At 48.3% G+C, this 230,686-nt stretch carries 225 protein-coding genes, 9 tRNA genes and 20 pseudogenes (2 of these 254 only partly in view); 117 read left to right on the plus strand and 137 right to left on the minus strand.

Annotated features, from left to right (window positions below; genetic code table 11):
* The 5 genes and pseudogenes from RQN30_RS07135 to RQN30_RS07155 form a co-directional block, all read left to right on the plus strand.
* Positions 1-1,221, plus strand: the 3' portion of a protein-coding gene (locus RQN30_RS07135; RefSeq protein WP_353059883.1) for an HAD-IC family P-type ATPase. It extends 393 nt beyond the left edge of the window; the window shows 1,221 of its 1,614 coding nt (coding positions 394-1,614); its start codon lies off the left edge, out of view; its stop codon occupies positions 1,219-1,221.
* A 2-nt stretch (positions 1,222-1,223) separates the two neighbouring features.
* Positions 1,224-1,979, plus strand: a complete 756-nt coding sequence (locus tag RQN30_RS07140) for an HAD-IC family P-type ATPase (RefSeq protein ID WP_353059884.1) — start codon at positions 1,224-1,226, stop codon at positions 1,977-1,979.
* Positions 1,980-2,159: 180 nt separating this feature from the next.
* Positions 2,160-3,260 (plus strand): lysylphosphatidylglycerol synthase transmembrane domain-containing protein, encoded by a 1,101-nt coding sequence (locus RQN30_RS07145; RefSeq protein ID WP_353059885.1) that lies wholly within the window; start codon positions 2,160-2,162, stop codon positions 3,258-3,260.
* Positions 3,261-3,367: 107 nt separating this feature from the next.
* Positions 3,368-5,046 (plus strand): annotated as a pseudogene (gene pgm / locus RQN30_RS07150) (phosphoglucomutase (alpha-D-glucose-1,6-bisphosphate-dependent)).
* 627 nt (positions 5,047-5,673) lie between these two features.
* A pseudogene (locus tag RQN30_RS07155) lies at positions 5,674-6,296 on the plus strand (phosphatase domain-containing protein).
* Between the two features lie 139 nt (positions 6,297-6,435).
* Here the strand turns inward: RQN30_RS07155 and RQN30_RS07160 are convergent.
* From RQN30_RS07160 to RQN30_RS07180, 5 genes are all read right to left on the minus strand, one after another.
* The gene (locus RQN30_RS07160; RefSeq protein WP_353059886.1) at positions 6,436-6,801 is read right to left on the minus strand and encodes a hypothetical protein; all 366 of its coding nucleotides are present in this window, start codon (positions 6,799-6,801) and stop codon (positions 6,436-6,438) included.
* A gap of 606 nt (positions 6,802-7,407) precedes the next feature.
* Positions 7,408-7,593, minus strand: coding sequence for a hypothetical protein (locus tag RQN30_RS07165; RefSeq protein WP_353059887.1), 186 nt, complete (start codon positions 7,591-7,593; stop codon positions 7,408-7,410).
* Positions 7,594-8,151: 558 nt separating this feature from the next.
* Positions 8,152-8,481, minus strand: coding sequence for a hypothetical protein (locus RQN30_RS07170; protein ID WP_353059888.1), 330 nt, complete (start codon positions 8,479-8,481; stop codon positions 8,152-8,154).
* A gap of 376 nt (positions 8,482-8,857) precedes the next feature.
* Entirely contained in the window at positions 8,858-9,706 is an 849-nt protein-coding gene (locus RQN30_RS07175; RefSeq protein ID WP_353059889.1) for an endonuclease/exonuclease/phosphatase family protein, read from the minus strand.
* Positions 9,619-10,026, minus strand: a complete 408-nt coding sequence (locus RQN30_RS07180; RefSeq protein WP_353059890.1) for a hypothetical protein — start codon at positions 10,024-10,026, stop codon at positions 9,619-9,621. Before RQN30_RS07180 ends, RQN30_RS07175 begins: the two co-directional genes overlap by 88 nt.
* A gap of 271 nt (positions 10,027-10,297) precedes the next feature.
* On the opposite strand from RQN30_RS07180, the gene RQN30_RS07185 reads away from it, so the two are divergent.
* The 3 genes from RQN30_RS07185 (at position 10,298) to RQN30_RS07195 (ending at position 12,644) form a co-directional block, all read left to right on the plus strand.
* Entirely contained in the window at positions 10,298-11,068 is a 771-nt protein-coding gene (locus RQN30_RS07185) for a hypothetical protein (protein ID WP_353059891.1), read from the plus strand.
* Positions 11,069-11,202: 134 nt separating this feature from the next.
* A complete protein-coding gene (locus RQN30_RS07190) occupies positions 11,203-12,168 on the plus strand; it encodes a hypothetical protein (protein ID WP_353059892.1) in 966 nt (321 codons plus the stop codon).
* Positions 12,156-12,644, plus strand: a complete 489-nt coding sequence (locus RQN30_RS07195; RefSeq protein WP_353061802.1) for a VaFE repeat-containing surface-anchored protein — start codon at positions 12,156-12,158, stop codon at positions 12,642-12,644. Before RQN30_RS07190 ends, RQN30_RS07195 begins: the two co-directional genes overlap by 13 nt.
* A gap of 96 nt (positions 12,645-12,740) precedes the next feature.
* On the opposite strand, the gene nrdG is transcribed toward RQN30_RS07195, so the two are convergent.
* From nrdG to RQN30_RS07210, 3 genes are all read right to left on the minus strand, one after another.
* On the minus strand, positions 12,741-13,178 hold the full coding sequence (gene nrdG / locus RQN30_RS07200) for an anaerobic ribonucleoside-triphosphate reductase activating protein (protein WP_491608660.1): 438 nt from the start codon (positions 13,176-13,178) through the stop codon (positions 12,741-12,743).
* A gap of 186 nt (positions 13,179-13,364) precedes the next feature.
* Entirely contained in the window at positions 13,365-15,521 is a 2,157-nt protein-coding gene (nrdD, locus tag RQN30_RS07205) for an anaerobic ribonucleoside-triphosphate reductase (RefSeq protein ID WP_353059893.1), read from the minus strand.
* A 38-nt stretch (positions 15,522-15,559) separates the two neighbouring features.
* Positions 15,560-15,895, minus strand: a complete 336-nt coding sequence (locus RQN30_RS07210; protein WP_353059894.1) for a hypothetical protein — start codon at positions 15,893-15,895, stop codon at positions 15,560-15,562.
* Between the two features lie 254 nt (positions 15,896-16,149).
* Here RQN30_RS07210 and hrpA point away from each other — a divergent pair.
* The 7 genes and pseudogenes from hrpA to RQN30_RS07245 all read left to right on the plus strand — a co-directional run bounded on the left by hrpA (position 16,150) and on the right by RQN30_RS07245 (position 24,574).
* Positions 16,150-20,495: pseudogene (gene hrpA / locus RQN30_RS07215) on the plus strand (ATP-dependent RNA helicase HrpA).
* A gap of 181 nt (positions 20,496-20,676) precedes the next feature.
* Positions 20,677-21,156, plus strand: coding sequence for a SprT-like domain-containing protein (locus RQN30_RS07220; protein WP_353059895.1), 480 nt, complete (start codon positions 20,677-20,679; stop codon positions 21,154-21,156).
* The gene (locus tag RQN30_RS07225; RefSeq protein WP_353059896.1) at positions 21,157-22,107 is read left to right on the plus strand and encodes a carbohydrate ABC transporter permease; all 951 of its coding nucleotides are present in this window, start codon (positions 21,157-21,159) and stop codon (positions 22,105-22,107) included. It abuts the gene before it with no gap.
* Positions 22,108-22,119: 12 nt separating this feature from the next.
* Entirely contained in the window at positions 22,120-23,025 is a 906-nt protein-coding gene (locus RQN30_RS07230; protein WP_353059897.1) for a carbohydrate ABC transporter permease, read from the plus strand.
* A 198-nt stretch (positions 23,026-23,223) separates the two neighbouring features.
* Entirely contained in the window at positions 23,224-23,811 is a 588-nt protein-coding gene (locus tag RQN30_RS07235) for an ABC transporter substrate-binding protein (RefSeq protein ID WP_353059898.1), read from the plus strand.
* An 86-nt stretch (positions 23,812-23,897) separates the two neighbouring features.
* The gene (locus tag RQN30_RS07240) at positions 23,898-24,392 is read left to right on the plus strand and encodes an extracellular solute-binding protein (RefSeq protein WP_353059899.1); all 495 of its coding nucleotides are present in this window, start codon (positions 23,898-23,900) and stop codon (positions 24,390-24,392) included.
* Positions 24,374-24,574 (plus strand): hypothetical protein, encoded by a 201-nt coding sequence (locus RQN30_RS07245; RefSeq protein WP_353059900.1) that lies wholly within the window; start codon positions 24,374-24,376, stop codon positions 24,572-24,574. Before RQN30_RS07240 ends, RQN30_RS07245 begins: the two co-directional genes overlap by 19 nt.
* A 13-nt stretch (positions 24,575-24,587) precedes the next feature.
* On the opposite strand, the gene RQN30_RS07250 is transcribed toward RQN30_RS07245, so the two are convergent.
* From RQN30_RS07250 to RQN30_RS07295, 11 genes and pseudogenes are all read right to left on the minus strand, one after another.
* Positions 24,588-25,166, minus strand: coding sequence for a low molecular weight protein-tyrosine-phosphatase (locus RQN30_RS07250; protein ID WP_353059901.1), 579 nt, complete (start codon positions 25,164-25,166; stop codon positions 24,588-24,590).
* Positions 25,167-25,260: 94 nt separating this feature from the next.
* Positions 25,261-25,542, minus strand: a complete 282-nt coding sequence (locus RQN30_RS12575) for a ribonucleotide-diphosphate reductase subunit beta (protein ID WP_491608661.1) — start codon at positions 25,540-25,542, stop codon at positions 25,261-25,263.
* A gap of 23 nt (positions 25,543-25,565) precedes the next feature.
* Positions 25,566-25,808, minus strand: coding sequence for a ribonucleotide-diphosphate reductase subunit beta (locus tag RQN30_RS12580; RefSeq protein ID WP_491608662.1), 243 nt, complete (start codon positions 25,806-25,808; stop codon positions 25,566-25,568).
* Positions 25,809-25,849: 41 nt separating this feature from the next.
* Positions 25,850-26,128: pseudogene (locus RQN30_RS12585) on the minus strand (ribonucleotide-diphosphate reductase subunit beta); the annotation flags it as partial.
* On the minus strand, positions 26,053-26,235 hold the full coding sequence (locus RQN30_RS07265; RefSeq protein WP_353059902.1) for a hypothetical protein: 183 nt from the start codon (positions 26,233-26,235) through the stop codon (positions 26,053-26,055). The gene RQN30_RS07265 and the pseudogene RQN30_RS12585, both read right to left, overlap by 76 nt.
* A gap of 102 nt (positions 26,236-26,337) precedes the next feature.
* Positions 26,338-28,484 (minus strand): annotated as a pseudogene (gene nrdE, locus RQN30_RS07270) (class 1b ribonucleoside-diphosphate reductase subunit alpha).
* Positions 28,469-28,870, minus strand: a complete 402-nt coding sequence (gene nrdI, locus RQN30_RS07275; protein ID WP_353059903.1) for a class Ib ribonucleoside-diphosphate reductase assembly flavoprotein NrdI — start codon at positions 28,868-28,870, stop codon at positions 28,469-28,471. The pseudogene nrdE and the gene nrdI overlap by 16 nt, the downstream one beginning before the upstream one ends.
* 220 nt (positions 28,871-29,090) lie before the next feature.
* On the minus strand, positions 29,091-29,339 hold the full coding sequence (gene nrdH / locus RQN30_RS07280) for a glutaredoxin-like protein NrdH (RefSeq protein WP_353059904.1): 249 nt from the start codon (positions 29,337-29,339) through the stop codon (positions 29,091-29,093).
* Positions 29,340-30,704: 1,365 nt separating this feature from the next.
* Entirely contained in the window at positions 30,705-30,941 is a 237-nt protein-coding gene (locus RQN30_RS07285) for a hypothetical protein (protein ID WP_353059905.1), read from the minus strand.
* Positions 30,923-31,225, minus strand: a complete 303-nt coding sequence (locus RQN30_RS07290; protein WP_353059906.1) for a hypothetical protein — start codon at positions 31,223-31,225, stop codon at positions 30,923-30,925. The genes RQN30_RS07285 and RQN30_RS07290 overlap by 19 nt, the downstream gene beginning before the upstream one ends.
* A gap of 7 nt (positions 31,226-31,232) precedes the next feature.
* Entirely contained in the window at positions 31,233-31,679 is a 447-nt protein-coding gene (locus tag RQN30_RS07295) for a hypothetical protein (RefSeq protein WP_353059907.1), read from the minus strand.
* A 192-nt stretch (positions 31,680-31,871) separates the two neighbouring features.
* Here RQN30_RS07295 and RQN30_RS07300 point away from each other — a divergent pair, with 192 nt between their 5' ends.
* Positions 31,872-32,612, plus strand: coding sequence for a Fur family transcriptional regulator (locus tag RQN30_RS07300; protein WP_353059908.1), 741 nt, complete (start codon positions 31,872-31,874; stop codon positions 32,610-32,612).
* On the plus strand, positions 32,587-33,192 hold the full coding sequence (gene mtnN / locus RQN30_RS07305; RefSeq protein ID WP_353061805.1) for a 5'-methylthioadenosine/S-adenosylhomocysteine nucleosidase: 606 nt from the start codon (positions 32,587-32,589) through the stop codon (positions 33,190-33,192). The genes RQN30_RS07300 and mtnN overlap by 26 nt, the downstream gene beginning before the upstream one ends.
* Before the next feature lie 155 nt (positions 33,193-33,347).
* On the opposite strand, the pseudogene RQN30_RS07310 reads toward mtnN, so the two are convergent.
* A pseudogene (locus tag RQN30_RS07310) lies at positions 33,348-35,710 on the minus strand (S9 family peptidase).
* Positions 35,711-35,977: 267 nt separating this feature from the next.
* A complete protein-coding gene (locus tag RQN30_RS07315) occupies positions 35,978-36,379 on the minus strand; it encodes a hypothetical protein (RefSeq protein ID WP_353059909.1) in 402 nt (133 codons plus the stop codon).
* 237 nt (positions 36,380-36,616) lie between these two features.
* Here RQN30_RS07315 and RQN30_RS07320 point away from each other — a divergent pair, with 237 nt between their 5' ends.
* Positions 36,617-37,252: a DsbA family oxidoreductase gene (locus tag RQN30_RS07320; protein ID WP_353059910.1), complete on the plus strand. Its 636-nt coding sequence runs from the start codon at positions 36,617-36,619 to the stop codon at positions 37,250-37,252.
* Between the two features lie 166 nt (positions 37,253-37,418).
* Here the strand turns inward: RQN30_RS07320 and RQN30_RS07325 are convergent, their stop codons facing one another.
* The 5 genes from RQN30_RS07325 to RQN30_RS07345 form a co-directional block, all read right to left on the minus strand.
* Complete coding sequence (locus RQN30_RS07325; RefSeq protein ID WP_309956264.1) at positions 37,419-37,892, minus strand: ribonuclease H family protein; 474 nt, start codon at positions 37,890-37,892, stop codon at positions 37,419-37,421.
* A 197-nt stretch (positions 37,893-38,089) separates the two neighbouring features.
* Entirely contained in the window at positions 38,090-38,485 is a 396-nt protein-coding gene (locus tag RQN30_RS07330; RefSeq protein WP_353059911.1) for a SagB/ThcOx family dehydrogenase, read from the minus strand.
* On the minus strand, positions 38,464-39,180 hold the full coding sequence (locus RQN30_RS07335) for a hypothetical protein (RefSeq protein WP_353059912.1): 717 nt from the start codon (positions 39,178-39,180) through the stop codon (positions 38,464-38,466). Before RQN30_RS07335 ends, RQN30_RS07330 begins: the two co-directional genes overlap by 22 nt.
* The gene (locus RQN30_RS07340; RefSeq protein ID WP_309956268.1) at positions 39,161-40,219 is read right to left on the minus strand and encodes an MvdC/MvdD family ATP grasp protein; all 1,059 of its coding nucleotides are present in this window, start codon (positions 40,217-40,219) and stop codon (positions 39,161-39,163) included. The genes RQN30_RS07335 and RQN30_RS07340 overlap by 20 nt, the downstream gene beginning before the upstream one ends.
* Positions 40,220-40,353: 134 nt before the next feature.
* Complete coding sequence (locus tag RQN30_RS07345) at positions 40,354-40,497, minus strand: hypothetical protein (protein WP_353059913.1); 144 nt, start codon at positions 40,495-40,497, stop codon at positions 40,354-40,356.
* Between the two features lie 140 nt (positions 40,498-40,637).
* Between RQN30_RS07345 and RQN30_RS07350 the strand changes: the two genes are divergently transcribed.
* The 9 genes from RQN30_RS07350 to RQN30_RS07390 all read left to right on the plus strand — a co-directional run bounded on the left by RQN30_RS07350 (position 40,638) and on the right by RQN30_RS07390 (position 48,070).
* Positions 40,638-41,987, plus strand: coding sequence for an MFS transporter (locus RQN30_RS07350; RefSeq protein ID WP_353059914.1), 1,350 nt, complete (start codon positions 40,638-40,640; stop codon positions 41,985-41,987).
* Between the two features lie 332 nt (positions 41,988-42,319).
* Positions 42,320-42,997 carry a macro domain-containing protein gene (locus RQN30_RS07355; RefSeq protein ID WP_353059915.1) on the plus strand — a complete coding sequence of 226 codons (678 nt, stop codon included), beginning with the start codon at positions 42,320-42,322 and terminating at the stop codon, positions 42,995-42,997.
* Positions 42,967-43,221 carry a macro domain-containing protein gene (locus tag RQN30_RS07360; protein ID WP_353059916.1) on the plus strand — a complete coding sequence of 85 codons (255 nt, stop codon included), beginning with the start codon at positions 42,967-42,969 and terminating at the stop codon, positions 43,219-43,221. Before RQN30_RS07355 ends, RQN30_RS07360 begins: the two co-directional genes overlap by 31 nt.
* A gap of 264 nt (positions 43,222-43,485) precedes the next feature.
* Positions 43,486-43,764, plus strand: coding sequence for a trimeric intracellular cation channel family protein (locus RQN30_RS07365; protein WP_353059917.1), 279 nt, complete (start codon positions 43,486-43,488; stop codon positions 43,762-43,764).
* Positions 43,765-43,775: 11 nt separating this feature from the next.
* Complete coding sequence (locus RQN30_RS07370) at positions 43,776-44,264, plus strand: trimeric intracellular cation channel family protein (RefSeq protein ID WP_353059918.1); 489 nt, start codon at positions 43,776-43,778, stop codon at positions 44,262-44,264.
* A gap of 157 nt (positions 44,265-44,421) precedes the next feature.
* Positions 44,422-44,715, plus strand: a complete 294-nt coding sequence (locus RQN30_RS07375) for a hypothetical protein (RefSeq protein WP_353059919.1) — start codon at positions 44,422-44,424, stop codon at positions 44,713-44,715.
* 211 nt (positions 44,716-44,926) lie between these two features.
* On the plus strand, positions 44,927-46,588 hold the full coding sequence (locus RQN30_RS07380; protein WP_353059920.1) for a sodium-dependent transporter: 1,662 nt from the start codon (positions 44,927-44,929) through the stop codon (positions 46,586-46,588).
* The gene (locus RQN30_RS07385; protein ID WP_353059921.1) at positions 46,585-46,695 is read left to right on the plus strand and encodes a methionine/alanine import family NSS transporter small subunit; all 111 of its coding nucleotides are present in this window, start codon (positions 46,585-46,587) and stop codon (positions 46,693-46,695) included. Before RQN30_RS07380 ends, RQN30_RS07385 begins: the two co-directional genes overlap by 4 nt.
* A 376-nt stretch (positions 46,696-47,071) precedes the next feature.
* On the plus strand, positions 47,072-48,070 hold the full coding sequence (locus RQN30_RS07390; protein ID WP_353059922.1) for a DUF808 domain-containing protein: 999 nt from the start codon (positions 47,072-47,074) through the stop codon (positions 48,068-48,070).
* A 427-nt stretch (positions 48,071-48,497) separates the two neighbouring features.
* On the opposite strand, the gene nadE is transcribed toward RQN30_RS07390, so the two are convergent.
* From nadE to RQN30_RS07415, 5 genes are all read right to left on the minus strand, one after another.
* Positions 48,498-49,313 (minus strand): NAD(+) synthase, encoded by an 816-nt coding sequence (gene nadE, locus RQN30_RS07395; RefSeq protein WP_353059923.1) that lies wholly within the window; start codon positions 49,311-49,313, stop codon positions 48,498-48,500.
* A gap of 152 nt (positions 49,314-49,465) precedes the next feature.
* Positions 49,466-50,425 carry a class II aldolase/adducin family protein gene (locus RQN30_RS07400; protein ID WP_353059924.1) on the minus strand — a complete coding sequence of 320 codons (960 nt, stop codon included), beginning with the start codon at positions 50,423-50,425 and terminating at the stop codon, positions 49,466-49,468.
* A gap of 411 nt (positions 50,426-50,836) precedes the next feature.
* Positions 50,837-50,980, minus strand: coding sequence for a hypothetical protein (locus RQN30_RS07405; protein ID WP_353059925.1), 144 nt, complete (start codon positions 50,978-50,980; stop codon positions 50,837-50,839).
* Positions 50,947-52,152, minus strand: coding sequence for an aspartate aminotransferase family protein (locus RQN30_RS07410; protein ID WP_353059926.1), 1,206 nt, complete (start codon positions 52,150-52,152; stop codon positions 50,947-50,949). The genes RQN30_RS07405 and RQN30_RS07410 overlap by 34 nt, the downstream gene beginning before the upstream one ends.
* A complete protein-coding gene (locus RQN30_RS07415; protein ID WP_353059927.1) occupies positions 52,149-52,295 on the minus strand; it encodes a hypothetical protein in 147 nt (48 codons plus the stop codon). Before RQN30_RS07415 ends, RQN30_RS07410 begins: the two co-directional genes overlap by 4 nt.
* Before the next feature lie 356 nt (positions 52,296-52,651).
* Between RQN30_RS07415 and RQN30_RS07420 the strand changes: the two genes are divergently transcribed.
* Both RQN30_RS07420 and RQN30_RS07425 read left to right on the plus strand, forming a co-directional pair.
* Entirely contained in the window at positions 52,652-53,938 is a 1,287-nt protein-coding gene (locus tag RQN30_RS07420) for a xylulokinase (RefSeq protein WP_353059928.1), read from the plus strand.
* Positions 53,935-54,255 (plus strand): FGGY-family carbohydrate kinase, encoded by a 321-nt coding sequence (locus RQN30_RS07425; protein WP_353059929.1) that lies wholly within the window; start codon positions 53,935-53,937, stop codon positions 54,253-54,255. Before RQN30_RS07420 ends, RQN30_RS07425 begins: the two co-directional genes overlap by 4 nt.
* A 106-nt stretch (positions 54,256-54,361) precedes the next feature.
* Here RQN30_RS07425 and RQN30_RS07430 read toward each other — a convergent pair.
* Positions 54,362-54,442, minus strand: a tRNA-Leu gene (locus RQN30_RS07430).
* A 372-nt stretch (positions 54,443-54,814) separates the two neighbouring features.
* Between RQN30_RS07430 and RQN30_RS07435 the strand changes: the two genes are divergently transcribed.
* The 10 genes from RQN30_RS07435 (at position 54,815) to pknB (ending at position 62,595) form a co-directional block, all read left to right on the plus strand.
* The gene (locus RQN30_RS07435; RefSeq protein ID WP_353059930.1) at positions 54,815-55,513 is read left to right on the plus strand and encodes an FHA domain-containing protein; all 699 of its coding nucleotides are present in this window, start codon (positions 54,815-54,817) and stop codon (positions 55,511-55,513) included.
* On the plus strand, positions 55,510-55,710 hold the full coding sequence (locus tag RQN30_RS07440) for a hypothetical protein (RefSeq protein WP_353059931.1): 201 nt from the start codon (positions 55,510-55,512) through the stop codon (positions 55,708-55,710). The genes RQN30_RS07435 and RQN30_RS07440 overlap by 4 nt, the downstream gene beginning before the upstream one ends.
* 74 nt (positions 55,711-55,784) lie before the next feature.
* Positions 55,785-56,069 carry an FHA domain-containing protein gene (locus RQN30_RS07445; protein WP_353061806.1) on the plus strand — a complete coding sequence of 95 codons (285 nt, stop codon included), beginning with the start codon at positions 55,785-55,787 and terminating at the stop codon, positions 56,067-56,069.
* Positions 56,017-57,411 carry a PP2C family protein-serine/threonine phosphatase gene (locus RQN30_RS07450; protein WP_353059932.1) on the plus strand — a complete coding sequence of 465 codons (1,395 nt, stop codon included), beginning with the start codon at positions 56,017-56,019 and terminating at the stop codon, positions 57,409-57,411. The genes RQN30_RS07445 and RQN30_RS07450 overlap by 53 nt, the downstream gene beginning before the upstream one ends.
* A complete protein-coding gene (locus tag RQN30_RS07455; RefSeq protein ID WP_353059933.1) occupies positions 57,408-58,184 on the plus strand; it encodes an FtsW/RodA/SpoVE family cell cycle protein in 777 nt (258 codons plus the stop codon). The genes RQN30_RS07450 and RQN30_RS07455 overlap by 4 nt, the downstream gene beginning before the upstream one ends.
* Complete coding sequence (locus RQN30_RS07460) at positions 58,145-58,279, plus strand: hypothetical protein (RefSeq protein ID WP_353059934.1); 135 nt, start codon at positions 58,145-58,147, stop codon at positions 58,277-58,279. Before RQN30_RS07455 ends, RQN30_RS07460 begins: the two co-directional genes overlap by 40 nt.
* Positions 58,280-58,281: 2 nt before the next feature.
* Positions 58,282-59,001 (plus strand): FtsW/RodA/SpoVE family cell cycle protein, encoded by a 720-nt coding sequence (locus tag RQN30_RS07465; protein WP_353059935.1) that lies wholly within the window; start codon positions 58,282-58,284, stop codon positions 58,999-59,001.
* Entirely contained in the window at positions 58,998-59,408 is a 411-nt protein-coding gene (locus tag RQN30_RS07470) for a hypothetical protein (protein ID WP_353059936.1), read from the plus strand. Before RQN30_RS07465 ends, RQN30_RS07470 begins: the two co-directional genes overlap by 4 nt.
* Before the next feature lie 88 nt (positions 59,409-59,496).
* A complete protein-coding gene (locus tag RQN30_RS07475) occupies positions 59,497-60,438 on the plus strand; it encodes a penicillin-binding transpeptidase domain-containing protein (RefSeq protein WP_353061807.1) in 942 nt (313 codons plus the stop codon).
* A 150-nt stretch (positions 60,439-60,588) separates the two neighbouring features.
* On the plus strand, positions 60,589-62,595 hold the full coding sequence (gene pknB / locus RQN30_RS07480; RefSeq protein WP_353059937.1) for a Stk1 family PASTA domain-containing Ser/Thr kinase: 2,007 nt from the start codon (positions 60,589-60,591) through the stop codon (positions 62,593-62,595).
* A gap of 269 nt (positions 62,596-62,864) precedes the next feature.
* Here pknB and RQN30_RS07485 read toward each other — a convergent pair whose 3' ends face one another.
* The 3 genes from RQN30_RS07485 to RQN30_RS07495 are packed head-to-tail and all read right to left on the minus strand — an operon-like array spanning position 62,865 to position 64,074.
* Entirely contained in the window at positions 62,865-63,020 is a 156-nt protein-coding gene (locus RQN30_RS07485; protein WP_353059938.1) for a hypothetical protein, read from the minus strand.
* Positions 63,020-63,907 carry a class E sortase gene (locus tag RQN30_RS07490; protein WP_353059939.1) on the minus strand — a complete coding sequence of 296 codons (888 nt, stop codon included), beginning with the start codon at positions 63,905-63,907 and terminating at the stop codon, positions 63,020-63,022. Before RQN30_RS07490 ends, RQN30_RS07485 begins: the two co-directional genes overlap by 1 nt.
* Positions 63,908-63,933: 26 nt before the next feature.
* Positions 63,934-64,074 (minus strand): hypothetical protein, encoded by a 141-nt coding sequence (locus RQN30_RS07495; protein WP_353059940.1) that lies wholly within the window; start codon positions 64,072-64,074, stop codon positions 63,934-63,936.
* A gap of 323 nt (positions 64,075-64,397) precedes the next feature.
* Here RQN30_RS07495 and RQN30_RS07500 point away from each other — a divergent pair, with 323 nt between their 5' ends.
* Positions 64,398-64,676, plus strand: coding sequence for a cell division protein CrgA (locus tag RQN30_RS07500; protein ID WP_353059941.1), 279 nt, complete (start codon positions 64,398-64,400; stop codon positions 64,674-64,676).
* Between the two features lie 429 nt (positions 64,677-65,105).
* On the opposite strand, the gene RQN30_RS07505 is transcribed toward RQN30_RS07500, so the two are convergent.
* Positions 65,106-65,621: a rhomboid family intramembrane serine protease gene (locus RQN30_RS07505; RefSeq protein ID WP_353059942.1), complete on the minus strand. Its 516-nt coding sequence runs from the start codon at positions 65,619-65,621 to the stop codon at positions 65,106-65,108.
* Positions 65,622-66,059: 438 nt separating this feature from the next.
* Positions 66,060-66,569, minus strand: coding sequence for a peptidylprolyl isomerase (locus RQN30_RS07510; protein WP_353059943.1), 510 nt, complete (start codon positions 66,567-66,569; stop codon positions 66,060-66,062).
* A 292-nt stretch (positions 66,570-66,861) separates the two neighbouring features.
* On the opposite strand from RQN30_RS07510, the gene RQN30_RS07515 reads away from it, so the two are divergent.
* Together RQN30_RS07515 and RQN30_RS07520 are read left to right on the plus strand one after the other, a co-directional pair.
* Positions 66,862-67,179 carry a hypothetical protein gene (locus tag RQN30_RS07515; protein ID WP_353059944.1) on the plus strand — a complete coding sequence of 106 codons (318 nt, stop codon included), beginning with the start codon at positions 66,862-66,864 and terminating at the stop codon, positions 67,177-67,179.
* Positions 67,128-67,781, plus strand: a complete 654-nt coding sequence (locus tag RQN30_RS07520) for a hypothetical protein (RefSeq protein WP_353059945.1) — start codon at positions 67,128-67,130, stop codon at positions 67,779-67,781. Before RQN30_RS07515 ends, RQN30_RS07520 begins: the two co-directional genes overlap by 52 nt.
* A gap of 385 nt (positions 67,782-68,166) precedes the next feature.
* On the opposite strand, the gene RQN30_RS07525 is transcribed toward RQN30_RS07520, so the two are convergent.
* Positions 68,167-71,301 carry a Cys-Gln thioester bond-forming surface protein gene (locus RQN30_RS07525; RefSeq protein WP_353059946.1) on the minus strand — a complete coding sequence of 1,045 codons (3,135 nt, stop codon included), beginning with the start codon at positions 71,299-71,301 and terminating at the stop codon, positions 68,167-68,169.
* Between RQN30_RS07525 and RQN30_RS07530 the strand changes: the two genes are divergently transcribed.
* The gene (locus RQN30_RS07530) at positions 71,300-71,626 is read left to right on the plus strand and encodes a hypothetical protein (RefSeq protein ID WP_353059947.1); all 327 of its coding nucleotides are present in this window, start codon (positions 71,300-71,302) and stop codon (positions 71,624-71,626) included. The genes RQN30_RS07525 and RQN30_RS07530 overlap by 2 nt on opposite strands.
* 180 nt (positions 71,627-71,806) lie before the next feature.
* Here RQN30_RS07530 and RQN30_RS07535 read toward each other — a convergent pair whose 3' ends face one another.
* The 6 genes and pseudogenes from RQN30_RS07535 to RQN30_RS07560 form a co-directional block, all read right to left on the minus strand.
* Entirely contained in the window at positions 71,807-72,307 is a 501-nt protein-coding gene (locus RQN30_RS07535) for a hypothetical protein (RefSeq protein WP_353059948.1), read from the minus strand.
* A complete protein-coding gene (lepB, locus tag RQN30_RS07540; protein WP_353059949.1) occupies positions 72,307-72,942 on the minus strand; it encodes a signal peptidase I in 636 nt (211 codons plus the stop codon). The genes RQN30_RS07535 and lepB overlap by 1 nt, the downstream gene beginning before the upstream one ends.
* A gap of 91 nt (positions 72,943-73,033) precedes the next feature.
* Positions 73,034-73,699, minus strand: coding sequence for a Spy0128 family protein (locus RQN30_RS07545; RefSeq protein ID WP_353059950.1), 666 nt, complete (start codon positions 73,697-73,699; stop codon positions 73,034-73,036).
* A gap of 274 nt (positions 73,700-73,973) precedes the next feature.
* Entirely contained in the window at positions 73,974-75,050 is a 1,077-nt protein-coding gene (locus tag RQN30_RS07550) for a QVPTGV class sortase B protein-sorting domain-containing protein (protein ID WP_353059951.1), read from the minus strand.
* Positions 75,051-75,900: 850 nt separating this feature from the next.
* Positions 75,901-76,640: pseudogene (locus RQN30_RS07555) on the minus strand (IS3 family transposase); the annotation flags it as partial.
* 14 nt (positions 76,641-76,654) lie between these two features.
* Positions 76,655-76,756, minus strand: a pseudogene (locus RQN30_RS07560) (terminase); the annotation flags it as partial.
* A 720-nt stretch (positions 76,757-77,476) separates the two neighbouring features.
* Here RQN30_RS07560 and RQN30_RS07565 point away from each other — a divergent pair.
* Complete coding sequence (locus RQN30_RS07565; protein ID WP_353059952.1) at positions 77,477-77,764, plus strand: hypothetical protein; 288 nt, start codon at positions 77,477-77,479, stop codon at positions 77,762-77,764.
* 1,416 nt (positions 77,765-79,180) lie between these two features.
* On the opposite strand, the gene RQN30_RS07570 is transcribed toward RQN30_RS07565, so the two are convergent.
* The 8 genes and pseudogenes from RQN30_RS07570 to RQN30_RS07605 all read right to left on the minus strand — a co-directional run bounded on the left by RQN30_RS07570 (position 79,181) and on the right by RQN30_RS07605 (position 84,117).
* Positions 79,181-79,495: a hypothetical protein gene (locus RQN30_RS07570; protein ID WP_353059953.1), complete on the minus strand. Its 315-nt coding sequence runs from the start codon at positions 79,493-79,495 to the stop codon at positions 79,181-79,183.
* A gap of 26 nt (positions 79,496-79,521) precedes the next feature.
* Positions 79,522-80,097: a hypothetical protein gene (locus RQN30_RS07575; protein ID WP_353059954.1), complete on the minus strand. Its 576-nt coding sequence runs from the start codon at positions 80,095-80,097 to the stop codon at positions 79,522-79,524.
* A 110-nt stretch (positions 80,098-80,207) separates the two neighbouring features.
* Positions 80,208-80,705, minus strand: a pseudogene (locus RQN30_RS07580) (terminase TerL endonuclease subunit); the annotation flags it as partial.
* 435 nt (positions 80,706-81,140) lie between these two features.
* Complete coding sequence (locus RQN30_RS07585; RefSeq protein ID WP_353059955.1) at positions 81,141-81,920, minus strand: hypothetical protein; 780 nt, start codon at positions 81,918-81,920, stop codon at positions 81,141-81,143.
* Between the two features lie 2 nt (positions 81,921-81,922).
* Complete coding sequence (locus RQN30_RS07590) at positions 81,923-82,750, minus strand: ABC transporter ATP-binding protein (protein ID WP_353059956.1); 828 nt, start codon at positions 82,748-82,750, stop codon at positions 81,923-81,925.
* 6 nt (positions 82,751-82,756) lie between these two features.
* Positions 82,757-83,095: a PLD nuclease N-terminal domain-containing protein gene (locus RQN30_RS07595; RefSeq protein ID WP_353059957.1), complete on the minus strand. Its 339-nt coding sequence runs from the start codon at positions 83,093-83,095 to the stop codon at positions 82,757-82,759.
* Positions 83,096-83,791: a DUF5808 domain-containing protein gene (locus tag RQN30_RS07600; protein ID WP_353059958.1), complete on the minus strand. Its 696-nt coding sequence runs from the start codon at positions 83,789-83,791 to the stop codon at positions 83,096-83,098.
* Entirely contained in the window at positions 83,791-84,117 is a 327-nt protein-coding gene (locus tag RQN30_RS07605) for a PadR family transcriptional regulator (protein ID WP_353059959.1), read from the minus strand. Before RQN30_RS07605 ends, RQN30_RS07600 begins: the two co-directional genes overlap by 1 nt.
* A gap of 640 nt (positions 84,118-84,757) precedes the next feature.
* Here RQN30_RS07605 and RQN30_RS07610 point away from each other — a divergent pair.
* The gene (locus RQN30_RS07610; RefSeq protein WP_353059960.1) at positions 84,758-85,078 is read left to right on the plus strand and encodes a transposase-like zinc-binding domain-containing protein; all 321 of its coding nucleotides are present in this window, start codon (positions 84,758-84,760) and stop codon (positions 85,076-85,078) included.
* Positions 85,079-85,102: 24 nt separating this feature from the next.
* On the plus strand, positions 85,103-85,534 hold the full coding sequence (locus RQN30_RS07615; protein WP_491608720.1) for a transposase: 432 nt from the start codon (positions 85,103-85,105) through the stop codon (positions 85,532-85,534).
* A 622-nt stretch (positions 85,535-86,156) separates the two neighbouring features.
* On the opposite strand, the gene RQN30_RS07620 is transcribed toward RQN30_RS07615, so the two are convergent.
* The 13 genes and pseudogenes from RQN30_RS07620 to RQN30_RS07680 all read right to left on the minus strand — a co-directional run bounded on the left by RQN30_RS07620 (position 86,157) and on the right by RQN30_RS07680 (position 97,451).
* Positions 86,157-86,232: transfer RNA gene (locus RQN30_RS07620), tRNA-Ala, on the minus strand.
* A 13-nt stretch (positions 86,233-86,245) separates the two neighbouring features.
* On the minus strand, positions 86,246-86,383 hold the full coding sequence (locus tag RQN30_RS07625) for a hypothetical protein (RefSeq protein ID WP_353059962.1): 138 nt from the start codon (positions 86,381-86,383) through the stop codon (positions 86,246-86,248).
* A 25-nt stretch (positions 86,384-86,408) separates the two neighbouring features.
* A tRNA-Ile gene (locus RQN30_RS07630) sits at positions 86,409-86,482 on the minus strand.
* 215 nt (positions 86,483-86,697) lie between these two features.
* Positions 86,698-86,988 (minus strand): DUF3566 domain-containing protein, encoded by a 291-nt coding sequence (locus RQN30_RS07635; protein WP_353059963.1) that lies wholly within the window; start codon positions 86,986-86,988, stop codon positions 86,698-86,700.
* Positions 86,967-87,152, minus strand: coding sequence for a hypothetical protein (locus RQN30_RS07640; protein WP_353059964.1), 186 nt, complete (start codon positions 87,150-87,152; stop codon positions 86,967-86,969). The genes RQN30_RS07635 and RQN30_RS07640 overlap by 22 nt, the downstream gene beginning before the upstream one ends.
* Positions 87,153-87,216: 64 nt before the next feature.
* Positions 87,217-89,805 carry a DNA gyrase subunit A gene (gyrA, locus tag RQN30_RS07645; protein WP_491608721.1) on the minus strand — a complete coding sequence of 863 codons (2,589 nt, stop codon included), beginning with the start codon at positions 89,803-89,805 and terminating at the stop codon, positions 87,217-87,219.
* Between the two features lie 168 nt (positions 89,806-89,973).
* A pseudogene (gene gyrB, locus RQN30_RS07650) lies at positions 89,974-91,986 on the minus strand (DNA topoisomerase (ATP-hydrolyzing) subunit B).
* Positions 91,987-92,345: 359 nt separating this feature from the next.
* Positions 92,346-92,951 (minus strand): DciA family protein, encoded by a 606-nt coding sequence (locus tag RQN30_RS07655; protein ID WP_353059966.1) that lies wholly within the window; start codon positions 92,949-92,951, stop codon positions 92,346-92,348.
* An 85-nt stretch (positions 92,952-93,036) separates the two neighbouring features.
* Positions 93,037-94,176, minus strand: a complete 1,140-nt coding sequence (gene recF / locus RQN30_RS07660; protein ID WP_353059967.1) for a DNA replication/repair protein RecF — start codon at positions 94,174-94,176, stop codon at positions 93,037-93,039.
* Between the two features lie 45 nt (positions 94,177-94,221).
* The gene (dnaN, locus tag RQN30_RS07665; protein ID WP_353059968.1) at positions 94,222-95,355 is read right to left on the minus strand and encodes a DNA polymerase III subunit beta; all 1,134 of its coding nucleotides are present in this window, start codon (positions 95,353-95,355) and stop codon (positions 94,222-94,224) included.
* A gap of 352 nt (positions 95,356-95,707) precedes the next feature.
* Positions 95,708-96,055, minus strand: a complete 348-nt coding sequence (locus RQN30_RS07670) for a helix-turn-helix domain-containing protein (RefSeq protein ID WP_353059969.1) — start codon at positions 96,053-96,055, stop codon at positions 95,708-95,710.
* On the minus strand, positions 96,049-97,257 hold the full coding sequence (gene dnaA / locus RQN30_RS07675) for a chromosomal replication initiator protein DnaA (RefSeq protein ID WP_353059970.1): 1,209 nt from the start codon (positions 97,255-97,257) through the stop codon (positions 96,049-96,051). Before dnaA ends, RQN30_RS07670 begins: the two co-directional genes overlap by 7 nt.
* Before the next feature lie 8 nt (positions 97,258-97,265).
* Positions 97,266-97,451, minus strand: coding sequence for a hypothetical protein (locus RQN30_RS07680; protein WP_353059971.1), 186 nt, complete (start codon positions 97,449-97,451; stop codon positions 97,266-97,268).
* Positions 97,452-97,890: 439 nt separating this feature from the next.
* Here RQN30_RS07680 and rpmH point away from each other — a divergent pair, with 439 nt between their 5' ends.
* The 8 genes and pseudogenes from rpmH to RQN30_RS07720 all read left to right on the plus strand — a co-directional run.
* The gene (gene rpmH, locus RQN30_RS07685; protein ID WP_309956354.1) at positions 97,891-98,031 is read left to right on the plus strand and encodes a 50S ribosomal protein L34; all 141 of its coding nucleotides are present in this window, start codon (positions 97,891-97,893) and stop codon (positions 98,029-98,031) included.
* Between the two features lie 14 nt (positions 98,032-98,045).
* Positions 98,046-98,420 (plus strand): ribonuclease P protein component, encoded by a 375-nt coding sequence (rnpA, locus tag RQN30_RS07690; RefSeq protein ID WP_353059972.1) that lies wholly within the window; start codon positions 98,046-98,048, stop codon positions 98,418-98,420.
* Positions 98,417-98,710 (plus strand): membrane protein insertion efficiency factor YidD, encoded by a 294-nt coding sequence (gene yidD, locus RQN30_RS07695; RefSeq protein WP_353059973.1) that lies wholly within the window; start codon positions 98,417-98,419, stop codon positions 98,708-98,710. The genes rnpA and yidD overlap by 4 nt, the downstream gene beginning before the upstream one ends.
* Before the next feature lie 295 nt (positions 98,711-99,005).
* Positions 99,006-100,220: a membrane protein insertase YidC gene (yidC, locus tag RQN30_RS07700; protein WP_353059974.1), complete on the plus strand. Its 1,215-nt coding sequence runs from the start codon at positions 99,006-99,008 to the stop codon at positions 100,218-100,220.
* A gap of 168 nt (positions 100,221-100,388) precedes the next feature.
* Positions 100,389-100,997 (plus strand): Jag family protein, encoded by a 609-nt coding sequence (locus RQN30_RS07705; protein WP_353059975.1) that lies wholly within the window; start codon positions 100,389-100,391, stop codon positions 100,995-100,997.
* An 82-nt stretch (positions 100,998-101,079) separates the two neighbouring features.
* Positions 101,080-101,835 carry a 16S rRNA (guanine(527)-N(7))-methyltransferase RsmG gene (rsmG, locus tag RQN30_RS07710; RefSeq protein ID WP_353059976.1) on the plus strand — a complete coding sequence of 252 codons (756 nt, stop codon included), beginning with the start codon at positions 101,080-101,082 and terminating at the stop codon, positions 101,833-101,835.
* Between the two features lie 2,192 nt (positions 101,836-104,027).
* On the plus strand, positions 104,028-104,978 hold the full coding sequence (locus RQN30_RS07715; RefSeq protein ID WP_353059977.1) for a ParA family protein: 951 nt from the start codon (positions 104,028-104,030) through the stop codon (positions 104,976-104,978).
* A 467-nt stretch (positions 104,979-105,445) separates the two neighbouring features.
* A pseudogene (locus RQN30_RS07720) lies at positions 105,446-106,284 on the plus strand (ParB/RepB/Spo0J family partition protein); the annotation flags it as partial.
* 349 nt (positions 106,285-106,633) lie between these two features.
* Here the strand turns inward: RQN30_RS07720 and trxB are convergent.
* The 8 genes from trxB to RQN30_RS07760 form a co-directional block, all read right to left on the minus strand.
* Positions 106,634-107,572 carry a thioredoxin-disulfide reductase gene (trxB, locus tag RQN30_RS07725; RefSeq protein WP_353059978.1) on the minus strand — a complete coding sequence of 313 codons (939 nt, stop codon included), beginning with the start codon at positions 107,570-107,572 and terminating at the stop codon, positions 106,634-106,636.
* A 122-nt stretch (positions 107,573-107,694) separates the two neighbouring features.
* Positions 107,695-108,339, minus strand: coding sequence for a hypothetical protein (locus RQN30_RS07730; RefSeq protein WP_353059979.1), 645 nt, complete (start codon positions 108,337-108,339; stop codon positions 107,695-107,697).
* Positions 108,340-108,430: 91 nt separating this feature from the next.
* Complete coding sequence (locus RQN30_RS07735) at positions 108,431-110,245, minus strand: hypothetical protein (RefSeq protein WP_353059980.1); 1,815 nt, start codon at positions 110,243-110,245, stop codon at positions 108,431-108,433.
* 268 nt (positions 110,246-110,513) lie between these two features.
* A complete protein-coding gene (locus tag RQN30_RS07740; RefSeq protein ID WP_353061808.1) occupies positions 110,514-111,104 on the minus strand; it encodes a DUF6049 family protein in 591 nt (196 codons plus the stop codon).
* The gene (locus tag RQN30_RS07745) at positions 110,999-111,580 is read right to left on the minus strand and encodes a DUF6049 family protein (protein ID WP_353061809.1); all 582 of its coding nucleotides are present in this window, start codon (positions 111,578-111,580) and stop codon (positions 110,999-111,001) included. The genes RQN30_RS07740 and RQN30_RS07745 overlap by 106 nt, the downstream gene beginning before the upstream one ends.
* Positions 111,535-112,002, minus strand: coding sequence for a hypothetical protein (locus tag RQN30_RS07750; RefSeq protein WP_353059981.1), 468 nt, complete (start codon positions 112,000-112,002; stop codon positions 111,535-111,537). Before RQN30_RS07750 ends, RQN30_RS07745 begins: the two co-directional genes overlap by 46 nt.
* 1 nt (position 112,003) lies before the next feature.
* Positions 112,004-112,804, minus strand: a complete 801-nt coding sequence (locus RQN30_RS07755) for a DUF6049 family protein (RefSeq protein WP_353059982.1) — start codon at positions 112,802-112,804, stop codon at positions 112,004-112,006.
* A 147-nt stretch (positions 112,805-112,951) separates the two neighbouring features.
* Positions 112,952-113,569, minus strand: coding sequence for an NUDIX hydrolase (locus RQN30_RS07760; protein WP_353059983.1), 618 nt, complete (start codon positions 113,567-113,569; stop codon positions 112,952-112,954).
* A 139-nt stretch (positions 113,570-113,708) separates the two neighbouring features.
* Between RQN30_RS07760 and RQN30_RS07765 the strand changes: the two genes are divergently transcribed.
* The 9 genes from RQN30_RS07765 to rplI all read left to right on the plus strand — a co-directional run bounded on the left by RQN30_RS07765 (position 113,709) and on the right by rplI (position 120,958).
* A complete protein-coding gene (locus RQN30_RS07765) occupies positions 113,709-115,127 on the plus strand; it encodes a CCA tRNA nucleotidyltransferase (protein ID WP_353061810.1) in 1,419 nt (472 codons plus the stop codon).
* A 73-nt stretch (positions 115,128-115,200) separates the two neighbouring features.
* A complete protein-coding gene (locus RQN30_RS07770) occupies positions 115,201-115,395 on the plus strand; it encodes a hypothetical protein (protein ID WP_353059984.1) in 195 nt (64 codons plus the stop codon).
* 47 nt (positions 115,396-115,442) lie between these two features.
* The gene (locus RQN30_RS07775) at positions 115,443-116,678 is read left to right on the plus strand and encodes an AI-2E family transporter (protein WP_353061811.1); all 1,236 of its coding nucleotides are present in this window, start codon (positions 115,443-115,445) and stop codon (positions 116,676-116,678) included.
* A 37-nt stretch (positions 116,679-116,715) separates the two neighbouring features.
* Positions 116,716-116,895, plus strand: coding sequence for a hypothetical protein (locus tag RQN30_RS07780; protein WP_353059985.1), 180 nt, complete (start codon positions 116,716-116,718; stop codon positions 116,893-116,895).
* 38 nt (positions 116,896-116,933) lie between these two features.
* Positions 116,934-118,826, plus strand: a complete 1,893-nt coding sequence (locus tag RQN30_RS07785; RefSeq protein WP_353061812.1) for a transglycosylase domain-containing protein — start codon at positions 116,934-116,936, stop codon at positions 118,824-118,826.
* A 331-nt stretch (positions 118,827-119,157) separates the two neighbouring features.
* Positions 119,158-119,460: a 30S ribosomal protein S6 gene (gene rpsF / locus RQN30_RS07790; RefSeq protein WP_353059986.1), complete on the plus strand. Its 303-nt coding sequence runs from the start codon at positions 119,158-119,160 to the stop codon at positions 119,458-119,460.
* 27 nt (positions 119,461-119,487) lie between these two features.
* A complete protein-coding gene (locus RQN30_RS07795; RefSeq protein WP_353059987.1) occupies positions 119,488-120,027 on the plus strand; it encodes a single-stranded DNA-binding protein in 540 nt (179 codons plus the stop codon).
* A 228-nt stretch (positions 120,028-120,255) separates the two neighbouring features.
* Positions 120,256-120,492 (plus strand): 30S ribosomal protein S18, encoded by a 237-nt coding sequence (gene rpsR / locus RQN30_RS07800; protein WP_353059988.1) that lies wholly within the window; start codon positions 120,256-120,258, stop codon positions 120,490-120,492.
* 16 nt (positions 120,493-120,508) lie between these two features.
* Positions 120,509-120,958 carry a 50S ribosomal protein L9 gene (rplI, locus tag RQN30_RS07805; RefSeq protein WP_353059989.1) on the plus strand — a complete coding sequence of 150 codons (450 nt, stop codon included), beginning with the start codon at positions 120,509-120,511 and terminating at the stop codon, positions 120,956-120,958.
* Positions 120,959-121,288: 330 nt separating this feature from the next.
* Here the strand turns inward: rplI and RQN30_RS07810 are convergent, their stop codons facing one another.
* The 7 genes from RQN30_RS07810 to RQN30_RS07840 form a co-directional block, all read right to left on the minus strand.
* On the minus strand, positions 121,289-121,867 hold the full coding sequence (locus tag RQN30_RS07810; protein ID WP_353059990.1) for an MFS transporter: 579 nt from the start codon (positions 121,865-121,867) through the stop codon (positions 121,289-121,291).
* A gap of 26 nt (positions 121,868-121,893) precedes the next feature.
* Entirely contained in the window at positions 121,894-122,982 is a 1,089-nt protein-coding gene (locus RQN30_RS07815; RefSeq protein WP_353059991.1) for an MFS transporter, read from the minus strand.
* Positions 122,983-123,052: 70 nt separating this feature from the next.
* A complete protein-coding gene (locus RQN30_RS07820) occupies positions 123,053-124,231 on the minus strand; it encodes an amidohydrolase (protein WP_353061813.1) in 1,179 nt (392 codons plus the stop codon).
* A gap of 166 nt (positions 124,232-124,397) precedes the next feature.
* Positions 124,398-124,628: a hypothetical protein gene (locus RQN30_RS07825; protein ID WP_353059992.1), complete on the minus strand. Its 231-nt coding sequence runs from the start codon at positions 124,626-124,628 to the stop codon at positions 124,398-124,400.
* Positions 124,622-125,821 (minus strand): MATE family efflux transporter, encoded by a 1,200-nt coding sequence (locus RQN30_RS07830; protein ID WP_353059993.1) that lies wholly within the window; start codon positions 125,819-125,821, stop codon positions 124,622-124,624. Before RQN30_RS07830 ends, RQN30_RS07825 begins: the two co-directional genes overlap by 7 nt.
* Positions 125,822-126,033: 212 nt before the next feature.
* Positions 126,034-126,369 carry a hypothetical protein gene (locus RQN30_RS07835; RefSeq protein WP_353059994.1) on the minus strand — a complete coding sequence of 112 codons (336 nt, stop codon included), beginning with the start codon at positions 126,367-126,369 and terminating at the stop codon, positions 126,034-126,036.
* Positions 126,370-126,452: 83 nt separating this feature from the next.
* Positions 126,453-126,752 carry a hypothetical protein gene (locus RQN30_RS07840; RefSeq protein WP_353059995.1) on the minus strand — a complete coding sequence of 100 codons (300 nt, stop codon included), beginning with the start codon at positions 126,750-126,752 and terminating at the stop codon, positions 126,453-126,455.
* Positions 126,753-127,366: 614 nt separating this feature from the next.
* On the opposite strand from RQN30_RS07840, the gene dnaB reads away from it, so the two are divergent.
* On the plus strand, positions 127,367-128,773 hold the full coding sequence (gene dnaB, locus RQN30_RS07845; protein ID WP_353059996.1) for a replicative DNA helicase: 1,407 nt from the start codon (positions 127,367-127,369) through the stop codon (positions 128,771-128,773).
* Positions 128,774-129,217: 444 nt separating this feature from the next.
* Here dnaB and RQN30_RS07850 read toward each other — a convergent pair whose 3' ends face one another.
* Positions 129,218-129,691 carry a hypothetical protein gene (locus tag RQN30_RS07850; RefSeq protein WP_353059997.1) on the minus strand — a complete coding sequence of 158 codons (474 nt, stop codon included), beginning with the start codon at positions 129,689-129,691 and terminating at the stop codon, positions 129,218-129,220.
* The gene (locus RQN30_RS07855) at positions 129,613-129,786 is read right to left on the minus strand and encodes a hypothetical protein (RefSeq protein ID WP_353061814.1); all 174 of its coding nucleotides are present in this window, start codon (positions 129,784-129,786) and stop codon (positions 129,613-129,615) included. The genes RQN30_RS07850 and RQN30_RS07855 overlap by 79 nt, the downstream gene beginning before the upstream one ends.
* 427 nt (positions 129,787-130,213) lie before the next feature.
* Here RQN30_RS07855 and RQN30_RS07860 point away from each other — a divergent pair, with 427 nt between their 5' ends.
* Positions 130,214-130,489 carry a hypothetical protein gene (locus tag RQN30_RS07860; RefSeq protein ID WP_353059998.1) on the plus strand — a complete coding sequence of 92 codons (276 nt, stop codon included), beginning with the start codon at positions 130,214-130,216 and terminating at the stop codon, positions 130,487-130,489.
* 149 nt (positions 130,490-130,638) lie between these two features.
* On the plus strand, positions 130,639-130,857 hold the full coding sequence (locus RQN30_RS07865; RefSeq protein WP_353059999.1) for a hypothetical protein: 219 nt from the start codon (positions 130,639-130,641) through the stop codon (positions 130,855-130,857).
* Between the two features lie 143 nt (positions 130,858-131,000).
* On the opposite strand, the gene thiD is transcribed toward RQN30_RS07865, so the two are convergent.
* From thiD to RQN30_RS07900, 7 genes and pseudogenes are all read right to left on the minus strand, one after another.
* Complete coding sequence (thiD, locus tag RQN30_RS07870; RefSeq protein WP_353060000.1) at positions 131,001-131,810, minus strand: bifunctional hydroxymethylpyrimidine kinase/phosphomethylpyrimidine kinase; 810 nt, start codon at positions 131,808-131,810, stop codon at positions 131,001-131,003.
* A 61-nt stretch (positions 131,811-131,871) separates the two neighbouring features.
* Positions 131,872-132,714 carry an aldo/keto reductase gene (locus RQN30_RS07875; protein ID WP_353060001.1) on the minus strand — a complete coding sequence of 281 codons (843 nt, stop codon included), beginning with the start codon at positions 132,712-132,714 and terminating at the stop codon, positions 131,872-131,874.
* A gap of 71 nt (positions 132,715-132,785) precedes the next feature.
* Entirely contained in the window at positions 132,786-134,396 is a 1,611-nt protein-coding gene (locus RQN30_RS07880) for an alpha/beta fold hydrolase (protein ID WP_353060002.1), read from the minus strand.
* Between the two features lie 505 nt (positions 134,397-134,901).
* On the minus strand, positions 134,902-135,219 hold the full coding sequence (locus tag RQN30_RS07885) for a 1-acyl-sn-glycerol-3-phosphate acyltransferase (RefSeq protein WP_353060003.1): 318 nt from the start codon (positions 135,217-135,219) through the stop codon (positions 134,902-134,904).
* Between the two features lie 384 nt (positions 135,220-135,603).
* Positions 135,604-136,410: a DsbA family protein gene (locus tag RQN30_RS07890; protein WP_353060004.1), complete on the minus strand. Its 807-nt coding sequence runs from the start codon at positions 136,408-136,410 to the stop codon at positions 135,604-135,606.
* Between the two features lie 751 nt (positions 136,411-137,161).
* Positions 137,162-137,611 carry a hypothetical protein gene (locus RQN30_RS07895; protein ID WP_353060005.1) on the minus strand — a complete coding sequence of 150 codons (450 nt, stop codon included), beginning with the start codon at positions 137,609-137,611 and terminating at the stop codon, positions 137,162-137,164.
* Positions 137,551-138,488 (minus strand): annotated as a pseudogene (locus RQN30_RS07900) (pyridoxal-phosphate dependent enzyme). Before RQN30_RS07900 ends, RQN30_RS07895 begins: the two are co-directional and overlap by 61 nt.
* 256 nt (positions 138,489-138,744) lie before the next feature.
* Between RQN30_RS07900 and RQN30_RS07905 the strand changes: the two are divergent.
* The 3 genes from RQN30_RS07905 to RQN30_RS07915 all read left to right on the plus strand — a co-directional run bounded on the left by RQN30_RS07905 (position 138,745) and on the right by RQN30_RS07915 (position 140,919).
* Positions 138,745-139,857 (plus strand): hypothetical protein, encoded by a 1,113-nt coding sequence (locus tag RQN30_RS07905; RefSeq protein ID WP_353060006.1) that lies wholly within the window; start codon positions 138,745-138,747, stop codon positions 139,855-139,857.
* A 176-nt stretch (positions 139,858-140,033) separates the two neighbouring features.
* A complete protein-coding gene (locus tag RQN30_RS07910) occupies positions 140,034-140,216 on the plus strand; it encodes a hypothetical protein (protein WP_353060007.1) in 183 nt (60 codons plus the stop codon).
* Positions 140,217-140,244: 28 nt separating this feature from the next.
* A complete protein-coding gene (locus RQN30_RS07915; protein WP_353060008.1) occupies positions 140,245-140,919 on the plus strand; it encodes an adenylate cyclase in 675 nt (224 codons plus the stop codon).
* 548 nt (positions 140,920-141,467) lie between these two features.
* On the opposite strand, the pseudogene tgt reads toward RQN30_RS07915, so the two are convergent.
* The 4 genes and pseudogenes from tgt to RQN30_RS07935 form a co-directional block, all read right to left on the minus strand.
* A pseudogene (tgt, locus tag RQN30_RS07920) lies at positions 141,468-142,693 on the minus strand (tRNA guanosine(34) transglycosylase Tgt).
* Positions 142,694-142,890: 197 nt separating this feature from the next.
* Positions 142,891-143,187 carry a GNAT family N-acetyltransferase gene (locus tag RQN30_RS07925; protein WP_353060009.1) on the minus strand — a complete coding sequence of 99 codons (297 nt, stop codon included), beginning with the start codon at positions 143,185-143,187 and terminating at the stop codon, positions 142,891-142,893.
* A 217-nt stretch (positions 143,188-143,404) separates the two neighbouring features.
* On the minus strand, positions 143,405-144,097 hold the full coding sequence (locus tag RQN30_RS07930; RefSeq protein WP_353060010.1) for a DUF4261 domain-containing protein: 693 nt from the start codon (positions 144,095-144,097) through the stop codon (positions 143,405-143,407).
* Positions 144,037-144,276 carry a hypothetical protein gene (locus RQN30_RS07935; RefSeq protein WP_353060011.1) on the minus strand — a complete coding sequence of 80 codons (240 nt, stop codon included), beginning with the start codon at positions 144,274-144,276 and terminating at the stop codon, positions 144,037-144,039. The genes RQN30_RS07930 and RQN30_RS07935 overlap by 61 nt, the downstream gene beginning before the upstream one ends.
* A 267-nt stretch (positions 144,277-144,543) precedes the next feature.
* On the opposite strand from RQN30_RS07935, the gene RQN30_RS07940 reads away from it, so the two are divergent.
* Together RQN30_RS07940 and RQN30_RS07945 are read left to right on the plus strand one after the other, a co-directional pair.
* Positions 144,544-144,975 carry a cation:dicarboxylate symporter family transporter gene (locus RQN30_RS07940; RefSeq protein WP_353060012.1) on the plus strand — a complete coding sequence of 144 codons (432 nt, stop codon included), beginning with the start codon at positions 144,544-144,546 and terminating at the stop codon, positions 144,973-144,975.
* Complete coding sequence (locus RQN30_RS07945) at positions 144,903-145,823, plus strand: cation:dicarboxylate symporter family transporter (RefSeq protein WP_353060013.1); 921 nt, start codon at positions 144,903-144,905, stop codon at positions 145,821-145,823. The genes RQN30_RS07940 and RQN30_RS07945 overlap by 73 nt, the downstream gene beginning before the upstream one ends.
* A 134-nt stretch (positions 145,824-145,957) precedes the next feature.
* On the opposite strand, the gene RQN30_RS07950 is transcribed toward RQN30_RS07945, so the two are convergent.
* Positions 145,958-147,136 (minus strand): hypothetical protein, encoded by a 1,179-nt coding sequence (locus tag RQN30_RS07950; RefSeq protein WP_353060014.1) that lies wholly within the window; start codon positions 147,134-147,136, stop codon positions 145,958-145,960.
* Complete coding sequence (locus tag RQN30_RS07955; RefSeq protein ID WP_353060015.1) at positions 147,109-147,333, minus strand: hypothetical protein; 225 nt, start codon at positions 147,331-147,333, stop codon at positions 147,109-147,111. Before RQN30_RS07955 ends, RQN30_RS07950 begins: the two co-directional genes overlap by 28 nt.
* A 296-nt stretch (positions 147,334-147,629) precedes the next feature.
* Here RQN30_RS07955 and RQN30_RS07960 point away from each other — a divergent pair, with 296 nt between their 5' ends.
* The 8 genes from RQN30_RS07960 to RQN30_RS07995 all read left to right on the plus strand — a co-directional run bounded on the left by RQN30_RS07960 (position 147,630) and on the right by RQN30_RS07995 (position 151,543).
* Positions 147,630-148,067, plus strand: a complete 438-nt coding sequence (locus RQN30_RS07960; RefSeq protein ID WP_353060016.1) for a TetR/AcrR family transcriptional regulator — start codon at positions 147,630-147,632, stop codon at positions 148,065-148,067.
* Positions 148,064-148,345 (plus strand): hypothetical protein, encoded by a 282-nt coding sequence (locus tag RQN30_RS07965; protein WP_353060017.1) that lies wholly within the window; start codon positions 148,064-148,066, stop codon positions 148,343-148,345. Before RQN30_RS07960 ends, RQN30_RS07965 begins: the two co-directional genes overlap by 4 nt.
* On the plus strand, positions 148,342-149,304 hold the full coding sequence (locus tag RQN30_RS07970) for a class I SAM-dependent methyltransferase (RefSeq protein WP_353060018.1): 963 nt from the start codon (positions 148,342-148,344) through the stop codon (positions 149,302-149,304). The genes RQN30_RS07965 and RQN30_RS07970 overlap by 4 nt, the downstream gene beginning before the upstream one ends.
* Positions 149,289-149,489, plus strand: coding sequence for a hypothetical protein (locus RQN30_RS07975; RefSeq protein ID WP_353060019.1), 201 nt, complete (start codon positions 149,289-149,291; stop codon positions 149,487-149,489). Before RQN30_RS07970 ends, RQN30_RS07975 begins: the two co-directional genes overlap by 16 nt.
* Positions 149,483-149,653: a hypothetical protein gene (locus RQN30_RS07980; RefSeq protein ID WP_353060020.1), complete on the plus strand. Its 171-nt coding sequence runs from the start codon at positions 149,483-149,485 to the stop codon at positions 149,651-149,653. Before RQN30_RS07975 ends, RQN30_RS07980 begins: the two co-directional genes overlap by 7 nt.
* Positions 149,654-149,748: 95 nt before the next feature.
* Entirely contained in the window at positions 149,749-150,633 is an 885-nt protein-coding gene (locus tag RQN30_RS07985) for a Fic family protein (protein ID WP_353060021.1), read from the plus strand.
* Positions 150,623-150,907 (plus strand): hypothetical protein, encoded by a 285-nt coding sequence (locus RQN30_RS07990; RefSeq protein ID WP_353060022.1) that lies wholly within the window; start codon positions 150,623-150,625, stop codon positions 150,905-150,907. Before RQN30_RS07985 ends, RQN30_RS07990 begins: the two co-directional genes overlap by 11 nt.
* Positions 150,908-150,991: 84 nt before the next feature.
* Positions 150,992-151,543 carry a GNAT family N-acetyltransferase gene (locus tag RQN30_RS07995; protein ID WP_353060023.1) on the plus strand — a complete coding sequence of 184 codons (552 nt, stop codon included), beginning with the start codon at positions 150,992-150,994 and terminating at the stop codon, positions 151,541-151,543.
* A 37-nt stretch (positions 151,544-151,580) separates the two neighbouring features.
* On the opposite strand, the gene RQN30_RS08000 is transcribed toward RQN30_RS07995, so the two are convergent.
* The 3 genes from RQN30_RS08000 to RQN30_RS08010 all read right to left on the minus strand — a co-directional run bounded on the left by RQN30_RS08000 (position 151,581) and on the right by RQN30_RS08010 (position 153,789).
* Positions 151,581-152,942 carry a PFL family protein gene (locus RQN30_RS08000; protein ID WP_353060024.1) on the minus strand — a complete coding sequence of 454 codons (1,362 nt, stop codon included), beginning with the start codon at positions 152,940-152,942 and terminating at the stop codon, positions 151,581-151,583.
* Between the two features lie 146 nt (positions 152,943-153,088).
* Positions 153,089-153,361, minus strand: a complete 273-nt coding sequence (locus RQN30_RS08005; RefSeq protein ID WP_353060025.1) for an ACT domain-containing protein — start codon at positions 153,359-153,361, stop codon at positions 153,089-153,091.
* 35 nt (positions 153,362-153,396) lie between these two features.
* Complete coding sequence (locus tag RQN30_RS08010; RefSeq protein ID WP_353060026.1) at positions 153,397-153,789, minus strand: rhodanese-like domain-containing protein; 393 nt, start codon at positions 153,787-153,789, stop codon at positions 153,397-153,399.
* A gap of 293 nt (positions 153,790-154,082) precedes the next feature.
* On the opposite strand from RQN30_RS08010, the gene RQN30_RS08015 reads away from it, so the two are divergent.
* Complete coding sequence (locus tag RQN30_RS08015) at positions 154,083-155,672, plus strand: ATP-binding cassette domain-containing protein (RefSeq protein ID WP_353060027.1); 1,590 nt, start codon at positions 154,083-154,085, stop codon at positions 155,670-155,672.
* Between the two features lie 441 nt (positions 155,673-156,113).
* Here the strand turns inward: RQN30_RS08015 and RQN30_RS08020 are convergent.
* From RQN30_RS08020 to RQN30_RS08040, 5 genes are all read right to left on the minus strand, one after another.
* Positions 156,114-156,186, minus strand: a tRNA-Arg gene (locus RQN30_RS08020).
* Between the two features lie 744 nt (positions 156,187-156,930).
* Positions 156,931-157,680, minus strand: coding sequence for a DUF3800 domain-containing protein (locus RQN30_RS08025; RefSeq protein WP_353060028.1), 750 nt, complete (start codon positions 157,678-157,680; stop codon positions 156,931-156,933).
* Positions 157,680-158,051, minus strand: coding sequence for a helix-turn-helix domain-containing protein (locus tag RQN30_RS08030; protein WP_353060029.1), 372 nt, complete (start codon positions 158,049-158,051; stop codon positions 157,680-157,682). Before RQN30_RS08030 ends, RQN30_RS08025 begins: the two co-directional genes overlap by 1 nt.
* A gap of 387 nt (positions 158,052-158,438) precedes the next feature.
* A tRNA-Ser gene (locus RQN30_RS08035) sits at positions 158,439-158,525 on the minus strand.
* Between the two features lie 513 nt (positions 158,526-159,038).
* Positions 159,039-159,126 (minus strand) — tRNA-Ser (locus RQN30_RS08040).
* Positions 159,127-159,366: 240 nt separating this feature from the next.
* Between RQN30_RS08040 and RQN30_RS08045 the strand changes: the two genes are divergently transcribed.
* From RQN30_RS08045 to RQN30_RS08055, 3 genes are all read left to right on the plus strand, one after another.
* Positions 159,367-160,245, plus strand: a complete 879-nt coding sequence (locus RQN30_RS08045; RefSeq protein WP_353060030.1) for a hypothetical protein — start codon at positions 159,367-159,369, stop codon at positions 160,243-160,245.
* Complete coding sequence (locus RQN30_RS08050; RefSeq protein WP_353060031.1) at positions 160,245-160,664, plus strand: hypothetical protein; 420 nt, start codon at positions 160,245-160,247, stop codon at positions 160,662-160,664. Before RQN30_RS08045 ends, RQN30_RS08050 begins: the two co-directional genes overlap by 1 nt.
* Before the next feature lie 420 nt (positions 160,665-161,084).
* Positions 161,085-161,816: a hypothetical protein gene (locus tag RQN30_RS08055; RefSeq protein ID WP_353060032.1), complete on the plus strand. Its 732-nt coding sequence runs from the start codon at positions 161,085-161,087 to the stop codon at positions 161,814-161,816.
* Between the two features lie 15 nt (positions 161,817-161,831).
* Here RQN30_RS08055 and RQN30_RS08060 read toward each other — a convergent pair whose 3' ends face one another.
* Both RQN30_RS08060 and serS read right to left on the minus strand, forming a co-directional pair.
* Positions 161,832-162,761: an HAD family hydrolase gene (locus RQN30_RS08060; RefSeq protein ID WP_353060033.1), complete on the minus strand. Its 930-nt coding sequence runs from the start codon at positions 162,759-162,761 to the stop codon at positions 161,832-161,834.
* 316 nt (positions 162,762-163,077) lie between these two features.
* Positions 163,078-164,358, minus strand: coding sequence for a serine--tRNA ligase (serS, locus tag RQN30_RS08065; protein ID WP_353060034.1), 1,281 nt, complete (start codon positions 164,356-164,358; stop codon positions 163,078-163,080).
* Between the two features lie 562 nt (positions 164,359-164,920).
* On the opposite strand from serS, the gene RQN30_RS08070 reads away from it, so the two are divergent.
* Entirely contained in the window at positions 164,921-165,991 is a 1,071-nt protein-coding gene (locus tag RQN30_RS08070; protein ID WP_353060035.1) for a diacylglycerol/lipid kinase family protein, read from the plus strand.
* Positions 165,992-166,120: 129 nt separating this feature from the next.
* On the opposite strand, the gene pheA is transcribed toward RQN30_RS08070, so the two are convergent.
* Positions 166,121-167,176 carry a prephenate dehydratase gene (gene pheA / locus RQN30_RS08075; protein WP_353060036.1) on the minus strand — a complete coding sequence of 352 codons (1,056 nt, stop codon included), beginning with the start codon at positions 167,174-167,176 and terminating at the stop codon, positions 166,121-166,123.
* Between the two features lie 274 nt (positions 167,177-167,450).
* Between pheA and RQN30_RS08080 the strand changes: the two genes are divergently transcribed.
* The 3 genes from RQN30_RS08080 to RQN30_RS08090 are packed head-to-tail and all read left to right on the plus strand — an operon-like array spanning position 167,451 to position 170,018.
* Positions 167,451-168,098: a hypothetical protein gene (locus tag RQN30_RS08080; RefSeq protein ID WP_353060037.1), complete on the plus strand. Its 648-nt coding sequence runs from the start codon at positions 167,451-167,453 to the stop codon at positions 168,096-168,098.
* On the plus strand, positions 168,091-168,843 hold the full coding sequence (locus RQN30_RS08085) for a hypothetical protein (RefSeq protein ID WP_353060038.1): 753 nt from the start codon (positions 168,091-168,093) through the stop codon (positions 168,841-168,843). The genes RQN30_RS08080 and RQN30_RS08085 overlap by 8 nt, the downstream gene beginning before the upstream one ends.
* Positions 168,753-170,018 carry a hypothetical protein gene (locus tag RQN30_RS08090; RefSeq protein ID WP_353060039.1) on the plus strand — a complete coding sequence of 422 codons (1,266 nt, stop codon included), beginning with the start codon at positions 168,753-168,755 and terminating at the stop codon, positions 170,016-170,018. Before RQN30_RS08085 ends, RQN30_RS08090 begins: the two co-directional genes overlap by 91 nt.
* A gap of 92 nt (positions 170,019-170,110) precedes the next feature.
* On the opposite strand, the gene RQN30_RS08095 is transcribed toward RQN30_RS08090, so the two are convergent.
* From RQN30_RS08095 to upp, 3 genes are all read right to left on the minus strand, one after another.
* The gene (locus RQN30_RS08095) at positions 170,111-170,911 is read right to left on the minus strand and encodes a glycosyltransferase family 2 protein (protein WP_491608722.1); all 801 of its coding nucleotides are present in this window, start codon (positions 170,909-170,911) and stop codon (positions 170,111-170,113) included.
* 7 nt (positions 170,912-170,918) lie between these two features.
* Positions 170,919-171,776, minus strand: coding sequence for a DUF5926 family protein (locus tag RQN30_RS08100; RefSeq protein WP_353060041.1), 858 nt, complete (start codon positions 171,774-171,776; stop codon positions 170,919-170,921).
* A gap of 161 nt (positions 171,777-171,937) precedes the next feature.
* Complete coding sequence (gene upp / locus RQN30_RS08105; protein WP_353060042.1) at positions 171,938-172,576, minus strand: uracil phosphoribosyltransferase; 639 nt, start codon at positions 172,574-172,576, stop codon at positions 171,938-171,940.
* 406 nt (positions 172,577-172,982) lie between these two features.
* Here upp and RQN30_RS08110 point away from each other — a divergent pair, with 406 nt between their 5' ends.
* Both RQN30_RS08110 and RQN30_RS08115 read left to right on the plus strand, forming a co-directional pair.
* Positions 172,983-173,159: a hypothetical protein gene (locus RQN30_RS08110; protein WP_353060043.1), complete on the plus strand. Its 177-nt coding sequence runs from the start codon at positions 172,983-172,985 to the stop codon at positions 173,157-173,159.
* 11 nt (positions 173,160-173,170) lie between these two features.
* Positions 173,171-173,245, plus strand: a tRNA-Val gene (locus RQN30_RS08115).
* A gap of 359 nt (positions 173,246-173,604) precedes the next feature.
* On the opposite strand, the pseudogene RQN30_RS08120 reads toward RQN30_RS08115, so the two are convergent.
* Positions 173,605-174,021, minus strand: a pseudogene (locus RQN30_RS08120) (GntR family transcriptional regulator); the annotation flags it as partial.
* A gap of 224 nt (positions 174,022-174,245) precedes the next feature.
* Between RQN30_RS08120 and RQN30_RS08125 the strand changes: the two are divergent.
* The gene (locus tag RQN30_RS08125; RefSeq protein ID WP_353060044.1) at positions 174,246-175,562 is read left to right on the plus strand and encodes an MFS transporter; all 1,317 of its coding nucleotides are present in this window, start codon (positions 174,246-174,248) and stop codon (positions 175,560-175,562) included.
* Positions 175,563-175,702: 140 nt separating this feature from the next.
* On the opposite strand, the gene RQN30_RS08130 is transcribed toward RQN30_RS08125, so the two are convergent.
* Complete coding sequence (locus tag RQN30_RS08130) at positions 175,703-176,998, minus strand: MFS transporter (protein WP_353061815.1); 1,296 nt, start codon at positions 176,996-176,998, stop codon at positions 175,703-175,705.
* A gap of 518 nt (positions 176,999-177,516) precedes the next feature.
* Here RQN30_RS08130 and RQN30_RS08135 point away from each other — a divergent pair.
* A complete protein-coding gene (locus RQN30_RS08135; protein WP_353060045.1) occupies positions 177,517-177,654 on the plus strand; it encodes a hypothetical protein in 138 nt (45 codons plus the stop codon).
* A gap of 237 nt (positions 177,655-177,891) precedes the next feature.
* Here the strand turns inward: RQN30_RS08135 and RQN30_RS08140 are convergent, their stop codons facing one another.
* From RQN30_RS08140 to RQN30_RS08155, 4 genes are all read right to left on the minus strand, one after another.
* The gene (locus tag RQN30_RS08140; RefSeq protein WP_353060046.1) at positions 177,892-178,221 is read right to left on the minus strand and encodes a hypothetical protein; all 330 of its coding nucleotides are present in this window, start codon (positions 178,219-178,221) and stop codon (positions 177,892-177,894) included.
* Positions 178,222-178,515: 294 nt separating this feature from the next.
* A tRNA-Ser gene (locus RQN30_RS08145) sits at positions 178,516-178,604 on the minus strand.
* Positions 178,605-179,156: 552 nt separating this feature from the next.
* Positions 179,157-179,627: a nucleoside deaminase gene (locus tag RQN30_RS08150; RefSeq protein WP_353060047.1), complete on the minus strand. Its 471-nt coding sequence runs from the start codon at positions 179,625-179,627 to the stop codon at positions 179,157-179,159.
* 208 nt (positions 179,628-179,835) lie between these two features.
* Positions 179,836-180,312, minus strand: a complete 477-nt coding sequence (locus RQN30_RS08155) for a DoxX family protein (protein ID WP_353060048.1) — start codon at positions 180,310-180,312, stop codon at positions 179,836-179,838.
* A gap of 222 nt (positions 180,313-180,534) precedes the next feature.
* Between RQN30_RS08155 and RQN30_RS08160 the strand changes: the two genes are divergently transcribed.
* Genes RQN30_RS08160 through RQN30_RS08170 form a run of 3 tightly spaced genes read left to right on the plus strand, consistent with a single transcriptional unit; the run spans position 180,535 to position 183,274 of the window.
* A complete protein-coding gene (locus RQN30_RS08160; RefSeq protein ID WP_353060049.1) occupies positions 180,535-181,041 on the plus strand; it encodes a hypothetical protein in 507 nt (168 codons plus the stop codon).
* A 5-nt stretch (positions 181,042-181,046) separates the two neighbouring features.
* Positions 181,047-181,325 (plus strand): P-type ATPase actuator domain-containing protein, encoded by a 279-nt coding sequence (locus RQN30_RS12590; protein ID WP_491608663.1) that lies wholly within the window; start codon positions 181,047-181,049, stop codon positions 181,323-181,325.
* Positions 181,322-183,274 (plus strand): HAD-IC family P-type ATPase, encoded by a 1,953-nt coding sequence (locus RQN30_RS08170; protein WP_491608664.1) that lies wholly within the window; start codon positions 181,322-181,324, stop codon positions 183,272-183,274. Before RQN30_RS12590 ends, RQN30_RS08170 begins: the two co-directional genes overlap by 4 nt.
* Before the next feature lie 785 nt (positions 183,275-184,059).
* Here the strand turns inward: RQN30_RS08170 and RQN30_RS08175 are convergent.
* The 8 genes from RQN30_RS08175 to RQN30_RS08210 all read right to left on the minus strand — a co-directional run bounded on the left by RQN30_RS08175 (position 184,060) and on the right by RQN30_RS08210 (position 191,847).
* Complete coding sequence (locus RQN30_RS08175; RefSeq protein WP_353060050.1) at positions 184,060-184,323, minus strand: GlsB/YeaQ/YmgE family stress response membrane protein; 264 nt, start codon at positions 184,321-184,323, stop codon at positions 184,060-184,062.
* Between the two features lie 274 nt (positions 184,324-184,597).
* On the minus strand, positions 184,598-185,488 hold the full coding sequence (locus tag RQN30_RS08180; protein ID WP_353060051.1) for an electron transfer flavoprotein subunit alpha/FixB family protein: 891 nt from the start codon (positions 185,486-185,488) through the stop codon (positions 184,598-184,600).
* Entirely contained in the window at positions 185,485-186,096 is a 612-nt protein-coding gene (locus RQN30_RS08185) for an electron transfer flavoprotein subunit beta/FixA family protein (protein ID WP_353060052.1), read from the minus strand. The genes RQN30_RS08180 and RQN30_RS08185 overlap by 4 nt, the downstream gene beginning before the upstream one ends.
* A gap of 5 nt (positions 186,097-186,101) precedes the next feature.
* Positions 186,102-186,287, minus strand: a complete 186-nt coding sequence (locus RQN30_RS08190) for a hypothetical protein (protein WP_353060053.1) — start codon at positions 186,285-186,287, stop codon at positions 186,102-186,104.
* A gap of 871 nt (positions 186,288-187,158) precedes the next feature.
* Positions 187,159-187,232, minus strand: a tRNA-Pro gene (locus RQN30_RS08195).
* A gap of 304 nt (positions 187,233-187,536) precedes the next feature.
* On the minus strand, positions 187,537-188,655 hold the full coding sequence (locus RQN30_RS08200) for a hypothetical protein (protein WP_353060054.1): 1,119 nt from the start codon (positions 188,653-188,655) through the stop codon (positions 187,537-187,539).
* On the minus strand, positions 188,589-189,014 hold the full coding sequence (locus RQN30_RS08205; protein ID WP_353060055.1) for a hypothetical protein: 426 nt from the start codon (positions 189,012-189,014) through the stop codon (positions 188,589-188,591). The genes RQN30_RS08200 and RQN30_RS08205 overlap by 67 nt, the downstream gene beginning before the upstream one ends.
* 397 nt (positions 189,015-189,411) lie before the next feature.
* The gene (locus RQN30_RS08210; RefSeq protein WP_353060056.1) at positions 189,412-191,847 is read right to left on the minus strand and encodes a transglycosylase domain-containing protein; all 2,436 of its coding nucleotides are present in this window, start codon (positions 191,845-191,847) and stop codon (positions 189,412-189,414) included.
* Positions 191,848-193,083: 1,236 nt separating this feature from the next.
* On the opposite strand from RQN30_RS08210, the gene RQN30_RS08215 reads away from it, so the two are divergent.
* From RQN30_RS08215 to RQN30_RS08225, 3 genes and pseudogenes are all read left to right on the plus strand, one after another.
* Positions 193,084-193,410, plus strand: coding sequence for a WhiB family transcriptional regulator (locus tag RQN30_RS08215; protein WP_353060057.1), 327 nt, complete (start codon positions 193,084-193,086; stop codon positions 193,408-193,410).
* A gap of 231 nt (positions 193,411-193,641) precedes the next feature.
* Complete coding sequence (sp36, locus tag RQN30_RS08220; RefSeq protein WP_353060058.1) at positions 193,642-193,797, plus strand: Sp36 family protein; 156 nt, start codon at positions 193,642-193,644, stop codon at positions 193,795-193,797.
* A 764-nt stretch (positions 193,798-194,561) separates the two neighbouring features.
* A pseudogene (locus RQN30_RS08225) lies at positions 194,562-195,025 on the plus strand (RidA family protein).
* A 214-nt stretch (positions 195,026-195,239) separates the two neighbouring features.
* Here the strand turns inward: RQN30_RS08225 and RQN30_RS08230 are convergent.
* Positions 195,240-195,377 carry a hypothetical protein gene (locus RQN30_RS08230; protein ID WP_353060059.1) on the minus strand — a complete coding sequence of 46 codons (138 nt, stop codon included), beginning with the start codon at positions 195,375-195,377 and terminating at the stop codon, positions 195,240-195,242.
* A 349-nt stretch (positions 195,378-195,726) separates the two neighbouring features.
* Between RQN30_RS08230 and RQN30_RS08235 the strand changes: the two genes are divergently transcribed.
* Positions 195,727-196,089 carry a LytR C-terminal domain-containing protein gene (locus tag RQN30_RS08235; RefSeq protein ID WP_353060060.1) on the plus strand — a complete coding sequence of 121 codons (363 nt, stop codon included), beginning with the start codon at positions 195,727-195,729 and terminating at the stop codon, positions 196,087-196,089.
* 319 nt (positions 196,090-196,408) lie between these two features.
* On the opposite strand, the gene RQN30_RS08240 is transcribed toward RQN30_RS08235, so the two are convergent.
* The 9 genes and pseudogenes from RQN30_RS08240 to cysS all read right to left on the minus strand — a co-directional run bounded on the left by RQN30_RS08240 (position 196,409) and on the right by cysS (position 207,465).
* Positions 196,409-196,990, minus strand: coding sequence for an ATP-binding protein (locus RQN30_RS08240; protein ID WP_353061817.1), 582 nt, complete (start codon positions 196,988-196,990; stop codon positions 196,409-196,411).
* Positions 196,991-197,039: 49 nt separating this feature from the next.
* On the minus strand, positions 197,040-197,831 hold the full coding sequence (locus tag RQN30_RS08245) for an RNA-binding domain-containing protein (RefSeq protein ID WP_353060061.1): 792 nt from the start codon (positions 197,829-197,831) through the stop codon (positions 197,040-197,042).
* An 865-nt stretch (positions 197,832-198,696) separates the two neighbouring features.
* Positions 198,697-200,066, minus strand: a pseudogene (locus tag RQN30_RS08250) (uracil-xanthine permease family protein).
* Positions 200,067-201,080: 1,014 nt separating this feature from the next.
* The gene (locus RQN30_RS08255; RefSeq protein WP_353060062.1) at positions 201,081-201,626 is read right to left on the minus strand and encodes an ASCH domain-containing protein; all 546 of its coding nucleotides are present in this window, start codon (positions 201,624-201,626) and stop codon (positions 201,081-201,083) included.
* Positions 201,627-202,094: 468 nt separating this feature from the next.
* Positions 202,095-203,663 carry a hypothetical protein gene (locus RQN30_RS08260; RefSeq protein ID WP_353060063.1) on the minus strand — a complete coding sequence of 523 codons (1,569 nt, stop codon included), beginning with the start codon at positions 203,661-203,663 and terminating at the stop codon, positions 202,095-202,097.
* Positions 203,664-203,966: 303 nt separating this feature from the next.
* Positions 203,967-204,197: a hypothetical protein gene (locus tag RQN30_RS08265; protein WP_353060064.1), complete on the minus strand. Its 231-nt coding sequence runs from the start codon at positions 204,195-204,197 to the stop codon at positions 203,967-203,969.
* A 342-nt stretch (positions 204,198-204,539) separates the two neighbouring features.
* Positions 204,540-204,701 carry a hypothetical protein gene (locus RQN30_RS08270; RefSeq protein WP_353060065.1) on the minus strand — a complete coding sequence of 54 codons (162 nt, stop codon included), beginning with the start codon at positions 204,699-204,701 and terminating at the stop codon, positions 204,540-204,542.
* Between the two features lie 29 nt (positions 204,702-204,730).
* Positions 204,731-205,697 (minus strand): annotated as a pseudogene (gene rlmB, locus RQN30_RS08275) (23S rRNA (guanosine(2251)-2'-O)-methyltransferase RlmB).
* Positions 205,698-206,042: 345 nt separating this feature from the next.
* A pseudogene (cysS, locus tag RQN30_RS08280) lies at positions 206,043-207,465 on the minus strand (cysteine--tRNA ligase).
* A gap of 159 nt (positions 207,466-207,624) precedes the next feature.
* Between cysS and RQN30_RS08285 the strand changes: the two are divergent.
* A complete protein-coding gene (locus tag RQN30_RS08285) occupies positions 207,625-207,858 on the plus strand; it encodes a hypothetical protein (RefSeq protein WP_353060066.1) in 234 nt (77 codons plus the stop codon).
* Between the two features lie 13 nt (positions 207,859-207,871).
* Here the strand turns inward: RQN30_RS08285 and RQN30_RS08290 are convergent, their stop codons facing one another.
* Together RQN30_RS08290 and RQN30_RS08295 are read right to left on the minus strand one after the other, a co-directional pair.
* Entirely contained in the window at positions 207,872-209,080 is a 1,209-nt protein-coding gene (locus RQN30_RS08290; protein WP_353060067.1) for a hypothetical protein, read from the minus strand.
* Complete coding sequence (locus RQN30_RS08295; RefSeq protein ID WP_353060068.1) at positions 209,067-209,675, minus strand: ATP-binding cassette domain-containing protein; 609 nt, start codon at positions 209,673-209,675, stop codon at positions 209,067-209,069. The genes RQN30_RS08290 and RQN30_RS08295 overlap by 14 nt, the downstream gene beginning before the upstream one ends.
* 12 nt (positions 209,676-209,687) lie before the next feature.
* Between RQN30_RS08295 and RQN30_RS08300 the strand changes: the two genes are divergently transcribed.
* The 15 genes and pseudogenes from RQN30_RS08300 to RQN30_RS08370 all read left to right on the plus strand — a co-directional run bounded on the left by RQN30_RS08300 (position 209,688) and on the right by RQN30_RS08370 (position 226,985).
* Positions 209,688-209,915: a hypothetical protein gene (locus RQN30_RS08300; RefSeq protein WP_353060069.1), complete on the plus strand. Its 228-nt coding sequence runs from the start codon at positions 209,688-209,690 to the stop codon at positions 209,913-209,915.
* 1,169 nt (positions 209,916-211,084) lie between these two features.
* Complete coding sequence (locus RQN30_RS08305; RefSeq protein ID WP_353060070.1) at positions 211,085-211,645, plus strand: Fic family protein; 561 nt, start codon at positions 211,085-211,087, stop codon at positions 211,643-211,645.
* Between the two features lie 217 nt (positions 211,646-211,862).
* Positions 211,863-211,994, plus strand: coding sequence for a hypothetical protein (locus RQN30_RS08310; protein WP_353060071.1), 132 nt, complete (start codon positions 211,863-211,865; stop codon positions 211,992-211,994).
* 75 nt (positions 211,995-212,069) lie between these two features.
* On the plus strand, positions 212,070-212,420 hold the full coding sequence (locus RQN30_RS08315; RefSeq protein WP_353060072.1) for a hypothetical protein: 351 nt from the start codon (positions 212,070-212,072) through the stop codon (positions 212,418-212,420).
* Entirely contained in the window at positions 212,417-212,671 is a 255-nt protein-coding gene (locus RQN30_RS08320) for a hypothetical protein (RefSeq protein ID WP_353060073.1), read from the plus strand. The genes RQN30_RS08315 and RQN30_RS08320 overlap by 4 nt, the downstream gene beginning before the upstream one ends.
* Positions 212,672-212,681: 10 nt before the next feature.
* The gene (locus RQN30_RS08325; protein ID WP_353060074.1) at positions 212,682-212,921 is read left to right on the plus strand and encodes a hypothetical protein; all 240 of its coding nucleotides are present in this window, start codon (positions 212,682-212,684) and stop codon (positions 212,919-212,921) included.
* Positions 212,918-213,250: a hypothetical protein gene (locus tag RQN30_RS08330; RefSeq protein ID WP_353060075.1), complete on the plus strand. Its 333-nt coding sequence runs from the start codon at positions 212,918-212,920 to the stop codon at positions 213,248-213,250. The genes RQN30_RS08325 and RQN30_RS08330 overlap by 4 nt, the downstream gene beginning before the upstream one ends.
* A 178-nt stretch (positions 213,251-213,428) precedes the next feature.
* Positions 213,429-213,620, plus strand: coding sequence for a hypothetical protein (locus tag RQN30_RS08335; protein WP_353060076.1), 192 nt, complete (start codon positions 213,429-213,431; stop codon positions 213,618-213,620).
* Between the two features lie 789 nt (positions 213,621-214,409).
* A pseudogene (brnQ, locus tag RQN30_RS08340) lies at positions 214,410-215,635 on the plus strand (branched-chain amino acid transport system II carrier protein).
* A gap of 402 nt (positions 215,636-216,037) precedes the next feature.
* Positions 216,038-217,666, plus strand: a complete 1,629-nt coding sequence (locus tag RQN30_RS08345) for a SpaH/EbpB family LPXTG-anchored major pilin (protein WP_353060077.1) — start codon at positions 216,038-216,040, stop codon at positions 217,664-217,666.
* A 790-nt stretch (positions 217,667-218,456) separates the two neighbouring features.
* A pseudogene (locus tag RQN30_RS08350) lies at positions 218,457-219,022 on the plus strand (sortase).
* Positions 219,009-219,965, plus strand: a complete 957-nt coding sequence (locus RQN30_RS08355; protein WP_353060078.1) for a hypothetical protein — start codon at positions 219,009-219,011, stop codon at positions 219,963-219,965. Before RQN30_RS08350 ends, RQN30_RS08355 begins: the two are co-directional and overlap by 14 nt.
* A 204-nt stretch (positions 219,966-220,169) precedes the next feature.
* Positions 220,170-221,432, plus strand: a complete 1,263-nt coding sequence (locus tag RQN30_RS08360) for a hypothetical protein (protein ID WP_353060079.1) — start codon at positions 220,170-220,172, stop codon at positions 221,430-221,432.
* A 37-nt stretch (positions 221,433-221,469) separates the two neighbouring features.
* Positions 221,470-224,277, plus strand: coding sequence for an MSCRAMM family protein (locus tag RQN30_RS08365; RefSeq protein ID WP_353060080.1), 2,808 nt, complete (start codon positions 221,470-221,472; stop codon positions 224,275-224,277).
* 176 nt (positions 224,278-224,453) lie between these two features.
* On the plus strand, positions 224,454-226,985 hold the full coding sequence (locus tag RQN30_RS08370) for a Cna B-type domain-containing protein (RefSeq protein ID WP_353060081.1): 2,532 nt from the start codon (positions 224,454-224,456) through the stop codon (positions 226,983-226,985).
* 423 nt (positions 226,986-227,408) lie between these two features.
* On the opposite strand, the gene RQN30_RS08375 is transcribed toward RQN30_RS08370, so the two are convergent.
* Together RQN30_RS08375 and RQN30_RS08380 are read right to left on the minus strand one after the other, a co-directional pair.
* A complete protein-coding gene (locus RQN30_RS08375; protein ID WP_353060082.1) occupies positions 227,409-227,909 on the minus strand; it encodes a hypothetical protein in 501 nt (166 codons plus the stop codon).
* A gap of 25 nt (positions 227,910-227,934) precedes the next feature.
* On the minus strand, positions 227,935-228,201 hold the full coding sequence (locus RQN30_RS08380) for a hypothetical protein (RefSeq protein WP_353060083.1): 267 nt from the start codon (positions 228,199-228,201) through the stop codon (positions 227,935-227,937).
* Between the two features lie 611 nt (positions 228,202-228,812).
* On the opposite strand from RQN30_RS08380, the gene RQN30_RS08385 reads away from it, so the two are divergent.
* The 3 genes from RQN30_RS08385 to RQN30_RS08395 all read left to right on the plus strand — a co-directional run.
* Positions 228,813-229,367, plus strand: coding sequence for a CarD family transcriptional regulator (locus tag RQN30_RS08385; protein WP_353061818.1), 555 nt, complete (start codon positions 228,813-228,815; stop codon positions 229,365-229,367).
* 549 nt (positions 229,368-229,916) lie between these two features.
* Complete coding sequence (locus RQN30_RS08390) at positions 229,917-230,594, plus strand: type IV toxin-antitoxin system AbiEi family antitoxin domain-containing protein (protein ID WP_353060084.1); 678 nt, start codon at positions 229,917-229,919, stop codon at positions 230,592-230,594.
* Positions 230,572-230,686, plus strand: partial view of a nucleotidyl transferase AbiEii/AbiGii toxin family protein gene (locus RQN30_RS08395; protein ID WP_353060085.1) — the start only. Its footprint extends 446 nt past the window's final position; only the first 115 of its 561 coding nucleotides appear in the window; it begins with the start codon at positions 230,572-230,574; its stop codon lies beyond the right edge, outside the window. Before RQN30_RS08390 ends, RQN30_RS08395 begins: the two co-directional genes overlap by 23 nt.

The raw sequence follows: 230,686 nt of genomic DNA on the forward strand, positions 1-230,686 counted from the left end.
CTTGGTTTTTGGTGCGGTCTGCCGTTTCATCGTGCGGCTTTCCGTGCCGGAAAGCATGGCGCTGCCACCATGGATACGCTTGTCTCACTCGGGATAATCGCTTCCCTTGGCTGGTCTTATTGGGCATTATTTTTCGGCGGAGCCGGCAAACTCGGATATACGATGCAGATGAGCGGGGTTCATCGCCTTGGAGCACACGGCACTGCGGGCGCTGCACCCGGAATCATGGCGCCGCACATTTATTTTGAATCAGCAGCAATGATCGTAACGTTTTTACTTCTTGGGCGTTGGCTTGAAGCGCGCAGCCGTCGAAATGCGGGGAGTGCGCTGCGTGCGCTGCTGGAGCTTGCCCCAAGCAGTGCGTATCTTGTTGCGAATGCCGACGGCTCCCGCGCAGAGCGGAAAATTCCTGCGAAAGAACTAACAGTCGGCGCGGTTTTTCGGGTGAATCCGGGTGAGAAGATTGCCGCTGACGGCGTCGTAATCTCCGGCAGTTCTGCAATTGATACTTCACTGCTTACCGGCGAATCTGTACCGGTTGAGGTGAAAGCGGGCGATCCGGTAACGGGTGCCGCAATCAACACTTCCGGAACCTTGCTGGTGCGTGCCGAAAGTGTTGGTGAAGATACGCAGCTGGCGCAAATGGGACGTTTACTGGTAAAAGCACAGACTGGGAAAGCTGCAGCACAGCGTCTCGCTGATAAAATTTCTGCAGTTTTCGTGCCGGCAGTAATCATAATTTCACTGCTGACGTTTGCGGTTTGGTGGATTTTCAGCGGCAGTTTCGAGTCGGCGCTTGTTTGTGCGATTACAGTGCTTGTGGTGGCCTGCCCATGTGCGCTGGGGCTTGCCACACCGACGGCACTCTTGGTGGGATCAAGTACAGCTGCCCGCAGCGGTATTTTGATTTCGGGTCCGGAAGTGCTGGAGCGGGCTCACGCTATCGATACGATGGTGTTGGATAAAACCGGCACGCTCACCACTGGCGAGATGCAAGTGAGTGAGATTCGGCTGCTTTCCGGTGCAGAATCGGGTAAACAATCGGCTGCAGAATCAGCTGCGGGCAGCGCAGCTTTCGCTGCTCTGAAAGATTTTACAAATATTGCAGATAATGTGACTTTGGTGCGGGAAATTTCCGCAATGCTTGAAGCAAATAGTTCTCACCCGATTGCGCAGGCAATTGTGCGGAACGCCCCTGATCTTCCCCAAAAACGCTGTTAAAATTGGATGACATTGAGTCAGGATCCGGGCTTGGCGTACGGGCAAAGATTGTACTGCATCCGCATAATCCGCTCACGATTCCAGCGGCAATCGGAAATATTAGTTGGCTGGAAACTTTCCACGCCGCAGATTTTCGTGCAGCGCAGGCTGCGGTACGGGCTGCGAATATCGAGCAGGGAGCTACTGCCGTCGTGCTGGTGATTGGAACTGAACCAGCAGCAGTAATTAGTGTCAAAGACCAGCTTCGCCCCGAATCCCCGCAGCTTTTGGCAGCCTTGCAGGCAGCAAAAATTACTCCGCTGATGATTAGCGGAGACGCGCCGGAAGTGGCATCTGCCGTCGGCGCAGAGCTTGGGATTCAAGCGCATGGCGGTGTACTCCCGGAAGGGAAAGTCGCATTCGTACAAGAATTGCAGGCACAGGGGAAGAACGTCGGGATGGCAGGTGATGGTGTAAACGACGGGCCGGCACTTGCCGCAGCGAATCTTTCAATCGCAATCGGTTCGGGTACCGATGTGGCAAAAGCTGCCGCAGACATTACAATACTTTCCGGACTTCCGGCAATCACACAGGCAGTTTCGATTTCACGGCGGACCCTGCGGGTGATTCGCGAAAATCTTGCCTGGGCTTTCGGATATAACCTGCTCGCAATCCCTTTAGCCGCATTTGGGGTAATTATTCCGGGAATTGCAGCAGCGGCAATGGCTGGAAGTTCGGTGATTGTGGTGGCGAATTCACTGCGGCTGTACCGAAACTGAAAATTATGCGGCCAAATCCTGCAGCAGCCGTACTGCCCGCACCTGCAGTGCAGAACTTAATTCAGTATTTGCAAATTCGAAAGCAAAAACTCGTAGACTTATCCTGAAGCAGGTTTAAACGCAAAAGCAGAAAACGAAAACAAATACTATTGGGAAGCTACAGCAGAAAGCTCACAGATTTTGGCGTGGAAAAGAAGTAACAACCAGGATCCGGAAATTCCTGCGGATTCCTGCAAGTTTTCACAGCAAAACGAGCACGATTCCACAGCAGAAGAGTTTCCAGATTTTCAAACATTGCGTAAATCAATTCTTGCCGATTTTCCAAAAACTCCTGCTGCTTCGCTCCACCCTTTACAGCTTCCGCATTTTTCAGTTAAGACACTAATTATCACGGCTGTTGCTGTGATTGCAATGATTTTTGCTTTCGTCTCAATAGATTTTGCAAACTTATCTGCAGCATTTACAAACGCGAATCCATTCTGGATGGCAGCTTCGTTTACCGCTGCCCTTTTCACTTATCTTGGCGGAGCGATCACACTAAATGCTTACGTGCAAGAACCAATAAAGCTTGGCGATTCGGTGCTGATCCAAGCAGCTGCTTCGCTAATTACGATCATTACTCCCGCCGGGATCGGCCCGGCTGCCTTAAATTTTCGGTTTCTGCAAAAGCGCGGAATGCCCTCCGCTCCGGCTTTAGCGACGGTCACGCTGGTGCAGCTTGCTCAGTTAACCACGACGTTATTCCTGTTATTAGCATTATCTTTTACTTCCGGAGATTTTTCCGTCCAAAAACTGCCGAGCGGAAATACGCTAACCATGCTGGTGTTCATCGCCGTAATTATTGTTTTGATTAGCGCAATTCCACACTTCCGCCGGTTTATTTGGAAGAAAATTGAACCCGCTTATCTGCAGGTTTCCCCGCGCCTGCTTTGGCTTTTTACCCATCCGAAACGGTTGCTTCTCGGATTTTTCGGAACTATAATCAGCGCAGCTAGTTTTACTGCTTGTTTTACTTTCGCCCTGTTTTCTTTCGGCGATACGCTTCCGCTTGAGACGCTTGCATTCACTTATCTGGCAGCAAATATGCTCGGCTCTACGATTCCTACGCCTGGCGGTATCGGCCCAGTGGAAGCCGCACTCACCGGAGGTTTGGTAATCGCCGGAGTACCGTACTCAATCGCTTTTTCGACGGCAATACTCTATCGGCTTTTCACGTTCTGGGGGCGCGCGCCGCTTGGCTGGATTGCACTGCAAATCGCCGGCAAAAAGAATCTCGTATGACTGCCCGCAATCGGAATACTGCCGCTAAATTGAAAGAAGCGTTTTCGAAAAATAATCCGCACGCTTTTAAGCTACCCCGCGGGCATATTTTTTGGCATGATTGAAGTATGAACGAACGCGCAGGCTTAACCGCCACCTCAGCAGATTTAATTGATGCCGATGCTCTGATTTCGGCATACTACGATTTAGAACCAGACCCGGAAAACCCGAACCAAAAGGTTGTTTTCGGCACTTCCGGACATCGCGGATCAGCATTTGATGCCGCATTCAACGAAGCACATATCGTAGCCACCACGCAAGCGATTGTGGAATACCGTGCAGCGCAAGGAATCACCGGTCCGCTCTATATTGGGCGTGATACACATGCGCTTTCCGAACCGGCACAGCGCACTGCGCTTGAAGTACTCGCAGCTAACAATATCGAAGTGCGCATTGACGCACGAGATTCATATACTCCCACCCCTGCTGTTTCACTCGCAATTTTGACGGCAAACGGTGCAGGCACAGCAAGCGGCGTCCGCACCCAGGGTCCCGATCTTGCCGACGGTATCGTGATCACCCCGTCGCACAATCCTCCGCGCGACGGCGGATTCAAATACAATCCTCCGCACGGCGGTCCAGCCGATTCAGACGCCACGAAAGTAATCGCATCCCGGGCAAACGAGATTTTGCGCGACGGCTGGCGCAAGGTCAAGCGCGTTTCATATGCGGAAGCCGTCGGCGCGGAAACTACCCGCGGGCATGATTATCTCTCAGCCTATATTGATGACCTCAGCTCAATCATCGATTTTGACGCTATCCGCGCTTCCGGCGTCCGCATTGGTGCAGACCCAATGGGAGGCGCTTCCGCGAACTATTGGGGTGCAATCGCTGAACGGTACGGAATCGATTTAACGGTAGTGAATCCGGAAGTCGACCCAACATGGCATTTCATGACCCTCGATTGGGACGGAAAGATTCGCATGGATTGTTCTTCCCCGTACGCGATGGCTTCACTGCTTGCGCGGATGAAACCGGGAGCAGACGGCAAGGCACCATTCGATATTGCCACCGGTAATGACGCCGATTCGGACCGCCACGGTATCGTCACCCCGGATGCGGGCTTGATGAATCCGAATCATTACCTTGCCGTCGCAATTCAATATCTTTATACACATCGCCCGAATTGGAACACCGACGCTGTAGGAAAACACTCGTTTCTTCCTCGTTAATCGACCGCGTGGTTGCCGGTATGGGCAAGAAACTGATGGAAGTGCCAGTTGGTTTCAAATGGTTCGTACCGGGGCTGCTTTCCGGCACTGCCGGTTTCGGCGGAGAAGAATCTGCGGGAGCTTCATTCCTGCGGAAAGACGGCACTGTGTGGACCACCGATAAAGACGGATTGATTATGGATTTGCTGGCTGCGGAGATTATTGCCGTTACCGGAAAGTCGCCGTCGCAATTACATCGTGAACTCACTGCCCAGTACGGAACTTCAGCATATGCACGAATTGACGCACCCGCCACAAAGGAAGAAAAAGCAAAACTTTCCGCGCTTTCCCCAGAAGCTGTAACCGCAACCGAACTTGCCGGCGAACCAATCACCGCCCGTTTGGTAAACGCTCCCGGCAACGGTGCAGCAATCGGCGGTTTGAAAGTGACTACCGAAAATGCGTGGTTTGCTGCCCGCCCGTCCGGTACTGAAGACGTGTACAAGATTTACGCAGAATCGTTCAAGGGCGAGGACCATTTACGGCAAGTGCAGGAAGCTGCAAAAGAAGTTGTTTCAGCAGCTCTTGCCGGTTAAATTCTGAACTGCAGCAACATCTCCGGCTGGTTAGCAGCTCAGTTAAATCAGTTTCAGAAAAATCAATATTGACATGTGCGGCTCGGCAACATTGCGGCGTGCCGGGCCGCACGCACGCAGCCGCAACTCAACCAAGAGTAGGAAAGAATGTCGCTCGCAAGCATTGCCAGATCACTCGAATCCGGTCTCAACCGCCGCGGAATCGTCCGTCGCCGTGAACAAGGCTGGCTCCCGCAGATTGTGCCATATTCCGGTTATGGTTCCACAACACAGGTACGGATTATCGCCCGAGCAGTGATGGCAAAACCGGAACACCTTGGCGCGCGGATAAATCTTGACTTTCTCCGCAACGGAAGAATTCCGGGCGGAAGCACTACGCGCACGGTACGCGATTTTGCTGAGCTGGCAATTATTGCGGGCGCGGAAGCACAGCGCGGCTGGCGGCAGTTTTTCACCACCCAGGTCGGATTTTTACCGGTGAGCGTTGAAATTAATGGGAAAACAATTCACACCCGCACTGACCGCAACGGCTATATTGAACTGATTGTACAAAATCATGGGCTGAAGCCGGGGTGGCAGGAAGTTAAGATTACTCCGATAAAAGGCGAACCGGTAGTAGCGCCGATTATGATTGTTTCACCGCAGGCGCGCACTGGGCTGGTCTCCGATATCGACGATACAATTCTTGTTACTTGGCTTCCGCGCGCCACTCTTGCCGCATGGAATTCGTTTGTAAAACATACAAACACCCGCCAAGTGGTGCCGGGGATGCCGAATCTGTACCGTGAACTGCTTAGTGACGATCCGGACGCGCCGGTGTTTTATCTTTCCACAGGTGCATGGAATACTTACTCCACCCTGCTTGATTTTATTCGGCGATATCGTTTCCCGATTGGTCCGCTGCTGATGACAGACTGGGGGCCGACCCCAACCGGGCTTTTCCGCTCCGGGCAGGAACATAAAAGAGTCAGCTGCGGAATCTGCTGATTATGTTCCCGCATATCGAATGGTATCTTGTCGGTGACGACGGGCAGCATGATCCGCTAATTTACGACGAGTTAGCACGCGAACATCCAAGCCACGTGAAAATGATTATGCTCCGCGAATTGAATCCGGTAGAGCAGCTGCTCGCACACGGTACGCCGGAAGCATCTGAGGGTGTCCGTGAAGATTCAGATATTGAACGGCACGGCGTACCGGTGATTCGCGGGCGCGACGGATTTGAACTTGCCGCGCAAGCACTACGCTGATTAGCTGATTAGCACGGTATCACACCGCAAACTAAAACTATTTGAAATAGTTTTCGGGTGTGAAAACTGCACATTTATTCAGCTTTCACACCCGATTTAGTGGAAAATATATCTTTGATCTGCGCAACTAACTCCAGATTTATTGATTATCTTGCAATTCTTTCCATCTTTGCAATGCGGGAATGACTCTAAAACCAGTCAACTTACGTTCAACAAGAGCTTCTTTCACATCAGCAGTAACAACAATACTCGACGCATAAGGATTTGCGGGTGGGAAATACCAAACCTTCCCATCGCTCCCAGTAAATCTGACCAGAGAATAGCCCTCCACATCAGCACTCCGCTTACGCCGAATAGTCAGCGGAAGAACCTCCATCCCCGCAACACCGCACGCAACAAAAACATCAACCATTCTTTGCGAAAAGATTCTCTCACTTAATCCAGCCCACAACCAATCAACAAGACGACCCGAACTCCACGGCGCCAACCACAAATTCTTAGGCAAGGTCGAGAACCCATCTTCAACAACGATTTCAGTCCAGTCACGTCCATCCGGAAGTAAAGCTGGGCAATCAGGATCCTTCCTCCCACATCAGATTCACCCAAAGCGTACCCGAACTACCATTTGGAGAAATCACAAACTTATTTTCCAACTCCACAATCAAACTCCTAACACCTAGGCGGATACTGCCGCAAAACTGCTGTCCGCTTATTCAAAACAGCCCTTTTCGACGGTGCCGGATTATATTTAAACCAAACACGCCAAGACTGATTTACTTTACTGGCTTTTGCTCGATGGTCGTGCAATTCCCACCATACTAAATACTTAGGATGATGGATCGTATCACGTCCAGTGAAACCAGCATGCTGGAAATCACTTTCAAAAGCCACGGGTAGTGTATGGTGCGCATCGCAAACTAAAACTATTTGAAATAGTTTTCGGGTGTGAAAACTGCACATTTATTCAGCTTTCACACCCGATTTAGTGGAAAATATATCTTTGATCTGCGCAACTAACTCCAGATTTATTGATTATCTTGCATTTCTTTCCATGCTTGTAGTTCTGGAATGACTCTAAAACCAGTCAACTTACGTTCAACAAGAGCTTCTTTCACATCAGCAGTAACAACAATACTGACGCATAAGGATTTTCAGGCGGAAAATACCAAACCTTCCCATCAATATCAGTAAATCTGACCAGAGAATAGCCCTCCACATCAGCACTCCGCTTACGCCGAATAGTCAGCGGAAGAACCTCCATCCCCGCAACACCGCACGCAACAAAAACATCAACCATTCTTTGCGAAAAATGCGAGCACCAAGTCCTGACCATAACCAATCAACAAGACGACCCGAACTCCACGGCGCCAGCCACAAATTCTTAGGCAAGGTCGAGAACCCATCTTCAACAACGATTTCAGTCCAGTCACGTCCATCCGGAAGTAAAGACGGATAATCAGGATCCTTCCTCCCACATCAGATTCACCCAAAGCGTACCCGAACTACCATTTGGAGAAATCACAAACTTATTTTCCAACTCCGCAATCAAACTCCTAACACCTAGGCAGATCTGCCATCTTCACAAGAGCAATCCCGAAATACATCAGACCCGCAAATACTAACGCCAATAACGCCAACAGCACCTATATTTTCACGATTCACTTTCGAATAACTCCGAAATACGCGAACTAAATCCGGTAGAGCACTGCTTTCACACGGTACACCGGATGCAAGTGAAGGGATCCGTAAAGATTCCGATATTGAACGGCACGGCACGCAAATAGTGCGCGGACGTGACGGCTTTGAACTCGCCGCGCAAGCACTGAACTGACCTAGCAGTAAATAATAAATACCGTCAGCGGCGCTCTCTAAAATCCTCGATCGGCTCGACGATGATTTCTTCAGCAGTTGGGGGATTAAAATCCGCTGTACCGTTCATTTTCATTCCAGCCGCATCTTTCACTTTCGCTGCAGCAGCTGCAGCTGCTCCTTTCGCATTAGCAACTGCAGCATCTGCTGCCCGCTGGAATGTCTGTGAAGCAGTTTCTTTTGCTTTTTCCCGCCCCTTTCGTACCGGAGCAGAATCCCAAAGTTTATTCGCACCCGTCTTAATCTGTTCATAACGTTCACGGCCGGCGCGAGTGCCCAGCACATATCCGACACCAAGAATCGTTACAGTCCGCAAAAACTCATCGCTTCCTCCTTATTTACCCAATTTCTGCTTTGCTGCACACAACTATTATTTTGCAAAGATTGGGATGTAAAATATTCAATCGCCGAAATCGAGAATCTCCATTCACTGCTGCAAATCGGAAAACATTTCCCCGTTTCCCGTTTTCCGCATCCGGAAATACATTGCATTATGTGCAGCAGAATTTGAAACACGTGCGAAATCTTTGAATTATCTTTGAACTATTTAGAATTCTAAAACCTGAGTTTCGATAACTCAGCAGAATTTCATTTTTTCCGCGGATAGCGTGAGAACATTTCACATAAAATTTATCCGATTCTCCGGTAACTGTGCTGAATATAAGTGCCGAAACCCGGAAATCTATCCGCAGTTACTCAGATTCAAGCCGCCCTGCCCGGCCCGATTCTCCTGGTTTCTTTCCAGATGCCGTCGCTAAATCATGCGCCCGAAGCTGTACCGCAATCCCCGCATGGTCAGATTTACCGATTTTCACAATCTTCGCCAACGCTCCGCGGTATCCGTTTCCGCCGCTCAGCACACGGTCAATCGGAGCAGCAAGCCAAACCGGAAATTTCGCCGGCCAGGTACCCAAACCTGCGGTTCCGGCTGCTTTTACTGAATCGTAACAATCAATCCCGAGCGCTTCTTGATGATCGGCAGTAGAGTTGAAATCTCCCGCAAGAATAAAACTTCTTTCCTGCTTACAGATTCCGTAAGTTTTTGTAATTTCCGCTTTCCAACGCGGCATGAGCTTCGGCAGCGGAGCTATTGGGTGTACCCCATAAAACGCGGGAAGTTTTGAATTGCTGCCGCTTGGTTCAGCACCGACGATTGAGAATCGTGAGAATTGCATGAATTGCGCAGCTTGTTCCGGAAGAATATCACCGGAATCGGTTTTCTGTGCCGCAGCTGGAATTTCGCCTGTCAATTCACTGAGATTCATTTCTTTATACGTGCCGAGTTTCGTTGAAATAAGCAGCACGGTTGAAGAAAAAGCCGGCTCCCACTTACTGGTTTTCGTATCAAATTGTTGAAATTCTTCACCCGCAGCTTTCAGCACTTCACGAATTTCGGCACCTTGCTGGGTGGAAGTTTCGGGAAGTACGGCAGCGTTTATGTGATTTTCGAGCATTACTTCCGCAATATCAGCAGCGGAGGTTGCCCCGCCTTTCGTGTTATAGGTAAGCACATTGATTCGCGGAGTTTCTGTTTTTTCCACAGAAGTGCTTTGCGTAAGCTCGTCGGCAAAATAAATTCCCCGCGAAAAACGGTGGTTAAATGTGCCGCACCGGAAACCAGCAGTACGATTGCGCTTAAGCCGGCAACGAATCTGCGAAAAACGGTGTGCGCACGAAACGCGGGAATCAGATACAGCAAGCCGAAAAACAGGAAGAACAGTGCGAGTATCCAGCGGAATGAAATCAGCTGCGCAAGCGGAAAAGCGAGCAGTAATTCGGTTTGCCCAGTCAATTCCGGCAGCACAGTGAAAAGTGAGAATACGCAGAAGATCAAGGCGACGGCAGTGCGGATTAGAGTCATAAAACATATCTTAACGGGCACTGTATTCCGATTGGGAGCTGTATTCAGCAAAATGAGAGCTTTGCAATTCTCTGTTTCCGGCGCTCTCCGCAGGGCATAAACACACTTTTCCGTGAACACAAATTTCCGTGAACACAAATGTCTGTGAATGCAAATGTCCACAGCACAGAAAAGTGTGCGTTATTTCCACAGCCAACAGCTAAGAAAACTTTCAATTTTGCAAATTCGTGAAGACTTTAGTTCGGAAACAAATCATCCGAAGGAGAACAACGTGATTTCAAAAACCAAAAAGTTAATCATTGTCTGGCTTGCACTCGCCCTGACAAGTCTCGGCGTGAATGCGCCGGCGTTCGGGGCAGAACCCGCCTATAAAATATCAAACGAACATGACGGGAAACAGCTCGGATATCTAATTGAACGCACACCAAGCGGCAAGTATTCAACCTTTCTTGGCCGCCGTCCGGAAATGCTTAGTTCCCAAGGTCTCCCCACCTGGTGTGTGAATATCACTCAGCCCGATCCGAAAAGCGATGAGGTAACCACAGTCGCCGCACTTACGAAACCCACAATAAATGCACCCGAAACACTGCAGGTTACTACCGCACAAATGGCATATTTACTTGGAAAATATCAAGAGTCAAACGATCCGAAAATATTAGCCGGAATTTCATATCTAATCCACTTGAACTTCGAAAACGAACCTGCGGCAGGAAGTGCCCGCACTTTCTATCCAAACACATCCGCACAGGCAAATATCACGCACTTACGGGAAGCAGTACTGAAATATGCACCATTTATTGAAGAAATTGCACTGCAATATGTGCAAGAAGCAGCTGCTTCCGCTGCCGTCGGATATCAAAAAGGAGCAGTTACCGGAGCAGGTGAGCGGGAAGGGATTGTACATTCCTTAGGAGTAACCAACCAGGAAGGAAACTACCTGGCGGATAAAAATATTACCGTCACTTTAGAAGGGCCTGCCGTCTTTCAAAAACAGGCACAAATACTTGGAGCGGGAAAACTGCAGCCGAACCTCTCTCTTTAATTTGGGAAGCCACCGGAAACGGTCAGGTAAAAGTAACTTCACGAATCTCTGCAGCACGTACCACACTCACGCTTTTACAAACCGACGGCACTTCGCAAAACACGGTTACAATCGGAAACCGCCCAACAGTAGATTTGACTGAGGTCGTCACTTCCGGGATAACTTGGGAAGTAATTTCCGATTTCCAACCGATTGGAGTTTCGCGAGTTGCAAAAATTACGGAATCTGGAAAATTTACCGACACTTTCAAAGCTGCCGCAGACCCAAACTACGGCAATGGAAAATGGATTTCGCTTTCCACACGGATGGCAGCCAAATATAATACAGCTCCCGGCCCGATTCCAGTTGTTTACCGCGCAACAGCATACTATGCGGGAGACGAACCAGCGAAACAAAATCAAGATCTACCGGAAAATGCCGAAATACTTGGCAGCGTGCAGGTTACTGCGAACGGACAGAGCGAGATTAGTGCAAGTTTCACTGCGATGAAACCCGGATTCGTTACGGTAGTTTGGGAAGTTAAGAAATCAGAGCAAGGAGCGCTTGCCGAACTAATTCACGCCGACTGGCACGACGATTACGGAATTCCTGCAGAAACTATTTCCTATCGGCATCAGCTTGAAATCGATACTGCACTGAGTATCCGCACTACAAAATCCGGCACATATCTCGTAGATGACGTGTTCGTTAAAGGACTGCCCGAAAATCACAGCGATTTTTCCGGCGACGGGCGTTTTGCCGCGGATTTACCGGAAATTGAGCAAAAATTGCTTTTCTTCCCGCAAGGTTTACCAGTAACCGATAACAATATTTCAAAAGCCGAAACTATCGGCAGCGGGACGAAAATTCCAGCCCGCAACGGATTCTATCCGAGCGTCGGCACTACCGATTTTCAGCTAAAACAAAACGCCGACGGAACGCTCATCCCCGGCACTTACGTGTTCGTAACCTCTTTTATCGGAGATAATCGGGCAGCACCCTTTACCACATCCGTAACAGACCCGAATGAACAGTACGTTGCCGCAAACACTCCAAGCTTGCACACAACACTCACTTTTCACGGGAAAAACTTGTTCCAGCTGCTGGAATCCAAAAGCTAACCGATCATGTTTGTTACACCAATCTCGAAATCGGCAGCCAATACGAACTGCACGGAAGCTTAATGACTTTGCCTGCCGGAAAACCGCTGTTTGATATTAACGAAAAACCAATTGTCAGCAAAAAGACTTTCATCCCGCGGGAAGCGAATGGCTGCGAAGATATGGAATTTGAAGTTGACACTGCGCTTTATGCCGGTACCCGCACAGTCGCATTTGAAAAACTGCTGCAAAACGGAACAGAAATTACGGCGCATGAAGATTTAACAGACAAAAACCAGACCGTCGAATTTGCTCCAAAACCAAAAACCCCTCCCGCTCCAAAACCTAATCCGCCAAGCACACCGCCACCGCCTAACCCGCCAAGCGAACTGCCAAAAACCGGAGCAGAGAGTTTGGAATTCCTGATAATATTTGCAATCGCCGCAATTGGCGGCGGCGGTGCGTTAATCTGGATTCGCCGGAATCGAAAAGAGTGACCCGGCACTCTTCAAATCTTAATTTTGCCCGCATTTATCAGGAAACAACACAATACGCATTTCACACCGACGGGCTGAAACTCTGCGCAGCTAAACTCAGCTGTAGATTTTCAGCTCGCCGGTGTGCAAATCAATAATTCGCTGATTAGTTGATCCGCGGAAAGGCAGATCCCGCACAAAAAGCTTTTGCACAAACGGACCATCTACCAGCACATCGCAGAGCTGTAACAATTCCGCTTTATCAGGATCCGCCCGCAGCTGTGAAAGCGTATATCCCGACCACGCCCAAACGTTTTTCCTTTCCCCAAAACGTTCCCGAACCTTCTTCACAAGCGGAATAAGAATATTCGTATTTAGGAAAGGTTCCCCGCCAAGCAAAGAAATCCCGGCCACATACGGCTGCGCCAAATCTGTGAGAATCTGCGCCTCAAGCTCTTTAGTGTACGGCTTTCCGTAACGGAAACTTTGCGCTGCTTTGTTATAACAGCCCGGGCATTTGAACGGGCAGCCAGATACATATAAAGAACAGCGCACACCCTCACCGTCGACAAAATTAAACGGCTTGTAGTCGGCGATATATCCAGCAGAAAGCGCACTCGCCTGCCATTCCCCTGAGCAGGCTGACGCACTCCGTTCACATCTAATTCAGCCATCTCTGCGGCACCGTCTTAATCCAAATTCCGAATCACAATTGGCATAGTCCTTTTCCAAGGCCGCAATTTACTCAAGCGGATCCAGATGTTTTACCCGACTGGAAATTTCTGCATGCCGCCCATGAACCATTGGACGCTTCTGCGGATTTCCAAGATACCCGCAAGTCCGCTTCACTACATCGCAAGTAGCCGGATCTTCATTGCCGCAATCCGGGCAAATAAATCCCTCAGCCGTCGGAGCAAACTCACCGTCGAATCCGCACTTATAACAGTGGTCAATCGGCGTATTTGTTCCAAGATAAGCAACCTTATCGTAAGCATAATCCCACACAGCTTCGAGAGCTGCACGATTATGCGTAAGCTTCGGATACTCGCAATAATGAATAAAACCGCCTTTTGTATACTGCGCATAAGGTGCTTCAAAATCGATTTTTTCGAAAGGCGTAATCTTCTTCCGGATATCGTAGTGGAACGAATTGGTGTAATAATCTTTATCCGTCACGTCCGCAATCATCCCAAATTTTGCCTGGTCAAGCCGGCAAAAACGATCAGTTAAAGATTCGCTCGGCGTGGAGTAAATCGAAAACCAGTACGGATACTCTTCTTTCCACGTATTTGCATACGCATTCAGTTTCCGCACAATATCAAAGGTAAACTCTTTCGCTTCCGGATTCGTCTCCCAATCCGGACCGTAAAAACACACAGCTGCTTCATACAATCCAAGATATCCGATTGAAACTGTAGAACGATGCCGCCGGAAAAACTGTGTCACTTCAGTATCGCCGTCTTCTGCACGCATCCCGAATGCGCCGTATTTATAAAGGATCGGCGCGTTTTCCGGTGTCGCATCTTCACAACGCTTAATTCGGAAAAGCAGCGCTTCTTTCACAATCTGCATTCGTTCCGCAAAAATCTTCCAGAACTTTTCCTTTTCCCCGTGCGCTTCAATCGCAATCCGCGGAATGTTTAAAGTAACCACACCAAGATTATTCCGCCCGGCATTTACGGCTTCCCCGGTTTGCGGATCAACCCACTTCGGCAAGAAAGAACGGCAGCCCATCGGAGCCTTATAATCCCCCTCGAGTTCTACAAGACGCTTATATGAGAGCACATCCGGATACATCCGCTTTGTAGAACATTCAAGAGCAAGCTGTTTAAGATCATAATTCGGATCTTCCGGACGCAAATTCACGCCTTCACGCAGCCCGAAAACAAGCTTTGGGAAAATTGCTGTGTGCCGGTCCTTCCCGATCCCGCGAATCCGTACCCGTAAAATTGCCGCTTGAATTTCACGTTCAAACTCTGAAGTACCAAGACCGAAACCGAGCGTCACGAACGGAGTCTGCCCATTAGAGGAATAAAGCGTGTTAATTTCATATTCAAGCGACTGCATCGCGTCGTAAATATCTTTCCGCGTTTTTTCCCAACAGTAATCTTCCCGCAATTCAGGTGCGACCCACTGCTGCGCGTCCCGCAGATGTTTTGCATAATTCAGCTCGGCATACGGAGCAAGCACTTCATCTGTTCGATCCACCGAGCAGCCGCCGTATTGCGACGAAGCTACATTTGCAATAATCTGCGCAATTTGCGCCGTCGCTGTATTAATTGACTTTGGTGATTCAACGCGGGCATTCCCAATCTGGAACCCGTCTTTCAGCATTCCGGCAACATCGATCAGGCAGCAATTCGTCATTGCCTGGAACGGGCTATAGTCAAGATCATGGAAATGAATCTCACCTTTGATATGCGCATTTGCCACAGACCGCGGAAGCATTGAACGTAAAGCATACGCTTTCGCGACGGAACCCGCTGTGAGGTCCCGCTGGGTATTAAAGACCTTTGAATCCTTGTTCGCATTTTCATTCACAACAGTTTTGTCACGCTGCAGCAATCGCCCGACCGAATAGGTCACATCCATCGCCTGCTCGCGCAGCAAATCACGTTCATGGCGGTATTCAATATATGAGCGGGCAACGTTCGGATACCGGGAAGCCATCAGATAGTTTTCGATTTCGGTTTCAATTTCCGGAATCGAAAGATTGCGCTCTGGGAGCCGGTCAATTACCGCATGCACCGCCGCCATTACAAAGCGATGGTCTTCAATCCCGTTTGAATTTAGCGCAAGGTAGATTGCGCGATAGATTTTCGACGGATCAAAATGGACTTTTCGGCCATCCCGCTTCTCAACAAAAATCTCCGCTGCAGCCACATTATCCAACAACATCTTGTGCCCCCTTTTATTTTCCCAACTAGATATAGAGTTTAGAAGAAAACGACGGCTAATTTCCAGCCGCTGTCCGCGTGTCTTAAAAATACTGATTTAATTCCAGTTTTCCGCACATCGCCTTTCAAGACTTTCCCCGAGATTCGAAAGATAACCAGACATCCCGGAAAGAAAGTTAACCCGAACACAGCGCCGAAACTTTCATCACAATCTAATCCGCGAATTCTTTTGCAAGCCCCGCCGGATTCGAAAAATACTGAAGAATGCCGCAGAAGCATTAAAATATCAAGCAGAGCCGGCTGATACGGAAATATTGCAAATTCGATATTGCAGCGCCGCAGCACTGCAGCCATTACAGCCGCTGCAAAAATCACAGCTTTGCAAAATAATTTGATTTGGAGATTAATTTAGTGCCGAAAAGCAACGGGAACGAGCAGCATACACACGATACGGTTCAGCAGCAGAAACAGCAGAAGCAGCAAAAACTCGGCAAAAGAACATCTTCCGCGCCGAAAAGAATCAGCAGCAAAATCACCGGAAAAATCAGCAGAAATTGCGGAAAAATCCGCGGAATCGCAGCAGTTTTCAACCCTTTAACACAGCCGAATTAGCTGCCCGCAAAGCGAGTGTGCCGCAGCTGAATTACCCGTCGGAACTGCCGGTGAGTGCGCAGCGCGAAAATATTGCGAAAGCAATTTCGGAAAATCAGGTAGTAATCGTCGCCGGGGAAACCGGATCGGGAAAACCACCCAACTGCCGAAAATCTGTCTTGAAATTGGGCGCGGGATTAACGGGATGATTGGGCACACACAGCCGCGGCGAATTGCTGCCCGCTCAGTTGCCGAGCGGATTTCCGCGGAACTCAATATTGATCTTGGGTCTGTAATCGGCTACCAGGTCCGCTTCACTGAAATCGTCTCCCGCAGCACGCTCGTAAAACTTATGACCGACGGAATCCTCCTCGCCGAAATTCAAGCCGACCCAACCTTAAGTAAATACGACACAATCATAATTGACGAAGCCCACGAGCGTTCACTGAACATTGACTTCCTCCTCGGGTATCTTGCACAGCTTCTCCCAAACCGCCCGGATTTGAAGCTGATTATCACCTCTGCAACGATTGATTCACAGCGTTTTGCACAGCACTTCGGGCGTTATACCGCAGTTGCGGAAACTTCCCCGCAGCACAGCGGCGCAAATAACGCACCTGCAAAACTTCCGAATCCGCCGGCGGAAAAATCGAAAAATCCGCAAATTATGCACCAGCCCGCACCGATAATCGAAGTGAGCGGGCGTACTTTCCCGTTGAGATTCGTTACCGTCCATTAGACGGCAGCTATCAGCAAGCTTCTGCCTACAGCAGCGACAGCAATAACGACGGCGATAACGAAAATTATCTCGATTCAGATCCGCAAGACCAAATTTCCGGGATTCTCAATGCTGCCAGCGAGCTAATGAACGAAGGCGCAGGCGATATCCTCGTCTTCCTCTCCGGAGAAGGCGAAATCCGCGAAACACAAAAAGCATTCCAAGACGAACTCGGTGCGCGCTATATTGAACCCGGCGGTTCAGCAAAATTCCCAATGCCGTCGAAGTGCTTCCGCTCTTTTCGCGGCTTTCCGCCGGTGAACAGCACCGCATTTTTGAGCGCCGCAGCCATCGGCGGATTATCCTTGCCACCAATATTGCCGAAACTTCACTTACCGTACCGGGAATTCGTTACGTAATCGACCCTGGAACTGCCCGCATTTCACGCTATTCGAACAAAACAAAAGTACAGCGCCTGCCAATTGAGCCAATTTCGCAAGCCTCAGCAAATCAGCGTTCCGGCAGATGCGGCCGCGTTGCTGAGGGGATTGCAATTCGGCTCTATTCCGAAGACGACTTCACTTCCCGCCCGGAATTTACCGAACCGGAAATTCAGCGGACCTCACTGGCGGCAGTTATTCTGCAAATGGCAGCGTTAAATCTTGGTGAAATAGCAGATTTTCCATTCATCGATCCGCCGGAAATGCGTGCCGTGCGCGCAGGCACCCAGCTCCTTGAAGAAATCGGCGCACTCGAAATCGGGATCCGCAAACCCCGTCTCACAAGCATCGGCAAAAACTTGCCCGCCTTCCAATCGATCCTCGCCTTGGGAGAATGCTGATTGCAGCGAACGAGACCGGCTGCGCGGCAGAAGTACTTGTGCTGGTTGCCGCAATGAGCGTGCAGGATGTGCGCGAGCGCCCAATCGAATTTAAGGCACAGGCAGATCAGCTTCATGCCCGATTCACTGACCCGACTTCCGATTTTCTTAGCTACCTGCATCTTTGGCGTTATTTACGCACCCAGCAGCGTGAACTTTCCGGATCGGCTTTCCGGAAAATGTGCCGTGCCGAATACCTCCACTGGCTGCGTTTTCGGGAATGGGAAGATGTGGTTGCGCAGCTGCGCCAGCTGGCACGGCCGCTTGGGATTACTTTGAAACCAATCGCAATCCCCGAACAGGAGCAGCTGCGTGAAGCTGCGCACGCACTCACAGCTGAAGCAAAAGACACCTCACAGAACCGCGACGTGATTGCAGCAGTAAAAACACTCGGAAATTCAGCTGACGTCCCCGCAGCTGACGCAATCCACCAATCACTCCTCGTCGGAATGCTTTCCAATCTTGGAAATTGGGATGAACGCAAACGCGATTATGCCGGGGCGCGCGGTACACATTTTGTAATTTGGCCTGGATCCGGGCTGTATAGACGCACTCCGGCCTGGGTGATGGCAGCTGAACTTGTGGAAACTTCCCGGCTTTTCGCCCGTACTGCTGCGCGGATCGATTCAGATTGGATTGAGCAGGCGGCAGCGCACTTGCTGAAACACCAATTTTCTGAACCGTATTGGTCTGCCCGCAATGGCGCAGCGATGGCGCATGAGAAAGTCACGCTATACGGCATGACGGTAATTGCAGACCGCCCAGTGCTGCTTTCGAAAGTCGGCACGCCTGATGCACAGCAGCTTGCGCGCGAACTGTTTATCCGCCACGGATTAGTGGAAAATCAGTGGCGGGCGCACCACAAGTTTATTCAGCATAATAAACGTGAACTCGCTGCAGCGAGAGAAGTGGAAACCCGGCTGCGGCAATACGGCCTAGTTGCAGACGAAAATGCACAATTCACTTTTTTGCCGAGCGTTTACCGGAAAATATCGTCTCCGGCCGGCATTTTGATTCGTGGTGGAAAAAGAGCAGCACAGCCGTCCTGAACTGCTGAATTTCACACAAGATTTCCTACTCGGTACCGCGAATTATCACGAAGCTGATTTCCCGCAAACTTGGGTGCAAGGCGAAATTGAACTTCCGATCGTTTACGGATTCCAGCCAGGCGCCCACGCCGACGGAATCACGATTGAAGTACCGATCACGCTTTTACCGCAACTGCGCGATGAAGGTTTCGACTGGCTCGTGCCGGGAATGCTGCCCGAACTGGTGCAGGCAGTAATCCGGGCATTACCGAAACCGATTCGGCGGCATCTGGTACCGGCACCAGATGCGGCACGCGAGATTTTAGCGTTATTGCCTTCATGGCAAGAGGCTACACAAAATCCTGGCGGAACTTCCGGCACGGATTCAGATTCGCAGTTAAACTCCGGCAGCGATTGCGTAAATGGAATCCTAAGCTTCGAAAAAGCTTTCACTTCCGCCGTCCGAAAGTTAAAAAATATTGATATTCCGCAAGAAGTGTGGGAAAAGTGATCCTCCCGCCGCATTTGGAAATCACGTTTATCGTTCGTTCCGAACGCGGAGCAGTACTCGACGAGGGAACATCATTATCGAAACTGCAGCGTGATCTTGCACCGCAAACACGCAAGGCCGTCGAAAAAGTGATGCAAGGAGCTATCGCAGAAGCACTCGAAGCTGCGCGGGTGAAGATTCTCGCCGATAATGCCGCCGCTGCAGCAAAACTGCATGCCGCCAAAACGCAAGCAGCCTTTGAAACAGAAAAATCCGCACTGCTCACGGCGAATCTTTCAGCTAATATTTCCGCAGATTTCACGGCAGATCTCGGTCATCTTACAACCTGGCCGAAACTCGCCGCCGGTACGCTTCCAGAACTGATTGAAACTCCTGGCCCAAACGGAGCTATTGTGCGCGGATATCCGGCACTCGTCGAGATAACAGGCGAAACGCGAAATTCGCCGCAAACGGCGCTGCCGGTAGCTTTGCAGGTGCTCGCCGACCCGGCTTTGCAAGTGCGCGATCATCAGCAGGGCGTGATTCGGCTTCTTACTACTGAACTCGCACTCCCGGAAGGAAGAATCGTTTCGCGTTGGAATCATACAGAATCTTTACTGCTGGCAGGTTCGCCATATCCAGATACGAGTGCGCTTACAGCAGATTTACAGCTCACTGCGGTCCGAAATATCAGCAGAAAGTGGGCAAAAGCAAACAAGTGTCCGCTTGGGCAGCTGCGCACGGAAACTGAATATCTCGAACTGCGCAAATATTTGAAAGACCGCATTGAAGATGAAATCTATCGGATTGCCCAAATCTGCGCCCGAATTTTCAGCGTTTGGAGTGAAGTCAGCGCAGCTGAACGAATGCCGGCAGCAAAATCTGCGGCAATGATTAACACAATCGAAGATGTCCGCAGCCAAGTGCAGACATTAATTTACGACGGTTTCATTTCGCAAACGCCGGATTCTTCACTCGCGGATTTGATCCGCTATCTTCACGGTATGAAATACCGCATTGAAAAAGCTCCGGAGAATCTTGCAGCGGATGCGGAGAATGCTGAAACAATTGCTGAGATGGAAGATTTGCTTGCAGCAGAGCACGCCGCTTTCGCACAGGAAAAGTATGATCCGGTCCGTGCAGCTGCGCTTGAGCAAGTAAAATGGATGATTCAAGAATTGCGCGTCTCGCTCTTTGCGCAGCCGCTCGGCACGAAAATGAAAGTCTCCCGCAGCGCATTACAAAACTCCTCATTTCATAGCAGGTAATTTCCCAGATGTTTCGCCGTATTTGCTGCGTTTTGTATATCAGGGATTCGTGTTCGCTGCCGCTGCCTCTTGAAAACAGCGTCTTTACCCGAAAAAATAAACCAATAAAGATAAACAGATAAAGTAAAAGATTCATCACCCAGAACTAAATTCACAATCAACAACCCAGAACTACTTACTCATGGATTTAACAGCTGCAGCCGAGTTGGCTTGGGAATTACTCGCCAAGCATGAATTAAACGATTGGAGTTTCGATTTTGACCGTGCCCGCCGCCGTGCAGGAGCCGCAAATTTTTCGAAACAGCAGATCACAATCTCCCGCGAACTCACGAAATTTTACTCCGCAGACCAGGTGCGCGACATTATTTTGCACGAAATCGCGCATGCGCTCGTTGGAGCAAACCACGCACACGATAATGTGTGGCGCGCAAAATGTCTCGAAATAGGGGCAAAACCAGCAGCCCGTCTCCGTGAAGACCCGCGTACCGCCGCAGCTTCACGCCCAAATCCGCTTTGGATCGGATCCTGCCCGAGCGGCCATACGATTAATCGTTACCGCCGCCCCCGCACCCCGCAATCCTGCGGACAATGCGCCCGCACTTTTTCAGCTGAATATTTAATTTCGTGGAGAAATACCCGCACCGGAGAGATAATATCTTAAATGATGACGGCACCAACTTCAATCAAACCGCACACCGGGCAGGCGAGCAGCATGCGAACCAACAGTAAACTTCTTTCTGCTGAAGCCCGCAGCGCATATTTAATGCTCACTCCCTCATTCATCGGTATCGGCATTTTTCTGCTTGTTCCGCTGTTTGCCGCCGTCGTTCTTTCCTTTACAGACTGGAATCTAATCGCTCCCGCAAAATGGGTGGGAACCGCAAACTATCAGCAGCTTGCCGGCGATTTCAGTTTTTGGAATTCACTGCTGGTCACTTTTATCTTTACTGCCCTTGCGCTGCCGGGATCAATAATCATTGGACTCTTAATTGCACTCGCCCTGAATCAGCGTCTCCCAGGATCGCGTTTTATGCAAATTTGCTTTCTCCTTCCGTGGCTAGCTGCCCCGCTTACACTCGGCATTATCTGGTCTTGGCTCCTCGCCCCGCGAACCGGACTAATAAATATTTTGCTCGGCACAAACATTGCATGGATCAGTTCAGAAGCGTTTGCCCTTCCAAGCATTGCTTTTGTCTATATCTGGCAAAATTCCGGCTATATTTCACTCTTTTTCCTTGCCGGACTGCGGGCAATTCCAAAAGAAATTTTTGAAGCAGCCCAGATCGACGGAGCCGGCGCTTTCCGGCGCCTAATTTCAATCACCTTGCCGCTGCTGCGCCCAACCACTTTCTTTGTCTGTGTGACTTCGTTTATCTCAGCATTCCAAGTGTACGACCTGATTTACGGCTTAACCGGCGGAAATCCAGGCTATCCCGGCGGTACCACCGATGTGATTACGGCAAGAATTTACGAAACAGCTTTCACTTATCCGCGGATTGGAATGGCGGCAGCAATGGCCGTAGTGCTGACTTTGGCGATTCTTACAGCCGTTTTTCTCCAGCGGCACTATTTTAAACCGCGGATTACATCCGAAATCAGCGGTATGCAATGAGCGGAGCGGGGAATGATTAGCGAATCAGGAAAAATTCCCTGCAGCACGGCAGCAGCTGCTGTGTCTGCGGGAAAAAGTACGAACCAGTACACATTCAGCCGGCGGGCAAGCATTTGCGCCACCTATGCTTTCCTCATCGGCGGAATGCTGCTTTCAGTACTGCCGTTCGGAATTTCACTAATAACTTCCCTCCGCACCGAACAAGATTTGGCAGCTGCCGGCCCGCTCGCACTTCCAGCTGCGCTCACCGCGGAAAACTACATCGTTTTATTCACTGAACACGCATTTTATGTTCCGCTTGCCGTCACATTGCAAATGGTTGGCGTAATCGTATTTGGGCAGCTATTTACCTCAGTGCTCGCAGCCTACGCTTTCGCCCGCCTGCGTTTCCCTGGCCGTGAAGTAATTTTCTGGCTCTATCTTGCCACTTTGATGATTCCTGCTGCCATATTAATGATTCCGCTATTTTCCGGAGCTGCTGCTTTTGGTTTGCGGAACACTTTCGCCGGACTGGTGGTTCCATTCATGTTCGGTTCACCCTACGCAATCTTTTTATTGCGTGAGAATTTCCGTGCAATTCCGCAGGAAATTCTGGATGCGGCAAAACTTGACGGCGCCGGAAATTGGCGGCAGCTTTTCGCGATAGTACTTCCAATGAGCCGCCCGATTATTGTTACGCTGCTGCTGATTTCCATAGTTACTCAATGGAATTCATTTATGTGGCCGAAAATTATTGCACCCGATTCCGCCTGGCATGTGCTTTCTGTAGCTGCCTCAGCACTGCAAACACAATACACAGCGAACTGGACTCTGGTGATGTCTGCCGCTGCGGTGACTATACTTCCGCTCCTCCTAGTGTTTATCATTTTTAACCGGCAAATCATGCGTTCACTCGGCGCAATTACATCGGCACAATAAATTTGCATTTTCTTTGCAGCCGCGCTGCTGCCGTCATAATTCTGACCCGCTAGTGCGCCGGATTTTCGTTAGCGTGCGAAAAGATTTATTCCTGCGTTATCCTTGAGTGTAGCTTGCTGTCAAGATTGGAACCGTATTCGCGCCGTCGAGGCGGTTTATTTCACCCCATTAGTTCCGGAATGTAAAGGTTGCCGCCATATGGATATCCGTCGTAAAATCTTCGCCGCCGCTGCCGCTGCCGGATTCGCTTTGAGCGGATGCTCTCCTGCCGCAAATCAAACGCAGCCAGATTCACCTGAAGATGCCGGCAGTGCAAAAACCGCAATTACTTTCCGGCTTTGGGACGAGACAGCGAAAGCCTCGTATGAGCGTTCATTCAAAGAATTTACGAAACAGAATCCAGATATTGATGTGAAGCTTGAACTCGTACCGTGGGATAACTATTGGAAGCAGATTCCGCTTGATATTTCCGCAGGGCAGATGGCTGATGTGTATCTCGTAAATTCCGCTAATTTTGCGCAATACGCTGATGCCGGAAATCTTTTGGATATTTCCAAAACGGTTGGCAGCAAACATGAACAATGGCAAAAATCTGTGGTTGATCTTTATACACGCAACGGCGTGCTTTGGGGTGTGCCGCAGCTTTGGGATTCGATTGCGCTGTTCTATAACAAAGATTTGTTGGAGAAAGCTGATGTGGATCCAACGAAACTTACCTGGGCGCCTTTCACTGCCGACGGCTCTCCCGCCAGTGAAGACACATTCTTACCCGCGGCGAAAAACTGACCGTCGATACTGGCGGGAAGACAGCTGCGGAAACAGGTTTCGACGCGGCAAATATCAAAACTTTCGCTTTCAACGCACAAGCTGATATGCAGGCAATTTATCTTGATTTCTGGGCGCAGAACGGCGCTGTTTATCAGCAGAATGACGGCACTTTTGATTTCGGAAGCGATAAAGGCGCCGAAGCTGCCAAGTATCTTATTGATTTAATTCATAAACATCATATTGCTCCGCCAGCTGCTGAGACGAATATTAATCCAGACATCTCGCGGGATTTATTTATTCGCGGCGAGATGGCAATGTTCCAGTCAGGTCCATACAATCTGAAGCATATCGCCGCTAATGCGAAGTTTGATTGGGGAATTGCTCCGATGGTTTCCGGGCCTGAAGGCCGCGTGAGCGTGGTGCACGGAGTTGCTGCCGTGGGTAATGCGCAAACGAAACACAAGGAAGCAGCAGCAAAACTGCTCACTTGGCTTGGATCGAAAGCGGGGCAGCTGCCATTGGCTGCCGACGGTGTTTCTTTCCCCGGTGTGGTGGAAGCGCAGGAAGCTTTTGTGAATTATTGGGCGAAGCAGGGGTAGATGTTTCAATATTTGTGAAAGCTGCTTCGCAGCAGACTACTCCGGCACCGTTCGGCGCAGAAGTAGCAGCCGGGATAAATGCCTATACTCCGCTTCTGCTGGATCTTTTCCTTGGAGCAAAGCCGGTGCCTGCAGGTTTGAAAGAAGCACAAGACGCCGGCAATAAGGCGATGGGGAAGTAAATTATTTGTTAAATTATTTATTAATTTCCGCTGTAATGATTCCGTCTGCTCCGCGTTCAATCACGGTAAGCGTTTCATAGAATCCTTCTTGCCCGCCATACCACGGATCGGGAACATCATATTCGCCGTCGGAAGTATAAAAATCTGAATACCGTGACCGTTTCCGGCAGCGTTCCAAGTTTTCCAATACACCGCCAGTACCAAAAACTCCGTTCGGGCAATACGGCGCAGTACCGTCGTACTCCCGCCAAAGATGCAGTTTCGCTAAATCTGCACCCGCTTCGTTCATCATTCGGCGCAATGCGTGAGCGTGCCCAACCGTCATTGCCAGAATGAGATCTGCTTCCTGGAGTTCTTTTTCTGTTGCGCGATGTGCAGAGCGCCGGGGAACTGTGTAACCTGCTTCGCGCAGTACCAGCTGTGCACGCGAATCGATTGGATTTCCTTGTTCTTCAGCGGAAACAGCCGCAGATTTTACTTCCGAATTCGCAATCCCTGCTTGTGCCAGTTTTTCCCGCAGCACAACCTCGCCCATCGGAGAGCGGCAAATATTTCCGGTGCAAACCACGAGAATGCGGTATGGTGAGTTCATTTTCTTCCTGCAGCTTTCAGCTGTGTAAATTACGTGCCGTCACAAATACTCGCGAACCTGGCGCGAGTATTTGTGAAATGTCAATGTCCGCGAATCAGAAATCCCAATCCGCATCTTCAGTAGCTTCTGCCGTACCAATCACATAGGAGGATCCGGAACCGGAGAAGAAATCGTGGTTTTCGTCGGCGTTTGGTGAAAGCGCCGCAAGAATTGCCGGGTTCACTGCCGTTTGATCCGCAGGGAATAGCGCCTCATATCCAAGGTTCATCAGGGCCTTGTTTGCGTTGTAGCGCAAAAACATTTTTACGTCTTCGGTCAAACCCATCTCGTCGTAAAGCGATTCAGTGTATCCCTCTTCATTGTCATATAGATCCATCAACAGCTCGAAAGTGTAATCTTTCAATTCTTGCTGCCGTTCCGGGAAGCTTTCTTCACTGCCTGCTGGTATTTATACCCAATGTAGTATCCGTGTACGGCTTCATCGCGAATAATCAGGCGAATCAAATCTGCGGTATTGGTAAGTTTTGCGTGCGCAGACCAGTACATCGGAGCATAAAATCCGGAATAGAAGAGGAATGACTCCAGCATTGTAGAGGCGACTTTCCGCTTCTCCGGATCGTCTCCGCGATAATAGCTGAGCACAATTTCAGCTTTCTGCTGCAGATACTCGTTTTCCTCAGACCAGCGGAAAGTTTCTTCAATTTCCTCCGTCGAAATGAGTGTGGAAAAATCGAGGAATAAGATTTTGCATGTACCGATTCCATAAAAGCAATATTGGTGTATACCGCTTCTTCATGCGGCGTGATTGCGTCTGGAATCAGTGATACTGCACCGACGGTGCCTTGAATCGTGTCAAGCAAAGTCAAACCGGTAAACACCCGTGTGGTCATCTGCTGCTCATGCGGCTTAAGTGTGTTCCAGGACTGAATATCATTCGAAAGCGGAATTTTTCTGGAAGCCAGAAATTGCCGGTTAAACGTTCCCAGACTTCTTGGTCTTTTTCGTCCAGAATCTTATTCCAGTTAATCGCCTGTACCGCAGACACCAGCTTCAACTTTTCACTGCTCATCTCAACCTCTAATTCCTTATCGATTTCACATTCGGTTCTAGTTATTTCAAAGTTATCAATTTTCCCGTTTCCGGATTCTGCTTCACACAGCCAGGCGGCTCATCAGAGCATGCAGGAGACACATCCTTCAACTTCTGTACCTTCCAAAGCTGCCTGACGAATCCGCATATAGTACAGTGTCTTGATTCCTTTTCGCCATGCGTAAATGTAGTTTTTATTTACATCGCGCGTAGTGACTGTATCCGGATAGAACAGCGTGAGTGAAAGCCCTTGATCAACGTGCTGTGTAGCGACGGCATACGTATCAATAATTGCTTTCGGACCGATTTCGTATGCGTCTTTATAGTATTCACGATTTTCGTTCGTCATATATGGAGCCGGATAATATACTCGGCCAATCTTGCCTTCTTTCCGAATTTCAATCTGCGAAACAATCGGGTGAATTGAAGACGTCGAATTATTGATATATGAAATAGAACCGGTTGGCGGTACTGCCTGCAGATTTTGGTTATACATGCCGTAAGCTTGGACATCTGCTTTTAGCTGACGCCAGTTCTCCTGCGTTGGAATTTGCACCCGCGCAAAAGCTCTTTCACCCGTTCAGTACGCGGAACCCATTCCTGCTCAGTGTATTTATCAAAGAAAGTTCCTTTCGCATAGTCTGAGTTTTCGAAGTTTTCGAATTTCTCACCGCGTTCTTTTGCAAGCTCCATTGAAGCGCGAATCGCATGATAGGCAACCGTGTAGAAGTAAATATTCGTAAAATCGAGTGCTTCTTCGCTGCCGTAATGAATCCGCTCCCGGCCTAAATAGCCGTGCAGGTTCATCTGCCCCAGTCCGATAGAATGCGACATTCTATTTCCGCGTTCAATCGACGGTACTGAAGAGTTATCTGCACGGTCAGAAACTGCTGTGAGGGCACGAATTGCGGTTTCGACCGTTTTTCCAAAATCTGGAGAATCCATCGTCTTCGCAATATTTAGCGAACCCAGGTTGCATGAAATATCTTTCCCCACCTTGGCATAACTTAAATCTGCATTGAACTGCGAAGGTTCAGAAACTTGCAGAATTTCCGAGCAGAGATTCGACATCGTAACTCTGCCTGCAATTGGGTTAAGTTTGTTTACCGTATCTTCAAATACAATGTACGGATAGCCAGATTCAAACTGAATTTCAGCTAACGTCTGGAAGAAATGCCGCGCGTTTATCTTTGACTTGCGAATCCGCTTATCATTAACCATTTCTTCGTATTTTTCCGTCACTGAAATCTCCGTAAACGGCTTCCCGTATACGCGCTCAATATCGTAAGGGGAGAAAAGGTACATATCCGCATTGCGTTTGGCTAACTCGAAAGTAATATCCGGAATAATCACACCGAGCGAAAGCGTTTTAATCCGAATCTTTTCGTCTGCATTCTCACGCTTCGTATCAAGAAACCGCATAATATCAGGATGATGCGCGTGCAGATAAACTGCTCCGGCGCCTTGGCGTGCGCCAAGCTGATTCGCATAAGAAAAAGCGTCTTCAAGCAGTTTCATTACCGGATTTACCCCGGAAGATTGATTCTGAATCTTCTTAATCGGAGCGCCTTGTTCCCGCAGATTCGAGAGATTTAATGCCACACCGCCGCCGCGTTTTGAAAGCTGCAGCGAAGAGTTAATTGCACGCGCAATTGATTCCATATTGTCTTCAACACGCAGCAGGAAACATGAAACTAATTCACCGCGGGCAGCCTTACCGGCATTCAAGAATGTCGGTGTGGCCGGCTGGAAGCGGCCGTTGATAATTTCTTCCATTAGTTCCATTGCATACTCTTCATTGCCGTTTGCGAGAGTTAAAGCAACCATGCAGACACGATCTTCATAGCGTTCAAGGTAGCGGGTACCGTCGAACGTTTTCAGAGTATAGGAAGTGTAGTACTTAAACGCACCAAGGAATGTTGGAAAACGGAACTTGTGCGCATAGCATGCTTTGAAGAGTTTTTTGATAAATGTGAAATCGTACGCTGCAATCACGTCTTGTTCGTAATATCCCTCTGTAAGCAGGTAATCAATCTTCTCTTCGAGGTCATGGAAATATACGGTGTTTTGGTTTACATGCTGCAGGAAGTATTGCCGGGCTGCCATCCGATCGGCAGCAAACTGAATCTTGCCGTCGGCATCATACAGATTCAGCTGTGCATTCAGTGCGTGGTAATCCAATCCCGGAACAGTGATTTCTTCACCAATGTCAGTTAGAGTTGTGTCCAAAATTCTTCCAATCCCTCTTGTACTTTCTTCACATCTTCAGGTGTACCAAGCAGTTCGAAACGATACATATGCGGTACTTTTGCCTTTGCACTGATAATATCTCCGGCGAGACAGTATGCTTCACCAAAATTTGTATTCCCGCTGGAAATGACTCCGCGAAGCAAGCTGCGATTATGTGAATCGTTGAGAAACTTAATCACTTGCTTCGGGACTGCGCCTTTCTGATTTCCGCCTCCGTACGTTGGAACTATCAGCACGTACGGTTCAGTAATCTGAACTGGTTCATCATGCGGCCGAAGCGGGATTCGCTGTGCCGGAAATCCAAGCTTTTCAACGAAACGTTTCGTGTTGTTCGTCGCGGACGAAAAATAGACAATCTGTACCATCTATATCCGTTCCTCCTGAGAATTATTTGACAAAACCTGCGCATCTCCCGCTTCTGCAGCACTTCTGTTTGTGCAGCGAAAGCTGCATCTCCGCCTGCGTTTGGCTGTTCGCCGCGAAAGTTTGGCTGTTCGCCGCTAAATTTTAAACGCTTATCTTTCTTTTTCAACACGCATTAAACACGCGGATAATGCCGCAGCACCCAAATTTAGCTGCGCACGTTTAAGCAGTAACAACCGCAGCTGTGCTCTTTACCAAAGCTTTAATCTTGTCTGGGCGGAATCCAGCCCAATGATCCCCGTCTGCAAAAATAACCGGCGCTTGCTGATATCCAAGCGCTTTGACGGTAGCGAGAGCTGCTTCATCCTGAGTTAGGTCAACTTCCGCAAATTCCAAATTGTTCTTCTTCAGCGCCCGCTTTGTTGCATTGCACTGCACGCAATTCGGCTTGGTATAGACCGTAATACTCATCTTTCCACTCTCCTTCTGCCAGTGATTCACTAGCCGTATTTCTCTGCAAATTGGCATAAAACCAAATCGGTACTCGTTTTGAGCGCCACAGACAAAAACACTACACCTAGTGGCACCATTTTCGCTGCACCACTAGATGGTGTGCCTTGTGCGAAATCTCGCTTTGTGTATTTTTCGTTTCTGTTTGCCTGTGGAAAGCTCTGACATTCAGGTGGAGCAACTATCGAAATCAGAAACAAAGGAAAGAAGAAAACCACACAGTTACTCCACCGAATGAAAATCAAAATTGAGCCAACGTTTCCCGAAACTTTGCCTCAAATTAAGATATTTCAACTATCGCACGCCTAACCCGGGAAATTTCCGTGCCTTTTTGAAATAGAACTTCGCTTTCTTTGCAAACAAGCCAAAAAATACGTTTCAAACTACTTTTCACAAAAATTTCTCCACTTAAACACAGGCTGTGGATAATTCTTTATCGACTTAGCCACAGAAATCAGATATTTTATCCACAGGAGTGGATAAATGAGGAGACTGTGTCATTTCCCGCAAATGAAAATCGTGCCCCGCTCTCGGCGTGGCGAAAATTTCGGGCGTGTCTAACTTGAGTTAAAAAGCTCGGCACATTTTGTTTGCATTATTGGTATCGGCTGACGTAACTGATGGCAGGATCTCCGCGAGTACCCGTAACTGGTGGCACAATTTGTATTTTTTAAACGTAACTGGCGGCAAAATGCCCTGTACGGTTACGTAACTAGTGGCAAAATGGATAGTTTTAATTAACGACGGGAGCGCCGTCGTTCCGGTAAGCCTGTAACCAGCGATAATACAAGCACTTCCGACGGCAATAATCCCAACCCGAGTTCTTGCCACCACTTACGTGAAGAAAATAAGTTCCCGCCACTAGTTACGTAATAAGAACGAGTTCTTACTGTCGGTTGCGCGGTGCTGCGAAACCCTCACCCGTAAACCTATCGGCTGGAAAGAAAATACCAACAAACGCCGACACCGTCTCTACGATACTCCAGCACCCCTGCCAACGGCTAATACGAACATAAGCCTTATCGCCACACCAGTATGCCGACCTTGAACACGCCTATCAACACCTCAACCCGGCCCAGCCCGCACGGGAAATCCTGCACTTTCAAAACACTCTCACCGGCCTAGCGAAAACCAAAACCGAAGACCTCAATGCAGCTGTTCCCACACCTCGAACCCTGCTTCATTAGCAGAGTCAAGGCCGGTGAATGCAGGTAAGGTGAAGCCTCAAGGTGTTTCCCAGTTCTTAGGATTCCGTGGGGCAGCAGCCTGTTTTGCTGCATTTAGTGCCGGGAAATTCTTCTAGTTCTGCTCAGAAGATTATGCACCTTATGCTTTACCGTAGAGAATGTCCCATGCCTGCTGTGCGGGCTCAATAGTGAAACCAGTAAGTTTACTTTCAGCCAGGACGTGTGCAATATCAGCAGTAACAACAAGCCCCCACGCGTAAGGATTACTGGGCGGGAAATACCCTACACGATCGTCAGCACCAGAAAACCTCACAAGTGAATAGCCCGCAACATCAGGACTGCGTTTACGACGAATCGTTACCGGCCGCACCTCCATCCCCGCAACACCGCAAGCTGTGAAAACCTCAACCAACCTTTGAGAAAAACCCGTTCGCTTAATCCCGGCCACAACCAATCAACAAGCCGCCCCCAGCTCCAGGGCGCCAGCCACAAATCTTCAGGAAGAGCGCTCAAACCCTCATGAATAATTACTTTCTCATAATCTCTTCCATCAGGAAGAGTAGCCGGATAATCCTGATTCTTTCCCTCCCACATGAGTCTGACCCACAGGGTGCCCGAACTGCCTTTTGGTTCTATTACATACCGATTCGCTAATTCCATGATGTTCCTAACACCTTGGCGGGTACTGACGCAAAACCGCAGTACGCTTATTTAACACTGACTTCTTCGACGGATACGGGAATATTTTAAACCATTCATCCCATGATTTATTCGCCTTATAAGCTTTCGAGCGATGATCATACTTTTCCCGCCACACAAGATACTTCGGATGATGAATCGAATCACCGCCCTTAAACTTTGCTCTTTCATACTTGACTTCAAACTTAACCGGGAGCGCATGATGCGCCCCGCAACGATTCCCAGGATTTTTTGCAAAATAGATAGCCAGATTATGCCGAATATTACTCTTAATATACGAACGATATTTCGCTACCGCAGCTTTAATCTCTTTCTTTGCAAGCTGCTGAACCGCCATCCGCCCAGCCTGCACCAAAGCAGGCGCAGCAACACGCTGAAATAATATCCGACCACCCGCCGCGAGAAGCGGTACCAAGAAAGCAGGATCAGCAACTATCGGATACGCATAGGTACCGGATAGTCGGAAAACAGATTGGATTAAACAGCGAAAAATTACCGCAAACTGCTAAAAACTCCCCAATAACCACTTTCGCATTGCTAAACCAGTGAATAATCAGCAAGATAGGCATGTGGAATCTTTTTTACGAAATATATCAGACATAAAGGCTTGCGCGTCACCAGACCGCGAATTGCCGTACTCGAAGAACTCGCTGAGCACCCGCACTCCTCAGCTGAAGAAGTTCGAATTGGGGTAACAAAACGTCTCGGGTCAATCTCCACCCAAGCAGTCTATGACGTACTCCATATCCTGACTGAGAAAAATCTGCTTCGCTGTATCGAACCAAAAGGGTTGGTGCCGCGTTATGAGCTATCGCGAAATCACAACCACCATCACCTGGTTTGCCGCGAATGTTCGCAAATCATCGACGTGAAATGCAAAAACCCAAATCCTCCCTGCCTTGATATTAGCAATCCGCACGGTTTTATTATCGACGAAGCCGAAATAACTTTCTGGGGATTTGCCCGAACTGCAGAGCGGAAAAGAATCCGGAAAGCGAAGAAAATGTTAAATAAAAACACGGTCGGTCAGCTGAAAATAGCAGGCAATACGGCTGAATATACTGAAAAAATACCGCTCGAAGCAGTATTTGCAGCAGCCATGCCGGAAGAAGCTGCAGAACTATTAGATACGCTCTGCAAATATCTGAAAACCGTTTATCCGAGTGCAGAAATCGTATTAAGCGACCTTACAGGCGCACCTGGAAGAATCCAGCTGATTTCCGTCGCAGAGGATTTGAAAAACACCGGGAACGAAACCGGAGAAAAAGCGAAGTATCCCGCAGCCGAAACAGTCTCACTCAGAAAACACCGCGATTCATTCTCTGCACCAGCGGAATCGGCATGGTGAACGCAGCTGCCGCACTCAGCGCAATCCTTACCAATTTTGCCCCAAAATCGTTCTCTGCGCCGGTTCGGCCGGAGGACTCCACCCAAAAACCCGAGTCCGCGATGTAGTTATCGGCACTGAATATATAAATTCACGCGCCGACGCAACAGCTTTCGGTTATGCGCCGGGGCAAGTCCCAGGCAGTCCGGCAAGCTTGCATGTTAGCAAAGAAATCTCCGCCGCAATTGCCCAAACCCTGAAAAATATCAGCAAAACACTCCCGGAAATTACTGCTTATTCCGGCCAAATGCTCAGCTCGGACGCATTTGTTACCGACGCAAACGCAGAAAACACCCGCACGCTTTTCCCCGACGGAATCAGCGCCGATATGGAATCGCAGGCTTTTGCACAAACCGCAAGCAGATTCGAAAATACCCCATTCGCCGCAATCCGCGGAATTTCCGATCTTTGCGCCGCTCCGGAGGACCAGTCAATTTCTTTCCATGCCGAACTTTCTGATGTCGCTTCACGCGCCGCAAAAGCGGCATTGGAAATATATAAATCCTATACTGCATCGCTTTCCGCACAGCCTGAGAACTAAACAGTTTTCGCTTTATTCAGCTGTGAAAAGTTTCATCCCTGCCGCTTTTCTGCAAACAGGCAGGGATGAAAGTTCGGCTGTGCGGTCCGTCGCCCCTCCCAAAAAATATGCGGCGCCCCGAATGCGCGGTGCCCCAAAACTTCAGCGTTCAGAAATCAGCCCAAACCAAGCTGATCCAGCACAAAAGCGTACTCGCCTGCACGATTTTCCCAACGTTGGTAACGCCCGGATCCGCCAGCATGCCCGGCGGCAAGCTCCGTCTTTAACAAAATCGGACGCTGCACACCCAACATCGGCATCTCGGCTGTATCCAACACCTCTGCCGTATCCGGCACTTCGGCTGCAGCCGAATCCGCTGTCGGCGTATCTACCGCAGGATTCGGCGTTGTTTCATGACGGTAATTTAAGGTTTTTGCCCGCAGCTGCGCCACCCATTTCGTCGGTTCAATAAAACTCACCCGCACATCGTTTAAGGAAGTCGCTGCCAAAATCGCCGGATAATCTACCTCAGCAATGTTCTCATACGGTGAATAACTCTGCATATAGGCATACACTTCCGGCGAGACAAGCGGATTCCCCATTCCTCCCACTCACCAACCGTCAACGGCAGCTCCGGCTTCAAAATAGTGGTCAGCGCATCTACAAACGGGACGCCAGCAAGTACCACCCGATAAAGTTCCGGAGCAAGATTTGCGATTGCTCCCATCAATAATCCGCCGGCAGAACGCCCTTCTGCCGCAATCCGCTGCGGATCAAATAGCCCAATATCTACCAGATGGCGTGTAGAATCTACAAAATCGGTGAAAGTATTGCGTTTTTCCAGCAGCTTCCCATGCTCATACCAGGCACGCCCAAACTCTCCGCCGCCGCGCGGATGTGTAAACGCAACCACCACACCGCGGTCAAGCAGCGAAATCAGCAGATTATTAAACCACACATCATTCGAAATTTCGTATGATCCGTATCCGTACACATAACCCGGATTCTTTCCGTCGCGCCGGATATCTGCTTTGTGTGCGACGGTAATCGGAATTCGTGTCCCGTCTTCCGCGGCAGCCCACTCAACATATTCCACATAAGCGTTTTGGTCGAAATTCGGCACTTCAACAAGCTTCAAATCGTGAAGCTCCCGCGAATCAATCTGATATTCACTGACCGTTAACGGAGTAATCAGCGCTTCCCGCGTAATTTGCAATACCCGCGAATTCCACTCATGATTCGCCCCAAATTCCAGTGTCTCGCCCGGATTCGTCGGCAAAGATTCACCCATCTCCCACTGCAAATTTTGCCCATCACGGCGAATCATCCGAATCTGCGGGGCGCCTTCCGAACGCATCGCGACGGCTGCAAATTCAGCAAATCCTGCGAGTTCAGCCACTCGTTCCCCTGGCTGCGGAGAAAATATTACCGGCAGTTCACTAAGATCAAACGGCGCAATTTCGTTTACAGCAGCAATTTCAAAGTCCGAATTATTCAAATTGTGCATAATTAACATGCCGTTGGAAGCAGGCTCGGCATAATACTCAATCCCGTCACGGCGCCCGCCGAGAGAGAACGGCGCCGGTTCATGCAGATTCTGCAGTTCAAGATTTGCAGCAGAAACATCCTGCCGCTCCGCGGAGGTCTCTGCGAAAAGCTCCGGCACCCGCAAATCAAGCAAATAAACTTCACTGGTTGTCCGTGAAGAAGTATTCAAAATCAGCCAATTTCCATCACGTGATTGGTCAATCCAAACCTCAAAACGTTCGTCGTTCTCACGCCAAAGCAGCACATCACGGCTTGAAGCGGAACCAACTTGATGTACCCACAGTTCGCAAGTACGCCAGGCCGCGTCAGCACGTGTGTAATAGATTCGTGAACCGTCGGCATTAAAAATCAAACCATAAGTTGCGCCGGCTACCGCATCGTCAACAACCGCACCGCTCGAAATTTCATGAATCCGAATCCGGAACGTTTCTCCGCCGGAATTATCAATCGCTAACGCACATAACTTACCGTCGCACGAAAGAGTCTGCGAACCAATATTGAAAAATTCCTCCCCTTCAGCCAGTGCGTTTGCATCGTAAATCAGTTCCGCCCGCGCAGCTACTTCCGGATTCTCGATGTATGGACGTTCTGGAAAATCTGCAAGCGGAAGCCGCCAAAACCGCGGATATGCCGCGCCTTTAACTGTTTCCGTCCAATACCAGTATTCTCCCCGCCGTGCCGGCACACTCACATCATCTTCTTTGGTGTGCGCCGCATATTCACCCACCAACTTTTTCCGCAAATCTGCTAAATGCGCCGTCTGCGCGGTATAGTACGCATTTTCTGCACGTACATGTGCGAGCACTTCCGGTTCCGGAGCGGAACGAATCCATTCATAGTCATCAGTAAAATCGTCGCCATGAAAAGAACGCGTGATTGGGCGCGGCTCAAGCAGCGGATATGCGGATGATTTTTCAGCAAACTGCTCCTGCATATTGACTGCAGGTTGGATTTGCGTGTTGAGGTTTACTTCTTCAGCCATAGCTCCCATTGTAAAAGAGAACAGCCGGAAAAGTCATGCACCAGCCTTCCAGGTTAACGGCTGAAAACAGCTGCATAAATTTTGTTTTCGTGCGGCAATATGGGAAAGCTGCAATCTCAATCTTCCCGCAGCTGATAAGCCCGAAATTTGCCGCCAATAAACACTAATGAACGCCAATAAACGCCAATAAAAAGGAATAGGAAAAAGGGAATGACGGCGGGGCAGCTGCACAGCTGCATTACTCCGCCGCCGCGCAATATGTTTATCGATCACTGCTTACATCAGCTGGCTTTCAGCAAACTCGACGGTTTCCGCAGCCGAAACACTGTTCGGCAGCGGCGTGTCTTGAATCTGAGCTTGCATCTGCGCCGTATTTGGGTTCGTTCGCGGATCACCAGCTGCAGCAGCCGGCTCGCGCACATTCCCCGCAGCCGGTACCGTTTCGGTTTCCGCTCTTGCCGTCATTTTCTTTGCATTCTTTCCTATTTTTTGGAAAATCAGGAGCATCTTCTTCCGGAAAATGATTGCCAGCACGATGAGCACAACTAAAAGTCCGCCCAGCACAATCATCACGATTAACATCGTCAGCGAACCTGTTACCACGCCTGCACTGAAATTAATCGCTCCGGAAGCGGCGGAAAAAGTGAAATCAGGAAAGAAAGCGCGGAAATAAAGCACAGCGGGGTTAACTTGGCTTGCGCTGCGGATAAGAACCGTACTCTAATCTCCGGCGGTTTGGACAAATTGCACTGGCTTGTTTCATATCACACTGGTTTTTGCATTGCCGCTGTATGTTTTATATTGCCGCGGTATGCTGCAAAATAGGCATCAGTGGGAATTTAGCGCATTCTTAGTTAAGGTGGAATGCATGGAACACGAAATTGTGGTGCACGCATGGGCTGACGTCGCCTGCCCGTGGTGTTGGCTTGGGAAACGCCGTCTAGAAAAGGAATTGCACTTTCGGGCGCAAAAGTGGCTGTTGAATATCACTCTTATCAGTTGCGCGCCGATGCTCCTGCGAGCACGAACGAGACTTTGGCAAAGCATTTGGCGAATTCTCATGCAATTCCATTGACGGAAGTATCTGCAAGCTTTGCAAAAATCACTGAGTTGGGTGCGGAGTATGGAATTTCCTATGACTGGAATGCAGTACAGCCGGTGAACACTTTCCTCGCACATCAGCTGATTTATGCGGCGAAAGCTACTGGGCAAAATTCGGAAGAAGCGGCTGTAAAAGGCGGGGAAATGTTTGAACGCCTTTGGAAAGCCTACTTTTCTGAGGGCGCAAATATCGCAGACTCAGATACGCTAATCGATATTGCGGAAGAATTGGGGATGGATCGCGAGCGCACCGAAGCTGAACTTGAATCTGGCGAGCACGCCGATTCGGTCCGTGCCGATATCCGTGATGCTGCGCGGATTAACATCACTGGTGTACCGTTTTACGTGATTGGCGGAAAACTCGGTGTTTCCGGCTGCCAACCAGCTGAAATTTTCGCCGACGGAATCAAACAGGCACTTACGCAAATGCGTGCAGAACCGCAGCTCTAAGTTTCAAAAGTGATAGATTAACGGCAGCAAACACCCCGACTTCCGCCATTTAGCAAAATTTTACCGCTTTCAAGCCCGCCTGAATATACTGCTTGAAATGCCGGAAAACAGCGGAAGTCAGGGAAAACTGTCTAGTAGCGAACGTCCGCCGCTGATATATAGCCCGCTACTGCTGATGTGCGGCAGTTTGCGCTACAGCCAACCGATCTACAAACTCGTTCGCCACATCACCGTTATGGCCGCGCACCCACTCAACTTCCGTCCGCCCAATCCGGCTTTCATAAAGATTTAACAGCCGTTCGATAAGCTCGCGGTTCAGCACTGGTTTACCGTCAGATTTACGCCAGCCGCGCTTGCGCCAACCGGGCGCCCACTTCGTCATTGAGTTAATGACATATGAAGAGTCTGCACGAATTAGCAGCGATCCTTGTGCGCCCACATATTCGAGTGCTTTAATCATTGCGGTAAGCTCCATAATATTATTCGTGGTCTGATGCGCACCGCCGCTTTCATGATAACCAGTCTTTTGCTCCACGAACGCCCACCCGCCAGGCCCAGGATTACCCGAACACGAACCGTCTGTAGCCACAATAAAATCAAACCCTGGCTTAATTACGCCAACTGGCCCGCTCGTTTCCATCTGATACTCCCTCATGATTCCTGTATTTCTGAACTTATCTCTGCCTGTTTACCGCTTTCTATTCTGGCATATAACCACGCCAAGGCAACTATCAGTATGATTGACTTTTATTCGCAGCTCGGGCGGAAGCCAAGCGGCAGCAGCGATACTCAAACAAATTATCTATACAGAATGGCTACATACTGCTTTTGGAATCATTAATCATTAAATTCTGGAAAACCACAAGGGATTATTCCCATCGCCACTTCCAGTGCAGGATCAACACCCATCATTTCCTCCCACATTTCATCACGCTGCATAAGGGAAAAACAACTTCCCAAATTTAAAGCCGCTGCACACATTTGTATAACCTGCGCCATGTGACCAGCATCAAGGAATAAGCAACGATAAGAACGGGCAGTTTGATATTTCCATTTAAGGGCAGCAACATTTCCAGTAAGAAAAATAATAAATGCAGCGTTTAACATCCATTTTTGACCAGAGACAGCTTCAAGTAGAAAATCATCTGAAACGCTCGAAGAACACCACTCCAGAGCATTACTTTCAGGCAAATAACGATAACTACCTGGCATCAAACCATCCACATTACGCACATAAACATAAAGTTCTGTTGAAGCACGCCCACCACCGGATGCCGCTGCTCTAAAATAATTTCCCGAAAAATATCATCCTCTGTCCGTATTCGTGACTCTGAAACGCCAGCACAGTATTTAAGAAATTCACTGAATATCTTAAGAGAAACCGCATTTACTGAAAAACTTCTTATACTACGACGCGACTCTAATATTTCAATAAAAGAAACTTCATTAATTGTCTCTACTCGCGGTAGAGAAACTACTTTAGCGACACTATCTTCTATTGATTCTAGCGACCAAAACCTTTCCGGCGGAGGAAGTATTTCAATTTTCTCTGCTAAGCGCTTTCTATCTTCTTCTACCGTAAGAACACGTGTTTCACGATTCGTCCGTGTGGAAAAATTAAACAATCTTGCAAGACTACCCCAACCTGACCAAGTAGTTAAGTAATCCAATTCGCGACTGTATCTTTCACTAGTAATATCAAGTAAAATCTGCAATTGTAAAAACTGCTGAACTCTGTACATACCAATATCATGTCTAGCTAATTCAATTAACAGTTCATCATTCACTTCACGTACACGTTTAAAAATTCCAAGCAAAGGAAGATCGGAATTATTGATTGGAATCTGTTTATGATTAAGCACATCATCCCATATAAGCAATCCGTCCCTTACCATCAACACCCCGAACTTAGATGCAGCTATCTTCACTTCTAAACCTTTCTAAAATATATTTAGTTACCGCACATGTAACTCGATGATCATTAGCTGATTTTTCAAAATATTTCCAATCTCCTAATAAATTTACTTCTAGAAATATATGGTCACCTTCCTCTGTGACAAGAAAATCAAAGGCACCAAATTCAATTGATGCCTTCCTCTGGAAGTCATATATTAGTTTTCGGAGTTCAATTCCCACATCTATCGGCGCTATTTTCAGATTTTCACCACAATCCCATAAAGAATCGGCATTACTCTTACCAGTCACTGAATATCCAATAATGTCAGTCCCAATTAAATAAACTCGTATTTCATAAGCATGTTCTATAAACGGCTGAACCATAACAGGTACTGGCTCTTCTTCCGCGTTAATGATCTCATCACGCAAAACTATTTTCGGAAAAATTCCCTTGAGCGAACAAGGTGGCCAATGAATCCAATGAGATCCAATCGGTTTGACAATATATTTCTTAATCCCATCACCAAAAATATTTATAGCTTCTAAAAGGTTAGTCACAACTACAGATTGCACTGTACACATACCGACGCAAGAAGCAATTTCAACCTGCCGCATTCTACTTCTACAAACAGATTTCGCATTAATACTAATAGAAGAAACTTCTGATATATACTCCATTAACGCATCACTCTGTGAGCCAATATAAACATCCCTATCTTTCACCATTCCAGACGAAGATAAATAATCGACGCATGTAAAATGTCGCCTCCAAAATAATAATGGTCTAAGCTTTTCACCCTGCTTTGTATAAATAATTCCGTTCAGAATTGTCGATATTTTATTGTCGGTAATATCAGAATCAAAACGAAGCATCCTTATTCCGTATTTTGCTAAATACAACGATAAATGACTTATTTCACTATCATCACTACTCGTCGCGACAATAATGCAATTCACCACATTTTTAACGTCAGGCGCGACACCAAGATTAAACATTTTTGATTGAAAATCTACATCTTTTGTTTTTCTTGAATAAACATAGGGAGAAGTTCTAAAAAGAATCGGTTCCACTTAACACCTCAAAAGTTAGAGATAAAAAAGGCTGTACCAAAAAATTCGAACAGAACATTCCCGGATAATCTAAAACGATATATTAGATTTGGAAAATTCTAATCGAAACTTTTGATACAGCCCATAAAAATAAATTAGTTATCTTTCTTGATAATCCAAGCGGAATCCATAAAACAGTAGTCGTCGACAAAATTACTAATACGTTCATCTGCAGTAACTGTTGTTTGAGATTCCACTAGCTCGCTAATTTGATTGGCTAGTTCTACCATCGAAGACATATTTCACCTCCTTTAAAATTTCGTTTATAATCAACTCTGCACCGTAAGTCAAACATATCAAAAGCAGCCTTGAATAAAACATGTGTTCAAATTTCGAGATACACAAATAAAAATAAATTTTTAGAAGTAGATATATAGATATGAAAATCTCAAATAAGCGTGACTACGGGCTTTGGCTTGGCGCCACCACCGCAGATATGTTTGGGCGCTCAGCTCAAGATTTAGCGCTCCCATTCATCATTATTTCCTTTACTGGTTCTGCCGCGATCTCCGGAAATATCCAAACAGCAGGGAAAATAGCCACACTCGCAGTAATTCTTTTTGGCGGTGTACTAATTGACCGGATCGACCGGCGGATCGGCATGTACCTGCGCAGTTTCAGCGGCGCAATCTTATGGGCATTACTTGGGACGCTAATCCTGATCGGAATTATTCCCGTCTGGGCGATTCTCGCAATCGTGCTGCTCACCAGTATCACCGACGGCTTATTTGGCGAAGCCGATAACGCCGCACTACGTTCAATTATTCAAAGCAACGAAGAGTTCATCGCTGTCCGCAGTATCAATCAAGGACGCGCTGCCGCAATTCAGCTTACCGGAGGACCAATTGGAGCCTTCCTCTATCATCTTGGGCACGCGATTCCATTTTTCTTCTCTTCCCTCTGCCTTGCAATTCTTGGAATTTGCGCAAAACTAATCCGTGCAGATTTACGCCCTAAATCCGATCTGCAAGAATCGGCGCAGCAAATCGCCGGATCACAGAAAAATAAAGATCATACTGCGGAAAAAGAAAGTATTATCCGAAACTTCTTTGCCGACCTGAAAACCGGGTTTAAATTTATTTTCACTCATTCCCGGATTCGCCCGCTGCTGATTGCAAACATTTTTATCGGCAGCGGAATGATGATGATTATTTTCACCGCAGATTATGCGCTGATTACCCGCGGGCATACGCCACTGGAAATATCACTTTTAAGTACCTTATTTGCATTGATTATGATGGGCGGAGCAGCGCTCTCTGCAAAATTTTCCGCGCGGATTCCTGCCGGAAAAGGCTTAATCATTTTGCTTCTTGGAATGGCATTAATCGCTGCAGCCACAATTTTCTGGAACCAATACTTTCAGCTCCTGCTCATTTTAAGTCTCTACGGTGCGATTGTCCCATTCATCGGCGCCCTGCTCGGCGGATATTGTTTTTCTGCTACCCCCAGCGATTTCCAAGCCCGAGTCGGTTCAGCAAGCAATATCATGGAATTCGGATTAACAGCTTTCGTTCCGTTCATTGCCGGAAATCTCGTAAATCACGGGCTTGCCGCTTATGGATTTGCTCTCGGTGCGATAATCAATCTCATCGCACTGTTAATTCTCGCAAGCAGCAAAGCAATCCGCAGCCTTGGTAATTCAAGCACCTGGACCCCAGTCAATAGCACCGAAACTGCTGCGGATAGCCCAAATAACCCAAATAACCCAAATAACCCAAGCAGCAAATGAGAAACACCAGCAGCTGAAGGAGTGCACAGAAAAACTTTCTGCGCCGCCAAACATCCGCTAGAACCTTTCTTTTGGAATATTTACCGCACACCCCTGATATAAAACACCGGGACGTAAAATATATTTGAAAATCTAATATTTGTATCAGAAAGTGGAACTCCTCAAAGCTGCGGTTCTCACCTTTCGCCGGCTCCGGTTTGCGCGATAGGCTATAGGGAGACAACAACAACAACTGCGAAACGTCGTGCAAATAACTGATTCCAGCTCACCGCATCGCGGATCGCAGCCATTCTCCTGGAAGCCCGCAAATCCCGCTTAATGAAAGGCTGAAAATGCTCAAGCTCGCTGATTATCGCGATGCGATTCGGTTAGACGAAGAATTTCCCGCACCGATGAATGATCGCCGCTCGAATTATGATCTTTTAATGACGGCACTCTCCGGATTGAAAGATAAGCATTATACCGGCGCATCATCAATGGCTCATCTTTCTACCGATGACGGCTTGCTGCGCTGGCTTCACGCCGAGCTTGCCGCACGGAAAGCCGGACCAATTGACCCAATTACTTCGCGCGCAATTAACACCCTGCTCTACCGGCAAATCGGCAAACGCGGACGGGTGGAAGTGTTAAATTTACGCCGCGTTTCGGACCAACTTCCCGATTGCGATTTTGTAAATGTCGATGATGTCGTGCTTTACCGCGGCGACATTTTGGAAGTAGTTGCCGACGCCGTCGTAAATACTGCGCTCGACGATCTTTCCGGATGCCCAATCCCGCTGCACGGCTGTCTCGATTCTGCAATCCACTCGCAAGCTGGTCCATGGCTGAAGAATGATGCCGCGAAAATCATTGAATTACAAGGCGCACCGGAAGCGCCGGGGGCTGCCAAGATTACTCGCGGCTATCGGCTGCCGGCAAAATACATCATCCACACCCATATGCCGCGCTTCCAGGGGAGTTTACCGAAGAGCATAAGGAAATGCTTGCCTCCTGCTACCGGAACTCTTTAAATCTCGCACTCGAAAAGGGCGATATTAAGTCGATTGCTTTCCCAGCTATCGGAACTGGGATGAATGGCTTCCCGAAAGAGGTCGCCTGCAAGATTGCGCTTGACACAGTTGAAGAATGGTGGCGAATCCATCCCGATGTACTTGAGCTGATTGTGTTTTCAGTACAATCCGATGTGGATGCCGAAGTGTATTTGCATGCCTTATCCACGTGGGTTTCCGATTAATTCGCCTTAATTCACTGGTTAAGAGGAAATTTAGAAATTCAAGATTAACTCAGCGCTTCAGGATTAGTTCCGATATTTCGGGTAAATCAGATAAAATTCTGGCAGCGGATTGATTATTGGTTTTCAATCTTTTCACTCCGCTGCGTTGATTTGCAAGCAAACTAATCACGAAAGATATTTTTGTGTTAATTTTCAGCAAAATAAACGCATGAATGTCTGCACAATTTCTGCATATTTATTTATAAAAAGTATCGGTTTACACCTGTGGATCCAGAAACACTATTTCGTATTGTTGATGTTACCGGCGTGATTGCGAACGGTTTCCTCGGCGCGATTCTTGCCCGAAAGTACGGATTTGACATAATCGGTTTTCTGATTCTCGCTGCGATGGCAGCGCTTGGCGGCGGTATTTTGCGTGACGTGATGCTTGGAATCGGTTTCCCCGTCGCCCTTACCGACCCCTGGTATCTCGGCGGAGTCGGCGCATCAGCAATTATCGCGTTTTTGTCCCATTCAATTCAACGCACTGGCAGCGGGTATTAATCGCCGGTGATTTGCTCTGTCTCGGCTGCTGGTCAGCGACCGGCGCGTCGAAAGGACTTTCTGCCGGTCTGGGAGTGATTCCCGCAATTTTCTTAGGCGTAGTTACAGCAATCGGCGGCGGGATGATTCGCGATATCACCCTCAATAAGGTTCCGACGATATTTGGCGGCGCTCCGCTGTACGCAACCTTTTCCGTCTTTGCTTCGGCGCAGATGGTGTTTTTCCAAAAGAATGGTCAATATACGCTCGGGATGGCGCTTTCAATCGTCTCCGTCGCCATATTCGGGATGCTGGCGCGGAAATATAAATGGATGCTGCCGACGGCATACGATATCACCAAAGTTCGTTTACGCCGGAGAAATAATTCTGCAGGAAGTTCCGGTACTGCCGGCGGGATTAAGGGCAGTTCTCCGCATTCGGGCGTGCCGGAGAATGCGAAAGCCGGAAGACGGAATTTACGCAAGATTAAACGCCAGCTTGATGAGCAAAATTCTGACTAGCATACTTTTCTGAAATCGCTTTTCCGTTCCAAAATCGCTTTTCCGGAATTTTGCATTTCTCCCCTCTAACCGCAATACACTAGTTTGTAAATTACGCCGGAATGATTTAGTTTTGCCATTATCACTGGTTTAATCCCAACTATCGGGGAGGGATATTGTGCTGACTGAAAAGAAGATTCAACACGGAATACTGACGGCGGGAATGTCTTTCACGGGCACTGCCTTAGGTTTCCTTATCGTGTTTCTTGTGAAAGCTTCACAAGGAGAATCCGTTATAGATTGGTATATCTTCACAGTTGCTTTCACCGATATTGCTGCCGTACTTTTAACTGTATGGTATTCCGGAAAGAAAAATCCCGAGAAGATAAAGCAAACCCTTATCGCAACTAGTATCGCCGGAGTTATCTCTGCCGCCGCTTTTATTACTTGGGGTCTTTTATTCCTGAATTGAGTGAATGCTGTTTCGGTCATCGCATCGATTCGCAGCTGCGCAGCTCTTTTCCTCCCACTCTATGAACTTATTATCCAAAATATGGACAGATTGAACTTTGGGTGCAAATAACACCTAAATTTACCCTATCGAAATAGATTAGAACTCAACACACCAAAATTAAGTCTCACTAAGAGTGAGTTTTCTGAACGAATTTCAAAGGTAGGGCACTATGGCTACGAAATCATCACAGCCAAAAGCGCAGCATAAACCAGCCTCAGCCGGACGCGAGCAGTGGTCCGGCCAATTCGGCTTCATTATGGCTGCCGTCGGATCCGCAATCGGACTCGGCAATATTTGGCGTTTCCCCGGCGTCGCATACACAAACGGCGGCGGCGCTTTCCTAATCCCATATCTCGTCGCACTGCTAACCGCAGGTATTCCGATTCTGCTCCTCGACTACTCGCTCGGGCACCGCTTCCGCGGTTCACCGCCCGCGGTTTTCCGGCGAATCAGCCACAAGTTTGAAGCACTCGGCTGGTTCCACGTACTCATCTGCCTGGTAATCATGTCTTACTATGCCGTAATTCTCGCATGGGCAGTGCGCTACACTTTCTTCTCCGCGAATCTTTCCTGGGGTAAAGATACGATGGCATTTTTCACCGGAGATTTCCTGCACGTATCTGATCCCGGATTCAACGCCGCAATAGTGCCAGGCGTTTTCTGGCCGCTCGTCGCCGTTTGGACCGGTATTGCCATCGTAATTGCACTCGGCGTGACCCGCGGTCTGGAATCGTTAAACAAAATCTTCGTCCCGCTGCTCGTCGTAATTTTCTTGGCACTCGTGATTCGCGCATTGTTCCTCGACGGCGCCGCTGCCGGACTTTCCGCACTTTTCACGCCGAACTGGGCTGCACTGGCCAATCCCGCAGTTTGGATTGCCGCATACTCACAGATTTTCTTTTCCCTCTCAGTAGCATTCGGGATTATGATTACCTACTCCAGCTATCTGAAGAAAAAGTCCGACATTACTTCCACCGCGCTCGTAACCGGTTTTGCAAATTCATCTTTCGAGATTCTTGCCGGTATCGGCGTATTTGCGACTCTGGGCTATATGGCAGCGCAGCGCGGAGTGGGAGTCAACGAAATTGAAGGCATCACCGGTCCGATTCTCTCTTTCGTCACTTTCCCGCAAACTATTTCACTCATGCCGGGCGGTCCGATTTTCGGGGTAATCTTCTTTGCCTCACTCACAATCGCCGGATTCACCTCATTGCTTTCCCTTGTCCAAGTCACAGCAGCAGCTTTCCAAGACAAGTTCGGGTTAACCCGCCGGGTTTCATCGTTTGTGTCAGTTGGTCTCGCCGGCGCCGGTTCAATCCTCTTTTTCTCAACGACGAACGGTTTGAACGCACTCGACGTAGTAGACAAGTACATTAACGAGATCGGGATTGTTTCTTCAGCACTGTTGATGATTGCAATCGTCGCATATCAGGCAAAGAAACTTCCGGCACTGCGAAATCACCTAAATCATTATTCATCATTACATCTCGGCAAATGGTGGTATCTGCTGGTGGCAGTAATTTCCCCAATCGTGCTTGGCATAAGTTTTGTGCTTACCATCTACTCGTTATTAAAAGACGGATACGGCGGTTATCCCGTCGAATTCATTTACCAGTTTGGCTGGTTAATGATTGCACTCGTAGCATATATGTCTTTTGCTTTTGCCGTAGCACGCTGGAAAACTCCGGTAGATAAATATGAGGCGGTTGACTTCCACGATTCCAAAGCTACAATCCCAGAAGAACGCGAAGCCGCGTTGAGGGCACGCAAATCACTCGAAGCACACAAGGCAGCCCGCGCCCGCGCGCTTGCCGGAGAGGAACTCGCATGAACAGCTCAGCAATTATTATGCTCACAGTTTCTTTAGTAACCGTGTGGGGCGGATTAGTTGCTTCCGTCGTACATCTGATGAAACATACGAAAGAGTACAAAGACTAGCTAGGGCGAACTAAAATTCGGAAAAGTTCAAACCCCGAATTTGGAAAAGTTCAACTCCCGAACCAGCCTGAAAATTAAGCACCGTGCGGCTTTGCCTGATTCACTCCGGCGAAGCCGCACTTTTATCTCCGCTATCTCCAATGCCGCCAACGCTGCAGCATTGCGGCACCGCAAGACCGCAACACCACAGCAGCACAACACAGCAATGCCACACCGCAACACAGCACCGAAACACCGAAACACCGCCAAACAAATCTGCAAAACAATTTTACAGTCCGCCCAATGTAGAATAATCACAGAGCGTACAGCGCATAGTGCACAGCGTCTCCTGGACGCAATCAGCAATTACACTCACGCGAATTAAGGAGCTTCCGCAATGGCATTAGGTTTAGCCGCACTTCTCGACGACATCGCAGCAATCGCAAAAACGGCAGCAGCCAGCTTAGACGATATTGCCGGCGCCGCTTCGAAAGCTTCCGCCAAAGCCATAGGTGTGGTAGTAGACGATACTGCCGTCACCCCGCAATACGTACGCGGCCTTAACCCATCTCGTGAACTTCCGATAATTTGGCGAATTGCAAAAGGATCACTGCTGAATAAACTGGTGATTATCGCCGCAATTTTGGTAATCAACCACTGGGCTGCCTGGCTGCTCACCCCGCTGTTAATGCTCGGCGGGACATATCTTTGCTTCGAAGGTGCAGAAAAAGTAATCGAATGGCTCTGCGGATACCATCAGGCAGACGCCGAACCTGCCGTCGATCAAGATTCAAACCAGGTTGAAAAATTAAACAAACCCGGAGCACGAAATAAATCAGCTGCAGCAGCTGCGGAAGACCGGCTTGCAGCAGGCGCAATCCGCACCGATTTCATCCTTTCTGCCGAAATTATGGTTATTTCCTTGAATGAGATTAAAGACCAGACATTTGCTTTGCTGCTTGGCGCACTAATTGCGACTGCACTGCTAATCACAGCTCTCGTCTACGGGACAGTGGCGCTGCTGGTGAAGATGGACGACCTCGGTATTCACATGATGAAAAATTCCGCCGGCGAGAAAAATTTCAAACACAACTTTGGGTTAGGTCTTGTGAAGTCGATGCCGATAGTGATGACGGTAATCTCCGTGGTCGGTACGCTTGCAATGATGTGGGTTGGCGGGCATCTGGTCGTGCAAGGCTTTGCCGATCTCGGTTTTTCACCGATTCTCGATTTAATTCATCATCTCGCACAGATACCTGCCGCTGTTCCCGGCATTGGCGGTTTCCTCAGCTGGCTGGCAGACACAATCGGTTCAATGTTTTGCGGATTTATTTGGGGTTCGCTTTTCGCTATCCCAATGATTACGTACCACAATCTTCAGAAAAAGACGCACTGAGCGGAATCTGATGTTTGCGGGCACTTTCCGTGAATGCCATCCGTGAACGCGATCCGCGGCATTTTGCCGCCAGTTACGTAAGCTCGTGTCTATCTTAGCGCCGACGGATACAGGCCTGCAGTCCGAAAATGCGGAAAGCCTTTTTACTTGGGTCTAATTAGCCGGTTCCAATTTAGTTAGAGTCGAATTTAGTTGGGGCCGATTTGGCCGGTTCCAAGCGGTGTTTTTGCACAGCGGTCAAGCTTGATCTATGCAAAAACACCGCTTTCCACCCAAATAACCACCGGCTTCATTGCACCAACACAAACAAAAAGCGAAACGCCGTCAAAGCCGATCCTTCGCCACCCCTTCCGCCAGTTACGTAACCGCACGAACACACATCACCAGTTCAAATATTTATTAAGCCAAAACCGCTTCCCGCGATCCCTCACTTCCACCAGGTATCAGCAGGAGTTACCGGAATAGTACGCTTATGCCGCGAGCGCAGAAAATACTGCTCGATTTTTGCTGCCGCTTCAGCTGATATGCTTTTCCCTTCAAGATAGTCGTCAATATCGTCGTAACGTAAACCCAACTCATCTTCGTCAGCACGCCCCGGATTTGCGTCAAGTAAATCCGCCGTCGGCACTTTCCCGGAAATCTCGGGAGCACCGCCGAGAAACGCCACAAAACCGCGAACTTGGCGTTTATTCAATCCTGCAAGCGGAGTTACATCTGCACCGCCGTCGCCAAATTTTGTGTAAAAACCGGTAACTGCTTCCGCGGCATGGTCTGTACCGATCACAAGCATTCCAAGATCCCCGGCGATTGCATATTGCGCAGTCATCCGCAAACGCGCCTTAATATTCCCCTTATTAAAATCAGAGATTCTTTCGCCGACGGCAGCGGCATATTCCAGATCAAGCACATCTGCCGCCTTGCCGATATTAAAAGTGATCAGCCGATCGGGCTGAATAAAATCGAGTGCTGCCTGCGCATCCGCTTCATCTTGCTGCACATGATACGGCAACCGGACCGCCACAAACTCAGCACTGCCGCCGGTATCACGGACACGCTCAGCAGCCAGCTGCGCTAAACGCCCGCCAAGCGTGGAATCGACCCCGCCGGAAATACCAAGCACAAACCCTTTCGTATGCGTGCTTTTCAAATACTCTGCTAAAAAACCGACCCGTTTTTCCAGCTCTGCCTCATAATTAACTGCAGGCTTCACACCAAGTTCAGCGATAATTTCAGATTGCAACATGGTTTACATTCTAACATTGCGATGCCGCAGGAAGGTGAAAGGGCAGCAGGAAAACGGAGAGGGAAATACCGGAGCAAATTCCCTTTCGAAATCAGTTAAAGCAACTCAAAATCATTTCCGTTTTGCATAGGAAAGCCGATAGACCGCGTTCATCAGCATTCGGTCAAACACGCCGAGCGCCGGCGCAGCAAAACTCGCGCCATTGTTGCGGCGAGCGCATTCTTCTGCACCACCATTCGGGCAGCTTCGGCATCTGCGAAATCCTTACCGAAATAGTAAACTGCACCGCGATTTTCACTGTTTTTCTCCTGCCGGCCGAACATTGCATTCGCATACGGGGTATCCGTCATTCGGATTCCAATCAATTGCGCAAAATCGTCAAGATAAGGTACGAGCTTCGGCGAATGTGAAAGTACTGCCGCATGATGATCGGAAAAAATAACGTTGATGTTTTCCCGTTTCTGAAAAATTGCAGCTACTTCTGCCGGAAAGTTCCCGTCACCGCGATTCCAAACCGACGGTCTTTCCGTCTCGTCCGGAACGAACGAAGCACGGCGGGCGTATTCTTCACGGCAGAATGCTTCAACTGCGAGCGCCATTTCAATTGTTTCCGCAGCACTCTTTCCGAAAATCAGCAAACCGTGTGAACGCATTAAAATTGCCCGTGATCGGCTTTCACGCAGCTCCATCATAATTGCCCGATGTAACTTTTTCTGACCAGGTAACCCATAGTTCGCAATTGGCAGCACTTCCGATCCGATCATTTCCCGAAGATTATCCGGAACCGGATACGGCACATTTCCCAGCGACATTGCTGAAGCATACGGCTGATGTGTGTGAATAATGAATTGTGCGTCCGGCCGTTCACGATAAATCATCGCATGAAGTGAGCGTTCGGTAGTAGGTTTCACATCTCCGGCGAAAGTACCGTCGATACCGCACCGCACAATTTCTGCAAGCTGTAAATCCGCATAGTTCCGCCCTGAAGGAGTGCAGTAAAAGTGCGCAGAATCAATGCGCGCAGAAAGATTCCCCCAAGTTCGCGCCACTAATCCGGCCCGCAAAAGTTCTTGTCCGGCCGCGATAATCTTTTCCTGCATCTCTCCGCTCATCATTCTTCCCTTTCCTTTTATTTTTCTGAGTCGTCTCCCTGAGTCATATTTTCGATCCGGTTTTCTCCCATTTTTCCAATTTTCTTCCGGAACTAGCTCAACCCGATTTATTTCTCACAAAACTTGTTATAAACCAATTTTATAACCGTAAAATTTCAAACCTCAGCACCGCCATCTGGAATTGCGTAAATTCCGGTTCGTAATCAGCTCAAAAGCCAATCCGAAATGCGGAATGCGCATACGAAATCCGGAATACGGAATGCAGAATGCGAATACAGCATAAGGAAGCAATCCTGAAATATGAAAAGCGATTACTGAAAACTTCCCGCTATTAACTGCCGCTATTAACTGCCGCATACCGCCGATTAACTATTACCTTCGTCTGCCATCACTCACCTCAGCCCGATACAGTTAACTAACTTTTTGGACATGGCTAAATACGCGGTCAAAACGCTTTAATGCTTCATCAATATCAGCTTCCGTGTAAGCAGCCGAAGTATAAAGCCGTGATCCGGCAAGAGTTACGAGACCTTCTGCCATATAAGCCGCCCCCATGTGTTCCATTTCTTTTTCCGCACACTGGTTTCCCGAAGAATCTCTGGAATTTTCCATGGTTTCTTCCAGTCGATTGCAAAGTGCATTGTTCCAACTGTTTCAAGATGGCAGACAGATTCTTGATTGAAAGCGACGAAAGGAAGATGATATTTCCGAATCAATTCGCGTAAACCGACGGTAATCCGATCACCCATCTCGCCGGCTTTTCGGCAGGCGTCTGTTTGCGCAATCTCTTTAATCGTATAATATCCGGCAAGTGCCGAAATCGGGGTTGCTGCAAGCGTCCCGCCCACAAAAGCTTTCTTTACTTTCTGCGACCCGTCGAGACCTGCACCGAGGTACTTCATATATTCGTCTTTACCTCCAATACCTCCAGCCCCCGGATAGCCGCCGGCAATAACTTTGCCAAAAACAGTGAGATCTGGAGATATTCCGAAATATCCTTGTGCACCGTGCTCTGAAATCCGGAAAGCCGTTACCACTTCGTCGAAAATCAGCAATGCGCCATAACGGCGCGCAAGCTGCGCCGTACCTGCTAAAAATTCCTTATCAACTGGGCGGGTACCGGATTCCGGACCGATTGGCTCAATCATAATCGCCGCCGTACCGCCGTGAAGCTGCTTTAATTTCAGCTTCCGTTCAAGACTTTCCAGCGATCCGGGGAAAAATTCGTCGGTGTAACGGAAATAGGCTCGCGGCACTCCGTGCGCTTGCGTGAATTTTGAACCAGGAATCCGGATTCCATAACCGAGTGAATCCGACCAGCCGTGGTATGCTCCGCCCATTTTTAATACGTGTTTGTGTCCTGTTGCAAGCCGTGCAATCCGCACTGCCGCCATGCACGCTTCGGTACCGGAACCGAGCATTCGAAACTTGTCTACTGTTGGAATAAGTTCTGAAATCAAACGTGCAAGTTTTGCTTCATATTCGTGAAAAAGCCCAGTTGAAGGGCCGCAATCGCTGATTAACGCAATCACTTTTTCCCGCACGGATTCAGGATTTGAACCAAGCACCGTCGGCCCGCCGGCTTGGAGAAAGTCAAAATATTCATTGCCGTCGATATCGCGCAGTTTTATTCCGTTCGCTGCGGAAAAGGCAAGCGGGAACGGATAGTTAAAAGCGAGGTTATGCTGTACCCCGCCCGGAATTACTTCCTTGGCGCGCTCAATCATTTCTTTCGATTTTCGGCATCTTTTTCAAAATATTCTGTTTCGTACTGTTTTAATGCCGACGGCTGTATGGAATAAATCGGCTTCTCGATTAGTGCGTCAAGAGCCGAAATAATACTCTGGACGTCAGGCTGATTCAGCGACATTTCCCGCTCCTCTGCGAGTCAAAATATATTCCGGAAGTACTGCTAATTCTAGCATGTTCCTTTGGAAACACTTCAGATAATCCGCATAAAAACTCACTGCAAAAACGAATAAATAAACAAATACGATTTACTGCCTTTCGAAAGGAATTACACAGCTATCCGGACTACACTAAATCTCATTAAAATAAGTCTGATTAATGTTTCCCGTCCCGCAGAACTTCCGTCCCGCAGAACTTCCATCCCGTCCTTACTTGACTCCCCGCAGTTTCACTTCTTCCCATAATTTCAGCAATTATTTCCAATCGGCAGCCAATCGCGTTCCCGCCTTTTGCCGCCATTTCCGCAAAGGAGCGAAAATGTATCTCCTCTCCTACGATATCGGCACATCCGGTGTGAAGACGTGCCTCTATTCCTTATCCGCCGGCAGGCTCACCCCGATTGCAAGCACCCTCCGTGAATATGGTTTAACTATCTTCCCCGACGGCGGCGTTGAGCAAGATCCGGAAGAATGGTGGACTGCCCTTTGCGGTTCCACTCGTGCCCTGCGGGAAACCCACGCAGCAGAACTTGCGCAAATAGCAGGCATTAGCTTCTGTTCGCAAATGCAATCCGTCGTGCTGGTAGATCGGGAAGGAAACGCACTGCGCCCGGCAATGAGTTATTTGGATCAGCGGGCGCAAGAACAGCGCCGTAACGGGCTTGAACACGGAATCAAAGTATCCGGAATGAATCTGCGGAAAGTGCTTGTCAGTCTGCGGCAGACGGGAGCCGTCGCTGCTTCCGTAAAAGATCCAATCTGGAAATATCATTGGGTCCGCGATAATGAGCCGGAAATATTTGCGAAAGTCTACCGCTGGCTTGATGTGAAAGAATATTTGATCGGCAGAATGACCGGCGAGTTTATTCTGTCTGAAGACTCAGCATTCGCCACGCTTTTGCTTAATATTCGCGCAAAACCAATGCGCTGGTCGCAGCGTGTGTGCAAGCTTTTCGGCGTAAATATTGCGCATTTACCGCCAATTGTGCCGTGTACTGCGGTGGTTGGCGTGCTGCGTGCGAAGCAGGCGGCCGAACTCGGACTGAATCCGGGTGTAAAAGTAGTTGCCGGAGGCGGGGATGCTTCACTGATTCCTGTCGGTGCCGGCGCCGTGAACCTTGCAGATACGCACATTTATTGGGGCACTTCCGGCTGGGTTGGAACTGTTACGAACAAACAAAAAGTAGACCTGAATGCGATGATTGCCAGTGTTGTTGGTGCGCGGCAGGGGTACTATAACTATTTTGCCGAGCTGGAAACGGCGGGCAAATGCTTCCAATGGGTTCGTGACCATCTTGCCTTGGATGAAATTAATATTTATCTCGACGAAATTGGAGCATCGCGCAGCAGCGAAGATCCGGAACCTTTATACCGCGACCTGTATGGATATATGAGCCGCATAGTCGATACCGTCGCGCCCGGCAGCGGAAATGTGCTTTTCACCCCGTGGCTGCATGGGAACCGCTGCCCGTTCGAAGACCCGAAAGCCCGCGGAATGTTTTTCAATATCGGGATCGATACCGGCAAATCGGAGCTGATTCGCGCAGTTATTGAGGGAGTGTGTTTTCACCTGCGCTGGTTCCTGGAAACGGAGGAGAAAAAGTGAAAACTTCACAAACTGTGCGTTTCGTGGGCGGAGGTGCGCTCGCTCCGAGCACCTGCCAGATTTTGGCTGACGTGCTGGGAAGACGGGTTGAGACTGTTCTTGACCCGCAAAATATTGGGTCTGTCGGCGCAGCAATCATAACTGCGTGCGGACTTGGTGAATTCAAAAGTGTTTCGGACGGCGCACGGCTGGTGCAGGCAGCTCATACTTATGAACCGAATCCGGGAAACAAGCAAATTTACGACCGAAGTTTTCGCGCTTTCAAACAGCTTTATCAGAATAATCAGCGGACATTTGCGCTCCTGAACGGAAATTAAAATGCCGACGGCAGTGCCGGTGCGGAAACGCAGGGCAGCAATTAACTGCAGCGATAACCGGCGCACATTGGTTTGAATGGTGAATATTTTGAAATATTTCGAACGGTGCTCGAGGGGGAGTTGAACCCCACGCCCTTGCGGGCACACGGACCTGAACCGTGCGCGTCTGCCATTCCGCCACTCGAGCAAAACTATCAGTAACAGCAAAACAGTTACCGATAAGCCAACTGCAAAAGATAAAATTCAATTCAGATAGCTAAAGAAAGGATACATGCAAAGTCCGCTATTCGCAAAACGGAAAATAAGACCGCAGGAAAATTCTTAATTTTAGCCCTTGGGCAAACCGCGCATACCCCAAGAAAACCCTAATTTAAAAAAGTTAAACTATCTTTAAGAGATGCCAATAAAGTAATATCCTAGAATATCAGAACATTAAGCAAAAGTCGGTGCAAAGCAGTTTGGGAAACATTGATTTTTGAAATCTGCAATATTCGGTCATGTTTCGCTGTTATGCCGAAAGCAAACCGAAAACTGCGGAAAGAAGTAAGGAGCGAAGTGTATGAGCGCATTTGATAAGTTTGAACGAGGCGTGGAAAACGCAGTAAACAACATATTTTCACGCGCTTTTTCCGCTAATCTTCAGCCTGTGGAACTTGCAACCGGAATTAAAAAGTCAATGGATGACCGTGCAGCTTCAATCACCCGCGACCGAACCGTAGTGCCAAACGACTTCACAATTGCGCTTTCACCGGCGGATTTAGAAAAAGTTTCCGAGTGGGGAGAAAACGAATTAATCATTGAACTCACCGCAGTCGCAAAAGATTACGCACGTGAGCAACGCTATACTTTTCTCGGTCCAATAAATATTCGCTTTGAACAGCGCGATTCACTGCCAAAAGGAAAGCTTTCCGTGGCGGCAATTTCGAAACGCGGTTCCGTCGCTCCAGCTACTTACTCCAATCCTTCTGTGCAAAACCCAATTATCGAAATCGGCACAGACCGTTATCTTCTCACCGGTTCCGTAACCACAATCGGCCGCGGTTCGAGTTGTGATATTACCTTGGATGATCCGGGTATTTCACGCAAACATCTGGAAATCCGTGTTACTCCGAACGGGGTTATTGCACGTGATCTCGATACCACCAACGGCAGCTTCGTCGAGGGGCATCGAATTACCGCTGCAACACTCGTAGACGGAAACACAATCACAATCGGCAGAACAAAAATTATGTTTTGGACCTCTCCGGAGGATGAATGAGCGCACTAGTAGTTACCATCGCCCGGTTCGGATTGCTGATTCTGCTCTGGTTATTTATTCTGTTCGTCCTTGTTACTGTACGCAATGACGTCTATGGCGGACGTTTAGTTTCACGAAAAAATTATCAGCAGGGAAAAAGACAAAAACCGCGCCGAATACTCCAATTCGCCGAAATTATTCGGCGCAGGCGGAAGTAAACCCGCAATCACCAGCACGCACCGAACCAATACTATATGTAATTCAAGGCGCTCTCGCCGGCACTACTCTCCGGATTGGAAATGCTCCAGTTAGCGTCGGCCGTTCTCCTGATTCATCATTAGTTCTTGACGACGGATATGCTTCTGCGCGGCACGCCCGCTTTTCGCTGCAAAACGGACAGGTAGTTCTTGAAGATTTGAACTCAACAAACGGTACATGGGTAAATAACCAGCAAGTTCACGAACCGGTGATACTTTCCCCGGCATGCGCATTACCATCGGCAAAACAGTATTGGAGCTGCAGTAATGGAGATTCAGCTAAAATTTTCCGCCGCGTCGGATGTCGGACTCGTTCGTAAAAGCAACCAAGATTCCGGGTACGCTTCGCAAACTCTTTTCGCTGTGGCTGACGGGATGGGAGGAGCTGCAGCCGGCGATCTCGCTTCAGCTGTTACGGTTGCGCATATTGCAGCTGCGGATGGAAACTTCAAACCCGACGAACTTCTTCCGCGCCTGCGTAATGCCCTAAATGCTGCACATGCTGAACTGGTAGTGCGCAGCACAGAAAATCCGCAGCTCGCAGGGATGGGCACAACCTGCGTCGCTTTACTGCGCAGCGGCAACAAACTCGCAATGACGCACATCGGGGATTCGCGGGCATATCTTCTGCGCGGCGGGAGACTCACCCAGATTACGCACGATCATACCCTGGTGCAATATCTGGTCGATAGCGGGCAGATTACGGCAGAAGAAGCGAAAACACATCCAAAACGCAATGTGATTATGCGGGCTCTCGGCGACGATCCGGCAGAAACGGAAATCGCGATTGACGAGTCGATTCGCGAGGCGGTACCGGGAGATCGCTGGCTGCTTTGTTCTGACGGTCTTTACGGGCCGGTTTCGATGCAGTTAATTCATGCAACTCTTTCAAATATTTCAAATCTTGACGACTGCGCCCAGGCGCTTATCGGTCACGCCTTAGCCGGCGGAGCTCCAGACAATGTGACAGTAGTGCTTGCTGATGTTATTTCGGTTCCCGACGGCGCAACACCGCCGGCTGAGTTTACCCAACCGCGAACGGTTGGCGCTGCAGCGGTGCGAAAAATCAAAATTCGCGAACATCTTGCACCGTCGAATCCGGATTTTCCCGAATCCGGCGCTCCCGGCGACGGAAACTCCGGTCAGCTCGGCGGAAGTGCGCTTGTAAATGAACCTGACGATCCCGCTTTGCGTGTCGGAATTGATTTTGCTCAGGAAGCAGCCGGAACACCGCTCGATTCTGCTTCGAAAAATCTTTTCACCGGGCAAAATTCTCACGAATTAATCCCAATTTATACCGACATTAACGAAAATAATGCAGCGCTGCCTGTACCGAAGAAGCGGCGCCGTTTCGGGAAAATCCTGGCATCGTTCAGTGTAATCCTGCTGCTTGCTGCCGGAATTTTCAGCGCATATGTTTGGTCGCAAACAAAGTACTATGTTGCTCCAAGCGACGGATATATCGGCATATATCAGGGCGTGCCGACGGAGATTGGTCCGATTAAACTCAGCCATCTCAAAGAGCGCAGCGCGACTCGAATCGCGGATCTTTCTGATTTTGTGCAAACGCGGCTGAAAACACCAATCACTCGCGATTCACTCAGTGAAGCACGTGAAGTTGTGGAGAATCTTAATCTTCACAAGAAAGCAGCTGCCGAATGAGTATTAGCACAGTTAGCACAGTTCGCACAGTCGGCAGCAGCACTTCCCGCCCGGCACGCACTGGCCGGGTGCAAGAGTTTGGTCTGCTGATAGCGGTCTTTGCGATTCTTGAACTTGCCTGGTTTCTCACTGATTATGCTTTTGCTCCGGATCCGGCGGCATACACTGCACCGCAAGGCTTTTTAAAAATTAGTTTCATTTGCGCCGTCGTTATTTTCGGCGGACATTTCGCGATTCGGTTCCTTGCAAAGTGGGCTGATCCAATAATTTATCCGAGCACAATTTTGCTCACCGGAATCGGCTTTGTGATGATTCATCGGATAGATTTTTCGTTGCTTGCTGCCGGCGGGAACCGCAGTGAGATTCGCGGCCAGATGCTGCTTGCACTGCTCGGATTTACTGCAATGCTTATTACGCTCGTGCTGATTCGAGATCACCGCAAACTGCGGAAATTCACCTATATTTCACTGATTGCCGGAATCATTTTGCTGCTGCTGCCGCTGATTCCGGGGATCGGAAGAGAGTTCCAGGGAGCACGGATTTGGATTAATGCCGCTGGATTTTCTTTCCAGCCAGCTGAAATCGGGAAAATTTGTCTCGTTGTTTTCTTTGCCGGTTATCTTGTGGTGCAGCGTGATAATCTCGCCCTTGCCGGCAAAAAGTGCTCGGAATCCAGCTTCCGCAGCTGCGCCATTTTGCTCCAATTATGCTTGCGTGGATTTTCAGTCTCGGTGTGCTCGCATTCGAGAATGATTTCGGCACCGCGCTGCTAATTTTCGGCTTGTTCGTGGTAATGCTTTATCTTGCGACGGAACGAATCTCGTGGATTATTATCGGCGGGATTCTCTCTGCCGGGGTATTTGGGTGATTATGCTGCTCAGGCCGCATATTCAAGCGCGGTTTAATGTTTGGCTTCACGCTTTTGACCAGGAAGTGTATGATGCGAAAGGCGGGTCTTATCAGATTGTACAAGGCTGGTTCGGGATGGCTTCCGGCGGGCTTACCGGTACTGGAATCGGCAAGGGATATCCCACCAGAGCTTACGCTGCAAATTCGGATATGATAATCGCTTCTTTCGCTGAAGAACTCGGGTTAATGGGTGTTTTCGCGATTCTTGCAATCTATCTGATAATTATCTTCCGAGCGTTGAAAACTGGAATTCATCTTCGCGACGGATTTGGAAAACTGCTTGCCGGCGGTTTCGGGGCGGTGCTTGCGCTGCAGATTTTTCTGATTGTCGGCGGGATTACGCGCGTAATTCCGTTAACCGGACTGGCAATGCCGTTTCTGGCGTTAGGCGGATCTGCCCTGCTTTCAAACTGGATTATTATTGGAATCCTGCTGCGGATGTCCGATGCCGCACGCCGGCCGGATAATAGTGAAAATAAGCCGCTGCCGGCGATTTCTACTGCCGATTTGGCGCCGTTGCTGGAAAATGATTCCCGCGGGTTAAATAGATCCAATAATAATTTTGCCGGTGATGCGCAGCAGCAGGCATCTAGCCCGACGAATCAGGAAAACCGAAACTGGTCTGCGGAAGAAAACGCGGAAGAGAGCAATGAACAGCTTACGGAGGTGGTCCGGTTATGAATCGTCCGCTTCGCCGTGTCGGACTCATTATCATGCTCATGTTTTTGACACTGATGGCTGCATTAACAAATATTCAATTCATTTCCGCACCTGCGCTTAATGCGGATCATCGCAATGTGCGCACGCTTTACAAAGAATTTGGAATTCAGCGGGGTGCTATCGTGGCTGGCGGTAAGGAGATTGTTAATTCCGAGCCGGCTTCCGGCCCCTATAAATTTCAGCGAAAATATCTTGACGGCCCGCTTTATTCTGCGGTCACTGGATATTTTTCGGTCGCATATGCTTCAATGACCGGTCTTGAACGTGCAGCGAATTCAATTCTTGGCGGATCCGACGATGCTCTCGCAGCACAGCGGTTCCAGGAACTTTTACCGGTGAAGCCGCAAAGGGCGGGTCGCTTGCATTAACAATAAATCCGGCCGCGCAAAGGCAGCATTTGCGGGACTTCACGGAAAACGCGGGGCTGTTGTCGCAATCGAACCATTCACCGGCAAGATTCTTGCGCTTGTTTCGACACCGGCTTTTGATCCGAATGGAATTGCGGCGCTTGATGGAGCTGCGGCTCGGAAAAGTTGGGAAACGATAAGTAACGACGAAAATAAGCCGCTATTGAATCGGGCATTGGGCGGAGAACTTTACGCCCCCGGATCAGTGTTTAAGATTATTACCGCGACGGCAATGCTTGAAAACGGCGCGACCCCGGATACTGTAATCGAAGCCCCGACTCGTTGGAGTCCGCCTGGTACCACTGCAGAAATCACCAACACGTCCGGGGCCTGCGGCGACGGTTCTGGAAAAACAGATTTACGGACGGCAATGAAGCTTTCCTGCAATACGCCGTTTGCAATTGCCGGCATGAATTTCGGCGCCGAGAAAATGATTGCTGCTGCAGAAAAGTTTGGTTTCCATCAAAGTCTCGAAATTCCGCTTGGAGTACGTCCGTCGGTTTTTCCAAAGACTGATGACAAAGCAGCACTCGCAATGGATTCTTTTGGACAGCGTGATGTTCGGGTTAGCCCATTGCAGATGGCAATGGTTGCCGCTGCCGTCGCTAATAAAGGAATATTAATGCAGCCTTATCTCGTTGATCAGGTGCTCACTGCCGACCTTGAAGTAGTGCAGCAAACCGCACCGAAAGAATTTTCCCGGCCGATGTCGGAACAGACTGCAGCAGCGCTGCATTCGATGATGCTTGATGTTACGAGATACGACAAAATTAATAAAGCTGTGCCGGGAATAGAGGTTGCCGGCAAAACCGGAACTGCCGAAATCGCTGACGGCGTCACACCGCATGCCTGGTTTATCGGATTTGATTCAAGCGAAAATCCGAAAGTAGCTGTTGCAGCATTCGTCGAAAACGGCGGATACGGCTATCGTGCAGCTGCCCCGATTGTAAACTCGGTAATTAACGCAGTAGTGAATGGCGGTGATTCATAATTGCAGCTATTTATCGCTGATTACATAACCCAAATAATACTTTCAGCGCATTGTAATTAAATCGCAACCTGAAAAAACTGTAAATATCACGCCTAATTTGGCAGGATTGAAAAGGATAGTGGCTGCAGATGCCATAAGGAGTGTTTATTAATGACGGATATCCCAAAGTTATTAGGATCGCGCTATGAGGTCGGTGATTTAATCGGCCGCGGCGGCATGGCGCAAGTACATCTTGGTTACGATACTCGCCTTTCGCGAACTGTCGCGATAAAAGTGCTGCGCTCTGATTTGGCTTCAGATCCGACTTTTCTTGCCCGTTTCCGGCGGGAAGCGCAGTCAGCTGCCGCTTTGAACCACCCTTCAATTGTTGCCGTATATGATACCGGCGAAGAGGTTGTAAAAAATCATCTGGGAAAGAACGTTTCATTACCGTATATTGTGATGGAATATGTGCGCGGGAGAACGGTTTCAAAGTTTTTAAATAACGGTGAAGCGCTTCCAATTCAGGAAGCTGTGCAGATTATCGTCGGTGTGCTCTCAGCACTCGAATATTCCCATCAAGAGGGGATTGTGCACCGTGATATTAAGCCGGGCAATATTATGCTTACAAAAGACGGGAAAGTGAAAGTAATGGACTTCGGTATTGCCCGTGCCGTCGCCGATTCTGCTGCCACAATGACATCCACTAATTCGGTGGTCGGTACAGCGCAATATCTTTCACCAGAGCAGGCTCGCGGGGAAGTAGTTGATGCCCGTTCTGATCTTTATTCCACTGGATGTCTGCTTTATGAACTTCTTACCGGCCGTCCGCCGTTCCAGGGCGATTCTGCAGTGTCTGTAGCATACCAGCATGTCTCTGAAGCACCGAAACCGGCTTCAGCTATTGCTCCGGATATTCCGAATGCGCTTGATCGGGTTGTAATGAAATCTTTGGCGAAGCGCCGGGAAGATCGTTATCAGAGTGCCGCTGAGATGAGGTCTGATTTACTTTCCGTCTCCCGCGGTGAAGATATTGATGCTCCGAGTATTAACGCATGGCAAACTCGGGTTGTTCCGCGCCCGAATCCCCCGCGCCCGTCTGATATGGTTACCCAAATTTCTCCGGCAACAGCTATTGCCGCGCCGCCAGCCACATCAATTATCGCCGGCGGGAAGATTAGCGATACCGGAACTATTGGCGGTACTACTGATTCTTCACTCGAACCGGTGCAAGAGAAGAAATCACGTGCCGGGCTGTGGACGCTGCTTGTTTTGCTTGTTCTTGCTGCAGTTACCACTACTTTATGGTTCACTTTCGGGAATAGGGGAGAATCTGAACAGGCTACTGTAGCTGTACCGAACCTTTCTGACAGCGATCAAGTCCGCGCACGGCAATTACTTGAAGATGCAGGTTTGGTGTTTGTTCAGGGGGATCCGGTAGAAGATCCAAAGATTCCGATTGGTTTGTTTGTTTCCTCTGATCCGAAAGTTGGTTCGGAAGTGAATCGAGGTTCGGAAGTAACGGTTCATTTCTCAGCCGGCGCCGGTGAAGTTGCAATCCCGGATTTAACTACCGGCGGGATTACTGAAGAAGCTGCGGTACGGCAATTAAAAGCGCTCAAGCTTGATGTGAGCACAGTTGAACGCCAGGATAATCCGGGATCTGCAGAAGGTATTGTCGTCGGGATGGAACCTGCGGCAGGATCGCAGGTAACCCGCGGATCAACTGTGAAGCTAATCGTTGCCACCGGTCAAGTCACGCTGCCGAATCTGGTTGGGAACACTTTGGATAACGCCCAGAATGAGCTGAATAAGCTGAAGCTTAACTTTGATTCAACGCGCGAAGCCAACGATTCACCGAAAGGGACAGTACTTCGGCAAGAACCGCTTGCCGGTAAGGTTGCATACAATACCCGAATCAAACTGGTTATTTCCGACGGTCCGGCTGAAAAACCTGCACCTCCGGAAACGAATCAAGGTTCGAATCCGAATCAGCCTGGGGGCGAAAATTCAGGTACTGAAAATTCCGGTTCTGGAAATAACGACGGAACCGCTAACCCGCGCAATGGAACACGTAACGGGAACGGGGAAGTAATCCGTAATCATATTCCTTTTCCGGTTAAATTAATTTATCGTAATGTAATCTCACGAAACGCAGCGGGAACATTTACCGGATGAAAGCTGCGATTGATTGTAAATGAATCACGACGAGTAGTTGCTGAAAAGTCTCGCAACTACCCGTCGTTATTTTTGCTTTTGGTTTCTGCTCCGGATTTTCTGCCGCTATCGCGGTATCTCTTTACTTGTTTAACCAAAATTGTTTGGACTGGGTTTTCAATAGACTGCTTTTGCAGATTGCGGCGTGCCGAATTCAGATCAGTTAATCAGCGAATCCAGTTTCGCACAGATATTGTGCGAATTTAAAGATTCAATCTGCACTGGTTGGTTTAGCCTACTGTGTTCTCGTTGAGTCCGAGGTAGTCATTAATCCACGGGAATCCATAGGTGAAAAGAAACGCAACGATTGCAAAAATAATTACTGCAGCTTCAATTGCTTTTAACCATTTCGGACCAGGAAGATACCGCCAAATAAAACCGTACATTAGTTCTCCTTTACTGCGTCCAGACGGGTGATTGAAATGTTTTGCGCTTGCGCAATGTTGATTGCCGGCAGCGGGAAAGACTGCTTATCTGTTTGGTTTTCGGCCCAAATCTGCTGTTTTTCAAACGTTTTATTTTCAGAATTCAAATTCAGATTTTCGCTCATCTGCAAAGTGTGCGGATCAATTAACTCTTTCGGCATTCCTTCACTTCGTTTCACCCAATAGTCAAACTCGGCATGGACAATGTAACGATGTGTTGACATGTAAAGCGGATGGCATGTAGTTATCGTTAAAAGTCTGCGGTTCGGAACCGGGTTTTGTAAAGTATGGCTGCGTTCCCACTGTTCTTTAATTGCAAATGGGTCCGGCTGAATTACATAAATATCCGTCGGATCCACAATTTCTGTGGAGACTATTTTGTAAACCAGGTAGGTATCTTTTGTTTCGACAACAATCGGACTGCCTTCTTTTAGGATTTCGACTTCTTTCATTCGCGCGCCGCGAACTTCACGATGTACTGCCGTGGAGAAATTACCGACTGCTCCCGGCATTGCCGTACCTTTATAATGCGAGAAAACACCCTGATCAAGAACCCAATTATCGGTTCCCTCTTTGATTGCTGTTTGATGATCATATCCAAAATCAGGAATATGGATGATTCCAATAGTTTCACCGATTTTCTTCGGTTCTGCGATTTCCGGGGGCGGACCAGGCTGCGGTTTCGCATATATCGACGGAGCTTCACCATACTCTTCATGAATCTCCACCACTTCTTCTTTAATAGCTTTTTCACCAACGACGTTTGTCCACCAAACAGTCCAGACCACGAATAGCCCAATCAGAATTCCTGCAGTGATTAAGAGTTCCCCGACAATTTGGAAAAACATTGCGAAAAATCCGCGGCGCCGCGGATTTACTTTTTCTTATGCCTTGCTTCACCATTCAGCCTTGTATTTGCCGGGATACGGTATTCCGCAGTATCTGCGGAAACTTTTTCCGTATCTAGCTGCATCCGGAAAGGAATTTTACCGGATTGATTTTCTGTGTTCACCATGCATTATCCTTTCGCGGATATGAACATTTCCGAGATTTTTACCCAATGCTAGCAATCTTTAGCTGAATAGTCACTGGTAATTTTAATCTGAAATAAATTTCCCGCCCAGTCAAGAAAAGTATTGCGGCTATTATTCAGTTATCCGCAAAAATTTTGCTGCGAACGTCATATTTTCATAACTATTTTTCACAACTATTTAAATTGCAGCCGTTTCGGATACCGTACTGATTTTGCCAAGATTCGGTTTTTATTTCGCTAATTTGCGTAATACCGATATTCTAAGGATAGGTAATTATTTAATACGAACTATCAAGGATTTGATTATGCCTGAATCGAAAAAACGTAAGAAGGTAGTAGAAGCTGAGCGTGCAAAGGCCCGGCAAAGGAATGAAGATCATTACGAGCAGACACCGGCACAGTCTCCGCGCTGGTATGCACCGCTGATGGTGACTCTGGCAATTATCGGTCTGTTGATTGTCGTAACTGCTTACATTACCAATGGCGCATGGCCAATCCCTGGTCTCGCGAATGGAAATATTAATCTTTTCGTCGGTATCGGGATTATGCTTGTCGGATTTTTAATGACGATGGGCTGGAAGTAAGTTTTCACGAAAACACAGATTAAGTACAAATTATTTACAGATTAAGCACACCGCAGCTTTTTGCAGAATCTTTCTTTGCAGCGCAGCAGCGGTGTGCTTTTTATGTTATCCGTGAGTTGCTGCTGAAATACTTTTACCGAATCCGTTTAATCTGCACTGGTTAGTTAATCAATCCGCAGATTCAGAAACTGATTCAGAACTTAAATTACACCCATGTAATTATCCACAAGATAATACACACCTGTGGAGAATTACAATAGTGTAATTTCCGAGAATCAAATTATCCTATTTCCGCAAACTTACTGCCATTCATCGGCAGATACTCATCAGCAGATACTCACCGTGATTATTCTGATTAATTACTTTCCTTACTTCTTCATTACTTTTATTACTTCCAGCCGCGAGAACGCCGGCGCATCTGCAATATCTTCATAAATATAAAAGTGTAAAGCGCACCCCAATAAATCCGCCGATATGTGCCTGCCATGAAATCTGCGGATTTGTAACCCCAATCAGCAAATTAATCCCGAGCACAATCAAAATCCCCGTCGTATTTCCATTAATGTGCCGTGTTAATACCAGCAGCGCCCCAAAAAGTCCAAAAATCGCACCCGAAGCACCAACAAGGATCAGATTCATTCCGCCAGTCAGCACGGCATATCCGTAAGCAAACAAATTTCCCGTAATTGCACTAAACACGTAGAGTCCCAGAAAATTCCATTTTCCGAAAGCCGGCTCTACGGATCCGCCTAACAGCCAAAGCGAATACATATTGAAGAAAAGATGAATCATGCCCGAATGTAAAAGCGCCGCTGTCACAAATCTCCACGGTTCAGCAAAAGCAAGCGGAGCATAGAAAAGCATCGCCAAATTTAATGACCACGAAAATAAAGTAATTATATAGAATCCGACAGTGATCCCGATTAATGCCGCCGTCATCGGCATCGGATTCCCAAACAGTGCATGAAATCCACGATTTATTTTTCGCAGCCAATTCGGGCGGTTTCCCCATACCTGCGATTCTCATAATAATTCATGTTTAATGCTCCATTTTTCGTTTTCTTTTGCTGCAAATCCTGATTTACACCGCTAATTTGCTTTGTACTCAGGCGCTGCATTTCGTCTAACAATTAAGTTTAAATAGTAAAATCCAGCCGTTAATAACTTTCGGTTAAACCAAAAGTAAATACTAATAAATACTAAGAAAGCGAGCCTACAAATTAGACCCGCTTTCTGTTAGTTTTAGTTTCACGCCGAGAATTTTTTACTGGAATTATCTTCCCGCGCTAATCCCGGAATGCTGTTTTAATAAATATTGCCGATATGCGCAATGCTTAAGTGAATTAGCGCAGTAAGGAAACTTTCTGCTCCAAGATTTCACGATTATTCTGCAATAATAATCGTTTCAATTACGACATCTTCAATCGGGCGATCCATCGCACCCGTTGCAGTAGCTGCAATCTTATCCACAACCGCTTGTGAAGCTTCGTCAGTGACTTTTCCGAAAATAGTGTGGTTATTCTGCAGCCAAGTAGTCGGAGCCACAGTAATAAAGAACTGTGATCCGTTCGTTCCCGGCCCGGCATTTGCCATTGCCAGCATATAAGGTTCATTAAAGTTTACTTCCGGAGAGAACTCATCCCCGAAACGGTACCCTGGACCGCCAGTTCCCGTACCAAGCGGATCTCCGCCCTGAATCATAAATCCGTCAATCACCCGATGGAAAATAGTGCCGTCGTAAAGCGGGCGGGTGGTTTTCTCACGAGTCTTCGGATCAGTCCATTCACGCTTACCAGCAGCAAGTTCGGTAAAGTTTGCGACCGTCTCCGGAGCAAACTGCGGATAAAGTTCAATCTCGATATTGCCAAAGTTAGTCTTTAATGTTGCTTTCATGCATTATATTTTTCCACATTTTCCATTCCAAACACGAAATTTAACCTGAATATTTTCCTGCCGCTTTCTAAGAGCAGAATTTCTGCTTGCCATTAGCTGAATTTTGCCTAATATCTGCCTTTTGCTTCCAAAATCGAATATTCTTGAGTACAAGTTATCGTTTTCGACGGCGTGCCCGCAGTAATTTTGAATCAGTAGTTCTGAATCAGTTTCGATTTGGAAACACGAACTTTTCTGTGTGCAGCTGTTGCGGAAGTATCGGCAAATATTGTTCGAGGATTTGGAGGCCAAAATGGCATGTCCATATGTAAAAGTGCGCGATATGCTCACTTCCCGAAAGGGAAAAGCAGCGGCAAATGAGCTAAAGGGAACAGCTCATGAAATGCTCACTGGAGCATTCGAAACTGCACGCGAAAATGCAGAAAGCAGCGTTGCAAAGCTTCGCGATTGGGCGGGGCCGAAAATTGAAGAAGTTGGAAAAGCAGTTACTCCGGTAGCGCAGGATTTGAAAGAAAAAGTCACTCCGGTAGCTCACGATTTGAAGAGAAGATTTCCCCGATGGCACAGAATTTTACTGACAAGGTTGTTGAAAGCAAAGATAAACTGGTAGCGGGAGCTGCAGCTGCTACCCAGGCAGCAGTTGCTGCTGTTTCCGATACAGCTGCTCCTGTGGTTGAAGAGACCAAGAAGCTCAGCCGCCGTGCGCGGAGAAAGGCTGAAAAGCAAGCAAAAAAGGCGGCAAAGCGTTATCGGAAAGACGCAAAGAAAGTTGCGAAATCTACAAAGAAGCTCTCTGCGAAAGCGTCAGGAGAGATTCAGAAAGCTCTCGCCGGCACTGAACTTGCACAGTATCTGCCAAAGAAAGATAAGAAAGGGCATAAGGGAATAATTTTCTTGGCGCTTGCAGGTGCGGCAGCAGCAATTGGTTATTGTGCTTGGAAAAAGAGCGAACCAAAAGAAGATCCTTGGGCGGAAGCATATTGGGAAGATGTGCAGCTTCCGGAAGAAGCTGCGGAGCTTAAAGACGCCGCAGCAGAAAAAGCTGAAGATTTAAAAGATGCCGCTTCGGAGAAAGCTTCGCAGGCAAAACACGCAGCTGAAAAAATTGCCGACGGCGCTGCTGAAAAAGCAGCAGAAGTGAAAGATGCTGCTGCCGAAAAGATTGCGGACGCAAAAGACGCAGTAGAATCGAAAACCAAGGAAGCAAAGTAAACTCTACCGTTACGCGTGAGTCCTTTAACTGCACGGTTAGGGGTTGCTGTATCCTTTAGTAATTTGCTAGTTCAGTAACTCAAGTATTCTGAACAGCGAAAGCGGCACTGACTCTCTGAAACTGATTCTGTGTGTTTCGGATAAGAAGTCGGTGCCGCTTTTATTTGTTCTCCTATTCTCCGCAAAATAAGCTCAACGGGATCAGGATGCAGTCTCCGGAGCAAAACAGCTGCGCAAGCAAAACAAATTGTTATCACGAACTGAATAGCGCGCTGCCGGTGTTTGTTCTCTATGCCGTACAGCTGCGTTCGCCTGCCTTTAACTGTCGTGTCTCGCAATCAAAAGGCAGGCGAACGCATAAACTTTGCCCGAGCTGAAATGCTGGTTATGCCGCTCTGCGAGTGCTATTCCGCCGACGCACCAGCGCTAGCAGCCAGATACTGCCAGCAGCTCCCGTCAGGCCGAGAGCCAGCAGATAAGGCAGCAAGCTCGTGTTTACACCCGTCGGCGTAATATCCCGCGTATTTGTAAACACAATCTTCGTCTGTTGGTTTTCTGTTACATCGTAGTTCGTATCATTGAGCGGATCGTTGTGAACTGCACTATTTTCCGTGACGGTGAGGATATAGCCCGGTTCTTGTTTCTCGCTTACCGAGATTACGGCAGTCCCAACTGGTATGTTTTCAACTACCGCATATTCGCCGTGTTTGAGTTTCACAGGCGTGGTTTCGGTTCCAGCGGCAGCAGCTTTTACCGCTATCTCTGTACCTTGCTGTTCTCCCTGTGCGTTGTATTTCTTCGCGGTAAAGGTTTGCCCTGCAGTTATTCCCGTTGCCGGATTTGGATTCACGCGCAAGAAGAAATCGAATTCCTGCTCTCGATCTCCAAATTCGCCAGCCACGAGCTTCGAGATTTTCACACTTCCAGTAACCACTGCCGGCTTTTCTTTATCAATCATTTCGACGACGGGGATAAGTTCCGGCTTATTCGCCAAAGTACCCACAAAGCTCTGGAACTTGTTATTGCTTGGCACATACAACGGCACATCCACTGGATCAGTCATTGGTTTATTACTGTTAGCGAATTCAATCAGTTTTTCGTAGACTTCTTTGATTTGCTTATTTTGCGGTTCAAGAATTCCGCCAAAACCGTGCTGATCTTGCCCTGTAGCCTTTTCTAACGCTTTCAAATCAAATGAATCCGTAAAGTTATAAATCGCAAGCTGCGTCACCGTGCGGAAAGCGGTATCGCTGATTCCATTTTGCAGATTTTTCTTATTATTCGGGTATCCGGCATACAGAACGCGCTGAATTGCGTCGGCGAATTTTTCCGGATCCTTAATCTTTGGATTACTTGCGTAGGAAAGCAACATATCCTTTCCATACTTGGCGGTATATGTAGGCGCAGGATTAAAACCGTCAGGATCGACTGTATCGCCGTAGTCGTAAGAATCCGTTGGCTGCTTCAAAGAAATATTGAAGCAGTAAATCACTTCATCTCCAGCAGTTGACGAAGAATCGCTCTTCCGGTCGATATAGTAATTCTTGCCGTATGGAGTTGTTCCCCACGAATAGGTGTCGTCCATGAAATCGCTGTATGCCTTTAACGGTTTTGCCTCAGCGACGGCGTATTTACTCCACTCAATCCACTTACCATTCTCAGCTTTCAGGTATGCCTTACCATCTGCAATCTTGAAGACAATATTCTTCGCAATGCCGTATCCCTGAGGTGCTTTTGTTTCCACAAATGTGTAGACACCAGCGGCGAGTGTTACATCTTTAGCCTGACCGCTCTCCCAAGTTTCTTTTCGTTTCGCAGAATCCGGCACTTGGTTAACATGTTCACCCTCATAGATTGCAAGCGTTGCGCCAGGAAGTTCTTTCCCGAGCTGCCCATCAGCAAACTTACTGAAGCGCACCTTTACATCTTTTCCGGCTGGGATTTTCTCGTTCTTAATTACGAGAGTTTTGTTCTCATCAGCAAGACTGTAGATTGATAAAAATGGTGACTTTAACTGAATCTCACCTTGCGGCGTGACCGTAAACGTTACAGGCGCATCTGCCGTCTTATACCCGACAGGGGAGGCAGTCTCTTTCAATATATATGTTCCTGGTTTCAGTGATTTCTCAATATCCACAGTTTTAGAGCTGTTAATTGTCTGTACATCAGCCGAATCAGTGGTATTTGTAATAGTAAAGGAAGCAGAATCTAACCTGTTTCCGCTCTCATCTACTTTCCGGAACTTCACTAACTGTGGTATTGCAGGGATTGAATCATCACCAATACTGAACGTGATTTTATGTGTTGTAAATCCGCCCGTGCTAATCTCTTCGCTATTAATCTTAATATCTTCACGTTGCACTTCTTTGAAATTACCATTTTCCGCAGAAACAAGAGCTGCCTGCCCTGAAGGTTTAATCCAAATATAAGCTGGCTGCATTGCTTGATAACCAGACGGTGCAGTTGTTTCTTCAAGCTTATACAAACCAGACACTATTGCAGGCCATCCCTCTACGGGGTCAGTGGTCCATGTTTGTCCTGCTTTTACGTCCTTTTCACTATGACCATTCGCGCCTGTTTTCACCTTATAGGTGAAATAATTCGAAGTTCCTTTATTTGCAAAGTTCATCACCTGAAATCGGTCTGTAATTCCATTGGAGTTAGCTTTTAAATACGCTTTCAATACTGGGTCAGTTTTTTCGCTGACACGAGTGAAAGTAAAGCCCGCATTGTCCAGTTTTGTATCAGTATTTACCTGGTCATGTTTTTCCACATCAACAACTCGTTCACGTAAAATGAGCGCCACAATAGCCTGATACTCATCAGCTTTTTCACCCTTAGGATTGCCGACAACAATATCGACATCATTAGGAACAGGATAAAGTAAAAAATTACGCTCATCGGTTAGCCACTGAAAGTATTTCATCATCTCATTGAAATGTTGATGTACTTTTGATTCACCTTGTAGATAATCAGCAATATTTTTAGTATCATCCCAATCTTCAGTCTTATCCCAGTCAGTCCACCAGTGGATTGCACGCTGTGTGGCAAATGACGCTTCATCCTCAGTTAAACCAAATTCTTCCCTTTTCTTCGAAGCATCCATTGGATACCCGTGATATAACGCAAAGACCACAGCATGCGCAGCTAACTCCCGGTTATCCTTACGCGGAGTAGTAAAATAATTCCCAAGTGACTTTCTATCTGCGAGACGACCAACAGAATAAGGATATTCTTCATAGAATCCTGGAACTGTTTTCGTTTTATTTAGACAATAACCATCCGTAACCCAGCTATCCTCTTCCGGATGAGTTAACCTCAAATACGCGTGCGTCAATTTACTGTCACTATACGGATATGCCCCCACCCGCCAATTTTGAGCTTTTTCTTCATCATTTGCTGATGCCGACGGTAAACCACTCAACATCCCCGCAAGCAGGGAAGATGCGAGAATAAACGCCAAGATTAAGCGGATCCACGCCTGTTTCGCTATACTTGTTCCGAATTGAGTATTACTCATGTCCATTACTGCTCTTTCTTGCCGTCGCATTACGCTAACCTTTCATTACCACACGCCAACTATTGACAAATACTTACGCTTATACATTTCTTTCACTGCTTCTCTGCCCGTCGTTCCGGTAAAAACCCGTGACGAAACACAGACAATCTATCCGCCGCATATTGCCAGCACCGTCGCTGACGCCGCACTCATAACAGTCTGTATTCGCTCATACCGCTCCACCTCCAGGCAGAGTTGTGCTTTCCCTTTGTTTTCACTAACGGGAGAAGCAGCTGCAACAAGCTTTCCATACACCAGAATCCGCCCGTTCGTTGAAGCGTCATAGCACGTTGATAACACCACAATCCGCTCATTATCAGAAAGCGCAATATCCCGATATTGCCGGGCTTTTCCTGCACTCGTGCAAGCAGCATCTCACGCTCAGATGCAGTGTTTATATTGGGATTAAATAAGACGTGGTCATAAGCATCTGTTTCCGCACAAGCAAACACTTCTATCTGCTCAGTCACACCTGGACGCAGCAACTTCCCTGCACGGTGCTGCGCAAAATATTCCGGTTCACAGAACTTGGGCAAAGAACCAAACATCGCGTCCGCTTCCATATGATGCCCGTAAATAATACTGTAGGGGTCGCTGAAGTCGGGGCGATTCCGATAATCCAAAAGATACTTCCTGCCAGTGAAAAATCACCTGACACGTCGCGGTTTATGTACTCCATATTCGATTCACCCTGAAGCACCGGAAAATCAATCGGTGTATCAGGAATTTCGATCCACGCCGCCACATCCGGATTTACGGCACGCAGCTCGGAAAAAGATAGCCCGTTGCCGCCGTCGGGCTTATATCCCATGACTTCAGCACTAACACCAGCCTTGTGATAAATGTTCAACACATCCCATAAGCCAAGACCGCCATAAAGTCCGGTCAGCGCCAGGATCAGAATAATTCCAAGATTCACTAAACGGTCAATGCCGCGCAAGGCACGGATCCCAATCTGTTTACCCATCAGATTCCCCTCCGACGGAACAGATTAATCACGTTTCCACGTACAGATTCTTCACATACTGCTCCGATTAAACGCGAATCAGTCGTAAAAGGCCGGTTATCGCCAAGAATAAAATAACAGCCCTCCGGCACCTGATAAGGCGTTTCCACCCCGCCAGGCACCGGATTAGTCGGAAGATAGATTGCTTCCTGCTGCGCTGCACCGTTGACAATTAATTCGCCGCGGTCACTAAAATCAACACTATCGCCGCCCATTGCAGCTACGCGGCCGATCAGGCGGGAATTCCGGACATCGTACACAACCACATCTCCAACTACCGGATTCCCAGATAAGCGATAAAACAGTGCAATATCACCGTCACGCACACCCGGGAACATTGCTTCTCCTTGCACAAATACAACGCCAAACACCCATGTAAAGAGTGCTGCGATTATTCCAACCGCAACGGCAACTTTTATTCCAAGACGCAACAGCAACTGCCGTACAGCAGAACGCGGAAGAGAATCGGCAGCCGAACCTGGAAAATCATCAGTCATATCAGGGGAGACTGTGCTGGGAGCATCAGCAGTTACGTTATCGTGTGTTTTCCGCTCCGCACTCCCGCTCTGATTATCCGAATCTTGTTCCGCAATCATCACAAGCCCCTTTGCCGCTGCGTTCCTGAATCTTTTTCTCAGCCCGCTTTACTGGCTGCTGAAACGTTTCGCAATTCCCGTATCTGCTCTGTTAATCGAGCCGGAAGCTGTTATTTTTACCTCGAAAATAACGGCGTGCAATAACTGCGAACAGCACGCCCGAACCAAGTAAAAGCACGCCTGCGCCAATGGCAGTGTTCAGCGCAGCACCCGTTTTCGGCAATCCCGACGAATCTTTCGGTAAATCCGGCATTTTTGGTGCAGCTGTGAAATGGATTCGCGTAGCTTTCTCGTCACTGCCGGCACGATGGGCGGTAACTGATACTGTGCCCTGTAAATCTTCGACTTTCACCGTTAACGCATAGGACAGCGGATCAATTGACCACCGCGAAACCGCGTCGGGATTTACGACTTGCAGCGTATAGTGATATTCACCGACCTCAGTGAACGTGATTGGAGCAAAGAGAGCTGATTTCAGATGGGTATCCTGTGCCGCACTCACTCGAACTTGCGGATTTTCCGGCAGGGGAGTGCCAGGTGCAGCATGAAGCTCGAATGTGAAGACACCGGCAGGCACACCATCCAGATTTGCATTTTCCGGCACACTGACCTCAACTGCCGGAAGAATGACTGAATTCCCGCCCGGTTCGGATGTCTGCCCATATGTCTGCCCATATGCAGCTGATCCGAGACTCGGTATCAGTACTCCTACCAGCGCTAATATACCAATTAACGACTTTCGTACATGCAGTTTCACTAACAAACAACCCCTCATTAAGAGCCAACTACTTTTTAAAAGCCAACTACGCAAAAACCATCTCCCCATTACTCACTCGGACCCGCTGAAAACGCCGCGTGCCCGCCGCAGCTCTGAGAGAAGCAACCACCCTGATACTTCGGTGTTCTTTTCGATGTTGACCTGTACCGGGGTGGGGTACTGGAATCAGCAATTACCTTTGCACCCCACCCGCAGCAGGAATCTGTTATCACACATCTCGCTGCGCCTGCGCTGCAGCAGCTGTGTTCCCGGATTAAGCCTGGCGCTGCTTCATCCGACGGGAAACAAACCATGCACCGCCAATAGCAACAACAGCTAAAGCGACGAGATACGGAGCGACGTTCAGCAGCACACCAGTCGGTGTAATTGGATTACGGGTGTTAGTAAATTTCACTGCGCTATCTTTATCAGCCATCGCCTGATTCTGCACTTCGCTGCTTGCCTGCTCAGCTTCGGTGTTCACCTGAACTTTCGCCGTATAGTTAGCGTTCGGAGTTTCGCTGACGCTATAGGTCATCCCTTGAGGCAGCCCTGAAAGAACAAAATTCTCGCCATTCTTCAACTTGAAAGTAGTCTCTTTACCTACCGTCACTTCTGCAGGATTGCTCGAATTGGCAACTGGCTGATTATCTTTAATAGTCTTGGCAGTCAGCTTAGTGACGCCTGAGTTCGCAAGCGTATTTACAGTCACGTTAAACTCGAATTCTGCATTCTCATCAACAAAGGCAGTAGTATCTTCAACAATCTTGCTGATAGTCAAAGAATGAGACTTATACTTGTTATTGAAAACAATCGGAGCCTTATTGCCAACAGTCTTACCATCTGTAGTGTCGTAACCAACAAGATACTTCACATTCCCATCATTACCAACATACACATCAAGCAAGAACTGCTTATCATCTACAGTAACGCCAGGAACTTGTGTAGCCATTTCTTTAACTACATAGCGCTGAATTGTATTCTTTTGATCCGCATAATCAACATTCTGTTTTTCATTGAAATTATAGGATGCTGAAGTAGTAGCAGTAGCTACTTCATTCTTAAGTTTTTCCTCACCAGTAAACTGCGCATTATTAACATTATTAGATAGCTGCTTACCTGCTTTTACAGGCAATCCACTTATGGTTGTTCCATCAGCAACTTCTGCAGCAGTAATCGTGAAACCAAAGGTCGCGGCAGGTACACTCGTGCCTTTTTCTACCGTCATCGTCTTTTTAATCGACAGATTGCCGCTATTAGTGACTTCACCATCAGCAAACGCCGCACCAGCACCCATGCTCAAAGTCAGCGAAGCAACTATCGCATATGCCATCAGTTTTATTCTCTTCATAAAACTACCTTCCCCAGAAAAACAAACACATCACACACCAAACGCCCCAATGCGGATGGCTTACATTGCCGCAGCACCAACACATAAACTGGCACTAGTGTGCTTAAACACATTTCCGATAAAATGCACTAAAACGGTAACAAAACCCCCCCGCAACTCCATAGATAATTGGCGGGTTCTAGGAAATAGTGCACTGCCTTGATATGAATTCCTGACGTGGGAAGATATATTTTCAGATACTGTAAACATAAATAAACATGTTTCATCTCACACAATTTGGTATTTGCACGGCAGAGCGTACAACCATGTACAGCTGTTAAATCCGGGAATAAAATTTTACAAAACTGCTCATATTGCCATAGCGCACAAAGCACACAGGCAAAGCATGACACAACGCCAGAACATCTAAAAGCAGGAGAATGAAACCACTGAAACCTACTTCATCAAGCCTCAGACGAGAAATCAACAGCAACACAAATAACTAACAATACTTCCGCAACCATTACAAACATCCGCGGAAAATAATTCGCTGCATTTGCGGAAAAATAAATAATTTTACACAACTAGCGAGTCAAGAAGCTGCTCTTATTCCAAAACCTGCGGCAGAAACTTGTATCCATTACACAAGCGGTGCGTGATTGGGAGGCGATCCAGCTATAGCTGCTGCCGGGTCGATATTGCGGGCAACGGTGTCGATAGCGGTTAGGCAGACGCAAATCAGTGTGATTTCTTGGTGTGGTGTTTCGTTTGCTCCGATGAGGGGGTTGACCTGTTTCGCACGAATTTGATGAGTTCTATATTGGTGGGCTATTTGTCAAAAGGTTGAAGCGTACTGGGTTTTGTTTGCTTCTTATGTTGTCGCTACTGGCTTGGTTTTGCTGGTAGCGTTTTTAGCATAGTAGATGTTTTCTATTTCTACTGGCGTGCGGTAGTCGAGAGCCTCGTGTAAGCGGCGGGTGTTGTACCAGTAAACCCAGTTGAACGTAGCGAATTCTACGTCCATCAAACTCGCCCAAGGCTGGCTATAGATCAACTCGGTCTTATATAACCCGTTCACTGTCTCGGCTAAAGCGTTATCGTAAGAATCTCCCACAGTGCCAGTAGAAGGTTTAATCCCGTAATCAGCGAGCTTCTCGTTATATGTGATAGACACGTATTGAGAGCCGTGATCACTATGATGAACCAAGCCTGTGGTTGAGCGGGCGTTCCAGATCGCTTGCTTCAAAGCCTGCAGTGGCAGCGCTTCAGTTGTCATGGAATCCGACAATGCCCAGCCCACAATCTTGCGCGAGAACACGTCGGTAACAAACGCCGCATAGACGAAACCGTTAGAGGTTCGCACGTAGGTAATGTCAGCAACCCACAACCGGTTCGGAGCTGCAGCCCTAAACTCGCGCTGGACGAGATCCGGGCGAGTATCAACATCCTCACCTTGCGTGTGATGATCGGGTTCTTGCCCTTGCGTTTACCTGCCACACAAGCCAAGGCCATGATCTGGCGGGTTTGCTCACTCCCAATGGCAATCCCTTGCTGTTTGAGCGCATGTCACATCTTGCCTACCCCATACACGCCGTAATTCTCGGCGTGAATCTCTTAGTCTCATTAAGCGGATCCTCTAGACGGGTGGCAGGACGGCCAGCGGCGAGCTTCTCGTTCAACGGGTCGGGCTTCGCACCCGCGCGGACGCGGCGTCCGCCACGATTCATATCATATTTTGACACTGTTTCACTTCACTCTCACTAATAAGGCATTCTGAGTTTCTCTTGTCTGTTATTTGTTGCTATCCAGAAGCCGTATAGCGTAGTGATAAATGGAACAGATATTCGGACCGCCCAGAAGAGCAAAGGAATCAACATGAAGGCACTAAACTCTAGATATAAAACCATAATTGTCACACTTCTAGCAGCTTCACTCACTTTCGGGGTATCAGGTATCGCTAGTGCAGGGAGGTCACATTACCTACGTCCCCTTCGAGCATCGATGCCGCGGAAGATGCAACAATAACCTACCCCGAACCATCTAAAGAAGATGTTCTACTCTACGGCACCGATAACCCTGAAACCGTTTATTTACTAAATCAAATGAGTAACGAGTTTGCCCATTATGGAAATATTGGTACCTACGACGATTTAGTGGTAGACCCTGACACTCAATTGCTTCCGGGGGCTATTACAACGCAGAGCTGGAGTTCATTCGCTTCATGTGCAGGAAACGGACTAGCTAAAAGCTTCGGACTGGACGTCCTCAAACGAGCTTTCAATAGTGAAGTACGGAGCGCGCTTAAATCGCGTCAGTGGAAAGTTGCATCCTCTATTATGCATCGCAATCTAACAAAAACCTTGGTAAAAAGGGCGCCTCTTTTGTTATTAAGAAGATAGCTTCTAAAGCACTCCCAGGCGGATTACCGGGACAAATCGCATGGCAAGTTGGAAAATGCGCTTTTAAAGAGATTTGGTAGAAACATGACTAATAAGAAAAAGTACACGGATCTCCCCAAGCCCCTAGCTTTCGTATTTACTGTCATTGCAGTCCTTGTAATACCACTACCTTTTGCAGCATACCTTGGCGGTATCGACTGGATCACTCAGGGATCTCAGGCAGGGTTGAGGGAATTCATAGTCGCTTATCTTCTAGGTCTTGGGCTGCTGATCGTCGGTCTCGGAGTTGCTATCTTTCGTGGTCGCAAGGAGAAAGACGACAAAATAACTCGGTAGGCTCACCGCCGTTCCACAATGAAAATAGAAGCATTAAGCACATCCAAGCATCACACCTGTCTATCCAGCTCAGGGGTTAACACCCGTTTGATTCCAGAATTTTCCACACGAAAGGTCCGGCCCGCTGACCTCCACTAGACGCGTAGAGATCCGATACCACCATCAACATCGACCAGCCATGGGACGACGGCCTCCACATCCGAAAAGGCTGGGCAGGACGCTACAAATCGGCTGATGGACTACGACGAAACCGAACCTGCAGACTCTCCATACAAGATGTTCAACCAGAGCATCATGGAATAGATCGAAACCATCACCGAGGAAGAAGCGATGGCCCGGATTTCCAAGATGAATGGCGACTAACGAGTCACAACACTAGTATCCGCGCTCGTCGTACATCGACGCCCCACTTTTGGCTAGCCTCTTCCAGCCTACGCACAATCTGATCCGGTGTGTGCTTACTAGACTTCTCCACCATTCACCCATTCTCCCTGGCTACCTGCCAGGGCATATATGGACGACACTCAAGTGACCCAGAGCTAAAGACCTGGGTCACTCCACTTGCTAGATCTGCAAGCGCAATAATCTGCAGAATCTAAGTTTTTTCAGAAACGTGATAAAGCTTGCGGCATCCAGCCTGTCATCACTGATGCATATCCCAGCAAGGGCGAAATGGTTAAATTCGGGGGAGTCTATAAGACGTTGTGCTTCCATAGGAAGTAGCGATATTGCTCTACACTTCTCTACCGACCCAGCCTCACATATTGTGAAATATTGATATCCTTTCGGGCGACCTTGAGAGTCAATCTAATCATAAACAATGAGTTCTAACAAGTCTAGTTCAGCACAGTTATCAACGCGTATCGACATTGCTCTTTCGCGCTCATAATGTATCATATTCCAAACTTTGGGAGCTGGAGCATTTTCCTCATCGAGAGCCTCCGGTTTATTAAGAAGCACACTAAAGATTGGATCCTCGAACACGCTCACCTCACGCGTTCCTTGAGAAAGGCGTAGCAGGATAGCTGACTGGCTATCTCCAGAAGTGCGATGATATCTTGCGAGCAACCCGAAAGACCCAGGGTAGCGCTAAAAATCGCCAGGCTAACTAACTAGCGACAATTTGAATCGTTTCAGCATGAAGCAAACAATCACTTTCCCACTGTGACCAGATCCCAGAAAATGGCAGCGCCAACTCAGGTAAGTAGCATTGCGACCTCGGCAAAGCTACTGACCCGGATTGCCCGTCCAGATGCCGCTGACCATAGCACGCAAAACTAATCCTTGAACATTGAATCTTAGGGAGAGGATTCTCATCGGTCATTAAACTGAAGAAATCCTGAAGACGCGCCTCGCTCTTTCGGTTTTTACCCGACATGCCAACTGAATAGGGCTCGCACACCACAGCTAGTTCCGTTACTTCACATTGAGCAATTCGCCTAATCGTTTCCCTAAGCACAAGAGAATTGGGCCGAATGGAACTGGATAATCACTATCGCACAAAAAATCTAGATGCAAACCTCTAGCTAGAAAATCTCCTGCAAGAAGCGAATGGTCGTTATACACGAACTGGGTACTCCACAGACCGGCATAGGTATCCCTCTCACCTTCAAACCCCAGGGCACGAGACAAGAGATAAAATTCATCAGCAATGTCGCGCGAAAAATCGCAACCCCCACTTGAACTAACCACATTGTCTTTGATTTGCACTTGCAGTGAGTGAAATCGCATGGCCTATCCTCATCGCTCAATTCAATTTAAGCCCCGCAAGAAAGAGTAACTACATTACCGTTGTGATACCCCAAAGGTTTTTGAGTTCCAGGTGCAAACCCTTCCCCGTAGGTATACCACTTTGTACTCTTGGTTCCATTGCATCGATACCGAGCAACCGCAGCCTTTCCCCTGCCACCGCCTGGCCACACCAATACCCTGCCAGACGAAGCCTTGGTGGAATATCCGAACCACCCTGTTTTCGCTTTTAGCGTTGACTTCACCTCCATTTTACAGCTCGCGCCACTAATAAGAGTCCACGACACATGTCCAGAGACCTCTGATCCTGATTTGTGAGCGTTATGTGCATCGATACGCCCAATGAACCTTGCAGCGCGTGTTGCAGTCATAGGCTGGATTGTGTTGTCTGCAGCATCGTTGCCACCAACATAGCGATAAGAACCCTCAGTCTGAGATGGAAACTCGTAGCTGTCACTTAAACCTAAATAGGCTACCGATTGTTCACTTTGGGGAGTTAGCTCAGAGGCGGAAGCCATAGTTGAAGTTGGCAACATCAAAGCTATTCCAATGGCAGTAACCTGAAACAACTTGGAAATCTTCATTTTTTATCTCCGTCACCGTCGACATTGACTGTTGAGTGTTATGTGCTCGGATGATGCACTAACCCAACTCTAGATGAGGCTAACCTAACTATCTACGATTTTGTATGCATTCACAGCACTAAAAGTCCACGCGAGTCGTAAACCGAGGTGCCCGCGTGGGCGTTGCCGCCTCGGATGATTCGGTCGAGGGCCATGATGAGGGCGACGATGCCGTCGATTTTCTCGGTGAATTTTTGTTTGTCAGGTTTGATGTTGCCTGCCGGGTCTTGGCAGACAGTGATGCTGTCAGCCATCCACACCAACACCGAGTGCCCGCCATGGGCGAGCCGTCCTTCGAGGGCGAGTTTCATGAGTTCTTTGGACGCTGGGCCATGTCTTTAAAGCCTTGCCCGAACGGCACCACCGTAAAACCGAGCCCTTCGAGGTTTTGGCTCATTTGGACGGCGCCCCACCGGTCGTAGGCAATCTCGCGAATATTGTATTTGAGCCCGAGTTGTTCAATCCCGTGTTCAAATATGGTCATAGTGAACCACGTTGCCCTCGTTGGTTTCGCGGAATCCTTGCCGATGCCACAAATCGTATGGCACGTGATCACGGGCCGCCATAAGCAACTATTTTTGGCACTTAGCCCGCCAGATCACAAAAACCCAAGCACAAACACCACTAACACGACAAAAGACGCCCACCTCGATACCTTGTATCAAAATGAGCGTCCAAATGGTGTTCCTCGCAGGCTTTGCCTGCTCGTCAACCATTTCCTTGGTCTCGGAAATGCAAGCGAGCTTGCATTTCACTCAGCCTGCGTCGTGGTTACTCAGACGTTCATTTTGATACAAGCCGGATTTTGGGTGCAGACCGTGGGGTTTGGGTGCAAGTTGATGATTTACTAGCCGCGTACCGTTTTCTTTCACACAAGCACCCACACAACTCCATTATTCATACCAACAATCTATAGCGCTCATATCAGCAGGTGAGGCACCGCTGCGATTACGCGTTCAATATATGTAACCTGTTTCACCGAGTCTGTGCCCCGCATTTTTAGGCTAGTTAAGTTCTACCCTGTTGAAGATATGGGTGGCGGCGGCAAGTAACGCAATGATTAGCACAGTGCTGCTCGTCAAGGGCCAGGCCCAAGGTATTTGAAGCGTGTTTTGGGCGAGGTTATTGATTAGGCTGGTGAGGCCCAGTGGGGTTTCGTTGCCCTGCTGGGTGAATATCGCTGAGACCATTATCAGCAGGTAGGCTGCGAATCCGGCTCCCAGTGGCATACCAACACCTTGTTTGAGGGTTGCCGCGACAATTTGGATGCCGTGAATCAATATGATTTGCACTGCCCAAACCAAACTCGCCAGCATGATTGGGGCAAGGTTTGCGTCTGGGAATAGTGGCACGGTTCCTACCCAAGTCAAAGCAGCGCTGAAAACGGCAAGGAACAAGGTGAATAACCAGCTGGTAAAGGCCGAGCTGATGAGGTAATGCGAGCGGCGCACGCTGCCAGGGAAGATGAAAGGAATATCACCGTTGCCGGTAAGCGCACTGCAGCTAAAGGCGTTCATTGCGACCAGGACGATGGTAAGGACTTGGGTGAGGTGCTTTATCCATCCAGCGTAGGCTTGCTGCCAGGAAGGTTCGGGCATTGAATCTAGTAGCGCTGTTACTTCTGGCCCGGCCAGGAATTTGATGATGTGCGGCGTGTATTGGGTAAACAATCCCTGGGTGAGAGCAAGGACGGCGAACACCCCGGCGATAATCCACGTACCATAAGAACGCAGCAGCCAGATAGCCTGATAGCGCCAAATCAAGTAGAAACTCGATGTATTCACGATTATTTGCCGCCTTCCTTGGTTAGTTTGGTGAACAGTTCATCCAGACCGGTCAAGGTGGGGCGAATCTGTGCCTGAGCGTCAAGAGCACAAATAGCGTCCGTCACTGCCGTAGCAAGGTCTGAGCGCACGGTGACGTTAAGCGTGACGTGCTTAGTTTGTTGAGCGAGAAGCTCCTCTAACGGTCCTTGCGCGAGCAGGTTGCCGCGATGCAAGATGCCCACATGGGTGGAGACGTTGGCAACGTCGGTGAGAATGTGAGAAGAAAATATTATCGTCACGTCCCCAGTCAGCTCACGCAGTAACGCCAGGACGTCTGCTCTGCCTATCGGGTCGAGCGCGCTAGTTGGCTCGTCTATTAACAGTAGTTTCGGTGCGCCAATTAGTGCAGCTGCTATCCCTAACCGTTGTTTCATACCTCTGGAAAAAGAACCAACTCGCCCTGGCGCCCGATTAAGGTTAACCAGATTCAGCAGCTCACCGCTTCGTTCCGCCGCCAGGTCTGGAGTGATTCCGCTGAGCCTGGCCAGGGTGATGAGTGCATCCTTAGCGCCAAGCCATGGGCTGATTTGGGGAACGTCGGGCAGGTAGGAAACACCGGGGACGGGTTTGACTGGAAGTTTGCCGTGTTCTGCGCCCAGCACGGTGGCACTACCGCTACTGGCAGCAGCCAGGCCTGCAAGAATCCGCAACGTGGTGGTCTTACCAGCCCCGTTTGCCCCCACAAACCCATAGCAAGACCCTTTCGGAACCTGCAGATTGATGCTGTTTAACACTCGATGTTTACCAAAAGATTTCGACAAATCCCTGGTGGCAACCGCTAAATCCATACTCAACTACTCCTTTTGCTCTTTATAGAGATTGGACACCACGGAAGTCACATCAACTTCACGATGCTCAAGACTGGATTCTTGTTCGTACTCGCGCTGCAACTTAAGCTGCTTACGCTCGCGAGCATTCATCACCAAAAAGGTGATTGGACCAATCGTTTGGCCAAAAACAATCACGCAAAGCCAAGCCAGGCGATTTAGTCCAGCTATTTGGCTTCGTTTATCGCGCGATAAACGAAGCAAAGCCCATACCATCGCCACCAAATGCACACCAATAAGTACGCAAACTCCGATGAATGCTGGCGTGGGTAACTCCAGCAATTTATCTACCCCATTAATCCCCATTTACCTGTTCTCCTTTGACTCATGCAGCTTGGCTTCTAACTGCCCTAACGCGGTTTTCACATAAGCAAGTCCGGTGCCGCCAGAAACCAAGGGCCACAGGATTGCGCAGGCTCCCGTGAGCCAGCAGCTCAGTGGGGACTTATCAGCGGCGCGGCACATCGCTATTAGCCAGGCTAAAGACATAGCTTCTACACCCAGCAAATCAGCTTGACTGGCTAAACGAGCCGCCTCGCCGGATTCTGGCTCATCACGCCGCAAAACCCGTGGTGCCAGCGTTGCGACACCCGTCAATACCACCGGGGGCAGGGCAAGCAGCTTGCCTGAAGCAAACTTTTGAGATGCCTCCGTTGTTGACCATCGCACAGGAACCTGGCTTTTGCGACTCAAAGCCACCGCACATGCCACGACACTAACCCCACCAGCAATAGTGGCCAATGTCACGCCACGCTTCAAAGCTACCGGAACATAATCTGCCAGATCAGGTAGAGAATCATCAGGACGAATCAACCCCAACTTCACACCGACAGCACCCAGATTAATATCCCAACCCAGCCCATATTTTCTAGGAATCAGCAAGCGCGGATTCTCCGGCTCAAAACCATCCAACACGGCATCCGCCCGCCCCAACCAAAGCCCCGAGACAGGCATCCCTAAAACACGTAACCGGCCTTCATCATCAGCCCCAAACCACTTCATCACCGCGTCTCCTTCTTCGCTGTCCGTTCAACTGCCGCATTAAGTGCCTCCCACTCCAAGCGCAGCTGCACCAAGCGAACCTGCCCAGATTCAGCCAACTCATAGACCTTCCTCGGCGGCCCCACCGGAGATTCCTCCCAAACCGTATCCAGCAACCCAGATTTACGCAGGCGAGCAAGCAACGGATACAACGTCCCCGCAGAAACCTCCAACCCCGCCTCATCACGAAAACGCTCCACAAGCTGACCCCCATACGAAGGACGAGATGCAAGCAGGCCAAGAACAATCAACTCAATGGCACCTTTACGTAACTGCGACTCACCCATCCACACTCCTTTACCTAACCAGGTTGCTTGCATAACATAGTACCACAACGAGAGGAATAATTCACCTTCAAAATTCCCTCGTCAAGCACCCTAGAGACAGGGCAAAAACGCTGCAGCACCACAGCGCCAGCACAACAAAAGACGCCCACCCTGATACTTTGTATCGAAATGAGCTTCTAAATGGTGGATCTAGCGGGAATTGCGCAGCAGCTACGCTGCTGCCCCGCTCGCGGCATAGCCGCTTCACGACTTGGGCCTAAAAACGCTAACCGTGTTTTCCAAACGGCCCAAGCCCTCACGGGTTCAATTCCCACAACGAAAAATAACCTTGGGACGGCCACAAGGCCGTCCCAAGGCTTGCGGAGCTAAGGGTGTCTGTGTCGAACTCCTCCCGGTACGTGACCATCTAATATTGTTGGTATCTATGCAGGACTGATATGAGCACTTACAAAATGCATCAAACGTACATACACGTACGCGAGAAAACCGGGTTAAGTAGCAGATTCTGTGTCTTTATTTCTGGGTTTGTGTTGCTGTGATAGTGAAAAATCGGGGTTGGTAAGCTTTTTGGGCTTAGCGTTGCATGCTTGATCGTGTGTGGGGTGTTGATGTGTTATAGGGTTTTGCCACGCTTAATCGCATGGGACGAACAGCATCACGAATAGTATGCCCGACATGTCACGAACCAGGCGTGAAAAAGAACGGGAAAACAAGTAGCGGAAAAATCCGTTATAGGTGTACTCAATGCGGAGCAAGTTACACGCGATACAGGACGGATGTGTCTGAGCGAAAAGCCTTGCGTGCTCTTATCTCCTACGCTGTCAGCAAATACGATCAGACCATGATCGGTTCTTCTCGTTGGACTGTGAGCCGCACACTCGCGCCAGCATGGCGAATACCTACACCCGAGCGAGAAACAACAGGTGAGATCTTGCCCTACGTATTCATTGATGGCACTTAGCTTGCTCATGGCTGGACGCTCCTGATTGCCCGTAGCCAGCATCACGTTCTTAACTGGCAGTGGGCGACCAGTGAGAACACGCCAGCCTATACGGCACCGCTCGGCACTCTCACGCCACCAATAGTTGTGATCACTGATGGCGCGAACGGTGCTTTACGAGCTATCGCACACGTATGGCCAGACACAAGGATTCAACGCTGCCTAGTACATGTTCATCGTAACAATCTCGCTGATCTGACCCGACACCCGAAAACAATGGCAGGTAAGGCATTGCTCGAACTATCACGCCATCTCCTGAAAGTCCGAACAATCACTCACGCGTTGAAATGGCAGCTTCTCTTCCATCAGTGTGGCGAGACTTACCATACGTATTTCAACGAACGTACCTGGGCATATCAAGACCCGCAACAAGCACTCATCCGGAAAAAGAAATGGTTGGTACACGCACGAGCGTGACAGGCGAGTGTACTACAGGCTCAAACGACTCTTCGATACCCGCCAGTTATTCACATTCCTTGAATACCGAACTCCTTCAACCACGAACGTGATCGAATCCGTCAACGCCATGATCAGCCGCCTGTGCCTACACCACCGTGGAATGAACGAGGACCACATGATCGCCGCAATCGACTGGCTTCTCTACACGCACACCGAGTTCCCACTCACTGCCACCGAGATCTACCACGCGTGGTGCCATACTGGCAGACCAGAACGGACAATCATTCCCCGTAAAAAGAAACACAAGAAGTCACGCCCAGGACCAGTCGAGATCGATCACGCTATCAACCTCACCACACCCTACGAGGACGGACTCACCCTACGAAAAGGCTGGGCAGGACACTACAAGCCCTAAAACAACACCTCAACACGCCGAATAAAAACACACTTTCTGCTACTTAACCCACCAGTACCGCCCTGACAAGCACAAACACCGCCCGCACAACAAAAGACGCCCACCTCGATACTTTGTATCAAAATGAGCGTCTTAATGGTGTTCCTCGCAGGCTTTGCCTGCTCGTCAATCATTTCCTTGGTCTCGGAAATGCAAGCGAGCTTGCATTTCACTCAGCCTGCGTCGTGGTGGAGGTAAGGGGACTCGAACCCCTAACCCCCTGCTTGCAAAGCAGGTGCGCTACCAATTGCGCCATACCCCCAAAGGATCAGCCACTATCGTGGCCACTCGGAAAAGTTTACATCATCTGTAGCTTGTTGCCAAATCGCTTGCCTATCGAGACGTTCTGAAATTTTCAGAAAGCCAAGATATCCAACCACTACAGTGAGAATTGCGAAGAATACTTTCTTCATCTCTCCTCCTTGAAGTAAATCTCCGTGGGCCTAGATGGACTCGAACCATCGACCTCCACATTATCAGTGTGGCGCTCTAACCGACTGAGCTATAGGCCCATAACCGCACGCACTCCCGAAATCAGGAATTAATCAACTCGTGCCGAATTAGATTAACTCACCGCGCTGCGATTTTCCAAATCGTTTCCGCCTTCATTCCATTTAAGCAATATACTTCACATTTTAAACTGGATTGCAGCTTTCGATTAATAATAAAACCGTTGTAAAGCAAGAACATTTCAGCCGCATTATCCCGTCGTGATTATTTACTGTAATCATTCATCGGTCACGGTAATTTTAAATCCCCCAACCAAGACGGATATGACATTAAACACAAGAGCAAAAATACCGCCGAGAAGTGTAAACATAATGATTTGCAGCACCGCCACTACCACGACGAATGGAATCATTCGCCCAAATTCAAGGAATTGCGCCAGCTGCATCATTGCCGAATTTTTTAACGTTCCAATGAAATCATTAATGCTTGCCCAAACATGCATTGCGTCAAATACAAACCAAAGCACACTCGCTGCAACAACAAGCATTATTCCGATTGCCACAGACACCAAAAACACATTTTTACTGCCGAAAGCGGATCAATCCGCGAAACCGTCATTTTCACGCTGCGCACACCGACGGTCTGCTTTTTCATCACCGGCTGCGCATTGTATGTTTTTTCTGCCGTCGGCAGGGCTTGCGCCTGTTGTGTGTAATCATCAGCAGTGGTCATATTTCTACTCCAAATTTTCCAACGAAAGTGTGAAAGAAGTCGTTAAACACGATAGTACCCGTTTTTATCTATTTTCGTCCGCAGATTGCACCGATTCACCAGATTTTGCATTGGATAATTCTTTCGCAGATTCAGCTGTTTCTTCGGCATTTTCCGCCGCTGCCGAATCCGCAGCCATATCCGTGCCTGAATCCGCCGCTGCCGAATCCGCCGCAGCATCCGCCGCCGGATTCTCTCCCGAATCTTCTTTCTCCAAATTCAACGCAATCGAAATTACGCCGTCGCCATTATCCGGACGAGCAAAAGTAACACCCTGCGTGTTGCGCCCAGTAAGGTTCACTTCGTCTACAGAGGAGCGCACGACCTTACCGGAAGACATAATCACCAGCACTTCGTCACCAGGCTGTGTAATCAATGCGCCAACAAGATCGCCGCGGGCTTCAACAAGGTTTGCGACCTTAATTCCAAGACCGCCGCGCCCCTGTACTCGGTACTGATCCACACTTGTCCGCTTCGCAAATCCGCCTTCAGTAACCACAAAAACTTCCGAATCTTCACGAATCACATCAAGCGCAAGCAGTGAATCTTCATCACGGAATTTCATGCCGGTTACACCGGAAGTTGCGCGTCCCATTGGCCGCAGTGCGTCATTCGTTGCCGTGAACCGCAACGATTGCCCCTTGCGTGAAACGAGAATCAAATCGTCTCCCTCGTTTGCAAGACGCGCCGCAACTACTTGATCCGTAGTCCCGTCGGCATGTTCACGCAGTTTAATCCCAATCAGACCGCCTGCACGCGGAGAATCATAATCCGCCAGCTTCGTTTTCTTCACAAGCCCATCACGTGTTGCCAGAACCAGGTACTCCGCCTGCTGATAGTCCTTAATCGAGATTACTGAAGCAATCGTCTCTTCCGGCTGGAAAGCAAGCAGATTTGCCACATGCTGCCCTTTAGATTCCCGTGACCCTTCCGGAATCTCATATCCCTTAATTCGATACACCCGGCCCATATTTGTAAAGAACAAATACCATTCATGCGTGGAAGATATCTCGAAATGATCAACCACATCATCACCGCGCAGGGTAGTACCTTTAATCCCTTTCCCGCCGCGATGCTGTGCCCGGTATTCACTCACCTTTGTGCGCTTGATGAAACCGGAACGGGTAATTGTTACCACTACATCTTCTTCCGGAATCAAATCTTCCACACTCACTTCACCATCAAATGGCAAAATTTTTGTTCGGCGTTCATCACCATATTTTGCTACAATTTCGCCAAGCTCTTCAGAAATAATCGTCCGTTGGCGTTCAGGTTTCGCAAGAATATCGCGGTATTCAATGCACAGCGCTTCCTTTTCTGCTTTTTCATCAAGGATTTTTTGATGTTCAAGGGCTGCAAGACGCCGCAGCTGCATTGCCAAAATGTGATCTGCCTGTACTTCGTTAATATCAAGCAAAGAAATCAAACCGTTTCGGGCTTCTTCCGGTGTTCGTGAACGCCGAATCAGCGCAATAACTTCATCGATTGCGTCGAGCGCCTTCACTAAACCTTCCAAAATCATCAGGCGTTCTTCAGTCTTCCGCAGCCGGTATGCTGTCCGCCGCTGGATCACCTGCATTTGATGCTGCACCCAGTGATATACAAACCCGTCTAGGGAAAGCGTGCGCGGCACTCCATCGACTAGTGCCAGCATATTTGCCGGGAAGTTATTTTGCAGCTGCGTGTGTTTATAAAGATTATTTAACACAACCTTTGCGACGGCATCGCGCTTGAGCACCACCACAATCCGCTGCCCGGCGCGCCCTGACGATTCGTCGCGAATATCAGCGATTCCCGGCAGCCGCCCATCTTTAATTCCTTCAACCATCCGATCAAGCAGCCGGTCCGGATTTACCTGATACGGCAAGTCAGAAATAACTAAACACTGCCGGCCGTGAATTTCATCTACTTCCACGATTGCACGCTGCGTAATCGATCCATGCCCCGTGCGGTACATTTCTTCGATTCCTTTTGTCCCGAGAATCGTGGCGCCCGTCGGAAAATCCGGACCTTTTACACGCAACATTAGCTGGGCAAGCAGTTCATCACGTGAAGCTTCCGGGTTTGCTAAATACCATTGCACACCTGCTGCTACTTCACGTAAATTGTGCGGCGGGATTCGGGTTGCCATGCCGACGGCAATACCTTCCGAACCGTTTACAAGTAAATTCGGGAAGCGTGCGGTGAGAATTGTGGGTTCTTGCACGGATCCGTCGAAGTTCGGTTGAAAATCAACCGTATCTTCGTGAATATCACGCACCATTTCGACGGCAAGCGGAGCCATCCGCGCCTCAGTGTAACGTGCAGCTGCGGCTCCGAGATCACCGGCAGTACCGAAATTACCTTGCCCTGCAACAAGCGGGTAACGCATATTCCACGGCTGTACCAGACGCACCATTGTGTCATAAATCGCGGCATCACCGTGCGGATGGAAGTTCCCCATCACATCGCCGACTACTTTCACCGATTTTGAGAAAGAGGAATCCGGCCGGTATCCGCCGTCCCACATCGCATAGATTACCCGGCGGTGCACTGGTTTCATTCCGTCGCGCACATCTGGGAGTGCACGGCCGACGATAACAGACATTGCGTAATCAAGGTATGAGCTTTCCATTTCACGCTGCAAATCAACCTCTTTGATTGCGCCATGATTGTAGCTGCTCACTTCGTTGTTTTCGTTGTCTTTGCTCACAATTTCCTTTTTAACTACTTAATCTTTAAATATTTTTGCCGATATGTACTATGTGCGGCGAGCGAGTGATTTTGATTCACGCAGACCCGTTTAGATATCCAGGAAGCGGACATCATGTGCATTGCGTTGGATAAATGAACGCCTTGATTGCACATCTTCCCCCATCAGCACCGAGAAAGTTTCATCCGTGGCAGCCGCCTCGCCGATGGATACCTGTTTCAGCGTACGAGTTTCCGGATCCATTGTGGTTTCCCAAAGTTCGTGGTCGTTCATTTCGCCGAGACCTTTGTACCGCTGAATTCCCTGTCCTTCTGCTTTCGGCAGTTTCTTCCCGGATGCAAGCCCGGATTTCAGCATTTCGTCGCGTTCTTTATCAGAGAACACATAATCATGCGGAGAATTCGTCCATTTGATTCGGTAGAGCGGCGGCATTGCAAGGTAAATATATCCATGTTCAATCAGCGGGCGCATATAGCGGTACACCAGAGTTAAAAGCAGGGTCGCGATATGCTGCCCGTCAACATCGGCGTCGGCCATAAATACGATTTTGTGATAACGCAGTTTACTAATATCGAAATCTTCCCCACACCAGTTCCAAACGCTGTGATTAAGCCTTGAATTGTATCAGAGGAGAGTGCACGGTCGAGACGGGCTTTTTCCACATTCAAAATTTTGCCGCGAATCGGCATAATTGCCTGATGTTCCGGATCGCGCCCATTAACTGCAGAACCGCCTGCAGAATCACCCTCAACGATGAAGATTTCACATTCTTCCGGCTTCCGGGATGTGCAATCTTTCAACTTTCCGGGCATTGCTGCGGATTCAAGCACGCTCTTGCGCCGGGTTGCTTCACGCGCTTTCCGCGCCGCAAGCCGAGCGCTGTATGCCTGCGTAGCTTTCCGAATAATCTCACGCCCTTCCGAGGGATGCATATCGAGCCAGTCGGTTAGTTGGGCATAGGTTTGCTGCTGTACAAATGTGCGCACTTCCGTGTTTCCAAGTTTTGTTTTGGTTTGCCCTTCAAATTGCGGCTCGCCGATTTTCACTGAAATTACGGAAGTTAATCCTTCGCGAATATCATCGCCGGAAAGATTCGGATCCTTGTCTTTCAGCAGATTCTTTTCACGCGCATATTTGTTGATAATTGAAGTGAGCGCAGTACGGAAGCCTTCTTCGTGAGTTCCGCCTTCCGTCGTGTTGATTGTGTTTGCGAAGGTGTGCATTGATTCGGAGTATGCGCTCGTCCATTGCATTGCAATTTCGACGGAAATATGTTTTTCGGTGTCTTCTGCTTCGAAATAAATCGGTTCCGGATGAATCCGTTCTACTTTTTTGTCCGCACAAGGTGCGACACATAATCATGTAAACCGTTTTCGTATTTGTAAGAAATTTCGACATGCCCAGGTTTGGGGTTGTCTTCTGTTCCGAGTTCATCACCCGTAACTTCATCTCCGTCGCTCACAGCTTCTGCACGCTCGTCCACCAAGGTAATTTCCAGACCTTTATTCAGGAAAGTCATCTGGTGGAAGCGCTTGCGCAGAGTTTCAAAATCGAAGTGTGTGGTTTCGAAAATTTCCGGGTTGGGCCAGAAAGTTTGGGTTGTACCGGTTTCGTCGGTTTTTCGCCGCGTTCCAGCGGAGCAAGCGGTACGCCGTTTTCGTAGGAAATTCGCCAGACATATCCTTGCCGGCGGACTTCTGTTTCCATCCGTGTAGAGAGCGCATTTACGACGGAAATTCCCACTCCGTGCAGCCCGCCGGAAACCGCGTATGATCCGTTTCCAAATTTACCGCCGGCGTGAAGTACTGTCATTACCACTTGTACTGCGGAAACACCTTCAGTCGGATGTAAATCGACGGGAATTCCGCGGCCGTCGTCGCTCACCCGGACTGCGCCGTTGTCAAGGAGCGTCACTTTAATGTGACTGCAATATCCGGCAAGAGCTTCATCGACGGAATTATCTACAACTTCATAGACTAAATGATGTAATCCGCGCTCACCAGTGGAACCAATATACATGCCGGGACGCTTGCGCACTGCCTCGAGACCTTCAAGGACGGTAATATCTGATGCTCCATATGAGGGATTCTTTTCTTCAGCCACGCTTCGCCTTCTCCTTTTACTCAGATTTCACAGAAAGCTCAAATCTTCTCGACTCTCGAACTCATTTTGCTGTTTGCTGCTGTATTTTCGTGCGAATTCCCGCAACGGAATCCGGCATCTCAGATCAAGCTAATGAGTGCTTTCTAAATTCCAGATTGACCATGTTGTGCGATAGCTCTCAAAATCCAAATAACGGCGCTATCTTCGATTCAGAGACTTTTGCTGTAGGTTCCTACACAGCCAATACCCAAACCAATTATAGCGCGAAATAGGCATTTTTCGAAGTGAAAGTGTATTTGGATACTTAAACTTTTATTTTTTGTATTTCACGCAATCTAATTAGCGCTGATTAGCGCTTTTTAATCATATGTATCCCGCGGTCCGCGGCCGGGAACAGAATAGCGTCCATGTTTCCAGGAACGTTGATGCGGTCCGAGAATTCGGACTTCCTTTATGACTCCTTCACCAAGTACCTGTGCAAGCCGTGCGTCAAGCTGTGCAGCCAGTGCCCGAAGCTGTGTCTGCCACGAAACAGTCCGGGTGCGGATTGTCAGTATTCCGGCAGCATCAAATTCTTCAATTTGACAATTTTCGGCAACTTTTTCCCCAACGATCTGCTTCCATTGCCCATATAACTTCGCTACTTCCAACTGTGCTCCCCAACCGCGCTCAGTGAAAGTATGATCAAGCATCTTCCCTAGAATTTTCGGATCCCGTCTTGACGGCCGTGCTCCAGACCCAACTTCTTGCCCCGGAAGCGGAACAAAAACCGGATCGCCAAGCGGTGTACTTTCTTCGCGGGTAATCCGCGGCTGCTTCCGGATTCGAACCCAACCGCGCATTTCTGCCATTACCCGTGCGCGTTCAAGCAATTGCAGCGGAAGCTGGTCTCCGTTCTTTGCTGCTGATTCTGCTTTTGCCGCAGCGATTTTCGCATTTTGCTGCCGTTTCAAATCCGCAGTCATTGCGCAAGCACACTTACTTTTCCAGAGTCGACAAGGAATCTATCTCCATAAAGTTCCGGCGGTAAATCATCGCCGACGGCAGCTGTCACAAAACCTGTTCTGCAGGAGCAATTATTTTTGCAAGCCGTGAACGACGGCGTGAATCAAGTTCTGCAAATACGTCATCAAGAATCAAAATCGGTTCGCTCTCGTCTGCCCATGCATCAGATTCGTGTGTCCGCAATAAATCCCATGAAGCCAGACGTAAAGCAAGCGCATAGGACCAGGATTCACCATGTGAAGCGTATCCTTTCGCCGGCAGTGATCCAAGAACCAGCCGTAAATCATCACGATGCGCACCAACAAGATTTACTCCGCGTTCAAGTTCAGCAGAACGCACTTGTGTGAGCGCTGCAAGCATCATTTCCTGTACGCGAAGCGGATTTGATAGTTCTGCTTCGCGTTTTGTGATTTCTTCACGTACAGCTTCGCCCGCTGCAGCATTTATTAACTCCGGGCGCGGCAGTTCAATTCCAAGTGCCCGCTGCAGGCTTGCATCATAATCGATTCGTGCCTGCCCTTTCCCGCCGGAAACTTCTGCATAATATTTTGCGACAAAAGGTCTTAAACCGGAAATTACTTTCGTTCTGCCGGCAATAATTTGCGCGCCAAGTGCAGCCAGCTGATTGTCCCAGATATCCAACGTACTTTCGTTAAATATTGCGCCGCGCCGGCGAATTTTAATTGCATTTTTCAGTAATGCGCCGCGCTGGCGGAGAACTTTTTCATATTCACTTTTTATCCCAGCCATTCTGGGATGCAGCTGAATTATTAAATCATCTAAGAACTTCCGCCTGGCACTCGGATCGCCTTTTACAAGCGTTAAATCTTCAGGTGCAAAAAGCACCGTTTTCACAATTCCCAGCAAATCGCGCGGCCGTGCATTTCCGCGATTAATTCGGGCCCGATTCGCCTTTCCAGCAAGTATTTCGACTTCGAGAATAGTTGGCGATTCACCGATTATCACCTTTGCACGCACTACTCCGGCGGGTGCGCCAAGCCGGACTAATGCTGCATCTGCACCGACACGATGCGATTCGAGAGTTGCAAGATAATTGATTGCCTCCACAAGATTCGTTTTTCCGTGCCCATTTTCACCGATAAAAATTGTCATTCCTTGTTTTAGCTGTAATACGACCTCCTGGTATGAGCGGAAATCGTTGAGTGCTAAATCTGAAATATACACTTTTACCTGCGTTTATCTGCTTGCTGTTTCAATCTTTTTTATTTTTCAGCGCCCGCCAAAAGTGCGTACCGGCATCAGCAGAATCTTGAAGCTTTCATCTACCTCGCCTTTTTCATTTTCGGGGCTGATCACAGCTGGTTTAACTGGCTGCGTATAGGAGAATCGAAAGTTTTCCGAATTCATTGTTGCGAGTCCGTCGGAAAGAAAACTCGGATTAAATGAAAGTGTGATATCTTCACCATTAATTTGCGCGGGAAGTGCTTCCGAAGCTTGTGCAGTATCTCCTTGCCCAGCTTCAATTACCAGCTGATTTTCCGTAAATGAAAGCCGGACAGAGGAATTCTTTTCAACCACAACTTTCGATCGTTTAATCGCATCGGCCATCAGTGTACGATTAACCACTGCGTATCCTTCAATTTCTTCTGGAAATAGTGTCCGTACTTGCGGATATTCTCCATCAATAAGCTGTACTGTGTTTTGTTTCCCGCCGCCGCTAAAACCAATAAGCGCCGGATTTTCCAAATCGTCAAGTGAAATTTGAATTGGTCCGGCTGTACCGAGCGATTTTGCGATATCAAGCAGCCGCGAAGCACGAATCAAAATCCGCTGTTTAATTTGTGAATCTTCAGGTTCCCACTGTATTTCGCGCAGAGCAAGACGATAACGATCAGTTGCCATCAAAGAAATCTCAGTACCGTCGATTTCGAGACAAACAGAGACAAGCATTGGCAGCGTATCATCATTTGAGGCGGCCACAGTGACCTGAGAAACTGCTTCTTGCCATTCGTTTCCGTCGACCACGCCAATTACTGGCGGAAGCGGCGGAAGTTCAGAATAATCATCCATCGACATTGTTTTCAAAGAGAAACGTGCAGAACCGCATTCAAGTTCAACTTGTGTTCCTTCTAAGTCAAAGTTAATCGGTTTATTTGGCAGATTTCGACAAACTTCAGCAAGCAGCCGCCCGTTCACAAGCACTTCACCAGGTTCATCGACGGCAGCTTCAATATCTACATGCGAAGTGATGTCTGAATCGCGAGCAACAAGCGAAATTGTGCCTTCGCGGGCAGCGTCAATTTTCATGCCTGCCAATACCGGCATTGCTGGTCGGTTTGGAATCGTCTTGGCGACCCAAGAGACAGCTTCTGTGAAAACGTCACGTGCAACTTGAAACTTCACGTTTACCTCTTTTCTCAAATCTGTTTCGATTTTACGCGAGAACCGATCGAATCAACACTCGTTGGCTGATTTTCAAATTCTAATTTATTTATGTAGTAATAGTAATAGGGCTTGTGAATTTTGTGGAAAAACCGCTTTTTCTTTCTGATTACACCATTTTTCGTGTGTATTTTCCGTTTAAAAGTTATTGTGTTTATGAACGAAAAATGTGGATGGACCATTTTGCAGTATTTTTTCCACAGATTTATATCCGCACATCAACAGTTAAAGCACAGAATTTTTCGGCTTATCCGCTGATCTTGTGGATATTTAATTTTACTGTATTTTTATCATTAAACATTTGGAACTGAGATTAGATATTTTCCTGCTCTTTTGCTGCATTCTTAATCCGTGCAGTCAATTCTGAAACCTGGTTGAAGATTGTCTGTTTTTCTGCCATTTGTTTTTCAACTTTCCGCAGTGCGTTAAGTACGGTGGTGTGATCGCGGCGATTGAAAAGATCAGCAATCTTCGGCAGTGAATAGTCTGTCATTTCACGGCAAAGATACATTGCAATATGCCGCGGCATGGTAAATGAACGGGTGCGCACAGGCGACTTTAAGTCTTCAAGTGAAATATCAAAGTATCTTGCCGTCTGCGCCATAATAATTCCGGCAGTAACTTGTACGGATTCGCGGTCAGTGATCATATCTTTCAGCACAAGATGCGCCATTTCAAGGGAAACTGGCTGCCGTGAAAGATCCGCAAAGCTGCAATCCTGCGGAGCGCGCCCTCCATTTCACGCACGTTCGTCGTCATTTTCGATGCAATGAATTCCAGTACCGGTCTTGGTACCTGGATACTTTCGGCAGCAGATTTCTTTTCTAAAATCGCGATTCGTGTTTCGAGATTTGGGAGATCGATACTTGCCGTAATGCCGGAAGCAAAGCGGGAAATCATGCGCTCTTCGAAACCTTGCAGCAGTTTTGGCGCCACATCAGATGTAATCACAATCTGTTTATTTGCATTCGAGAGCGCGTTGAAAGTGTGGAAGAATTCTTCGATGGTTGAATCGCGGTTTGAAATAAATTGAATATCGTCGATGAGTAAAACATCAATATTGCGAAATTGATCTTTAAAAGAATAAATTTTGTTATCGCGCAATGCGTTAATAAAAGCGTTTGTAAATTCTTCTGAGGAAATATAGAGCACTTTTTTATTCGGATAAAGGCTGACGGTGTAATTTCCAATCGCATGGAGCAGGTGAGTTTTTCCCATTCCGGAATCAGAATATAAGAATAGCGGGTTATATGTAGAACCGGGAGCTTCCGAAACTGCAAGTGCAGTTGCGTGTGCAAAACGGTTTGATTCACCAATCACAAATGTATCAAAAGTGTAGCGCGGGTTCAGCCGTGCCTGCTGCTGCAGGTTATTGATTGACGGAATTTGCGGAAGGGTTAGCCCAGGCGAATGTGTTTGTGTTTGTGTTTGACGGTCATAATTTTCGTATTTTTCAGCGGTGCGGGATTCATGATTTTCGTATGAATCATTCGCTTTATCGAAGTCTGTTTTGTGTTCAAAATGATTAAATGTACTTGGCGGTAAATTTTCATCGAAATGCTGTTGCTGTTGGGCGTTAAAATATGCCGACGGTGCAGGCAGCGAATCAAATCCGGGATGAATATCTTCACTGGTTTGATTCGGCTGTGCAAATGCCTGGGTTGAAAAGTGCGAGTCGAGATCTTCTGCGGTGTAGGTATGTGTTTCCGGCAGTTTTTTCGCAGCTATCTCATGGTGCGGTTCATAAACTTCATCCGGAATTTCTGATTGTGAGTTAGTTTCTTTGTGTTCGCTGAAAGTGGTGTCAACTGATACTTGTAAAGCTGTTTTTCTTCCAAGGATTTCCGAAAGCTGCCGCGACATTACCTCGCTTACATGCTCTTGAAGCCAGTTTTTACAAATTCTGAGCCGGCGCCGACTATAAATTTTTCGTCAGTGATTGCCAACGGCTGGACGAGACGAACAAAAGCAATCTGTGAATCAGATAATTTTCCTTCAGCGCGAAGTAATTCAGTTGCCGCATTCCAGGTATCGCGGGCGAAAGAATTGCCTTGCATTTGTGGTTCCGTCCAATCGGTAGTGTCGAGCGGAAAATACAATAACCGTTGATTATTTCTTTACCGCGATGAAATTATTCGAGAGCAGAATGTGCGTATATAACACATAGCTTCCTAATCTTAAAACAGAAACTGTGGAAATGCACAATAGTTATCCACAGCGATATTCACACCTGTGGAAATTACATAATTGTAATTTCAAAGCTGTTTCGGCGCGGTTCTTAGTGAAAAACTCTCCACATTATTTATGAACAGCTGTGGATGCTTTTTTAAATTGAATTACTCTAATTTATCCGCTTGAGATATCGCTCACGGGAGCGTGTAAAGTATTGACCCGTCAACAAAAAAGAAAGTAGAGTTCTATGGTCTAGTGTGTTAAGAGGGCACACCGCAATATGTAAATGTTGTGTTTTCGGTTCGATCTTTTCCGGAGTCATCAATGACCACCAAGCGTACTTTCCAGCCAAATAACCGTCGCCGTGCAAAGGTTCATGGTTTCCGTAAGCGGATGAGCACCCGCGCCGGGCGTGCAGTTCTTGCAGCACGCCGTCGTAAGGGTCGTGAAAAGATTTCTGCATAAGGATTAAAAATCGCATGCTGCCAGCAGAAAATCGGATTCGCAATTCACGCGAATTCAATAAGGTGTTCCGCTGCGGTAAGAAAAGCGGGAATGCTTTGCTCGTGGTGTATGCCATCTGCAAACAGAAAAATAAACAAGCCGACCTTCCAAAGGTCGGCTTTGTTGTCGGCAAGACAGTAGGAAATTCTGTGGTTCGGCACGCTGTAACACGAAAGTTGCGCCATATTATCCGCCCAATGCTTGGGCAAATTGGTGCGAGCGAAATTGTAGTGCGTGCTTTTCACCCAGCTGCAGCCGCGACATCTGATCAGCTTGAGCAGGCTTTACGGAAAAATTTTTCCCGGCTCGGGCTGCTTGACTCAGAAAATCACGGGAGTAATGGGAAATGAGTTTTCTTACGCATCCTTTAATTTCCGTGATTCAGCTATATCAGCGCGTGATTTCTCCAGGATTACCGCGAAGATGCAGATACGAACCGACATGCTCTGCATATGGGATAAAATCTTTGCAAATTCACGGATTTTTCAAAGGAATTTTGCTGATATTATGGCGAATTACCCGCTGCAACCCATGGAGTAAAGGCGGAGTTGATCGAGTTCCAGCGCGCGGACAATGGCCGAAGAAACCGTTAGGGTATCGCGAATTAATGGCAGAACGTGCCGGCGAAGATGAATCATAAACGAACAGGAGCAAATAAACCCGCCGTTTTAATATTCATCGAGACGGAATTAAAAGAATTAAAATCGCAAAATGGAAGAATAAGAGAAATATTTAACCTTTTTGCACATAGTTTAGTTTGTGAAGCTGATTTTGCAGATTAAGCAGAATCTCTTTCACAGTAATAATCACATAGTATTTTTTCAACAAATAACGTAATGTGCAGTGTTTCTAGCTAGACTATTCACTAGTGAAATAAACAGATAAAGCAGTTACTTCTTGGATTGAGAAGTGCTGCAGCGATGGAGAGAAGACCTGTGGATAATATCCTCTTCCCGATTATGTGGGTAATTGCTTGGATTATGACCGGAGTGCATAAACTGCTTACCCTTTTTGGTTTGCATGACGGTGCTGGACTTAGCTGGGTGCTTTCAATCGTTGGAATGACGATTGTAGTCCGTGCTTTAATGATTCCGCTTTTCAATAAACAGCTGAAATCGATGCGGATGGGGCAGCAGCTGCAGCCGGAAATGCAGAAAATTCAGAAGAAATACAAGGGGCGGAGAGATCCAATTTCAATGCAGCGCCAGCGGGAAGAAACAATGGCGCTTTATCGTGAATACGGGACTTCACCTTTTGCTTCCTGTTTGCCAGTAGTGATTCAGATGCCGATTTTCTTTGCACTGTTCCGGTTATTATATGCAGTTAATCCGCTTTCCTCCGGTGACTATTACCGTGCAGCGATTGGGCCGATTAATCAGAGTGTTGCGGAAGATATTGCTAATTCCACTGTTTTCGGCGCACCAATTTCCAGTTCGATTGGTTCAGCTGGGTCTTATGCTCCTGAATTTTCACCATTATCAATTTATATCGTCGCAGTTGTGATGATTATATTGCTGATTGTTACGCTTTTCTTCACGCAAAAACAGATTATGACGAAGAATATGCCGGAAAATGCAATGGATCCGAGCAATCCGATGTATAAAACACAAAAATATATGCTTTATGGGATGCCGTTGATTTATATTTTCACCGGAACAACTTTCCAGATTGGTGTATTAGTTTACTGGGTTACCGGAAATTTCTGGAATATGGGACAGCAAACCTGGATGATTCACAATAATCCGGCCCCCGGTTCAGCTGCATATAAGGCGAAAATGAAGCGAGAGCGGGAGAAGCGAATCGCGAAAGGACTTCCGCCTGAGGAAGAAACACAAAATGGTGTTAACGGTTTGCACGACGGACAAAGCGGGCAGCGGATACAGCCGCTCGGAAAATCACGTTCAAAGAAAGCCGGCGCTAGCGGAAAAGTTGATGCGTTTGGCCGTCCGCTGCCAGGGAATGATCATGAATATTCAGCGGATGTTCATGATTCAGATCGCGGCGAAGAACGCGGAGCAGACGGTTTAACCGATGCGGAACGAGCACAAAAACGTTATGAACGGCGTGCTGCTGAGCGGAAACGGGCACAGGAAAAGAAGAAAACTCGGCAAAATAAGCAGGCGCGAAATACGAAAAAACGTAATTTTTAATAAAGCAGCGCATTTTGCAAACGCGAAAGAAACGCAAGTTTCATTTGCAGAATGTGTCCCAATCTTCGGGCTGCGGCTTAGTCCTTTCGGATTTGTTCTGTAGACTTGAAGCAAGCTTATTTACTTAACCAACCGGCTGCTTAAGGCCTTACAATTTGGGGAATAATAATGAACGATGAAGAAATTGATGTGAAGGATTTGCGTGCGCGTCTCGATGAGGAAGGCGATCTTGCAGCTGATTATCTCGAAGAGCTGCTTGATATTGCTGATCTCGACGGCGATTTAGAAATTTCAGTACATGGAGAACGTGCAAATATTGCGATTATCGCTGAAAACGGGGGCGACCGTCGGTTAAAGCGTTTGATTGGCAGACATGGAGAGACTCTTGACGCGCTTCAGGAATTGACTCGGCTTGCAGTACAAGAACAGACAGGTGAGCGTTCGCGTTTAATGCTTGATCTTTTGGGATACCGCGAAGGTCAGCGGCAGAAAATTCAGGATATTGCGCGCAGTGCTGTTGCGGAAGTTGAAGAGACCGAAGAACCAGTTGCGCTGCGTCCAATGAATCCATTTGAACGAAAAGTTGTGCACGATGTTGTATCCGAAGCCGGGCTTTATTCTGATTCTTCGGGCATCGGATCGTCGCGGCATGTTGTAATTTATCTTGAAGAGCCGAATGTTGAAGAATTCGAATACGAAGATGAAGACATTGATTCCGCTGAAGATTTTTCCGACGATTATTCTGCAGCAGAAAGTACAGCAGCTGACGGCGAATAATTAGTGCTTGCGCAGCACGGATAAATATTATTGCAAATTTGCAGATTGATTCAGCTGTTCATATTTCGCGGGGACTGGAATTTTGAACAAAGACATTATTGTGCAGAAACCGCCAGCTGGCGGATCTGCACATTTTGGCGAAAAAGCGTGGGATAATCTTTTACATTTTGCGCAGCTGCTTGAATTTGCGGGGCAGGTGCGTGGTTTGGTTGGCCCGCGGGAAATGGATAAGCTTTGGAGCCGGCATATTTTAAATTCCACTGCACTTTTGGATTATTTACCGCAGGGATGCACGCTGTCAGATGTCGGTTCCGGTGCAGGATTCCCTGGTATTGTAATTGCGGCAATTCGTTCAGATGTTCACGTATATCTTATTGAGACAATGGAACGGCGGGTTGATTGGCTGAAGCTGGCAGTTGCTGAACTTCAACTAAACAACGTGACGGTTTTACATTCCCGTGCGGAAGATTTGATTGGACAGCACCAGACACAATTTGTTACAGCGCGCGCTGTTGCGGCATTAAAGAAGCTAATTCCATGGACGTTACCGCTTGTTTCCAATGGCGGTTCATTGCTTGCATTGAAAGGTGAACGTGCAGAAGCTGAAATAGCGGATGCAATAAAACAGCTCCGGAAATTCAAAGCAGATTGGGCAGATGTTTATGATGTTGCGGTTTGGGGATCTGCTGAAGGGACACGTGTGCTTGAAGTAAAGAAAAATAATTTCCGTATTTTGTATTTGTTATCCCAGATAATATTTTTCGCGCGGATTTTATTTTGCATATTTTACTTCTTCTGCACGTGCAGTGTTTTATATGCTGAACAGCCGGTGTTCTGATTTAATATCTTTAATAGCGAAAGCCGGGATTAAAAAGAAATAATATTTATTTTTATTTATTTTATTTTCTTGGGTGAAATATTTTCTGTTTCATCTGCCTTATCCGGCTTATTCGCTGCGATAAAAACAATGTGCATAAGATTTACTGCTTTATGATTTGCTTTGTTTCCGCAATGATAATCGTTTTAATGTACCGTGTAATTAGCTTAATATTTTTGATTCGAATATTTGAAAGTGATTTACTTTTTATTATTTGCTTATTATTTGCAGCGGTAAATTTCCGTAAATGTTAACTGGTTATTATTTATTAATCAGCAATGAAAATGTTGATGCTGCTGTACGGGTGAGATTTCCGAAGAAAGTAATTCATTTCCAAAATTTAATCAGCACTGTATTTGTTTAAAAATACTGTATTTGTTTAAAAACACTGTCTTTTGCAAAAAAGTTGCTGAATTTTTAAAGATGGAAAATAAATAAGCATCGCTCATTTTACGTACTTTTGTGAGCGGCTTAGGCGTAAAATGTAAGCAGCTTTGTGATAATTAATGTTTCACGTGAAACGGTAAGTGTGAAAATGTTTTACTAGATATTTAAATGCGTAAAAATTATTTATTTTAAAACAGTGTCTTCCGCAATGCCGATGAATAAAAAATATATCTTAATTATCCGGAGTAAATATTTTTGAAAATAGTAAATTGAAAATATGTTTTTTGATGTTTCACGTGAAACATCAGCGAGTAAAAATTAACAGCTTGCGATTTTTAAGTTTTGATATTTTTACAGTTAGTTAGTGCGATGTTTTAGTTTTTAATAAAAAACACGAATGTAAATAATCAAGCGGAAGTGATGCTTGTAAATCTGGATATGTTTATGTTTCACGTGAAACATAAACTTTGAGTCGATACTCAGCAGTCGAAAATAATTATTTAGATTTTTAAATCTGCGGGCTGCTTCGCTTAGCAGAACGTAGTTTCACGCAGTAAGCCGGAAAATGAAGATATAAAAAATTAATACTTTTTGATGTGTGAAATTTAATGAAAGTGTGAAGTTTTATTAAAGTTCCAGCTATTATTACTGCTAATTTAATAGAATTAAATTAATTCGAACACGATAATCGTTAATAAGGTTCACTTGCGAAAGAATTTTTCTGTTGCGCGAATCTGATTCCTGCGCATATTTACATTGAGACTACAGCCGAATACGAGATATTTAAAATTAAAAAATTTACAATGTCAGTGAGTAAAGCGGCAATGGAAAACAAGTATTTTTAATCTGCTTATGTGCAGCAGGAAAAAGATTAGATAATTTCAAATATTGCAAATAAAATTCAATGCTGATTATTAAGAGGAAAAAATATTTAGTTACAGATGCAGATGTTTTGATTCTAACAACGGTCTGTAATTGCAGCTCTGCCGATGCAAAAAATCTTACACCGGAAAAACAAGTTTCATGTAGCAAATAAAAGGAAATAGATTCACGGTATTGATGGTTTCTGGTAATCCGGAAAATCGCTTGAAAATACAAATAATAAAATACCAAAAGACAGTAAAAAGATTTGCATCAGTAATTAAAAGCGGAAGTTCAGATTTAATGTTACCGAAAAGGTATCAATGAATATCTACGGGCAGAGTATTAAGAAAGTTTCGAAAATAACTGGATTTGAAAAAGAAAAAATATTGAAAGTAATTAATTTGGAATTGAGTTAAATCATTTTAATAAGAAATACGAAATCAGACGTTTCTTTGAATAGGTTCGGTAAATGCAGATAGTGAAAATGTTTTCAATGTAGAAAGTATGCCGAATATTCACTTTCGATACTGCAGCGTAATTTCGTTAATGAATTTTAATCATCTGGGGAGTTCCCATATAAAAGGGCATTATTGATTTAAATAATATTCCAAAATTCAGTATTCACTCCGTTTTGAAAAATACGTAAGTTCAAAATCGGCAGCCTGGTAGGTTTGTATCCGGTTTAGAACAAAATAATAAAATAGGTTTTCTTGCACTGGAACACGTAAAACGGAATTTATTATTTTAATATAATTAGATGCGTAAGTTCTTTCTGCAAAGCAGAACTTGTAAAATATGAAACATCTGAAATTGAAATTAGATATTATCCACAGGTGTGTTCGTGAGTGTAAACAAAAAATATATCAGATGTATATTTGAAGATAGCAATATAAGGAGCAGTCGTGGCGGATTTACGCAAAAATGAAGGAGACGAATCTTTGAATCATTTTCCAGAGAATACGCGTGAATCAAATCCGAACGATTTAGAATCTCCATTAGCAGCACAATTAACTATCGATCGAAAGCTGCTGCAAAAATTAAGAGCACGCCATTTAAAAACCGAGCGGTACTCGGGTAATAACTGTTGCGAATCAAAAAGGGGAGTCGGAAAGACTACTTCGGCAGTAAGTATTGCCGCGTCCTTAGCGCAGAATAATTTACGGGTAGTAGTTATTGATGCAGATCCGCAAGGGAATGCGTCAACAGCTTTAGGTGTTGCGCATACCGTCGGAACTAAATCAATATATGAAGTAATCTCCGGGCAGCTTTCTATTTTCGAAACCTTAGTTCAATCTCCGCATTTTGAAAATCTCGCTGTCGTACCTTCAACGATTGATTTATCATCAGTGGAAATTGAGTTAGTACAGAATGAAAATCGCGAATATCGGCTTCGCAATGCAGTTCAAGAGTATTTGCATGTTTCACGTGAAACGGATATTACTCCCGATTATGTGATTATTGATTGTCCGCCGTCACTGGGGATGCTCACATTAAATGCATTAGTAGCTGCGGATGAGATTCTAATTCCGATACAAACTGAGTATTACGCGCTTGAAGGGCTAACGCAATTAATAAAGACTATTCAAAACGTAAAAGAGAAATTGCAGCCTGATTTGCGCGTATCAACTATTTTATTAACGATGTATGATAAGCGGACAAATTTAGCACAGGATGTCGCAGCTGAAGTGCGTGAATTTTTTCCAAATGAAACACTAAGCGTTGAAATTCCGCGTTCGGTGCGCATTTCAGAAGCTCCCAGCTTTGGTCAGACAATTATTACATACGATCCGCGATCTACTGGCGCAATTGCCTATCTTGCTGCTGCAAAAGAAATCGCAGAACGAGCTGAGTGAAGCAATGTTTCACGTGAAACGGTAACTATTAATAATCAATACCTGGTTCAATTCCAACACAATCCAAGGAGTATAAATGGCAGAGCGCCGGCGCGGTTTGGGACGCGGGATTAGTGCGTTAATTCCCGAAAGTCAAAAAGAACAAAAAATAGTCCGATCGATGTTTTTTCAGTAAACCGCCGACGGTAACTGAAACAACGGCGAAAAAATAGTTAACGATACCGCCGCTGGAAAACAGGAAAATTCAAACGCGGCGAAAGGAGCGGAAAAACTGGAAGCAACGGAGCAGTCAAAAAAGAAACAGTTTCAATGCAAAAAATACTGGCCTGCATGATACTTCGCACTCTGTGGAAATAAATCATAATGAACCAGCTGAAACGCAAAATCAGCGGGCGAAAACACAAACTAAAAAGAAAGAAAACCGGATTGATTCTGCGGTAAATAAAAAAGAAGAAAAGCAGAACCAGGAATTGCTTCCAGTGCCGGGAGTTACGTTTGGGGAAATTCCACTTGCGCAAATTGTGCCGAATACGAAACAACCGCGCCAAATTTTTGATGAAGAAGATCTTGAAGAACTTGCAGCTTCAATTAAAGAAGTTGGTGTGCTGCAGCCAATCGTAGTTCGCCCGCTTTCGGCACCGCTGGCTGAAGCTCCGATAGCGCGTTACGAACTAATTATGGGTGAACGGAGATGGCGCGCATCGCAATTAGCTGCGCAAAAACAGTTCCAGCAATTGTTCGTCGGACTGAAGATGAAGATTTGCTCCGAGATGCGTTGCTCGAAAATCTTCATCGTGCGCAACTTAACGCCCTTGAAGAAGCTGCAGCATATCAGCAGCTGCTTGAAGATTTTCAATGCACACAGGAAGAACTATCACGCCGAATCGCACGCTCGCGCCCGCAAATTTCAAATACACTTCGGCTGCTAAAGTTACCCGCATTAGTTCAGCGGCGTGTTGCTTCCGGAGTGCTTTCCGCCGGGCATGCGAGAGCACTTCTTGCATTGCCGGACCCAGCAGAAATGGAGCAAGTAGCACAACGTATTGTTGCTGAAGGTTTGTCAGTACGGGCAACGGAAGAACTGGTAGCACTCGGTGCGGGAAGTAATGAAGATAAAATTGAACGGCGGGTGCGGACAAAAATTGTGCAGCCGGAACTTGCAGAAGTAGCTTCACGTCTCGGAGAGCGATTAGAGACACGCGTTAAAGTTCAGATGGGGTTGCGAAAAGGGAAAATTACGATTGACTTTGCTTCGTATGAAGATTTAAATCGAATTCTTTCGGTTTTGCACGAAGAGACAATATAAAATGAAAAGGTCATAATCAACTGGGTAATGACGAACTTTTATGCGAATAAAATATTGGCGGTTAATAACATTTGTTTTAACCGCCAATATTTATACGTGCTGCAAAGAAAGCACAATATAAATCTCCATTTATCTCCGCAGTAAACGGCAAAATATGGGGATTAAGTGATTGCTTTTTCATTGCCCAGTAGCGAAGTAATTTTTATCCAGCTGCCTGAGAATTAGATAATTCATAAAATCAGAAATTTCCGACGGTGTTTGAAGCATTTAAATTATTCTGTCAAAAAATTGTTCACTAAATGAAATGAACAATTAAATTCGAATCAAACGTGAGCGGAAACTTTGAGAATTACAATTCCTGGTTACCGAGATAATCCTGTGCATCTATCGCAGCTGCACAGCCGGAACCTGCCGCAGTGATTGCCTGACGGTAGTGATGGTCTACTACATCGCCGCACGCAAATACTCCGGGGATGTTGGTTGCAGTACTTGGTGCAGCAACTTTAATGTAACCATTGGCGTCAAGTTCAACTTCATTTGCAACAAGACGTGAGCGCGGCTCGTGACCAATAGCAACAAACAAACCGTTAGCTGCAAGCTCAGACGTACTGCCGTCAACAGTATTTTCCAAGGTTAAAGATTTAAGCTTTCCGTTTTCGTCGCCATTAATTGCAGTAACTTTTGAGTTCCAGTGCAGCTCAATATTTTCAGTTGCAAGCAGTCGATCGGCTAACACTTTTGAAGCACGCAGTTCGTCGCGGCGATGAATAAGATGTACTGTTGTTCCAAAACGGGAAAGGAAAAGTGCTTCGGTAGCGGCAGAATCACCTCCGCCGACTACTGCAATTTCTTGCCTTTTGAAGAAAAAACCATCACAAGTAGCACAGTATGAAACACCTTTTCCGGAAAACTTTGTTTCATCTGTAAGCCCAAGTTTCTTATAGGCTGAACCTAAAGCGAGAATAACAGTTTTTGCGCGGTATTCAGAATCTTGGGTCTTAATGATTTTAATTTTTTCATTTAAAGCAACATCAACTGCATCTTCATATTCAACTTCTGCACCGAACTTTTCAGCTTGCTCCTGCATTTTATCCATCAGTTCCGGCCCGATGATTCCCTCTGGCCAGCCAGGGAAATTTTCAACTTCGGTGGTGGTCATTAATGCACCGCCCGGATTAAGAGCACCGGCAAGTACAAGCGGTTTGAGACCGGCACGGGCAGTATAAATTGCGGCAGTCCAGCCTGCAGGCCCAGATCCAATAATTACTACGTCACGAATATCGGACATTGTTCCTCGCTATCTTAAATGGTAAAAATATAACGACTCGGTTTTTATTTAAAAACGAAAGCTGACTTCCAGAAAAGCTTGTGAAAAGAAAAATATTAAAACACGAAAAGTAGTTAAATATTTTACTTCAACATTATTTCAACGATTTCTGCGCGGTTTTCATTCCCGGTGCGGGGAATTAAATCAATCCAAAGAAGAAATTGTTTCGTTTTTACAGATTCGGGAGCTTTTAACGAAACCGTCGGTGTAAAACTTGCCTCAGCAATATGCGGTGCAGTTTGCAGCATCGCTCCCGAAAGTTCCGTTTCCGGGGTTAATGCTTTCCACTGGATTTTTCCGCCTTGTGAACGTGTATAAACGGTAATCTCGCTAATTTCAGTCTCGTCTTTTAACGTAACCAGAAGACCAAGTTTGCTGCGGTTGTACACACTTTGGTTAATGAACCACCAGCTGCTCCAGGCAGAATCTGGATTTCGGTCATATACGCGCGGGATTCCGGCTTTTAGCGCGGCAACATCAGCATTTCCGTCGGCAAGTAAATTTGAATCAGAAGAAATAAGTTCGACGGAATCAATAATCGCCGGCGCAGCAAGATCAGGTACGGGGGCGGCCGGTTTATTTTCTTCACCATTTTGTGCTGCCGGAGTATCAGCTGCACTATTTTGGGTATCAGATACGCCGTAATCAGTCTGTTCGAGCGGTTGGAATACCCGCCAAAAACCAAAAATCAGGGCAAGCGTAATTAAAGCGAAGAAAAATAGCAGCACAACATTTGAAATATTTCGGCGGCGGTTTTCCTGCGGCTTTAGTTTTTCCTGCAGCTCAGCCGGGGAAGCAGGTTCAGCTGCTGCGCGCTTTTTATTTTCCGGAGCAGTGTTCAGCTCTTTGATCTTTGCGCTGATCTTTCTGCGGTTCTTTTTGTATCGACGGAATCTGGAAAAGAAACTGCTGACTGTGCGGCAGTAGATTCTTGTTTTTCCCTCCGGAATTATCAGGTTTTTGGTCTGTTTCCGCTTTCGCCGGTGCGGAATCTACATTTGGATACGCATTTTCCGAAGCTGTATCCGGATGTGCTGCTGCAATAATTTCGTTTGCGGCAACTGGAGGAAAAACAGTATTTTCTGGTTCAATTTCGGAAGCCGAACTCGGATGGTCTATTTCAGGATTAACAGTTTCCGGAAAAGCAGTATTCTTTTGTGTTGTCTCCGGGATTTGCTCCTGATTTAAGTCTGAATTTGAATCAGGATTTATCTCTGGAACTGAATCATTTTGTGAAATAGCGGAAACAGCGGAAAGATTCTCGCTGGGAACAGATAATGTTTCTTCATCTGCAGCAGCCGTGCTCATCTCAGCAGCCGCGTCCGTCTCGGCAGCAATCGCTGTTTTCGCAGCTGAATCTTCCGGATTTGAAACTTCCTGATTTTCTTCCATTTCAATATCGGCTGCCGATTTCGTCCCCGGTTCTGTTTCCGGTTGCATCTCTGCTTCGGCGGCGGAAAAATCAACGAAAGAATCCGCTGTTTCTGCTGCATTCTTTGTTTCTGCTGCATCTGCTGGATCTTGATTTAAACTTTCCTGCGCCGCAGGCGTGAAATCGGAAGCCGCAGTATCACGAAGGCTCGGCCATGCCGGAGCACTGCTCAGTGCGGCAGAATCGGCTGCTGCAAGATCAAGGGGAAATCCGGGGTGCAATAATTCTGTGCGGTCGCTCTCAGCGGCGGAAAGGGAATTTTGCGCGGTAACGGGAACGCCGGAATCATGCTGCGGCGCACCAGGCGCAGAAACACCAGACTTTGCTCCTGTTTTCCCGCCGGTTGGCAAAGCCGCAAGATAACTGGAGATTAAACTATCATCCCAAGGAGCGAGCAGCCGCATAAAATCGCCGGCGGATTGCGGGCCGTTACCATTTACTTCGTTATTGAGCACATCAATCAATTGCTGCGCATATCTGCCGTTCACAGCCTTTTCCCGCGCTTGATAAACAATTGAATCATGTTCTGCCGGATCTGCTGGAAAATCACGTGCCAGCAGCAAAGACGCAAGAAAAACTACAAGCCCGCGGGCTTCGGAACGGTCCAGTTCCTCGCTTGAACGATTAAAACTTGCACCGTGAAGCGGCCCCAGCACACCAAGACCGTCGACAATGACTTGATCAGAGTCAGTGAGATAGATGCTGTCGGCGCTAAGATGCAGCGAACGAATTCCAAAGTGCCGCGCATTAGTAATCACACGTGAAAGCTGCCCCAGCACAGCATGTACGAAGCTTGCAGGAATATCTTTTCCAGAAAAAACAATATCGTTTTCAGAATGATCTAAATCACGATTTGTCTCGCGGGGAGAAATATTTCGCTGAAAATCTGAAAGCACATCAAAAAGCCGTGTACCCAACGGAAATTCGGTAAAAATCACCGTATTCTCCGGCGAATCCTCGATGCTGATGATTGAGACAGCATGCGTATCGGTAAAAAGCGATGCGCGCCGTGCGCCATCTACAGCAGCAGCACGGTTTGGATTATCTGAATTTATTACGATTGCGCGAAGCTGCCGCGAAAGCACAGTATCATGTGCAATCCAGCTAGAAATCTGCGGTGCAGTATAAGTAAGCTGTGTTTTCTCCGTAAGCTTGTAGCGTTCTGCAATTAGCTGCTGAGGAGCGCTATTTTCCAAATCCATTTCTCCGGTTATCTCAGTGTGAACAATTACTTCAGTATTATCAGCATTTTGCGTCTAATTCTACCTGTTACAGCGCAATCTATCTTTGAAGCACCGCTGCTAATCGCCAGATGTGGCAAGTGAGACTTTATTGCACTGAAACGGTTGCAGATTGCAGATGTTTTCGGCAGGAAAAGAAAACATCTGCGCCCAGGAAATATCCGCTGCAGATAACGCAATATCGGTTATCCGCTTACTTTATCTACATCCAAATTATGTGCAGGCAAATTTATTTTGCGGCAGCATCCGAGTTCGCGAAATCAATTTCTTGCTGCGTCATCGGCTTTGCGCGACGGCCGTCTTTCACCGACCGGTAAATCCCGTAAACTAAAATGATTCCGAAAAAAGTGGCGATAATAGCAGTTCCAATATTTTCCCAATCAGCGCGAATCCGCATATTTAAATATCCGTGCGCATCCAAATCATTGCCGTCGGCATCAAGAATTCGTAAAAGCACACGAATATTTCCCGATCCGTGCGCTTTTACCGGTACAGAAATACTTGTGGTCTGGTTTGCCGGCAATACGGCTTGCGCAGTTTTATCGCTGCTCAGCCGATTATCTGGTGAAACAAGATCGATTTGAACCTGGACATCATTATGAAAATTATTCGCAATACGCACCGGAAGCGACGAACTTTCTGAAATCATATTGATTGTGGAACTTGGTTCAAAAACAAGCCCTGTTTTGATGGATTCAATTTTAAAAACACGATCTAAATATTGTGCAAATTCTTTTGGTTTCCCGCGCCATGCGGCAGATAAAGCCGTAAGCGACTTCCGGTTTGCAAAAGAAAGGAAAGTGTTGAAATTTGTGAAAATGCGCGCTTTTTGTAAAAAGACTTTTCGGCATTCAATAGTTCTGAAATCTCTGCCGGACTAATCGGCGCGTTTGCGGCAGTAGCGGCATTAAGCTTTTCCGGCGTGAACTGCGCCGAATCTGGGATTTCCCGAATCGGTGCTTTATCGTTCACAATAGCTGAAAGTGAACCGGCAGAAAGCCATGGCGCCTGCGTTAATGCTTTAACAGCTTTGGCTGTCTCGTTTTCTAACCGCTGATTTTGCTGCTGGTTTGCTACAGTACGCGGAACTTGCACAAGCAGCGGGCGGGAATAATTAGGTGCTTCATTGAAATGAATCGCGGAAAGTGCGAGGGAAACTTGTGCCCGGTCGTTCAAGGAAAGATTAATTCCCTGCAAATCTTGATAGGTAGTGAGCCGGCCCTGGAGTGCTGCGGAGATTTGGTCGTTACTTAACAGCAGGGTAAAGGCTTGTTCCGACGGGTTTTCTGCTGGTATTGCATTGCCGTTGGGGAAGTGCTGCGCGGAGCAGTACCGTCGGGATGTAACGAAACTTTCCGGGTGGCTTCCTGAGTGTAGAAAAATTCGTGAGCAGTAGACCGTTGCGCACCCGGAACTATTGCTGTATGCACCCCAAGCGCTGCAAGTTCCTGCAGTTCTTTAAGGTTCGGCGGTCCTTGCAAAAAACTGATTTTTTCAGGTGAAAACGCTTTCCCTGCAGCCGAAGAATTCTGGATTGATGAGCTAAGTGCGAAAGCTTCCGATAATTTTTCCGAATGGTTTGCACTAATTAATGCCTGGATATCAATATCTGCGTACGGAAGCAGATATTTTCCGGCAGCATCCGCAGAGTTAATCGTTTGCGCAAGCGGTAAATTTTCGAGCAGCCACGGGTCAGCAAAATAGTTTACTCCCGGCAAGTTAAAAGTATTGATTGTCTTTTGAATCTTTTGCGCAGTATCTGGAGTTATTGCAGTGTTTTTGGAAATTTTTTTCCAGCAAAATATCGGTAATGCTCGGTTGTGCAAGAATTTCAGCAGAGTTCAAACTAAGCGGAAAAACTACAGAAACCGGCATTGGTGCAAGCTGCTCATCGGCGGCAGCGACGGTCACAGAACGGTCGCAAAGATTATTGCGGGTTGTGTTTGCAGGTACTTTTGGATTTGCTGAAACTGCACATGCTTCAACACCGCGGGGCCCCCAGCCGAATCTTGCGGTTGACCAGGGGATATGCGCTCGCGGGACCTGCACTTTTATGCGTTTTATTTCGCCTGCAGGTATTTTTACGTCCGTCGGAAAAGAAAACAATGGCTTAGCGGTGATTACATTATTCATCCAATAGTAGAGCAGATACTGCGAGTTAGCCGGGGTTCGCTGCGCTCCGACGGCAATTTCTTTTAATGGAACTTCTTGATCTGTACCGTTTGAAATTTCGACGGTAAAAATCAAATCTGCACCGGGTGCGAGCCATGGACTGCTGAAATCAGAAATTTGCAATGAGAATTCGCCGGATTTGGTTGTCTGGCGGTGCGGCTGCTGATTTTTCTGTGAAATATTTTCCGGATGGGAAACTGGGAGCGGAGCAGCTTGTGCAGAAGAAATTTCCGCAGAAGAAAGCAGCGGCAGGAAAAAGATTGTGAAAACAAGAAAAATGGTGCAAAGTACCGCCAGAATTCTCCATAGGGGGAAAGAAATCTGGGAAAAATTTGCTTTTCGTTGCAAGCAGCGGATGGCGGTGTCGTTATTCTGCTCCTTCTCGGATTAATCTTGTTCGGTATTTGGGAATTTTAGTATTGCCTGCACGTAAATTATGTCTTACGGAAGATACTGTAACTGTTTTAATCACGGATTTTAGCTACAAGCAGGATTCTAAATCTTAAACCGATATCGGGGTTGTGTTTTCCCGAAATGCGGTGTGTTTTTCGTAATACTTCGGGTGTGATTCGCGGCGGCGCCAGGCTGCAGCAACTCATATGCGGCCAAGACAATCTTCCGTTCATTTGCGTATGCTAAACGTTCCCCAACTTGATCAATACGAACCCAGGCGACGTCTTCCGCTTCCTGATCAGGATCGTGTTCCACGGTTAACTTCCCGCTGAGCGCTTCGATTAAGAAGTGGTGCACTACTTTGTGGATGCGGGTGTAATTTCCGGAAAACCAGTAGTCGATTGAAGCCAGATGCCGCAGAACTCTGCCGTTTATCCCAGTTTCTTCGCGCACTTCCCGCACGGCTGCCTGCTCGGCGGTTTCGTCGCCTTCAAGATGTCCTTTCGGCAGACACCATTCGAGCCGTTTGCTGCGGTTTCGGCGCGCAATAACGGCTACATATGCTGCCCCATTTTTTACCTGAATAACTACGCCGCCGGCAGAAGTTTCGTTAGAAACAGGCAGATTTTTATGTCGGTGGTATGTGCGCGCGCTGGCTGCCCGCTTCAAATAATGCGGGCCTCCCGTCCTCCCGCGCGGAGGTTTTGGTCTTTCTTCCATTGTAAGTCTGGTAGTGATTTTGGCTTAGGAAAGTGCTTCAGGATACGAAACATGGCACCCTTAGAGGGTGACGAATTCTCATCTTGATACACTTTCTCTTCGCACTAACGGAGACGCCAGCCGAAACCAGCGTGCTCGGATGCTCACTCAGGGGCACCAAACCCTAAGTTCGCTTCCGCAAGCAATTCTTGAACTAGCTACTATTTTCGCACGTTCTGATGAAGAATTGGCATTAGTCGGCGGACCAGTTCGTGATGCTTTTCTCGGGATGCCGATTCACGATTTCGATTTCACCACTTCGGCACGTCCGGAAAAGACCCAGAAACTCTTGGAATCGTGGGGCGGATCCGTTTGGGATATCGGCAAAGAATTCGGCACAATCGGCGGTGCGCGCGATGGGTTAGTTGTGGAAATTACCACTTATCGTTCCGAGCAATACAATCCGAATTCACGCAAACCCGAGGTTGACTACGGCGATAATCTTGAAGGCGACCTCACTCGCCGTGATTTTACGGTAAACGCGATGGCGGTGCGTCTGCCGCAGTTTGAGCTTGTAGATCCATGCGGCGGTCTTGCAGATTTGGTCAGCGGGATTCTTGAAACCCCAGCTCCTGCAACACAGTCATTTGACGATGATCCGTTACGGATTATGCGGGCAGCGCGTTTTTCGGCGCAACTTGGTTTCGATGTTAGTGAACGGGTAATGGCAGCAATGGTAAGTGAAGCGAGCCGCCTTGAAATCGTTTCCGTCGAACGAATCCAGGCTGAGTTGAAAAGATTGATTATTTCCGCGCAGCCGCGCCGCGGAATTGAATTGCTTGTCGAAACAGATGTGATGGAATACGTGCTCCCAGAATTTTCCAGACTGCGGGAGACAGTTGACGAACATGCCCGGCATAAAGATGTATATGAGCACACATTGACGGTGCTTGATCAGGCAATCGATTTAGAGACTGATTCCGGCGGTGAAGTTCCGCGTCCGGATTTTATCCTGCGTTTTGCGGCGTTAATGCACGATATTGGCAAACCGGCAACGAGACGTTATGAATCCGACGGCACTGTTTCGTTCCATGCACACGATCTTGTTGGGGCGCGAATTACAAAGAAACGGATGAAAGCGCTGCGGTTCGACAAGCAGACCATTAAAGATGTGGCCCGCCTGGTTGAACTGCATCTTCGCTTTCACGGCTACGGCGAGCAGGCGTGGACCGATAGTGCAGTGCGCCGTTATGTTGCTGACGCCGGGCCGCTGCTCGCTCGGCTGAATCGGCTTACACGTGCCGATTGCACTACCCGGAATAAACGGCGGGCCCGCTGGCTGCAAGCAGGAATGGATGATCTTGAGACGCGGATAAAGGCATTGCAGGAGCAGGAGGCAATTGATGCAATCCGCCCTGATCTCGACGGAAAAGAGATTATGGAATTGTTGAATTTGCAGCCGGGCCGCGAAGTTGGAATTGCACGGAAATATCTGTTGGAACTGCGGATGGAAGAGGGACCATTGGGGAAAGAAGCAGCTGCAGCGCGTTTGCTGCAGTGGTGGGAAAGCCGCAAATAGCAAAATCAAGCTGGAAGTTTACTCGATTATCTGAAAAGTGTGGGAAAATTGGAGCAGTTTGAGAGGAGCTAACGTGGAGGAATTGGGCGGAAACGGCACTGCGGCGGAAGCAGCACGCGAAGCCGAGATGGCGAACGACTTAATCAGCAGTGAATTTACTGAAGAATCTCCGGAAAACTCACCGCGGGTAGTCGGTACTGAAAATGATGAACATTTAGATGGGCGCGCACCGACGGGGTTAATGGTGCTTGCCGTTTTTCACTGCTGACAATATCGCTTGCCGGATTTCACTATATTGAAAGCGTTTTTACCCCGATTTTTCTTGCACTCACACTTGTGCTCGCCTTTCGTCCCATTGGCCGGGCGCTGATTAAACGCGGTGTGCCGAGCTGGATTGCAATGCTTGCGACTTTCATCACGTTGATGGTGGTGTTTATTGGGATTGTTTCCGTGACGGTGTGGGCTTTAAGTCCAGTACCGGAGACACTTTTCAACTATTCCGGGCGTTTTCAGGAAACGATTAATCAGGCGATTGCTTTTGCAGATCAATTCGGAATTAAGACCAAAGATTTGTCCGGTTTTTTGAATGATCTGAACTATAATTCTTTAATCTCGTGGGCGTTAACGCTGGTTGATTCGCTTTCGTCAATTGGCGGATTGATTGCTGTTGTAGTCATTTCGCTTTTCTTTATCACGATTGATACGGTCACTTTGAACGTGCGGTCGCGGGTTGCCCGTCAGAGTAATGCGAATCTTGCAATCGCACTTGCTGTGTTTGAAAAACGAGTCCGTTCCTACTGGATTATTTCCACGATTTTCGGTTTAATCGTCGCAATTATTGACGTATTCGCCTTACAATTTCTGGCAATTCCGCTTGCCTGGACTTGGGGAATGTGGGCATTCATTACGAACTATATTCCGAATATCGGATTCGTTATCGGCGTGCTTCCGCCAATGCTGATGGCTTTACTGGATCAGGGCTGGCAGTCGATGATTTGGGTTGGTGTGCTTTACACGGTTATCAACGTGGTGATTCAAAGCTTTATTCAGCCAAAGTTCACTGGCGATGTGGTGGGCCTTTCACCTTCAGTTACTTTTATTTCGTTAATTATCTGGACGGTTATCGTCGGCTTGCTTGGTTCAATTCTCGCTGTGCCGCTAACCCTGTTCTTCAAAGCATTACTGATAGATTCTGATCCGCGTACACGCTGGCTTGACGTTTACTTCGTATCAGAGAAAGATACAAGAAAACGTGAAAAAGCCGGATGGTATAACGTCGATCGGGTACCGCTTGCTGATACGGAAGATACGATACCTTCCACTGGTTCGCAGGAGCTGGGAGTATCCAATTTGCCGATTTTTAATCGGCAGCGGCAGACCCTGCAAGGGTGGACACGCAAAATTAAGCGTTCCACGAAAAACAAAAACAAGAAAACGAATTCGCCGGATGTACAGCGCACAGCGAAAGCTGTAAAAAGGCGAAATAGGAGCGCATTTAATGGCAATATCCGCTGCAGGAAATACCTTAGGATTAAAAAAGCGACGGTTTAACTATCCGCGCGCCGGGAAAGGAACGGTTCTGCGCTGGTTGCCGAGTTGGCGTTTTACCGTAGGTTCAATCTTGGCGGCAGCCGCACTGGGGATCGGGATTTTTCTCGGTCTTTACGTGAGCACAGCGGTTCCGGAACCAGATGATTTCGCGCTCGCGCAAAAACTACAGTTTATTATGACGACGGAAAAACTGAACTCGGATCACTATCGGAAATAAACCGGTCGGTAATCCCCGGCGAGCAAATTCCAGCGGTGATGAAGAATGCCGTCGTTGCTTCTGAAGACCGGACTTTCTACGAGAATAACGGGATATCAATTAAGGGAATCGCGCGTGCGCTGTGGAATAATATTCGCGGCGGCGCAACACAGGGCGGATCCACATTAACGCAGCAATATGCAGAACGCTACTATCTTGGCGGAACAACTTCTTTGCTGGGGAAAGCAAAAGAAGCAATTCTCGCGTTGAAAATCGACGGTTCGCAGAGTAAAGACGAAATTCTTGCAAACTATTTGAACACGATTTACTTTGGACGGGGTGCGTACGGGGTGGAAGCTGCCGCGCGCGCTTATTTTAATATTGCGGCAAAAGATTTAACGCTTCCGCAGGCTGCGCTGCTCACGGCAGTAATTCCGGCTCCCAGTGCGTGGGATCCGGCGGTTAACCCGCAGAAAGCCCAGCAGCGGTATGAGCGGGTATTGAAATTGATGGCAGAAGATGAATGGATTTCACCTGCGGAGCGAGATCAGGCGTTTGCTGCATTCCCGCAGAGTGTTGAACCGAAATCTAATAATGTTTTTGGCGGCACTAACGGCTACCTGCTGCAGACGGTAAAAGAGGAACTGGTAAATACTGCTGGTTTTACTGCGGAAGAAATTTCTACCGGCGGATATAAAATCGTAACTACTTTTAATCGGGAAAAGCAGCAGGCACTGGTTGATGCGGTGAACTCGCTGCCGGAAGACCGCCCGGCGAATAATCATGTTGGGGCTTATTCGCTCAATCCGCAAAACGGCGAAGTGTATGCGCTCTATGGCGGGGCTGATTATCTGAAACAACAGTTGAATGATGCAACGCAATCCCGGGCGCAAGCCGGTTCGACGTTTAAGATTTTTACACTTGTCGGGGCGATTGAAAACGGGATTCCGATGCACCGGAAGTTCCCGGCGCCTGCCACAATGCGAATTCCGGGAACGGACCAAACTATTTCAAATAGCGGGATGGTTAACTATGGAGCACTTGATCTTGTTGGGATGACGCGAACTTCCGCAAACACCCCGTATGCTGCAGTAAATTTGGAGATTGGACCGCAGACTACGGTAGATACTGCGGTGAAAATGGGTATTCCGAAAGATAATCCGGGGCTTGCTGCGAATGTTGGAAATCCGCTTGGATCTGCGTCGGTGACTGCAAAACAGATGGCGGCAGCATATAGTGTGGTTGCCGGAGAAGGGAAATTATATAAACCGCATACAGTTAAGTCTGTTGCGAAAATGAACGGTGCAAACGTATTTTCCGGCGATACGGCGGGAAAGCAGATACTTTCGAAAGAAACTGCGGCACTTGCGACGCACGCATTTCGCTCGGTAATGGGTGCAGGAACGGATGTTGCAAAGCGTATCGGTGTGCAAACTGAACGTGAATTTGCGGGAAAATCGGGTACCTCAACCGGTCCGGTATCAGGATGGTTTATTGGGTATACCCCGCAAATGGTGACGGCTGTGAATATGTTCCAGGTTGGTCCCAATGGAGAACAAGAGCAGCTGAGCAGCTTCGGCAAGGTCCGGACGATTTATGGCGCAACATTCCCGCTTGATGTCTGGTGGAAGTACACTAAGGCAGCCTTGAAAGAGACAGCAGCATTAAAGTTCCCGGATGTGCGGGAACTATTAGCCGCACAGAATCTGCCGCCGGCGGTTCCGAAAGAAACGGCAGAAGAATCGGAGGAACAGGCTAATCAGGAGGAAGAAGCGGGAGCCGTAACACCGCCGGCAGAAAATTCTCCGCAGCCGGGCACTGCTCCTGTTCCGGATGAAACAGTTCCGAAAAATCAAGAGGAACCAAAACCGGCAGATCCTTCGCCGAATCCGCGGAGAAATCCGCCAAATAATCCCGGCGGAAATAATCCCGGAGAAGCTCCCGAAGGATAAGAAGTGAATATTGCGTGAGTATTGAATCTGCCCGAAGATGTTCCATCAAATATTCGGGCAGATTTAATTTCACTCGAAGCTGTTCAGCTGTTTGAAATTGGTTTTATTCCAAAGGCAGATATCTGTTTTCCAATCGAATTAACCGGAAATTAGCGCATTGCGGCAGTGTGGCGAAGTCCGCACCAAATCCTCGGAGAAGTTCAGGTAAACTTAGCTACTGTAATGTATTCACAGCCGGCAATATCGGTTGCTTTGCAGTGAATATGTTCGATGCATAACCCTCCTGCCATGGAAATACCGTGGCCGTTGAGACCAAAGGAGGTGGGTAAATATGCGTCAGTACGAGATGATGATTATTCTCGACCCGGAAGTAGATGAACGTAATCTACAGTCGTTCCTCGACAAGCTGCTCGCCGTCGTCCCAAATGAAGGCGGCACGCTAGACAATATTGACATTATGGGCAAGCGCCGTCTCGCTTATGAAATCAAGAAGAAGTCTGAAGGTGTGTACGTAGTGGTATACATGACCGCTACCCCGGAAACCGCTCAGGAACTCGATCGTTTGCTCGGTTTGAATGAAGCAGTGCTTCGCACGAAGCTGCTTCGCTTCGAACCAGCTCCAGCAGAGGCCTAATCGAAGAAACTGAAGGGAAGCTAAAAGATGGCAGGCGAACCAAATATCACAATCGTCGGAAACCTCACGAGTGATCCGGAGCTAAAATATGTTAGCACTGGTCGGGCCGTCGCAAACTTCACTGTGGCATCTACGCCGCGCAACCTCAACCGGCAAACCAACGAATGGGAAGACGGCGAAGCGATGTTTGTGCGATGTGCAGTATGGGCACAGTATGCAGAGCACGTAGCGGAAACCCTCACGAAGGGGATGCGTGTGATTGTGACGGGAAAGCTGCAGGTGCGTTCGTACCAGCGTCAAGACGGCTCACAGGGAACCTCGATTGAGATTCAGGTGGAAGAAGTCGGGCCATCTCTGCGCTACGCCACAGCTACAGTGAACCGAACAAGCAGCGGGAATGGTGGCTTTGGCGGCGGAGCAGGCGCTCCCCGCGGCGGATTCAACCAAGGAGGCGGGCAGGCCGGCGCCTCTCGCCCATCCTACGACGCTCCAGCAGGCGGTGCATACCACGATCCGTGGGCTTCAGATCCGCAAGGATCTTCGTATGATAACGAGCCGCCGTTCTAAAGTTCTTTTAATTTCGTACTGATTCGTTTCGCTCGGTGAATCGCTTTGCGGAACGCAGTGAGCAGCTTTCAATAACGCGATTAAAGAATTGTGAACGAAGCAGAGAAAATTAAAAGAATCCGAGAACGTTTAGCGTCACATATTTAGACTTTTCTCCTTTTGCACGAACGGGTTTCCGATACGGAAATATCGGGGATGTGCAAAGGGTGTGAATGAAAGAGGAACAAAATGGCAAAGCCAGTATTGCGCAAGCCAAAAAAGAAGGCCAACCCGTTAAAGTCGGCCCGTGTCGAGAACATCGACTACAAAGATACCGCAACTTTGCGGAAGTTCATTTCCGATCGCGGCAAGATTCGTTCACGCCGTGTAACCGGTGTTACTGTGCAGGAACAGCGGAAGATTGCGCGTGCAGTGAAGAATGCACGTGAAATGGCTCTTCTGCCTTACACCAGCTCGAACCGCTGATAGGGAGGATTTAAAAATGAAAATCATCCTTACGCACGAAGTAAAAGGGCTCGGTACCGCTGGCGAAGTAGTAACTGTGAAAGACGGCTACGGCCGGAACTTCCTGATTCCGCGCGGCTATGCAGTGGCATGGACGAAAGGTGCGCAGAAGCAGATTGATCAGATTGCTGAATCAAACCGCAAGCGTGCAACTCATGATCTGGAAGCAGCGCGTGAAGTACGCGATGTGCTCGAAACTAATGTGCTTGTAATTGTGAAGACCGCCGGTGAAAACGGCCGTCTTTTCGGCGGAGTAAGCACTGCTGATGTGGCTGCAGCTGCATCAGAAATTTCCGGCAAGAGCATTGATCGCCGTGCAGTAAACCTCGCTTCCACGATTAAATCCGTGGGCGAATATGCCGGCACCGTGAAACTTCACGATGAAATCACTGCAAGTCTGAAGATTCAGGTGAACGCTGCAAAGTAATTTTAGTTGCTGCAGATAGTTAGTCTGGCGGGGAGAGATTGTGTATCTTCCCCGCCAGACTTTTAATTTTCGTGTTTTTGCGGTGAACCGGCTAAACCGTTAACCCGCAAACCTGACTAATCCCATTAAGATTAATCCCGTTAATCCGAGTAATGAAATTTTCATTATTAAACGCAGAAAAGATTAAATACAACAAAGCGGGCAAGTCAGATTCCGAAACTAATTAATTACAGTTTCCGGAATAGATCGCCCGCTTTTGCCGGATGCAATCAGAAATGCCAGAAGTTTTGCATATTTTCCGATTGAATTGCCGGAGTTTGGGTTTATCCGTCAGAGTTTGCGCTTTTCAACAATTTCTTCAAGAACAAGCCGGTCGATATCCTGCAAATCTTTAATCAGCAGCTGTTTCTCAGCGTACTCTAAGTCTGAAAGTTCACGTCCGGCAAGGCGAACCAAAATTGCACGTTTCTGTGCGTCAAGCGGCAGCTGCGGTTTCGGATCAGCTGATTCTTCACTCCGCCCGAAATCTTTCGAACCGCCGCCCTTTGGAATTGTCATTACGATTGAAACAATAGTGAGCAGCAAGAATACGAGAGAAACGCCGAGCGCCACCATTGCGGCAAGCCGAACTGACGCATTATCGGTCCGGCCTTGGAGCACAATAATATCCGGAACAGCAGCACCCTGCAGACCATAGTAAACTGCAAGTGAAATTGCGGTGCCGATTGCTCCGCCCAGTGAGGAAGCCATCTTATAGATTCCTGATCCGGCACCCGCCCGTTCCGCCGGAAGCGCAGAAAGAGCGGCATCCGTCGACGGTGTTGCATAGAATGCCAACCCGACACCGAAAAGACAGTAAGCAATAATCGCGAGGATTACATATGCGCCGATTAGCAAATGCGTTGCCATTAGCATTCCGCAGGAAACAATTGTGATTAGCGCCCCCAAATCATTGGCTTGCGCGGTCCGAATTTTTGCAGCAGCTTTTCACCTACGCGGATGAAAGCAATGATAAAAATGCCGTAGCCGACTGAAAGTAAACCGGCATCAAAGGCAGTATACGCACTGCCGTCAGGTTTATGCCCAGCCATCTGAATCACTTGCTGTGAAACAATCAGCATCCCGATAGTGCCGTTGACTAAAAAGTTCGAGATTGTTGCACCGGTAAAGGTTGTGTTCTTAAAAAGTGCAAAATTCACGAATGGATTACGCTGCTTCTTTTCCCAGAAGTAGAAACAAGCGTAGAAAACGAGCGACAGCACGAAAAGGCTGACCGTCGTAAACGACCCCCATCCCAGCTTTGATCCGTAAAGCAGCACAATCATCAGTGAAAGTGTGGCAGCGATAAAGGTGACAAGCCCGAGATAGTCAAAACCTTTTCTTTCAGCACTTTCAACGCGGTCTTCCGGCGTTCCGAAAATCATCAAAAATGAGACAACCGAAATTGCGATTGAAGCGATAAAAATCCCGCGCCAGCCAACATAGTTCACGACGGTTCCGCCAAAAATTGCGGCAAGACCGGATCCGCCCCAGGAACCGATTGACCACATTGAGACAGCGCGCTGCCGGGCAGCTCCGTCCCAGTAAGATTTTACAAGCGCCATTGAAGCAGGCATGATACATGCAGCTGCGAAACCTTGAATTATCCGGCCGATAATCAGCAGCGGAAGTGCGAGAACACCCGCAGCAAAAACCAGGAGCAGCGAGCCGAGAATATTTAAGGCAACGCCGATAAGCGTGACTTTTACCCGGCCAACCTTATCTGCGGTTCCGCCAGCCAATACGATGAAAAGACCAGAAAACAGGCCGGTAACAGAGACGGCAAGGTTCATCGACGAAGCGTCAAGATACTCGTGGTTTGCGTTAATATCCGCCATAATTTCCGGAGCAACAGTGCCGGCGGTTCCGGCGAAAAGCCAGAAAGTGACGACGGCAAGAACGATTCCCCAAAGCAGTTTTTCAGTTCCCTGATACTTTTCCGGAGCTTTTTTCCGCTGCGTTTTGCGGTTAGTTTTCCTGTTCAAAATAAATCCCCCATACTGTGTTAAATCATTTTTGTATCTGAAATTGTGTTTCCGCCGGGATACGCTGCGGTTATTTCCCGAGAATCATCATTGCAGCCGCAGCAGCTGCTTTAGTTCCGGCAGCCAGTGATGGCTGCAGTGCCGGACCGAAGCCGGGGTTGTGGTTCGGGAACTTTTCCTGATCCGGTTTGAAACCGCCGAATCCCCAATAAATATATGGGCAGCCGAAAGCATTTGGGATTGTTGAAAAATCTTCGGAAGCTGTTTGTGCTTTCAAATCAACAACGTTTTCTGCTCCGAGCACGCTGCGCAGATGCGCAGTGAGCTGCTGGTTTAATTCCGGATCATTGTAAGTTAGCGGATATTCGTCATAGACTTCAATTTCCGGCGCTTTTGGAGAATGGGAAGCTGCACATTCGGCGGTAACAATCCGTTTGATTGCACTAATCAGCTGTTCGCGGATCTCATCCGAATAGGCGCGCACATTCAAAAGCAGCTCTGCTTCTCCGGGAATTACATTTGCGGCACTTCCGGCGCTCACTTTTCCAACGCTTACGACGCCGAAATCAAATGGGCTTACTTCACGGGAAACAATCGTTTGGATCCGAGTGATTATCGCGGCTGCAAGAACGACGGCGTCCACTCCGAGATGCGGCATTGAACCATGGGTCCCTTTTCCGAATACTTTCACCCGCAGGCTTGCTGCTGTCGAAAGGAACGGACCGTCGGCGGTGCCGATTTTTCCTGATTCGGGCGTGGTTAGCACGTGCTGTGCAAAGCAGTAATCCGGGGTGGGAATTCGTTCGGTGAGTCCGTCGGAAACCATTGATTTTGCACCCTGAGCGGTTTCTTCACCCGGTTGGAAAAGTGCAATATAGGTGCCGGCCCATTCGTCCTGATGTTCTGCAAGCGCCCGAGCGGCGCCAAGTGCTGCTGCGATATGCATATCATGCCCGCATGCATGCATTGCCGGAACAAGTTCTCCGGCGGCATTCGGAGTTTTTGCGGTGGAAGCGTAGGGCAGCCCGGTATCTTCTTTCACGGCGAGTGCATCAATATCTGCGCGGAAAAGTACTGTTGGCCCGGTGCCGTTTTTGAGGACGCCGACAACTCCGCCGCCAATCTGCTGGACAGTGTATCCGATAGCAGTGAGGATTTCAGTAATTTTGCTGCCGTATTCACCTCGAGCATTGAAAGTTCGGGGTGCTGATGGAAGTGAATATAGAGATCTTCTTGCCAGGAAGTATATTTTTCTAAGGAATCATAAATTGTGCTCATATCTAATTATGCCAAGCAAATTTTTCTTTGTTCTAGGACTTTCATTTAAAAGTGAAAACATCGCGGAAAGTGAGCCAAAACGAAACTTTATTTGGAAAGTATTGATGCGGAAATATTGCCGAAGTTTTAAGCGCCGCTCATTCCTCTGATGTCTGAATCCATTTCGTACCTTTCACTCGATAGTGCATTGTGGCTGCGCGAATGCCCATGAACACGATTGCGTACCCCGCCCAAAGAATTAACATTCCGATAATTATTTCGATATTAAGTTCGCTGTTTTGCATTATTGGAGTCGGCGGGATAAATTTCGGACTGAAAATTATGATGATTCCGGCGATTGGGGCAAAGGAAAGAAGTGAAATCAGCATGTATTTCGCAAGTTTTTCGTGTCTCCGGCACCAATGAGGATACCGTCGAGCATATAAGTGACGGCGCCTATTGGAAGCGCCAGCGAAGTCAGCCGCATTGTGTGCATACTGAGTTTTTGCACGGAAGCGTCGATTGACATTAAATGCGGAACAAAAAATGAGATTGCAATAAAAATACAGCCAAGGATTATTCCGGCGCGGACGCTCCAGCGCAGGCAGCGGGAAAGAATCATCCGAACTTTTTGGGCATCGCTTGAGCCAAGACCTTGACCGATAAGAATTTGTGCGGCAATTGCAAGAGAGTCCAGACCGTATGCCGCAAAGTTCCACATCGACATGACGATTTGATTTGCGGCGAGAGCGGCGGTGCCAAGCGCGGCGGCAGCGGCGATTTGCAGGAGCAGTGCGGTACGCAAGGAAAGAGTTCGAATAATTAGCGGCGCTGAATCGTGCAAAGATTTTAATACCCCGTCTCCTGAGGGAAATAAGGAAATGTTTTGTTTGCGGGCAATTTGTGCAAACCGCCAGGTGAGAAAAATTCCGATTCCGGCTTGTGCCAGTGCGCTGCCGTATCCGGCACCGGCTACGCCCAGTCCGGCAGCGTAAATAAACACCGCATTCAGCGGGATGTTTATTAGCGCACCTGCCGTCGAAGCAATTAGCGGTGATTTTGTGTCAGAAAAGCCGCGTAAAGCGCCGGTGCTTGCCAGCACGAGCAGCATTGCGGGAAATCCGAATGCGGAAGCCTGTAAATATGCAACGGCTTGCGGAAGTACTTCTGGGTTTGGTTTGAAAAGTGAAAGCAGCGGTGCGGCAGCGAAGAAAAGGAATAATGATAATGCGGAACCCAGCCCGAGCGCGAGCCAGATTCCGTCGATTCCGAGCCGGGCGGCTTTTGCCGGATTGCCTTTTCCGACGAAATGTGCGGTTGAAGCTGTGGTGGCGTAGGTGAGAAAAATACACAGCCCAATTAGTGTATTGAGAAGTGTTGAAGCAAGTGCCAGGCCGGCAAGTTCTTTCGTTCCAAGATGCCCAACCATTGTTGAATCTACGGCAACGAGCAGCGGTTCGACAAGGAGCGTGCCCAGTGAAGGAAGTGCAAGTTTTGCAATGCTGCGGTCAATTTCGCGCGGAGAGTTGGTTTTGGGGCTAATGTGCGGATCAGATGTGCTGTGTTTATTTTTTTGATTCATGGATTTTAAGGCCAGGTGCTTTGCAGGAGAAGCGGACAATACGGACAAGCGGACAATATGGATAGCAGCAGATAAACAGGTAAGCAGATAACGACGGGTATTCGCAAGTTTCGTGCGGATTCGCAAGTTTTCATGTGAATCCGCACCGTCGATATCGGTGTTTGCGGCTGTATAGTGCCGACGGCAGTGCAAGGTGCAGTGCGAGTCGATAGCTAGAATAAAATAATATAGATTATGAACAAAATAAAGATAATATATCCGATATTGCTGCTGATAAATTGCTTTACAGCATTGGTAAGTTCTTCGCCCTCAAGATGATCTAAATTCCCGAGCAGCTCATTGAGAGTGGCGTATTTTGGAGTTATTTGCTTTTGGTTTGGATTTTGCGGTTCTTGCGCGGATGTTTTTATCTGGTGATCTGCGGAAGCAGTTTTGGTACTGTTCGTAATTTCCGCAATCTGATTATTGCTTGTTTGTGAGCTGTTTGCCTGTGAAAGCTGTACAGACTCGGCAATATCCTGCTTCAGTGAATCAGTAAATTCTTTCACTAGTGAGAGCTTGGATAATTGCGGAAGATGCTGTGCAGAGGTCCGAATTTGCCCGACCTTGTTAACGGCTTTTAAGGTCTGTTTTAGTGTTTGCGGTTTCGCGGCGGCAGTGTTTTCTTGGCGAAGATGCCGGCTGTGATGAGGTGATTTTTTATCGCGGCTATCGGAAGAGTTGGAAGAAATAGCGCCGCGCGGCAAGCTGCACTGAGTGAAAAATTTTTGCGTGCAGTGTCTGTATGCTGTTCCTTACCAGCGAGGAACGCATCTGCGAGGTCGCTGTGCTTTTTCCAGGCATTTCCGCGGGCGCGTTTATTTAGATTGCGTGTCGAACTGCCAAGCCATGCGGATCCAGAAGTGTTATCTGAGTCAAAAGCGCCCGACATATTGTGCTCCCGTCTTTATACTTGGATTTCCGGTTGATATTGCAGCTGTCTCTGCTTCTATAGATAAGCCTATCTGATAAATACAGTGTTCTGTTCCAACTTGAGTTGGACATCAATTTAACTTTTGTCAAACTCGGGCGTGTTTTAACTTTAAGTATTTTTGAAAGATGAATGAATATTGCGGAATTAGACACAAATACATATCCACTGCTGTGGAAAATATTTGTGGCTAAAATTAGCGCTTTTCCGCAGGCTTTCCACAATTGTGGATATAAATATACGGTATTTTAGTGTATATCCACCTGTTCTAGACACTTTTTCCATAAACACGCGAAATATAATCCACAGAAATACTTAAAGTATCCACAGGTTTTTGTAAACTTGTCTTAAGTCCGATTTGTGTTCGAGGCATATTCATGGTTCGTTAAAGTTGTTTACAGTAGATAAAGAATAACGGCGATATGACGAGTGTGATTGTGAAACCTCCGCACAGTTTGTGCAGAGCTTTGCGCAGTTCCAAATCGGCAGCGTTACCACAAGTCATCCGGAAGTAAAATACCCGCAGTAAGTTCGGCAAGTTCGGCAGCTACGATTCAAAAACAAGGAGAGACGCGATGGCATATGACGTACCGCAGCAAAAATTTGCACCAAGAGCCAGCGCACCCACAGGAAGTTCAGATTTTGCGCGAGTTCCTCCGCAGGATCTTGAAGCAGAGATGAGTGTGCTGGGCGCAATGCTGATTAATAAAGACGCTATTTCTGAGGTAGTGCCGATTTTGAAAGCTATCGATTTCTACCGTCCGCAGCATGCAACAATTTTCACCGCGATAATCAGCGTTTTTGGCGACGGCGGAGTTGCGGACACAATCACAATCGCCGCATATTTAAAAAACAAAGGTGAACTTGACCGTACCGGCGGGCAAGATTATCTTTATCGCCTTGTAAGCATGGTTCCCACCGCAGCAAATGCAGCATATTATGCCCGAATCGTAAAAGATCTCGCAAAGCTGCGGGCATTGATTAATGCCGGGACGAAGATTGTGCAGCTAGCTTATGGCGGAGAAGGTATTGAGGTTGACAATCTAATCGACATGGCGCAGCAGGAAATGTTTGCGATGGCGGAAGAAAACATCTCGAACGAGTATGCCAATTTCGAGCAGATTCTCCCAGATGTAATCGCTGAAATTGAAGCAAATAGCGCGCGCGACGGCATAATGGCAGGTCTGCCGACGGGTTTTACTGAACTGGATCAGAGTTTGAATGGTTTACGTGCCGGACAAATGATTATTGTGGCAGCCCGTCCCGGCATGGGTAAATCTACATTGGCAATGGATATTTGCCGAAATGTGGCGATTCGTGAGGGGAAAGCCGTCGCGTTCTTCTCGCTCGAAATGAGCCGCACAGAATTGGTGATGCGTGCGCTCGCGGCAGAGTCGGGAGTATTTCTTTCGAAACTGATTCGCGGCGAGTTGGAGCAGCGTGACTGGAATACGATTGCGAACACGATGGAACGTATCGGTTCCGCACCTTTCTTTGTGGATGATTCGCCAAACTTGACGATGACGGAGATTCGCGCAAAAGCCCGCCGGATGCGCCAGCAAAACCAGATTGAATTAATCGTGATTGATTACTTGCAGCTGCTCACTTCCGGCGGGCGGACGCCGGAGTCGCGGCAGCAGGAAGTTTCGGAGTTTTCGCGTTCGATTAAATTGCTTGCAAAAGAGCTGGATGTGCCGATTATTGCTGTTGCCCAGCTGAATCGTAATCCGGAAGCGCGTAATGATAAGCGCCCGCAGGTGGCTGATCTTCGTGAGTCTGGTTCGCTGGAGCAGGATGCGGATGTGATTTTATTGATTCACAACAAGGATGGTGATGATCCGATGGATCCGCCGCCGTCGGAGATTATTGTGGGAAAGAATCGTTCTGGGCCGACTGGTTCGGTGGAGTTGATGTTCCAGCGTAACCGTACACGTTTTGCGAATCTTGCAAGCAGTGATAATTTCGCGAATCAAGAGTACTGAGTGTGCTGATTTTCCGCCTGCTGCGGGTTTACCGGTTTTGCGGTATTGTAATTTTTCTATGAAAACTGGTTATTTTGCTGCAAAGCGGTGTTTTTGCATAGATCAAGCCTGACTGCTGTGCAAAAACACCGCTTGGAACCGGCCGAAATGGAGCCAAGTAAAAGGCGATGCATATTTTGTTTGTATCGCGGGTATCGGCTGACGTAACTGACGGCAAAATGCTTGTGCGTCCACGTAAGTGGTGGCAAAGTTCGCATAATCTCACGTAACTGGTGGCGAAATAGGTAGTTTTGATTTCCGACGGGAGTGCTGTCGTTATTGCGAGCTTGTGACCTGCACAAATGCAACCACTTCCGTAGGCAATAATCGCAGCCTGAGTTCTTGCCGCCAGTTACGTAACGAAAATAAGTTTCCGCCGCCGGCGGAGATTATTGCGGAGAAAAGTTATTCTGCGCCGATTTCTTTGCGGAGCTTGGTGAAGTATCCGATTTGGTAGTCGATATTTTCTTTCCAGCGCCGGCGCAGAGTTTCGGTGGCGCGAACTTTACTTCGTTCGGTTTCCAGCTGTGTGAAATATCCGTCGATCCATTCAATCTGCGCGGGCGTACTTAATTCTAGGAACTTGAAATAGTTTAAAGTATCGAAAATGCGGTAAACGGAGAAGCGGTCGATGTCGTCGCACTGCCCAATCAGCCGTGCGGGCAGTGTTGGTTCGCAATCGAATATGAAATATTTCTCTCCCGCACGGTTTTCGAAAGTTCCGCCATTTTTGCCTGGATTCCAGATTGTATCTACATGCATTGCAATGCCCTGGGCGATTTCCTGGCAGATTGGTTGATCTATCCCGGCTTCACGCAATAAACGGTAAGCGCGGAGCGCCCTGCCCGCCCATGATCTACCGGCACTGCGGCGTCCCATTTCCCGATATCATGCAGTAAACAGCCAATTTCCAGTATTTCCGGATCAAGCGGCATTTCCGGTGTGGAATCGGCGAGAGCAATTTCTCTCCCGATTTTTGCCGTACGTAAACAATGCTCGAAACGATATTTTTCGCCTGATCAGATTTTTTGGCGACGGCAAAAGATGTGTGTGCAGTGCAGACTGCAGAAAATCGCGAAGCTGTACAAAGTTTTCAAAACGTCCAAAGTGTTCCATATTGCCGCTTTCCGATGTTTAATGAGATGTTTAATGAGATAAAGCCAATTTAGCAACCTGCACGGGTAGCTGCTGAATAATATTAATAATTTAGAGTCAGAAATTATAAAGATTATAAATGTAAAAAGCCATTAAAGGAATTTCAAAGTGCAGCTTCCAAATAGAACTTATCATTTTATGATTTCGCACATAGTTCTGTAGCGTATGCATACTATATCGTTGCTGCTGCGGAGGAGAAAGCATGGTTGGCAGAAAGTGTGTTTCTCCTATGCCCGGGATTCTCAATTGCTTATCGGTACGGTTCCGGAAAATGCAAGTGCAGAAGATTTTGCACAGGAATTGTTGGCTGGCAATTTAGTTAGTTTTGTAAGTACGGATAATTCTATAAATCTGCCCGGCGCTAATAAACGATTTAATTTTTCTGAAATTGGCACGTTTTCATGGAAGCCGGAAATTGCGGGCAATGGCAATAGCAACAGCAATAGCAGTGCCGGCGCTATGCCGCAATATAAGAGTGTTTCACAATCGAAAGGATGCTGGAGAGCCAGTTCAAGACTATAGGCTTGGGGAATTTCGGATAACGGACTTATTTGTGTTCCGCTTGGCGCTCTTACCGGTCTGGCGGGTGCTGCTGCCGGATTCGGCTGCAGCATTACGGGAAATTTTATCGAAGACCAAATTCCAGGGAATTCAGTTTGCAGGTAAACAAGATGGAACTTTTCAAGAAACTTCTTCTCTGGATTATTGGAACGCTCGTTTTAATTGCGGTCGATTTTATTGGCGGTTATTTTCGCACAAGTCTTTCGGGAGCACGGCAGATATTGCACTTGTTTGCATTTTTGGCGGTATTGGCAGCAATATTTGTCTGGATGCTGAAAATTTTAATGCGTGCGGGAAGCGCAGAAAACTCGAAAAATAATGAAAAGTAACGCAGATTCCGCGTTTAACAGCGTAAACGCTTAATATCTTAAAGCCGGATGCAGAAAGCTGTGCCGGATTTAAAATCTGATTCAAAACGCAAAATTTTAAATCCGGCACAGCCGTCGTAAATTCCCGCGGGAAAATAGCGGATTTACGCATTTTCGGGCTGATAAGCACCTTGCCAGACGGTATCGAATGGCGTATTGCCGGATACGCGCGCTTTAATCCCGGCAGTTACAAGCTCTTTCGCCGTCTTTACTGCATCATGAATTGCAGCACCTTTAGCAAGCTCGGCAGTGATCGCAGCAGCAAGCGAGCAGCCAGCTCCTGAGACGCGCTCATTTCCAATCTTTGGAGCGGAATAAACAATCGCCTCGCTACCGTCCCAAAGCACATCAATTGCATCTGGCCCCGGAAACTCTGTGCCACCTTTTACAACTACATATTTGGGACCAAGTGCGGAAATCCGCTTCGCAGCTTCCGCGAGATCATCCACGGTTTCAAGTTTTTCCATCCCGGCAAGCGTACACGCCTCAAAATAGTTCGGAGTAGCGACGGTAGCGAGCGGTAAAATTTCTTCCCGCAGTGCATTATCAGTATCGAGTGCTTGCCCTGGTTCCTGACCTTTGCAAATAAGCACCGGATCAAGCACAATATTCTTCCAAGGCTGCTTTTTTAACGATTCAGCAACAGTATGAATCGTGTCTGGATGCCCGAGCATTCCGATTTTTACTGTATCAAGATTTTGTGAAGCGGTGGCTGCTTCAATCTGGTCTGCAATCACTTCCGGAGCTACCGGAACGAAACGGTGCCCCCAATTATTTTTCGGATCGAAAGAAACGATACAGGTCAGTGCGCCCATGCCGTAGCAGCCAAGCTGATGGAAAGTCTTTAAATCAACCTGAAACCCTGCGCCGCCGGTGGCTTCCGAACCAGCGATTGTGTATGCAAATGCAGCCATAGTACATCCAATCTTTGTTTACTTATTTTATTTTCGGAGAAATTAGTGAAATAGATGCGAATCAGATTGTATTCATTTCGTCGGGGTGCGGACCGCGCCGCCCAAATTCGCCCTTATCCAATGCGTCAATCTGCGCAATCTCACCAGCAGTCAGCCGAATTTCGGCAGCAGCAAGATTTTCTGCCTGCCGCTCGCGTCCGCTTGCTTTGGGAATTGCGGAAGTTCCGCGGCCGAGATGCCATGCGAGAGTAATCTGCGCCGGGGTAGCATCGTAATCTTTCGCAATCTGCGTGATTACCGGATTATCGAACACCGCTCCCCGTGCAAGCGGACTCCACGCCACTACACGGATTCCTTGATTCCGGCAAAACTCGGCATTGGCGCGATTTCGCAGATACGGATGGCGTTCAATCTGGTTAGCTGCAGGAACGACGGAACACTCACGCAGAATCTGCACTAGATGATGCGGTTCAAAATTCGAAACGCCGATTGCTTTTGCGCGCTTGTCGATAGCGAACTCTTCCATCACTTTGTAAGTGCTTACGAAATCTCCGTCGTAACGCTTCGGCAGCGGCCAATGCATGAGAAAAAGATCAATATAATCCAGCCCAAGATCTTCAAGCGACTTGGCAAAAGATGTCCGTGCAGCTTCGGGATCATGATTGCAGTTATTTAGCTTTGTGGTGATAAAAAGTTCTTCACGCGGGATACCGCTTTGCGCAATCGCTGCGCCAACTTCTTTCTCGTTGCCGTACATTTGTGCCGTGTCAATATGCCGGTAGCCAAGTTTGAGTGCGCTCAGTACCGCTTCGGCAGTATTTTCAGGGGCAATCTTATATGTGCCAAAGCCGAGAGCCGGCATTTTTGCACCAGTATTTAATGTGTATTCGGGAATTTGTATCATGTGTTTATTCTGCCTTACCGGGAGAGAGTTCCGCGAGTTTTCCACAAACTGAGAAAAGCGCGTGCGGCCGCTTAAGCTGCTGTACCTTTTCCAACAAATGCCGCAACAATTTCATCGGTATGAGTATGCAGCGCGTCATGGTGGAAAGTTTCAGAAATGAACGGTGTTAAGCCTTTAATTTGCTTTGCCGTCTCCATTGAAAGGTCGAAAGGAACATACATGTCAGGCTTGTAAATCCAAGCTTTTACCGGCACACTGTTTTCCGCAAGTACTTCCGGATTGTGTAATGCCGGGAAATCGGCAAAGTCTGCAAGCAGTTCTGCTGCTGCAGCAAGCCCGCGAAGTGCCGGATCTTCCTCACCCTGCCAGGGGAATACGTGCTCGCAAGAGAAACGGAAACCAAAGCCGTTTTCCTGCGCCCATTTTTGTAATTCCCGCTCCCCGCGAGCGCCGTCGGTAATATTCGGCACACGGAATTGCGGTAAGCTGGCGCGGACACGGTCGGCAGACCAAGCTGTGGCGGAGTTTCCGTCAAAACCCAAACCGGATTCGCAGCAGACCTGCTTTTGCGCATAAATCGTTTCATGCAAAATCCAATAAAGCGGGGCACGGCCAAAGCTCAGTTCAGCGCCGACGGCATGCAGGAAGCGGGAAGAAAGCTGACGTTTCGGAGTTTCACTGCTGCCGGCAGAATCAGCTGTGTTGGTGAAGCTGCCAGAATCAGCTGCATTACCAGAATTAGCTGTGCCGCTCACAATGAATGGGTTTTCAAGCAAATAATGCATTTTCTCAAAACCGGAAGAGGAGCCGAGTATTATCCCAAGCATTCGGAAACGCCGCGGGGTGAGGCGCTCACCTGTAGGAAGAATTTCTTCATGCTCCGCAAGATGCGCGGCAATCTCCCAGCAAGTTTCCGCATCTGCCGGGAATTGGCGGAAAAATTCGGCGGTTCGCGCTTCAAGGCTTGCCCAGGTGCGCTGATAAACGTCGTCGGCATGGCGGAAAGTTGAAGGAAGCCCGGCGGTGATGAAAGCCTGCTCCAGCCCGCTTGGTGCAAGCGAAAGATAGCTGGTAATACAGAATCCGCCAAAAGACTGCCCGAGAGCTGTCCACTTTTGTGTACCCTGCAGCAGTCTGCGGAGCAGTTCGGCATCAGCGACGATATAGTCGGCGCGGAAGCATGCAAGATAGGCTGCCTGTGCTTTTGTGCTGCTAACGCCGGCTATCCGCAATGAATCCATTGCGTGCGATAAGCCTGTGCCGCGTTCGTCAAGCATTACGATTCGGTAATGTGCAAGTATTTGCTTCATCCAGCCGCCCATTGGAGCTGGGCGAGTGCCAGCCGATCCCGGACCGCCTTGGAAATAAACCAGGCGCGGAAGGTGCTCTCCGCCGTCGGCAATATATTCGCGTGCAAAAACCGTGATTTCACCTGGAAGCTGGGCGCGCTCATCGGCAGATAATCCGAACGCCCGCAAATATTGCCCGTTAAAATCGAGCGGAGCTTGGAAGCGGTGTTCAATCGCAGTGTATCCAGAGAACTGGCGGCGCTGGCTCGATTGCAGATTTTCGGGAGCGAGATAGCTTGGTGCAATTTTGTTAAAAAATTCGGTTTCGGTTTCCGGCTGATTCGCGTTTTGGGTGAGGGCGGCAGATTCATGGCTGCCAGTATTGGATTTCATTGTTTCTCGCTTTATATTTCTGATATTTCGGCTGTGTATTTTGGATTTTGAACTTTGTTTGATGCAAAATCATGGGATTGCGGATGTTTTTGGATGTACGGATGTTTTGTATGCGGGATAACTCGAAATTCCAGGGTAAGTACCTGCGGTAATTCTCCGGTTGGTAATTCTCTGATTATCAGTTATCTGGAAACTTTAATTTGTAATATTTATCCGCAAATTTTCGCAATAAATTATCCTAAGTATATTTGGCTGTCTTCATCTTTCAAACGCGGTTCGCTTTTCAGCTTTGGGCAGTGCCCGGATTTGTCGGCATAAAATTCGCGAATTACGTCCATATCAGCTTTTATGTTGCCAGTGAGTTTAATCGACTTCCCCCAGCCAAAAGTCCCCGAGTTGGCTTTATCGAGATATCCAAGTACGACGGGAAGATCTGCCTGGTAAGCAATATGGTAGAAACCGGATTTCCAAAAATCACGTTTTGCCCGGGTGCCTTTCGGTGCGATTACAAGTGTAAACTCGTCGGCTTTTTGGCTGTTTCCACAGCTGACCCAACCATGCCGTGCTTTGCTGAACGGTCAATCGCTAACCCGCCGACGGCTTTAATCAGCGGACCGAATGGGGAATTAACTGCAGAATCTTTCACGAAAAACTTAAATTTCCGCTTCACCTGCCAAAGCCCAACCGCCATTAATACGCCGTCCCAATAGGAAGTATGCGGTGCGCCGATAATGACGCATTTCTTTGGAAGGTCAATTTCCTTTCTGAATTTGACTGGCAGGATAACGAGAAAAATTGAGGAGATTAGCTTCAAAAACCACATCTTGTTTACTTCCTAAAACTTTCGAAACTGCTTTTAATACTGCACTGGCTTCCCGGGCGAGGTTTCCGGGGGTTTCCCTAGGCTTCCGGGGATTCCTGGAGTTTCTCGGGAGGCTTCCTAGGCTTCCCGGAGTTTCTCGGGCCTGTGCAAAGTCTTGTTTGCCGCGAAATGAGTAAAATTGCTTAATCTTGATTTTTATTTTTATCTTAATCTTGATTTTGATTTTGCGGCACGGTGCCTTTAACCTGACCGCGCTGAGTGTATCGCGGTTTGACTCCCGGATGTTCAGCGCTGGTCTGGTCTATGCTCCGCGTGCTAATTCTTTGTCGATAATTTGATTCATCTGGTTGATATCGGCAGCGCCGGGAATGTATGAGTAGCCAACTAAGAACGCGGGTGTGCCGTTGATTCCAAGCTGTTGCGCACGCTGAGCTGCAGCTTGGACTTTTGTGCGGTTTCCGCACTTTTCATATCGGCAATGAATTGGTCAAGATTTGCTACGCCGACCTGTTTCGCGATTTCAGTGAAAGTGCCGTCGTTATATTGGGCGTTCCCGGAAGCCGCAAGCTGAAAAAGCTCATCGTGGTATTCCCAGAACTTGTTTTGATTTGCGGCAGCTTGGGCGGCGTGAGCGGCGAGGACTGATTCCTGCCCGAGAACCGGGAGAGAATTGAATTCATAACGGATTTCACCAGCTTTGATTCGTGCTGCGAGCTGCGGCTCTGTTTTAAGCGAGTAAGTGATACAGTGGCCGCAGCGAAAATCTGCGTAAACTTCAATTACGACGGGGGCTTTGACGTCACCTTTCGCCATTGGATCGTTTGGATCGAGCCGATGCTGCGCGTTAATTAAATCTTTTACTTCTTGCGGAAGTTCTTGTTCGCCGGTATTAGCAGAATCTCCGTCGGTATTTTGATTATCATTTGTGCCGGTGCCCGTGCCTGACTGCGGATTTGGCTGCTGTTGGCTTGCGGCCGGATTTTCTGGGCGTGCGCCGTCGTTATTTGTGCGTGAAGTAAAGAAGAGTGCTGCAAAAATAACTGCAAGCATTGCAAGTGCGATTACAGCGATAATTAGAATTTTGCTGCTATTTACTTTCGCTGCCTGCGGATATTGCGGGATGTTGGAGCTCGCAGTGTCAGGGATGTGATCTTTATCTGCGGCGGGAACATAATTCGGCTCTTTATTCATGCTTCTAACACTACCTTTTTCGATAAAATTTTGCTGCTAGACGCTTATTTATTGTTATGCGGGGTCTTTATTGTTATGTGGGATCTTTATTGTTATAGCGGTTGTTGTAACGGGAGCCGCATTGCACGATTAAATGATTTCGTTATCACTTACGTGGATGCGCAAGCATTTTGCCGTCAGTTACGTGTGTTCGCGGGGATTTTGCCGTCAGTTACGTAGTCTCGTGTCCGTTCCATCATGGGCTTACGTACTCTCGCAGCTTGAATAACCCACCCAAACCGCACATTTAATAGCAAGACCAGCTTCCCTCTACGCAACTGGTGGCAGGAAATAGAAAACTTCACGTAACTGGTGGCGGGAACTAATTTTCTTCACGTAAGTGGTGGCAAGAACTCAGGGTGAAATTTTCACCGTCGGAAGTGCCTGTGTTTGTGCTGGTCATCGGCTTAAAGTTCCGACGGCTCTCCCGTCGTTACACAAAACTGCTCATTTCGCTACTAGTTACGTAACCGTACAGGGCATTTCGCCATCAGTTACGTTTAAAAATACGGATTGTGCCACCAGTTACGTTAGTTAAAGTAGATCTTGCCGTCACTTACGTAAGCGCGCAAGCATTTCGCCACCAGTTACGTTAAAAAATCGGATTTTGCCGTAATTTACGTGACCTTGCGGGCGTTTTACAGCCGGTTACGTAAGCCGCTACCCGCGATGCAAACAAAATGTAACCGGCAAGAACAACAAGCCCGAAAAATCAAAGTACAAATCCAAAAGCCGGCGAGTTCGGCTCAAGCTTTTCAATCTCGATATCAGATGCGTCCATCCGTGCAAGCAGTCCGGCAAGATTTCCAGGATCGTCAATTTCAATTCCGACAAGTGCCGGACCTGTTTCACGATTGTTCTTCTTCATATATTCGAAGCGCACAATATCGTCACCCGCACCGAGAACTTCGTTTAAGAAAGAGCGCAATGCTCCCGGCTTTTGCGGGAAAGTAACCAAAAAATAATGCCGAAAACCTTCGTGAATCATTGCGCGTTCCACAATATCGTCATAGCGGGAAACATCGTTATTTCCGCCGCTGAGCACACAAGCAATTGGTCCGTCGGGAATCTGATCAAGATTCAAATATCCGCGCAATGCAGCTACTGAAAGCGCTCCGGAAGGCTCAGTAATAATCCCTTCAACCTGGTATAAATCGAGCATTTCGGAAGCAATAGCCCCTCAGGCACGCTCACAATGCCGTCGGCAAAATTCTGTGCCACTTCGAATGTAATATCGCCAACGTGTGCGACGGCAGTGCCGTCGGCAAAAGTATCCACTTCCGGCAGTGTAACCGGCTTACCAGCGGCAAGTGCTGCCTGCATTGAAGCCGCTCCGGCCGGCTCCACGCCAATAACTTTCGTTTCCGGATGGAACTGCTTCACCCAGGCAAGTGTGCCGGCAAGCAGACCGCCGCCGCCGACGGGGACAAGCACCGCCGCAGGGGCTTGCGGTGCTTGCGCAAAAATTTCTTTACAACCGTGCCTTGCCCGGCAATTGTGCGCGCATCGTCGAAAGGATGAACGTAAACTGCTCCGGCTGCTGCCGAAAAACGGGTGGCTTCTTTTGCGCATTCGTCAAAAGTAGCGCCGACCTCCACTACTTGCACCCATTCGCCGCCAATATCGCGAATCCGATTCCGCTTTTGGCGCGGAGTAGTGGACGGAATAAAAATCGTGCCCTTAATCTGGAGCTGATTACAGGAAAATGCTACGCCCTGCGCATGATTTCCTGCCGAAGCGCAAACTATTCCGCGGGCAGAATCTTCAGGAGCGAGCGCAGAAATGAAATTGTAGGCGCCGCGGACTTTATAAGAACGCCCCACCTGGATGTCTTCGCGTTTTAAGTAAATATCACGTCCGATTCGGTTGCTGATCCGCACTGAACGCTCAAGCGGAGTGCAGCGGATCTTTGCTCCGAGCCCTTGCGCTGCAAGCACTACGTCGGTGCCGGTAGGAAGTTTGCGGCTGTGCTGCTCTGGCTGCAGGGCGGAATTATTGTCAGTTAAGTTATTTGTATTTGAACTATTGGCGGTGACCATACTTATCCAATTCTGTACGATATTATCTTGTATATTATCTGCTGCTGATTTTCAATCTTATGCGGATTTTTATTCAGTGCGGGTTTTTATAATTCGGTGCGGATTTTGCGCTTGGTACATTTTGCTGGATTTAAGCGAAAGACTCAAATAAATACTGATGTATTAGCAGCAATTTAGCACCAAATGCGGTAGGTGTATCGAACGTATATTAGGCTTATAAGTGTTTACCCCTATTTTATGAGTTTGGAATCAGCTTATGCGTCACGTCCGTAGATTGGCATATTTATCGGCAATGTTAGTGCTGGCACTCATTGCGAGTGCCTGTACACCTGCGCTTGAGCCGGCTAAACCAGAGCAGTCAGTGCAAAATCAGCAGCATAACTCGCCGGAATCGGAAATTTTGAATCCGCTTGAAAAAGGAATTATGAATGCATGGAAAGTAAATCTTGCTGCAAAACCGATTTCCGTTACGTTTGGCGGCACAAATAATCGCGATGAAATCGCGGTGCTCACACAAGACGGCGAAAAACAGACGCTGCATGGGTTTTCGCAAATTGGTGATTCGTTACTCGAAAAATGGAGTTTTGAAATTCCGCACGGTACGGTGCGAAATCTTGTAACTCGCGGCGGGAATGTCTATTTCAATCTGGTTCCGAAAAATATTTCTCGTACCGACGGGAATAGCGCCGAGAGTTTCGATGGAATCACCGGCTTAAGCGGCGGCAGTTCAGATGCTGCGGATTTTTCCGGCGGAAACCGCTCTGGCGGTATGGATCTTTATGCGTTGGATTTGGGCGACGGTTCAGAAAAATTTCGGTGGTCGAAACTTAACCCGCTTGATTCGGCAGCTCCGACTATTGTCGGGAGTTATCTGCGCGGTCTTGGCGTACTGAAAATAGATCAACAGCGGATAACGGCTGCAATCCTTGACGATTCTGGAAAAGTAACAGCAAACCAACAATTCTTTAAATCGGACTTTGGGAAATTAAACGAGCTGCCGGAACCGGGAAATCATCCGGAACAGGATAAGCTCAATCCTGAAATTGGCGGAGAATCTGCGGAAAGTGCAGGCACACGGATTTATCAGTTCCGTCGGAATCAGGTTGTTTTACCAAAAGAACCTGGGGTGCAAAACCGGTTTACAATTGCGTATCCGATGTTGAAAGTATTGGAAGGCGACTGGTGTGAAACAACAGATGTCGGCGCGGTTTGTGTGCAGTTAGCGGAGCAGGCAATTACGCAATACGATCGAAACGGGGATGAGTTTGCACGGGCAAAGTTTGATTCCCGATCAGCTGCCCAAAAGTACCGTTTTATTGGCGGAGTTCCTGGACTGCAGATTGGTGAACTTTTTCCGCGCTGCAAATAAAGTTAAATAATGCGGACTCGCAGTCTGCGGAAGCGAACCGGGCAGAAAATCTTACTGCAGCTTATCTTTACGGAGATTCGTGGCTGCCGCAAACTGGCTGGAAAGGCGGAAGCAATCCGGCACAGTGTGCTGCTGCCGGATATCAGGCACCGTTTTGTATTGCGCAGGGTGCATTGGTGAATGTGCGCACGGGGAAGAAAGTTTCTGCAGCGGGGGCAGTAGTTTTACGCGGTTCGGGAGCGGCGGATCAAACTTTCTTTACCTATCGCGACGGCGTATTAGCGATGTTGGTGCCTGATAAAGGCGAATCGGCGCACACCGGCGGAGCAGAGTTAACTGAAAATACCGGCAATGTCTGAAGAAATGCGGCAAGCAATGGAGAACCCAATGGATAATCCAACAGAGAATCACGATATTCCGTTCGAATTTGAACGAAAATTCTTTATTGAGAATCTTCCGGAAACGGCACGTGAACACGGTTCGAAACGAATCATTGTGCAAGCCTATGTTTTCGCTCAGGCTGGTTATGCGATTCGGGTGCGTTTAAGTTTCCGCGATGTGGCAGAGTTTGAGTTTCCGAAGTTTGATGAGGCGCTGGATTTCGTGGGCGGATATGAACGAAAGGTGTTAGCGCGGCTTTTACAGGAAGTGCGCAATGAGTCTTCCGACGGGAGTGTGCAGGCGAGTATTGCCGTGAAGTCTCCGTCGGTAAACGGTGAACGTTATGAGCTGGAAAATGAATTGGATATTGATGTAGCGGCGCAAATTTTGCAGCATTCAGGTAACTTAGTTTTAAAACGGCGATATTCGCTTTGGCTGGGTGAAGACGGCTGGGAATTCGACGTATTCGCCGGGCAAAATGAAGGTTTAATTGTGGCAGAATGTGAGCGTTTGAGTCCGGTGGTGGATTTAGCAATTCCGGAATTTGCGGTCACTGAAGTTACGGGTGACGCACGGTTCACCAATGATTCACTTTCAAAAGAGCCATGGAACCAGTGGGATACTCAGTTCCGGGCAGAGCTTTCGGCACGCGGACCATTCTTCCTGGATTTGCGGAACTAATTTCACGGGAGTTTCCGCTGCCGCCTGGAATATTCCCGCAGTTTGCACAATCTATCCAAACCAGACAATTAACAGCAAGGCCGACTTCCCGTTACGTAACTGGCGGCAGGAACTCAGGCTGGGATTTTTGCCGTCGGAAGTGCTTGTGTTTGTGCTGGTCACAAGCTCACGATAACGACGGCTCTCCCGTCGTTACGCAAAACTGCCGATTTTGCCGCCGCTTACGTTAAAAAATGCGGACTTTGCTATCAGTTACGTAATCTCGCGGGTATTTGCCGCCGCTTACGTAAGTCCGCAAGCCTTTGCCGCTAGTTACGTCGGCTGGTGCCTGTGATGCAAACAAAATGTGCACTGCTTTTTAGTTGGCTCCGGTTTATCCGGTTCCAAGCGGTGTTTTTGCACAGCGGCCAAACACGCCCGCACAAAACACCGCTTTCCGCTCAAACAAACACCGGCTTTATTTTGCAGCTAACGCCGGCAACTAATCTGCAGAGCCGGAGCCGCTTACCTGCAGTCCTTATTGGCAAGCTGCTTAGCCGCTTACCTGCCTATTTGCGGTAGAAACGTCCGAGAGTTTCCTGCTTAAATTCGTTGTAAGTGCCGTCCTCAATCGCAGTACGAATCGAATCCACCAGCCCGACGGTGAAGTATTCGTTATGGATAGTGGCAAGCGTATTTGCAATCATCTCTTTCGCTTTAAAAGTGTGGTGCAGATATGCTTTCGAATAATGGGTGCATGTGTAACAATCACAGTCTTCCACAAGCGGTGAAAAATCGCGTTTAAACTCGGCGCGGGAAATATTGAATCTGCCGTCGGGAGAATAAATCGCGGCGTTGCGTGCCACGCGGGAAGGATTCACACAATCGAAAGTGTCGGCTCCTGCCTCAACTGCGCGGAACAAATCGTCAGGTTCAGAGATTCCAAGTAAATGCCGTGCGCGGTTCTCGGGCAGCTCTTCACAAACCCAGCCGACAATCGTCCCAAGATTTTCTTTCTCAAGCGCACCGCCAATCCCGAATCCGTCAAAAACCTGACCGTCAATCTCCATTGCGCCTAAATCACGGGCTGCTTTGCGCCGCAAATCCTCGTATTGTGCGCCCTGAATTACCCCAAAAAGCTGCTGATAAGGTTTTCCAGTACGCGCTGCGGTAAGTTCCTTGTGCGCACGCAAACACCGTTCCGCCCAAAGCCGTGTCCGTTCCAGCGACTCTTCCTGATAGGTGCGTGAATTCAGCAGTGTGGTTAGCTCGTCGAAAGCGAAAATAATATCGGCGCCCAGTTCGTGCTGAATCCGCATCGAAATTTCGGGAGTGAAACGGTGCCGTGAACCGTTGAGATGCGAGCGGAACCAGACGCCGTCGTCATCCACATTTGCCAGCCGTTCGCGTCCATTTGCTGTTGCCGTATCGGAGACTGTTTTGCCGGAGAATTCTTCAGAAAGTACTTTTTGAAACCCGACCCTAAACTCATCACCTGAAAACCGCCGGAATCAGTGTAGGTTGGGCCAGGCCAGTTCATAAACTTTCCCAGCCCGCCGGCTGCGTCCAGGATATCGGATCCCGGCTGCAGATAAAGATGGTAGGCGTTTGCGAGTACCGCTTGTGCTCCAGTATCGCGCACACTCTCAGGAAGCACCGATTTTACGGTTGCTTTCGTGCCGACGGGAATGAAAGCCGGAGTGTTTATTTTTCCGTGCGGAGTAGAAATCACGCCCGTTCTTCCCAGGTGTTTTCCGTCGTTCGTTTCTAGTCTGGTCTTTACTTCAAAACTCATAGTCTGCTTATACTCAATTTCATGCTGCTTTATCTGCGATTACCGGCAGGGCAGGAGCTGCTGCAAAATCCGCTGCCGTCTGGCTGGCAGCAGCGATTTTCCGAAAACGGCGAATCCGCAGGCGGTAAAGTGTTTAAAATAACCGCAGTGATTTTCGCTGAATATTTTTGCCGGGATCCTTGGAAAATTTCAGCGGATTAATCGGCTAATATCGATTCGTATTCGGGATGTTTTTGGATATATCCCTGTACGTATGAACAGACTGGGACCACTTTATTTTCCCCGAGGTTCCGTTCGTGTTCGAGGGCTGTACGGACGAGCTTTGCAGCGATGCCGTTCCCCTGATACTCCTGCTTGACGACGGTATGTGTGAAATAGATATCGTCGTCGTGAAATTCATAAGTCAAGTATCCGACTGTGGTGTTGTCGGCGGAAAGTTTTGCTTCCCACATCGACTGGGTTTCATTATTTTCGATTTGATAGTCCTGCTGCATGACGTTTCCTTTCTCTGCAACTCCTGCTATTCTACGTTCTCCGCGTAAATTTCGCTTTTTAAGTGCGGTTTCTTTTCCGGCAATGTTTCTTGTTTTCTGCTGTTTTCTGCTGTTTTCGCTTCGGTCCAACCGCGGTATCGGAAACAGCGAATCGCAATCCAGGTGAAACTGAGTCAGTGAAAATAACGACGGTTGAAGTTGCGGAGAAAAAGAAAAATCAGTAAAGCACACGAATCACCGGACTTTGATCGAACGGTGAAAGTTCCTGGGTAATTGCCAGTTTTTCGCCGCTGGAACTGCCAAGCGTTTGTCCGGGAATTAGATACGCATCTCCGGTGATGAGATAGTTTGCAATATCGGCAAGCAGCATATACACATCATCGGCGCTTTTGGCTGATTCGCGCACTTCTAAATCGAGATGGCCGAATAGCGGCAGCCCTAATGTGCGGCCGAAGGTCAGACCGGAATTTTGCGTCCGGATATTTACCCATAGCGGCAGCGGCGCCTGGCCTGTTGTGAGTGCGTCGGCAAGTTCTGTAAACATGTGCGGCGGCTGTACCACGCCAAGTTCGTTCCGGAACACGCCGACGGCAGCCGGTTCACGCATCAGCGAATCCATAATTTCGGTGAGTAAAATATGTGCAGAAACCATTCGTTTCCGAAGTTTCAGCTCGGGAAGCTGTGCTGCAAATTTTTCTGAAATATTGCGATTGCTGCCGTCGGGATGATTTCCAGATTCGCCGGTAAACACATCTTCCTGGGCCTGACTTACCGGAGCGTACAAAGTAACCGGAACATGAAAAAGGTGTTCGGGGAGCCTGCCGCCATTAGGGAGTTCAAGCCGATAATTCAGCGGACTGAGCAGTGCCTGTACTCCCTGCTCGGAGAAATGGTAAAGATCGCCTGGCACGAGATTCGGGTTTTTGTATCTGGTGCAACGTGCTGCCATTCACCGTCGGCACGGATTGCCCATAATTCACGCAGCCGGACGATTGCCGCAGGAATATCGATTGGGGCATTGAAAAGTGCTGTTGCGGAGAGGACTTCCGGAGCGGGCGGATGTATTGCAGAAATTCCAAGCTGTTCCATGGGAATAAGTTTAGCTTATTGCCGCTCTGCTGCTGCTTTCTTTTCTGGATCCGCCTGCAGTTAGCAGAAACTAATATTCCGGGCATTCCGCCGGAGCCGGAAAACAGATATTTACGGAGAAATGGGCAATAAAAATTGTGCCCACACTCTGGGCGGAATACGTTTCGCCGGAGCGGGAGAGATAATCTATTTGGTGATTCTTGTATTTTGTTTCGCGTAAACGTAAGCATTAAGCAGACGTGAGTGTTAAGAAAAGAGCATCCAGAAATGAATTCCACGCAAAAAGCACCAGCTAATTTTTGGAAACGAATGTCGAAAACCCTGCTGTTTTGGGTTATTATCGCGATTATTGCCGGCGCGATTCTTGGGCAATTTCTCCCATCATGGGCGGTAGTTCCATTCGCTACTTTTAACGACATATTCGGCAAATATCTCAACTTTGTAGTTCCGTTGATTATCCTCGGACTCGTCACCCCGGCAATCTTCGAACTTGGCCGTACCGGCGGAAAATGGCTGCTTGTGACAGTAATTATCGCCTATGGGTCAACAATGGCTGCCGGATTCGGCACTTGGGGATTGCTTCCCTCATTTTCCCATGGCTGCTTTCGGGGCAGAAAGTTCCAGACTTGGCTTCTCCGGAAAATGCGGTTGCTTCCATTATGGATCCGAGTTTTGCAATGCCGCCGGTGTTTGGGGTGATGACGGCGTTAATCCTTGCAATCGTACTTGGGCTTGGGATGGCCGCTGTGCGTGCAGAAAAGTCAATGGCTGTTTTCCGTGAATTCCGTGACCTGATTATGAAAGTGATTTTGAAAACGATTGTGCCGCTTCTTCCGCTCCATATTTTCGGAATCTTCTTGAATATGTCGAAGTCCGGGCAGTTTGTGCAGGTGCTGGCAGCGCTCGGGAAAATCTTCATCTTCTCTTTCGTACTTACAATCGTAATGCTCGTATTGCAGTATCTGATTGCCGGCAGTATGGCAAAGCGGAATCCATTCACGGCGCTTTGGGGGATGAAAGACGCATATTTTACTGCTCTCGGCACGTCTTCTTCCGCTGCCACAATTCCAGTTACTGAACACTGCGCAGTGAAGAACGGTGTAACTCGTGAGATTGCTGATTTCGTGGTTCCCTTGTGTGCCGCAATCCATTTGGCTGGGTCAACTATTAAAATCACCGCGTTTGCTTTAGCACTGCAATATATGATGGGGATTACTCCGAGTTTCAGCGCGATGAGCGGTTTCATCCTCATGCTGGGTGTGATTATGGTTGCTGCGCCCGGAGTGCCTGGAGGGGCGATTACTGCTGCGCAAGGTGTGCTGCAAGGAATGCTTAGTTTCACTGATCCGATGTACGGCATCATGGTGGCAATGTATGTTGCGGCAGATTCTTTCGGTACTGCGGCGAATGTTACCGGCGACGGCGCGATTGCAATAGCTGTTGATACTCTGGCAAAAGGTTCACTCGGTGCTGAAAAAGCTGCGGCAATGGAGGCAAGCAAAGACATAATTTCCGGACGTGAACTGGAAGAAGAATTCACAGAATGAATTGCGTAAGTTGCGTGAATTAGCGGGGAGCCGGGAACGTGAATGTTTTATCCGGAACCGGTACCCCGCTGGATCCGTCATACAGGATCCGATGATTGTGCAGAAAGTTAAACTTACCGGCAAATCTAGAATTTTTAGAATTCTCGGGCGCTGGCTGCTTTCAGTAATTCAAGTGTGCCGGCGTCCGGGAAACCGACGATATCCCAACGCGGAGGCCACGCATTTTCGTTGCGCTGAAAGCTGTTTTTCCAGATTTCGCGAGCAAGATATGAGCGGATTGAAATTTTCATTCCCCGATTTTCTTCCCAGGGATGCGGCGACGGTTCACGCACGAAAGTGATGAAATCCGTATCGGGAATGGAACCGCTTCGGTCAGTGTCTGTCCAAAATGTGTTTGAAACGTGTTCACCGCTGCGCAGAATTTGCGGCTGGTAAGTTTTGAGCGCGCCGAATTCACCCCAGGTAAGCATTTGTTTTACTTGTGTATCGTAAATCTGTTTGCGAAAATGGCCGCGCAGCTCACCGAGCACTTCGGCGAGCGGTGATCCGGGCAGCGGAATCCATTCGCGCCATCCGTCGGCGGTAACCGTGTGCGGCAGCGGGTAAATTGTTTCATCCGAGTCTCGGGCGGTGCGGAGTGTTTTGAAAAAATCAACAAGGTGCGGGTCGTCGTCAAAAATTATGTACAGTTTTGTTCGTGCTGCTGGGACGAACAGCGGAAGTGAAGGGCGGTAATCTTTTGCAATCCGTTCTGTCAGCTGTGTGATGATATCAAAATCAGCAAACCATGAAGATTCATAATTTTCGAGGTCAGTGAATGAGATTACTTTCGCTCCGGCAATTTTTGTTTCGCTGAGTTTTAAAGCACGGCTGCGAGAATTAGTGACTTCACGCAGTGTGTGCAGGGAATCAGTGAGGATTTCGTCGACTTCGCGATGCTCGGATTCGATCTGCGAATAGTAGACCGGAGAAATCTTTTCCGCTTGTCCATGGGTAATCCCGACAGCAATAAAATCAGTGAGCGGTACGTAAACGAGTGAATCTTCGCCTTGATGTGATTGCAGGAAGTATCCGGCATTGCGCACAATCGGGAGCAGCATATTTTCGGCAGTTTGAAATCCGGAATCAGGGCTCATCTCCGGGAATTCCGGCAGATTTGGGGTGTGAAAATAATTTACCGCCGGAGAGTTGTTTTCCGATTCGCCGCAATATTCGGCAGGTTCGGAAAATTTGGGAGATTCAGATTTTTGTTCCGGCAGTGAAGAATTCTTAATTCCGATTGAAATCAGACGCTGCAATAGCTCGGTGCGCAATTCAACTGGACTATCTTTTTAATTAGCGCTCCTGGACGGAACCGGAAAGTACGTCCGTCGCTAAGAAGAATGTCAAGCCAATCATCATTTGCGGTGACGATTGAATCCTGCAGCTCGGGATGATTTGCAGCTACGCTCAGTGCCCAGTCAATGAAGTTCATGGCATTAATTCTGGCAGTTTTCGGAGTCTGACTCAATCGAAGTTCTTTGCCATGCGCAATATTGGCGTTGTAAACATTGTTTGCGGTGCAGTTCGGGTTTAAAAGTAATTGTGGTGATTCGCGGTAGTGCTCGTATAATAGTTCTGTTGCAGCCGTAAGCTGCAGGATAATAACGCAGCGATTGGAACGCTGCTGATGCTGTTAGCTTATGGTTTTCTTTCGTGATGAAATAAGTGCTTCATCAGATGTAGTCCATGTATCGAAACACCTTGGAAAATTAAATCGGGCTTATTGTAATTTCCGTAAAAATTTGAATCTGGGAGGTACGGAAAATGCCAAAAATTTCGGCAGCTACCGTAAAAGAACACCATGCACAAATGTTTCTGAAGCTGGCGGACGCAGCGGAGGTTATTCTGCGGGAAAGAGGGCCGAATGCACTTACGGCAGGTTCTGTGGCAGAAGCTGCCGGGATTGCACGCAACTCGATTTACCGATATGTTTCCTCAATTGACGATTTACGGATGGTGGTGCTCGAGCGTTATTTACCGCTTTGGGTGCAGACGGTTGAAAAACGTGTGAACCGGGACGACGAACCGCGCAAGCAGCTGCTTGATTTAGCTATTGTAAGCCTTGAAATGGCGCAAACTACCGGGCATTCCTGGCTGATTTCGGTAATGCGCCATCGCGGGGAATGCGCGGAAAAAATACTAATGAGGCAAGTTCGCATGCACCGCACCACGGGAAAAGCGCGGCAAACGATGCTGAGGTGAAGAAAAGTGCGGCAAACTCTCCATATGCTTCGCCTGCGGTGGCAAATTTTCATAAAAATCTGGGCATGGAAATTTTTGCGCTCTGGCAGAAAATTGATCCAGCGCGGGCAATGGTGAATGCGCAGATTAACCGGTCACTGATTGAAGCAGGGATGAAACTGCTTGACCATCATTCTGATTTTTCTTCCGTGGTGAGTTCGGTACAGGCGGCAATCGCCGGACTTTTTCCAGAAAATGCGCGAGCTGCTGAGCTTGGAGCTGGTGGGAGTTTGCAGTGAAAAATTCCTGCGTCAATGACGGTACAGATACTTTTCGCGGTGTATTGCAGTGTACATACTATGAACGCGGGGAATGCCGTTCATGCACGCTGATCGAAATTCCGTACCAGCAGCAGATTGCACAGAAAACTGCGCGAGTTTCCCAACTGCTTCCAGTACGTGCATGGTGTGATCCAGCGGTATCAGAGATTAGCGGTTTTCGGAATAAAGTAAAACTTGTTGTATCAGGGAGCGCGGCCGCACCAAAACTGGGAATTGCCAATCAAGATTTGCGTGAGTGCCCTTTACCGACTTCCGGTATTCGTGCGGCAATTCCAGTGCTGGCGCAGTTTGTGACCCGCTGCGAACTCACCCCGTATCGTTTCGAAACAAACACGGGTGTGCTGAAATTTATTATTGTGACGGAATCTGCGCGCGGAGAATTGATGGTGCGTTTTGTAGTGCGCCGTCGGGGAGTGCAAGGAATTATCTTCAAATATTATTCTTGGCTGGAAGCGAACCTGCCACAGTTACGGGTTTGCTCAATCAACGTGCAGCCGGAACGGAAGGCGATCATTGAAGGTGCGGAAGAAATTCTCGTAAGTAAGCGGAACGAGCTGCAAATGCCGCTTACGGTTGGGATCAATTCGCATAGTGAAAAACTGCTGCTTTCCTTGCAGCCGAAGTCGTTCTTCCAGACGAATACGCAGATGGCGCAGGCACTTTATGCGCGGGCAGCAGGTTGGATTTACGATTATCTTGCAGCGCACCTGATGAATATCGACGGTGAGATTGGAACTTGCAGTGCGTCGCATAAGCCAATCGAGATCTGGGATTTGTATTGCGGCGTGGGAGGTTTCGCGCTCGCGGCTGCCGTCGCGGTAAAAGCAGCAGAAACAGGGAAGGGTGCAGCTGGGGTTGATCCTGGAGCGGATAAAGGCAGAAAAACCTGGCTTCCAGGGTCTTGGTTCGTGGTGTAGAAGTATCGGAACATGCGGTAGCTGCTGCAAATAAATCTGCTCGGAAACAAAATCTGCCAGCAGAGTTTGTTGCCGGTGATGCCGTGCAGTGGGCGCGTGAGCAGCTAGCGCAAGGCGCTCAGCCCAGTATTGTAGTGGTAAATCCGCCGCGCCGCGGGTTGGAAAAGAGCTTGCGCGGATGCTGAATCGTTCGGGAGCTGCACGAATTATTTATTCTTCATGCAATCCTGAATCGCTTGCTGCAGATCTTGCGCAGATGCCAGCATACCAGGCTGATCAAGCGCAGCTTGTCGATATTTTCCCGCATACAAAGCATGTGGAGACGGTCGTTCTCTTATCTCAAACTTAGGTTGAGCCAAGAGAATTATTATCAGAGCGGCAAATAGACGATATCTGTGAAGCGGTGAGTTTCTTGCATGGACAAAAGCAGCGAGGTGATCTGGAGTGAATAAAGACCCGTTTAAGGAATACATCAAAGAATCCGAGCCGTCAAAACGAGACAAAGGGTATGCGTGGCATACCGCTATTGGGCTGCAGGCAGTAGATGGATTGAAAACATCAGAATATTTGGTGCATACTGCCGTTCGGAATATCGAAGGTGAGATTTCCTTTGCAGAGGCAAATGCACTTTTGCAGACCTACTATGAGGAAAATCCTGCCAGTGATGCGTCGGATCGTACCGAAGAGGCCGACAAGGTTTCCGCACGGATTGCTGCGCTTCTTTCCGAACAAGCCTTTAGCTTTACGCTGAACGAGTATATTTCCATTCATCGGAAACTATTTACCGGTATTTATGCTTGTGCCGGGCGGATTCGAGATTACAACATCACGAAGAAGGAATGGGTGCTGAACGGAGCGACCGTGTTATATGGCAGCACCACGGAGTTGCAGGCCACACTTGACTATGATTTTTCAGCGGAGAAGAAGTTTTCCTATAAGAATCTGACGATGGATGAAATCATCGGACATCTTGCTGTATTCATATCGGGATTATGGCAGATTCATGTGTTTAGCGAGGGGAATACCAGAACAGCAGCTGTGTTCCTCATCAAGTATTTACGCGCGCTGGGCTTTGACGTGATAAATGATATTTTCGCTGAGAACGCATGGTATTTTCGGAATTCACTCGTTAGGGCAAACTATAATGATCTGAAAAATGGCGTTCACGAAACTACGGAATATCTTGAATTGTTTCTTCGTAATCTTCTGCTTAACGAGAATCATCCGCTGCATAACCGAACATTGCATATCGACGGCATTTTCAAAGAACCGGAAAAAGCGAACATTGACTCAAAAAGCGAATATTGGAGTGGAGAAAGTGAACATTGATGATGTTTTCACAGCAAAAACCGCTTCTCATATTCAGGTATTACAAGAGGTATTGGGCATGGCGAGAGCATTTGGAAGATCTGATGTTCAGCGGGTGCTTGGCCTGAAACCAACAAGAAGCTCTGCGCTGCTGCGTGAAATGGCAGAGCACGGAATCATTGATCCGGTGTCCGGACACGGAAAAGGAAAGTATCGATTCCGGCATTGTCTTGCCTCATGTGAAAACCGCTTGTTTGCTGTCGCGTGTAAAGCTATTGTGAAACTATGCCGATGAAGTTCTAGATTGGCAGAAAAGTCTGAAAAATGCGCTGAGAATCAGACTGGAAGAAGCGCGCTTTATTCTGAGGAGAATATGCAGATGATGGAGTTTATAGAATTTAACCCGACGGCAATGCAGGATGATTTACTGGGTTTTCTTCTGAAAATTGAATGGAAAGCTGGCGAGATGCTGCATAAACATCTCACGGCAGGTACGTTTTATAAGCGTTTTGGGCAGAGTGCACAGTTGTTCTTTTTGCTTGATCAGGATACTGCTAACACAGACGTGGAAGATACTGAGAGTAAATCCGCTTCTGATAGCGCACCTGCTTGTGCTGCCCGGAATTCAGAATCGGAAACTGCACGGAAGATTGCCGGTTTTGGCGCGATAGTGGAACAGGACTTTATCGAAATCCCAGAATTTTCTCCCTGGATTGCGTTTATTTATGTAAATCCAGAGTATCGCGGCCAGCATTTATCGGAGCGTATTGTGAACTTCCTTGAAGCAAAGCTAAAAGAGATGGAAAATCGTGAAATCTACATCCTTACTCAGCATATTGGACTTTACGAGAAGTACGGATATGCGCAAATCGGCGATGTGCCAAGCGAAATACATGGCACTGCCTATATTTACAAAAAGGAGCTCAGTTAACTGTTTCGCTTGGAAAATCGGAGAATCGGTACCGTCGTCAGTTCTTCAGTGAATGAATCGGCGCTGGAATAAACCCGCCGCGCCCGATAAAGCCAGCATTTGAAACCTGATTTACGGGCATGATCGGTGCGCGCCCAAGCAACCCGCCAAAATCCACTTCTTCTCCAACACCTTTACCGGGCACTGGAATCACCCGCACTGCCGTCGTCTTTGAATTTTGCATTCCGATTGCTGCTTCGTCAGCAATCATTCCCGAAATTGTGGCAGCTGGAGTATCGCCAGGCACTGCAATCATATCCAGGCCGACGGAGCAGATTGCCGTCATTGCCTCAAGTTTATCGATCGAAAGTACGCCAAGCCTTGCAGCCTCGATCATGCCTTCGTCTTCCGAGACGGGAATGAAAGAACCAGAGAGCCCGCCCACGCGGGAAGCAGCCATCATTCCGCCTTTCTTCACTGCATCGTTCAGCAAGGCGAGTGCGGCCGTGGTGCCGTGCGTGCCAACATGATCTAATCCCATATGCTCCAGAATCCGAGCGACGGAATCGCCGACTTCAGCCGTTGGCGCGAGCGAAAGATCCACGATTCCAAACGGTACACCAAGCCGTTCGGATGCAAGTTTGCCAACCAGCTGCCCGGCGCGGGTAATTTTGAAAGCTGCACCTTTAATTGCTTCTGAAACTTCATTCAGTGTGGCGCCCGCAAGCGTGCCGAGTGCGCGGTCAACTACGCCCGGCCCGGAAACGCCTACCGAAACCACGCAATCAGGTTCCTGCACGCCGTGATATGCGCCAGCCATGAATGGGTTATCGCTTACCGAATTTGCAAAGACAACGAGTTTTGCGGCGCCGATAGCGTTCCGGTCTGCGGTAAGCTCGGCTGCTTCTTTTACTGCTTCACCCATTCGGGCAACAGCATCCATATTAATACCGGCGCGGGTAGATCCGATATTTACCGACGAACACATGAAGTCGGTTTCCGCGAGAGCCTGCGGGATTGAATCAATCAGCCGCTGATCGGAAGCCGTCGTTCCTTTTTCTACGAGTGCTGAATATCCGCCAATGAAATCTACACCAGTCTCTTTTGCGGCCTTGTCGAGTGCTTTCGCCACGAAAATTGGGTCGCCTTGTGCGCTGGCCGTTACGAGCGCGATTGGCGTGACGGAAATCCGTTTATTCGCAATCGGCATTCCCAGCTCACGGGAAATTCCGTCACACACTTCTACCAGGTGTTTTGCTTGATTAGTAACACGCTCGTACACTACATGCGCGGTTTCTTCCATCGTCGGACGGGCACATTCGAGTAGTGAAATTCCCATCGTGACGGTGCGGATATCGAGGCGGTATTTTTCGACCATATCGATCGTGTCGAGAATTTGTGTGGAGTCAAGAATTGCCATAATTTTTCCGTTTGAAGTTTAAAGCGAAACAGCTAAAAGTGCTGCATATCTGATGAGTGCGCAAGGGTGCGTGTTTTAAAATATGAAATACCGGTTGCCAGAGTATCCAGTCCAGATTGTATGGCGCTGTGCGGTAAAATACTGAGCTAGATTTCGGTTACTGCACGGAAAATAGCTTCACTTTGGACGCGAATCAGCACGCCTTGTGCGTCGCCGACTTCTGTCATTCGCTCCTGTAATGCGCCAATTGAACCGTTTTCTGAAGAATCAGTATTGACGCGCAGAATCATCGTGAAGTATCCGCCCATAATCTGCTGCGATAAATCCAATATATTCACATTTTCTTGCGCAAGACCAGTGGCGACGGCTGCGATAATTCCTGGATGATCGTTTCCGGTAACCGTAATAATTGCAATCATGTGGAAAATTCTACCTGAACTTTCAGGAAGCTTTATTAATTGACCATTTTAATTCGCAGATTTCTGGATGCATCTTTATAACCGCCGGCATTGGTAATATTTTCAAATCCGAGCGTACGCATTGTTTCGAGTGCAGATTGTGCTCTTCCGCCTGAACGGCAGTAGAGGATGTAGCTCTGGTTTCTGGGGAGAGAGTTGATTATTTCGCCGAAATTTGGATCGAAGAAATCGATGTTTATTGCACCCGCAAGGTGTCCGTCGGAAAATTCGGCAGGAGTGCGCACGTCAAGCAGTATTGGGGCGGTGTTTGCTGAATATCCGGTTTTCAGCTCATCGGATGCGGTTTCGGTTTCAAGTCTGTGATCAGATTTTTTCGCGGTTTCCTGCTGCGGATTGTTTTTTGCGTGAATTTTTAGATAGTTCAACATGAGACAAGGATATACCTAAAACTTGCGTTAAAAATCGCGTGTGAAAGTTTACTGCTTTATTGCACAAGCGTGTGATCGGCAATGCTGCTGTGCAGATGCAGAGCATAAGAATGTTAGTGATTCGGGCGGAATCGGAGAACGGGGCTGATTAAAGCTATAACGAGCGTTTCAGATAGTGGAATGTGTTGTTTGTTGAATAGAGCGGAAAGTAATTTTGAGGGTGATATTTCAACGTGCGGCGCGTTATCCTTTCCGAAAATTTCGGCAGGTAAGGAGAATAAGGAGATTAATCCATGAAATCTATAATTGCTGGTAATCGTCTGCTTTTTCTGCTCACCGGTTTTGTTGGATTGCTTTGTGCCGCGGCGCTCGGTGTATTTGCCTTGAAGCTTGGCGGTTTAGTTGATTTGATTGGCCAAGATCAAAACTCGCTGCTGTATCAACTTTTTGTGTGTGTAGGAATTATTGCGTGCTGGTTTTTATTCTCGCTGGCCTACAACGCTTTGCGGGCATTTTATGCATATCGAGTAATCAACCAAACTAAATCGGGACTTTATGCGGGAATTAATCGTCTTCGGCTGAGTGAATACGAGTCAAAGCCGAATGAATATTATCTGAATATTTTTACAAAGAAATTCGACATCCTGCACGAGAACTATTTGGTTCCGAAATGCAGCATGGTTGCTGATGCGGCCTCCGCAATTGTGAGTATCTCCCTGATTTTTTGGATTAGCTGGAAGCTGGCGCTATCTTTTATCGCGGTTACCCTGGTGACTATTGTGATTTCACAGCTTCCTGGTGTAATCATGGCCAAAAAGACCGAAGTGTTTTCGAAAAAGAACGCTCAGTACCTCAAAGTAATTAACAATCATCTGAGAGGATTCGAGCAGATTAAACTTTTGGGTTTGTTTCCAAACTTTCAGCATGTTTACCTGGATACAGATAAAGAATTTGAATCAAGCAGACGCGGATATTACGCCACCAGCTGGAGTGCTGATTCTTTCGGGATATTTGTTAGCTTCTTAGCGCAGCTTTTCTGTTTCGGGGTTGGGGTGTATTTCGTAATTTATGGTGATTTAACGATTGGAATGCTGATAGCTGCAATCAATCTGTTGAATAACGTTTTCAATCCGGTACAGTCATTCGTGCACTCGAAGAACCTGATGGGTACGGTAAGTGAAATTTTCGATTCCTTTAACGAGCTTTTGACCGTTCCGCAGGAGTCGGGAGCAGCATTAAATACTTGTGTGGAAAAGATTGAATATCAGGATGTGGCAGTTACATTGCCAAGCGGACGAAACTTGGTTTCTGGATTTAACTACCGCTTTGAAAAGGGTAAGCGGTACGCTATCGTCGGAGAATCGGGATCAGGCAAATCTACATTGATGAAACTTCTGATGGGATATTATGATCCGGGATTTTTCACCGGAAAAGTGCTCATCAATGAAGCCCGGCGAGAGACGCTTTTGCCCGCTGATTTATTTAGCCGCATTGCCTATATTCAACGAAATGATTTTTTCATCCCCGGAACTGTAGAAGATAATATTACGCTAAACCGCGACTGCGCTGCTCCTGTTGAACTTTACGCGCAGTTAAAGATTAGTACTGAACTGCGCAGTCAAAAAATTGAAGAAGGTGCGCGGCACCAGATTTCACAAGGTGAAAAACAGCGCATTGATATGGCACGATTCCTAATCAATGATTACGATGTGCTGATATTTGACGAGCCAAGCACTAACTTAGACCCGAAAACCAGTGAACTGGTATTTGATTACATTCTAGGTATTACTGACAAAATCGTCATCGTTATTACCCACGAACCCAGCGCCAGCCTGCTATCGAGATTTGATTCAACCTTCAATATAAAGAACTATCAAAGTTAATGACGGATTTTTTTGAGGGGTTGGCAATTGGGTTTTGCGGCTCTTTCATTTTTTGTTACGTAAGTGGTGATGGGGAGTCGGGTTCATTGCGTAAGTGGTGGCGGGAAGTTGGTTTCTTTACGTGAGTGGTGGCAAGAACTTAGGCGAGGATTTTTCCGTCGAAAGTGCTTGCGTTTGTGCTGGTCACAGGCGTAAGGTGACGACGGCTCTCCCGTCGCTACAGAAAACCGCCGATTTCGCCGCCAGTTACGTTAAATAATACGGATTATGCCACTAGTTACGTGCGATTCGCGAACTTTGTCGCTTGGCCTACGCTTAGCCTCTAACGACACGCCGCCATTAGACCCGCATTTTGGCACTTAGCCCCGATTGTTCGCGGAAATGTTTAAAATATAAAAAATCGGCTCGACGGGGCGTGAAGTCAACCATCGAGCCGAAGCGCGCGCCGAAAGGGACTCGAACCCCCAACCTCCTGATCCGTAGTCAGGTGCTCTATCCATTGAGCTATCGGCGCAAGTTCTTTAACGAACTCATTAAGTTTACAGCTAAATCTTTGCGAAAATCTAATAGGATATGCGTGGTAATCGCCACATTGCCTTAAACTCGCCGTGCTTTCTCTGCCAGACTAGTTGTGAATGGTTTTTCTTGTGAGCGGATGTTTTGTTACGTAAGTGGTGGCGGGAATTTATTCTCGTTACGTAAGTGGTGGCAAGAACTCGGGCTGGGATTTTCACCGTCGGAAGTGCTTGTGTTTGTGCTGGTCACAGGCTCGCGATAACGATGGTTCTCCCGTCGTTACATAAAACCGCGCATTTTGCCATCAGTTACGTAACCATGTAGAGCGTTTTGCTACCAGTTACGTTTAAAAATACGGATTTTGCCACCTGTTACGTTAAAAAATACAGATTTTGCCACCTGTTACGTTAAAAAATACAGATTTTGCCACCTGTTACGTGCCTTGGCGCGAACTTTGCCGCTTGGCTTGCACTTAGCCCTAGCCTTCACACTTAGCCCGGATCGGACACTAACGACACACAGCCATAAGCAACGATTTTTGGCACTTAGCCCCTAACCTGCCCATAATGGCATACAACATAAATGTGAATGCGGCAACCGCCCCCAAATCTATGACTCGGAGGCGGCGCAAGTTTTATACGGGGTGGTTCACCCCTATTTCAGCTAAATAGCGAGCCTGCGGCTCAACTTAGCCGGTGCCGGCTATTAGCCCGAGGCTATGGCTTAGGCACCTAAAGGAACTCTAACGCATTTGCTTAAGTTCTTTCAATGATTTCTGAAAACTTGTTTGAATGCGAACAATTTTATTTGAACAATCCGCAAAGTGACTAATGCCTAGACTATGTGCAATGCTTTTGCTGAGCAAAGCTTTAGGCGAATTATCGTTAAGGTAGGATTCAAGCCCGTTATTTAGAATTTTTTGGCGGGCATGAAAAACAGAGCTCACAAGAATATCTGCGATTTGAAGCCCTGAATTCGTTCTTGAGTCTAAGCTAACCGCACAAACAAAACGTTTGTTGTGTAGCCTTGAATTGCATTGATTTATTAACGCGTCTCCGTACGAAACCCCAGCTGGAACGTCGATATGGTCAATTAGTGCAACTCCTAGTTCGCTTCGGGTAACCAAGCCTCGCAAGAGACGCTCTGTTGCAAACAAATGTCCCTCCCATTGTTTACGGCTACTCCAAGGGTCGAAATGTTGCTTATCTAAAACGAAAACTCCAAATGTGGAGCCGGTATCAACTGCTGCTTTGAAGGCGCCGGAAAGTATTGGTGCTGATCGTTTTGTTGCCGCGCCGAATTTCAGTTCTTCTGCGGTGTTAAATCTGTGTCGGTCGCGGCAGGCTTGGATTGCTCTGCTGAGTTTGTCTGGATTGCTTGTTTTAACTGCTGCTACGACGAAGTACTTCCCGTTTGTTCCTTTGCTGCCAGCTTCGCCGATGAAGAAAGTTGAACAGTGTGTGTTTAAAGGGAGTGTTATTTTCTTAGTCACTAAATCTTACCTCGCCATTTTCGTCCCATTCTGGTGTATTTGGGATTCTTCCCTAGACCGTCTAAAGAGTTTGGTTCGTGGTGTTGTGTGGCGAGAGCGTATTTCCCTGCGATTAGATCTTGTTGTAGCTGATCAATGAAAGCATCCGATAAGGGCGGGGCTGGGGCCGCTTCTGGGATTTGTGGGTTTTGGGTTAACGCATCCTCCGCCTGACGCAAAATTGAGGAAGTGTTTAGGTTGAGCGCTTTGGAAATTTTCTCCAAATCTGTTAGCGAAAAAGCGCGCTCTCCGTTCATGTAGCGGTAAACGCTGTAGGCGGGGACGCCAGAAATCTCAGATAAATTGGTATTTTTCATAGCACGGCTATCCATAATTCTTTGGACAACCTTAACTATTTCGTGGTTCAATCCGTCCGTTTGACGCGCTTTCCGTTCATGTTCTAAGTATTCTCCAGCTAGGGAAAACAGTCAATAAATCGACGCGTACGCCAACAAGTTGACAATTTCCCAAACAGGGAAAGGCGGATATTTAGGCATCAGCAAAGTCATCAAAAGCCAATCCGTGCTTAAAACGTAAAGCTTTCTTCTCTAGCTAAAGCGATAAACAGAGATCCGACGCATCTGCCCCGCTACCAGCACAGCTGGCAGCGTTAAGCCGAAAAACACTAGCGTGTTTTCACGGCTTAACCCTCACGGGTTCGAATCCCCAAAACACAAAAGTTTCTGCCAAGCAGCTTGTCTGCTTGGCAGAAACTTCAGCGGAGACAGAGGGATTCGAACCCTCGAGCCGCTAACGCAGCTAACACCTTAGCAGGGTGCCCCTTTCGGCCGCTCAGGCATGTCTCCTTTATATTGAATTTATCCGTATTCAATTGTTACACGACAAGAGCAAAATAAGAAACTTGACTTTGCTGACGCATATTGAAAATAAATTCGAATCCGCAGACCCGATTATTTTATGTTAGCAGCTGGTGCAAGACCCGCACTAACACAAAACAGCGGAGAGTGCTTGCAACTTTCTTGCGAAAGTCGCGCACAATTTCGTCGGCGCAAGCCAAAAGAAACAAGTTTCTTTCGCTTGCTTTCTCCTCATTGTGGGGATTACATCCCTCGCAATAAGGATTGCGACGCAGTGAACGAGCTAAAGCCCGCAACACCACAGCGGAGAGTGGGGGATTCCAAAATTTTTGTCGTTTTCACTTCAAAAATTCTTGGTTCGGTACCAGCGCGGCTGGTACCGCTAAGCCTGAAAACGCTTGCCGCGTTTTCTTCACGGCTTAGCCCTCACGGGTTCGAATCCGCAGACTCAAGTGTTTTGTGTTAGTAGCTGGTGCAAGACCAGCTACTAACACAAAACAGCGGAGAGTGGGGGATTCGAACCCCCGATGCAGGGTTACTACATACTGGTTTTCAAGACCAGCTCATTCGGCCGCTCTGACAACTCTCCTGTAATCATTAACGCAAACTAACCCTCAGTAAAACACCAGCATTAGTTCAACGCGTAACTAATAGCATAACTACGCCATCTGATTCTAAACTAAATCGGCAAAAAGATAAAAATGGATTATCAGAAAAATAAAATAAGGGTGAAAATCACTCACACAATTTTCACTTTTCACATCTCTAAATAGTTTACAACAGCTAATAGACTAGAATTGAGTGTAAAACTTGAAATAAGGAGAAAAGTGTGTGGAAAAATCAAAGTTGTATATCCCTAACAGGTTTCGCTGCGCGCATTCTCGCCTTGCTGCTTTTCGCGCTGATTACTCTGCTGCCCATTTCAGCACTAACGCCATCTGCTTTTGCCGCCGCTGAAAATTTCATTCCAACAGCAACTGCGCTGCCCTCCAAAACTCTTGTCCAACACTCAAATACACTAAACGAAAACAGCCGCACTAAGACACCGCAAAATACAGGCCGAGTACTCTTTATCGGCACTGCTGGAATTGACTTTTCCGACTTAGACTTCACAAATCCGAACTTAAAAGAAAACCTTGCAAACTATTCCTTCGCAGCTCTTTCACCACGCACCGTGAACCCGCGGACATGTGCAGAAGAAGGATGGATGTCATTGCGTGTTAATGGAGACGTATTTGACCGAGTACCGCCCCAGACTCCGTTAAACCCTAATACTGTGGAATGTAATCCGGTTATTTTTACAGAAGAACCGTCAATATTAAAAGACGGTGATTTTACTGCACCGCAAAAAGTGCATATTTCTGAGTTTTCAAATCATATCGCCAATACAAAATGGCAAAAAGAATCACCTTTCCCTGCCGATACTGTGGGAGTTGGCAGAAATGCTGCCCTGCCGCTTGCCAATAGCGACGGCGAAGTAAATAACTGGTATCCATATCCCGCAGTTGATATCCCGCGCTCTAATGCGGTTACCCAAGATCGTCTAATACAAATACTAAATCATGCACAAAATAATGTGCTGGTTGATATTGGCAGTGTAAATGGGGATTCGCTGCTCTTAAACACTGCTCCTCGTATTGCACAAATACAGACAGAATTAAACAACGTATTGCGCGCTAATGAACACAGCAAAATCCCCGCCGTGTAGTGATTGCCTCTTTAGGAGATCGTTCGCGAAGCGCACAGCTGCATTTCTTTGCAACGAACTCGAACCTGAACCAAAACAGCAGCAGCTCAAATACGTCAATATCAACTGCTCCCGGAGTGATTTATTCTGCTATCACACGCGCTTCCGGATTTATCACAATTCCAAATGTGCGTGAAATTATTGCTGGAAATTACTCTGAAGTAAAAACTATTTCAAAAGCTTCTCTTACCGAAGCAATACAGACGATAAAAGATATAGAAAACCACGCCTATGTGGTAAAAAACAGCACCGCAAACTGGTATCGAATATTTAATTTACTTGCAGCCATATTTATTGCACTTACTTTAATATTATTTTTTGTCCGGCCAGCAGCTGCCGGTAAAAATGGGGTGCTCCGCGAATCTGTTGGCGAATCTTAGAATTGGGAAATACCTTTGTATTTGCTTTTGTTCCTGCAGCCTTAATTCTAAATTTTTTCCCATGGTGGAAACTTGCAGTCATTCCCGGTATTGACACCCCAGAATGGGCAGAGCTATTTGGAATAGGTTTTACAATCCTATTAGCCGGTTTAATTACCGGCTTAGCACAATTTTCAAAACACCCCGTAGGAATAGTCGCTGCAATCGCATTCCTTGTGCTCAGCATCGATATTATTGCGGGTTCCCTACACCAACGCAATGGATTTATGGGTTCATTAGTGCTTACTTCACGCCGATACTACGGTATTTCAAATCGGACTTACCTAATTTTGATTATTGCCGGCTTGCTTGCCGCTTTGCCAATTATTTATCAGATTTTAGGGGCAAAAATAACTTCGAATATCAAAATGACGGATAAGTTTGCTGCATCCAACTCTGATATTCGGGAAACCGTATCAACGGCACCTGCAAGATTACGAATATCGCTGCAGCAAAGAAAAAATCGCACTAATAGTAGTGATAATCGGATTATTTACCTTAGCGGTAGATGCCGTGCCAAGTTGGGGAGCAGATTTTGGCGGCCCGCCAGGAATCATTGCCAGCTTCGGAATTGCTGCAATTTTATTAGCCGGTTTACGTTTACGCTGGTGGCATGGACTAGTGTGGATATTGCTTTCCGTAACTGTGATGGGAATAGTCGGTTTTGTTGATGCACGTGGAAACGCAAATTCTCATATTGGTAAATTCTGGCAAAGCCTTGGCTCGGCAGAGTCATTTGCTCTCATTGGAGGAAAAATTCGCGATGTTACGCGTTCATTTTTCGGACGGCCAGATTTGCTTTGGCTGATCGCAGTGGTCGTTGTGATTGCGCTGTTGAGCATATTCGCGGCACGGAAATTGAATCAGCTCAGCGGAGAACATTTCGCAACTATCCGTGAAATGATTTCACTGCCTGCAACCATTCCATTAATTATTGGAATCGCTGCTGGCATCCTGATTGCTGTGCCAATCAACGATTCTGGTGCAATCATGATTAAAGAAGGGTTATATATTGGAGTGCCCGCAATTTGTGCGTTACTAACAGGCACTCTTGCGCGAAATCGTGAAGACGAATCGAATATGCGCCACTTGTTTTCGAAAAAACATTCGTGAATTTATTATAAAAACTTAAAGCAGTGCCTCGAGCACGAGCGCTGCACCGTCGTGATCTACATCTTCAGTAATTGCATTTGCGTGGGCACGCACATATTCCGGCGCATTTCCCATCGCCACTCCGAGCTGTGCCCATGCGAGCATTTCGCAATCATTCCCGGAATCGCCAATTGCGACGGTGTTGGCACGCGGCAGACGCAAATATTTCAGCACGTCGGTTAAGCCTGCCGCTTTCGAAATACCTTTCGGAGAAATATCAAGCCAGGCCGAATAGCCAATCGCATATTCCACGGCATGTAAACCGAGCATGTCGATTTTCGCGAGCAATTCCGCCGAACTTAGCTCAGGGGTACGGATTGTTAAACGTGTAGTTTGCGGGTGGGCAAGTTCACTTATGGGTAAAATTTGAAATCCGCCTGTTAATTCGCCCGGCGGAAATTCGCGGTTTACTCGCCGTAAATCCGCCGCCGATTCGACGGCAATCAGCGCTTCAGGAAGTGCTTCAATAATAGTTTTAATCTCAGCTGCCGGGTCAAAAGTGTGGGAAGTCAGCAGCCGGACAGGCGGTTCAGCAAGACTCACGTTGCTGTTAAGCGCGGAAGTTGTATGAATTGCTGCTGGTGATTCAGAATCGTCGCCGATTGTAATAATTATTGCGCCATTCGCACAGACAGCGTATCCGTGCGAAATTCCAAGACTTTGCATTGCTGCCTGCGCACCGGAAATACCGCGTCCGGTGCAGATAACAATATTAGTTTTAGCTGCGATATGTGCTTGCAGGGCGGTAATTACACGCGGTGAAACGGAAGTGTCATGGTGTAAGAGTGTGCCGTCGATATCGAGAGCAATAAAAAGCTCTGCACCGGCTGCAGGCAAACCGTTTGCGCGAGCTTCTGCTACGGCATCATGCCAGATTTTTGCGTTCCCGCTACCATAAGACTCCAAACTTTTTGGAAATACGGCTGCACCTGAGTGCAGTGAGATTTCTGCGGCTGGTTTAGCATTTTCGGATGAATGCTGCTGCTCTTGGACGTAATCTCAGGATACTAAATAACAGATTGTCTGCGAAAACTGAGTTTTTCCGGAAGCTAATCTCCTGCAGAAAATACAATCCCTGCAGGAATTTAACTCTGCACAGGAAACAGGGCGCCGCCAGCAGCATAACTTCGCCGACGGCACCCTGCAAGGAAGAAGCCTGATTTGTTGTTTATGTTAAAAACCTGTGAATTTAGCGCGGATATCGCTTATTTTTCACGGCAGTTCACTTTGCTGCTGCAACAGGTTCAATAATTTCTTTACCTCCCAGATATTGCCGGAGCGCTTGGGGGATGTAGAGTGAACCGTCGGGCTGCTGATGATTTTCAAACATTGCCACCAGCCAACGGGTAGTGGCAAGGGTGCCGTTGAGCGTAGCTACCGGAGCAGTGCCGTTTTCAGTGCGGTGGCGCACATTTAAACGGCGAGCCTGGAAAGTAGTGCAGTTTGAGGTGGATGTGATTTCCATATAGCGGTTTTGGGTTGGCAGCCAGGCTTCGCAATCAAACTTTTGCGCCGCTGAAGATCCGAGATCGCCGGCAGCAGTGTTGATTACCCGGTACGGCAATTCAGCTTTTGCAATCATTTCTTCTTCCCAGGCGAGGAAACGCTGATGTTCTTCAATTGCGTCGGACGGGTCGCAGTATGAAAACATCTCAACCTTATTGAACTGGTGTACACGGATAATTCCGCGCGTATCCTTACCGTATGAACCAGCTTCACGCCGATAGCAGGTGCTCCAGCCGGTGTAGCGCTTTGGTCCGTTAGCAAGATCAATGATTTCATCTTTATGGTATCCGGCGAGCGCCACCTCAGAAGTACCGGTGAGATATAAATCGTCAGCTGGCAGGTAATAAATTTCGTCGGCGTGTGCGCCAAGGAAACCGGTACCGCCCATAATGTCTGGATTGACCAAAGTTGGTGTGGTGAGCATTGTAAAACCGCAGCTCTCAGCTTGATCCACCGCAGCCGTCAGCAAAGCAAGCTCCAGCCGTGCGCCAATACCTTTCAAATAGTAGAAGCGGGAGCCGGAAACTTTCGTGCCGCGAACCATATCGACGGCATCGATACCTTCAGCCACATCAAGATGATCTTTTGGTGTGAAACCTTTGGCTGTGAAATCTGGAATCTCGCCCGCGTGTTTCAGCACAGTGTAATCATCTTCACCGCCGGCAGGAACGCCGTCGACCACAATATTCGGCAGTTTATACATTGCGGTTTGGAACTCCTGCGCAGCATCTGCGGAAGCCGTCTCTAAAGTTTTTACTTCATCAGAGAGTGCTTTTGCTTTTGCAAGCACTGCCGGACGGTCTTCTTTTGAAGCCTTGCCGATCTCACGCGAGAGTGCTTTCTGCTCTGCACGCTTATCTTCGAATATTTGCAGTGCGGCACGGCGCTTCTCGTCTGCTGCGAGAATCTCATCAATAATATTTTCGTCGGCGCCGCGGGCACGCTGCGAGGCACGGGCAATTTCTGGGTTTTCACGGATGCTGCGAATGTCAATCATAATTTAAGAATATGCCTGATATACGTGTTTAAGCCAATTTATTCCGTGTTTTGGGCTGCGCTGTTTTGGGCTGTGCTGTAAATTGGCGGGATTTTTGCTTGGCGAACCGCTGCGGATTTCCGGTGTTTCTGCGATTTTGCCTGCCGCGTCCGCGTGTCTCATTCTCGAATTCAGCTGCGGTGAATTTGCAGCGGATTCGCGGTGAAATCCTCACTGTTATCCGCTTACTGCTTTCGCTGCGCACCTGCTGTTAATTAGCTGATTATCGGGTACTGCTGTAAAGCTGGATATAGCAGCGGAAGTTTCCGCGAAGTTATTCAGCTTCCCGAAATATTGGCAGCGGGCGGAAATACCGGGCAAAAACAGCGGGTAAAAACAGCAGGCAGAAGCAGCAGGCAGAAATTGTACAAAGTTTGGTCACCCGCATCTGATATCGCATTATGAGTTAGCATAGGAACGTGGACTGGAAACTTTTTATTGCCGTCATGGCGCTTGCTATCGCGATTTGCGCACTTTTTGGCTATTTTTGCAGGTGCGCCGATTTAAACGTGCGTGTGCCCATTTGCAGAAAGCCATTCGGAATATTTCGCCGCATCTTTTGGAGGCTGTCGGCCAGCATGATTGGCAAAAATCCGGTCCGGCATATGTGGTTTACAATCCAACAAAAGAAGCCGATTGGGATTTGCTGCGCAAATACTTGCGGGACGCCGCAATGGCAGCATCGCTTCCGGAACCGGTTTGGCTGGAAACCACTGCTGAAGACCCAGGGCCCGGTCAGACCCGGGAAGCATTGAAAGCGGGGGCGTCGGTAGTGATTGCTGCAGGCGGCGACGGGACAGTGCGCGCGGTAGCAGAAGTTCTCGCAGGTACAGAAACTCCTCTCGGGCTGCTGCCCGTCGGTACCGGAAATTTACTTGCACGGAATTTAGATTTTCCGCTGCAATCAGCGAAAGACTTGGCTTCAATCGCACTTACCGGCAGTGTAAAAGCAATAGATGTGGCATGGCTGGAAATTGACGATAGCGCTGTAGACAGTGCGCTGCTGCAGCAAGCGAAAGCTGCTGAACTGCAGGCAGTTACGCCCGGGAAGTATGCTTTCGTAGTAATCGGCGGAATGGGATTTGACGCCGATGTGATGGATTCAACGAATTCAGCATTGAAAAAGAAAGTCGGCTGGCTGGCATATGTAAGTGCAGGTATGAAGAATTTATTTGCCGAAAAAATGCGGGTTGAAATTCATCCCGGTGATTCCGGGAAACGGATTAACACCGAAGCCCGCTCAGTGATGTTTATGAATTGCGGGGAGCTCACTGGCGGAATAGTCCTCGAACCCAATGCTGATCCTGCAGATTCCTGGCTTGAACTCACCGTTCTTGACATCAAAGGCGGTGTGCTTGGTTGGATTGATCTCGTACACACGATTATGGCAAAAAATATGGGATTCAGTGAGCGCTCTCTGATTCCGATAAATTCTGTAGTTGGTGATCTTGATACGAGACGGGTGCGGACTTGCACAGTAAAAGCTGATAGTTTGCAGGCAGTACAGCTTGACGGCGACGTGCTTGGATACGCAAAAGAGTTTTCGGTAAGCCTGGATCCGGGCGCATTGAATGTGCGTGTCCGGAAAGGATGAATGAAAATAAATGAACACGCGGAATTTCAACCGCGGAACCGAGTTGAGAACACCCGGTAATTTTCGGTGTGCGAAAGCTGAAATCAGGTTAGTTCTCTTACTGGTTTAGTTTTCCTGCGAAGTGTGAGTTTAATTTTCCTGATAGGTATGAGCGCCGGAAATGATTTTTGCAACCCAAGCATTTGCGGCATGAAAATCAGCATCCGAAGTACCTGGAGCGAGGTGCTGATGTGAAGCTTCAGCCGGAGAGTACGGCGCCGGCTGATACCCGGCAGCCGGAGAAAACACTTCCGGATGCCGCGCTGCCGGATAGGATCCGAGAAAAGTCACTTTCGGACTGACCCGATGTAAAGCCGCAAGAACTGCCTGAATCCGCTTTTCGAAAATATGCCCGTCGGCATCAATTGAAAAAGCATAGCGCCCAAGTGAATCCCCAATCGGACGCGACTCAATCCGTGAAAGATTAATCCCGAGCGTTGCAAATTGTGTGAGCATTTGGAGAAGTGCGCCGGAGCCGTCGGAAGGCAGCTGAACCATCAATGTAGTTTTATCGCGGCCTGTCGGGTTCGGCACAGAACCTGCTTTTCCAATAAGTACAAAGCGGGTGACAGCATTGGGATTATCGGCAACATCAGCATGCAGCACTTCAAGTCCATACTGTGCGGCTGCAAGCGGCGAAACAAGAGCGGCCTCATATCCGGGATTTTCTTGCGCAGCGAGCTGTGCGGCTCCCGCTGCCGTAGAAGCTGCCGGAAGATATGCGACCTGCGGAAGATTTTCGAGAATCCACTCATGACATTGAGTCCAAGCTGCATTATGAGTGGAAATGCGGTTAATTTCTGCTAATTTCACTCCGCGCCGCACTGCAAGCACAAACGTAATTGGCACAAGCATCTCTGCGGCAATTGCAAGATTCGCCCGCTTCGTCAGCGTATCAATAGTGGAATTGATTCCGCCTTCTACCGAGTTTTCAATTGGCACAACGGCATAATCTGCTTCACCCGTGCAAACCATGTTAATCGCGCGCGGAGCGTCAAGCGCCGGAATGTGCAATGCATCCGATTCGGGTGCAACTTGGTTTAATGCTTGCTGGCAAAAAGTGCCCCGCGGACCAAGAAAAGCAAAGCGGGGTTTTGCTGCAGCTGCGATTGCAGGCGTATTTACCGAATCCAGCTTTTCGCTCATTTTCCATCCTTCCCGAATGCTCGGCTTACCAGCGGTGCGGCGCAGTATTTTCTTGCGGAGCATTAATCCTGCACTTTATTCGTGTTGTATTGCCATTTTCAAATGCTGCAGTTTTCGGCGCGATCCGAGCAGAGAAGCTTTTTCGGTAAAGTTCGGAGCTATTGGCGAAATTGTGCCGCATGTTTTATAAACAATTGTGCCTCGTGCTGGATAATAATGATAAACCAGTTCAATAGGCGGTATGATTTGAAAAAATTAGGGCGGAACTAAACAAATGGGAAAGACACAAAGAACGAACACTGGTGCAAAGGTGCTCATAATCAGTGCGTTTTGCTTTGTTTTTGTGCTATTCCTCAGCTTGTTTCGAATGATGTTTCTTGGTGAACAAGCAGAAGCAGAACACAATCTCGAATCTCCGTCGAGAGTGGTTTTTCTTGGTACAAGCGGTGTGAGTTGGGACATCCTGGATCCGGTATCCGCGCCGAATCTCTTTGCAGCAGCCACGGCAAAGAGTGCGGAAATCGCGAATTTTATCGTAAAAATCAATGCCGATACAGCTTGCCCTGACGCCGGCTGGCTTACCGTAAACACAGGCGTACGGACGAATGGACTAGCTGATTTTTCCATGCGCTGCCGTACTTTTCCGCAGGTAAATCAAATTGAAGGCCAGTGGCAGATTGCAAACTGGGAGCAGTATCCGGAAGTAAATTCTGCAAATAAGTACCGTCCGATTTTCGGGAATCTGGCACAGGTACTTAGCGGAAACGGGAAAAAATCGGGGCAATCGGCGCCGGAGCAGCACTCGCGCTTGCCGATAACGACGGTAAACTTCCGGATTCCGCGGTGTACGTGCCAGGCGGTTCTGAGCCGCGCCAAACATCGTTTCCCCAACACCGCAGCTGCTCGCTGCCAGTGTGGATAAAATGAAAGACGCGCAGGTGATTCTAGCTGATCTTGGCGTGGTGCGTGCCGGGTTCTCACCGTTAACAGCTGAAAAACAGAAAGATTCACACAGCGCCGGCGCATTCCATGCCTCTTTCCATTTACCGAACTCTGCTGCAGCATCTTTGCGCAGCGAATTAAAATCGCTCGATTCGCGTTTCGCTGCAGTTGTAAAAGCGCTGCAGATACAAGACGCTGCCGTGCAAAAAGCAACAGGGAAACAACCGCGGACCATGGTAATTTTTGCGTCGCTTGCAGAAGCAGATCGCAGCGGTGCGAAAATGCAAAGCTATTTCAAAGTTAATCTCGCGAATTTACACACTGATTTCTCCCGCTCCGCGTTTCCCGCAGAAAAACTTCCAGCCGCGAACCGGAATAATTTGGCTTTCCCGATTCCAGACGCCAGCCGGCTTGCATATACGAACTCAACACGAATTCCCGGTGTGGTGCAAAATACCGATATTTTACCGACTCTCGCTGCGATTACTGCAGAAAAAATCCTGTTTCCGAATCGGAAAAAGTTTTACCTGATACCCGCAATGCCGTCGGTGCTCCGATTACGCAGTATATTGGGAAAACAACTTCCGGAAGCCAACTGGAATATTTGCGCAGTGAAAATGAACGTGCGAAGTACGTGCGGGCTTCTTTGGGTTATGCGTTTATCGGATTTTCGGTATTCTCCGGTTTTTCCGCAATTGCGGCAGTTTTCTATTTGCGGCAGGTAAAAGCGAATAAGCGGAAGATAAAGTATCGGAAGAAACGCAGAAAAGAGAATCAACTCCGAGCTGGCAGCGGTGCAAGGCACCTGACGATGCTGCTGCTCACGGTTAGTGCTGTGCCGGCTGCTTCGTTTTTAATCAATCTCATCCCGTGGTGGTATCTTCCTTTCCCCCGATTTAGCGGGCTGCTCTTGATTTGTTTGCTTGCCGCGGCAATTGCGGAAATTTCGCGGCGGCTTGCAAAGATTCTTTCGCAACGCATACAAAGCCAGGTGAGTGCAGGCGTGTTTGCCGTCGCAATAATTGCGGCCGGAACTGTGTTCACGCTGGTTTTCGATGTGCTTAATGGTTCGTATCTGCACTTTTCATCTATTTTTGGTGTGCAGGCGCAGCACGCCGGGCGCTTCTACGGATTCGGAAATTCGACGTTCGTTATTTTCGCACTTTCAATGCTTGTTTTGGCAGCATTCGGGCTGCAGTTAATGCGGATTGCCGATACTCCGGTTTGGCAGCGTTACGCATTCGCAGCTGTGATGCTTTGCTTTGCAATTTACGTCGACGGCGCGCCAATTCTTGGCGCAGACTTCGGCGGTCCGCCTGCGATGGTGCTTGCGTTTAATGTGCTGCTATTACTTCATCTCGGGCAGCGGCTAAATCGGCGTTCGACGGCGGTGCTGATGATATTAGGAATTCTTGGCGCATTTTCGATTGCAATGCTGGATTGGTTTAAGCCGAAAGGGCAGCGCACACATTTAGGCGAATTTATTGCTTCTGTGCTGCGCGGCGATTTCTTCCTCGTAATTTCGCGGAAGTTTGGTGAAATGTTCGCAGATATTTCCGTATATGTCTGGATTTGTGTATTTGGGATAGTGTGTGCGCTGGCAGCAGCGGTAATCCGCGGTATTCGCAAGCGCGGCGAAAAAGTGCGGAACTTGTTAAATACTGATTTGCGGATTGAGCTTGATCGGCAAGGTGTGAAAAGCGCGGTGCTGCCGGCGGATTTTGCGGCATGCCAGGCAGCTGCTGCAGCATTGCTCGTTTTTGGGCTTGCAATTAACGATTCGGGGTTATTGCTGCCGTTTATCGGATTGTTTTGCGGGGTTCCAATGTGTTTTGCGATTGTGATGAGCAATGTGCAGGAATATTTTGCGGAAAAAGCCGCGGAAACTGTGGGGAGTTAATACTTTCAAGTACACGTTAATTCCGGCGGAGACGGGGGACATGCAAAGTGCCCGTCTCCGCAGGAATTTATTTATGTTGCAGACGCGGGCGCTTATTTATGTTTGGGCTGTGCGCCTTTTCGGTAGGCGTTAAATGCTTTTCCGGGTGAAGTATCTTCTTGCGAACGCAGCTCTTTCGGCACTCCCTGCCGGGCGATTCTCCGGGCAATCGCAGCACGCCAAACATCTTTATATTGATTTGCGCGATGTAATATTCCCGCCCAATCATTGCGTGAAGCACGGTGTTTCAGCTTGCATGGGATTTCTTGTACAGTGTAACCGGCAACTAGTAAATCGATGGTCATACCGACTTCTACACCCCATCCAGGTGCAAATGGCTGCACGGAATCAAATGCGGCGCGGGTAATACACCGCTGCCCGGAAAGCGGCTGCTGCGGAACCCAACCGGTGAGACGCTTAATTGCTTTGCGCCCAAGACCTGTTACGAAACCATGCCCGCCGGCGCCTTCTTGCGGTGGAAGATAAGCGATTGTGCAGTCAACTTCGCCGTTTACGACGGGGCTGACCAGCGGCGCGCACTCGAGTGCAGAGTCTTGCAGATCGGCGTCGATAAAAAGCAGGATTCGCGGCGGTACCCCGTCGGTATCCCGCATTGAAGCTACACCGGCACCAGTTTCCATCGCAGACGCTTTGCCGCGGTTTACAGAGTGACGCACTACCGTTGCGCCGGCAGCACGAGCTACAGTTTGGGTATTATCTTCAGAACCGTCGTCAACTACGATTACGAGGTCCGCGTAAGGGATGGCGCGGGCGGCACGAATTGTGGCGCCGATTCGCTCTGACTCATCTTTCGCCGGAATAATTACCGCGACTCGTTGATTACTTTGCACAATATTTACTTTAGCGCAAAGTTACCTGGCGTGAGACAATACCAGCCTTTGCACGGCGTTCTTCCGCTGTGAGAACCGAATTGGCGGAAATCTCAGTTTCAAGTTTCTGTATAAATTCGGCGAGCGGTGCTGCAAGATCTGCAGCTTCCGTGCCGGAATCAAGTTCAAATACTGGAATCAGCAGTCCGGCTGCGCGGAAAGCTCCTACGAAACGCGCGTGTGCAAAATTTAATTCGCGGCGGTTTTGCAGGCGGGCAAGTGCATTAAGCACAGTTTCCTGCTCTTCAGGGCGAACTAGCCGCAGAAATTCGCGCTGCATCCGAGTCCAGAAAGCTCCATCCGTGCCGGGAACCTGGGCGGTTGGGAAAATCTGCTCTTTCGTCTGTGCAATTGCTTGCTGTACGTCTGGTTTTTCAGCCTCATCGGCGCCAATCCAGAAGCTGAAATCGTCGTGAAGTTCAAACTCGGCAGCAGCTTCGAGATCAAGCACATCTTGCAGCCGTTTACCCGGCTCGGGTTGTTCGGTTTGCGTGTAGGTTTCGCCATTTTCCAGTTCAAGCGCGGCAAGGAGCCGGTCTGCTACGTCGAGTGAAAGATCGCCGGAGTGCATTACTGTTTGGAGTGCCACAAGCAGTACGCCGTCGCTGCGCCGAAGTGCGCCGACCATTTGCGGAAGCATACTCACAAGCGTTACTTCTGTATTGCCGTGGGCTGCATTGGTTTTTACTTTCAGCGTGCCTGCAGCGAGAATTTCACGCATTGCCACGAGTTGAATCTCAAATGGGATGCCGGCGAAAGGACGTTCTACGAACTGGATACGCTGGCGTTTTGGCTTATTAACTTTTTCGCGGCGGCTTTTCTTGCCCATTTTTGCTCCTGGTTTTATTCTGCTGATTCGTTGTGCTTGAATTACGAGTCTGGATTCCATTAACGAAGTTGATTCGTGCTTTAACGGAAAATATTTTCCAGTTTAATTTAACAGCGAATAATAAACGAAATGCAGACGATTTTCGGTAGGTTTATTCGGGATTAATCTACAATTCCATAGAGCCGGTCGCCTGCGTCGCCAAGCCCGGGAACAATGTATCCGTGCTCGTTGAGTTTTTCGTCTACTGCAGCGACGAAAAGTTTCACATCTCCGCGATCGCCGATATGCTCCTCAAGTGCTTGTAACCCTTCTGGGGCGGCAAGAATACAGATTGCAGTCACGTCGCGGGCCCCGCGTTCAAGCAAATAATCAATTGAGTCGATGAGGGTGTGGCCGGTGGCAAGCATTGGGTCAAGCACAAAGCATTGACGTCCGGTGAGGTCGTCCGGGAGCCGGTTAGCGTAGGTGATTGCCTCCAGTGTTTCTTCGTCGCGTTTCATTCCCAGGAAGCCGACTTCTGCCGACGGCATTAGCTTCATCATCCCTTCGAGCATTCCAAGCCCGGCACGCAGAATCGGAACCACAATCGGCATTGGGGCGGCAAGCTTTTTACCGATCATCTTACGGATCGGTGTGGTGATTTCCTGATCTTCTACCGTCACATCGTGAGTTGATTCATAAGCGAGGAGCATAATCAGTTCTTCGACGAGCTGCCGGAAAACAGGAGAAGGTGTTTTTTGATCGCGCAGTACGCTGAGTTTATGGGAGACAAGTGGGTGGTTAATTACCGTGAGTTTCATAGTTTCACTCTTATCTGCTTGATTTTGTTTAATCTGGAAATATTAATAACGAACTTGCAGGCAGAACGATTTTGCAAGCAGCTTGCAATGAACACCCGCATTGAAAATGAATTGCAGCGGTGCAGCTATGCTCCGCGCTGAACCTATTCTAAGCGTTATTTTGCTTCTCTTGCGAGCTGGCTTGAGAATGCGGTTTATCTGGGTTCTGCGTTTTAATTGGTTTCTTTCAGGTTTTTGAATGCTTTTAGTGATTTAGTTTATTTATTTTGTTTGGGGTTGGTTCGGTTCGGTTCGGGTTTGGTTTGGTTGGGTTGGGGGCGGTTTGGTTTGGTTTGGGCGGTATTAATTGGCAGTGCTTGTCTTCTACTCTCTTTTGCTTTTGCTTTTGCTTGCGGGTGATGGGGTGATGGAACGTGTTGCTGGTGGCGTGAGGCAAGTGGTGGAACGGGTGACGGAACAGGCGGCGGGTGACGAAATGGATGGCGAAATCGTATGTTCCGCTGATTTTTCAGATTGCCCCTATTTTTCATATTATTTTCACAATCCGCGTATTTGCACTTTTCGCCGGAAACGACTATCTTAAGTGAGTACAGCGGGCGATTAGCGCAGCGGTAGCGCGCTTCCTTCACACGGAAGAGGTCACTGGTTCGATCCCAGTATCGCCCACCAGATTTTTGTTGATATCCGCCAGGTTCTTGCTGCTGCAAAGTTCGGTGTTGGGATTGTCCGTTTAAATTCGGCTGCGGTAACGAGTCAGCTGCTTTCGATGTAAGTAATATTGCGTACAGCTGTGTTTTGTGAATATTGGTGTGCTTTGTTGCACTAACACAAACGAAAATGTTAAGAGTCGATTTAGGAAAACTTTGCCGTCAGTTACGTAAGCCTGCAAGCATTTCGCTATCAGTTACGTAAGGTCGCGAGGGTTTCGCGAGCAGCTCATTGTTTCATTGCAGATTTTGATTTCACTTTCACTGCGGCGGCGCGTAACTCCTGCACTGAGCGTAAACCTGCAGCAGCTAATTCATTGTTTAATTCGAAAATTCCAGTAACGAGAGTTTGCCGCGCATCTGTGTCGTCAACAAAAATACTTCCAAACTCAGCTGTGCCAACAAAAATTCGAAAGTGCTGCGGCGGTGTACTAAATGCAAACGCTCAGATCCTGAAAGCTCCACTAATTTATCGAGGAAAGAGTGGGTGGAGGCGGTGTGCATTCTGCGCAGCGGACGCATATCTGGATCAATCGCCAGCAAGCGCGAAAGTGCCAAACTTTCTGAGCTTTCCAGCAATCCGATAATCTCGGGAATATCCTCCGCAGAAATCGTGCTCACCACGGCAGGCATGTGCGGACGTTTAGTTACTAATCCATCAAGCAGAAGTGTTTCAATGGCGGTGCGGACAGTAGAACGCGCCACACCGTATTCTGCAGCAAGTGCTGCTTCTGCGAGGGTGTACCCCGTGAAATATTTCCAGTGACGATACGCTCCCGTAAGTGCGCTGCAAGTTCATCTGCAAGCCGTTGAAAAGCAGACACACTAATCACCTCTTTCGTATCGCACTTTGCATTGTAATTATTTTTATTGCTGTCAGCATACAACGTCTGACGTATGCGTACAATTATATTCATCTACTTCGTGCAGCACATCCTGATAATTGTGAAAGAGGGTTCACGGTGATTGAATTCGATGGTTTCACTCCGCGTGAACGTCATGGGAAAACACAATATCTGGCTGACCGGAGAATAGTTTTTGCAGTAGCTTATTTTGGTTATGCGTTCTGCTACTTAGTGCGGAATAATTTTAAACTCACTGCGAGTCCTTTTGCGGAACAGCTTGGAATCAGCGCAGTGGATGTGGGAATTATTCTTGCTGCTTTTCCGCTTGCTTATGCGCCTGGGAAATTATTTATGGGGCTGTTGGCAGACCGTACCTCAATGCGGATGTTACTTCCTGGATGTGTTGCATTTTCCGCATTGCTCTGTACTGTGATTCCGTTAGTTAGCTCTGCTGCAGTGCTCACGGTGCTGATGGCACTGCTCGGGTTGGTGCAGGGAGCTGGCGCGCCAGCCGCTCTTGGAATGATTAGCGCTTGGTATCCCAACCCAACCCGCGGTGCTGCAGTGGTTGCCTGGAATACTTCACAAAATCTCGGTGCGGGTGTACTTGCAGCATTTGCGATGATTATTTTGGAATATTTTTCAAATGATTGGCGGTTAATTTTCTGGATTCCCGCGCTGCTATCGGCGCTATTTGCAATTTGGCTTTGGAAAAATGGAAAAAATCGTCCGTGGCAAGAGGGGTATCCCACTCTAAATGCGCTTTATGGCCCGGCTGGTGTGCCGTGTACTGCAATTGTGCAGCGTGATTCTTATTGGCGTTTACTTTTTAGTGCACTTACTTCATCTCCGGTGCTTCTTCTTTTGCTGCTATTGAATGCCTTGCTTTATCTCCTGCGATTTGGGGTGCTCAATTGGATAACATTCTATTTGCCGCGAACCAAAGGAGTGAGTATTGCGGCAGCGCATAATATGTTTGCTGTACTTGAATTTATGGCGATTCCGACGGTGGTTATTTTTGCGTTATTAGCTTGGAAATGGCCGTCGGGAATGTGTGCAATTGGCGGAATTTCCATGTTGGCGCTCGCATTAAGCTTGATGTTTTATGCTTACGTGAGTGATTTAAATATGGTGTTTTATGCAAGTACTGTTTTGGGTGGGCTGATATATGCACCTCAAGTGATTATTAATGTGCTCACTGTTAATCTGATGCCGCCGCGGATGGTAGGGGCGGCGGTTGGCGCCGTCGGATTGTCGGGGTATTTAGTTGGTGAAATACTTGCTAATACTGTTGTTCCAGTAGTGGCGCAAAATTATGGTTGGCCGGCAGTTTATTTAGGGCTTGCAGGCGTTGCACTGTTAACTGCCGGAGTTTATTTCTGGCTGCGTCCATATGAAAAAAGCGCGGTGGTGCTTTCCGGTGACTCTTGCTGATTCTGCACACTTTGCGGATCAGGTTCATTTTGCGAAGTTCGGTAGAAGAAGTATTGTGTTTGGGCTGGCGATATGCGGTTGCCAGCCCAAACGTTCGCTCGATATGAAATAAATTTGTTGGAGATTAAACCTGCGGCAAGTTAGGCTTCCACTACTTTTTGCTCTGCTTTCGCAAGTGAGAGATAAAGCAGGGCTGCGATAACTCCCGTAGCTGCCATAAAGATAAATGACGCGGTCCATGAAAAGTTTTCAGCAAGGATTGGCATCACGAGGTTTGCTGCTAATTCGCCTACGATATAGCCGAATAGTCCGACGAATCCCACTGCGGTACCTGCTGCTTGCAGCGGCACGAAATTTAATGTGAGGATGTTGATGATTAGCTGCGGTCCGTAAATCAGCGTTCCCATAATGCCGGAGATGATTAGCAGTGTCGCATAGTTGGTGTTTTCATGGTAGACGTACACTAGTGCTGCAAGAATTAGCAGCCCAATTCCGCCTACCAGGGACTGTTGGTTAGGCAGTTTTAATGCGACCCATGCGAAGAAAAAGCAGCCGGGGATTGCTACCCATTCCAAAACTGCAAATGCTGTTGTGTATTGTTGTTCGGTGAATCCTAGTTCGGTACCTAAGAAAGCGGGCATCCAGTTTTCAATACCGAAGCGTAAGAAATAGAGCACAGCATTTATTAGACCGATGGTAAGCAGTAGCCGATTGGTGAATACGTATTTCACCATAATTTGCCAAAAAGTACCTTCTGGTTTTTCTTCTGCCATTGGTACGCCATGCTCGCCATAGATGTCGCGTAAAGTGGGAAGTGCTTCTTCTTCGGGGCGGTCACCGCCAAATTTCCAGAAAAGGAATGAAAGCAGTAATACGATTACAGCTGGAATCCAGAAAGAATATTTAATCGGCAGTCCTGCACCGGCAAATCCGCCGACCATCATCGGCAGCAGTGCACCTCCGAGATTTTGCGAAGTGTTCCACATGGCGATTCCGGCGCCGCGGGTTTTGTTTGGGAACCAATTTGCAATCATTGATTGTGATCCTGGTGAGAGCACGCCTTGGACCATTCCGAGTAGGATCATCAAAATGAAAAAGATCCATACTTGGGTAGTAACTCCCATGAAAATAATAATCAATGCGGAGATTGCCAGTGCTCCGGCAAAGGATTTACGCAGTGAAATGTTATCTACTACCATCCCCATTAAGAATTTTCCGATTCCGTAAGCGATGGTGAAACCGGTGAGAATTGTGCCCACTTGGATTAAAGACCAGTTATTTTCAATTCGGATTGTTTCGGATGTGAGCTTGAAATTGTTGCGTACTAGATATGCGCATACGTAGCCAAAATAGGCTACAAGGAAAACAATCCAGTGGCGTCGAAGGTACTCTTTGTATTCTTTCGGGTGTGCAGCTGCGTACTGTTGAGCGAGAATTTCGCCTTCACCCGGATGTTTTTATTCATTGTGTGCTGCTTTCTATCGTCGTTGATGGAGATGTATTACAATAGATGTGTTGTAATACTTAGCAACTTGATTGTACTACAATACGTTTGTTTTGTATCTATTTTCGTCACTGCTTATTTATAATTTTCAGCTATTTATCGAATCCCATTCCGCTTGTGCATAATGCGGAACTGGAAGCAAAATCGCCGAATATGCTTTCGATGTAAGTAATATTGCGTACAGCGGTGTTTTGTGAATATTGGTGTGCTTTGCTGTGATTGTGCGCTGTGTTGTGCTGGTGTGACGTGTAGTTCTGGTGTGTTGTCTCGGTGTGACTTCTGAGTATGCTGCGTAACTGGCGGAAAGAACTCGTTCTTGTTACGTAACTGATGGCAGGAACTTAGTTTTGTTGCGTAAATTAACGACGGATATGCCAACGCTGCGTAACTGATGGGAGGAAGTAGGAAATTCCACGTAGCTGGTGGCGGGAAGTTGGTTTCGTTACGTAAGTGGCGGCAAGAACTCAAGCTGGGATTACTACCGTCGGAAGTACTTGCGTTTCCGCAGTTCACAGGCTTGCGATAACGACGGTTCTCCCGTCGTTAATCAAAATCGATTATTTTGCCACCAGTTACGTAACCATGTAGAGCGTTTTGCCACCAGTTATGTGAGTTAAAGCAGATCTTGATATCGGTTACGTGGACTCATAATCACTTTGCCGTCACTTACGTAAGTCAGGGCAGATTCTGCCATCAGTTATGTAAATTTTCAGGGATTATGCCGTCAGTTACGTAATTTAACGGAGGAAAGTAACGAAATTATTTTTCGTTAAGACACTATCAGGATAATTTATGAAATTTCCTAATGATGCTGCGTTTTCGTTGCTACAGTATTGCTACAATGCTGGGTAAAATTTTTCCTGATACTACGTCTCCGTGACATATTTTAATATTGCCATGTTGTGTGTGGGCGGAATGTTTTGCGTATCCCATACGTGGGCGGAAAGAAGAAATGCGATAACGTTCGCGGTTTTGCTGCAGCTGCAGCGTTACTGTAATTTCGGGTAAAAATTTTCCCTTGACTTCCGTTTTTCGTTGGAATATCAAGGGAAACTTTGGCGGTGACGGAGGGATTGGCAAAATTTTTCGTCGCTTTGCTCCAAAAAATTCTTGGTTCGGTACCAGCGTGGCTGGTACCGCTAAGCCTAAAAACACTTGCCGTGTTTTCTTAACGGCTTAGCCCTCACGGGTTCAAATCCCTCGAAAACACAAAAAGTTTCTGCCAAACAGACAACGCTGCTTGGCAGAAACTTTGGCGGTGACGGAGGGATTGGCAAAATTTTTCGTCGCTTTGCTCCAAAAAATTCTTGGTTCGGTACCAGCGTGGCTGGTACCGCTAAGCCTAAAAACACTTGCCGTGTTTTCTTAACGGCTTAGCCCTCACGGGTTCAAATCCCTCGAAAACACAAAAGTTTCTGCCAAACAGACAACGCTGCTTGGCAGAAACTTTGGCGGTGACGGAGGGATTTGAACCCTCGGTGGCTATTAACCACACAGCATTTCGAGTGCTGCACCTTCGGCCGCTCGGACACGTCACCATGCGATGTAATCATACGCGAGGGTGTAAAAAGTCCAAGCTGCAATTTGCTTAATGCGCCTGATTTCACAGAGTTTTCCCCGGTTTTCCGATTCGGTTCACCGAACCGCTTTCGCCATCGCGATTATCCGACAGCCCCCATTCATCGCAATTATCCTGATTACTGCAATCGTCCCGATTGTTCCGATTGGTTTAGTTTGCTTTACCGATTTGCTGGCTGTGATATCGCACTTGTCCTGATTGCCGCGGCGGGGGTATCTCTGCGGCAGTAATCTTTTGCCAGCCAGATCATCTCTATCGGTTAGGATCTTTCTATCAGCTAGATTTGTGCAGTCGGTTCTGCCAGCTCAATAAAATAAATTTGCTAAATTATACGGTTCGGGCAGGTTTGGTAGGTTGTGCTGGTTTGGTTGTGCACGGTTGGTAGGTTCCATCGGGTCAACGCTTCTGCCGGCTCGGCAAGTTTTACCGGCTCGGCAAGTTTTACCGGCTCGGCAAGTTTTACCGGATCAACGCGCCATATCGCTTTAGAAATGCGATTATCTCAGTGAATTCACTCGGTTCGGTCAGCGGAGATTTTTGATAAACCATTCACGCAGCTGCGCAGCCGTTTCTTTTTCCAGAATCCCCCGATTACCTCTGCTTGATGCGGGAGCCGCGCATCGCGTAACACATCACGGACCGAACCTGCAGCACCTGCTTTCTCGTCCCAGGTTCCAAAAATTACGCGGGAAATTCGTGAGTTGATAATTGCTCCGGCGCACATTGTGCATGGTTCAAGAGTTACTGCAAGTGTGCAGCCGGTTAAATTCCAAGTGCCAAGCGCGGCGGCAGCTTCCCGCATAGCGTTCACTTCAGCATGTCCGACGGGATCCCCGAAAGCTTCTCGGGTGTTGAATCCGCGTCCGATTATCTTACCTGTTTTATCGCAGATTAAAGCGCCGACGGGTACATCTCCTGCCGCTCCGGCAATTTTCGCAAGCTCCATTGCTTGCTGCATTAATTTGATTTCGTATTCCCGCATATTCTTTCCAGCCTTTAAACCCTTGGGGAAGTGATTCGGACTGATTCTAACTGACAATTCCAGAGGGAATTCTGCAAAACAAAAACTAATAGAAAAACGAGCCCTTAGTGAAGCAAATGCTTAAAGGACTCGTTTTATTAAAGTTTATAAGATTTACGACGGGTGCGAAGCCAATGGACCGTCAGCCGTCGAAAATCTCAAAACGTAATTAAAGTTGGCTGGCGAATAACCGATTCCCGCCTTTCGCAAGAGCGGAGTCGAGAGAGTAGCGGCCTGCGCCAAGGAAAACTACCGGAAGTGCAAGGAAAAGATACATCATCGAACCTTCCCCGACGATACCGCCGTTTTTGTCGAGAATGCTGCCGCCGGAATTGATTAAGCCCATAACTGGAACGAATAGCCAGATACCAAACATCATAGCTGTTTCGAGAAGTGCGCTGATTCTGGTGAAAAATCCAACTGCGATTAGGATTGGGAGCACAATCTCACCGCCGGCAATCAGTACTGCGAAAAGAGTCGGGGCGGCACTGGATACTGGGAAGTTTTCTAAGCTTTTCGCAAATCCGGAAAAGTTACCAAGTTTCGTGAATCCGTGAAATATCATAACGAGCGGGAATACGCGGAGTAAGAGCAGTCCGATGTCGAATCGTTTCGAAGTGCGGTTAATTTCTAGGGAGTGTGCCATGCCGACTCACCTTTCGTTTGTTGTTTGTTGTTTTATTTTATATACCGAGTTCCTACTGGCTGAAAGTGTAGTTGAATGTAGAACTAACCGCCATAAGTAATTTATGGCATATGTCACTGCGCAGTTGTTGTTTTCCCTACTAGCGCCGTAGTTTTTCGGCATATTGAGAGAATAATATGGAAAACAAAAGACTATCTGCAGACATATAGATACGGAATTAAAATGGTGAAACCTGATTCGCGTGGTGAAAATCAAAATGCGTCACGGAAAGATAATCCTGTGATTCTTCAGACTATGGAAAGCCCGCGGGAGGAAAAAGATCCGCGCTCTGCCGGTATCCAGGTTGCTGCAGGTGAAAAAGAAGAAAGCGCAGAAAAAGCAACAGCAATTCGCGGATTAACGTCGGATGAAATCTCCCAACGAATCGCGGCAGGAAAGATTAATAAACTTCCTCCGCGCACCGGAAAGACCGTCGGAGACATTATTCGCGCAAACGTTTTCACGCGAATTAACGCGATTCTAGGCGTACTTTTTGTGCTGGTAATTACGACGGGATCGTGGATAAATAGTGCTTTCGGGCTGTTGATTTTTGTAAATTCGGCAATTGGAATCGTGCAGGAATTGCGGGCGCGTGCAACTTTAGAGTCACTTTCACTCATTGGCGAAGAGCATCCGACGGTGATTCGCGAGGGGAAAAAATCGAAATCCCCCAAGAAGAACTCGTCTTAGATGACGTGATTTACCTGCAGGCAGGTAAAGAAATTGTGGTCGACGGAGAAGTTTTGACTGCGCAGTATCTTGCCGTAGATGAGTCAATGCTCACCGGCGAAGCAGATCCGGTGGCAAAGCAGCCTGGAGATGAAATTCTTTCCGGAAGTTTTGTGGTGGTTGGAACTGGGGCTTACCGTGTTACGCGCGTCGGGAAAGAATCTTATGCGGCAAAATTGCAGCGCAAGCGCAAAAATACGAGCTTACAAAATCGAAGCTGCAGCAGGGGATTGACGCGATTTTGAAATATATTATCTGGATTTTGATTCCGGTTGGTCTGCTCACAATTGTTATGCAGTACCGCGGCGGATATCAGAGCTGGAATTCGCTGATTCTTGCAATTACCGGGGCACTGGTGCCGATGGTGCCGGAAGGGTTAATTCTGATTACGTCTACGGCTTTTGCGCTTGGCGTGATTCGTCTTGGCAAGCGCAATTGTTTAGTGAACGAACTGCCTGCAATTGAGGGGCTGGCGCGGGTGGATGTGGTTTGTGCAGATAAAACCGGTACGCTGACGGATAATAAATTGCAGTTCCGGGAGGCTTTTGCCCCGATTGATAATGGCAGCGCGGATATTTCGGATACTGCAAGTTTTTCGGATAGCGTCAGTTTCCCAGATAGTTTCCCGGATAACGCCGCCGAAAAAGATGAAAAAGCGGGCACTGCCGTCGGCAATACATACCGGCAGGTGCTGGCGCAAATAGCGTGGAGCGATCCGGACCCGAATCTCACAATCACAGCTTTGCAGGAAGCGTTTCCGCAGCCGGAATCCGGTTCGCAGTGGAAAGAAATCAACCGCAAACCGTTTACTTCGGCGGATAAATGGTCTGGCGTCAGCTTTCTGCAGCCAATTTCTGCTTCCGGCACAGATAGCGGAAATAACGGAAATGGTGCAAATAACGCAGATAACGCAAATAACGCAAATGAAAGCGCTGATGTAAATGCCGGCGGCAGCAGCGTAAGGCAAGTTAATTTTGTGCTCGGTGCCCCAGACGTTCTTTTGAAACCATTGGCGGAGAGCTGCGGCGGGTGGATTAACTTGGTGCGCAGTTTTGAAGATGAAGGACTGCGGGTATTGCTCCTTGGGGAAATTGCTTGCAGTGCGGATGAATACTGTGCCGAATCCGCCGGAAAAATGGGTTTCACTCCATTAGCTGTGCTCGTATTTGACCAGACGATTCGTCCGGATGTTTCAGAGACGCTCGCCTTTTTCAATGCGCAAAACGTTGCCTTGAAAGTCATTTCCGGAGACAATCTCCGTTCCGTATCTGCGGTTTCAAAGCGGCTGGGAATTGATACGGCCCATGGTGTAGACGCGCGCACGCTCGACCGCGAATCGGCGCGGGATGAATTTGATTCCAAAGTGCTCCAGGGCGGAGTTTTCGGGCGAGTAAAACCGGAACAGAAACAGGCAATGGTGCATGCGCTGCAGCATGGCGGACATAGCGTCGCCATGACCGGAGACGGCGTAAATGATGTGCTTGCATTGAAAGATGCGGATATTGGCGTGGCAATGGGGTCGGGTTCTTCCGCGTCGCGTTCCGTCGCGAAAATCGTGCTCCTCGATAATAAGTTCGCTACGCTGCCGTATGTGGTAGCTGAAGGGCGCCGGGTTATCGGAAATATCGAGCGGGTCGCAAACCTTTTCTTAACAAAGACCACTTACTCTGCCATGCTGGCAATTCTCGTAATTCTCGCATCGGTGCCTTTCCCATTCCAACCAATCCACGTGACGATTACCGGTTGGTTTACAATCGGGATTCCGGCATTCATTCTTGCGCTTCCGCCAAACTATCGCCGTGCACGCGACGGATTCGTGCGCAGAGTGCTCAGCTTTGCAATGCCGGCAGGAGTGATAGTCGGAATTTCGGCATTCGCTGCGTATCTGATTGTCTCCGGAGGGAATGTGCCGGAAGAGCATATGCAGCAATCGACGGCAGCGCTCGCGGCGTTAATCATTACTTCCACCTGGGTGCTTGCGTGTGTGGCCCGCCCGTTTAATCTGTGGAAATGCCTGCTGATTGCTTTGCCGCTCGCAGGTTACGGAATTATTTTCACCTGGAGTTTCACGCAGAAGTTGTTTTTGCTTGATTCGTCTAATCTGCCGATGATGCAGACGGCAGTGGTAATTGGCGGGATTGGTGCGGTTTTGATTGAACTGCTTTGGAGGGTTGTGCGGAACCGGCTGGCGTGAATTGTCTGATGGCTGCTGCATGAGGCGGAGCCGCATATCTTCTGTACGTCTTTGACGGGATATGGTTTCGGCTGATCGGCGGCAGTCGGCTTCGGGCAGGTAAGCAGTGAGCTTCGGGCAGATAATGCAGTCGGTTTTGGGAAGATAAGCAGCTGCAGCGGCCAATAATATTCCGGTTTTTCTTTCCCGGCAGTTAAATAACCGGCAGCTAAACAACGGAATCGTTCCAGATATAGGAAATCCCAGGAAATTCACAGACTCACTTGCAAGCTCTCCAAGGTTTACTGTGCATACTAATTACATAACGACAGAAATTAAAAAGATTCCTTCTCCGTTATTGTTGTGTTTTCCTTGTCGTTGTGTGTATGAGTGCAAAGTGAATATGGTGGTTTTTAGATTTTGGAATTAGTGCCTCCAATATCTTTTGAATCACGTTCCTCGGAGGGCAGCCAGATGCGTGGATGGCTGCCCTCCGATTTTTCTTTTCTACTATTTTTCCCACTTTTCGGGCTAAGTACCAAAAATCGAGGCTAAGTGGGGGCTAAGCGCCAAAAATCGTTGCTTATGGCAGCGTGTTGTTAGATGCCAATGGGATGTTCCGCTGCCGTCGGTGCGAATAATGCCAAAAAATAACAGAATGCGGAGCTGTTTTCCAATGTTCAGAAAACAACTCCGCAATGCCTGTAATCGACGGCTCACTGGCAATAGCTGCACAGCCCCGGATCGGAATCCCGATAGAAAGCTTGTAAGCGCGTAAGCTGCAAGCTCGCCGTCGGAATAATTAATTATTTCTTCTTTGCAGCAATTCCAAGATAAATCGAAATTGCGACTACTGCACATACGATGCAGACAACCCAGCGGATCCAGTCAATTCCCGGTGTGTCAATCGGGTACTTGAATACGCCAAGAACCAGGTTTCCAATAGCTACGCCGACAACGCCAAGAAGCATTGTGGCAATGATTGAAAGGTTCTGATTTCCTTTCATGAAAAGACGAGCAAGAGCGCCGATAACAAGACCGAAAATAAGAGTTCCGATAATATTCAACATTCGAGTGTTCCCTTCTTTCTCTACGTCTGACTGTGCAGGCAAACTGCTGTGTGAGCTTGCCGCCTGCACAGTTTCAGGTTAGAGCCTACGTGAAAGAATAAAATAAGCGAAATTTAAAGCATCTTTTTCCGCAGTTTTTTGCTGAAAGAGGATTTTAAGTAAATCGCTTGCTTTTAGTTCTTTGCAGCAAAGCTTTCACACGCGAGGTGCACACTAGGCTGTTGCGCCGAACCGTTGCGGGTTCCGAAAATATCGGTAACATGGCTGCATCCGGCTACAGCGCAGCCTGAATTTGCGGCACGATTTCGTATAAATCGCCGACGATTCCGTAGTCTGCCTCGTGAAAAATCGGCGCTTGCGGATCATCGCAAATTGCAGCAATAATATTTGATTCACGCACACCGCCAGCATGATGAATTTGCCCTGAAGTGCCAATAGCGAGATACAGGTCGGCTGCTACGGGCTGTCCGGTGAGTCCGATATAGGAATCAAACCAGCCGTAGCCTTCCGCAAGCGGCCGCGTACCGCCAATCTGTGCGTCAATTGCGGCGGCAAGATTGCGGATCATTAACAAATCATTTTCCGCTGCGATTCCGCGGCCGACGCCGATTACCCGCTGTGCCTTTGAAAGGTCGGAGCTATTCGCGGCAGCGGGCTGTTCGCTCACGATTTCTGCATGCTGCACAGGGGTGAGCTCCAGTTTGGTGAATTCAGGCTTGCTGCCGGAAAGTTCGGAATTTTCAGTAAGTTCGGCTGCGGCAGGAAGTGTGAATGCGGCAGCTCCGGAAACGGCGATGGTCTGAAGTGACATTGCAGCTACGTTCCGGACGGCTTCGCGTTTCGTGCAATCCCAGGAAACGGCACCAGAAACCCAGGTCGCGCCGATCTTTGCTGCTGCCGTCGTCGCAAGTGCGCGTTCGGCAGCGAAATTAGGTGCAAGGATTGTGTCTGCCGCGTTATCGGCAAGGAATCTTGCAACTTCTGGCGCATACGCTTCTATCGGTGAATTTTCCGGGTCAAGGTGGAAAATGTTAGTTACCGGAGCTTGTGAAAATTTTGCAGCGAACTCTGGCGAACCGCACACAAGAAGTTTCGCTCCTTCACCTGCGGCGGTAATAATATTTCCAATTTCAGCAGTGCTGGCAGTGATAATCCAAGTTGTCATGAAATTACGCCCTCCTTGCGCAGAGCTGCTACAAGTTCGGCAGCGGCATTATCTGAATCGAATATAATATGTTTCCGCGGTTTCACTTCAGGTTTTGCGGTGGAAAGCAGTTTTACTTTGGTGATCAGGCTTGAAATTTCTGCAGAAATTCCGAGGTCGGCAAGCGTCAGTTTTGTTACTGGCTTTTTGCGGGCAGCCATCATGTCTTTCATTCCGATAAGCGGAATCGAAGCTGCGTCAGTAGTAACAGAAATAACGGCTGGACCTGTGAGCCGGAGAATCTGATGGGCATTTGCGGTTTGGCGCTGAATTTGCATCCCTTGCACGGTGGTCTCCAGCTTATTTACATCGCCAAACGACGGGATTCCGAGATAACCTGCCAGGAGTCCCGGCACGGCCTGTCCGCCAATATCGGCAGAAGCGTCGCCGGCAATGATGAGGTCGATATCGCCAATATCGGAAATCGCTTTGGCTAACACACGCGCATATACGTCGGCAGAAACTTCTTTGAGTGTGTCGTCGGCGATCACGACAAGTGAATCAAGACCGCGTGATGCTGCTGCCTGAGTTGCTTTCGCCGAAGCAGCAGCGGAATCGCCGGCGGTCAATCCGATTAGCGTTGTTTTTCGCCGTCTGTGATGTTTTCGTTGATTGAATCTGCGAGAATCCGCGCAGCGTGCATTGCGACCGGATCGTATTCAGAAATTGTGCGTTTTGCTCCCCAATCAATTACGCCGTCGTCGGAGACGAGAGCGTTTTGCGGATCTGGAGCCCATTTATAGATGACTGCAATTTTCATTAAGCAACCTCGGCTGGGTTAGTGGTTTTCGCAGCTGCCGCTCATTTTACACTTGTGTGCTGTTTTTTGGTTCTGCGCTGTCGTTATTATTCGTTTCTACTCTTTCGCAAATCTATAACTGATTTCAATCTTGCAGCAGAAATTAACAGTGTGATATTTCACTGGGTTCGCGGTTTTTCCAGTGGAGTGCGGCTGGTTCTTTTCCGGTGCTTCACCGTGCAAATAACATGCCGGCAAATTTCATATTTCGCTGATTCGGTGTTTCTGTGAAGTTGGTTAGCGTTTCTGTGAAGTTGATTAGTATTCCTGTGAATTGCCGACGGAAATAGACAGCCGGAACTACGTAAGTGATGGCAAGAACTTAGGGTGAAATTTTCACCGTCGGAAGTGCTTGCGTTTGCGCTGGTCGCAGGCCTAAAGTTCCGACGGCGCTCCCGTCGTTACACAAAACCATGCATTTCGCCGCCAATTGCGTGAGATTATGCGAACTTTGCCAGCAGTTACGTTGGCTGGGTGGAATCATGCTGCGGTATGCGGATAAAACCAGGAAAGTGGCTCATAGCGGAGAATTGGCGGAATCTAATCCTGCAGAAATGAAATCAGCACACTAACTTTACAAAAATCTGTTCGCCGGCAAGCAATCGATGTTCCAAAAGAAAAACAACATCAAATTTCAGGATTCCGAGAATTTCAGGATTCCGACAAAAACATATTCAAGCAAACGAAATAAAGTAAAGCAAACATCTGGAAATGAAACTAATGACACGGCATCGATATCCGTACATTAAAATTTATATCTGCATATTGAAATTCACATCTGCATATTAAAATCTAAATCTGAATATTCAGACTGGCATCCGAATATCAATTGTCGGGGTGACAGGATTTGAACCTGCGACCTCTTCGTCCCGAACGAAGCGCGCTACCAAACTGCGCCACACCCCGAGTTGTTCTTTCAGTATTTTCCAGCTCATTTTCCAAATCAGCAGATTTTCCGTTGTTTTCCGCAAGTTGAAATTCGAAAATACTTGAAACAACCCTTATATCTTAACCCGTTTCGCCGTAACTGGAAAATCGGTACGAAAAACAATTTGTGAGAATCTCATCAATCACAGAAAATTTCCGTGAAATAAATGTGAAATAAACATGAAATAAACACGGGAATACATTCATTATTCCCAGTAAATACTAGTGATTACTGGGAAACCTGCGAACGGATAGCGGCACGGAATTTTGCGGTGCATTACACTTAATTCAAATCCGAATAATATCGATTTGAATTGCCTCTGGCGGGCAGAATGTGCGGATTTGCGCGAAAGGAGAAGTGCCTATTCCGGCAGATATCTGCACAAGCATTTTTCCCCGTCGGAAGAAAAATCGTGTGACCTGTTATGGGATTCCGCAGCTCTATTGTTATTTTCCCGGAAGCTATTTTCCTCGCGCCAATTTTCCTGACACCAGCCAACAATAGCTCCGTTGTGCTGCAGCGGAAGATTTTTGCACGAAGTTTTTTATCTTCACCAGTGTAGAGCGGCCAAGAAAACAGACCCGATGCATGGCTTGTTGGAATATCGCAATTCGTAACAAGCGCGCGATGTCCCGGAAGACACACTTGCCCGCCGTGTGTGTGCCCGGCGAAAACGATCTGACATCCGGCATTTTGCATCCAGTCGAGTACATCCTTGTAGGGGGCATGCGTAAGTCCAATCCGCACTCTTTGCCGTGCGGTATTTTTGATTTTTGCGGTTTGCGTTATTGGCTTGGCGAATCCGGCGGAATTGGCAGAATTGGCGGATCCGGCAGGTGCAGTAAATCCGGCGGAATTGGCAGATCCAGCAGATCCAGCAGATCTAGCAGGTTCTGCAAAACCAGCAGGTTCAGCAGATTCAGCGGCTGCATTTGAAACACCGGTTTCGTCGAGATGCTGCTGTGAAATATCTGCAGAACTTTTCGGAAAGTCAAGACGCGGATATTTTGCAAGCCCGATATGCGGATCATCCACTCCCGCAAATTCAAGATCCCAATCACCGACGGAAATACTCCCGGCTGCATTATTTAAGTTCAGGAAACCGAGATTGTCTAAACCGGCAATAAGCCGATCGGTTTCAAGGCGCCGAACCGGTTTCGCTTTCGAAAGGTTTGAATTCTTGAAAAGGTAGCTAAATGGATTCTTTGGACGCGGAGCATGATAATCATTTGAACCAAAGACATATACGCCAGGTATTCCGCGAAAAGATTCAAGTGCTGCAAGAAGGTGCGTGATTGCGCCGTTTTCGCTGATTAAATCACCGGTAAGCACTATCAGGTCCGGATTTTGTGCAGCGAGGGAGTGCAGGAAATGTTTGCGCCGAATTTGCGTCCGCAGCATGTGCGTGTCGGAAATATGCAGGATCCTGAGAGATGCGAATTTTTCCGCAGCTTTGGCTTTTTCGCCGTCTTTTTCTGTCGCATCTTTTCCGTCGGATCTGAATCTGCAGCATGGATTGGGAGAATCCCGTCGACGGAATCGGATTTATCGGATTCGGATTTCCCGTCGTTAGAAAGATGCGGCGGTAAATCTTGCAGTATTTCGGCATTCTGCAGATTTTGCTGAAGTATGCTCGTACCATCTGGGAGCAGAATCGCACGGCGGCGGAGCTTGTAGGCGTGCGCTTGGATAAGTCCGGCAGTGAGAAAGGCGGCTCCGCAAGCGAATGGGCTGAGCCACGCGACGGTCTTCCAATTCATATTTCAAATCCTTCAGAATATTTTGCAGAACGTTCCGCAAAATATTTCATTTCGTTTATTTTTCTAAGCTTGTTTGTACTGATAGGTAGTTATAAGTGGTTATTCGTATTTTTGTGTGCAGACTTGTGCGGTATTTATTTGTTTATTTATTTGTTTATTTTGTTTTGTGAAAATAAATATGACTGATTTTTTGGGCGGTAAGTTTGAGTATTTATCAACACGCACTTCATCGGTGCGCGATCTCTATCTTGGTAGTATCGTGAGTATTTGCTGCTGGTTGCGGATGCCGCCGCTGTTCTATCGCGAATACCGGTACCGGGTCCGAACATTAATACTGGTACCGAATTCCGGCATCAGTACCAGTACCGAATCCGAATATTATTACCGGGTCTGAATATCAGTGTTGCGGGGCTGGGCCGGCAGAGATATTCAGCGTGATTGTACTTCCGGGAGCAATAGGGCTTCCAGCTGCTGGAGTTGTTGAAACGACGGTATTCTTCGGCTGGTTCGACCAGACACCGGCAGGCGCTACAACATATCCCTGAGCGCGCAGAGCGCGGGCAGCAGCATTCATTTCCATTCCGGCAACATTTGGAACTTTTTGACCGGCATGTTCCTGATTTTCACGTTCCTGTTCGCGTTTGAGTTCTTCTTCGCGCTGCTTTTCTTCTTCGGTTTGCATTTGCAAAGAAATTCTGCCGCGCGGCGAATTAAACTGCCGCACTTCTTTACCGGCGAGAGCCTGTGAAGCGAACTTCCCGAAAATTTTTGCCGGAATCCCCAGACCGTAAACTTCGCGGTAGAAACGGCCGTTGATGTTAATATTTAACATCGGTTTTATCCCGTTCATGTGTCCAAGCCAGACGGCGCTTGCAAGCCCCGGAGTGTATCCGATATACCAAGCGTCGGCAGCCTCGTTGGTTGTACCGGTCTTACCTGCTGACGGGTGGCCGGAAATTAGCCCGTTTCTTGCTTCTTGCCGCGGAACTTGCTGCAGTACTTGATTCGCTAAACGTGCAACATTTTCCGGCAGTATCTGCTCGCAATTCGGTTCTTGTTTCGCAAGCGATTTTCCGTCGCGGGCGCGAATTTCAGTGTACGTGATCGGAGTGCACTTCTTACCGTCGGCGGCAAATGAGGCGGCAGCTGTTGCCATTGAAATCGGTGTGACGGTAGTGGTTCCGATAATAGTTGCCGGATTAGGCAGAATCGGGAGCGGTTTGCCGAGTTTTGCATTCAAAGATTTATATTTTTCGACGCTTTTCTTATCGGTAATATTGCCTTGTTCTGCTCCCATGTCCGTCGCAAGTTTGACTACATTGCAGATACCGACTTTTGAAGCCATTTCAAGGTATCCCACGTTGTAGGAATTAATTGTGGTAGTGGTAACTGTCTGTGTGCCTGGTGTTACGCCGCCAGAGTTTTGCGGACGGTATTTCCCTACGAAGCGCATATCTGGGGCGCAGGGAACAGGGAAGTCTTTACCGGTAAAGTCGCGCGGATTATTGTTTACTAAATCGTTCGGACTGCGTCCTGAGCGAAGCCATTCACCCAAAGTGAAAATCTTAAAAGTAGATCCTGCCTGGTATCCGCCGCCGCCGCCGCGCAGCTTTCCGACGTTTGCGTTGACTTGGGTTGCATCCGGATCTTTTTCAGTTGGTTTGCCGAAATTTGTATTCTGTACCATGGCAAGCACTTTTCCAGTGTTCGGTTCGACTGAAACTGAAGCAGCATCAACATTCGACGGGTCAGCAATTGGGACTTCGGAAATGAGTGCCTCATATGCTGCGTTTTGGGTCTTTAAATCAAGTGTTGTGGTGATTGTGAGCCCGCCGCGGTAAAGCTGCTTAACACGATCGGCGCGGCTCTTTCCCCAAGAATCTGAGTTGAGGATATCGGTAATTACTGTTTCGCAGAAGTATGCGGCATTTCCGGCCATTTCACAGCCATTTTTTGCCGGAGAAACGTGCAGCATGTCGGCGATGTTTACTTTTACTGCTGCATCGTATTCTTCTTTGGTGATGTATCCGAGCTGGTGCATTTTACCGAGCACTACATCGCGCCGCTTCTGAGTTTCTTCCGGATTTTCCAGCGGATTCCAGCGGTTTGGAGCTTGAGTGTTTCCGGCAATCATTGCAGCTTCCGGAATCGTGACGTCTTTTGCTGATTTTGAAAAGAAAAAGCGGGAAGCAGCCTCAACACCCCACTGTGACGGACCGAACTGTGCAATGTTTAAATACGAGGTAAGGATTTCATCTTTGGTCATCTGCTTTTCAATTGCTAACGCATAGCGGGCTTCGTTCAGTTTGCGGCTCACAGATGTTTCAGTTGCGGCATTGATTTGATTCTCATCTTCAGCAAAACGCCCTTCTTCGATGAGCGAGTTTTTCACATACTGTTGGGTGATTGTGGACCCGCCGGCGAGCCGTCCGCCAGTCAAGTTGTTGAAAGCTGCGCCGATAATTCCTTTTGCGTCAATACCTGCGTGTTCGAAAAAGCGTTCATCTTCGATGGCGACGGCTGCATGCTTTAGATGGTCCGAGATTTGGTCGGAAGCGACGACAATCCGGTTTTCAGCATAGAAAGTGGCAAGCAAGGTGCCGTCGGCGGCAAGAATCGACGATTTCTCTGATGGGTGAGTGAAATCGATTGACGTTGGGAGATCGTCGAAAAGCTTCATCGTGGCGTTGCTTGCGGTTCCGACGCTTGCGGCAACTGGGAGAATCGCTGTCGCAAGAGCAAGACCGCCGGCCAGTGAAAGGGCGATGAATGCCATCACTGCTGTGGCGGCGCGCGATGCAGTAATCTTTTCGGAAGTTTTAACGCTATGCATACTAGCTAGGATACTTGTTTTCTCGTTCGGATACTTGGTTTGCTGGAGATTTCCCTCTGAGATGAGTCGAACTTTTTATTTCGGCGCGTTTTTGGTGTGTTTGGCGTGTGATTTTGGTGTGTTCAGCGCGTGAGTAATGTGCGGATTGGTGTGTGTTTGGCGTGTGGGTGATGTGTGTTCAGTGCGTGCTTCTAGGGGTGTGGCTGGGTTGTTCGGGCTGTAAGAGTATGCCAAGCAGTAGTAGAACGAACAGAAATTACGTAACTAGTGGCAGAATGCTTACGGACATTACGTAAGTGGTGGCAAAGTGCTTATAAGTTCACGTAACTAGTAGCGGAATTAGTTTTGCCGGCTCTTCATATTTTTCTTTGTGTTGGTGAAATGAAGCTGGTGGTTGTTTGGGTGGAAAGCGGTGTTTTTGCATAGATCAAGCCTGACCGCTGTGCAAAAACACCGCTTGGAACCGGCCAAACTGAACCCAAGCAAAAAGGTGCTGCACATTTTTGTTTATGCCGTGGGTATTGGCTGACGTAACTGGCAGTAAATTGCCTACGAGTACACGTAACTGGTGGCATAATCCGTATTTTTAAACGTAACTGGTGGCGAAATGGGTGGTTTTGTTTTCCGACGGGAGTGCCGTCGTTCCTTTAGGCCTGTGACCAGCGCAAATATAATCATTTCCGCTGGTGAAAACCACAGCCCGAGTTCTTGCCACCACTTACGTAACTTTTTCACTTCCCGCCACCGGGTGCATAAATTTTCCTGCTTCTTGCCGTCGGTTGCGTGATGAAACTAAGTTTGTGCCATCGGTTGGACCATCGGTTTTACGGTTAGATCGTGCAGGTACAGGTATAGGTGCGGTTGGATTGTGCGGGTACGGGTGCGGTGATTGTATTGGAAAGTAAAGTGCGGTGTTGGTTTCTGCGGCGGTGTTGAACTGCGCAGGAGTGTGAATGACGTATTGAGCTGCTGGATTGTTGAGCTATTAGCTGCTGAACTGCTGCGTCGCTGAGTTTTGCGTTGCTGGCGGGGATTATTTTCCGGGTCAATGTGCATTTTCGAAAAATAATTTGTAGCATAGAACACAGGAGCTCTGCTGTTCGGGTTGGGCTTCCATTTCACCTTACAGTCACATGTAATCTGGGTATGTTCTTTTGTGAACACTTTTGCAGTACTTTACTTTGGCACTGCCGCGGATTACATCCAGTGTGAGTTGCGAAAGAGGAGAGTTCAACAATGACGTTGATTTACCAGGATCAGACTTGGGCAGCGCGTGCCGCATGTGCAGCAGTTGACCCTGATGCTTTGTTTGTGCGCGGATCTGCGCAGCGGCAGGCCCGGCAGGTGTGCGTGTCGTGCCCGGTGCGTATCGAATGCTTGGCGGATGCGTTAGATTCGAAGATGACTTTTGGTATTTGGGGCGGGCTGACTGAACGTGAGCGGCGTGCGATTCTCCGGCGTTATCCCAATGAGGATCGTTGGTATGAGCGCTTAACGACTTCAGACGAGGCGTTCGCTGTGGCGTTGCGGGCCGGAGGAGTTCCGCGGATTCCTAATCGTTAAATATTTACCTCTGGGCAGGTTTAGTTTGCTCGGTGAGTTGTGTTGTTTTCGGGTGAAATGTTGTCTCGGCATTGTGATGTCGGTGAGTTCTCGCCGCAGCTTACTTGAAGCTGAGTTTTTATGGGCTTAGGAAGCAAAGATTTTTGCGGCTGCGGAAAGTCGGGATTATTTCGCTGAATGGCTTGCCTGTATATCTTGCAATTCTTTATCGGTTCAGCTTAGCCTTGGCATATGAAAACATGGGAATATGTAACAGTGCCGCTATTAATTCATAATACGAAAGCAATTCTTGATAATTGGGGTGGCGACGGCTGGGAGCTGGTGGCAGTAATCCCTGGACCCGACGGCACGAATCCGGTTGCCTATCTGAAGCGCGAAAAGCAGTAATAGTGAAGTAATAGTGAAGCGGGCCGCAATAATAAAGCAATAATACAGAAATAAGTGTAGATATCCCGCAAGAAAGAATGCCGAGAATGCGGCGGATGTCTGGCGGAGCGGGAATGTTTGTAAATTGCGGTAAAAAGTTATTGCGGATAATTAAGTTAATGCGTTACCAGAGAGATTAAAGCGGATAAAAACGTGCCTAGACTGGTGAAACCGCAAACTTATATCCGTTTGCTGGGTTTTGCTTTGTGCTGTACGCCCGATGTTTGGGGTGCCTTGGCAGAGTTGCAGGCCGCAGTGATTTTGGCTTGGCTGAGATGTCCGCATGTCATTCTGTGTGTGATACATCCGCCGTATTTGTGAGAATATCTCTCATATTTGTATTTTATTGTTATTCGTGAACATTTATTGGGTCAAGGCGGGCAGGTGTGTGAATTTTTCCGGCTCGGTGTTGTTCATCTTGCTGTTTCCATCTTGGCGTTTCCATCTTGACGTTTTGCGATTGAAGTTTCATAGATTGGCGTTTCGTGGGTTGGCGTTAGCTTTTTTGAGAAATGCCGGATGTGCTGGACGTCTTGAAAGTGCTGAATGTACTAAATGTGTGAAATATACTGAATATCTTGCCTGCTTCTTGTAGGCTGATTTTGATTATGCGGGTCGATTTGGATTAGCTGCGTTAGATTGGATTATTCCAGGTTGCAGCAAATCGCGAAATATAAGGCAATAATGCAGAATGTATGAAAAAGTTGAGTGACGGGAAATATAACATGAAACCAAGTGAACGCCTGGCTGAATTGGGAATCAAACTTCCGCAGGTGGCTGCGCCGTTAGCAGCATATGTTCCTGCACAGCGAATTGGCGACGAAGTGCGTACTTCGGGGCAGCTCCCGACTATCTCCGGAGAACTGACGGTTAAAGGAAAAGTTGGCGGGGAGGTTTCCCTGGAAACTGCGAAAGAGCTTGCCCGTATCGCGGTGCTGAATGCGCTCGCGGCTGCAGCTTCGGCAGCTGGCGGTATTGATCGGATTATAAAAATTTCGCATATTACCGGTTTCGTTTCTTCGACGCCAGACTTTTTGGTCAGCCGATTGTGCTTAACGGCGCGTCTGAGCTGCTGCAAGAGATTTTCGGTGATGCTGGCAAGCATACGCGTTCTGCCGTCGGGGTGAGTGTTTTGCCGATTGATTCACCGCTTGAAATCGAGCTTACCTGTATTGCGGCTTCGATTTAGTGCTTAAATTTGGTTTGTTTTTAAATTTCGTATTTGTATCGATTGGTTTTGTGCTAATTAGTTTAACGCGCTGCATGATATGTTTCCCTGCAATGTTACGCGTAACTGGCGGCAAAGTTCCCGCATTCTCACGTAAGTGGCGGCAAAATGCCCTGTATGGTTACGTAAGTGGCGGCGAAATGTACGGTTTTGTGTAACGACGGGAGTGCCGTCGTTATTGCGAGCCTGTGACCAGCGGAAACGCAAGCGCTTTCGACGGCAATAATCCCAGCCTGAGTTCTTGCCACCACTTGCGTAACGAAACTGACTTCCCGCCGCCAGTTACGTAAATTTTCCGACTTCCCGCCGTCACATACGCAGTGTAAACGTGGCAGTGCTGTCGGTTAGGCAGTGAAGTTAGTTCTCCTGCCAAGATACAGATAAATTTTCGTTATCTGGCGTGAAAACTACCAAAAACACGTTTCCTAAGCTAGATTAAGAAGAGTGAATAACTACAACGATAGCGCTAGACGTGCGTATCAACGCAGATTGACGCAGCGTCAGATTGTCCTTTTCGGCACGATTGGGTTAGTGCTTGCTGTATTGCTGCTAATTAACACGCTTTTTGGACTGGTATTTTACCGTTTCCGTTCCGTAAGGATTTTGCGACGGACAAAGTTCCGGAGACAGTCTCGGTTTGTCCGCTTGCAAATGCGCAGCCGGTGGAAGTCGCGAAGATTAAGGCACGTGTGTTTAATGCCAGCAAACGTTCGGGACTCGCGCAGGAAGTTAACCAAAAACTCGGAGATCAAGGTGTGCAGGTGGGAAATCCCGCTAACTGGGAATCTTCAGAAGTTATTTCTGATCCGGTGCGTCTGCTGACGACAAAGGATTCGATTAACGCTGCTTACACCTTGCGTGCTTTCTTTCCGGATGCGGCGGTTGTGATTGACGAAAATGCGCAGTCCGGTACTATCGACGTGGTGATTGGGAAAGGCTGGAAAGAAATGCAGGAAATTCCTGCAGAGAATGATTATCGGAAAGCGATGGAGGCGATTGCGGGTTGCGTGCCTGCTTCGTCCTAAGTCACGGCTCGCCTGCGGTTTGTGTTTTAACGTATTCTATTTGCTGGAAATCTACTCGAAAATTTTCGAGTAGATTTTCGAGTAGGTTTGAAAACCGCTTATTTCCAAGGAAAACTCCAGGTGCTACTCGAAAAAACTTTTCGAGTAGCTTTTCGAGTACGTGAGATTCTTTCATGATACGCGCCTAAGCGTGCAGCGATTAGGCGTGCAGTGATGAGGAGAAATAAGTAATTAAGTATCGCCTAGTTTTGCTGTGAGTGCCGAGAGTACTGATTAAAGCACAAAAAGTTTTCTTGAAATCTATGGCGGGCTGCGTGTTTTAGTGCAAAGTGAGAATCCATTGGGCGCGCGGATCGCGTGTGGATTTTCCTTCCCATTTCACGTAACCCTGCTGTTTAAGTGCTTGCAGGGTTTTGCGTGTGGTTGGATTGGTGAGCTTGGCGGCTTCTGAAATTTCGCTTGTTCCTCCTCTCCCTCCCAGGGTGCGGATGGCGAAAATAATTTTCTGTGCGTGTTTTGGTAGGTCGGTTCCGTCGTTAGGCGTTACTTTGGCGATGAATGGCAGCGTGAGTTTCACGTGCATTGGCGGCTGTTCATAGATTGGATCGTTTAAACCGGAGGATTGCATTTCTTCAAATATGCGTTTGATTCCTTCGCCGAGTTCTTGTGAATATCCCAAGTCGGTGCAAGTGCGGGCGATTCGGGGATTTTGGGCATAACGTGTGATGCGTAAAGCTTCGGGCGACGGGGAATTGTTGTATCGAAAATGCCCAGGATTGCTTATTTCCAGGCGGTCGTCAAAAATTTCAATCCGGATGTGGTCGCCGGTGTAGCTATATGACCTGTGTATCGCGGCATTTACTATTCCTTCTGTCCAGGCGGCTTTCGGGGCTAACGGGATAAAAGAAAAAGTATTTTTGTGAGGGCTTTTCGTTTTGGAATATTTTCATCTACCCATTGAATAGCCTGATCGATAGCTTGCGGAATCGGCAGGTCTGTGCGGCGATCGAAGGTAATATTTTGCCGTTCGCCAGTTTCTCTTTCTTTCCGGCGTAGCGGACTACCCGAATTTCACTTCCGGGAATTGTGAGTACAGGTGAGTCTGCAAAAAGTAAGCAAGCGGCATTTGTGACTTCTCCGCTTTGCTTCAGTAAACCGCGCGATGTGAGTAAGTGCCGAAAGTCTCTGGTGGATCCGACCTTTTTCGCAAAACGTTTAATATACTCGGTGTTCAGCGATGTGCACGGAATGCTGCATGGCTCTGCTTCGAATAGAGATATTCCGCGGGTGTATTCAAGTTCCCGTATCTCTGCCGGGGTTTGTGTGATATTTGAGTCGCCTTTTCGGACGAATACTTGTCCGGATGGGGTTTTGCATAGTTTTTCGCTGGGCTGTATCTGGAAGATGAGAATATGAACGATGGTATTTTTAGTGTTTAATACTGCTAATTCTTGTACCGACGCGGGGAAAGGCATTTCTAAATACTCTGCGGTCAGGATTCTCCGCACTCTATTTGCCAGATCTGGATTTTCTTCGACGGATTCGATGTTTCCAGAGTTAATTCCAACAACAACTATTCCGCCTTCCGCATTTGCCAGGGCGATTAGTGTTTGCGCAAGTTTCTTTGGTTCGATTCGAATTGATTTTCGGTCGAACCATTGATTTTCTTTGTGTGTAAGCAAGATTTTGGTACGAGTTTCAATGCTTGCTTCAAGAGCGGAATCTATTGTTCGCGGTGTCATAAAAGCATTATACATCTACTCGAAAATTTTCGAGTAGATTTTCGAGTAGTTTGAAAACCGCGTATTTCCAAGGAAAACTCCAGGTGCTACTCGAAAAAACTTTTTCGAGTAGCTTTTCGAGTAGCTTTTCGAGAGCATGTGCTGCTTCTGGATGTGCTGTTTCTGTATGCCTTGCTTCTGCATGTGCTGTTTCTGACGGGAAATAATCCGGTTGCTGATGAATTCGTGCGGTGGTTAATCCGGATGCTTGACGAAATGAATCTGTGTGCTTGATGAAATTAATCCGGTTGCTTAATGAATCCGTGCAATGAAAACTCGTCGAAATAATTGCACAGATTGCGGTTTGCAAGCCGCGTTGGCACTGAAAACTGTAGATTGTGCGCACCCTATGTCATACGAACTGTGCTTTGTGCGCACCCTACCTATGTTATGCGAACCGCGTAGATAGCGCGAACCGTAGTATATAAACCGCAGGTAGTGCCGGCCGTCGAAAGAAATAAATAAAATCAGCGAAAACTAATTGCGCCCGCACCAGTAAATAAGTGAAATAAGTGCGGGCACAATAGTGTGCAAACGGTTTGCTGCTCTCGAATACCGGCAGAAAACCTGAAAGTTAAGGCAGGGCAAACCTGGACTATGCCTAACGAAACCTTAACTGTGTTTAATCCTGTTTACTTCTTGTTAGTGCGCGTTACTTCACGGGTGCGCATTAATTTTTCGCCCTGCGACTTCGCCCTCCCGCGGCTTCACCTCCGTGCTGCTTCTCGGATCACGTTACTACTTCGTTCCCATGCTATTTCTCCGGATCGCGCTACTACTTCAGCTCGCGCGACTTCTCCGGATTGTATTAATTCTCCGGATTATATTAATTTTCCGGTTCGCGTTTTAGTGCACCCGGCTCAAGTTCTGCACCTGCAGGCGCAGAAGCGGGAGTGGCAGGTTCGATAGTGGTGCCGCGCCAACGGGAAATTGCCCGCATTGCGTGATAGAGAATAATTGCAGCAAAGGATCCAAGGGCGATACCTTCGAAGACCATGCCGTTAACTATCCAGGTGTAGTTCGCGATTGCGAGCACCATTGAGATGGCGGCAGTGTTCAAATTTACCGGATCGGAGAAGTCCACTTTGTTCTGCACCCAAATCCGCACCCCGAGCATCCCAATCATTCCGTACAATACTGTTGCTGCACCGCCAAGTACTCCTGCCGGAATTGTGGCGATTAACTGCCCAAACTTCGGCAGCATTGAAAGTATAAGCGCAATCGCCGCAGCCACAATATATGCTGCCGTCGAATAGACGCGGGTAGCTGCCATTACGCCAATATTTTCCGCATAAGTGGTAGTGCCTGAACCGCCGCCGCTGCCGGCGAAAACTGTGGAAATGCCGTCGGCAAAAAGTGCCTGCCCAGTTACGTCATCCAGGTTCTTACCGGTCATTGCGGCAACAGATTTTACGTGACCAACATTCTCTGCAATCAGCACGAGCACTACTGGCACAAATAGTCCGAGCAGCGACGGGTCGAACGCGGGAGCGCGGAACTGCGGAAGTCCCACCCAGTTTGCGCTCGCAATTGCGGTAAAATCCACTTCGCCGCGGACACATGCCGTAACGTATCCGATAATCACGCCGATAAGAATCGAAAGTCGCCCAATAATTCCTTTAAAAAGTACTGTTACTAATACAATCGAGAGAATCGTGCAGACGGCAGTGACCGGGGCCTGCTGCACATTATTCCACGCTGCAGGAGCAAGATTGAAGCCGATGAGCGAAACGATTGCGCCAGTTACTATCGGCGGCATCAGCCGGTCAATCCATTGCGCTCCGGCAAAATGGACGATTATGCCGATGAGCGCCAGAGTAGCGCCGACGGCAATCACGCCGCCTTGAGCGAGGGCTGCTTTGTGCGGGTCAAGCGTGCCGCCGCCTCCGGAAACGTATCCGGTTACTGCGCCAATGGGGGCGATGAGGGCGAAAGATGATCCGAGGTACGAGGGGAGACGTCCGGCGGTGATCAGCAGAAAAATAATGGTTCCGATGCCGGTGAAGAACAATGTTGTTGCCGGATCGAAACCAGTTAAAAGGGGACTAAGAATGTGGCGCCAAACATTGCCACCACATGCTGCGCGCCAATACTGATTGTGAGCGGCCAGTGCATCCGCTCGTCGGGTGCTACCACTTCACCGGGTCCGATATGTGTGCCGTCGCCATGAAGTTTCCAGGTGAAAACTTTTGCCATAATTTCTCCCTAAATAGTTAATCAGTTACTTGGTTGGTTGGTCGGTTGGTTGGTTATTGGTTGGTTGGGCAGTTAGCTAGCCAGTTCCGAATCTGGTTGCGGGAACTTGCCGAATCTGGATGCTGGAATTGGTGCGTATTCCATTCCGGGAAACGTTTAGTTCCGGGAAACGCTTCAGCGCTGTGAACATAATCTTGTGCGAATATGCCATTTGTGTGTTTTTTCAGTTATACAAGCGGACTATTCGCAGGAATATTCTGTCCGCACAAATATTTCACTTGGATATATTCGTTTTTCCAAATGCTCTGTCCGTACAAATACTCTTTTGGGTAGTTGTTCTGTTACGCCAGGTTGTTTCTCGGTAATAGTAGTTTCTTCAGGAGGTGCAGCGGAAACTGGCAGCATGTTAGTGTTTTCACCGCATTTTGATATCACGGCAGGAGTGAAAGAGTGCCAGAATGGAGACTGGTATTCAAAAAATGAGTTTTGCTGCCGGCTGTGTACGGCGTGTTGTTTTTCAAGTTCGTATTAGTCTGTCCCAAACCCGTTCTATCCTGACCGGCAGTGGAAAGCAGAGTCTTTGATCCATTGACTCGTGTAAGCGGCGGTGAAATGCGCGATTTTGATTAACGACGGTAATCCCGTCGTTCCTGTAAGGCTGTGACCAACGGAAATGCAAGCGATTCCGACGGCAATAATTGCAGCCTGAGTTCCCGTCACCAGTTACGTGAAGAAAATTAGTTCCCGCCGCCAGTTACGTAACGAACCTGACTTCCCGCGATCAGTTAAGTAAGGAAACAAGTTTTGCCGTCGGTTATGCAGTGCTTGTTCTTTCTGTGTATTACCCCGAAGTCTTGCTCGGATTGCTATTTTTGCTGCAAATCATGCTGCCGTGTCATTGATATCGTCACAGGATTAATCCCGTTGTGCAGGATTAACCCCGCTGCACATCATTAATGCTGTGAATCGTCCTGCTGCAGCATTAATGATTGCAAATCCTGCTGCAGTGCTGTCTTATGCTGCAGCGCCGTCAAATTTGTACAGAATTTCAAGATGTTCCACGATTATGTCATCTTTCGGATCGAAATCACCGCCGATTTGTGCGAAATCGCGTCGGAAAAAGTCTTCATGTTCGGCTTTCCATTGGTTGAAGGCTTCCGCTTCGTTTGCTGCGTCTTCATATTCGCCTTCAAGCTGCGCGATGGACGCCGGAACTTCAGTGAACGCGAAGATTTCGACTTTGGATGTGCGCAGGAGTGCCCGCGGGCGCCCGCTGCCGTCGCAAAGAATTCCTAAATCGCCGACAGTCGGGTAATCTACATCTTCGGCGAGATAAGCCGGACCGTAGCTGCTGGTTGCACGTTTCTTCCCGGCGAGTACTAATTCGCAAAGCCGATCAGCCATTTCGGCGGTGTCTCCAAAAGCGAAAGCAGCGGGCCGAAGTGATATTAAATCGTCTTGCCCGGTAAAAGCTTCGGCTTGATTCAACTGGGCAGCGTTGATTGCGTGGGTCCAGAATGCGTCGAGATCGACGGTATTTGGTTCGATAATCTCAGTCATCTTTTGCTCCTCGCTGATATGGTTGTTTATTGCTTTGTACTGCGGTTTTGGTGGAACTATCTGGGTAACTGCTGCGGGTTTTGCCTATTTAACAGTTTATTTAACAGTTTATTCGGCTTTCCGTTTAACCGTTTGTGTTATCGTACGCATGATTACCTGCAGAATCAATTGGCGCCGGAATTAGTTAGCTCAGAACCAGCTAGTTCCAGAACCAATTAGCTCCGGAATAAATTATGTACAGAATCGGCTGCGAGCTGAGTTGATTATGTGCAGAATCAGCTGCACGCTGAATCAATCACATGCGGATCCGATTACACACAGACTGCACTCGTGTGCAGGATTAATTGTGCACTCGTGTGCAGGATTAATTGTGCGGTCTGGCGCAGATTCGTCTCCAAAAAATCAGCTGCATGATTTTGAATTTTTGCCGGGATGGTTTCGTGTATGAATAAACGGTTTCGTGCACGACTAATCTGCAGGGTGGTATCCAGGGTTGTCTGCAGTGTCATCTGTAATGTCATCTGCAGGATTAGACGCGGGATTGTGCCCGGGATTATGTGCAGCAATTCTTTCAACAGCGTCTTGCACGTATTTTGTTGTCAGAATTCGGGAAGCTGCGTTTAGCGTGAAGATTCCTCCGAGCACCGCAGCTAATTTTGTGTGTTTCTTACTGAGAAAGGCAGCGCTAATCAGGGCGCCGCCAATTGCTGCCTGCCCCGTCGCCACAAGCGAAACCAGCCAGGGGCGTTTCAGGTACATCCAGCGGTAGGCGTTTGCCACATCGGAATCCATCACCCCTTCACCAGCAACTTCCCACGCAATCGTTTGCCGGAGCGTTTCGGTGCGGGAGCCGGGGGTAAAAATTCGCGAGCCAGGAATATTCGCATTTGTGTCTTCGATGGTGGTTTTTCCGCCAAGGAACGGCAGGGCTGTTTCGGGTACGCCAAGCAGTTTTGCAAGTTTTTCTGCACCTGCTGCCGGCTCGTCAAGGAGTGCTGTGCGCACGTCGTCAAAAGATACATCGAGAATATCGGCGACGGCGGTGCGGGCGATTGCCCCGGCTCCAAGTTCGGCCCGCACAAAATTTATGCCTTTTTCTGAATTTATTCCGCTTTCTGAGTTGCTAAACCATTCGAAAGGCGGCATTTCACCTTTCCATTCCCAGACTGAGCGGCGTGAATTTCGCAGTACGACGAGAGTTGGGTCGGTGAAATCATTTTTTCCGAGCGAGAGTTCAATTGCTAATTCGGGGCGGGGAAAAATCCGGCGGGGGTGCTTTAGCGAGTCGCCTAATGCGATTGCCTGCAGCTGACCGACTTTGAAATTGAGCAGTTTTGCGTTCTCGTTATTTGCCATGATCGGCAGTTCGGAAAGCGGGAAGTCTCCGATTAGCAGCGTTGGGCCGGCAGCGAGACTAGGCGCTGCAGCGCCGGTGATTAGGTCTTTGGGAGATTGCTCTGCTTCCGGTGGTGCTTCCGGTGGTGCTTCCGGTGGTGCGTATTCGGTTTTGGATTTGCTTTTGTTGTTTTCGGTATGGGTGCTGGTCCCGGTATTTGCTGTGCCGCCGGCTGAGTTTTCGGGCAGGTCTGCAACGAGCAGGTCTGCTTCGTCTACACCGACGGCGCCGATATCAAGCGGACCGTGGATTGTTTTGCCGTCGAATTCGACTGAAACTTTTCGGAGCTGGTTTGCGAGACTTTCGAGCACTTCACTTGTAGTGTGACCGAGAATAATTTCGCCTTCCTCATCGAGTGTGGCGACCCGCCGCCGCCGTCCAGCCATCGCTAGTTCAAACTTGAAAATATGTGCAGTTCCGGCGGGATTGTTGGTGTGATTATTCTCTGGATTACTGCTGGAACCGCTGTTTTTGCCGGAGTCTTCGTTGTCAGCGTGCGGATCCGCAGTGTTTGAAAATTTTTCAAATTCGCCGCGCCCAAGCAGGCGTTCGCGCGCGAAAAATTCTTGAATCTGGGCAGCTGATGTTAGCTGCGGGTCGAGCAATTCGATTTTGCCGGTGACTGTGCGCCAAGAAACCATTGCGATGCCTTTCTAATCTGGGTGTTAAATATCGGCAAGTACAGACAGACGTAGGGGGCGGGTGAAAGCGAGAATCTTTATCGAACTTGCTGATGTTTTCTTATTTTCTAGCCTCTCTGCTCTTTCTACGCTATCTCCTCTCAAGCTTACCGAAAAACGCTATCAATTAAGAGTCTAAGTGTGAAAATGCGGACGAGGTTCTGTGGAAAATAAGGTCGCGTAATGTTATTTGCGGACAATCAGCATAAGAGACGCAATACTAAGGTGTGATTTCACGTAAGCGGCTGCATAATCTTGGCGAGGTTACGTAACTGGTGGTGAAATGATTGCAAGCTGACGTAAGTGGTGGCGGGATCGACGGTGCAGTGCTTGCGGGTTACGTAACTGGCGGCATAATTTCCGCGAGCACACGTAACTGGTGGCAAAATACGCGGTTTTGTGTAACGACGGGAGAGCCGTAGCTATCGTGAGTTTGTGACCTGCGATAATGCAAGTGATTTCGACGGCAATAATTGCAGCCTGAGTTCTTGCCATCAGTTACGTAATGAAACTGAGTTCCTGCCACCACTTACGTAATGAAACTGAGTTCCTGACACCTGTTACGTAAAGTTTCCTACTTCTTGCCATCACTTGCGTGGTTTTGGCGTGTCCGTCGTTAATTTACGTGAGGAAGTTAAGTTCTTGCCATCAGTTACGTAGTGAGAACGAGTCTTCACTAGCTGATTGCGCGGTATTGCGGATTGATTGCTTGGGGTGGTGCAATGAATCTGGTGGTTGTTCGGGTGGAAAGCGGTGTTTTTGCATAGATCAAGCCTGACCGCTGTGCAAAAACAACGCTTGGAACCGCCCGAAATCGACCCAGATAATTAGCCCAGACTAAACCGCATTTTCGGAGCGCAAGACTACAGCCGTCGGCATAGAACACAGGGAGAAATTATCTGATCCCGTGCGTGCCTGAATCGGCAGCAGCATCGCGTGCGTGCCTGAACCGGCAGCGGCATCATGCATCCCCGAACCATGCAGCCCAAAACTAACCAACGTGCCTGAACTATGCGGTACCGGGCTAATTAGGATCCCGCGCGGAACCGGTCGATCTGATAGAGCGCAATTCCGGTAGCGACGGCAGCATTCAACGATTCCATTTCAGCGGAAATCGGGATAGCAGCAAGCACGTCGCAAGTTTCACGCACGAGACGGGAAAGTCCTTTGCCTTCGGATCCGGTCACAATCACGAGGGGCATATCGGCGAGTTCGAGTTGGTCGATCATTTCACTGCCTTCACCGGCAAGCCCCACCACGAAGTAGCCGTGTTCTTTCAGATTTTCGAGTGCGCGGACAAGGTTCTTTTCGCGGGCGACAGGCACGTGCGCCATTGCCCCAGCTGAAACTTTCCATGCAGTCGCGTTTACGCCGGCAGAGCGGCGCTCGGGGAGCAGGATTCCGTCGGCGTGAAAAGCGGCGGCAGAACGCACAACGGCACCAAGATTGTGCGGATCGGTAATTGAATCAAGGGCGACGATTAACCCCTTGCGTGAACCGTACATTCCGGCTTCCGCTAAATCTTCCGCACTGACGTAATCATAAGGCGGAACTTCAATTGCGACGCCTTGATGTACTGCACCGTCGGTCATTTTGTCGAGTTCTGGGCGGGTGACCTCCACAAGCGGCACTCCGCCTTTGGCGGCAGCACGAATAATTTCTGCCACGCGCTCGTCGTTAGCTAACGCGCTGACGAGAAATACGCGGGTGTAAGGAATTCCGGAAGTGACGGCTTCAGCTACCGGGTTGCGTCCGGCAATCAGTTCGTGATTTTCCGGAAGCTGTAAGAAACCGCGCAGTTTCGGGCCGGATTTTTCGCTGCGAGCGCTTCGGCTGCTTTCTTGCGTTTATAGGCTGGATGATAGGTGCGGTCTTCAGCTTTCGGAGTCGGACCTTTCCCCTCTAATCGTGCCCGGCGCTGCCCGCCGGATCCGACGCGCGTACCTTTTTCGCGCCTTTCCGCACAGCTCCGCGGTTTCCAAAATGGCCTGCCATATTTCCTGTTTCCTGTTCTGAAGTTTTTGTTTATTTAATGGCCGATATTTAGTTATTTAATAACGGCTATTTAGTAACTATTATTTAACATGTTTCATAACGACGGGGTGCGGGTGCTGCAGCGGGGTGAAAATCTCTTGCGGTTATTCACTGCTTTCATGCTTTTACGCTTTCATTCCGCTGCGCTTTCATTCTTCTGCATTCTTCTATAGGCGTCTGCAGGCGTCTATGAAATGTCCGTCGTTAATTTAATTGTGAGAATTAAATTATGGGGTTAACTGTTAGGCGCTCAGCCTAGCGAAGATTCACGAAATTTTCCAGCTGATTACAAATTGCAAAATCTATTTACGAAATTTTCCAGCTTGCCCCATCTTTTGCATCTTCGACGCTAATTCCGGCAGCAATCAGTGCGTCGCGTAATGCGTCGGCACGCGACCAGTCTTTATCGGCGCGAGCTTGTGCACGTTCCTGCAAAATTCCTTGCACCAGCGAATCGAGTGCTTGATGTAATCTCCCGGAGCCGTCGGCGCCCTTGCGCCACACGGGTGAGAGCGGGTCTAGCCCAAGAACGTCGAGCATTGCCCGCACAAGCAGCTGTTCACGGCGAATCTGAACTGCATCTTTCGCTGCAATCGCGCAGTTACCGCGTTTTACATGTTCATGGATTACGGCAAGAGCTGCGGAAACGTTCAGGTCGTCGTCGAGGGCAGCGCTAAATTCGTTTGGATAATCGCCGGCGGTAAGTGCAGCAACTTCCGCTAGCGGCACTTCGCCGGCTATGCCGACGGCCCGCTCCGCAAAACCGTTTAAACGCTCCCACACGGCTCCTGCTTCGGCAAGGGTCGTTTCAGAATAGGCGACGGTGGAACGGTAATGTACCGTGCCGAGCGCGAGCCGCACGAGTACGGCCGGATGTTCTTGCAAAATATTTTCGACGGTAAGCGAGTTCCCTAATGATTTGCTCATTTTTTCGCCGTCGATAGTGACCCAGGCGTTATGCATCCAGTATTGTGCAAAACCGTATCCGGCTGCATGTGATTGGGCTTGTTCGTTTTCGTGATGCGGGAAACGCAAATCAATCCCGCCGCCGTGAATATCGAAACTTTCGCCAAGATACCGTGAACTCATTGCTGAACATTCAAGATGCCAACCTGGGCGGCCGCGCCCCACGGAGTGTCCCAGCTTGCCGTTGCCGGTTCGGTTGGTTTTGCTGCTTTCCATAATGCAAAATCTTGCGGGGAACGCTTATCTGGTTCGGAGTCGGACCCGTCGGTGTGTAAATCTGAAAGCGACTGGCGGGTGAGCGAACCGTAGTCCGGGAGTGAAGCGACGTCGAAATATACATTCCCTGCTGAGCCGACATATGCGTGCCCGGCGTCGAGAATCTTTTGGATTAGCTCAATCATTTGCGGGATATGCCCGGTAGCGCGCGGTTCGTAAGTCGGGCGGAGCACTCCGAGAGCTTCATAGGCGGCAGCGAATTCCTGCTCAAAACGGTACGCCCAAGCCCACCAGGGGAGTTAGCTTCCGCGGACTTGTTTAAGATTTTGTCGTCAATATCGGTGACATTGCGGACCATCGTGACTTCGTATCCGCAGCGTTTCAGCCAGCGGACGAGCACATCAAAAGCGAGTGCTGAGCGCATATGCCCGATATGCGGTGCTCCCTGTACGGTAGCTCCGCAGAGATAGATTCCAACTTTGCCTGGCTGCAGCGGATGAAATTCGCGCAAGGAGCGCGCGGCTGAATCATAGATGCGTAAACTCACAGCTCTAGCCTACCAATTAAGTTCCGGAAACTCACAGCTTATGTTGTGTAAGTTTGCGGGGATTGAGGGTATGCGGATTTGCAGGGTTGGGGTTGGGTTCGTGCGTTGAATTGTATGCGGTTGCGTAAGCGGCGGAGGGATTTTTGCGGGTTTGCGTAAGTGGCGGCAAAATCGCTGCGGCCTTACGTAACTGCGGGCGAAATGCACGGTTTTGGTTCCCGACGGCTATCCCGTCGTTCTGGTAAGTCTGTGACCTGCAGGAACTCAAGCGCTTTCGACGGCGGAAATTCCAGCCGAAGTTTTCGGCACCAGTTACGTAATGAAAATGTGTTTTTGCCGCCAGTTATCCAAGGTGAATCGTCGGTTTATATGGGTAAACAAGTTTATTATTAACTTGCTAAGAGACTTATTGCCGTCCTAAGAGATATTGCAGAATCCGTTTTCGTCGGTGAAACAACAGTGTTTGTGCAGTTTTTAATCCGCCGAAAAGTAATAGCGGTCCAAGTAATATGCCAAGTTTGAACATGCTGGATATGTCGTAAATTACGGCTAAAAATGCAAGCGTCGACGGTGGAAGTGAAATAGTGAATAACGTCAAGAACTGAATTGCCATTACGCGAAGATGATTTTCTTCCCGGCGCATTATTGGGTGCAACTGCCCGATTCGATACGGTATCAACACTGAGATTACCAGGGTGAAAGTCACCGACCAGCCAAGAGTAAAAAGTGCGATTCCGAGTGTTTCTGCCCAGGAATCTGGGGAAATAAAAATTGCAGTTCCGGTTATTAAACTTCCGAGCAGGATTGACGGGAGAATTATTCCGAATCTTCCAAACGAATCCGGGCTGCCGTATGCGAGGTTAATCCAGAAGCTTCCGCCATGGATTGCGACCGTATTTTCGGCGAGAATCCCGCAGACGATACACCCGCTAACGGTAATGATAGTTGCGTTAATCTCCGGTGAAATTCCGGTGGAGTTTCGGGCGATGGCGCTTAAACTGAAAGTAAAAATGATAACGCACAAGGCAATAGCTGCGTTGATGAAAAATGTGCGGGAAATCAGGAGCTGCGAAAAACTCCAGATTACTGTTTCTGTGCGTGCCGTCGTGCAAAGTTTCCGGTTTGCGAAAAATTTTCTTACACCCCAACCGGGATTGCGATTAGGGCGGCATAGCTGAAAACAACACCAGGCAAGCAGTGCGGTAATGCTGACGGCAAGAAGTCCGGTTAATCCTCGGATTCCAAGGAAAATCCAGAGCGGGATAGCGAAAACTAATGATTCAAGGCTGAAAAATGCAGTAGAACTTGCCAAAATAAATGCGCGGAAGCGGGAGATGCCGAGCCGGCACAGTGTGTGGCGATTAACTGGCTGCCGAGAATTAGTTCCTATCCCAAGCAGTCCTGCAATTATGATAACTATGCCGGAACGTATGGTCGACGGAAAATGGAGAGTTAATAGCGCAAGCTTTTGGGAGAGAAAAATAAGTACTAATTCCAGGCAGGTAAGCAAAAGGATGCTGGAGGGCTGCGTTAGTGTTTCGACGGATGCAATCCAGCGGATTGCCACAGATTCGCGAAATTGTGTGAAGCTCTGATGTGATTTAGGCGGATTCATGTAGAATCCTTAGAATGTCGGTGTAAGTAAAGTTTTCTGCAGCAGATAAAGCAGCTGCTATCTTCCCATGTGCCATCACTATTACGTGTGAACATTCGTCGGCTACGAAACGAATATCGTGCGATGAGCAAAGGATAATTCCGCCGTCGTTGCAGTAGTTGTGCCATCTTTTTGTGATTCGCTCTGCTGCGAGCGGGTCTATTGCCTCAAGCGGTTCGTCAAGGATTTGGGCGCGGGTGGAAGCCATCATTGCAGCTCCAATCGCGGTACGTTTTCGGTTCCCAGTTGAATAGGCGGAAATTGGTTTTGTGCCGCGCGGTAAATCCACGATTTGTGCAATTTCCTTTGCTTGTGATTTTGCTTCCGAAGCAGACAATCCGCGCATTATCCCGACATGTTGGAGAAAACGTAAACCAGTGGCAGCTTCGACAAGCTCTGGAATTTCTGGAACACAGCCCAACAGTGCGCCTGCTGCGGGTGTGCCGATTGGAATATTGTTTATTACGGCTGTTCCGGACGTTGGCTCAAGCAAGCCGCAAAGAATATTAAGCAGAGTTGATTTACCTGCGCCATTTGCTCCGACGATACCCGCCAACGAGCCAGGGGGATGTCGAACATGATGTTTTGCAGTGCTGTAAATGCGCCAAAAGTTTTTGAAATAGATTTTACCGCAAGTGTAGAAGGATCCATATTGGCAAGTGTATTCGTATTTGCCTATCACCTTAAATGTAACGTATCGGTTAGATATATAGGGAGTGATGGTATGGGAGCTGCAGCGGCTGGTGTGGTGGTATTTCTGGTAGCGTTTTTCGGATTCCCGGGTAAAGCATACTAAGAATACTTTAACATCTGGAACTATCGGAAGGGTGAATCTATATTGATTCGCCCTTCTTGTACGTAATAAATAAAAGTACAATGCTTATAAATCGTTAGAAATCTGGCTAAAGTGTTTGATAATAAGAGAAACAATTTTAAAACGAAAGAATAGAGAAAAGACAATTCCGCGGGTGCTGCGGGTTTACGTAAGTGGCGAATCGCTGCGGCCTTACGTAACTGCGGGCGAAATGCACGGTTTTGGTTCCCGACGGCTATCCCGTCGTTCTGGTAAGTCTGTGACCTGCAGGAAATCAAGCGCTTTCGACGGCGGAAATTCCAGCCGAAGTTCTTGCCATCAGGTACGTAAAAAATTAAGTTCCTGCCATTAGATACATAATGTAAATGTTTTCCGTCGTCATTATCTTTTTCGTAAAATGTGTTCGCGATAGTTTTGGCGGTTAAGCAGCATGATTTGGTCGGGAAACCTGAAAACTGCCGCTTTTTCCTATTGTGCCAGCGGAAAATATAAATTTAAACAACTGTTTTTAGTCACTAACCCGAAAAGACAGCCATGAAGTCCGGATATGATGAGCCGGTGAGAAGCGGACTAAAATGGTAAAGAGTTATGAAGTTAAGCCAGCACCTTTCTACACCTCTGCACCTCTACGCCCCTGCGCCAGAAACTGCTGCTGAACCGGAATGTCAGCCAGACTGAAACAAAGACAAAGTTAGCATCTTGGAAAATGTCGGGTGTTTCGCATAGTTTACATATTTCGCGGCGCATACAAGTTGCATTCTGTGCACGGTTCGCGCGATACATATAATTCCCGTAGCGCACAGTTTGTATAATTTACATAACGCATATTTCGTGCAGATTGCGGAAACGGATCGTGGAAACAGATTATGGAAGATGATGAAAGAAAAAATTTTTCAGCTGTTTAATTATCAGCCGTCGCCAGAGTTGACGGTAAATCTTGAGCAGGTGCTTGCGAAGTGCTTAGAGCATAACAAAGTGTTTAATGCGAAGAACGCAGCCGAACAGTATTCTCTTGATTCTTACCAGGCTGATTTTCTGAACCGTTTTGCATGTAATAGTGCGGCAATCGAAGGGTCGACTTTGTCTGTGCAGGATACGCAGCTTGTTATTGAGGGGAATTTATTCCCAAGGATAACAAAGAGCTGTCGGATATGTTTGCTGTGCGCGGAGTGTTTGAAGGGTATGAGTACGGTTTAGCGCAAATAGCTTCTATGCGGTCTTTGAGTGAAGAATTTATAAAAGACATTCATGAGCGGACGGCTCTCGATTGCCAGCCGTATGCGCGGGGCAGTTATCGTAATTCGGCTGTGCTGATTGCGGGGGCGCCGGTTTCACCTGCTGATCCGCTGCACATACGGGATTTGATGGCGGATTTGGTTCACGCATACCGTAATTCGCGCCAAAATAAAATAGTTCGTGCCTGCGTGTTTCATATTTTGTTTGAGAATATCCACCCATTTATCGACGGAAATGGTCGTACTGGGAGGACGATTCTCAACTTAATGCTGCGTGATATGGGTGTTCCGCCAGCGGCGTTAAAAGATGCGGATCGGAGAAAGTATCTTTCGATGCTTGCGCAGGGTCAGCTTCAGTTAAATCCGGACCCGTTTGTCGAGTTCGTAATTAGTGCAATTGAGAGTGAACTTTCGCTTCGTGAAGAATTGATTATAAAAACTCGAATTGCAGTCGGTGACGCTGCGCAGTGTCAGTAATCTTTGCGGCGTCAGTGATTTGTGTGTTTGCGGTGTTGTGTGGTGCCGGTGCGAATAGTGCGTGTGGGGCGGTGTTGTGTGCGTGCAGTTGTGTGAACAATGTTGTATACGGCGGTTTAGCTCTGCCGGCGAGTGATGGTGCAGGCAGCGCGGTGTAAATAGTCCGGTGTAAATAGTCCGGTGTAAACAGTGTGGTGCAGGCAGCGCGGTGTGAATAATGCGGTGTGAACAGCGCGGTGTGAACAGCGCGCGTGAACGTGAACGCGCCGGGAATGTATCTGCTGACTCGGCCGGGGCAGACGAGAACGAATTTGCCGAACCGGCGGGAAACTTAAATTTGCAGGATTGAATAGTGTTCACTTCCACGTAACTTAAAAGTAACCTTTTTCTGAAAATGTGACGGATACGCGCTACCGTTAGAGCTATGAGCGAACACACTAAGCCGACTGACAATAGCGGACACAGCAACTTAAGCAACTTAAACGCACGCGGAAATCAAAGCAGCCAAAGCACTCAAAGCAGCCAGAGCAGCCAGAGCTTACGCAGCAATCAGGGCACGCAAAATCCGGATATCAACCCCACCCCGGTAATCCCGGTCCCTGGCGACTATGTTCCGACGGCAGCCGCATTGCAGCCGGAGGAGGCAAATGCCGGGGCGCGTGTTTTTAGCGAGCGTGTCTTTTTAGTAAGCGTGTCTGGTATTGGGGGCTTTGGGATTGGGCGTCGGCAGCGTTTAATGCTGTTGTTACGACTTTTGTTTTCAGCGTTTATTTGACTAACGAGAATCTTTTCGGTGCGGAAGCGAATTCGTGGCTGGGCTATGTGCTTGCGATTGCGGGGATGGTGATTGCGGTTGTTGCGCCGGCGCTTGGGCAGAGCGTGGATCGTTCCGGGAAGTCTGCTTCGGTGCTTACTTTTACCACGCTGCTGACGGTCGCGGTTACGGCTGGTTTGTTTTTGTTACTCCGGGGCGTAATGGGCTGTTGCTTGGTTTGTTCCTGCTTGCGGCAGGGAATGTGCTTTTGAGACCGGTTCGGTGATTTATAATGCGATGATTAATGATATTTCTTCGCCGTCGAATGTGGGGAAGGTTTCTGGTTTCGGCTGGGGGCTGGGCTATGTGGGCGGAATCGTGCTGTTGCTGATTTTGTTTGTTGGTTTTATTAGTCCGGAGGTTGGCTGGTTTGGTGTTACCAGCGCGAATGGTTTGAATGTGCGGGTGGCGATGCTTTTTGCTGCCGCGTGGCTGTTGGTTTTTCGTTGCCGCTGCTTTTGACGGCGAAGAATAAGCCGCGGCGGGATGATATTCGTGCTGCCGGAATTGTTGGGGCGTATCGGCAGCTTTTCCGTTCGGTGGCGCGGATTTGGCATGAGGACCGGTCTGTTGTCTGGTTTTTGATTTCTTCGGCGATTTATCGCGACGGGCTTGCGGGGGTGTTTACTTTTGGTGCGGTGCTTGCTTCTGCTGCTTTCGGGTTTAGTTCGGGTGAAGTGATTATTTTTGGTGTTGCCGCGAATGTGGTTGCGGGTATTGCGACGATTCTTTTTGGTGTGATTGATGATATGCATGGCTCGCGGGTGGTGATTATTTTTCGGTGGGCATGATGGTGCTTTTCGGGATGCTTGTGTTTTTCTTCCATGGCGGGTTGGGGCCGCTTACCGGGAAGCAGGTGTATTGGATTTTTGGGCTTGCGTTGTGTGTGTTTGTTGGTCCGACTCAGTCTGCTTCGCGGACTTATCTTGCGCGGATTGCGCCGCAGGGTGAGTCGGCTGAGCTTTTGGTTTGTATGCGACTACTGGGCGGGCGGTTTCGTTCCTTGCGCCGTTTATGTATGCGAATGCGATTGTGATTGCTGCTGGTGTGACTGGGCAGGCGCATGATGCGGTGGCGCATACTGGGATTTTGGGAATTGTGCTGGTGCTTTTGTTGGGTTTGTTTGCGTTTATTCCGGTTAAGGCGCAGCCGAAGATGTAGTTCGCCGGTGCGGTTGCGGGTATTGCCGACGGTTTCGTTGAACGTGCCGACGGCATGTTGTAGGTATCGCCGACGGTATAGCGTGAAAGTGCTGTTGAAAGCCGGTTCGAATGTGCAGGCGAATATGCAGCCGGCGGGTACGGTTGCCGGGTGCTGTTGAAAGCCGGTTCGAATGTGCAGCTCGCCTGAAAGCGCGGCGATATCCGCAACACCCGGCCCTGAAGAAGCAGTCAGCCTCGCAGCACTCTCCCTAAAAAGCGCGGTGATATCTGATCGCAAGTGCTGCCGGCAAAGTTTGCTGAAAAGCTGCCCGGGTTTTCCGGATTTGATTTTCCGGATTGGGTTTTGCGTGTTTTCTCGCAGTGCGGCCTTATTTCTTCCGCGCGGATAAATTCGGGTATGCTAATCGGCGGTAATGTGCAGCAGCGGGAGGTTTTCTGCTGCTGCATGATTGTGTTTATTGTTTTCGGAAGCTGGCAATGTGCAGCAGGCAGCAAACAAGCCGGAAGCACGCAAGCTAGAAGCGCGCAATCCGCAAACAAACCGGAAGCACGCAGCAAAAAGAGGGAGAAGTAAATTTTGAATCGCAGCAGTTCAGGCAGTAATTCGGGCGGAAGCTCATGGAGTAATTCAGGCAGAAGCGCCAACACCAACACCAGTTCAGGCGCCCAGACTTCGAATACTGGGCTTTCGAACACCCGTACCTCAAACACCAGTTCAAGCGCCCAGACCGCTAACACCCGGATCGCATCCAAAGATACCCTGGTAATCGGTTTTGCGCTTTTTGCAATGTTTTTCGGAGCCGGAAATCTGATTTTCCCGGTGATGGTTGGCGCTGACGCCGGTTCAAACGTCGTGATTGTAACTGTCGGGCTGCTGCTGACGAGCGTCGCGCTGCCGGTGTTGGGGATGATTGTGGCAGCTACCGAGAGTTCGGCGGAGACCGGCAATGGCGGGGTGCCGGCGCGGATTGGGAAAATTCCGGGTGCTGTTTTTACGCTGGTTGTGTTTCTCGCTACCGGAATGCTGTATGCGGTTCCGCGGGTGGCGACGGTCGCCTATGAAATGTCTGCTGCGCCGTTGACTGCCGGGCTGGGTTTGAGTTCCGGCTGGAAGCTTTTCATTTTTACGCTGGTTTTCTTTGCGTTAACAGTGTTTTTGTGCTTTCTCCATCGAGTGTGGTTGATCGGGTGGGGAAGTATCTTTCACCGGCGCTGCTTGTGTTTCTGGCGTTGTTGGTTTTTGCGGTGGCGTTTAAGATGCCGAATCTTGCGGATGTGCCGGGTGAGAAGTGGGCGAATGCACCGTTTGTTTCTGGTGTGATTGAGGGATATAACACGATGGATGCGCTCGCGACTTTTGTGTTTGGGGTGGTGATTGTCCATTCTTTGCAGAAGCTTGGTGCTGATACTCCGGTTCGGCGGGTGCGGGAGATGTCGAAAGTCGGTGTTGTGGCTGGGGTGTGTCTTGCACTGGTTTATATTGGTTTGACGGTGGTGGGAACTCGGCAGGCAGGTTTGGGTTTTCGGAATGGGGCTGAGCTGCTTGCTGCTGTTTCTGGTGCGGCGTTTGGTTCTGTGGGGCAGATAATTTTCTCGATAATCACGATTCTGGCGTGTTTAACGACGGCGATTGGTTTGCTTACTGCGTCTACGGAGTATTATCAGAAGCTGCTTCCGAGCGGTTCGTATGCGGTGCTGCTTGGGGTGCAGGTGCTGGTTTCGGTGGCGTTGGCGAATTTGGGTTTGAATCAGATTCTTGCGGTTGTTGGTCCGTTAATGCAGTTTGTGTATCCGGTGGCGATTACGTTGATTGCGTTGGCGTTAGTAGAGCAGGTGCTGCCGTTCCGGCTTGATTTTGCGTACAAGTTGGGAGCGGCTGCTGCTGCTGCGGTTTCGTTTTTGAAGCGGGCCGGATGGCAGCAGGGAGTGTTTTTGGTTTCATTTCGCCGGTGCTTGATTTGCTTCCGCTTTCCGGGATTCAGATGGCGTGGACGCTGCCGACTCTTGTGCTGATCGTGGTTGGTGCAGTGTTTGATCTGGCTGCACGGAAACAGGTGCGGGAGTAGAGTGCCGAAGCAGGCATAGAAGCGATCACAGAAGCGGGCACCGGAGCGGGTCCCGAAGCGGGTGCGGGAGTTGGCGCCGGCTTTTGTGCGGATCTTTTCCGGCGGGGAATATTTTTCGGTGAATGTGCCACGGAGTGTAATTTAGTTAACTTTCAATTAACTTTTGGGTTACAAGCTGTATTTACACAGTTTACAGACCCTATTTTTCCTTGAAAATAAGCCATTTTTCAAAATGTGATGTTTGCCATTGTGGGGTTGTAGACTGCCTTTTCAGGGAAAATAATTTGCGGGGGGGGTAATCTTATCGACGGTAATAGTTTAATATTCACTTTTTTGAAAGGATAGATTCGTGTCTATATCCCGTCCACGCAAGCTCGTTGCAGCGCTTGCAGTTTTCCCGCTGCTTTTTGCGGGATTCATTGGTGCTGCTAATGCGCAAACTGCCGGCCCTGGAGCAGCTAATACTGAAACACCAACCGGAGAATGGAATCAGCACCAGATTGACGTTGAGCGCAAAGGTTCAATCACTGTTCACAAGTACAAGAATCCGACAAAGGAACCAGGTAAACCTACTGGTAAAGAAATTATTTTTAAAGAGGGACTCGGCGAACCTCTGGATGGTGTCAAATTCAAAATCACTCCGGTGAAAAAATCTAACGGTAAAAAATACGATTTTACGAAAGACACCGACATCCTCGAAATTTCAAAATTACAGGCATCGGATATTGTTACCTTTTCAACCGGAGAATGGAAAGAGCCTAACCGTAAAGGCGGGAACACTAAAGAAGGTGTAACTAGAAGCGGCACTCATAAATTCGATCAGCTTCCGGTTGATGTCTATCTAGTGCAGGAAACTGAGTCTCCAGCAGGTACAATTCAGGCAGTTCCGTTCCTTGCAATTATCCCGACCACCGATCCGGAAAATCTCAACGAATGGATGTACGACTTAGAGGTTTATCCGAAGAATTACACCCTGGATGTTACCAAGAGTGTTAAGGATGCAGAGAAGCATGAGGGTGATGAAATCACCTATACTGTGAAGACCGACGTGCCAGTTGCCAAAGAAGATGAAGATATTAATTTCTACATTGTGAAAGATCAGCTGAACACCAACGGTGCAAACACTGGATATAATAAGGAATCCGTGAAGTCAGTAAAACTCATCAAAAAAGATGGTGGTCAAGAAAAGAAAAGCTTCACTTCTCAGAATAAGGACTACAACGTACAAATCTCTACAGGTGCAGACGGAGTTAGAAACCACGGATTGACTGTTGATTTCCAGCCGAAAGCTTTGAAAGAGATTTCAAAGCTTTCACGGAATAAGAAAGAACCGTTACAGGTTGAAGTCACGATTGCCCTGAAGATTTCCAAGGATGCTAACAAGAGCAAGGGAATTGTAAATACTGCAACACTTTTCACAAAGCCTTTCAACGACAGCAATCTTGTAAAGAAGCCGTCGCCGCCAGTCACTTCCTATTTCGGCAAGATTAAACTGGTAAAGCATGACGCGGATAAGAAAGGTCTGCGATTGCAAGGTGCTGCATTCGACATCTATCAGTGTACCCGTGAAGATGTGAGTAATGCACCGAAACTTGGGAAAAAGCTATTCGATGATCAACAGCATAGAAGATTTGTTACTGACCAAAACGGGGAAATCACTTTCCCAGTAGTACATGTGAATAATTTTGCGGATAATGCAGTTGTGAAAGATAGCCTGAAGAGTGGTTACTGCTTAGTGGAAACGGAAGCTCCAAAGGGTTACGAGCTACGTCAGGAACCAGTGTTCGTTAATGTTGCGAAGACTAACGCAAGCGGAGAAACAATCGAAGCCAAGGTAACCGTTCCGAACGTGAAGAGCTTCGTTCCGAAGCTGCCGCTCACCGGCGGCACCGGCATTGCAGCAATCATCCTGCTTGCCGGCGCAATTGTGGCAATCGCCCTGTTCTGGCTGCGCAAGCGCACCAGCGACAGCCAATAAGCACCCGCGGAAATCTCAGCCGCACCGCAAACATGCAGCTGAGATATTCCACCGCCAAATTTGTGCGGAGCTATTGTATTCAGCAATGGCTCCGCACACTGGCAGTGCGATTCCGGCAAAATCACAGCGTGCTGCGCGAAAATTGCCAATCGCCCGTTATTTCTTCCCGCCGTCCCCGCTCCCGGTATTCGTGCAGAAAATTGCCCGGAACACGGCACACTCCCGCCGTGCACGCTGCAAATCCTGCAAAACATGAATACAACAGCTTGAAACTCTAAAGGCAGCTCGTGACAATTTCTCCTCCTCAGCCCGTGCCAACCGCAGCTGCAGCGGTCAGCCGTCGGCAGCACGCCGGCGAGCCGCAAACCGCTGCGCAAAAACGCGGCACCGCAGATTGCTGTGCAAAAATCGGCGCACAAGAAACCGGCGCCGCAAAAACCAGCGCGGAAAAAATCCTGCACCGGAAACCGGCACAGCAAAAACAAACGGGCAGAAAAAACAGAAATCAGTACTCGCACCGCTGCTCTTCCTCGCCATCGGACTCGCAATCCTGCTTTATCCAGTGATTGCTTCCCAAATGAACAACTACGGGCAGCAAGTCGTGGTAGACAAATACCGCTCCCTGCTGCAAGACGTACCGCAAGCAGAACTTGATAAAGCCCTCGCCGCTGCCCGCACATACAACCAGACACTCAACTCCACCCCGGCATTGGAACCGTGGCCGGCGCGCGTCTCAGACGACAACCTCGCCTACAAAGAGTACGAAAAATACCTCACCGTATTTCCAATGATGGGTGTGCTGGAAGTGCCGAGTATCGGCGTAAACCTCCCCATCTACCACGGCACCACCGATGAAACGCTCGATAAAGGGATCGGGCACCTCTTCGGCACCCATCTCCCCGTCGGCGGAATCGGCACTCACGCTGTGCTCACCGGGCACACCGGGCTGCCCTACGCCACCATGCTCGACCGTCTGATCGACGTGAAAAAGGCGACCGCTTCTCCGTATTCGTCGCTGGCGAACGCCTAATGTATGAAGTCCGCGAAATTCAAGTGGTCCTCCCAGAAGACGTACACACACTCTATCCCGTAGCCGGAAAAGACCTCCTCACGCTCGTCACCTGCACCCCCTACGGAATCAACTCGCACCGGCTCGTCGTCACCGGAGAACGGATTCCGCTTCCGCCCGACGAGCAGACAGCCGCGCCGGAAGGCCCCGCGATTATCTGGCAAACATGGATGCTTGCAGTGCTCGGAGCTGCCGTGCTCTGCATTATCTATGCGGTGATTCGCGTCACCCGAAATCGGCGCCGGCAGAAGCAGAAAGGAACAGAAGCAGACAATGCTGGACAATAAAATGCTGCACACGGAAAAGCTGCACAAGAAGCAGCTGCAGCCGCAGCCGCGCACGGAAACGCAGCCGCGACCGCGCAAACACCTCCGGAAACGCGCTGCAGTGCTTTCTGCTGCCTTTGGAATCAGCTTCAGCATCTTCGGAATCAGCTTCGGCGGATTCGGTATTCCGGGTGCCGGCTTCGGCTTTGCTGGATCTGGCTTCGGCGGATTCGGCACAGCCCCGGCGTTTGCTGATTCAGGATCTAAGGCATTTGCCGAAACCAGTTCTGCAGTGCTCACAGAATCAGGTTCCGCGGCGCGCCTGGCGTCTGCAGAACTGGGTTCTGCGGTGCTCACAGAATCAGGTTCCGCAGTTTTTGCTCCAAACTGTGCGCCCGGAAAACCGGCTGTGCTCACCGTGCAGCGGGCAGCCAGCAATCCGTATGACGCCCAGCCGCGCGATACAAGCACCTGGCAGGTGCAAGTCCGCACCGTCAGCACCAATCCGGATGAGATTCGCGGAAAAAATCACGGCGAAAATCACTGGCAGGAATGGCTGAAAACACACGCTTCCGACTTGGGGAACCTCCCGCTTGCAGCGCAAGGAAAACTCACCGGTGAAAGCCTGAACTTTCGAAATCTTCCCGTCGGCGTATATGCGGTTACGGCAAGTTCCGATTCGCTCCAACACCGGCTGATCCGCCCAAGCCTTGTTTCAATCCCGAGTTACGACGCGGCCCGCGGATGCTGGAGCAATTCTGCCGAGACGGCGTTAAAAACCGTTTCCGACACTCCGCCCGCACCTCCCGTCGTGCCGCCTGCCCCGCCGGTACCGCCTACTCCGCCGGTACCGCCGATTCCGCCCCTGGTGCTCACCGGTTCGCAAGTGCTCGGCCTCGCAGCTGCTGCCGTCGGACTATTCGGCTTCGGCATAATCCTGCGCCGGAAACGGGAACAAGATTGATTCGCGGCAGCGGGCGCTGATGGCAGCGGGAAAATTCCGCCGGAAAGCGGCTGGTGCAATGCCTGCCGAAACTGCTCCCGCGATCAGCACTGCTTCCGCAATCAGCAGCAAAAACATAAAGATTTAGCAACAGCGATAGCTGCAGCGACTTAAAGACAGCGACAGCGACGTAACGAAGTTTAGAAAATATTTAAGGAAACAGATATGTACAGTAGGTCATGGTTGGGTTTCATCAAGCTTCCGATTGCCGTTTTCATCGCATTGGCGATGGCTGCGGGAATCATTGCTTCTGCGCCCGCGGCAGTCGCTGGATCGTGGACTTACACCAGCACGCATGAGTGGAGTTCAGAGACATATGTGTTTCCGCCGATTGAGCAGAGTTTTCCGCTGCAGCTGGGTGACTTTCAGCAGTCGCAGCAGCTTGCGGTGAAGAGTATTTCCAAAAACAATGGCGGTGCTGGCGGTGATAGCGCCGATAAGTGCGGGATTACAATCACCTGGGAATACACCGCGAATGTCACTGATGGTAAAGCGGTTGGCACTCTCGGGCTGGGGAAAGTGACCGATGTCCAGCGTTACTTCACGACCACGCAAGAATCCGGTTTAGGGCAGCCGACGATTACGGAAATCAAAAAAGACGGTCAGAAAATTTCCAATGGTGAAATTAACGGCGCAGGTGTGAACTCGGATCATATTTACTCTGTCAAGGATAAACGCAGCGGAGCAGAACAATTAAAGCCAGGTAAATACGTTTACACCATCACCACTCCGGTGGCTGCTCCGCGCCAACAGTATGTGCTGAATGTGCTGACGCAAGTGACCGGCAGCTACCCGCCGGGAACGGTACTTTCAATCAGCGGTAAACCGCAGATCGTGACCAAAAAACAGCAAATCACGGTGCCGTCGGCATTCGCCTACCCGCTGGACATGAACAGCCATGAAACGCTCTGGGAGTGTGCGGGCGATACCCCGCAAGTGAAGTCTTTTGCCGGCGACGGCGTGAACATTGCCGGCAGCTATGATCAGCATGATTCGACGAAGATTCAGTGGTCGTATTCTTATGTGAACAGCAGCGGTGAGCCGAAAGGCCACACGATTGCCTTAAATCTCGACCGCTCGCACCAGCTCACCGGGAAAAGCACGGTTTATTATTACAAGCCTGGCGAGAATGGCTATGAACTGGCGAGTCAAAATGCCGTGGAGGGTACGACGATTTCAGTTCCCGGTTTACAGCCGGGCTGGATGGTGCAGCTTGTAGCTGATACAAAAGTGAGTGACGAGTACTCCAGCCACACGCTTTCACAGGCGGCTCTCGCTGCGAAAAAGCAAATCTGGAAGTCCGGAAAATCTGGGATGACGGCGTTCAGGAAACTGAAAAGGTCGATACGCATTTTAATATCAGCTATCCCGCAGCTGCTGCCGGGAACGGGGCTGCGGATGCTGCAGCTGATGGGAACCGCGTCGTAAAAGAACTGACGATTAAAAAGGTGAAGCAAGCGCGATATTGCCGGCGCTGGACGTATTCGATTCTAACGGGCGCCGAATCCGCTACGAAGTTTCGGAGCAGCCAATCACCGGCATGGGGCTGTACAACCAGTTAGCCGACGAGCAGAACCTGCGCTACATTTTCTACAATGAGAAACGCACACCGGTAGACGAAACCCCGCAAGCTGAAAATCAGCAGTGTACAGGCGGTCAGACTTTCGGGGTAACTTCGCTGAATCTTTCTGATAAAGGCGGAGTCGGGCAGATGAACCAGTTTCTTTATACCAGTAATAGCTATGGTTGGGGCAGCAAACTTACCGGTACTTTCCAAATCCCGGCAAATGCCGGCGACGGCGATTACTTCACCCTGCGGATTCCGCCGGAACTCAAGCTTAATGCTGCGGTTAACTCGAATAATGCACTCGGGAGTTTAAATGCAAGTGTTAATGGGAGTCAGAAAGAAATCGGCAAATTTTATTTAACCGATTCGGACCTGATTACCTTTAAACTTAACAGTAACGCGCAGCACGATAAAACTTATTCTGGTGAGTTTAGTATTGGCTACAACATGGGGGAAAATAAACTCAAAAGAGTCAATGGGGTAGGTTACAAGCGGGGAGAACCATACAGCTGGGGCTTTGAGCCGGGATTCGGAGCTGCATATGACGAACGAAATCCTAAATCTACTAATTTTGAAAAGAAACTGCAGTTTCATACCGGATATGTTGGTTTGAATAATAGTGCGGTTCCGTGTACTTACACGCTGAACAAAAATGTCAGATTTCATTTTGAAGATGAAGAAATCTACAGCATGTTGAAAAATGCAAATAAGTACGTGATTGCGGAAACGCCAGATTCGCTCACATACCGTTTGGTTTTTAACGCTGCTGGAGGAAATTGGCTTCGAAATAAATGGTTTTATGACCGCCTTACTGATACCGTCGACCTCTATCATGGCAATACGCAAGGCGCGCTGCAGCAGGATTTGAAAATTTATCAGGGCAGTCCGCTGCGCTCCGGCGGTGTGGTTACCGAATCCTTAAAAGAACTTTGGCCGCAGAAAAGCCCGCAAGCTGAGCCAGGGCTAAATATTACTGAAGTGGTATTAAATAAAGTTGATTTCACTCGTAACGGGTATGTACAGGGCGATAAACCACTGCATTTCCATCACGAGTTTTATGCCGGCGTATCCGGGCACAAAAATCAAACCATCGTTTTTGATGTAAAAACCCGGAAAAAGGAACCAGCTGTAGATGGTTTCTACTATAACGAAGCGAATTTTTACGTCTCCGGCGGTTCATTCCAGTATGTGATTAACCATAACCGTTACCGTGCCACAATCGGAAAAGGCACCGCTAGATTCGGGAGCGCCTACGATGTGAGTTTCATGAAAGTGGATGAAAACGGAACTCCGATTAAGAGCGATCCGGCTTCGTTCTATTTGAAGTCCAAACAGAATGGGCTGTACAGTTCGAAAGCTGCTGCCGATAAGAACGGCGTTGTGACTTTTAAAGATGTTATTCCGCAAGGGAAACAGATAAATGGATCTGCGCATTCTAACGGTGAATACGAACTGGTGGAAATTAAAGCGCCGAATGGGTACCAGACTGCCGCAAAGATGGACGTCAAGATTACGCTTAATGGCAGCACTCCGCAGATTGAGTACAAGGGGCAAAAATACCCTGCCGTTTTCAGCGGTACAGATTTCAGCAAGCTGCTGAAAGTGGAGAACCAGCCGTTCCCGGCACTGCGGATTCAGAAAATCGACGCCGTTTCCCATGCCCCGCTGCCGGGTGCCGTGCTGAAACTAAGCGAATACGATTCTACAAAATATAAGTTCGGTGCAAGTGGAAATACAAACGAGCAAAAGGGCACGCTGCTGCGCACACTAATGCTCGGCTGTGAAAATCCAAAAACTGCTGATGTAAAGCAGTGCAAAAACTTGCAGGTCAGCGAATTCCGTGTACCGCAAACCCGTGCAGACCGGCTCTACGTATTTGAAGAAGCAGCAGCGCCTGCCGGTTATAGTAAGCTGGGCGAAAAAATTTATATCAAGGCTGTGAAAGACACACAAGCCATAAAGTTCGAACAGGTTAATGCACAAGGGCAGAAGCAGCAAGAACTTAAATTCGACGCAGCCACTGCCAGCTTCACTTATCAGCTTGCGAATAAGCGCACCAGCCGGATTCAATTCTTTAAGCAGGACGCTGCCGGCAACCCGATTGTAGATCCGAAAGCAAGATTCAAGCTTTATGTTAAGAATTCGAACGGTCCTGAAAATATCGCGCTCAGCAGCGGAGAAACCGTAAAAGCTAAGCCTTTTGGCAATGGCAGTGAAGTGAAAATTGATAAAGTAAACAATTTTTACTATACGTATGACAATAAGAATCTTGATGGCACATACTACTTGCTGGAGACAGTCGCTCCCACGGGAATGATTAAGCCAAAATTCCCCGTCGCCGTATTCCACGTGAAAAACAATGTGGTATATTCTGACACTGCGGATAATAAGGTCGTAATGAAAAACTACCCGCTCGGCAGGTTCAAAGTAACCAAGACCGATGATTCCGCGCAGCCGAAAAAGCTGGGTCAAGTCGGGTTTACGCTGTATCGGGATGCTAAGTTCAACGAATCCGTCGGCGGTGAAAAGAAAACTAATTCTGATGGCGTGCTTTACTTTACCGGCCTTGAATCCGGGACTTACTATCTGAAAGAAACTCATGCCCCGAGCGGACACAAGCCGGGACCAGTACTGAAAGTAGTAGTCAGCCCGGAGGGCAAACCCTTGTTGAACAGCCAGCCGGCAGTGCGAAAGCAGTTACCGTAACGGACGCGGGTGCAGCCGCCGGTGATCGGGCAAACCCGGCACTCGCCGGTGCCGTTCCGGTTGATTTAACCGGCAATCTCGGCACGCTGCAGCAAAACGATCCGAAATACAAGAACGGGAAAACCCAGCAGGTTACAAGCTATTCCAGCGTGCGGCCGGAAAAGAAAAACATTTTCTTGAACCAGAAAATCTCAGCGACCGAAACTCCAAACACCTATAAGGTGGACGCGGAGATCAGCGGTGAGGGGCTGGTGAACCAGTGCGCAGCTACCGATGTGCTAATCATGCTGGAACGCCGGACAAAAGGTAAATATATGTATGGCGATGGTGATTTCTACCGCAAGCAGATTAGCGAGAACATCATTAAACCGCTGCAAGAAAAGCTCCCTTCCGGTTCGCGAATCTCGGTGCGGGTGTGGGCAAATAATAAATTAAACAACGAAGTGATTCCGTTTACGGATATTGATAACGCAAATGTTTCGTTTATGCAGAATAGCGATAAGCTTGAACGGACAGAAGATTGGGATACTCGACATTTTGGGTACCCATCAAAAGAGGACAATGGATTTGGAAAAATTATCATAAATGCGATGAGAAGCGCGAAACCGGAAAATCGCAAAGTGGTAGTCAGCTACGCCGGGCATGGTGTGTATGATACTCGGCGTACGCAAATTTTTAAGTCTGGGTGGGATACTAATGAGCGTATTAATTTTGATGAGAGCATAACCAAAGTGTGGCTGCAAGCTGTTTTTAGTAACTACGAGTTCTACTCCTTTGAAGAAGCAAATGCGAAAGGGCGTACTACTCATAAAGACGGTACTCAAACGTTTGATGGAGATACTTCACTGCGCTATACCCCGCTCGGAGACGAATTCGCGACTTTAGGTGCCGCGCCATTCCGGATGCTTCGCGGCGCAGATTACTTCGAAGATTTGCCAGAGGCAGTGTCTTCCGGAGCATATAGCCAGCAATTGCGCACGCTTGCCAGCATGATTGGTTCCGAAAGCGGAGAATTAGAGATTAAACTGACGGATAATTTCGTCTTCGATACCGAAAAAACTCTGCAGCCCGGAACGCAGAAGATTATGTTCCAAGATGTTGGACTGCAGCATCCGGGTGGAGCTAATGACCCGGAAATCACATACGACGCTGCAACCGGCATGATAAAAGGAAAGAACTTCCGTGTGCCAGCGGTTGTGCGCGGGAGAGGGACACCGAGCATTACGTTCAGCTATTACGTGAAAGCGAAATCGCAAGATACCGGAATTGATTTCAATGAGTTCACGCCGATTAATAGTCTTGCGACATATTTTGCCGGAATGAACGGCGGCGGTCTGCAAACCCTGCCGATTCCGCAGGTGAAAATCCCAGGGGCGATTTATACCCTCAATCGGCAATGGGCTGATGGGGTCACTCCAGCTGATAAACAGCGCCAAACGCTGCTTTCACTAATCCGGAAAGACGCACGCGGAACTGCAGTAGTCCAAAGCAAGGTTTACAAATCTGAGCAGAACGCTGCATTCACGGCAGTACCGGTCTATAACGAAGACGGCGTAGCATACGAATACTCCGTCGTTGAAAACGGGCTGCCCGACTACCTCGGCACCGAAATGCGGTACAACAACCAAACCGGGCATAGCGGAATTAAAGGTGCTAGTGCTGCTCAAGAGATGAAAGCGCCGATTACGGTTTACGGATATCCGCTTCCCGTCGATTTCACTGTGCGCAAGCTCTGGGAGAATACCCCGAAAGACCAGCGCAAACCAGTGACCGTGCAGCTGCAAGGTAAAGTTAACGGGCAGAATGTAAACTTGGCCGATCTGGGTGTGAAAGAAACTTCGGTTCAGCTCACTGCTGAGCATAACTTCGCACACGTATTTACCGGTTTGCCGGCATTCAAAGATGGCGTGAAGATCAGCTACAGCGTAACCGAAACTCAGCTTGGCGGTGCGGCGGTAGATTCGAACGAATTCCAGACGCAGTATGCGTACGCCGGCACATTCGCTGCAATCACCAACATCAAGACCAGTGAGGTTACGGTGGTCAACGAGCGGCTCTACAACCTGAAAGTACTCAAGCGCGATTCCGACACGCAAAATCAAGGAAAGCTGAAAGCGAAATTCGAGCTGAAGCGCGTGGAGAATGGTGCTGCCGGTAAGCCGGCGAAAGAAGTTGCTGTGCAGAACGGCAGCGGGTACACACTGCAGGATAGCGGTGCGGACGGTTTGACGATTTCGGACCTTGCCGTCGGTACCTATAAGCTCTACGAGCTGGAAGCTCCGGAGGGATATCAGAAGCTCGACGGGCCTATCACAATCCAGATTGAAAAAGACGGCAAAGCTGCCGTGACCATGCCGCAGCAGCCGCCGGCAAATTCGGCTGGCGGTGCTGGTAGTGGTACTGCGGCTGGAGGTGCCGCGGGAACTGCTGGTGCTGTGGGCGGTGTTGGAACTGCGCCTGCTGGCAGCGGTGCTGCTGGTTCTGCGGCGGAAGCGTCGGGAATTAGCGTCGAGGAAACAACTTATGATCCTGACTCGCGTACAATCTCCTTGATTGTGCGGAATCATAAGACCGTCGAGATTCCAGGGCAGTTCCCGCTCACTGGCGGTGCCGGATTCTGGATTTTCATTGCGGTCGGCGGAGTGTTCGTGCTGCTTTCGCTGCTGTGGATGAATCGTTCACTTCGCCCGGCGCGGGTACGTGAATAGGTTTATTTTCGCGGCGCGGGTACGTGAGTTGATTTGCGTAGCAGGTGCATGAATAGGTTTATTTGTGTGCAGGTACGCGGACAGGTTTACACGGCTGTGTGAATAGTTTATTCGCACTTGCGGATTGCAGTGCTGCGCTGAAAATGGTGCAGCACTGTATTGAAAGTTTGGTGCAGTACTGCAGAATGCATGTAGTAATCGCGGGAGTTCCGTAACTGACGGCGGAACCCCCGCGATTTTCCGTAACTGGTGGCAAAGCTTGTGCTAGCACACGTAAGTGATGGCGGGATTAGTTTTGCCGGCTCTTCACATTTTTCTTGTGTTAGTGGAATAAAAAGCCGGTGGTTGTTTGGGTGGAAAGCGGTGTTTTTGCATAGATCAAGCCTGACCGCTATGCAAAAACACCGCTTGGAACCGGCCAAACTAGACCCAGCTAACGCAACTGACGGCAAAATTCCCGCGAGCATACGTAAGTGATGGCAGAATCGACTTTGACTCACGTAAGTAGCGGCATAATCCGTATTTTTCAACGTAACTGGTGGCAAAATCGGCAGTTTTGATTCCCGGCGGGAGAGCCGTCGTTATCGAGAGCCTGCGACTAGTACAAACGGAAAAACTTGGACCGCTTAATTTTCCGTATTTCCTGATTGTGTGTTGTTTAGATTGCTTTCGCCAATGCTTGACGGATAAATTCAGAGCGGGTTTGCTGCAATTTTTTGCTGCGCGATCAATCTCTTCGCATTTCTTGCGCGGAATCCGCACAGCGATAGTTACTAAATCATCTTGTGTGGTTTTTGGCCGCCCAACTGGACGCACAATCCACTCTCCGGATGTTCCCGGATAGTTTCCATGTTCTGCTTCTGCGGCAAGCTGTTCGAGTTCTGTGTCGGTGATGGTGGTTCCGTTTTTAAGTTTGTATTCCATGTTTCTGCCTTTTTAACTTATTTGTTTATTTGTACAGATTTAGTTCTTTTGCCATTTTCTTTGTTAGTTCCATTGCGTGGAAAATTAAAATTGAGTCATTTTCTTCGATGACTCCTAACATTTCGATAAGTCGTCCGCTGTTTCCTGATCCGGCAGCAGCGACGAATACTGGTTGGTCGTAGTTTCGATAACGCATAGCTAGTGGGTGTTTCCATGCGCTTATTATTTCTTCTTCGCTGAGTTCTGGGTGTCGGGTTTGGATTCGTTTATGGATTCTGATGTTTTCGGTCAATGTTTTGCAGTCCTTACTTAAAGTTCGTGCTTGAAATTCATACTTTAAGTTCTTGTTAGCGGTTCTTGCTAGCAGTTCTTGCTCGTATTTCTTGATAGTGTTCTTGCTTTAAGTTCTTGCCGGTAAGACTTTTCTGTAAACAATATTATTATACGATAATGTTTACAAAAAGTTTTGCTGATTTATCTTTGCAGGTTTGTGTGGGCGGTAGCGGAATCTGTATCAGCGACGCAATTTGGTATGGATACGTAACTGGTAGCGGAATCACCTTTGACAGCTCTTCACATTTTTGTTCGGCTTAGTGGAATAAAAAGCCGGTGGTTATTGGGGTGGAAAGCGGTGTTTTTGCATAGATCAAGCCTGACCGCTGTGCAAAAACACCGCTTGGAACCGGCCAAACTAGACCCAGCTAACGCAACTGACGGCGAAATCTACCCAAACCAACGCAACCACCGGCAAAATCCGCCCGAACCCGCCGAAATCCACCCAAAAAATACAGCACGAAATCAGTGATCAGATTGTGCCGGCCGTGAAATACCTCGAAATGCCCACGCATCCAGACATTCATTTGCTAGAATATGGAGTACGAAACTAGAGAGATGAGCAGATTTATGGCCTTTCAAATCGGCGAAACAGTCGTTTATCCACATCATGGCGCTGCCCGCATTGACGATATTTCTGAGCGCACAATTCGCGGGGAAAAACGTCTATACCTGACACTCCATATTTTGCAGGGTGATTTAACGATTCAGGTGCCAGCTGATTCTCTCGAAGAAGTCGGCGTGCGCGATGTTTCTAACGATCAGCAGTTGGAAGCAGTTTTTGCGGTGCTCCGCGAGGAAAATGTCGAAGAACCAGTAAACTGGTCGCGCCGGTACAAGGCGAATGGTGAAAAACTCACTTCCGGTGATGTAAACAAAGTTGCAGAAGTCGTGCGTGACCTAACCCGTCGTAATTCTGATCGCGGTCTTTCTGCCGGTGAAAAACGGATGCTTGCGCAGGCGCGGGGAATTTTGGGTTCGGAAGTGGCGCTCGCACGCGATATTTCCGAAGAAGAAGCTGGCGAATTGCTGAATGAGATTCTTGGCGAATTCAGTTTCAGTGCCGGTTCAGCTGCTTCCGCCGATTCAGTTGCCGACGCAGAAAGCGCAAATTCTGCCGAATAAATAATTCGCTGGGTAAATAACTAATAATTCTGCCGAATAATTAACTAATAATTCGCTGGGTGAATTTGCCGGATAACAGCGGTTAGTGCGGTTGCTGTTGAACAGCGACGGTGGGCATAGTGAAAGCGGAAAAACACGTTCTCCTTGCCTGCGATAAAAGTGCAGCAGCAGATCGGAACATATTTCGCCCGGCTTCACATCCCTGATTACGCTTTTATCGGCGTAAGTTTTATCAGCACAAGCTTTATCAGCGTAAGTGTTATCCGCGTAAGTGCGAATAATTTTCGCACAAAATAAGACGTCAAAATATGGTAAATAAGCTATGCCTTTGACACCGTAAAGAGTTTTTGAATCGGCTATTCGTTGATACGCAGCAGCATTTATCCGGTAAAAGTTCTTTGTTTCAAAAAAGCACTTCCGCAATTAGCGATGTACTTATTGGTTATCCAAAGGGTTAAACCGCACGCCTTGTCCATTTTTGCTGAATTATATAAAATATTAAGCAATTTAGCCCATGTAGGGAATGGCAAGTTTGCGGAGATGCGGAAAATGAGTGTACTGAAAATAGCCGAAAAAAATAACGGTATTATTACTGTAAAAATTGCGGAAGATAATGGTATCCACCGCAGCCGGCTCTCAGAAGCTGCAGCAGCGGGAACACTGGTTCGCGTCGCCCCTGGAATTTATCAAATCGCGGACAGTTGGGAAGATGAATATGCTATTACGCAGCTGCGTTTTCCGCAGGGAATTTTCTCTCATGGTACTGCTCTTTATTTGCATGATCTAACAGACCGCACTCCCGCGCAGCTCATGATGACTTTTCCGCGAAGCTACAATGCGACGGCTGCACGCACTGCAGGAGTGATTGTAAAAACATGCTCAAGCCAAGTGCTAAATTTGGGGCGAACAAGTTTAACCAGCCCAATAGGAAATAAAGTAAATGCGTATGACGTAGAGCGCACACTGTGCGATATGCTGCGCGGGCAAATTGCAGTGGATACGCAAATTGTCAATCCTGCTTTCAAAGCCTACATGCGTTTTCCGGGTAAGTCTGTGCATAAACTTCTCACATACGCGAAACAACTCGGGGTTGAGAAAAAGTCCGTAATTATCTGGAGGTGCTGCTATGAAAACAACCAACGCAATGCAGCTAAAAGCACGTATCAAAGCACGCGCAAAAGCAGCAAATGTTTCTCCGCAACTAATGCTCCAAGATTATATTCTTGAACGATTTCTAGAACGTCTTTCCCGCTCAAAATGGAAAGATTCGGTTATTCTCAAAGGCGGTATGCTGATTGCGTCGTTCATTGGAGTGGAAA

It is taken from the genome of Arcanobacterium hippocoleae (genome assembly GCF_040360365.1).
GTDB classification, from domain to species: Bacteria; Actinomycetota; Actinomycetes; order Actinomycetales; family Actinomycetaceae; genus Arcanobacterium_A; species Arcanobacterium_A hippocoleae_A.

Coding starts and splice junctions, on each gene's coding strand:
- RQN30_RS07165 (WP_353059887.1), bottom strand. CDS start 7,593: ATGGTTGATGTTTTTGTTGCGTGCGGTGTTGCGGGGATGGAGGTTCTT.
- RQN30_RS07180 (WP_353059890.1), bottom strand. CDS start 10,026: ATGACTCTAATCCGCACTGCCGTCGCCTTGATCTTCTGCGTATTCTCA.
- nrdD (WP_353059893.1), bottom strand. CDS start 15,521: ATGTTGTTGGATAATGTGGCTGCAGCGGAGATTTTTGTTGAGAAGCGG.
- RQN30_RS07220 (WP_353059895.1), top strand. CDS start 20,677: ATGGATTTAACAGCTGCAGCCGAGTTGGCTTGGGAATTACTCGCCAAG.
- RQN30_RS07225 (WP_353059896.1), top strand. CDS start 21,157: ATGATGACGGCACCAACTTCAATCAAACCGCACACCGGGCAGGCGAGC.
- RQN30_RS07230 (WP_353059897.1), top strand. CDS start 22,120: ATGATTAGCGAATCAGGAAAAATTCCCTGCAGCACGGCAGCAGCTGCT.
- RQN30_RS07235 (WP_353059898.1), top strand. CDS start 23,224: ATGGATATCCGTCGTAAAATCTTCGCCGCCGCTGCCGCTGCCGGATTC.
- RQN30_RS07240 (WP_353059899.1), top strand. CDS start 23,898: ATGCAGGCAATTTATCTTGATTTCTGGGCGCAGAACGGCGCTGTTTAT.
- RQN30_RS07250 (WP_353059901.1), bottom strand. CDS start 25,166: ATGAACTCACCATACCGCATTCTCGTGGTTTGCACCGGAAATATTTGC.
- RQN30_RS12575 (WP_491608661.1), bottom strand. CDS start 25,542: ATGGATCTATATGACAATGAAGAGGGATACACTGAATCGCTTTACGAC.
- RQN30_RS07265 (WP_353059902.1), bottom strand. CDS start 26,235: ATGAGCAGTGAAAAGTTGAAGCTGGTGTCTGCGGTACAGGCGATTAAC.
- nrdI (WP_353059903.1), bottom strand. CDS start 28,870: ATGGTACAGATTGTCTATTTTTCGTCCGCGACGAACAACACGAAACGT.
- nrdH (WP_353059904.1), bottom strand. CDS start 29,339: ATGAGTATTACGGTCTATACCAAGCCGAATTGCGTGCAGTGCAATGCA.
- RQN30_RS07285 (WP_353059905.1), bottom strand. CDS start 30,941: ATGGAGGTGCGGCCGGTAACGATTCGTCGTAAACGCAGTCCTGATGTT.
- RQN30_RS07290 (WP_353059906.1), bottom strand. CDS start 31,225: ATGGAATTAGCGAATCGGTATGTAATAGAACCAAAAGGCAGTTCGGGC.
- RQN30_RS07325 (WP_309956264.1), bottom strand. CDS start 37,892: ATGGAAACGAGCGGGCCAGTTGGCGTAATTAAGCCAGGGTTTGATTTT.
- RQN30_RS07345 (WP_353059913.1), bottom strand. CDS start 40,497: ATGTCTTCGATGGTAGAACTAGCCAATCAAATTAGCGAGCTAGTGGAA.
- RQN30_RS07350 (WP_353059914.1), top strand. CDS start 40,638: ATGAAAATCTCAAATAAGCGTGACTACGGGCTTTGGCTTGGCGCCACC.
- RQN30_RS07355 (WP_353059915.1), top strand. CDS start 42,320: ATGCTCAAGCTCGCTGATTATCGCGATGCGATTCGGTTAGACGAAGAA.
- RQN30_RS07360 (WP_353059916.1), top strand. CDS start 42,967: ATGCTTGCCTCCTGCTACCGGAACTCTTTAAATCTCGCACTCGAAAAG.
- RQN30_RS07380 (WP_353059920.1), top strand. CDS start 44,927: ATGGCTACGAAATCATCACAGCCAAAAGCGCAGCATAAACCAGCCTCA.
- RQN30_RS07385 (WP_353059921.1), top strand. CDS start 46,585: ATGAACAGCTCAGCAATTATTATGCTCACAGTTTCTTTAGTAACCGTG.
- RQN30_RS07390 (WP_353059922.1), top strand. CDS start 47,072: ATGGCATTAGGTTTAGCCGCACTTCTCGACGACATCGCAGCAATCGCA.
- nadE (WP_353059923.1), bottom strand. CDS start 49,313: ATGTTGCAATCTGAAATTATCGCTGAACTTGGTGTGAAGCCTGCAGTT.
- RQN30_RS07400 (WP_353059924.1), bottom strand. CDS start 50,425: ATGAGCGGAGAGATGCAGGAAAAGATTATCGCGGCCGGACAAGAACTT.
- RQN30_RS07405 (WP_353059925.1), bottom strand. CDS start 50,980: ATGGGGGCGGCTTATATGGCAGAAGGTCTCGTAACTCTTGCCGGATCA.
- RQN30_RS07410 (WP_353059926.1), bottom strand. CDS start 52,152: ATGATTGAGCGCGCCAAGGAAGTAATTCCGGGCGGGGTACAGCATAAC.
- RQN30_RS07415 (WP_353059927.1), bottom strand. CDS start 52,295: ATGTCGCTGAATCAGCCTGACGTCCAGAGTATTATTTCGGCTCTTGAC.
- RQN30_RS07420 (WP_353059928.1), top strand. CDS start 52,652: ATGTATCTCCTCTCCTACGATATCGGCACATCCGGTGTGAAGACGTGC.
- RQN30_RS07435 (WP_353059930.1), top strand. CDS start 54,815: ATGAGCGCATTTGATAAGTTTGAACGAGGCGTGGAAAACGCAGTAAAC.
- RQN30_RS07440 (WP_353059931.1), top strand. CDS start 55,510: ATGAGCGCACTAGTAGTTACCATCGCCCGGTTCGGATTGCTGATTCTG.
- RQN30_RS07450 (WP_353059932.1), top strand. CDS start 56,017: ATGGAGATTCAGCTAAAATTTTCCGCCGCGTCGGATGTCGGACTCGTT.
- RQN30_RS07455 (WP_353059933.1), top strand. CDS start 57,408: ATGAGTATTAGCACAGTTAGCACAGTTCGCACAGTCGGCAGCAGCACT.
- RQN30_RS07465 (WP_353059935.1), top strand. CDS start 58,282: ATGCTGCTCAGGCCGCATATTCAAGCGCGGTTTAATGTTTGGCTTCAC.
- RQN30_RS07470 (WP_353059936.1), top strand. CDS start 58,998: ATGAATCGTCCGCTTCGCCGTGTCGGACTCATTATCATGCTCATGTTT.
- pknB (WP_353059937.1), top strand. CDS start 60,589: ATGACGGATATCCCAAAGTTATTAGGATCGCGCTATGAGGTCGGTGAT.
- RQN30_RS07485 (WP_353059938.1), bottom strand. CDS start 63,020: ATGTACGGTTTTATTTGGCGGTATCTTCCTGGTCCGAAATGGTTAAAA.
- RQN30_RS07490 (WP_353059939.1), bottom strand. CDS start 63,907: ATGTTTTTCCAAATTGTCGGGGAACTCTTAATCACTGCAGGAATTCTG.
- RQN30_RS07495 (WP_353059940.1), bottom strand. CDS start 64,074: ATGGTGAACACAGAAAATCAATCCGGTAAAATTCCTTTCCGGATGCAG.
- RQN30_RS07500 (WP_353059941.1), top strand. CDS start 64,398: ATGCCTGAATCGAAAAAACGTAAGAAGGTAGTAGAAGCTGAGCGTGCA.
- RQN30_RS07505 (WP_353059942.1), bottom strand. CDS start 65,621: ATGCCGATGACGGCGGCATTAATCGGGATCACTGTCGGATTCTATATA.
- RQN30_RS07510 (WP_353059943.1), bottom strand. CDS start 66,569: ATGAAAGCAACATTAAAGACTAACTTTGGCAATATCGAGATTGAACTT.
- RQN30_RS07515 (WP_353059944.1), top strand. CDS start 66,862: ATGGCATGTCCATATGTAAAAGTGCGCGATATGCTCACTTCCCGAAAG.
- RQN30_RS07520 (WP_353059945.1), top strand. CDS start 67,128: ATGGCACAGAATTTTACTGACAAGGTTGTTGAAAGCAAAGATAAACTG.
- RQN30_RS07530 (WP_353059947.1), top strand. CDS start 71,300: ATGTCCATTACTGCTCTTTCTTGCCGTCGCATTACGCTAACCTTTCAT.
- RQN30_RS07525 (WP_353059946.1), bottom strand. CDS start 71,301: ATGAGTAATACTCAATTCGGAACAAGTATAGCGAAACAGGCGTGGATC.
- RQN30_RS07535 (WP_353059948.1), bottom strand. CDS start 72,307: ATGGGTAAACAGATTGGGATCCGTGCCTTGCGCGGCATTGACCGTTTA.
- lepB (WP_353059949.1), bottom strand. CDS start 72,942: ATGATTGCGGAACAAGATTCGGATAATCAGAGCGGGAGTGCGGAGCGG.
- RQN30_RS07550 (WP_353059951.1), bottom strand. CDS start 75,050: ATGAAGAGAATAAAACTGATGGCATATGCGATAGTTGCTTCGCTGACT.
- RQN30_RS07570 (WP_353059953.1), bottom strand. CDS start 79,495: ATGCGATTTCACTCACTGCAAGTGCAAATCAAAGACAATGTGGTTAGT.
- RQN30_RS07575 (WP_353059954.1), bottom strand. CDS start 80,097: ATGAAGATTTCCAAGTTGTTTCAGGTTACTGCCATTGGAATAGCTTTG.
- RQN30_RS07590 (WP_353059956.1), bottom strand. CDS start 82,750: ATGGATTTAGCGGTTGCCACCAGGGATTTGTCGAAATCTTTTGGTAAA.
- RQN30_RS07595 (WP_353059957.1), bottom strand. CDS start 83,095: ATGGGGATTAATGGGGTAGATAAATTGCTGGAGTTACCCACGCCAGCA.
- RQN30_RS07600 (WP_353059958.1), bottom strand. CDS start 83,791: ATGAAGTGGTTTGGGGCTGATGATGAAGGCCGGTTACGTGTTTTAGGG.
- RQN30_RS07605 (WP_353059959.1), bottom strand. CDS start 84,117: ATGGGTGAGTCGCAGTTACGTAAAGGTGCCATTGAGTTGATTGTTCTT.
- RQN30_RS07610 (WP_353059960.1), top strand. CDS start 84,758: ATGGGACGAACAGCATCACGAATAGTATGCCCGACATGTCACGAACCA.
- RQN30_RS07625 (WP_353059962.1), bottom strand. CDS start 86,383: ATGAAGAAAGTATTCTTCGCAATTCTCACTGTAGTGGTTGGATATCTT.
- RQN30_RS07640 (WP_353059964.1), bottom strand. CDS start 87,152: ATGACCACTGCTGATGATTACACACAACAGGCGCAAGCCCTGCCGACG.
- gyrA (WP_491608721.1), bottom strand. CDS start 89,805: ATGGAAAGCTCATACCTTGATTACGCAATGTCTGTTATCGTCGGCCGT.
- RQN30_RS07655 (WP_353059966.1), bottom strand. CDS start 92,951: ATGACTGCGGATTTGAAACGGCAGCAAAATGCGAAAATCGCTGCGGCA.
- dnaA (WP_353059970.1), bottom strand. CDS start 97,257: ATGTCGCGGCAGCTTTCGGAAATCCTTGGAAGAAAAACAGCTTTACAA.
- RQN30_RS07680 (WP_353059971.1), bottom strand. CDS start 97,451: ATGCAAGGCAATTCTTTCGCCCGCGATACCTGGAATGCGGCAACTGAA.
- rpmH (WP_309956354.1), top strand. CDS start 97,891: ATGACCACCAAGCGTACTTTCCAGCCAAATAACCGTCGCCGTGCAAAG.
- rnpA (WP_353059972.1), top strand. CDS start 98,046: ATGCTGCCAGCAGAAAATCGGATTCGCAATTCACGCGAATTCAATAAG.
- yidD (WP_353059973.1), top strand. CDS start 98,417: ATGAGTTTTCTTACGCATCCTTTAATTTCCGTGATTCAGCTATATCAG.
- RQN30_RS07705 (WP_353059975.1), top strand. CDS start 100,389: ATGAACGATGAAGAAATTGATGTGAAGGATTTGCGTGCGCGTCTCGAT.
- trxB (WP_353059978.1), bottom strand. CDS start 107,572: ATGTCCGATATTCGTGACGTAGTAATTATTGGATCTGGGCCTGCAGGC.
- RQN30_RS07735 (WP_353059980.1), bottom strand. CDS start 110,245: ATGGATTTGGAAAATAGCGCTCCTCAGCAGCTAATTGCAGAACGCTAC.
- RQN30_RS07760 (WP_353059983.1), bottom strand. CDS start 113,569: ATGGAAGAAAGACCAAAACCTCCGCGCGGGAGGACGGGAGGCCCGCAT.
- RQN30_RS07765 (WP_353061810.1), top strand. CDS start 113,709: ATGCTCACTCAGGGGCACCAAACCCTAAGTTCGCTTCCGCAAGCAATT.
- RQN30_RS07785 (WP_353061812.1), top strand. CDS start 116,934: ATGAAGAATGCCGTCGTTGCTTCTGAAGACCGGACTTTCTACGAGAAT.
- rpsF (WP_353059986.1), top strand. CDS start 119,158: ATGCGTCAGTACGAGATGATGATTATTCTCGACCCGGAAGTAGATGAA.
- RQN30_RS07795 (WP_353059987.1), top strand. CDS start 119,488: ATGGCAGGCGAACCAAATATCACAATCGTCGGAAACCTCACGAGTGAT.
- rpsR (WP_353059988.1), top strand. CDS start 120,256: ATGGCAAAGCCAGTATTGCGCAAGCCAAAAAAGAAGGCCAACCCGTTA.
- rplI (WP_353059989.1), top strand. CDS start 120,509: ATGAAAATCATCCTTACGCACGAAGTAAAAGGGCTCGGTACCGCTGGC.
- RQN30_RS07810 (WP_353059990.1), bottom strand. CDS start 121,867: ATGGCAACGCATTTGCTAATCGGCGCATATGTAATCCTCGCGATTATT.
- RQN30_RS07825 (WP_353059992.1), bottom strand. CDS start 124,628: ATGCTGATTTCACTTCTTTCCTTTGCCCCAATCGCCGGAATCATCATA.
- RQN30_RS07830 (WP_353059993.1), bottom strand. CDS start 125,821: ATGAATCAAAAAAATAAACACAGCACATCTGATCCGCACATTAGCCCC.
- RQN30_RS07840 (WP_353059995.1), bottom strand. CDS start 126,752: ATGTCGGGCGCTTTTGACTCAGATAACACTTCTGGATCCGCATGGCTT.
- dnaB (WP_353059996.1), top strand. CDS start 127,367: ATGGCATATGACGTACCGCAGCAAAAATTTGCACCAAGAGCCAGCGCA.
- RQN30_RS07850 (WP_353059997.1), bottom strand. CDS start 129,691: ATGGGACGCCGCAGTGCCGGTAGATCATGGGCGGGCAGGGCGCTCCGC.
- RQN30_RS07865 (WP_353059999.1), top strand. CDS start 130,639: ATGGAACTTTTCAAGAAACTTCTTCTCTGGATTATTGGAACGCTCGTT.
- thiD (WP_353060000.1), bottom strand. CDS start 131,810: ATGGCTGCATTTGCATACACAATCGCTGGTTCGGAAGCCACCGGCGGC.
- RQN30_RS07875 (WP_353060001.1), bottom strand. CDS start 132,714: ATGATACAAATTCCCGAATACACATTAAATACTGGTGCAAAAATGCCG.
- RQN30_RS07880 (WP_353060002.1), bottom strand. CDS start 134,396: ATGAAATCCAATACTGGCAGCCATGAATCTGCCGCCCTCACCCAAAAC.
- RQN30_RS07885 (WP_353060003.1), bottom strand. CDS start 135,219: ATGTGGTTTTTGAAGCTAATCTCCTCAATTTTTCTCGTTATCCTGCCA.
- RQN30_RS07890 (WP_353060004.1), bottom strand. CDS start 136,410: ATGAATAAAGAGCCGAATTATGTTCCCGCCGCAGATAAAGATCACATC.
- RQN30_RS07895 (WP_353060005.1), bottom strand. CDS start 137,611: ATGCTCGATTTATACCAGGTTGAAGGGATTATTACTGAGCCTTCCGGA.
- RQN30_RS07905 (WP_353060006.1), top strand. CDS start 138,745: ATGCGTCACGTCCGTAGATTGGCATATTTATCGGCAATGTTAGTGCTG.
- RQN30_RS07915 (WP_353060008.1), top strand. CDS start 140,245: ATGGATAATCCAACAGAGAATCACGATATTCCGTTCGAATTTGAACGA.
- RQN30_RS07925 (WP_353060009.1), bottom strand. CDS start 143,187: ATGCAGCAGGACTATCAAATCGAAAATAATGAAACCCAGTCGATGTGG.
- RQN30_RS07935 (WP_353060011.1), bottom strand. CDS start 144,276: ATGGAACAGCTTGGAATTTCTGCAATACATCCGCCCGCTCCGGAAGTC.
- RQN30_RS07940 (WP_353060012.1), top strand. CDS start 144,544: ATGAATTCCACGCAAAAAGCACCAGCTAATTTTTGGAAACGAATGTCG.
- RQN30_RS07960 (WP_353060016.1), top strand. CDS start 147,630: ATGCCAAAAATTTCGGCAGCTACCGTAAAAGAACACCATGCACAAATG.
- RQN30_RS07980 (WP_353060020.1), top strand. CDS start 149,483: ATGCTGAATCGTTCGGGAGCTGCACGAATTATTTATTCTTCATGCAAT.
- RQN30_RS07995 (WP_353060023.1), top strand. CDS start 150,992: ATGATGGAGTTTATAGAATTTAACCCGACGGCAATGCAGGATGATTTA.
- RQN30_RS08000 (WP_353060024.1), bottom strand. CDS start 152,942: ATGGCAATTCTTGACTCCACACAAATTCTCGACACGATCGATATGGTC.
- RQN30_RS08005 (WP_353060025.1), bottom strand. CDS start 153,361: ATGATTGCAATTATTACGGTTACCGGAAACGATCATCCAGGAATTATC.
- RQN30_RS08010 (WP_353060026.1), bottom strand. CDS start 153,789: ATGTTGAACTATCTAAAAATTCACGCAAAAAACAATCCGCAGCAGGAA.
- RQN30_RS08015 (WP_353060027.1), top strand. CDS start 154,083: ATGAAATCTATAATTGCTGGTAATCGTCTGCTTTTTCTGCTCACCGGT.
- RQN30_RS08030 (WP_353060029.1), bottom strand. CDS start 158,051: ATGGATAGCCGTGCTATGAAAAATACCAATTTATCTGAGATTTCTGGC.
- serS (WP_353060034.1), bottom strand. CDS start 164,358: ATGATTGACATTCGCAGCATCCGTGAAAACCCAGAAATTGCCCGTGCC.
- pheA (WP_353060036.1), bottom strand. CDS start 167,176: ATGAGCGAAAAGCTGGATTCGGTAAATACGCCTGCAATCGCAGCTGCA.
- RQN30_RS08080 (WP_353060037.1), top strand. CDS start 167,451: ATGGGAAAGACACAAAGAACGAACACTGGTGCAAAGGTGCTCATAATC.
- RQN30_RS08100 (WP_353060041.1), bottom strand. CDS start 171,776: ATGGGCAAGAAAAGCCGCCGCGAAAAAGTTAATAAGCCAAAACGCCAG.
- upp (WP_353060042.1), bottom strand. CDS start 172,576: ATGAAACTCACGGTAATTAACCACCCACTTGTCTCCCATAAACTCAGC.
- RQN30_RS08110 (WP_353060043.1), top strand. CDS start 172,983: ATGGAACGTGTTGCTGGTGGCGTGAGGCAAGTGGTGGAACGGGTGACG.
- RQN30_RS08150 (WP_353060047.1), bottom strand. CDS start 179,627: ATGCGGGAATACGAAATCAAATTAATGCAGCAAGCAATGGAGCTTGCG.
- RQN30_RS08155 (WP_353060048.1), bottom strand. CDS start 180,312: ATGGCACACTCCCTAGAAATTAACCGCACTTCGAAACGATTCGACATC.
- RQN30_RS08160 (WP_353060049.1), top strand. CDS start 180,535: ATGGTGAAACCTGATTCGCGTGGTGAAAATCAAAATGCGTCACGGAAA.
- RQN30_RS08175 (WP_353060050.1), bottom strand. CDS start 184,323: ATGTTGAATATTATCGGAACTCTTATTTTCGGTCTTGTTATCGGCGCT.
- RQN30_RS08180 (WP_353060051.1), bottom strand. CDS start 185,488: ATGACAACTTGGATTATCACTGCCAGCACTGCTGAAATTGGAAATATT.
- RQN30_RS08190 (WP_353060053.1), bottom strand. CDS start 186,287: ATGAAAATTGCAGTCATCTATAAATGGGCTCCAGATCCGCAAAACGCT.
- RQN30_RS08200 (WP_353060054.1), bottom strand. CDS start 188,655: ATGCTGCGGACGCAAATTCGGCGCAAACATTTCCTGCACTCCCTCGCT.
- RQN30_RS08205 (WP_353060055.1), bottom strand. CDS start 189,014: ATGAATTGGAAGACCGTCGCGTGGCTCAGCCCATTCGCTTGCGGAGCC.
- RQN30_RS08210 (WP_353060056.1), bottom strand. CDS start 191,847: ATGCATAGCGTTAAAACTTCCGAAAAGATTACTGCATCGCGCGCCGCC.
- RQN30_RS08215 (WP_353060057.1), top strand. CDS start 193,084: ATGACGTTGATTTACCAGGATCAGACTTGGGCAGCGCGTGCCGCATGT.
- sp36 (WP_353060058.1), top strand. CDS start 193,642: ATGAAAACATGGGAATATGTAACAGTGCCGCTATTAATTCATAATACG.
- RQN30_RS08245 (WP_353060061.1), bottom strand. CDS start 197,831: ATGACACCGCGAACAATAGATTCCGCTCTTGAAGCAAGCATTGAAACT.
- RQN30_RS08255 (WP_353060062.1), bottom strand. CDS start 201,626: ATGACTGAGATTATCGAACCAAATACCGTCGATCTCGACGCATTCTGG.
- RQN30_RS08260 (WP_353060063.1), bottom strand. CDS start 203,663: ATGGTTTCTTGGCGCACAGTCACCGGCAAAATCGAATTGCTCGACCCG.
- RQN30_RS08265 (WP_353060064.1), bottom strand. CDS start 204,197: ATGGCAAGAACTCAGGCTGCAATTATTGCCGTCGAAATCACTTGCATT.
- RQN30_RS08290 (WP_353060067.1), bottom strand. CDS start 209,080: ATGAATCCGCCTAAATCACATCAGAGCTTCACACAATTTCGCGAATCT.
- RQN30_RS08300 (WP_353060069.1), top strand. CDS start 209,688: ATGTCGAACATGATGTTTTGCAGTGCTGTAAATGCGCCAAAAGTTTTT.
- RQN30_RS08305 (WP_353060070.1), top strand. CDS start 211,085: ATGTTTGCTGTGCGCGGAGTGTTTGAAGGGTATGAGTACGGTTTAGCG.
- RQN30_RS08310 (WP_353060071.1), top strand. CDS start 211,863: ATGCGGTGTGAACAGCGCGGTGTGAACAGCGCGCGTGAACGTGAACGC.
- RQN30_RS08315 (WP_353060072.1), top strand. CDS start 212,070: ATGAGCGAACACACTAAGCCGACTGACAATAGCGGACACAGCAACTTA.
- RQN30_RS08355 (WP_353060078.1), top strand. CDS start 219,009: ATGCTGGACAATAAAATGCTGCACACGGAAAAGCTGCACAAGAAGCAG.
- RQN30_RS08360 (WP_353060079.1), top strand. CDS start 220,170: ATGTACAGTAGGTCATGGTTGGGTTTCATCAAGCTTCCGATTGCCGTT.
- RQN30_RS08375 (WP_353060082.1), bottom strand. CDS start 227,909: ATGGAATACAAACTTAAAAACGGAACCACCATCACCGACACAGAACTC.
- RQN30_RS08385 (WP_353061818.1), top strand. CDS start 228,813: ATGGCCTTTCAAATCGGCGAAACAGTCGTTTATCCACATCATGGCGCT.
- RQN30_RS08390 (WP_353060084.1), top strand. CDS start 229,917: ATGAGTGTACTGAAAATAGCCGAAAAAAATAACGGTATTATTACTGTA.